At 68.7% G+C, this 225,303-nt stretch carries 212 protein-coding genes and 3 tRNA genes (1 of these 215 cut by a window edge); 110 read left to right on the top strand and 105 right to left on the bottom strand.

What is annotated here, in order from left to right:
- Nucleotides 1-47 precede the first annotated feature (47 nt).
- Nucleotides 48-458: an acyl-CoA thioesterase gene (locus NBT67_RS08745; protein WP_251341334.1), complete on the top strand. Its 411-nt coding sequence runs from the start codon at nt 48-50 to the stop codon at nt 456-458.
- Here NBT67_RS08745 and NBT67_RS08740 read toward each other — a convergent pair.
- Together NBT67_RS08740 and NBT67_RS08735 are read right to left on the bottom strand one after the other, a co-directional pair.
- Nucleotides 455-2,509 (bottom strand): DEAD/DEAH box helicase, encoded by a 2,055-nt coding sequence (locus tag NBT67_RS08740; RefSeq protein ID WP_251341333.1) that lies wholly within the window; start codon nt 2,507-2,509, stop codon nt 455-457. The two genes, NBT67_RS08745 and NBT67_RS08740, sit on opposite strands and share 4 nt — an antisense overlap.
- A 74-nt stretch (nt 2,510-2,583) precedes the next feature.
- Nucleotides 2,584-2,961: a cupin domain-containing protein gene (locus tag NBT67_RS08735; RefSeq protein WP_251341332.1), complete on the bottom strand. Its 378-nt coding sequence runs from the start codon at nt 2,959-2,961 to the stop codon at nt 2,584-2,586.
- A 374-nt stretch (nt 2,962-3,335) separates the two neighbouring features.
- On the opposite strand from NBT67_RS08735, the gene NBT67_RS08730 reads away from it, so the two are divergent.
- From NBT67_RS08730 to NBT67_RS08705, 6 genes are all read left to right on the top strand, one after another.
- On the top strand, nt 3,336-4,337 hold the full coding sequence (locus NBT67_RS08730; RefSeq protein WP_251341331.1) for a phosphate/phosphite/phosphonate ABC transporter substrate-binding protein: 1,002 nt from the start codon (nt 3,336-3,338) through the stop codon (nt 4,335-4,337).
- A 6-nt stretch (nt 4,338-4,343) separates the two neighbouring features.
- Nucleotides 4,344-5,144 (top strand): phosphonate ABC transporter ATP-binding protein, encoded by an 801-nt coding sequence (gene phnC / locus NBT67_RS08725; RefSeq protein WP_251341330.1) that lies wholly within the window; start codon nt 4,344-4,346, stop codon nt 5,142-5,144.
- The gene (gene phnE, locus NBT67_RS08720; protein WP_251341329.1) at nt 5,141-6,136 is read left to right on the top strand and encodes a phosphonate ABC transporter, permease protein PhnE; all 996 of its coding nucleotides are present in this window, start codon (nt 5,141-5,143) and stop codon (nt 6,134-6,136) included. The genes phnC and phnE overlap by 4 nt, the downstream gene beginning before the upstream one ends.
- A gap of 222 nt (nt 6,137-6,358) precedes the next feature.
- On the top strand, nt 6,359-7,546 hold the full coding sequence (locus NBT67_RS08715) for a CBS domain-containing protein (protein WP_251341328.1): 1,188 nt from the start codon (nt 6,359-6,361) through the stop codon (nt 7,544-7,546).
- A 156-nt stretch (nt 7,547-7,702) separates the two neighbouring features.
- A complete protein-coding gene (locus NBT67_RS08710) occupies nt 7,703-9,094 on the top strand; it encodes an FAD-dependent oxidoreductase (protein WP_251341327.1) in 1,392 nt (463 codons plus the stop codon).
- Between the two features lie 579 nt (nt 9,095-9,673).
- Entirely contained in the window at nt 9,674-10,735 is a 1,062-nt protein-coding gene (locus NBT67_RS08705) for a zinc-dependent alcohol dehydrogenase (RefSeq protein ID WP_251341326.1), read from the top strand.
- A 15-nt stretch (nt 10,736-10,750) separates the two neighbouring features.
- Here NBT67_RS08705 and NBT67_RS08700 read toward each other — a convergent pair whose 3' ends face one another.
- The 4 genes from NBT67_RS08700 to NBT67_RS08685 all read right to left on the bottom strand — a co-directional run bounded on the left by NBT67_RS08700 (nt 10,751) and on the right by NBT67_RS08685 (nt 15,094).
- The gene (locus NBT67_RS08700; RefSeq protein WP_251341325.1) at nt 10,751-11,536 is read right to left on the bottom strand and encodes an SDR family NAD(P)-dependent oxidoreductase; all 786 of its coding nucleotides are present in this window, start codon (nt 11,534-11,536) and stop codon (nt 10,751-10,753) included.
- 71 nt (nt 11,537-11,607) lie between these two features.
- Complete coding sequence (locus NBT67_RS08695) at nt 11,608-12,513, bottom strand: SDR family NAD(P)-dependent oxidoreductase (RefSeq protein ID WP_251341324.1); 906 nt, start codon at nt 12,511-12,513, stop codon at nt 11,608-11,610.
- A gap of 48 nt (nt 12,514-12,561) precedes the next feature.
- Nucleotides 12,562-14,226: a 2-oxo acid dehydrogenase subunit E2 gene (locus NBT67_RS08690; protein WP_251341323.1), complete on the bottom strand. Its 1,665-nt coding sequence runs from the start codon at nt 14,224-14,226 to the stop codon at nt 12,562-12,564.
- Between the two features lie 70 nt (nt 14,227-14,296).
- A complete protein-coding gene (locus NBT67_RS08685; RefSeq protein ID WP_251341322.1) occupies nt 14,297-15,094 on the bottom strand; it encodes a hypothetical protein in 798 nt (265 codons plus the stop codon).
- A 130-nt stretch (nt 15,095-15,224) separates the two neighbouring features.
- Here NBT67_RS08685 and NBT67_RS08680 point away from each other — a divergent pair, with 130 nt between their 5' ends.
- Together NBT67_RS08680 and NBT67_RS08675 are read left to right on the top strand one after the other, a co-directional pair.
- On the top strand, nt 15,225-16,262 hold the full coding sequence (locus tag NBT67_RS08680) for a thiamine pyrophosphate-dependent dehydrogenase E1 component subunit alpha (protein WP_251341321.1): 1,038 nt from the start codon (nt 15,225-15,227) through the stop codon (nt 16,260-16,262).
- Nucleotides 16,259-17,245, top strand: a complete 987-nt coding sequence (locus NBT67_RS08675; protein WP_251341320.1) for an alpha-ketoacid dehydrogenase subunit beta — start codon at nt 16,259-16,261, stop codon at nt 17,243-17,245. Before NBT67_RS08680 ends, NBT67_RS08675 begins: the two co-directional genes overlap by 4 nt.
- Before the next feature lie 548 nt (nt 17,246-17,793).
- Here NBT67_RS08675 and NBT67_RS08670 read toward each other — a convergent pair.
- Nucleotides 17,794-18,555: an IclR family transcriptional regulator gene (locus tag NBT67_RS08670; RefSeq protein ID WP_251341319.1), complete on the bottom strand. Its 762-nt coding sequence runs from the start codon at nt 18,553-18,555 to the stop codon at nt 17,794-17,796.
- A gap of 771 nt (nt 18,556-19,326) precedes the next feature.
- On the opposite strand from NBT67_RS08670, the gene NBT67_RS08665 reads away from it, so the two are divergent.
- On the top strand, nt 19,327-20,829 hold the full coding sequence (locus tag NBT67_RS08665) for an aldehyde dehydrogenase (RefSeq protein ID WP_251341318.1): 1,503 nt from the start codon (nt 19,327-19,329) through the stop codon (nt 20,827-20,829).
- Between the two features lie 10 nt (nt 20,830-20,839).
- Here NBT67_RS08665 and NBT67_RS08660 read toward each other — a convergent pair whose 3' ends face one another.
- Nucleotides 20,840-21,619 (bottom strand): HpcH/HpaI aldolase family protein, encoded by a 780-nt coding sequence (locus NBT67_RS08660; RefSeq protein WP_251341317.1) that lies wholly within the window; start codon nt 21,617-21,619, stop codon nt 20,840-20,842.
- Nucleotides 21,620-21,822: 203 nt separating this feature from the next.
- On the opposite strand from NBT67_RS08660, the gene NBT67_RS08655 reads away from it, so the two are divergent.
- Genes NBT67_RS08655 through NBT67_RS08645 form a run of 3 tightly spaced genes read left to right on the top strand, consistent with a single transcriptional unit; the run spans nt 21,823 to nt 25,564 of the window.
- Nucleotides 21,823-22,800 carry a 3-hydroxyacyl-CoA dehydrogenase family protein gene (locus NBT67_RS08655; protein ID WP_251341316.1) on the top strand — a complete coding sequence of 326 codons (978 nt, stop codon included), beginning with the start codon at nt 21,823-21,825 and terminating at the stop codon, nt 22,798-22,800.
- A 54-nt stretch (nt 22,801-22,854) separates the two neighbouring features.
- A complete protein-coding gene (locus NBT67_RS08650; RefSeq protein ID WP_251341315.1) occupies nt 22,855-23,361 on the top strand; it encodes an LUD domain-containing protein in 507 nt (168 codons plus the stop codon).
- Entirely contained in the window at nt 23,354-25,564 is a 2,211-nt protein-coding gene (locus tag NBT67_RS08645) for an LUD domain-containing protein (protein WP_251341314.1), read from the top strand. Before NBT67_RS08650 ends, NBT67_RS08645 begins: the two co-directional genes overlap by 8 nt.
- A gap of 2 nt (nt 25,565-25,566) precedes the next feature.
- On the opposite strand, the gene NBT67_RS08640 is transcribed toward NBT67_RS08645, so the two are convergent.
- From NBT67_RS08640 to NBT67_RS08595, 10 genes are all read right to left on the bottom strand, one after another.
- A complete protein-coding gene (locus NBT67_RS08640) occupies nt 25,567-26,613 on the bottom strand; it encodes a zinc-dependent alcohol dehydrogenase (RefSeq protein WP_251341313.1) in 1,047 nt (348 codons plus the stop codon).
- 52 nt (nt 26,614-26,665) lie between these two features.
- The gene (locus NBT67_RS08635) at nt 26,666-27,046 is read right to left on the bottom strand and encodes a hypothetical protein (RefSeq protein WP_251341312.1); all 381 of its coding nucleotides are present in this window, start codon (nt 27,044-27,046) and stop codon (nt 26,666-26,668) included.
- Between the two features lie 59 nt (nt 27,047-27,105).
- Nucleotides 27,106-28,416 (bottom strand): nickel pincer cofactor-dependent isomerase, group 22, encoded by a 1,311-nt coding sequence (locus NBT67_RS08630; RefSeq protein ID WP_251341311.1) that lies wholly within the window; start codon nt 28,414-28,416, stop codon nt 27,106-27,108.
- 68 nt (nt 28,417-28,484) lie between these two features.
- On the bottom strand, nt 28,485-30,599 hold the full coding sequence (locus tag NBT67_RS08625; protein WP_251341310.1) for an acetate--CoA ligase family protein: 2,115 nt from the start codon (nt 30,597-30,599) through the stop codon (nt 28,485-28,487).
- Between the two features lie 74 nt (nt 30,600-30,673).
- The gene (locus NBT67_RS08620; protein WP_251341309.1) at nt 30,674-31,783 is read right to left on the bottom strand and encodes a UxaA family hydrolase; all 1,110 of its coding nucleotides are present in this window, start codon (nt 31,781-31,783) and stop codon (nt 30,674-30,676) included.
- Nucleotides 31,780-32,091 carry a UxaA family hydrolase gene (locus tag NBT67_RS08615; protein ID WP_251341308.1) on the bottom strand — a complete coding sequence of 104 codons (312 nt, stop codon included), beginning with the start codon at nt 32,089-32,091 and terminating at the stop codon, nt 31,780-31,782. The genes NBT67_RS08620 and NBT67_RS08615 overlap by 4 nt, the downstream gene beginning before the upstream one ends.
- Nucleotides 32,088-33,278: a UxaA family hydrolase gene (locus NBT67_RS08610; RefSeq protein ID WP_251341307.1), complete on the bottom strand. Its 1,191-nt coding sequence runs from the start codon at nt 33,276-33,278 to the stop codon at nt 32,088-32,090. Before NBT67_RS08610 ends, NBT67_RS08615 begins: the two co-directional genes overlap by 4 nt.
- Before the next feature lie 101 nt (nt 33,279-33,379).
- Nucleotides 33,380-34,336 carry an NAD(P)-dependent oxidoreductase gene (locus NBT67_RS08605; RefSeq protein WP_251341306.1) on the bottom strand — a complete coding sequence of 319 codons (957 nt, stop codon included), beginning with the start codon at nt 34,334-34,336 and terminating at the stop codon, nt 33,380-33,382.
- 85 nt (nt 34,337-34,421) lie between these two features.
- A complete protein-coding gene (locus NBT67_RS08600) occupies nt 34,422-35,369 on the bottom strand; it encodes an asparaginase (RefSeq protein ID WP_251341305.1) in 948 nt (315 codons plus the stop codon).
- Nucleotides 35,366-36,235, bottom strand: a complete 870-nt coding sequence (locus NBT67_RS08595; protein ID WP_251341304.1) for an HpcH/HpaI aldolase/citrate lyase family protein — start codon at nt 36,233-36,235, stop codon at nt 35,366-35,368. Before NBT67_RS08595 ends, NBT67_RS08600 begins: the two co-directional genes overlap by 4 nt.
- A gap of 159 nt (nt 36,236-36,394) precedes the next feature.
- Here NBT67_RS08595 and NBT67_RS08590 point away from each other — a divergent pair, with 159 nt between their 5' ends.
- The gene (locus tag NBT67_RS08590; protein WP_251341303.1) at nt 36,395-36,847 is read left to right on the top strand and encodes a universal stress protein; all 453 of its coding nucleotides are present in this window, start codon (nt 36,395-36,397) and stop codon (nt 36,845-36,847) included.
- A 63-nt stretch (nt 36,848-36,910) separates the two neighbouring features.
- On the opposite strand, the gene NBT67_RS08585 is transcribed toward NBT67_RS08590, so the two are convergent.
- Nucleotides 36,911-38,302, bottom strand: coding sequence for a four-carbon acid sugar kinase family protein (locus tag NBT67_RS08585; protein ID WP_251341302.1), 1,392 nt, complete (start codon nt 38,300-38,302; stop codon nt 36,911-36,913).
- Entirely contained in the window at nt 38,295-39,554 is a 1,260-nt protein-coding gene (locus NBT67_RS08580) for a ribulose-bisphosphate carboxylase large subunit family protein (protein ID WP_251341301.1), read from the bottom strand. The genes NBT67_RS08585 and NBT67_RS08580 overlap by 8 nt, the downstream gene beginning before the upstream one ends.
- 116 nt (nt 39,555-39,670) lie before the next feature.
- On the opposite strand from NBT67_RS08580, the gene NBT67_RS08575 reads away from it, so the two are divergent.
- Genes NBT67_RS08575 through NBT67_RS08565 form a run of 3 tightly spaced genes read left to right on the top strand, consistent with a single transcriptional unit; the run spans nt 39,671 to nt 42,481 of the window.
- Nucleotides 39,671-40,432 (top strand): HAD-IIA family hydrolase, encoded by a 762-nt coding sequence (locus tag NBT67_RS08575; protein WP_251341300.1) that lies wholly within the window; start codon nt 39,671-39,673, stop codon nt 40,430-40,432.
- Nucleotides 40,433-40,482: 50 nt separating this feature from the next.
- A complete protein-coding gene (locus NBT67_RS08570) occupies nt 40,483-41,580 on the top strand; it encodes a zinc-binding dehydrogenase (RefSeq protein ID WP_251341299.1) in 1,098 nt (365 codons plus the stop codon).
- A gap of 58 nt (nt 41,581-41,638) precedes the next feature.
- Nucleotides 41,639-42,481 carry an HpcH/HpaI aldolase/citrate lyase family protein gene (locus tag NBT67_RS08565; protein WP_251341298.1) on the top strand — a complete coding sequence of 281 codons (843 nt, stop codon included), beginning with the start codon at nt 41,639-41,641 and terminating at the stop codon, nt 42,479-42,481.
- A gap of 54 nt (nt 42,482-42,535) precedes the next feature.
- Here the strand turns inward: NBT67_RS08565 and NBT67_RS08560 are convergent, their stop codons facing one another.
- The 4 genes from NBT67_RS08560 to aldA all read right to left on the bottom strand — a co-directional run bounded on the left by NBT67_RS08560 (nt 42,536) and on the right by aldA (nt 46,384).
- Nucleotides 42,536-43,879, bottom strand: coding sequence for an NAD(P)H-dependent oxidoreductase (locus tag NBT67_RS08560; RefSeq protein WP_251341297.1), 1,344 nt, complete (start codon nt 43,877-43,879; stop codon nt 42,536-42,538).
- Nucleotides 43,880-43,885: 6 nt separating this feature from the next.
- On the bottom strand, nt 43,886-44,311 hold the full coding sequence (locus NBT67_RS08555; RefSeq protein WP_251341296.1) for a VOC family protein: 426 nt from the start codon (nt 44,309-44,311) through the stop codon (nt 43,886-43,888).
- Nucleotides 44,312-44,451: 140 nt separating this feature from the next.
- A complete protein-coding gene (locus NBT67_RS08550; RefSeq protein WP_256474623.1) occupies nt 44,452-44,874 on the bottom strand; it encodes a VOC family protein in 423 nt (140 codons plus the stop codon).
- 55 nt (nt 44,875-44,929) lie between these two features.
- Nucleotides 44,930-46,384 (bottom strand): aldehyde dehydrogenase, encoded by a 1,455-nt coding sequence (gene aldA / locus NBT67_RS08545; RefSeq protein ID WP_251341294.1) that lies wholly within the window; start codon nt 46,382-46,384, stop codon nt 44,930-44,932.
- 132 nt (nt 46,385-46,516) lie between these two features.
- Between aldA and NBT67_RS08540 the strand changes: the two genes are divergently transcribed.
- The 9 genes from NBT67_RS08540 to NBT67_RS08500 all read left to right on the top strand — a co-directional run bounded on the left by NBT67_RS08540 (nt 46,517) and on the right by NBT67_RS08500 (nt 56,756).
- Complete coding sequence (locus tag NBT67_RS08540) at nt 46,517-47,287, top strand: SDR family NAD(P)-dependent oxidoreductase (protein WP_251341293.1); 771 nt, start codon at nt 46,517-46,519, stop codon at nt 47,285-47,287.
- A 48-nt stretch (nt 47,288-47,335) separates the two neighbouring features.
- The gene (locus tag NBT67_RS08535; protein ID WP_251341292.1) at nt 47,336-48,427 is read left to right on the top strand and encodes a zinc-dependent alcohol dehydrogenase; all 1,092 of its coding nucleotides are present in this window, start codon (nt 47,336-47,338) and stop codon (nt 48,425-48,427) included.
- Nucleotides 48,428-48,495: 68 nt separating this feature from the next.
- Entirely contained in the window at nt 48,496-50,118 is a 1,623-nt protein-coding gene (locus NBT67_RS08530; RefSeq protein WP_251341291.1) for a TCP-1/cpn60 chaperonin family protein, read from the top strand.
- A gap of 78 nt (nt 50,119-50,196) precedes the next feature.
- Entirely contained in the window at nt 50,197-51,435 is a 1,239-nt protein-coding gene (locus NBT67_RS08525; RefSeq protein ID WP_251341290.1) for an MFS transporter, read from the top strand.
- Between the two features lie 91 nt (nt 51,436-51,526).
- Nucleotides 51,527-51,943, top strand: a complete 417-nt coding sequence (locus NBT67_RS08520; protein WP_251341289.1) for a cupin domain-containing protein — start codon at nt 51,527-51,529, stop codon at nt 51,941-51,943.
- A gap of 161 nt (nt 51,944-52,104) precedes the next feature.
- Nucleotides 52,105-53,610, top strand: coding sequence for an ABC transporter substrate-binding protein (locus tag NBT67_RS08515; protein WP_251341288.1), 1,506 nt, complete (start codon nt 52,105-52,107; stop codon nt 53,608-53,610).
- Between the two features lie 109 nt (nt 53,611-53,719).
- Nucleotides 53,720-54,676 (top strand): carbohydrate ABC transporter permease, encoded by a 957-nt coding sequence (locus NBT67_RS08510; RefSeq protein ID WP_251341287.1) that lies wholly within the window; start codon nt 53,720-53,722, stop codon nt 54,674-54,676.
- Complete coding sequence (locus NBT67_RS08505) at nt 54,676-55,572, top strand: carbohydrate ABC transporter permease (RefSeq protein WP_251341286.1); 897 nt, start codon at nt 54,676-54,678, stop codon at nt 55,570-55,572. The genes NBT67_RS08510 and NBT67_RS08505 overlap by 1 nt, the downstream gene beginning before the upstream one ends.
- A 2-nt stretch (nt 55,573-55,574) precedes the next feature.
- Nucleotides 55,575-56,756: an ABC transporter ATP-binding protein gene (locus tag NBT67_RS08500; RefSeq protein ID WP_251341285.1), complete on the top strand. Its 1,182-nt coding sequence runs from the start codon at nt 55,575-55,577 to the stop codon at nt 56,754-56,756.
- A 1,253-nt stretch (nt 56,757-58,009) separates the two neighbouring features.
- Here NBT67_RS08500 and NBT67_RS08495 read toward each other — a convergent pair.
- Nucleotides 58,010-59,113 (bottom strand): AI-2E family transporter, encoded by a 1,104-nt coding sequence (locus NBT67_RS08495; protein WP_251341284.1) that lies wholly within the window; start codon nt 59,111-59,113, stop codon nt 58,010-58,012.
- A 183-nt stretch (nt 59,114-59,296) separates the two neighbouring features.
- Nucleotides 59,297-59,368, bottom strand: a tRNA-His gene (locus tag NBT67_RS08490).
- A gap of 116 nt (nt 59,369-59,484) precedes the next feature.
- Between NBT67_RS08490 and NBT67_RS08485 the strand changes: the two genes are divergently transcribed.
- Complete coding sequence (locus tag NBT67_RS08485) at nt 59,485-59,940, top strand: DUF5814 domain-containing protein (RefSeq protein ID WP_251341283.1); 456 nt, start codon at nt 59,485-59,487, stop codon at nt 59,938-59,940.
- Here the strand turns inward: NBT67_RS08485 and NBT67_RS08480 are convergent.
- The 3 genes from NBT67_RS08480 to NBT67_RS08470 form a co-directional block, all read right to left on the bottom strand.
- Nucleotides 59,932-60,339, bottom strand: coding sequence for a DUF8146 domain-containing protein (locus NBT67_RS08480; protein ID WP_251329670.1), 408 nt, complete (start codon nt 60,337-60,339; stop codon nt 59,932-59,934). The genes NBT67_RS08485 and NBT67_RS08480 overlap by 9 nt on opposite strands.
- 81 nt (nt 60,340-60,420) lie before the next feature.
- Nucleotides 60,421-61,041, bottom strand: coding sequence for an RPA family protein (locus tag NBT67_RS08475; protein WP_251341282.1), 621 nt, complete (start codon nt 61,039-61,041; stop codon nt 60,421-60,423).
- Nucleotide 61,042: 1 nt separating this feature from the next.
- Complete coding sequence (locus NBT67_RS08470; RefSeq protein ID WP_251341281.1) at nt 61,043-61,975, bottom strand: replication factor A; 933 nt, start codon at nt 61,973-61,975, stop codon at nt 61,043-61,045.
- Nucleotides 61,976-62,122: 147 nt separating this feature from the next.
- Here NBT67_RS08470 and NBT67_RS08465 point away from each other — a divergent pair, with 147 nt between their 5' ends.
- Nucleotides 62,123-62,395, top strand: a complete 273-nt coding sequence (locus tag NBT67_RS08465; protein WP_251341280.1) for a DUF7091 family protein — start codon at nt 62,123-62,125, stop codon at nt 62,393-62,395.
- A 44-nt stretch (nt 62,396-62,439) separates the two neighbouring features.
- Nucleotides 62,440-63,492, top strand: coding sequence for a mannose-1-phosphate guanylyltransferase (locus tag NBT67_RS08460; protein ID WP_251341279.1), 1,053 nt, complete (start codon nt 62,440-62,442; stop codon nt 63,490-63,492).
- Between the two features lie 31 nt (nt 63,493-63,523).
- On the opposite strand, the gene NBT67_RS08455 is transcribed toward NBT67_RS08460, so the two are convergent.
- Together NBT67_RS08455 and NBT67_RS08450 are read right to left on the bottom strand one after the other, a co-directional pair.
- Complete coding sequence (locus NBT67_RS08455) at nt 63,524-63,988, bottom strand: Tfx family DNA-binding protein (protein ID WP_251341278.1); 465 nt, start codon at nt 63,986-63,988, stop codon at nt 63,524-63,526.
- Between the two features lie 93 nt (nt 63,989-64,081).
- The gene (locus tag NBT67_RS08450; protein ID WP_251341277.1) at nt 64,082-64,531 is read right to left on the bottom strand and encodes a TRAM domain-containing protein; all 450 of its coding nucleotides are present in this window, start codon (nt 64,529-64,531) and stop codon (nt 64,082-64,084) included.
- A gap of 101 nt (nt 64,532-64,632) precedes the next feature.
- Here NBT67_RS08450 and NBT67_RS08445 point away from each other — a divergent pair, with 101 nt between their 5' ends.
- Entirely contained in the window at nt 64,633-64,782 is a 150-nt protein-coding gene (locus NBT67_RS08445; protein ID WP_251341276.1) for a 50S ribosomal protein L40e, read from the top strand.
- Nucleotides 64,783-64,812: 30 nt separating this feature from the next.
- On the opposite strand, the gene NBT67_RS08440 is transcribed toward NBT67_RS08445, so the two are convergent.
- Complete coding sequence (locus tag NBT67_RS08440) at nt 64,813-65,427, bottom strand: MBL fold metallo-hydrolase (RefSeq protein WP_251341275.1); 615 nt, start codon at nt 65,425-65,427, stop codon at nt 64,813-64,815.
- A gap of 96 nt (nt 65,428-65,523) precedes the next feature.
- On the opposite strand from NBT67_RS08440, the gene NBT67_RS08435 reads away from it, so the two are divergent.
- From NBT67_RS08435 to NBT67_RS08405, 7 genes are all read left to right on the top strand, one after another.
- Nucleotides 65,524-65,700: a DUF5786 family protein gene (locus NBT67_RS08435; RefSeq protein WP_251341274.1), complete on the top strand. Its 177-nt coding sequence runs from the start codon at nt 65,524-65,526 to the stop codon at nt 65,698-65,700.
- Nucleotides 65,697-66,281 carry an endonuclease dU gene (locus NBT67_RS08430; protein ID WP_251341273.1) on the top strand — a complete coding sequence of 195 codons (585 nt, stop codon included), beginning with the start codon at nt 65,697-65,699 and terminating at the stop codon, nt 66,279-66,281. Before NBT67_RS08435 ends, NBT67_RS08430 begins: the two co-directional genes overlap by 4 nt.
- 24 nt (nt 66,282-66,305) lie before the next feature.
- Complete coding sequence (locus NBT67_RS08425) at nt 66,306-66,908, top strand: uracil-DNA glycosylase (RefSeq protein ID WP_251341272.1); 603 nt, start codon at nt 66,306-66,308, stop codon at nt 66,906-66,908.
- Nucleotides 66,909-67,096: 188 nt separating this feature from the next.
- On the top strand, nt 67,097-68,140 hold the full coding sequence (locus NBT67_RS08420) for an ATP-binding protein (RefSeq protein WP_256474622.1): 1,044 nt from the start codon (nt 67,097-67,099) through the stop codon (nt 68,138-68,140).
- Between the two features lie 167 nt (nt 68,141-68,307).
- Nucleotides 68,308-68,994 (top strand): imidazole glycerol phosphate synthase subunit HisH, encoded by a 687-nt coding sequence (gene hisH / locus NBT67_RS08415; RefSeq protein ID WP_251341270.1) that lies wholly within the window; start codon nt 68,308-68,310, stop codon nt 68,992-68,994.
- Between the two features lie 45 nt (nt 68,995-69,039).
- Nucleotides 69,040-69,843, top strand: a complete 804-nt coding sequence (gene pheA, locus NBT67_RS08410) for a prephenate dehydratase (RefSeq protein WP_251341269.1) — start codon at nt 69,040-69,042, stop codon at nt 69,841-69,843.
- 106 nt (nt 69,844-69,949) lie between these two features.
- On the top strand, nt 69,950-70,357 hold the full coding sequence (locus tag NBT67_RS08405; RefSeq protein WP_251341268.1) for an Hsp20/alpha crystallin family protein: 408 nt from the start codon (nt 69,950-69,952) through the stop codon (nt 70,355-70,357).
- A gap of 23 nt (nt 70,358-70,380) precedes the next feature.
- On the opposite strand, the gene NBT67_RS08400 is transcribed toward NBT67_RS08405, so the two are convergent.
- The gene (locus NBT67_RS08400; RefSeq protein ID WP_251341267.1) at nt 70,381-71,823 is read right to left on the bottom strand and encodes an ATP-binding protein; all 1,443 of its coding nucleotides are present in this window, start codon (nt 71,821-71,823) and stop codon (nt 70,381-70,383) included.
- Nucleotides 71,824-71,986: 163 nt separating this feature from the next.
- Between NBT67_RS08400 and leuS the strand changes: the two genes are divergently transcribed.
- A complete protein-coding gene (gene leuS / locus NBT67_RS08395; RefSeq protein ID WP_251341266.1) occupies nt 71,987-74,875 on the top strand; it encodes a leucine--tRNA ligase in 2,889 nt (962 codons plus the stop codon).
- Nucleotides 74,876-74,920: 45 nt separating this feature from the next.
- Nucleotides 74,921-75,166, top strand: coding sequence for a DUF7535 family protein (locus NBT67_RS08390; protein ID WP_251341265.1), 246 nt, complete (start codon nt 74,921-74,923; stop codon nt 75,164-75,166).
- Here NBT67_RS08390 and NBT67_RS08385 read toward each other — a convergent pair.
- From NBT67_RS08385 to NBT67_RS08365, 5 genes are all read right to left on the bottom strand, one after another.
- Nucleotides 75,147-76,142, bottom strand: a complete 996-nt coding sequence (locus tag NBT67_RS08385) for an ornithine cyclodeaminase family protein (RefSeq protein ID WP_251341264.1) — start codon at nt 76,140-76,142, stop codon at nt 75,147-75,149. The genes NBT67_RS08390 and NBT67_RS08385 overlap by 20 nt on opposite strands.
- Before the next feature lie 49 nt (nt 76,143-76,191).
- The gene (locus tag NBT67_RS08380; RefSeq protein WP_251341263.1) at nt 76,192-77,148 is read right to left on the bottom strand and encodes a hypothetical protein; all 957 of its coding nucleotides are present in this window, start codon (nt 77,146-77,148) and stop codon (nt 76,192-76,194) included.
- Between the two features lie 110 nt (nt 77,149-77,258).
- The gene (thsB, locus tag NBT67_RS08375; protein ID WP_251344366.1) at nt 77,259-78,890 is read right to left on the bottom strand and encodes a thermosome subunit beta; all 1,632 of its coding nucleotides are present in this window, start codon (nt 78,888-78,890) and stop codon (nt 77,259-77,261) included.
- A 225-nt stretch (nt 78,891-79,115) separates the two neighbouring features.
- Complete coding sequence (locus NBT67_RS08370) at nt 79,116-79,511, bottom strand: DUF7383 domain-containing protein (RefSeq protein WP_251341262.1); 396 nt, start codon at nt 79,509-79,511, stop codon at nt 79,116-79,118.
- Nucleotides 79,512-79,565: 54 nt separating this feature from the next.
- Nucleotides 79,566-79,721, bottom strand: a complete 156-nt coding sequence (locus NBT67_RS08365) for a hypothetical protein (protein ID WP_251341261.1) — start codon at nt 79,719-79,721, stop codon at nt 79,566-79,568.
- 166 nt (nt 79,722-79,887) lie between these two features.
- On the opposite strand from NBT67_RS08365, the gene NBT67_RS08360 reads away from it, so the two are divergent.
- The gene (locus tag NBT67_RS08360; protein ID WP_251341260.1) at nt 79,888-80,079 is read left to right on the top strand and encodes a hypothetical protein; all 192 of its coding nucleotides are present in this window, start codon (nt 79,888-79,890) and stop codon (nt 80,077-80,079) included.
- A 46-nt stretch (nt 80,080-80,125) separates the two neighbouring features.
- Here the strand turns inward: NBT67_RS08360 and NBT67_RS08355 are convergent.
- The 7 genes from NBT67_RS08355 to citZ all read right to left on the bottom strand — a co-directional run bounded on the left by NBT67_RS08355 (nt 80,126) and on the right by citZ (nt 84,434).
- Nucleotides 80,126-80,206 (bottom strand) — tRNA-Ser (locus NBT67_RS08355).
- Nucleotides 80,207-80,232: 26 nt separating this feature from the next.
- Entirely contained in the window at nt 80,233-80,439 is a 207-nt protein-coding gene (locus NBT67_RS08350; RefSeq protein ID WP_251341259.1) for a DUF7981 family protein, read from the bottom strand.
- A gap of 23 nt (nt 80,440-80,462) precedes the next feature.
- Entirely contained in the window at nt 80,463-80,843 is a 381-nt protein-coding gene (locus tag NBT67_RS08345; protein ID WP_251341258.1) for a Rid family detoxifying hydrolase, read from the bottom strand.
- Between the two features lie 144 nt (nt 80,844-80,987).
- Entirely contained in the window at nt 80,988-82,217 is a 1,230-nt protein-coding gene (gene ilvA / locus NBT67_RS08340; protein WP_251341257.1) for a threonine ammonia-lyase, read from the bottom strand.
- 83 nt (nt 82,218-82,300) lie between these two features.
- Complete coding sequence (locus tag NBT67_RS08335; protein WP_251341256.1) at nt 82,301-82,624, bottom strand: DUF7344 domain-containing protein; 324 nt, start codon at nt 82,622-82,624, stop codon at nt 82,301-82,303.
- 243 nt (nt 82,625-82,867) lie between these two features.
- Nucleotides 82,868-83,260 (bottom strand): gamma-glutamylcyclotransferase family protein, encoded by a 393-nt coding sequence (locus NBT67_RS08330; RefSeq protein ID WP_251341255.1) that lies wholly within the window; start codon nt 83,258-83,260, stop codon nt 82,868-82,870.
- A gap of 37 nt (nt 83,261-83,297) precedes the next feature.
- Complete coding sequence (gene citZ / locus NBT67_RS08325) at nt 83,298-84,434, bottom strand: citrate synthase (RefSeq protein WP_251341254.1); 1,137 nt, start codon at nt 84,432-84,434, stop codon at nt 83,298-83,300.
- Nucleotides 84,435-84,583: 149 nt separating this feature from the next.
- On the opposite strand from citZ, the gene dcd reads away from it, so the two are divergent.
- From dcd to NBT67_RS08310, 3 genes are read left to right on the top strand one after another with little or no spacing between them, the layout of a single operon-like run.
- Nucleotides 84,584-85,165 (top strand): dCTP deaminase, encoded by a 582-nt coding sequence (gene dcd / locus NBT67_RS08320; protein ID WP_251341253.1) that lies wholly within the window; start codon nt 84,584-84,586, stop codon nt 85,163-85,165.
- Complete coding sequence (locus NBT67_RS08315) at nt 85,162-86,091, top strand: thiamine-phosphate synthase family protein (protein ID WP_251341252.1); 930 nt, start codon at nt 85,162-85,164, stop codon at nt 86,089-86,091. The genes dcd and NBT67_RS08315 overlap by 4 nt, the downstream gene beginning before the upstream one ends.
- On the top strand, nt 86,088-86,768 hold the full coding sequence (locus tag NBT67_RS08310) for a class I SAM-dependent methyltransferase (protein WP_251341251.1): 681 nt from the start codon (nt 86,088-86,090) through the stop codon (nt 86,766-86,768). The genes NBT67_RS08315 and NBT67_RS08310 overlap by 4 nt, the downstream gene beginning before the upstream one ends.
- 18 nt (nt 86,769-86,786) lie before the next feature.
- Here the strand turns inward: NBT67_RS08310 and NBT67_RS08305 are convergent, their stop codons facing one another.
- Both NBT67_RS08305 and NBT67_RS08300 read right to left on the bottom strand, forming a co-directional pair.
- On the bottom strand, nt 86,787-87,545 hold the full coding sequence (locus NBT67_RS08305) for a DUF7001 family protein (RefSeq protein ID WP_251341250.1): 759 nt from the start codon (nt 87,543-87,545) through the stop codon (nt 86,787-86,789).
- Nucleotides 87,546-87,548: 3 nt separating this feature from the next.
- Nucleotides 87,549-88,475, bottom strand: a complete 927-nt coding sequence (locus tag NBT67_RS08300; protein WP_251341249.1) for a sulfide-dependent adenosine diphosphate thiazole synthase — start codon at nt 88,473-88,475, stop codon at nt 87,549-87,551.
- A gap of 116 nt (nt 88,476-88,591) precedes the next feature.
- Between NBT67_RS08300 and NBT67_RS08295 the strand changes: the two genes are divergently transcribed.
- Together NBT67_RS08295 and NBT67_RS08290 are read left to right on the top strand one after the other, a co-directional pair.
- Complete coding sequence (locus NBT67_RS08295; RefSeq protein WP_251341248.1) at nt 88,592-89,563, top strand: glutathione S-transferase family protein; 972 nt, start codon at nt 88,592-88,594, stop codon at nt 89,561-89,563.
- Nucleotides 89,564-89,658: 95 nt separating this feature from the next.
- Nucleotides 89,659-91,584, top strand: a complete 1,926-nt coding sequence (locus tag NBT67_RS08290; RefSeq protein ID WP_251341247.1) for an outer membrane protein assembly factor BamB family protein — start codon at nt 89,659-89,661, stop codon at nt 91,582-91,584.
- Between the two features lie 141 nt (nt 91,585-91,725).
- Here NBT67_RS08290 and NBT67_RS08285 read toward each other — a convergent pair whose 3' ends face one another.
- The 4 genes from NBT67_RS08285 to NBT67_RS08270 form a co-directional block, all read right to left on the bottom strand.
- Nucleotides 91,726-92,274: a YqaA family protein gene (locus NBT67_RS08285; RefSeq protein ID WP_251341246.1), complete on the bottom strand. Its 549-nt coding sequence runs from the start codon at nt 92,272-92,274 to the stop codon at nt 91,726-91,728.
- A 45-nt stretch (nt 92,275-92,319) separates the two neighbouring features.
- The gene (gene mfnA / locus NBT67_RS08280; RefSeq protein WP_251341245.1) at nt 92,320-93,384 is read right to left on the bottom strand and encodes a tyrosine decarboxylase MfnA; all 1,065 of its coding nucleotides are present in this window, start codon (nt 93,382-93,384) and stop codon (nt 92,320-92,322) included.
- 40 nt (nt 93,385-93,424) lie between these two features.
- Nucleotides 93,425-95,707, bottom strand: coding sequence for a phosphoenolpyruvate synthase (gene ppsA, locus NBT67_RS08275; protein ID WP_251341244.1), 2,283 nt, complete (start codon nt 95,705-95,707; stop codon nt 93,425-93,427).
- Between the two features lie 153 nt (nt 95,708-95,860).
- The gene (locus NBT67_RS08270) at nt 95,861-96,763 is read right to left on the bottom strand and encodes a PhzF family phenazine biosynthesis protein (RefSeq protein ID WP_251341243.1); all 903 of its coding nucleotides are present in this window, start codon (nt 96,761-96,763) and stop codon (nt 95,861-95,863) included.
- A gap of 87 nt (nt 96,764-96,850) precedes the next feature.
- Between NBT67_RS08270 and NBT67_RS08265 the strand changes: the two genes are divergently transcribed.
- The 4 genes from NBT67_RS08265 (at nt 96,851) to NBT67_RS08250 (ending at nt 99,212) form a co-directional block, all read left to right on the top strand.
- A complete protein-coding gene (locus NBT67_RS08265; protein ID WP_251341242.1) occupies nt 96,851-97,540 on the top strand; it encodes a phosphoribosyltransferase in 690 nt (229 codons plus the stop codon).
- Nucleotides 97,541-97,609: 69 nt separating this feature from the next.
- Complete coding sequence (locus NBT67_RS08260) at nt 97,610-98,569, top strand: AEC family transporter (protein ID WP_251341241.1); 960 nt, start codon at nt 97,610-97,612, stop codon at nt 98,567-98,569.
- Nucleotides 98,570-98,639: 70 nt separating this feature from the next.
- Nucleotides 98,640-98,876, top strand: a complete 237-nt coding sequence (locus NBT67_RS08255) for a hypothetical protein (protein WP_251341240.1) — start codon at nt 98,640-98,642, stop codon at nt 98,874-98,876.
- A 78-nt stretch (nt 98,877-98,954) separates the two neighbouring features.
- Nucleotides 98,955-99,212 carry a HalOD1 output domain-containing protein gene (locus tag NBT67_RS08250; protein ID WP_251341239.1) on the top strand — a complete coding sequence of 86 codons (258 nt, stop codon included), beginning with the start codon at nt 98,955-98,957 and terminating at the stop codon, nt 99,210-99,212.
- Between the two features lie 61 nt (nt 99,213-99,273).
- Here the strand turns inward: NBT67_RS08250 and NBT67_RS08245 are convergent, their stop codons facing one another.
- From NBT67_RS08245 to NBT67_RS08230, 4 genes are all read right to left on the bottom strand, one after another.
- On the bottom strand, nt 99,274-100,524 hold the full coding sequence (locus NBT67_RS08245) for a glycosyltransferase family 2 protein (protein ID WP_251341238.1): 1,251 nt from the start codon (nt 100,522-100,524) through the stop codon (nt 99,274-99,276).
- Between the two features lie 178 nt (nt 100,525-100,702).
- A complete protein-coding gene (locus NBT67_RS08240; protein ID WP_251341237.1) occupies nt 100,703-101,530 on the bottom strand; it encodes a segregation and condensation protein A in 828 nt (275 codons plus the stop codon).
- On the bottom strand, nt 101,523-105,104 hold the full coding sequence (gene smc, locus NBT67_RS08235; protein ID WP_251341236.1) for a chromosome segregation protein SMC: 3,582 nt from the start codon (nt 105,102-105,104) through the stop codon (nt 101,523-101,525). The genes NBT67_RS08240 and smc overlap by 8 nt, the downstream gene beginning before the upstream one ends.
- An 18-nt stretch (nt 105,105-105,122) precedes the next feature.
- Nucleotides 105,123-105,413 (bottom strand): DUF7518 family protein, encoded by a 291-nt coding sequence (locus tag NBT67_RS08230; protein ID WP_251341235.1) that lies wholly within the window; start codon nt 105,411-105,413, stop codon nt 105,123-105,125.
- 159 nt (nt 105,414-105,572) lie between these two features.
- Between NBT67_RS08230 and NBT67_RS08225 the strand changes: the two genes are divergently transcribed.
- Nucleotides 105,573-106,397, top strand: a complete 825-nt coding sequence (locus NBT67_RS08225) for a M48 family metallopeptidase (RefSeq protein ID WP_425498834.1) — start codon at nt 105,573-105,575, stop codon at nt 106,395-106,397.
- Entirely contained in the window at nt 106,397-106,633 is a 237-nt protein-coding gene (locus NBT67_RS08220; RefSeq protein WP_251341234.1) for a hypothetical protein, read from the top strand. The genes NBT67_RS08225 and NBT67_RS08220 overlap by 1 nt, the downstream gene beginning before the upstream one ends.
- Here the strand turns inward: NBT67_RS08220 and NBT67_RS08215 are convergent, their stop codons facing one another.
- The 3 genes from NBT67_RS08215 to NBT67_RS08205 form a co-directional block, all read right to left on the bottom strand.
- A complete protein-coding gene (locus NBT67_RS08215) occupies nt 106,634-107,182 on the bottom strand; it encodes a DUF7504 family protein (protein WP_251341233.1) in 549 nt (182 codons plus the stop codon).
- A gap of 100 nt (nt 107,183-107,282) precedes the next feature.
- The gene (locus NBT67_RS08210; RefSeq protein WP_251341232.1) at nt 107,283-108,863 is read right to left on the bottom strand and encodes a hypothetical protein; all 1,581 of its coding nucleotides are present in this window, start codon (nt 108,861-108,863) and stop codon (nt 107,283-107,285) included.
- 132 nt (nt 108,864-108,995) lie between these two features.
- Nucleotides 108,996-109,190 (bottom strand): cold-shock protein, encoded by a 195-nt coding sequence (locus NBT67_RS08205; protein WP_049935367.1) that lies wholly within the window; start codon nt 109,188-109,190, stop codon nt 108,996-108,998.
- A 135-nt stretch (nt 109,191-109,325) separates the two neighbouring features.
- Between NBT67_RS08205 and NBT67_RS08200 the strand changes: the two genes are divergently transcribed.
- The 3 genes from NBT67_RS08200 (at nt 109,326) to NBT67_RS08190 (ending at nt 112,155) form a co-directional block, all read left to right on the top strand.
- Complete coding sequence (locus NBT67_RS08200) at nt 109,326-110,951, top strand: histidine kinase N-terminal 7TM domain-containing protein (protein WP_251341231.1); 1,626 nt, start codon at nt 109,326-109,328, stop codon at nt 110,949-110,951.
- 24 nt (nt 110,952-110,975) lie between these two features.
- Nucleotides 110,976-111,728: a DUF429 domain-containing protein gene (locus NBT67_RS08195; protein ID WP_251341230.1), complete on the top strand. Its 753-nt coding sequence runs from the start codon at nt 110,976-110,978 to the stop codon at nt 111,726-111,728.
- A gap of 76 nt (nt 111,729-111,804) precedes the next feature.
- Nucleotides 111,805-112,155, top strand: a complete 351-nt coding sequence (locus NBT67_RS08190) for a hypothetical protein (protein ID WP_251341229.1) — start codon at nt 111,805-111,807, stop codon at nt 112,153-112,155.
- Here the strand turns inward: NBT67_RS08190 and NBT67_RS08185 are convergent.
- The 4 genes from NBT67_RS08185 to NBT67_RS08170 all read right to left on the bottom strand — a co-directional run bounded on the left by NBT67_RS08185 (nt 112,152) and on the right by NBT67_RS08170 (nt 116,098).
- Nucleotides 112,152-112,922, bottom strand: coding sequence for an HFX_2341 family transcriptional regulator domain-containing protein (locus NBT67_RS08185; RefSeq protein WP_251341228.1), 771 nt, complete (start codon nt 112,920-112,922; stop codon nt 112,152-112,154). The two genes, NBT67_RS08190 and NBT67_RS08185, sit on opposite strands and share 4 nt — an antisense overlap.
- 240 nt (nt 112,923-113,162) lie before the next feature.
- Nucleotides 113,163-114,437, bottom strand: a complete 1,275-nt coding sequence (gene eno, locus NBT67_RS08180) for a phosphopyruvate hydratase (protein WP_251341227.1) — start codon at nt 114,435-114,437, stop codon at nt 113,163-113,165.
- Nucleotides 114,434-115,462, bottom strand: coding sequence for a phosphotransferase family protein (locus tag NBT67_RS08175; RefSeq protein WP_251341226.1), 1,029 nt, complete (start codon nt 115,460-115,462; stop codon nt 114,434-114,436). Before NBT67_RS08175 ends, eno begins: the two co-directional genes overlap by 4 nt.
- Before the next feature lie 72 nt (nt 115,463-115,534).
- Nucleotides 115,535-116,098, bottom strand: coding sequence for a DUF8173 domain-containing protein (locus NBT67_RS08170; RefSeq protein ID WP_251341225.1), 564 nt, complete (start codon nt 116,096-116,098; stop codon nt 115,535-115,537).
- 92 nt (nt 116,099-116,190) lie between these two features.
- Here NBT67_RS08170 and NBT67_RS08165 point away from each other — a divergent pair, with 92 nt between their 5' ends.
- Nucleotides 116,191-116,931: a 4-phosphopantoate--beta-alanine ligase gene (locus tag NBT67_RS08165; RefSeq protein WP_251341224.1), complete on the top strand. Its 741-nt coding sequence runs from the start codon at nt 116,191-116,193 to the stop codon at nt 116,929-116,931.
- A 127-nt stretch (nt 116,932-117,058) separates the two neighbouring features.
- Here the strand turns inward: NBT67_RS08165 and NBT67_RS08160 are convergent, their stop codons facing one another.
- Nucleotides 117,059-118,219, bottom strand: a complete 1,161-nt coding sequence (locus NBT67_RS08160; RefSeq protein WP_251341223.1) for a pyridoxal phosphate-dependent aminotransferase — start codon at nt 118,217-118,219, stop codon at nt 117,059-117,061.
- 78 nt (nt 118,220-118,297) lie between these two features.
- Between NBT67_RS08160 and NBT67_RS08155 the strand changes: the two genes are divergently transcribed.
- Nucleotides 118,298-119,050 carry a class I SAM-dependent methyltransferase gene (locus NBT67_RS08155; RefSeq protein ID WP_251341222.1) on the top strand — a complete coding sequence of 251 codons (753 nt, stop codon included), beginning with the start codon at nt 118,298-118,300 and terminating at the stop codon, nt 119,048-119,050.
- Between the two features lie 30 nt (nt 119,051-119,080).
- Here the strand turns inward: NBT67_RS08155 and NBT67_RS08150 are convergent, their stop codons facing one another.
- On the bottom strand, nt 119,081-119,257 hold the full coding sequence (locus NBT67_RS08150) for a hypothetical protein (RefSeq protein ID WP_251341221.1): 177 nt from the start codon (nt 119,255-119,257) through the stop codon (nt 119,081-119,083).
- A gap of 85 nt (nt 119,258-119,342) precedes the next feature.
- Here NBT67_RS08150 and metG point away from each other — a divergent pair, with 85 nt between their 5' ends.
- From metG to NBT67_RS08100, 10 genes are all read left to right on the top strand, one after another.
- Nucleotides 119,343-121,430, top strand: a complete 2,088-nt coding sequence (metG, locus tag NBT67_RS08145; RefSeq protein ID WP_251341220.1) for a methionine--tRNA ligase — start codon at nt 119,343-119,345, stop codon at nt 121,428-121,430.
- 82 nt (nt 121,431-121,512) lie between these two features.
- Entirely contained in the window at nt 121,513-123,267 is a 1,755-nt protein-coding gene (gene pyk, locus NBT67_RS08140) for a pyruvate kinase (protein ID WP_251341219.1), read from the top strand.
- A gap of 39 nt (nt 123,268-123,306) precedes the next feature.
- Nucleotides 123,307-123,507, top strand: coding sequence for a DUF7312 domain-containing protein (locus NBT67_RS08135; RefSeq protein WP_251341218.1), 201 nt, complete (start codon nt 123,307-123,309; stop codon nt 123,505-123,507).
- 66 nt (nt 123,508-123,573) lie between these two features.
- A complete protein-coding gene (locus tag NBT67_RS08130) occupies nt 123,574-124,170 on the top strand; it encodes an NfeD family protein (protein WP_251341217.1) in 597 nt (198 codons plus the stop codon).
- Nucleotides 124,171-124,250: 80 nt separating this feature from the next.
- Nucleotides 124,251-124,775, top strand: coding sequence for a transcription factor (locus tag NBT67_RS08125; protein ID WP_251341216.1), 525 nt, complete (start codon nt 124,251-124,253; stop codon nt 124,773-124,775).
- Complete coding sequence (locus NBT67_RS08120; RefSeq protein ID WP_251341215.1) at nt 124,775-125,440, top strand: DUF2110 family protein; 666 nt, start codon at nt 124,775-124,777, stop codon at nt 125,438-125,440. The genes NBT67_RS08125 and NBT67_RS08120 overlap by 1 nt, the downstream gene beginning before the upstream one ends.
- 1 nt (nt 125,441) lies before the next feature.
- On the top strand, nt 125,442-126,239 hold the full coding sequence (locus NBT67_RS08115) for a DUF5803 family protein (protein WP_251341214.1): 798 nt from the start codon (nt 125,442-125,444) through the stop codon (nt 126,237-126,239).
- A 42-nt stretch (nt 126,240-126,281) separates the two neighbouring features.
- On the top strand, nt 126,282-127,013 hold the full coding sequence (locus tag NBT67_RS08110; protein ID WP_251341213.1) for a competence/damage-inducible protein A: 732 nt from the start codon (nt 126,282-126,284) through the stop codon (nt 127,011-127,013).
- 185 nt (nt 127,014-127,198) lie between these two features.
- On the top strand, nt 127,199-128,257 hold the full coding sequence (locus NBT67_RS08105) for an ATP-NAD kinase family protein (RefSeq protein WP_251341212.1): 1,059 nt from the start codon (nt 127,199-127,201) through the stop codon (nt 128,255-128,257).
- Nucleotides 128,258-128,337: 80 nt separating this feature from the next.
- Nucleotides 128,338-129,369, top strand: a complete 1,032-nt coding sequence (locus NBT67_RS08100; protein ID WP_251341211.1) for a phosphate signaling complex PhoU family protein — start codon at nt 128,338-128,340, stop codon at nt 129,367-129,369.
- Between the two features lie 10 nt (nt 129,370-129,379).
- On the opposite strand, the gene NBT67_RS08095 is transcribed toward NBT67_RS08100, so the two are convergent.
- Nucleotides 129,380-130,669, bottom strand: a complete 1,290-nt coding sequence (locus NBT67_RS08095; RefSeq protein ID WP_251341210.1) for an LEA type 2 family protein — start codon at nt 130,667-130,669, stop codon at nt 129,380-129,382.
- A 110-nt stretch (nt 130,670-130,779) separates the two neighbouring features.
- On the opposite strand from NBT67_RS08095, the gene NBT67_RS08090 reads away from it, so the two are divergent.
- On the top strand, nt 130,780-131,859 hold the full coding sequence (locus tag NBT67_RS08090) for a phytoene/squalene synthase family protein (RefSeq protein WP_251341209.1): 1,080 nt from the start codon (nt 130,780-130,782) through the stop codon (nt 131,857-131,859).
- On the opposite strand, the gene NBT67_RS08085 is transcribed toward NBT67_RS08090, so the two are convergent.
- Together NBT67_RS08085 and NBT67_RS08080 are read right to left on the bottom strand one after the other, a co-directional pair.
- Entirely contained in the window at nt 131,856-132,137 is a 282-nt protein-coding gene (locus NBT67_RS08085) for a DNA-binding protein (RefSeq protein ID WP_251341208.1), read from the bottom strand. The genes NBT67_RS08090 and NBT67_RS08085 overlap by 4 nt on opposite strands.
- A gap of 2 nt (nt 132,138-132,139) precedes the next feature.
- Nucleotides 132,140-133,549: a hypothetical protein gene (locus NBT67_RS08080; RefSeq protein WP_251341207.1), complete on the bottom strand. Its 1,410-nt coding sequence runs from the start codon at nt 133,547-133,549 to the stop codon at nt 132,140-132,142.
- Between the two features lie 96 nt (nt 133,550-133,645).
- Here NBT67_RS08080 and NBT67_RS08075 point away from each other — a divergent pair, with 96 nt between their 5' ends.
- The 4 genes from NBT67_RS08075 to NBT67_RS08060 all read left to right on the top strand — a co-directional run bounded on the left by NBT67_RS08075 (nt 133,646) and on the right by NBT67_RS08060 (nt 137,203).
- A complete protein-coding gene (locus NBT67_RS08075) occupies nt 133,646-134,500 on the top strand; it encodes a cytochrome c oxidase subunit 3 (RefSeq protein ID WP_251341206.1) in 855 nt (284 codons plus the stop codon).
- A gap of 57 nt (nt 134,501-134,557) precedes the next feature.
- Nucleotides 134,558-134,785 carry a DUF7385 family protein gene (locus NBT67_RS08070; RefSeq protein WP_425498833.1) on the top strand — a complete coding sequence of 76 codons (228 nt, stop codon included), beginning with the start codon at nt 134,558-134,560 and terminating at the stop codon, nt 134,783-134,785.
- Nucleotides 134,786-134,853: 68 nt separating this feature from the next.
- Nucleotides 134,854-135,078 carry a CDGSH iron-sulfur domain-containing protein gene (locus NBT67_RS08065; RefSeq protein ID WP_251341205.1) on the top strand — a complete coding sequence of 75 codons (225 nt, stop codon included), beginning with the start codon at nt 134,854-134,856 and terminating at the stop codon, nt 135,076-135,078.
- Between the two features lie 55 nt (nt 135,079-135,133).
- Complete coding sequence (locus NBT67_RS08060; RefSeq protein WP_251341204.1) at nt 135,134-137,203, top strand: DUF7527 domain-containing protein; 2,070 nt, start codon at nt 135,134-135,136, stop codon at nt 137,201-137,203.
- Here NBT67_RS08060 and NBT67_RS08055 read toward each other — a convergent pair.
- Nucleotides 137,200-137,505, bottom strand: coding sequence for a hypothetical protein (locus tag NBT67_RS08055; protein WP_251341203.1), 306 nt, complete (start codon nt 137,503-137,505; stop codon nt 137,200-137,202). The two genes, NBT67_RS08060 and NBT67_RS08055, sit on opposite strands and share 4 nt — an antisense overlap.
- A gap of 215 nt (nt 137,506-137,720) precedes the next feature.
- Between NBT67_RS08055 and NBT67_RS08050 the strand changes: the two genes are divergently transcribed.
- The 3 genes from NBT67_RS08050 (at nt 137,721) to NBT67_RS08040 (ending at nt 139,666) form a co-directional block, all read left to right on the top strand.
- Nucleotides 137,721-139,052 (top strand): adenylosuccinate synthase, encoded by a 1,332-nt coding sequence (locus tag NBT67_RS08050; protein ID WP_251341202.1) that lies wholly within the window; start codon nt 137,721-137,723, stop codon nt 139,050-139,052.
- 56 nt (nt 139,053-139,108) lie between these two features.
- Complete coding sequence (locus NBT67_RS08045; protein WP_251341201.1) at nt 139,109-139,447, top strand: DUF8153 family protein; 339 nt, start codon at nt 139,109-139,111, stop codon at nt 139,445-139,447.
- A 78-nt stretch (nt 139,448-139,525) separates the two neighbouring features.
- Nucleotides 139,526-139,666 carry a DUF7128 family protein gene (locus tag NBT67_RS08040; protein WP_251341200.1) on the top strand — a complete coding sequence of 47 codons (141 nt, stop codon included), beginning with the start codon at nt 139,526-139,528 and terminating at the stop codon, nt 139,664-139,666.
- Here NBT67_RS08040 and NBT67_RS08035 read toward each other — a convergent pair whose 3' ends face one another.
- Both NBT67_RS08035 and pan1 read right to left on the bottom strand, forming a co-directional pair.
- A complete protein-coding gene (locus NBT67_RS08035; protein ID WP_251341199.1) occupies nt 139,667-140,095 on the bottom strand; it encodes a DUF5796 family protein in 429 nt (142 codons plus the stop codon).
- 53 nt (nt 140,096-140,148) lie between these two features.
- Nucleotides 140,149-141,363 (bottom strand): proteasome-activating nucleotidase Pan1, encoded by a 1,215-nt coding sequence (gene pan1 / locus NBT67_RS08030; protein WP_251341198.1) that lies wholly within the window; start codon nt 141,361-141,363, stop codon nt 140,149-140,151.
- A 144-nt stretch (nt 141,364-141,507) separates the two neighbouring features.
- On the opposite strand from pan1, the gene NBT67_RS08025 reads away from it, so the two are divergent.
- The 4 genes from NBT67_RS08025 to rad50 are packed head-to-tail and all read left to right on the top strand — an operon-like array spanning nt 141,508 to nt 146,016.
- Nucleotides 141,508-141,768, top strand: coding sequence for a MarR family transcriptional regulator (locus NBT67_RS08025; protein WP_251341197.1), 261 nt, complete (start codon nt 141,508-141,510; stop codon nt 141,766-141,768).
- Between the two features lie 26 nt (nt 141,769-141,794).
- Nucleotides 141,795-142,106, top strand: coding sequence for a DUF7966 family protein (locus NBT67_RS08020; RefSeq protein WP_251341196.1), 312 nt, complete (start codon nt 141,795-141,797; stop codon nt 142,104-142,106).
- Nucleotides 142,103-143,344, top strand: a complete 1,242-nt coding sequence (gene mre11, locus NBT67_RS08015) for a DNA double-strand break repair protein Mre11 (RefSeq protein ID WP_251341195.1) — start codon at nt 142,103-142,105, stop codon at nt 143,342-143,344. The genes NBT67_RS08020 and mre11 overlap by 4 nt, the downstream gene beginning before the upstream one ends.
- Nucleotides 143,341-146,016, top strand: a complete 2,676-nt coding sequence (gene rad50 / locus NBT67_RS08010) for a DNA double-strand break repair ATPase Rad50 (RefSeq protein ID WP_251344322.1) — start codon at nt 143,341-143,343, stop codon at nt 146,014-146,016. Before mre11 ends, rad50 begins: the two co-directional genes overlap by 4 nt.
- A gap of 61 nt (nt 146,017-146,077) precedes the next feature.
- Here rad50 and NBT67_RS08005 read toward each other — a convergent pair whose 3' ends face one another.
- From NBT67_RS08005 to NBT67_RS07995, 3 genes are all read right to left on the bottom strand, one after another.
- Nucleotides 146,078-146,509 carry a DUF7346 family protein gene (locus NBT67_RS08005; protein ID WP_251344321.1) on the bottom strand — a complete coding sequence of 144 codons (432 nt, stop codon included), beginning with the start codon at nt 146,507-146,509 and terminating at the stop codon, nt 146,078-146,080.
- Nucleotides 146,510-146,534: 25 nt separating this feature from the next.
- Nucleotides 146,535-146,873, bottom strand: coding sequence for a DUF7322 domain-containing protein (locus tag NBT67_RS08000; RefSeq protein WP_251344320.1), 339 nt, complete (start codon nt 146,871-146,873; stop codon nt 146,535-146,537).
- Between the two features lie 124 nt (nt 146,874-146,997).
- Nucleotides 146,998-147,177: a DUF7331 family protein gene (locus NBT67_RS07995; protein ID WP_251344363.1), complete on the bottom strand. Its 180-nt coding sequence runs from the start codon at nt 147,175-147,177 to the stop codon at nt 146,998-147,000.
- 107 nt (nt 147,178-147,284) lie between these two features.
- Between NBT67_RS07995 and NBT67_RS07990 the strand changes: the two genes are divergently transcribed.
- From NBT67_RS07990 to NBT67_RS07955, 8 genes are all read left to right on the top strand, one after another.
- Entirely contained in the window at nt 147,285-151,274 is a 3,990-nt protein-coding gene (locus NBT67_RS07990) for a DNA polymerase domain-containing protein (protein WP_251344319.1), read from the top strand.
- Nucleotides 151,275-151,378: 104 nt separating this feature from the next.
- Nucleotides 151,379-152,296, top strand: a complete 918-nt coding sequence (locus tag NBT67_RS07985) for an ABC transporter ATP-binding protein (RefSeq protein WP_251344318.1) — start codon at nt 151,379-151,381, stop codon at nt 152,294-152,296.
- 26 nt (nt 152,297-152,322) lie between these two features.
- Nucleotides 152,323-153,753, top strand: coding sequence for a Fe-S cluster assembly protein SufB (gene sufB, locus NBT67_RS07980; RefSeq protein ID WP_251344317.1), 1,431 nt, complete (start codon nt 152,323-152,325; stop codon nt 153,751-153,753).
- A 2-nt stretch (nt 153,754-153,755) separates the two neighbouring features.
- On the top strand, nt 153,756-154,967 hold the full coding sequence (sufD, locus tag NBT67_RS07975) for a Fe-S cluster assembly protein SufD (RefSeq protein WP_251344316.1): 1,212 nt from the start codon (nt 153,756-153,758) through the stop codon (nt 154,965-154,967).
- A 91-nt stretch (nt 154,968-155,058) separates the two neighbouring features.
- Nucleotides 155,059-155,553 (top strand): ferritin-like domain-containing protein, encoded by a 495-nt coding sequence (locus NBT67_RS07970; protein WP_251344315.1) that lies wholly within the window; start codon nt 155,059-155,061, stop codon nt 155,551-155,553.
- 2 nt (nt 155,554-155,555) lie between these two features.
- Nucleotides 155,556-155,990 carry a metal-dependent transcriptional regulator gene (locus NBT67_RS07965; protein WP_251344314.1) on the top strand — a complete coding sequence of 145 codons (435 nt, stop codon included), beginning with the start codon at nt 155,556-155,558 and terminating at the stop codon, nt 155,988-155,990.
- Nucleotides 155,991-156,040: 50 nt separating this feature from the next.
- A tRNA-Gln gene (locus NBT67_RS07960) sits at nt 156,041-156,113 on the top strand.
- Between the two features lie 149 nt (nt 156,114-156,262).
- A complete protein-coding gene (locus NBT67_RS07955) occupies nt 156,263-156,694 on the top strand; it encodes a universal stress protein (protein WP_251344313.1) in 432 nt (143 codons plus the stop codon).
- On the opposite strand, the gene NBT67_RS07950 is transcribed toward NBT67_RS07955, so the two are convergent.
- The 3 genes from NBT67_RS07950 to NBT67_RS07940 form a co-directional block, all read right to left on the bottom strand.
- Nucleotides 156,691-157,893 carry an inorganic phosphate transporter gene (locus tag NBT67_RS07950; RefSeq protein WP_251344312.1) on the bottom strand — a complete coding sequence of 401 codons (1,203 nt, stop codon included), beginning with the start codon at nt 157,891-157,893 and terminating at the stop codon, nt 156,691-156,693. The genes NBT67_RS07955 and NBT67_RS07950 overlap by 4 nt on opposite strands.
- Before the next feature lie 93 nt (nt 157,894-157,986).
- Nucleotides 157,987-160,611, bottom strand: coding sequence for a PAS domain S-box protein (locus NBT67_RS07945; RefSeq protein WP_251344311.1), 2,625 nt, complete (start codon nt 160,609-160,611; stop codon nt 157,987-157,989).
- Nucleotides 160,612-160,707: 96 nt separating this feature from the next.
- A complete protein-coding gene (locus tag NBT67_RS07940) occupies nt 160,708-161,391 on the bottom strand; it encodes an RNA ligase partner protein (protein ID WP_251344310.1) in 684 nt (227 codons plus the stop codon).
- A gap of 342 nt (nt 161,392-161,733) precedes the next feature.
- Here NBT67_RS07940 and dgoD point away from each other — a divergent pair, with 342 nt between their 5' ends.
- Nucleotides 161,734-162,897 carry a galactonate dehydratase gene (gene dgoD, locus NBT67_RS07935; protein ID WP_251344309.1) on the top strand — a complete coding sequence of 388 codons (1,164 nt, stop codon included), beginning with the start codon at nt 161,734-161,736 and terminating at the stop codon, nt 162,895-162,897.
- Between the two features lie 55 nt (nt 162,898-162,952).
- Here the strand turns inward: dgoD and NBT67_RS07930 are convergent, their stop codons facing one another.
- From NBT67_RS07930 to NBT67_RS07890, 9 genes are all read right to left on the bottom strand, one after another.
- A complete protein-coding gene (locus tag NBT67_RS07930) occupies nt 162,953-163,639 on the bottom strand; it encodes an IclR family transcriptional regulator (protein ID WP_251344308.1) in 687 nt (228 codons plus the stop codon).
- A gap of 526 nt (nt 163,640-164,165) precedes the next feature.
- Nucleotides 164,166-165,431 carry a CaiB/BaiF CoA transferase family protein gene (locus NBT67_RS07925; protein WP_251344307.1) on the bottom strand — a complete coding sequence of 422 codons (1,266 nt, stop codon included), beginning with the start codon at nt 165,429-165,431 and terminating at the stop codon, nt 164,166-164,168.
- A gap of 55 nt (nt 165,432-165,486) precedes the next feature.
- A complete protein-coding gene (locus NBT67_RS07920; protein WP_251344306.1) occupies nt 165,487-166,110 on the bottom strand; it encodes a tripartite tricarboxylate transporter TctB family protein in 624 nt (207 codons plus the stop codon).
- Nucleotides 166,107-167,660 carry a tripartite tricarboxylate transporter permease gene (locus NBT67_RS07915; RefSeq protein ID WP_251344305.1) on the bottom strand — a complete coding sequence of 518 codons (1,554 nt, stop codon included), beginning with the start codon at nt 167,658-167,660 and terminating at the stop codon, nt 166,107-166,109. Before NBT67_RS07915 ends, NBT67_RS07920 begins: the two co-directional genes overlap by 4 nt.
- 115 nt (nt 167,661-167,775) lie before the next feature.
- On the bottom strand, nt 167,776-168,891 hold the full coding sequence (locus NBT67_RS07910; protein WP_251344304.1) for a tripartite tricarboxylate transporter substrate-binding protein: 1,116 nt from the start codon (nt 168,889-168,891) through the stop codon (nt 167,776-167,778).
- Nucleotides 168,892-168,962: 71 nt separating this feature from the next.
- Nucleotides 168,963-170,153: a CaiB/BaiF CoA transferase family protein gene (locus NBT67_RS07905; protein WP_256474710.1), complete on the bottom strand. Its 1,191-nt coding sequence runs from the start codon at nt 170,151-170,153 to the stop codon at nt 168,963-168,965.
- 65 nt (nt 170,154-170,218) lie between these two features.
- A complete protein-coding gene (locus NBT67_RS07900; RefSeq protein ID WP_251344302.1) occupies nt 170,219-171,115 on the bottom strand; it encodes an MBL fold metallo-hydrolase in 897 nt (298 codons plus the stop codon).
- A gap of 35 nt (nt 171,116-171,150) precedes the next feature.
- A complete protein-coding gene (locus tag NBT67_RS07895) occupies nt 171,151-171,930 on the bottom strand; it encodes an enoyl-CoA hydratase/isomerase family protein (RefSeq protein WP_251344301.1) in 780 nt (259 codons plus the stop codon).
- A 146-nt stretch (nt 171,931-172,076) separates the two neighbouring features.
- Nucleotides 172,077-172,505, bottom strand: a complete 429-nt coding sequence (locus NBT67_RS07890; protein WP_251344300.1) for a universal stress protein — start codon at nt 172,503-172,505, stop codon at nt 172,077-172,079.
- Nucleotides 172,506-173,289: 784 nt separating this feature from the next.
- On the opposite strand from NBT67_RS07890, the gene NBT67_RS07885 reads away from it, so the two are divergent.
- Complete coding sequence (locus NBT67_RS07885) at nt 173,290-175,227, top strand: archaea-specific SMC-related protein (protein WP_251344299.1); 1,938 nt, start codon at nt 173,290-173,292, stop codon at nt 175,225-175,227.
- Between the two features lie 15 nt (nt 175,228-175,242).
- Here NBT67_RS07885 and rdfA read toward each other — a convergent pair whose 3' ends face one another.
- Nucleotides 175,243-175,863 carry a rod-determining factor RdfA gene (rdfA, locus tag NBT67_RS07880; protein ID WP_251344298.1) on the bottom strand — a complete coding sequence of 207 codons (621 nt, stop codon included), beginning with the start codon at nt 175,861-175,863 and terminating at the stop codon, nt 175,243-175,245.
- Between the two features lie 483 nt (nt 175,864-176,346).
- On the bottom strand, nt 176,347-177,117 hold the full coding sequence (locus tag NBT67_RS07875; protein ID WP_251344297.1) for a DICT sensory domain-containing protein: 771 nt from the start codon (nt 177,115-177,117) through the stop codon (nt 176,347-176,349).
- Nucleotides 177,118-177,233: 116 nt separating this feature from the next.
- Here NBT67_RS07875 and NBT67_RS07870 point away from each other — a divergent pair, with 116 nt between their 5' ends.
- Nucleotides 177,234-178,391: a glycosyltransferase gene (locus NBT67_RS07870; protein WP_251344296.1), complete on the top strand. Its 1,158-nt coding sequence runs from the start codon at nt 177,234-177,236 to the stop codon at nt 178,389-178,391.
- Nucleotides 178,392-178,398: 7 nt separating this feature from the next.
- Here the strand turns inward: NBT67_RS07870 and NBT67_RS07865 are convergent, their stop codons facing one another.
- The gene (locus NBT67_RS07865) at nt 178,399-179,496 is read right to left on the bottom strand and encodes a glycosyltransferase family 4 protein (protein ID WP_251344295.1); all 1,098 of its coding nucleotides are present in this window, start codon (nt 179,494-179,496) and stop codon (nt 178,399-178,401) included.
- Between the two features lie 120 nt (nt 179,497-179,616).
- Here NBT67_RS07865 and NBT67_RS07860 point away from each other — a divergent pair, with 120 nt between their 5' ends.
- From NBT67_RS07860 to NBT67_RS07850, 3 genes are read left to right on the top strand one after another with little or no spacing between them, the layout of a single operon-like run.
- Nucleotides 179,617-180,843, top strand: coding sequence for a glycosyltransferase (locus NBT67_RS07860; protein ID WP_251344294.1), 1,227 nt, complete (start codon nt 179,617-179,619; stop codon nt 180,841-180,843).
- Nucleotides 180,844-180,882: 39 nt separating this feature from the next.
- Nucleotides 180,883-182,349, top strand: coding sequence for a sulfatase-like hydrolase/transferase (locus tag NBT67_RS07855; RefSeq protein WP_251344293.1), 1,467 nt, complete (start codon nt 180,883-180,885; stop codon nt 182,347-182,349).
- Between the two features lie 22 nt (nt 182,350-182,371).
- A complete protein-coding gene (locus tag NBT67_RS07850; RefSeq protein WP_251344292.1) occupies nt 182,372-183,319 on the top strand; it encodes an alkaline phosphatase family protein in 948 nt (315 codons plus the stop codon).
- On the opposite strand, the gene NBT67_RS07845 is transcribed toward NBT67_RS07850, so the two are convergent.
- From NBT67_RS07845 to NBT67_RS07820, 6 genes are all read right to left on the bottom strand, one after another.
- Nucleotides 183,320-184,219: an alkaline phosphatase family protein gene (locus tag NBT67_RS07845; protein ID WP_251344291.1), complete on the bottom strand. Its 900-nt coding sequence runs from the start codon at nt 184,217-184,219 to the stop codon at nt 183,320-183,322.
- A 135-nt stretch (nt 184,220-184,354) separates the two neighbouring features.
- Nucleotides 184,355-185,251: a glycosyltransferase family 2 protein gene (locus NBT67_RS07840; RefSeq protein ID WP_256474709.1), complete on the bottom strand. Its 897-nt coding sequence runs from the start codon at nt 185,249-185,251 to the stop codon at nt 184,355-184,357.
- Nucleotides 185,252-185,321: 70 nt separating this feature from the next.
- Nucleotides 185,322-186,770, bottom strand: coding sequence for an O-antigen ligase family protein (locus NBT67_RS07835; RefSeq protein WP_251344289.1), 1,449 nt, complete (start codon nt 186,768-186,770; stop codon nt 185,322-185,324).
- Nucleotides 186,771-186,826: 56 nt separating this feature from the next.
- Nucleotides 186,827-188,341 carry a flippase gene (locus NBT67_RS07830; RefSeq protein WP_251344288.1) on the bottom strand — a complete coding sequence of 505 codons (1,515 nt, stop codon included), beginning with the start codon at nt 188,339-188,341 and terminating at the stop codon, nt 186,827-186,829.
- A 40-nt stretch (nt 188,342-188,381) separates the two neighbouring features.
- Nucleotides 188,382-189,203 (bottom strand): LTA synthase family protein, encoded by an 822-nt coding sequence (locus NBT67_RS07825; RefSeq protein WP_251344287.1) that lies wholly within the window; start codon nt 189,201-189,203, stop codon nt 188,382-188,384.
- Nucleotides 189,204-189,355: 152 nt separating this feature from the next.
- The gene (locus NBT67_RS07820; protein WP_251344286.1) at nt 189,356-189,955 is read right to left on the bottom strand and encodes an FkbM family methyltransferase; all 600 of its coding nucleotides are present in this window, start codon (nt 189,953-189,955) and stop codon (nt 189,356-189,358) included.
- Between the two features lie 406 nt (nt 189,956-190,361).
- Between NBT67_RS07820 and NBT67_RS07815 the strand changes: the two genes are divergently transcribed.
- Nucleotides 190,362-191,477, top strand: coding sequence for a DUF4330 family protein (locus NBT67_RS07815; protein WP_251344285.1), 1,116 nt, complete (start codon nt 190,362-190,364; stop codon nt 191,475-191,477).
- 314 nt (nt 191,478-191,791) lie between these two features.
- Nucleotides 191,792-193,024, top strand: a complete 1,233-nt coding sequence (locus NBT67_RS07810; RefSeq protein ID WP_251344284.1) for an MFS transporter — start codon at nt 191,792-191,794, stop codon at nt 193,022-193,024.
- Between the two features lie 478 nt (nt 193,025-193,502).
- On the opposite strand, the gene NBT67_RS07805 is transcribed toward NBT67_RS07810, so the two are convergent.
- Complete coding sequence (locus tag NBT67_RS07805; protein ID WP_251344283.1) at nt 193,503-194,549, bottom strand: dipeptide epimerase; 1,047 nt, start codon at nt 194,547-194,549, stop codon at nt 193,503-193,505.
- On the bottom strand, nt 194,546-195,622 hold the full coding sequence (locus NBT67_RS07800) for a DUF1611 domain-containing protein (RefSeq protein WP_251344282.1): 1,077 nt from the start codon (nt 195,620-195,622) through the stop codon (nt 194,546-194,548). Before NBT67_RS07800 ends, NBT67_RS07805 begins: the two co-directional genes overlap by 4 nt.
- 138 nt (nt 195,623-195,760) lie before the next feature.
- Here NBT67_RS07800 and NBT67_RS07795 point away from each other — a divergent pair, with 138 nt between their 5' ends.
- Nucleotides 195,761-196,819 (top strand): M20/M25/M40 family metallo-hydrolase, encoded by a 1,059-nt coding sequence (locus tag NBT67_RS07795; protein WP_251344281.1) that lies wholly within the window; start codon nt 195,761-195,763, stop codon nt 196,817-196,819.
- A gap of 46 nt (nt 196,820-196,865) precedes the next feature.
- Here the strand turns inward: NBT67_RS07795 and NBT67_RS07790 are convergent, their stop codons facing one another.
- Nucleotides 196,866-197,324, bottom strand: a complete 459-nt coding sequence (locus NBT67_RS07790) for a hypothetical protein (protein WP_251344280.1) — start codon at nt 197,322-197,324, stop codon at nt 196,866-196,868.
- Between the two features lies 1 nt (nt 197,325).
- Nucleotides 197,326-198,213, bottom strand: coding sequence for a DUF3100 domain-containing protein (locus NBT67_RS07785; RefSeq protein ID WP_251344279.1), 888 nt, complete (start codon nt 198,211-198,213; stop codon nt 197,326-197,328).
- A 161-nt stretch (nt 198,214-198,374) separates the two neighbouring features.
- Here NBT67_RS07785 and NBT67_RS07780 point away from each other — a divergent pair, with 161 nt between their 5' ends.
- The gene (locus tag NBT67_RS07780; protein WP_251344278.1) at nt 198,375-199,355 is read left to right on the top strand and encodes an ornithine cyclodeaminase family protein; all 981 of its coding nucleotides are present in this window, start codon (nt 198,375-198,377) and stop codon (nt 199,353-199,355) included.
- Here NBT67_RS07780 and NBT67_RS07775 read toward each other — a convergent pair.
- On the bottom strand, nt 199,337-200,089 hold the full coding sequence (locus tag NBT67_RS07775; protein WP_251344277.1) for a helix-turn-helix domain-containing protein: 753 nt from the start codon (nt 200,087-200,089) through the stop codon (nt 199,337-199,339). The two genes, NBT67_RS07780 and NBT67_RS07775, sit on opposite strands and share 19 nt — an antisense overlap.
- Before the next feature lie 39 nt (nt 200,090-200,128).
- Nucleotides 200,129-201,358 (bottom strand): serine hydroxymethyltransferase, encoded by a 1,230-nt coding sequence (locus NBT67_RS07770; RefSeq protein ID WP_251344276.1) that lies wholly within the window; start codon nt 201,356-201,358, stop codon nt 200,129-200,131.
- A 133-nt stretch (nt 201,359-201,491) separates the two neighbouring features.
- On the opposite strand from NBT67_RS07770, the gene NBT67_RS07765 reads away from it, so the two are divergent.
- On the top strand, nt 201,492-202,283 hold the full coding sequence (locus NBT67_RS07765) for an IclR family transcriptional regulator (RefSeq protein WP_251344275.1): 792 nt from the start codon (nt 201,492-201,494) through the stop codon (nt 202,281-202,283).
- Nucleotides 202,284-202,986: 703 nt separating this feature from the next.
- Nucleotides 202,987-203,421 carry a DUF4112 domain-containing protein gene (locus tag NBT67_RS07760; RefSeq protein WP_251344274.1) on the top strand — a complete coding sequence of 145 codons (435 nt, stop codon included), beginning with the start codon at nt 202,987-202,989 and terminating at the stop codon, nt 203,419-203,421.
- Between the two features lie 64 nt (nt 203,422-203,485).
- Here NBT67_RS07760 and mtnA read toward each other — a convergent pair whose 3' ends face one another.
- Nucleotides 203,486-204,550, bottom strand: a complete 1,065-nt coding sequence (mtnA, locus tag NBT67_RS07755; protein ID WP_251344273.1) for an S-methyl-5-thioribose-1-phosphate isomerase — start codon at nt 204,548-204,550, stop codon at nt 203,486-203,488.
- Nucleotides 204,551-204,600: 50 nt separating this feature from the next.
- Nucleotides 204,601-207,687 (bottom strand): hybrid sensor histidine kinase/response regulator, encoded by a 3,087-nt coding sequence (locus NBT67_RS07750; RefSeq protein ID WP_251344272.1) that lies wholly within the window; start codon nt 207,685-207,687, stop codon nt 204,601-204,603.
- A 165-nt stretch (nt 207,688-207,852) separates the two neighbouring features.
- Between NBT67_RS07750 and NBT67_RS07745 the strand changes: the two genes are divergently transcribed.
- Nucleotides 207,853-208,404 carry a hypothetical protein gene (locus NBT67_RS07745; RefSeq protein ID WP_251344271.1) on the top strand — a complete coding sequence of 184 codons (552 nt, stop codon included), beginning with the start codon at nt 207,853-207,855 and terminating at the stop codon, nt 208,402-208,404.
- A gap of 54 nt (nt 208,405-208,458) precedes the next feature.
- Here NBT67_RS07745 and NBT67_RS07740 read toward each other — a convergent pair whose 3' ends face one another.
- Nucleotides 208,459-208,980 (bottom strand): GbsR/MarR family transcriptional regulator, encoded by a 522-nt coding sequence (locus NBT67_RS07740; RefSeq protein WP_251344270.1) that lies wholly within the window; start codon nt 208,978-208,980, stop codon nt 208,459-208,461.
- Between the two features lie 223 nt (nt 208,981-209,203).
- On the opposite strand from NBT67_RS07740, the gene NBT67_RS07735 reads away from it, so the two are divergent.
- The 6 genes from NBT67_RS07735 (at nt 209,204) to NBT67_RS07710 (ending at nt 216,117) form a co-directional block, all read left to right on the top strand.
- Complete coding sequence (locus NBT67_RS07735) at nt 209,204-209,428, top strand: hypothetical protein (protein ID WP_251344269.1); 225 nt, start codon at nt 209,204-209,206, stop codon at nt 209,426-209,428.
- A 59-nt stretch (nt 209,429-209,487) separates the two neighbouring features.
- Complete coding sequence (locus tag NBT67_RS07730; protein WP_251344268.1) at nt 209,488-210,294, top strand: undecaprenyl-diphosphate phosphatase; 807 nt, start codon at nt 209,488-209,490, stop codon at nt 210,292-210,294.
- A 150-nt stretch (nt 210,295-210,444) separates the two neighbouring features.
- On the top strand, nt 210,445-211,857 hold the full coding sequence (locus NBT67_RS07725) for a sugar transferase (protein WP_251344267.1): 1,413 nt from the start codon (nt 210,445-210,447) through the stop codon (nt 211,855-211,857).
- 3 nt (nt 211,858-211,860) lie between these two features.
- Entirely contained in the window at nt 211,861-212,820 is a 960-nt protein-coding gene (locus NBT67_RS07720) for an NAD-dependent epimerase/dehydratase family protein (RefSeq protein ID WP_251344266.1), read from the top strand.
- 136 nt (nt 212,821-212,956) lie between these two features.
- Nucleotides 212,957-215,224 carry an STT3 domain-containing protein gene (locus NBT67_RS07715; RefSeq protein WP_251344265.1) on the top strand — a complete coding sequence of 756 codons (2,268 nt, stop codon included), beginning with the start codon at nt 212,957-212,959 and terminating at the stop codon, nt 215,222-215,224.
- 74 nt (nt 215,225-215,298) lie between these two features.
- A complete protein-coding gene (locus NBT67_RS07710; protein ID WP_251344264.1) occupies nt 215,299-216,117 on the top strand; it encodes a DUF8054 domain-containing protein in 819 nt (272 codons plus the stop codon).
- Between the two features lie 214 nt (nt 216,118-216,331).
- Here the strand turns inward: NBT67_RS07710 and NBT67_RS07705 are convergent, their stop codons facing one another.
- Nucleotides 216,332-216,958, bottom strand: coding sequence for a hypothetical protein (locus NBT67_RS07705; RefSeq protein WP_251344263.1), 627 nt, complete (start codon nt 216,956-216,958; stop codon nt 216,332-216,334).
- Between the two features lie 183 nt (nt 216,959-217,141).
- Complete coding sequence (locus tag NBT67_RS07700) at nt 217,142-217,678, bottom strand: DUF7344 domain-containing protein (protein ID WP_251344262.1); 537 nt, start codon at nt 217,676-217,678, stop codon at nt 217,142-217,144.
- Nucleotides 217,679-218,089: 411 nt separating this feature from the next.
- Here NBT67_RS07700 and NBT67_RS07695 point away from each other — a divergent pair, with 411 nt between their 5' ends.
- From NBT67_RS07695 to NBT67_RS07675, 5 genes are all read left to right on the top strand, one after another.
- The gene (locus tag NBT67_RS07695) at nt 218,090-219,958 is read left to right on the top strand and encodes a vWA domain-containing protein (protein ID WP_251344261.1); all 1,869 of its coding nucleotides are present in this window, start codon (nt 218,090-218,092) and stop codon (nt 219,956-219,958) included.
- Nucleotides 219,959-220,073: 115 nt separating this feature from the next.
- Entirely contained in the window at nt 220,074-220,865 is a 792-nt protein-coding gene (locus NBT67_RS07690; protein ID WP_251344260.1) for a hypothetical protein, read from the top strand.
- A gap of 277 nt (nt 220,866-221,142) precedes the next feature.
- Nucleotides 221,143-222,264: a signal peptidase I gene (locus tag NBT67_RS07685; RefSeq protein WP_251344259.1), complete on the top strand. Its 1,122-nt coding sequence runs from the start codon at nt 221,143-221,145 to the stop codon at nt 222,262-222,264.
- On the top strand, nt 222,261-223,463 hold the full coding sequence (locus NBT67_RS07680) for a hypothetical protein (protein ID WP_251344258.1): 1,203 nt from the start codon (nt 222,261-222,263) through the stop codon (nt 223,461-223,463). Before NBT67_RS07685 ends, NBT67_RS07680 begins: the two co-directional genes overlap by 4 nt.
- A gap of 2 nt (nt 223,464-223,465) precedes the next feature.
- Nucleotides 223,466-225,303, top strand: the 5' portion of a protein-coding gene (locus tag NBT67_RS07675; RefSeq protein ID WP_251344257.1) for a hypothetical protein. 286 nt of this gene lie beyond the right edge of the window; only the first 1,838 of its 2,124 coding nucleotides appear in the window; its start codon is at nt 223,466-223,468; its stop codon lies beyond the right edge, outside the window.

Below are 225,303 nucleotides of genomic sequence, written 5' to 3'. Positions count from 1 at the left end.
CTTGCCCACGCCGGTAGGCACAAATGGGCGCTCGTCCACCCACGTGTATGCCCACCTTCGAGTACGAGACGGACATCCAGGTGCGCTTTCGCGACGTGGACGCCATGCACCACGTCAACAACGCCGTCTACGCGACGTACCTCGAACAGGCGCGCGTCGACTACTACGCCGACGTCCTCGGCGTCGGCCTCGACGACATCGACACCGTCCTCGTCAACCTCGAGATCGACTACCGGAGCGAGATCGAACTCGACGACGAGGTGACCGTCGCCATGGGCGTACGCTCGATCGGGAAATCGAGCGTCACCATGGGCTACGAGGTACGGGTCGGCGACCGGGTGGCCGCCACCGCCGAGACGGTGCAGGTGTACGTCGATCCCGACGGCGACGGCGCCCGACCCCTGCCGGCGGCGTGGGTGGACCGGATGGAGTCCCGGCGGGCCGAGGCCGGGGGCTAACCCTCCTCGTCACGCAGTTCCAGTTCCGCGACGAGTTCGTGGGGGTCCATCCCCTTGCGGATGCAATCGAGGATGGCGAAGGCGTCGTCCGGGGCGAGGAAGTGCCGGGTGACCGCGCGGCCCAGCGGCGTCGGTTCGAGCCCGTCGATGAAGTCCCACTCCAGCAGTTTGCCGACCGCCTCCGTCGTCGGCACGTCGCCCAGCATTCGGTCGTTGAGGCGCTTTGCCCCCTTGCCCGCGACGGTGATGTTCGCCAGCGTCTCCTCGGCGGCCGCCGACAGGTCGTAGACGGTGCGGACGTCCTCCATCTCCCCCTTCAGGAGCTTGAACGCCACCTCGTCCTCGGTCATCTCCATGCTGTTGTGGTAGGTGCAGTCGGGCTCGACGAGCAGGTAGACGACGCCCTGGTCGTGGTAATCCGGCCGCCCCGCCCGGCCGAGCATCTGCTCGAACTCCTGGACGGAGAGCCACTCGATGCCCATGGCGAGCGTGTCGAAGACCACCTGCGAGGCGGGGAAGTCGACGCCCGCCGCGAGGGCGGCCGTCGTCACCACGGCCGCGAGGTCCTGGTTCCCGAACTGCCGCTCGACGCGCTTGCGTCGGCCGTAATCGAGGCCGGCGTGGTAGGGCGCGGAGTCGTACTCCAGCTTCCGGGAGATCTCGTGACAGCGCCGCCGCGAGTTGGTGAAGATGATGGTCTGGCCGCGGTAGCCCTTCGAGGACTTGCTGTCGAAGGCCCGCCTGACCAGGCGGTTCTCGATGCGGGTCTTCTCCTGGGTGTCGGCGAAGGTCAGGTGGCGCTCGATGGGGACGGGGCGTTCCTCGAACTCGATGAGGCGGGCACGGAGGTTCGTCGCCAGCCACTCGGGGTTGCCGACGGTCGCAGAGAGGTAGATCCACTGGGCGCCCGCGTAGTCGCCGCCGTTCGACGCCCGGGTCTCGCAGTAGTGTTTGAGCCGGGAGATCATCCCGTCGAGGCGGTGGCCGCGTTCGCCCTCCTTCAGCGTGTGCACCTCGTCGATGACGACGGTGCCGACGTCGCCGAGGTCCTTCCCCGTCCGCAGGGCGTGATCGATGCCCTCGTAGGTGCCGACGACCACGTCCGCCGAGGGGTCGAACCGCGCGCCGTCGCCGGTGACGCGACTCCCGCCGACGCGGATGGTCACGTCCACCAGGTCGCCGTACCGCTCCTCGAAGTTCTCCTCCTTCTGGTTGGCGAGGGCGACGAGGGGGACCAGAAAGAGGAGCTTGCCCTTCCCCTTCAGCGCGCGGTCGATGCCGGCGAGTTCGCCCACGAGCGTCTTGCCCGTGGCCGTCGCGCTGACGACCAGTTGGTCGTCGCCGTCGAGCAGGCCGTTCCGAACCGAGAGGCTCTGGACCGGCAGGAGGGAGTCGAACCGGTCCGTGACCTGGGCCTTCAGCTCCGGGTGGAGGTCCAGGTCGGCCGTCGGCACGGGGTCGACGTCCTCGACGGTCGCCCCGATCTCGTCGAACTTCGTCAGGTCGGGATCCAGTTCCCCCTGCAGGAGGTTCGTGATGCGGTCGAGGTCCTGGACCTCCAGCAGGAGTTCCTCGAGGCGGTCCTGTGCGGCGCCGGTCAGCCCGCCGGCGTAGGCGAGTTCGCCGTCGAGTTCCCGCTTCGCGCAGTCGGGGCAGATGTAGTCCCGGTCGGCCTTGATGGCCGTGTCCTCCGTGATCGGCGAGTAGCGGCCCTCGGAGGCGCAGTAGCGACAGGTGCGGACCGTCAGGGCGTCGAGCTGGTAGCCGTCGAGCATCGCCTCCAGTCGCTCGCGGTCCGCGGGCGACGTCTGCTGGGAGATGCGGATGCGCTCGGCGCGACGGGCGAGTTCGACGAACTGGCTCGGGTCGCGCGGCTCCTCGCTCGACCCGCGCTTGATCCGGAAGCGACCCGGACGGGGGCCGGCGTCCGTCTCCTTGAGGTCGAGGACCGCCCTGAACACCCGGTCGCCGTCGCGGGTGACGGCGACCAGGAAGTCGCCGTCCCGACCGTGGAGAAAGAGCGTCTCGACGCGTCCGACCTGCCGTGACACGGTCCCGGGTAGGTGGACGGGGTATTTCAGCCGTTCGACTCCCGTCGTCCGCCGCGCTCACCCGCCGAGGGCGGTCACTCCACGAGTTCGATGGTGTCGTCGCCGTTGGGCACCACGCAGACGAACGCGCCCGCCTCGTCGCCCTCGTTGCGGTACCAGTGGGGGACGCCCGCGGGGATCAGGAGCGCGTCGCCCGCCGAGACGACGTGTTCCTCGCCGTCGATGCCGACGACGTACTCCCCCGAGAGGACGTACTGCTCGTGTTCGACCGCGTTGGTGTGTTCGGGCACCGCCGCGCCGGGCGCGAGCGTGAACCGCCGCATCGCGAAGTTCGGGGCGCCGTCTCCCTCGTCGATCAGGACGCCCTTCGAGAGGCCGTCGGCCGCGTCGACCGGTTCGTACTCGATTCCCTCGCCCCGCTTGACGACCGGCGTCGGTGAGTGCTCGCTCATGCGGAAGGATAGGTGGCCGGCCGTCTAATGGTTTGGTATCGGCGCGAACCGCGACCGTCGCGCGTGCGGGCGAAGCCGGCCGAGACGCCCGGGGAGGCGCGTCGTCCCCGACGTCGTCACGCTCCCCGCCGGCGCGACACCTCGGACGCCGCCGCGTGCCGTCCCGCCGGCGCACCCTCCGCTCGGGGGTGGCGACCGTGGGACTGTGAATGGACGCTCACACGATATATATCGCTATTGCGCCGAAATGTTGGCTTGTCCCCGAACTGAGCGTTGGTTACTGGAATTATAAGCCTCTAATGGGGACTCCCGGTCACGACCGTCTGATGTCACGTCGGACACGTCGACGCGTGCTTCGGAGTACTGGGATAGCATTGACCGCCGGTATCGCGGGCTGTTCGGGCGGCTCCGGCGGCGGTTCCGGAGACGGTTCGGGTGGCGAATCGGGGGACGGTTCCGACGGCGGGTCCGAGGACGGTTCCGGTTCGACGGTCGGGTCGTCGGGCGACGACTACGAGCCGATCACGTTCCTCGAGACGCCGGCCGAGACGCCGGGGGATACGGAGGAGATGTGGGAGCCGTTCACGGAGTACCTCCAGTCCGAGGTCGACGGGTTGGAACTGGACGTTCAGTTCGCGGACAACACCTCGGCGATCGGGCAGGCCCTGATCAACAACCAGGCCGAGATGACGCGCAGCGACATCGTCCTGCTCGCCAATCCGGACCAGATCGACGTGGTCGGCATCGTGAAAGAGGGCGGGGCGTCGGTGTACTTCTCGGCTCTCGCCACGCTTCCGGACTCCGATATCGAGGAGACCACCGACATCGAGGGGACGAGTATCGCGTTCGCGGACCGGCCGTCGACCAGTGGGTCGCTGTACCCCAATTACATGCTCCACAAGGCCGGACTCGACACCGGCGAAGCCCCGTACGGTGACCCGGTCGGCTACGACGGCAACTGGACGGGCAGTCACCGAAACGCCGTGCAGACGCTCATCAATCGGGAGGACATCGTCGCCTGTGGCTGTGACATCGCGGTGCTCCTGAACCACATCCCCGAGGATCAGTGGCCCGAGCGGGTCCGCGAGCGATCCGGACGGTGGGACGACGACGTCGGGACGGAGTCGCCCGAACTGGAACTGGTCGAAGCGTCGACGTCGCTCCCCTTCTCCCCGATCATCACGCGCAGCAACTGGGAGCACCCCCTGCGTTCCCAGGTGGAGGAGGCGATCGTCTCGATCGACAGCGGGACGCTTCGGGAGCCCGACGGCGACGTCGAGAACCCGCTTTCGGCGGTTTCGGCGGCCACCATCGAGGATTACCAGCCGGTCATCAACGTGATCGAAGCGCTGGACGTCGATCTGGGCCAACTGTAAGTCCCCATGGCCCTCATTGTCGATAGTCTAACCAAAGAATACGGCGACACGACGGCGCTGTCGGAGGTCTCATTCGAGATCCCCGACGGGAACTTCGCCGTAGTGCTCGGGGAGTCCGGGGCCGGCAAGTCGACGCTCTTGCGCATCCTCAACGGGTTGACCGAGCCGACTTCGGGGAGCGTCTACCTCGACGACGAGGAGATCACCAACTCGCGGTCCGACGTCGGGATGGTGTTTCAACAGCACAACCTCGTCGAGGAGCTGAGTGCCTACAGTAACGCCCTGACCGGGACGCTCAACCGAACGGGGTTCCTCCGAAGCCTGATCAACCGCCAGCCCGTCGACGACAGGGAACTCGCGCTGGAGGCGCTGGACACGGTGGGTTTGCTCGACGAGGCCGGCCAGAAGGTGAACAGTATGAGCGGTGGCCAGCAACAGCGCGTCGGGATCGCTCGCGCGCTGGTGCAACGACCCGACCTCCTGCTCGCCGACGAACCCGTCGCGAGCCTGGATCCGTCGAGTGCAGAGACGGTGATGGAGTATCTCCGCGAAACGGCCGAAACGCGCAACCTCACGACCTTGGCGAGCCTCCATCAGGTCAACATCGCCCGCGAGTTCGGCGAGCAGTTCGTCGGCCTGAAGAACGGCGAGGTGATATTCGACGGCCCGCGCGAGGAGCTGACGACCGAGGTTCTCGAGGACGTCTACGGCGACATCGAGACCGACGAACTCCGCGAAGGGACGGGGAGCACCGACGTGACCGAATCCACACGGCGATCGAACAGGGGTATCGAGACCCAACCATGAGTACCGATTCGGACTCGCTGGTCGACGAGATACTCCCTGGGTCTCTCGACGGGGACGGGGAGGACTCGGCCATCGAACGGCGGCACACCGAGTTGCGTCGCGAACGACTGGTGCGACGCCTCTCCCAGTGTGTCCTGCTCGTCGGTATCGCGATACTGTTCGCCGGTTCGCTGGTCATGGCCGGGTTCTGGCGGGAGGAGTGGCTCCAGTACTGGCCGGAGTTCGCCGACGCCCTCACCCAGTACTTCCCGCCGAAGCTGTATTTCGGCGTGATCCCGTTCGTCGACGTCGGCCGGTACTACCGGTTCGTGAACGAAGCCGGGCTGGTGGGGGAAGCCGGCATAACGCTCGCGATCGCCCTCGCCGGGACCATCATGGGCGCGCCGCTGGCGTTGCTTTTCGGCATCCTCGGCAACGAGCGTGTCACTCCCTTCCCGCTCAATTTCCTCTTCCGGGGCGTCATGAGCATCATTCGCTCGATCCCCTCGCTCGTCTGGGCACTGATCTACGTCCCCTTGGGTGGTATCTCCCCGGTGACCGCGACGCTCGCCATCGGCACCGACACCATCGGGGAGTTGGGTCGGCTGCTCACCGACGAACTCGAAGAGATCGACGACGGACCCATCGAGGGGATCAGGAGTACCGGCGCCGGTAAGCCACAGGTGATCACGTTCGGGATGATCACCCAGATCGTTCGACCGTTCATCGCCTGGGCGATGTTCATTCTGGAAAACAACGTCCGCTCCGCGGTCGGCCTCGGGATCATCGGTGCCGGCGGCCTGGGCGTGACGCTGTCGATCGAGCAGCAGACCTTCCAGTTCACCAATATGATGGCGACGATCCTGTTCATCGTCCTGCTGGTTCTCTCGGTCGAGATGGTCAGCCAGCGAACGCGGTCGTACCTCCGCGAGGGGGACGACGAGGAGGGGTTGAGCCTCTATCAGCTCGTCGTCGGCTTCCCGGAACGGATGTCCGACTCGCTTCTCAAGTAGCGGGGTGGGTCGGGGACCCGGCCCTCCGGCTCGATCCCACGCTCGTCGTTGCGCCGAGTCGCTCCACGGGCCGCCCGCCGCCCGTCCCACCGGGACGGTCGGCTCGGGACCGAACGACGACGCCGGTTCGGTCACCGGTCGCGCGTGCGAACGCCAACCGCGCCGACGCCCGCGACTCCCCTCCCTTGCAAGAGTTAAGTCCGTCCCGTCGCAAGGCTCCGTATGCGCGGCATCCGCATCGGGAGCGCGTTCGGCATTCCCATCAAGCTCGACCTGACCTTCCTGCTGGTGCTTCCCCTGTTCGCCTGGCTGATCGGGTCCGACGTGGGGAACCTCGTCGGCGTCCTCAACGGCGTCTTCGGGGCCGCGATGCCCGCCGCCGCGCTCACCGGCGGGTCGACGCCGTGGCTCCTCGGCGCGGCGGCGGCCACCGGCCTGTTCCTCTGTGTCCTCCTCCACGAGTTCGGCCACTCGCTTGTCGCCATGCGGTACGGCTACCACATCGACTCGATCACCCTCTGGCTGTTCGGCGGCGTCGCCCGGTTCACCGAGATGCCCGAAGACTGGAAACAGGAGTTCACCATCGCCGTCGCCGGCCCGATAGTCAGCGTCGCGCTCGGCGTCCTCTCCTACGTCGCCTTCAGGCTGATCCCCGGCGGCCTCCCGGCCGTGCAGTTCGTCCTCGCGTACCTCGCCCTGACGAACGTCGCGCTGGCCGTCTTCAACATGCTCCCCGGCTTCCCGATGGACGGGGGGCGCGTCCTCCGGGCGCTGCTCGCGCGGACCCGTCCCCACGCCCGGGCGACCCAGATCGCCGCCGAGGTGGGCAAACTGTTCGCCGTCGTCCTCGCCATCGTCGGGGTCTTCGCCAACCTGTTTCTGGTGGCGCTCGCCTTCTTCATCTACATCGGCGCCTCCAGCGAGGCCCAGCAGACGGTGATGAAGGCGGCGTTCCAGGACGTCACCGTCGGCGACATCATGACGCCCGCGGCGGAACTCGACACGGTCACCGCGGACACCTCGCTGACGACGCTCACCGACCGGATGTTCCGCGAGCGCCACACCGGCTACCCCGTCCTCCGGAGCGGGAGTCTCGTCGGGATGGTCACCCTCGACGACACCCGCGAGGTGCGCGAGGTGGAACGGGACGCCTACCGCGTCGAGGACGTGATGGCGACCGAACTGGTGACGATTTCGCCGGACGCGGACGCGATGGACGCCATCTCGACGATGCAACGCGAGGGCGTCGGCCGTCTCCCCGTGGTCGACGAGGCGGGCGAACTCGTCGGGCTCATCTCCCGCTCGGACCTGGTGACGGCGTTCAACATCATCCAGACCCGCGGCGCGGCGACCGGCACCGGGACGGGGATCGACCGGCTGTCGAACGACGCCGACTTCGTCCGCCGCTGAGTCGGCCGCTGAATCGGCCGCCCCCGACCTGCGCTGCGCTCCGCGTCGCCCGCCCGGACACGCCGTCGACAGCCGCTTCGTTAATTGTCTAGATCGAGACGGAGAAAAAATGAGTTATCAGTCTGGAGCACAGCCACGCAGGCAACTCCCACGACAATGTCCGGCACATACGATCTGGTAATCGTCGGCGGCGGCATCAGCGGCGCGTCGCTCCTCTACACCACGGCGAAGTTCACCGACGTCGACTCCATCGCGCTGATCGAGAAGGAGTCGGAGGTGGCGGCGATCAACTCCCACCACACGAACAACTCCCAGACGCTTCACTTCGGGGACATCGAGACCAACTACAGCCTGGAGAAGGCGCGGGAGGTGAAAGAGGGGGCGGAACTGCTCGCCGGCTACCTGGAACGCCACGATTCCGACCGGGAGATGCACGCCAAGCGGAGCAAGATGGTGCTCGCCGTCGGCGACGACGAGGTGCCACAGCTCGAACGCCGGTACCACGAGGAGGGGTTCGGCGACCTCTTTCCCAAGCTCCGTCCCATCGGCCGCGAGGAGATCGCGGAGATCGAACCCGCGGTGGTCGAGGGACGCGATCCCGGGGTCGACCTGCTCGCCCTCCAGACGCCGGACGGGTACGTCGTCGACTACGGCGCGACGGCGCGGTCGTTCGTCGACCGGGCGGCCGAGGAGCCGAGCGTCGACGTCTACACCGGGACGGAGGTCACGGCGGTCACGCCCACGGTCGACGGCCACACCATCGAGACGACCGACGGTCGGTTCGACTGCTCCGCGACGGTCGTCGCCGCCGGCTCACACAGCCTCCAGATCGCGAAGGAACTCGGCTACGGGCAGGACAAGGTCCTCCTCCCCGTCGCGGGGAGCTTCTTCCTCGCGGACGACCTCCTGAACGGGAAGGTGTACACGCTGCAGATGAAGAAACTGCCCTTCGCCGCCGTCCACGGCGACGCGGACGTCCACGATCCGAGCATCACGCGGTTCGGGCCGACCGCGAAGGTCGTCCCGACGCTCGAACGCGGCCGTCTCTCCACGGTGACCGACTTCCTCGACGTGTTCGGACTGAACGCCGCGGCGGCGCTCAGTTACGCCAACGTTCTCTCCGACCGGGTGTTGCTCCCCTACGTCCTCCGGAACCTCGTCTACGACCTCCCCGAGGTCGGGCGACGCGAGTTCCTCCCGCACGTCCGGAAGGTCGTCCCCGGTGTCGACCTGGAGGACATCGAGCGCGCGGAGGGCTACGGCGGCGTCCGGCCACAGATCGTCGACACCTCGGAGCGATCCCTCGACATGGGTGAGGCGAAGATCGTCGGCGACGACGTCATCTTCAACATCACGCCGTCGCCGGGCGCGTCGACCTGCCTCAAGAACGCCATGCGGGACACGCGGACGCTGCTCGACTTCCTCGACGGGGCGTACGAGTTCGACGAGGCGGCGTTCCGCGCCGATACCATCGACAACTTCCCCCGCGACGACGCCGTCGACGGATCCGTCGGGACGGGCACCGCCGACGCGGCCGCCGACGACTGATCGGGTCCTACGATCCCGCGCCGTTCGAACCACACGCTCGGTCCGGACGCCGGCGTGTCGCCCGTCCGTGGTTCCGTGACGGGGTCGAACACGTCCGATATCGTATTTATTTCGATCATCTGCGAACTTCGACATATTCGGCCCGTTCGGGCGTCCGGTAGCGGTCTCCCGCCATCGAGGCGGCGGTTTCGAACGGTACTGGCGACAGCGGGGCCGGTTCCGGCTCTCTGACGATACGTGGCGCGGACGCGAAGAGCCGTCTCGGTCGTCGCGTCGTGTACCGAAGTGGCGTGGGAAAATCCGCCGACGAGTCGAGTTCGACCGGATCTGGATCTCGTCGTCGCGGGACTACCGCGTGGGAACGGCACGACCACCGCCGAGTAAATCCTCAATATACGATGATATCTGTATTTATGATATTTTCGTCGATCTCGCCGAGCGGGCGGTCGGGGAGCGTCGTCGTCCGTGGTCGAGGCCCGATGCGACCGGGGGTGGCCGCCGGCGGGACGTACCCACCGACGGTCACGTCGCGCCGCCCCGGGAGCAAGCCTTTTTCACCCCACCCCCTGTGCCACCGGTATGGAGACGAGAGTCGCGTATCTCGACGTGGGAGAGATCACAATGGACACGGTCGAACTGCCCGAACTCGGTCCCAACGACGTCCTCGTCAACACACAGCAGGCGTCGGTGTGCGGATCCGAGCGGTACTTCTACCGCGGGATCACCGTCCGGGAGGAGGACGAGGCGCGGGGCCGGCCGACCGAGGGCGGGGAGTACCACGACGGCGAGGGGCGGCGGCACTCCTACCCGATGGGGCCGCTGGGACACGAGGGCGGCGGGACCATCGAGGCCGTCGGGTCGGCGGTGGACACGTACCTCGGCGGCGGGGAGGTGTCCGTCGGCGACCGGGTCGGCAGCCTCTACTACCCGACCTACACCGACTACTGGGTGACCGACGTCTCGAACGTCCAGCCGATTCCCGACGGCGTCGACTTCGAGGTCGGGTGCCTGTACGAGGCGCTGGCGTGTGCGGCCTGGGCCGCCCGCCGCATGGACGTCAAACTCGGCGACACCGTCGCGGTCAACGGCGTCGGCTTCGCCGGGAACGTCATGCTCCAGGGGGCCATCGAGTCGGGGGCGTCCCAGGTCATCGCCGTCGACGTGGTCGACGAGAAACTGGACATCGCCGAGGGGATGGGGGCGGACGTGACCATCGACGCGAGCGAGGAGGACCCGGTCGAACGGGTCGACGAACTGACCGACGACGAGGGCGTCGACGTGGCCGTCGAGGCCGTCGGCGGGACGGGCGTGGGCATCAAACAGGCGCTCGGCATGGTCGCACACAACGGCGTCCTGGCGCTGTACGGCGACAACTACGAGCCCATCGACGAGTTCTGCTTCCACCGCTTCCACGAGGACGGACTGGAGGTTCAGAACCTCAACGCGATGCACTACACCGAACTGCAGGCCGTGGAGTACGCCCGCGAGGCCTACCGTGCGGTCGCTCGGGACGTCTTCGACGTTCAGACCATCCTCGACAACTCGGCTCGCTACTCGCTCGACGAACTCCCCGAGGTGTTCGAGACGGAGACCGAGTGCGCGGACAGTCAGGACTCCCTGAAGACGCTCATCATCCCCTGAGGGCCGCCGCCGGTCTCAGTAGATCGACCAGGCGCCGTCGATGGTCAGGAGTTCGCCGGTGACGTAGCCGGCGGCGTCGCTGGCCAGAAACAGCGCCCCCGGCGCTATCTCGTCGGGCGCCGCCGGACGACCCATCGGGATCGGTTTCACGAGGTCGTCGCTCTCGGACCACTCCTCGGCCTTCTCCGTCCCCTCGGCGAGCGCCGTCACCGTCCGTCCGGGGGAGATGCCGTTGACGCGGATTCCTCGGTCGGCCAGTTCGAGCGCGGCGGTCCGGGTGATCATCTTCACCGCACCCTTCGTCAGGTTGTAGAGGATCTGGTCCCCCAGGGCCGTGTCGGTGCGGATGGAGGCGGTGTTGACGATCGACCCCTCCTCGCCCCGGTCGAGCATGTCGGCCGCGGCCGCCTGGCAGCCGAACAACACGCCGCCGACGTTGACCGACTCCATCAGGTCGTACTCGTCCTGACCGACGTCCAGCACCGACCCGGGGACGTGCGTCCCGGCGTTGTTGACCATCACGTCGACGCCGCCGAACTCGCGGGCCGCGTCGACGACCGACTCGATGGCCGACCGGTCGGCGACGTCGGTCTCGACGAACAGGGCGCGGCCGCCCTCGGCCTCGATGGCCTCGTGGGTCGGGGTCACGTCCCCGTCGCCGTGGTGGTCGGGTTGCAGGTCCGCGTTGACGACCGTCGCGCCCGCGTCCCCGAACGCGAGTGCGATGGCACGGCCGATGCCCGAACTCCCGCCGGTCACGATCACGGTCTCGCCGTCGTAGTCGAACGTGGCGTTCGCCATGGCGTCACGGGTACGCGTGACGTGATAACTCTACGGGGGGCCGTCGACCCGGCCGTCGACCCGGCCGTCGACTACCCGCCCATCCCCTCGGCGTCGAGGCCGTACCGCTCGCTCACGAGCGTCTCGGACCGGTCGAGGTCGATCCCGGCGGTGACGTCGGGGAACTGCTCGGCGACCGCCTCCGCCGTCCACCCGTCCTCGCGGTAGGCGAGGCGGGACATCTCGGGATCGGTGACGAAGCCGATCTCCTCGCCGCCCGCCCTGAACGTACAGCCGGTGACGTCGGCCGCGGCGTCGCCGAGCAGGTACGCGACCATCGGCGCCACCTGCTCCGGCGGGACGGGATCCCGGTACGCGTCGTCGGTGAGGGCGTCGGACAGCCGCGTCGTTCCGCTCGGAAACAGCGCGTTCACCCGGACGCCGTGTTCTGCCAGTTCGTTCGCGGCGGTCCGCATCAGCCCGAGGATGCCCGCCTTCGCCGCCGTGTAGTTCGCCATGGCGTAGTGACCGAGGGCGGACTGACTGGAGACACAGAGAAACGAGCGGTCCCGGTCCCCGTCGGCGTCGATCCACTGCCGCGCGGCGCTCCTGAGCAGGCAGAAGTGCCCCCGGAGGTGGACGTCGACCACTCGCTCCCACTGGTCGAGGGACATCTCGTGGATCGGCGCCGGGTCGGCGGCGCCCGCGAAGTTGGCGACGCCGTCGACCCGGCCGTGGGCCTCCGCGGCGTCCGCGAGAAGCGACGCCGTGTACGAGGGGTCGGTCACGTCGCCCACGTGTGCCGTGGCCGTCCCGCCCGCCGCCTCGATGGTCGCGACCGTCTCCCTCGCCGGGTCCTCGTTTGCTCCCTCCCCCTCGACGGACGCGCCGAGGTCGTTGACCACGACCGTCGCGCCCGCCCCGGCCAGTTCGATTGCGACCGCTCGACCGATGCCCCGCCCCGCCCCGGTGACGACCAGTACGCTATCCGATAGCATGGCCCGACCCACGGCGGGGGCGGGTAAAACTCCTCCCCGTCCCGATGGCTACGAGGGTCGGGAGACGGTCACGCCGATCGACCGGTCGACGTCCTCCGAGACGATCCCGTTGACCGGACAGGCGCGCTCCGCGACCGTGACGACCCGCTCGACGTCCGCGGGGTCCTCGTCGGCGGTCGCCTCGACCTGCACGTCGAGCGCGTCGATGTCGTGGACGGAGGGCTCGGCCGTCACCTCGACGGTGATCGTCTCGATGGCGACGTCGCGCCGGTCGGCCATCAGCCGCGTCGTCAGGGCCAGACACGACGAGAGGCTCCCGAGGAACTGCTCGACCGGCGTCGCGGCGCTGTCGGTGCCGCCCCGCTCCTCGGGTTCGTCGGCGCGCCACTCGAACTCGCGCGCCCGGACGGTGGCGGATAACCCCTCCGCGGAGCGTGCGGTGACCGTCCCCTCGGGCGGGGCGGGGGGCGACTCGTCGGCGGCCGTCGGCCCCGTGTCGGCACCCTCGGAGCCGCCGCCGATCAGTTCGAGCGGTCGGGTGAGCGCGTCCGCGACCGCCGCGAGGAATCGGGCGGCGTCCGCGCCGTCGGCCACGCGGTGGTCGAAGGTGAGCGAGAGGGGGAGTTCGGCGCCGTCGTCGTCGGTGTGGAGGCGGCCGACGCCGAGGATCGCCACCTGTGGGGGGTTCAGGAGCGGGTCGAAGCTGTCGACGCCGAACATGCCGAGGTTGGTGACGGTGAACGTCCCGCCCTGCAGGTCGGCGGCGTCGTGTGTCCCCGCCTGGACGGCCTCCGTGAGCGCCGCTCGCTCGCGACCGATCCCCTCGACGGTGAGTTCGCCCACGCGCTCGACGACGGGCGTGACGAGGCCGCCCTCGACGTCGACGGCGACGCTGACGTTCACGTCGCTGGCGATGCGGTGTTCGCCGTCGACGAAGCGGGCGTTCAGCGCCGGATGCTCCTCGGCGGCCCTGGCGACCGCGGCGAGCAGGAAGTCCGTGATCGACACCTCGACGCCCCTGTCGGCGGCGAGCCGGTCGATCGTCGCGAGCGTCGCCCCGACGTCCACGCGGCGGTTCAGCGTCACCTGTGGCGCCTCGCGTGCCGAGGTGGTCATCCGGTCGGCGACGGATCGCCGCAGCCCGGTCAGCTCCCGAACCTCGCGGATCGCCGGCCCCTCCTGGGCCGATCCGTCCGCCGCGTCGCCGGCTTCGACGGCCTCGATCACGTCCCGTTCGATCACGGCCCCGCCCGGGCCGGACCCCGAGATGGCGTCGAGGTCGGCGGGGTCGACCCCGGCGTCGCCGGCGTACGCCCGGGCGCGGGGCGACACGTCCGCGGACAGTTCGCGGACGGACACCGGGCCGTCGGCCGTCGTCCCCGCGGCCGCCGTCGGTGCGTCGGTCGCCGCCGTCTCCTCTTTCTCCTCGGCCGTCCCGCCGACCTCCTCCCGGACGTCGTCGGGCACCTCGGCGTCGGCGTCGCCCACGTACCCGATGGGGTCGCCGGGCGCCACCGTGTCGCCGGCGTCGGCGAACCGTTCGAGGAGCGTCCCGCCCTCCCGGGCGGTCACCTCGTTGACCGACTTCTCGCTCTCGACGTCGACGAGGGGGGCGTCGGCCTCGACCGTCCCGTCGACGTCGACGTGCCACTCGATCACGGTCCCCTCCTCCATCGTCATCCCCATCTTCGGCATTCGTACTGCGTAGCCCATGGTATCACGGGAGCGGGGGGAACCAAAAGCGTGCCCCCTGTTCACGAGCGGCGGCCGGGAGGGCGGTCGGCTACCGGTCGATCACGGCCGCGACGAACGCTCGACAGGAGTCACCGGCGCCGACGCCGAGGGCGGTCGCCGCGTCGTTCGCGACGCTGACGACGCCCGTCTCCCAGGTCGACCGCGCGTCCCCGATGCGGGCGGTCTCGCAGTCGATGGCGACGGCGGGGATGCCCCGCGCGTCGAGGTGGGGGAGGCGCGTCGTGCCCGCGTCGTCGGCGCCGCGGCCGGCGTCGTTGAAGGTGATGCCGGCGACGTCGACGGCGACGTACGAGCCGTGTTCGTCCTCGCCGGGGAGTCGGGAGCCGTGACTCGCGGTGACGATCACGTCGCCGGCGTCCGCCTCGCGGAGCAGCGACACGGAGTCGAGTCCGCGGACCGTGACCTCGCCCTCCCGGAACACGTGCCGGCCCGGCCCGTACTCGGGGACCGCCGCGTCGACGGGGTCGGCGCCGGCCATCCGCGCCGCGCACTCCGCGGTCGACTGGCCCGGGGCCGAGCCCAGCGCCGCGGCGGCGTCGTTGACGCGGCTGACGTGCCCCCGGTCGTGCATGTCCTCGCCGTCGCCGATGCGAGCGCTCCGGTGATCGACCGTCGCGGCGGGGACGGACCGCTCGTCGAGCATGGACAGCGACGCGACGCCGGCCTCGTCCTTTCCGATCCCGGCGTCGTTGAGGATCACGCCCCGGACCCCGGCCTTCAGCGCGAGGTAGCCGGCGTACTCGCCGCCGTGACTGCCGGCGACGACGACGTCGCCGGCGTGCCGGTCGCCGTCCACGTTCGTGATCGAGTCGAGGATCGCCACCATGTCGCCCCCGACGCGCCCGGCGGGTAAAGTTCTGCCCCGTTCGTGGCCGCCTCCCGACGGGGTCGCCACACCGTTCCCGATCCGACCCCCGAAACCTTATTCGTCTCCGGCGCGCGCCGTAGAACGACTGATGGCAACATTAGACATGACCGACCCGTCGGATCAGCGGCAGGCCCTCCGCCGGATGCTGCTCATCCGCGAGTTCGAACGTGCGGTACGGGACAACTTCGCCGACGGAGAGATTCCGGGGTTCGTACACCTCTACATCGGACAGGAGGCCGTCGCCGTCGGCGCCTGTTCGGCGCTCGCGGACGACGACTACGTGACGAGCACCCACCGGGGACACGGCCACTGCCTGGCGAAGGGGATGGACGAACGGACGCTGATGGCGGAGCTGTACGGCCGCAGCGACGGCTACTGCTCCGGGAAGGGCGGCTCGATGCACGCGGCCGACCTGGACGAGGGGATGCTGGGCGCCCAGCCCATCGTCGGCGCCGGCGTCCCGCTGGCGACGGGGGCCGGACTCACCGCACAGCTCCGCGACCGGGACTGGGTCGGCCTCTCCTTCTTCGGCGACGGCGCCTTCGCCGAGGGACAGGTCCACGAGTCGATCAACCTCGCTGCCACCTGGGACCTGCCCGCCATCTACGTCGTCGAGAACAACCTCTACTCGGAGGGGATGACCTACGAGAAACAGCACAACGTCGAGGACCTGGCCGACAGCGCCGCCGCCTACGGCATCCCGGGCGTCGTCGTCGACGGGATGGACGTCGAGGCCGTCTACGACGCCGTCGCCGAGGCGCGGGAGCGCGCGGCACGGGGCGACGGGCCGACGCTCATCGAGGCGAAGACGTACCGCTACCGCGGCCACTACGAGGGCGACCCGCAGCCGTACCGGACCCAGGAGGAGATAGACGAGTGGCGGGAGAACCGCGACGCCATCGACACGTTCGCGACGCGCCTCCGGGAGGCGGGCGTCCTCGACGAGGGGGAGCGCGAGGAGCTGCAGTCGGCCGTCGAGGCGGACGTCGAGGCGGCGGTCGAGTACGCGCGGGACGCGCCCTTCCCCGACCCCGAGGAGGCGTACGACGACGTGTTCGTCGAGCCGAACCCGGACGTGGAGTACTTCCGCGAGCGACTCGGGCGGACGGGAGGTGCCGACCGATGAGCGCGCTCGACGCGACCGGCGAGCAACTGTCCGTTCGGGAGGCGATCCGGACGGCGCTGCGCGAGGAACTCGCGCGGGACGACACCGTCTTCCTGATGGGACAGGACGAGGAGGACGGCGGGTCGTTCGAGGTGACCGCCGGCCTCTACGAGGAGTTCGGCCGGGACAGGGTCCGCGACACGCCGATCAGCGAAACCGCACAGATCGGCTCCGGCGTCGGCGCGGCGGCGACCGGGCTCCGGCCGGTGGTCAACGTCAGTTACTCCGATTTCATCGCCATCTGCTTCGAGCCCCTGATGAATCAGGCGGCGAAGATGCAGTACATGTTCGCGGGGGCGACGGAGATGCCCCTCACCGTCCGGGCCATCGAGGGAGCCGGCTTCAACGCCGCGGCCCAGCACTCGAGTACCGTCCACACGCTCGTCTCGCATCTGCCCGGGATCAAGGCAGTCGCCCCCGCGACCCCCCGCGGGTCGAAGGGGCTGATGAAGACCGCCGTCCGCTCGAACGATCCGGTCGTCTTCTTCGAGCACAAGAACATCTACGAGCGCACGGGGCCGGTCCCCGAGGACGAGGACTTCACCGTCCCCATCGGCGAGGCGGCCGTCCTCCGCGAGGGGGCCGACGTGACGGTGGTCGCCACCCAGCAACTCGTCGGCGAGGCGCTCTCCGTCGCCGAGGACCGCACCGACGCCGACGTCGAGGTGATCGATCCACAGTCGCTCTCCCCGCTCGACACCGACACCATCGCCGAGAGCGTCCGGAAGACCGGCAGGCTGGTCGTCGCCGACGAGAGCCCGCTCTCCTACGGCCTCCACGCCGAGGTGGCGACGCGCGTCGTCGAAAACGAGTTCTACTCGCTGGACGTCCCGATCCAGCGCGTCGGCGTGCCGGACACGCCCATCCCGTTCAGCCCGCCCCTCGAGGACGAGGTCCTCCCGACCGCCGAGGAGATCGACCTCGCTGTCGACCGCCTCGTGTAGGGCGACGGGGCGGTGTGATCGACGGTCGCGACGCTCGGCGGTCTCGTGAGAACGATCGGTGCCGTCAGCGGCGGCTGGGTCGACGGCCCCTCGCGCGGATGGGTGGCCACGCGAGGGGCCGCCTGGGTAGCATACGACCCGTGCTCGGGCAGGGGAGTGTATCGCAGTGGCGTAGCGAGGTGGCTGTGGACGTGATGGTCTCCGTGGCGTACGGGTTCCTCCAGACCCGAGCAAATCGGTCTACTGAACTCAGTCTGTTAAATCTTTTCATCGACGACGGCCGACGGCGCGCGGAGCCGCGTCGTTCCCCGCCTCGATACGGCCGTTCGGCTCGGACGAACGCCCGTTCGAGCCGGTGGCGGGTGGGGACGACGGGGTGACGGCCGTTCCGGGGCCGGGACCACGGCCGTGGATCCCTCCCGAACCCAAGCGGACCGTCCACCCCGGCGCGTCGGTCGCCCCTCGAACGACGCGTCGATCCGACACCACGGCCGTTCAGCGGGTGCGAACACCGGGCGGCAGGGAACGACCCTCACGCCGGCGGGGAGTCAGGAGAACGTGACGTCGAGTTCGATGACGTTCTCGGCGTTGAGCAACATCTCGGGGATCTCCTCGTGGAACCGTTCCGTCTGCATCCGGTTCGTCGGACCGGAGACGCTGATGGCGCCGTACACCTGATCGTTCGTGGTGATCGGTGCGGCCACACACCGGAGGCCGCGGAGTCGCTCCTCGATGTCGTAGGCGTACCCTCGCTCCTTGACCTCGTCGAGTTCCTCGTAGAGGGCGTCGCGATCCGTGATCGTGTTCTTCGTCCGCTCCGGGAGTCCGTGCCGGTCGAGGATGTTGTCGACGCGCTCGCGCGGATACTCGGAGAGGATGGCCTTGCCGAGGGCGGTACAGTGGAGGTTCGAACGCATCCCGGCGTAGACGTCCGTGCTCACCGATTGTTGGCCCTTCGACTGGTAGAGATAGACGCCCTGCCCGTGCTCCTCGACGGCGAGGTTCGCCAGTTCGCCCGTCTTCTCCGCGAGGTTCTCGATCTCCGGCCGAGCGGCCTCGTAGATCCGCTTTCGGTTCCGCGTGTGCTCGCCGAACTCCAGGAACCGGAGGCCGACGTAGTACTTCCCGTCCTTCTTGATGATGTATCGCGCGTTGTGGAGCGTCGACAGGTGGTTGTGAACCGTGCTCTTGGGAATGTCGAGTTCCGTCGCCACCTCGGTGACTCCGGCCCCGTCGAGGTCCTTCAGCGTCTCGAGTATGAGGAGGCTCGTCTCGGTTGCTTTCACCGCGTTTGGGGATTCGGTCGTCATTCGCTTTCGCCCTTCGCCGCCCACGCTAATTAAGATGTTTGTTCACTATATATGAACCCTGGTCCATTCAGATCGAACAGGAGCCATATTTGTGCCGCTCCGAAACGAAGCTCCGGGCTCTGTGGAGAATGTTCACCAGTGATGAACGGAATGGCTCTCCGATCGACCCCGTGAGACGGTCGCGGCCGCGGCGACGAACGGCGTTCGCCGGGGGTACCCAGGTCGGTTCCCGGGAGCCGTGCCACCTGTGGGGCGGGATCGCCGGTCGGCAATCGACGACCGTGGATCGCTCCGACCGTCGGCCCGCCGACCCTGGTCGTCCAAGGGGTTCAGCACACGTGAACGGCTATTCAGGCGCGTTCGCGAGCGGGCGAGGGCGAGCCACCGTGCCCTACGTTCGCCGTCTCGCCCCCGCGACGCGAATAAACTAACATGCATACTTCTGTTATTTTTCTGGTTCGTTCGATCCCCCACGCCACGGACGCTCCTCGTCTCTCGGTATTGTCAGAGGGATTAGTTAAACAATGCGTGAAGACCCGCTGCGGGCTGTGACGCGGGAATATTCGGGATATCGGGCTTCCATCTCCGGTTTCCGTCGCGCTCTCCGTCCCCTTGCACACCTTGTATCCGATTATATTATTGGGATATTATACTTCCCGCATGACCGAACGCTGTGTCGCCCCGCGTGGCCGCCCGGCGACCGGCCGCTTCGGGGGTCGTGGGGTTCGTCGGCGGTGTATTTATGCACGCAGGGGGGCGACTCCCCACCCGATGAGTCAGACCGACGACGACTACGAGTACGACCTGTTCGTGGACGGGGCGTTCCGGCCCGGCGCGTCCGGCGACCGGATCGACGTGTCGTTCCCGTACGACGGGACGGTGTGGGCGACGGTGCCCCGCGGCACGGCGACCGACGTGGACCGAGCGGTCGCGGCCGCCCGCGACGCCTTCGAGGGGCCGTGGAGCGAGTTCGGCGGGAGCGAGCGCCGGCGCGTCCTCGATCAGATCGCGGATGCGATCGACGCCCACACCGAGGAACTCGCCGAACTCGAGACCCGACAGAACGGCAAACTCGTCCGAGAGATGCGCGGCCAGATGGAGAGCCTGAGCGACTGGTATCGGTACTACGGGGGGCTGGCGGAGGACCTCGGTGGCCGGACGATCCCCGTCGAGAACAAATCGGAGACGGGGGGGATGCTCGCGTACACGCGGAAGGAACCGCTCGGCGTCGTCGGGGCGATCACTCCCTGGAACTCCCCGCTGATGCTCACCACGTGGAAACTCGCCCCCGCCCTCGCGGCCGGGAACACCTTCGTCCACAAGCCGAGCGAGGAGACGCCGGTGAGCGCCCTCCGCTTCGCCGAACTCGTCGCCCAACACACCGACCTCCCCGACGGCGTCTACAACGTCGTTCCGGGCCACGGCACCGAGGCCGGCGCGGCCCTGGTCGACCACGAGGGCGTCGACAAACTCGCCTTCACCGGGAGTACGACCGTGGGCCGCGACATCGCGAGCGCGGCGGGCGAGCGGCTGATCCCCGTCACGCTCGAACTCGGGGGCAAGAGCCCGAACATCGTCTTCGAGAGCGCGGACCTGGAGAACGCGGTCAACGGCGTCGTCAAGGGCATCTTCGCGGCGACCGGGCAGACCTGCGTCGCCGGGTCGCGGGTGTTCGTCCACGAGTCGATCCACGACGAGTTCGTCGACGCCTTCACCGAGCGCGCGGCCGACGTCACCCTCGGCAACCCGCTCGACCCCGAGACGCAGATGGGTCCGGTCGCCTTCCGCGACCAGTGGGAGACGGTTCGCTCGTACGTCGAACGCGGGGCGGAGGAGGGGGCGACGGTCGCCTTCGGCGGCGACCGCCCCGACGACCTCCCCGGCGAGTGTTTCATCGAACCGACCGTCCTCGTCGACGTGGACAACGACATGACCGTCGCACGGGAGGAGATCTTCGGCCCCGTGGCCAGCGTGATCCCCTTCGCCGACGAGGACGAGGTCGTCGACCTCGCGAACGACACCGACTACGGGCTGGCGGCGGGCGTCTGGACCGAGGACATGCGACAGGCCAACCGGCTGGTCGAGCGCATCGACGCCGGCATGGTCTGGGTCAACGAGTACCGGGCGGTCTCCCACAAGGTGCCGTTCGGTGGCTACAAGGACAGCGGCATCGGCCGCGAGAACGGCGCCGAGGCCCTCGACGAGTACGTCCAGACCAAGTCGGTCTGGTACGACCAGTCGGGCGACGTCTCGGACCCGTTCAGTCTGGGCTGAGCCCCCTCGCTCACTCGCTCACGAGGTCCGCGTAGGTCGAGCGCACCTCGCTCGTCCGCTCGCGGAGCAACAGGACGTCGACGCCGACGATCTGCCAGTCGAACCCGAGTTCCTCGTAGTACTCGATGTCGGCCTCGCTGGTGGCGAGCGTCCCGACCGGCTTGCCCGCCGCCTCGGCGGCGTCGAGGACCGTCTCGACGGCGTCGACGAACGCCTCGCTCTCCGTGTTGCCCAGGTCGCCGAGCCCGGTCGAGAGGTCGACGGGTCCGACGAACAGCGCGTCGATCCCGTCGACCGCGGCGATGTCGGCGGCGTTCTCGACGGCCCGCGGCGTCTCGATCTGGACGATCCGGAGCAGCCGTTCGTCGGCCGTGTCGACGTACTCGGCCATGTCGGCGCCGTAGGACTGGGCGCGGGCCGCCCCGGTGCCGCGGCTCCCCGCCGGCGGATACCGGGTCGCGTCCACCACGCCCTCGGCCTCGGCCGCCGTCTCGATCATCGGCACCATCACGCCGTCGACGCCCACGTCGAGGACCCGCTTCAGGTAGGTCGGGTCGTCCGAGGGAACCCGCACGACCGCGTCGGTGTCGCCCCCCGTTTCGAGGGCGCGCACCATCGTCTCGACGTCGCTCAGGGACGCCGTGGTGTGCTCGGTGTCGACGAACGCGAGGCGGTAGCCGGTGTCCGCCGTGATCTCCGCGACGGCGGGGTGCATCATCGTGATCCAGCCCGCCGCGACCGGTTCTCCCGCGCGCAGACGCTCGATACCCGTCTCGGGATCGGTTGCCATGCCATCCCCGTCGCCGTGTCGGCTCAAAAAGACTTGGAAGTCGTCCCCGGTCGGGCGACGACTCCCAAGTATATACCGCCGGCCCCCGTTCGTCCGGGTATGACACGTGTCGACGGAGCGACCGCGGACCGCGGTCCCGCGGCGAGCGTGGGCGGAGCACCGACCGACGACGGCGGGCGAGCGACCCTGGGGGGTGACCGCCCGTGACCCCCGACGACTTCGACCGCCTGACCGTCGTCGGCGCCGGCGTCATGGGCCACGGCATCGCGCTCGCGTTCGCGCTCGACGGCCGCCAGGTCAGCCTCTACGACGTCGACGAGGCGACGCTCGCCGAGAGCGAGTCCCGGGTGCGCTCGGTCCTCGACACCTACGTGGCGGCCGGCGAACTCGACGCCGCGGCGGCCGACGCCGCCGCGGCCCGGATCGACCGGACGACCTCCCTCTCGGCCGCCGTGGAGGGCGCGGACTTCGTCACCGAGGCGGTCGTCGAGGACCTCGACGTCAAGCGGGAGGTCTTCGGGGAACTGTCGGCCCTCGCCGACCCCGACGCCGTCCTCGCGTCGAACACGTCGGGGCTCTCGATCACCGAGATCGCGTCGGCGACGGACCGCCCGGAGCGGGTCGTCGGCACCCACTGGTTCAACCCGCCCCATGTCGTCCCCCTCGTCGAGGTCGTTCGCGGTGCGGAGACGAGCGACGCCGTGATCGAGGCCACCTACGAGTTCTTCGAGCGACTCGGGAAGACGCCCGTCCGCGTCGAGAAGGACGTCCCGGGCTTCATCGGCAACCGACTGCAGATGGCGATGGCGTACGAGGCCTTCTCCTTGCTCGACCGGGGAGTCGCCAGCCCCGAGGCCATCGACCGGGCGATCAAGGCCGGCTTCGGCTTTCGCCTCCCCCTCCTCGGGATGTTCGAGAAGGCGGACCACTCCGGACTCGACGTCCACCACGACGTCGTGGAGTACCTCCTCCCCGAACTGGACCGGGGAACCGCCCCGAACCGGTCCCTCGCCGAACGGGTCGCCGAGGAGGACTACGGCCTGAAGACGGGCGAGGGGGTCTACGACTGGACCGACGCCGACCCCGAGGCGGTCTACGAGCGTCGCGACGAGGCGCTGCTCGCGTTGCGCGACCTCTACGACCGCTTCGAGATGGAGCGCACCCCCCGGATGGACGACTGACACCCCGAGGCGGGACCACACGGTTTTATTCGACCCCTCGCCCTTGACCCGTGTATGAGTTCCGTAGCGGAGTTCCAGCAGTCACTCTCACGGTCCGACACCGAATCGACGGTGACCACGCCCGAGGAATTCGCCTCGACGCTCGCGGACGTCGTCGACCGACCCGCGGTCGGGGCCGCGCTCCCGTTCGACGCCGTGGACCTCGACGACGCCCCCGTGACGCTGAACCCGACGCCGACCCAGCTCCGCGAGGCGAAGACCGGCGTGACCGCGGCGCGACTCGGCGTCGCGTCGCTCGGGACCGTCGCCATCCAGTCGCGAGCGGCGGGGGACGAACTCGTCTCGCTCCACCCCGAGACCCACGTGGTCGTCGTCAGGGAGCGGGACCTGCGACCCGACCTCGAAGCCGCCTTCGACTGGCTCGACGACCGGTTCGACGACGGGGAGCGGTCGTTCGTCCTCGCGACCGGCGCGAGCGCCACCGGCGACATGGGCGCCCTCGTCGAGGGAGTGCACGGCCCGGAAGACGTCCACGTCCTCGTCCTCGCCGACGATGAGTAAGACCGACGAACTCGACGCCGACGCCATCCGCGAACTCCTGCGCACCGAGGGCGACGGCATCAAGGAGAACACGCGCCACTTCAACGAGGAGCGCTACGAGCGGATCGAGGAGGTGGGCTCGGAGACCCACGAACGGTACCGATCCGAGGCGCGGCAGGTCAAGGAGGACGCCATCGAGCGACTGCCGGAGCTCGTCGAGCGGACGACCGCCGCCGTCGAGGACAACGGCGGGACGGTGTACGTCGCCGACGACGCCGCCGACGCGCGGCGGTACGTCAGGGACGTCGTGGACGAGGACGACGCCGAGAGCGTCGTGAAGTCGAAGTCCATGACGACCGAGGAGATCGAGCTGAACGAGGCGCTCGACGCCTCGGGGGTCGACGTCTGGGAGACCGACCTCGGCGAGTTCGTCGTCCAGATCGCGGAGGAGGGGCCGTCGCACATCGTCGGGCCGTCGCTCCACCGGACCCGCGAGGACGTCACGGAGCTGTTCGAACGAGAGTTCGACACCGACGAGCGGCTCGACACGGCCGAGAAGCTGACCGCGTTCGCCCGGGACTACCTCGGCGAGCGGATCGAGGACGCCGACGTCGGGATCACGGGGGCGAACTTCGTGCTGGCCGACAGCGGCTCCATCGCGCTCGTCACCAACGAGGGCAACGCCCGGAAGTGCGCCTCGGTCCCCGATACGCACGTCGCGGTGGCCGGCCTCGAGAAGATCATCCCGAGCGTCGGCGACCTCCACCCCTTCGCGGAACTCATCTCCCGGGCGGCGACCGGACAGCACATCCCGCAGTACCTCTCGATCCTGACGCCGCCCGTCGACACGCCGACGGTCGACTTCGACGCCCCCGATGAAGCCGGCTTCGGCGGGAGCGACGCCGACCGCGAGTTCCACCTGGTGCTCGTCGACAACGGCCGCCGCGAGATGCGCGACGACGACGACCTGCGGGAGACGCTGTACTGCATCCGGTGTGGCGCCTGTGCGAACTCCTGTGCCAACTTCCAGTCCGTCGGCGGGCACGCCTTCGGCGGCGAGACTTACACCGGCGGCATCGCCACCGGCTGGGAGGCCGGCGTCGAGGGGCTGGACACCGCCGAGGAGTTCAACGACCTCTGTACCGGCTGTTCGCGGTGTGTCAACGCCTGCCCGGTGAAGATCGACATCCCGTGGATCAACACGGTCGTCCGGGACCGCATCAACCGGGGGAAAGATCCCGGGTTCGAGGACCTGCTGGTCGACGGCCTCGTACCCGACGAGGAGACGGCGGGGACGCCGCTGCGCAAGCGCTTTTTCGGCAACTTCGAGACGGCCGCCAAACTTGGCAGCGCCACCGCCCCCCTCTCGAACGCCGTCGCCTCCGCCGGCCCGGTCCGGGCCGCCATGGAGTCGCTCCTCGGCATCGACGCCCGGCGGGACCTCCCCTCCTTCGAGCGGACCACGCTCCGCGACTGGGCGAGCGACCGGGAGGCCGCGGTCACCGATCCGCGCCGGCGGGTCGCGCTCTACCCCGACGTGTACACCAACCACGTCCAGACGAGTCGCGGCAAGGCGGCGGTTCGCGTCCTCGAAGCCCTCGGCTGTGAGGTGGTCGTGCCCGACGTCGGCGGGTCCGGCCGCGCCCCGCTGTCACAGGGGATGATCGACACGGCCGAGCGGAAGGCCGAGGCCGTCGGCGAGACGCTCGGTGACTACGTCGACCGGGGGTACGACGTCGTCGTCGTCGAGCCGAGCGACCTCGCGATGTTCGACCGGGAGTACGAACGCCTCGTCGACGAGGACGTCCACCGGACGCTGTCGGACAACAGCTTCGAACTGTTCGAGTACGTCTACGGCCTGCTGGAGAACGGCGCCGACGAGTCCGTCCTGACCGCCGGCGACGGCGACGGCGTCGCCTACCACAGCCACTGCCAGCAGCGGACGCTCGGCCTCGAACCGTACACCGAGGCCGTCCTCGACCGACTCGGCTACGACGTGTTGACCTCGGACGTGGAGTGTTGCGGCATGGCGGGGAGCTTCGGGTACAAGACGGAGTTCTACGAACTCAGCATGGACGTCGGCGAGACCCTCGCCGACCAGTTCGCGGACGCGGCCGACGAGCGGACCGTCGTCGCCAGCGGCACCTCCTGTCTGGAGCAACTCGACTCCCTGCTCGCGCCGGCGCCGCGTCACCCGATCGAACTCGTCGATCCGGGCGCCTGATCTCAGGCGCTCTCGTCCCAGAACCGGAAGACGGGTTTCAGCGTCCGCCCCGCCAGGAAGTCCTCGAAGGCGGTTTCGGGCGCGTCGACCGCGTAGGAGTCGTCGATCAGCGCGTCCGTGTCGACGATCCCCGACTCCATGAGGCGGAGCGCCTGGGCGAAGTTGTGCCGCATCGCGCCGTAGGAGGGGTCGACCCGCACCTCGCCGCGAACCAGCGGCGTCAGGAACAGTTCCGACGACTCCGCGGGCAGGCCCACGGGGATCACCTGCCCGCCGCGGCGGACCTGCTCGACGGCGGTTTCGAGGCCGCTGTGGTGGCCCGTGGTGTCGAAGACGACGTCGAACCCGCCGCCGTCGGTGTGGTCGTCCGCGTACGCCCCCAGATCCGCCGCCTCGACGTTCACCGTCTTGAGCCCCTGCGACGCGGCCAGCGGCAGTCGGAACTCGGCGTCGCGCTCCAGCCCCGAGACGGTCACGTCCCCGCCGACGGCGTCGGCGATGACCGCACACAGCATCCCGATGGGTCCCGGCCCCTCGACGAGGACCGTCGTCCCCGGTTCGACGTCGGCCGTGTCGAGGACGGCCCGCGTGGCGATGCTCGTCGGCTCGGTGATGGCGGCGTGTTCCAGCGGGATCGACGACGGCACCTCCAGCAGGTACTCCGCGCGGACGGCCGTGTACTCGCCGTAGGCGCCGTCGTGGTGGAACCCCGTCACCTCGAAGTTGCGACAGACGTTGTACTCGTCGTTCCGGCACTGATAGCAGTGGCCACACTCGTGGATGGGGCGTTCGACGACGTCGTCGCCCACGGCGACCGAGTCGACGTCGGCACCCACCTCGACGACGCGGCCGGCGTACTCGTGGCCCATGATCCGGGGCACGTCGACCCACTCGTACCCCGGGACGAACTCGTAGGCGTGGGCGTCGCTCCCGCAGAGGCCGGCGCTGTGGACCCGGACGAGCGCCTCGTCGTCGGCCACGTCGGGAACCGCGACGGTGTCGACCGAGAGCGCCCCGTACTCCGTGTCGGTCTGCCGGATCGCCTTCATAAGATGGGGTGAACGGGTGTCCAGTTCAACCTTTCGTCCCCCCGTGTGGTCGTCACACGGTCGGGCCGAACTTGCGCCCGAGGGCGTAGATGCCGATGTGCCGGCCCCGCTGGACGAGGTAGACGAAGGAGGTAAAGGAGGGCGTACAGACGAACGAGGCGGCGACGTAGAGCCACCAGTACGGCTCCCAGTCGCGGCCGGCGTCGGCGATCTCGACCGCGTCGTAGTAGAACCCGAACATCGCCGCGATCGAGAAGATGAGGTAGACGAACAGCCACCCCTGGATGGCGAGCAGCGCCGCGGCCTGGGAGACGTCCAGGACGAACGCCTGGACGAGGACGAGCACGTACAGGAGCAGTAGCCAGACGACCGCCGCCGCGTGTGCCATCCACCAGTTCGATCTGACCTCCTCCGCCTGGGTCGTGTCCGGCATACGCGAACGCTTCGCAACCGCCGTTCAAATAGCCATCGCGTCGCGGCGGCGGATCCCCGCTACGAGAAGGGGTCGAACGCGAAGTCGCCGTCGCGGACCCGGAGCGGGACCTCCCGCACCGCCTCGACGTCGTCGCGGTCGGTCAACTCCGCGGCGACGTTCGCGGACACGGCGAACCGGTCGAGTTCCAGCGTGTTCTCGACGTAGCCGATCCGGAGGTCCGCCGGCGACCCCCGGCCGACCGACGAGAGGGTCAACAGGAGCGCCACCTCGTCGGTCGGGGCGATCACCGGCAGGCGGGCACGCGCCGGTTCGCCGCCGGTCACGCCGTTGATGTAGGTGTCCGTCAGGTCGATCTCCGGGACGACGTCGCCGTGGATGAAGTCCGCGAGGCCCATGCCGATGGCGTTGTGGTGGGACTCCGGGGTGATGCCGCGGACGTAGATGCGGTCGTAGTTCGGCGTGTCGAACTCCGGTTGGTCGAGGTAGTCCATCCGCCCGATCACGTTCGTGTCCATCCCCGTCCCGGAGATGTTCTTGCCGATCTCCTCGACGATCAGCAGGTCGAGGTCCTCGACCGGCAGGCGGGGGAACAGTTCCTCGGACGCCGCCAACAGTTCGGGCTCCCGGTCGGCGATGTCGTCGACGGGGACGCCCTCGACGTGGGCCGCGCGGTCGGCCGCGTTCTCGTACATGGCGATCCCGCCGACGATCGGCGTCTCCTCGAAGAGGATCCCCGCCCGCTCCGGGATGGCGACGTCGAGTCCCTCGTCGAGCCCCGCCCGGTGGGTCACGTCGGCGCCGCGTTGCTTCCCGAGGCCGATGACCGCCATCTTGCTGAGGCCGCTCTCGACCGCGCCGTGGAAGTCCGTGTGGAGTTTGACCCGGTTCGCCAGCAACACGCCGTCGGCGTCGAGGGCGTCCTCGGCGGCGTACACCGGCCGCCCCGCCGAGTCCTGCCCCACCTCCTCGACCGCGAGCGAGGAGCGGATCTCACAGCCCATCGACTCCTCGGTGATGCCGAGGCTCTCGAGAACGTCGAGTTGCCCCTGTGCCGTCGCGCCCCCGTGGCTCCCCATCGCCGGCAGGACGAACGGCTCGTGGCCGGCCGCCTGCAGGCGGTCGACGGCGGCGTCGAGGATCGTCGGCATGTCGTGGATGCCGCGGGAGCCGGCGGTGATGCCGACCTCCGCGCCCTCGTCGAGCGTCGAGGCGGCGAGGACGTCCTCGACCGCCGCGCTCGTCGCCGCCCGGACGTCCTCCACCCGTGGCTGGTCGCGCGTCTGTTCGAGCAAGACCAGATCGGGAAACGCCTCGATCGACGCGTCGTTGATGTCCGCGAGTCGTTCCGCGTTCGGTGGCTCGATCATGGATGGGCGCCCCTACCGCGTCGACCCACATCAGCCTGTGGGGTCCGGTCGCCGAACGCGCGGGCCGATCACCCGGTCCGGGCCAGGACGTCGACGACGCTGATCCCGTCCTCGTGGACGACGACGGGGTTGAGGTCGAGCGCCGACAGGTCGTCGACGTCGGCCGCGAGTCGCCCGACCCGCTGGACGAGCGAGACGAGCGCCTCCGCGTCGGCCGCGCCCCGGCCGCGGTGTCCGTCGAGGAGGTCCGCGAGCGCCGTCGAGGCGACGGCGCTTCGCGCGTCGGCCGCCGAGAGCGGCGGGACGCGAACCGCGGCGTCGTCCAGCACCTCGACGAGCGTGCCGCCCGCGCCGACGGTCACGACGGAGCCGAAGCCCGGCTCCTCGGAGACGCCGACGAGCGCCTCGACCCCCTCGTCGACCTGTGGCTGGACGAGGACGCCCTCGACGTCGGCCGCGGGGTCGTGGTCGGCGACGTTCTCTACGATCGTCGCGTACGCCTCTCGGACGGCCGCCTCGTCGTCGAGGCCGATCCGGACGGCGTCGGCGTCGGTGCGGTGGGGGACGTCGACGGAGTCGACCTTCATGACGACCGGGTAGCCGAGCGTCGCCGCGTACTCGACGGCCTCGTCCGGCGACGTCGCCACCCGCGTCTCGACGGCGTCGATGCCGTACGCGTCGAGCAGCGACTCGGCCTCGGTCCACGTGAGGACGCGGTTCGCGGGCAGGTCGCCCGCCCGGTTCCCCGAGCCCTCGGCCCGGAGCGCCGCCCGCGAGGGCGCGTCGCGCCGCGCCGCCTCGCCGGCCGCGGCCAGCGACTCGACGGCGTCGAGACACCGCGAGGGATCGTAGTACAGCGGCACCTCCTCCCGGACGCGTTCGTACGGCTGCGGGTCGTCGAGGTCCGCCGGCTCCGTGCGCCCCGTCCAGAGGAAGAGCACGGGGTCGTCGGCCATCTCCCGCACGGTCAGCAGGTCGTCCGCGATGTCCGCGGCGTCCTCGTCGACGGCCGAGAGCGCGACGGCGAACACGTAGACGTCGAAGGCGTCGTCGTCGAACAGCACCTCGGCGATCTCGGGGAGGGCGTCCGCTCCGTAGCCGCGGATGTCCGCGGGGTTGTGCATCTCGCCGAACGTCAGGAGTTCGTCCATGTCGAGCAGTCGGTCCTCGGTGTCGCCGTCGACGTCGGGCAGCGAGAGGTCGCGCTCCGCGGCCATGTCCGCGAGCAGGCTCGCGAGGCCGCCGCTGGTCGAGGCGACGCAGAGCCGATCCGACGACGGCGGCTCGAACTCGGTGTGGGCGCTCGCCCGGGACAGCAGGTCGGGGATGTCCGGCACCCGCTGGACGCCCGTCTGCTCGAAGGCGGCGTTCCAGGCGTCGTCGCTCCCGGTCAGCGACCCCGTGTGCGACAGCGTCGCCGCCTCCGCCACGCTCGACTGGCCCACCTTGACGGTCAGCACGGGGGTCCCCGAGCGGACCGCCTCGTCGGCGGCGCGCATGAACGCGTGCGGGTCGTCGATCCCCTCGATGTACGCACAGATCACGTCGACGTCCGGGTCGTCGGCCATGTACGCCACGTAGTCCGTCACCGAGAGGTCGACCTCGTTGCCCGTCGAGGCGACGTACGCGAAGTCGGTGTCCTCGTCGGCGCCGCGCTCGAAGAACGTCGTGAACGCCAGGGCGCCGGACTGGCTCACGAGGCCGATCCGTCCCGGCTCCGGCTTCCGCGAACAGGTGCTCGTCAGGACCGTCCCGTCGATGCCGTTCGCGAGGCCGATGCAGTTCGGGCCGGCGAGGCGGATGTCGTGTTCCGCCGCCACGTCGGCGAGTTCGGCTTCGAGTTCCGCCCCGCGCTCGTCGGCCTCGCCGAAGCCCGCCGTGATGACCAGCGCCGCGGGGACGCCCTCGCGGCCGGCCTCGGCGACCGTCTCGACCACGTAGTCCCGCGGTACGCTGACGACGGCCAGGTCGACCCGTTCGGGCAGCGACGAGACGTCGTCGTAGCAGCGCCGGCCCCACGCCTCGTCGCGGTTCGGGTTGACCGGGTAGACGGTCCCCTCGTAGCCGTAGTCGAGGAGGTTGTCGAGCAGTCGCGAGGAGTACCACGAGTCCGGACTCGCGCCGACGACGGCGACCGACTCCGGCGAGAACAGCGGATCGAGTGCTGGCGGCGTGCGTGACATACAGCCAGGTGTGCCAACAGCGATTTAGTTGTTGTGTTACCACCGCCCACGCCGGACGGGCGACGGCCGCGGGCCTACATCGACGGGCCGACGCGGGTGATCGCGAACTCCGTCACGCCGTGTTCCTCGGCGCGGCAGCGCTCCCCCTCGGCCACGGCCAGCACGCGGTCGTGGAGGGCCGCGCCGCCGGTCGACCGCGCGTCGACGTCGATGTCCTCGGGCAGCGCCTCGACGGTCGTCCCGTCGCCGCTCACCTTGACGACGGGCGCCAGCGGGTGACCCGTCGTCACGCCGTCGGCGGTGACGTGGACGATCAGTTGCGCCCCGGCGGCGACGAGCCCCGTCGCCGCCTCGGCGAACTCCGACGGCGAGTCGAGCAGCGCGACCCCCTCCGAGAGGGTCGCCTCGGCGCCGTACTCGACGACCTCCTCGACCGGCCGGTCGGCGATGGCGCCGGTCAGCGCGTCGAAGGGGGTGTCGTCGGCCATCCGCTGTAGCCGCCGCACCTTCGCCGGGCGGTCGCGGTGTCGCTCCAGGGTCGTCGCCATCCCCTCCGCCGCCGCGGGGGTCGCCCGCGCCCGCGCCTCGTCCGGGTGGGCGACGAACCGCTCGACGCCCGCGAGGATCGCCCGCCCGCCGGCGTCGACGAGTTCGTCGACGAACTCGCCCACGACCGGTTCGGCGACCTCGGTGTTCGACTCCCGTGGCGCGCCCACGACGACGCCGACGGTGAGGTCGGCGGGGGAGACGCCCGCCGAGGGCGTCGACGACCCCCCCTCGACGAGTTCGCGCGCCAGCGTCGCCCCGGTGTCGATACACTCGTCGGTGCCGCCGACGTCCTGGATCGCCACCTCGCGGACCGGCACCCCGCGGTCGTCCAGTTCCGCGGCCACGTCGTCGCTCTGGACGCCCTCGCACCCGAGTCCCACGACGAGCGTGCCCGCGACGTTCGGGTTCGTCGCGAGGCTGCAGAAGGTCCGCTTTGTCTGGTCGATGTCGGCCCCGAGCTGTGCGCAGCCGTGGTCGTGGGGCGTGGCGACGGCCCCCGGCACCCGATCGGCGATGCGCTCGGCGACGACGTGCGAGCAGATCACCGACGGGAGGACGAGCACTCGGTTGCGGACGCCGACCGCCCCGTCGTCGCGGACGACGGCCGCGGTTCCGGGGGACGCGGCGTCGCTCACGCCGATCCCTCCGCGGCCGCCTTGTCGCCACGCCCGCGCGTGCTCTCGCAGTTGTGCGTGTGGACCCACTCGCCGGGCTCGATGGGCCGACTCGCGGCACCGATCACCTCGCCGTACTTGTGGATCTCGGCCCCGGCCTCCACGGACCGGAGGGCGACCTTGTGGCCGAACGGGACGTCCTCCGCGAGCGTGATCGTGTCGCCGTCGACCGTCAGTTCCCGGCCGGCCGAGAGGTCCTCGAGGGCCGTCGCGACGTCGTCGCCGTCGTCCATCCGCAGGACGACGCCGTCGATGCTCTCGCCTTTCATACGTCCACCTCCGCGGACGCGAGTTCGTTGGGCTGGATCTCGTTGATCGCGAACTCCTCGAGGCGTCGCTGCTCGGCGGCCGTCCGTCGGCCGTTCGCCACCGCGACGAGCGTCTCGTAGACGCGGTCGCCGGCCTCCGAAATCGGCCGCCCGTCGACGACGGTGCTGGCGTTCACGTCGATGTTGCTCGACATCTTCTCCCAGGTCTTCGGGTTGCCGGTCACCTTGATGACGGGCGCGATGGGGTTGCCGGTCGTGCTGCCGCGGCCGGTGGTGAAGGCGACGACCTGTGCGCCGCCGGCCACCTTCCCCACCACGCTCTCGACGTCGTACCCCGGCGTGTCCATCAGGACGAGGCCGGCGCCCGTCGGGAGGCGCTCGGCGTAGTCGACCATCCCCTCGACGGGGGTGGTGCCGCCCTTCACGATGGCGCCGAGGCTCTTCTCCTCGATGGTCGTGAGGCCGCCCTCCTTGTTGCCGGGCGTGGGCTGGGCCCCCCGCAGGTCGACGCCCATGAGTTCGGCCTGACTCTCCCGCTGGTCGACCCGGTCGAGCAGTCGGCGGCGCGTCTCCTCGTCGGTGCAGCGCTCGGCCAGCGTGTGTTCGGCGCCGATGAACTCCGGCGTCTCGCTGAACGAGGCCGTCCCGCCGGCCTCGACGAGGCGATCACAGGCGTGGCCGACCGCCGGGTTCGCCGCGATGCCGCTGGTCGCGTCGCTCCCCCCGCACTCGACGCCGAAGACGAGTTCGCTCACGTCCGCCTCCTCGCGGCGGGCCTCCTTCGCCTCGTCGTAGAGGGCCGTCGCGAGGCTCACGCCCTCGTCGAGCGCCGCCCGCGTCCCGCCGACCTCGCGGACGGTGAGCGTGCTGACCGGGGTGTCGACCCGCGCGATGTCGTCGGCCAGCCCCTCGGCGTCGATGTCCTCGGTGCCGAGTTCGACGACGAGCGCACCGCCGACGTTCGGGTTCCGTCCGATCCCAGCCAGGGTTCGCCGGGTCTGCTCCCGGGTCCGGTCGGGCTGGGACGTCCCCATCTGGTGGGGTGTCGCGCGCGCCCACTCGCCCGCCTCGTCGGCCACCTTGCTCGCGATGGAACTGACCGAGACGGACGTCGGGATGATCGCGACGTGATTGCGGACGCCGATTCGACCGTCGGTTCGTCTGAAGCCGGAGAAGGTCTCTCCCATTGCCGCCGAGTAGCGAGGCTCGGGAGTTAAGTGTTTCACCGGAGCGGTCTCGACCGCCGCGTGGAGCGGTCGGACGGGACCAGCGGATCGTGAGTCGCGGCTCAGACGATCTTGCCGAGGCTCTTCTCGCGGCCTTCCGCCGTCGTTTCGATCTCCGTGTCGAAGTTCTCCTCGAAGTACTCGAGCAGGAGCGGGTGCGGCTTGTCGCCGTAGCCCGCGTTCATCCCCTCGCGGTGGAACTGCTCGACGAAGTTGCCCAGCGGGAGGTACGTCTCGTACTTGTCGGCGAGGTCCTTCAGTTCGACCAGGTCCTTGTGGGCGACGTCGAGGTTGAACCGGTTCCGGAAGATGCCCGTCTCGCCCTCGGGTTTGAAGTGCTCGTCGAACTCCTCGTCGAAGTTGTTCGAGAAGAAGCTGTCCAGCTTGTCGTCGTAGATCTGCGTGTAGTGGCGCAGCGTCCGGTAGAGGACGGTCGGGTCGACGCCGAACTCGTCGGCGAGCAACAGCCCCTCGATGAAGATGACGAGCGTCGTCTGGCCGACGTGGTTGTGGATGAGCTTCACGAACTGCGCGTCACCCACCTCGCCGATGTGGTAGACGTCCTTCGCGATGACCGAGAGCACCTCGGCGTTCGCCTGGATGCGGTCCGGATCGCCGCCGGCCATGATGGTGAGTTCGCCGGCCTGTGCCCCGACTTCGCCGCCCGTGATCGGACAGTCGAAGTAGTGGACGCCGCCCTCGTTCGCGAGGTCAGCGAGTTCGCGCGCCCGGAGCGCCGAGAGCGTGCTCGTGTCGAACACGTCGGTGCCCGACTCGCCGTGTTCGACGATGGCCTCGATGGCGGCCTGACTCGCGTCGGGGTGGGGCAGCGACAGGATGATCGTCGACGAGCGCCGCGCCACCTCCGGGTTGTTCTCGGCGATGTCGACGCCGTGTTCGCTCGCCTGCTCGCAGGCGTCCTCGTCGAGGTCGAAGCCGACGACGTCGTAGTCCGCCGCGACGAGATTCTTGGCGATACCTCTCCCTACCTTGCCGAGTCCAATGACTCCGATTGACATCGTGCATGCTGATGCACAGCTAACCAGTACAAAAAGGTTGTGAGTGGTGACCAGCACTCACCGAGAGTCCCGACGCTCGCGGCCGCTACCGACGCTCGAACGCGTCGTCGAGCGCGTCCGCGGCCGTCGCGACGACCGTCTTGATCCGTGCCTTCTGGAGCGGCAACCCCGTCACGTGACAGTCCAGGTCGTCGATGAACTGCTCGCTGCCGGGGTAGTCGTAGGCGTCGCGGGCGAGTCGCCCCACCCCGCACCGCGAGGTGACGACGACGGGGACGCCCGCCTCCCTGACCGCCGCGATGGCCGGCACGACGTCCGGCGGCACGTGCCCGGCACCCAGCGACGCCAGGCAGACGGCGTCGCTGTCGACGCCGTGGGCGACGTGGTCCGGCGGCAGGTCCGCCGTCACCGTCACCCCGAGGACGTCGTTCGAGAGGGCCGACGGATCGGGGGCGTACGTCTCCTCGTCGGTCTCCCGGCGTCCCCACGTGACGTCGTCCGGGTCGACGGTCCCGAGCGGCCCGAACTCCGGCGCCGAGAACGCGTCGACGGCCGTCGTGTGCGTCTTGACCGCGTCGCGGGCGGCGTAGAGGTGGCCGGCGAACGCGACGACGACCCGTCCCGCCCGCGCCCCCTCGCTCGTGACCGCCCGCACGGCCGCTTCGAGGTTCATCGGCCCGTCCGGACTCGGCCCCGAGGCGGCCCGCATCGCGCCCGTGATCGCCACCGGGAGCGGTCCGTCGTAACACAGTTCGAGGAAGTAGGCCGTCTCTTCGAGGGTGTCCGTCCCGTGAGTCACCACGACGGCGTCGGTCCCACCTTCGAGGTCGCGGATCCGCTCGGTCAGCCGCCACATGTCCTCGACCGTCACGTGCGGGCTCGGGACGGTCGAGAACGTCTCGACCGCGACGTCGACGTCGTCGACGGCGGGGACGCGCCGCCCGAGCGCCGCCGCGTCGAGGTCCGGCGTCGCCCCGTCGCCGTCGCCCGTCGACGCGATGGTGCCGCCCGTCGCGAGGAGCGTGACCCTCATCGGGTCGACGCTCCCAGCGTCTCGGCCCGGTCGAGGCGCTCCCGGTGGGCGTCCACGACGGGCTTGTCGACGAACTCCCCGTCGACGTAGCGGACGCCCTCCGCGTCGTCCGCCGCCTCGAAGGCGGCGACGATCCGCCGGGACCGCTCGACCGCCTCGGCCGAGGGCGAGAACGCCTCGTTGATCGCGCCGATCTGGTCGTGGAGGAAGGTCATCTTCCCGTCGAAGCCGCGTCGCTTCGCGTCCGCCGCCGACCGACGCAGGCCCTCCGGGTCGTCGCGGGCGACGTGTGGCGTGTCGATGGCGGGAACGCCGGCGACGCTCGCGGCCATCGAGACCCGCATCCGCGGGAGCGAGAGGTCCGTCTCCGCCGCCGCCGCGAGCGTCCCGAGGTGGTACTCGAAGTCGCCGTGACCGAACGCGACGGCCACGACTCCCGGGCTCGCGGTGGCGATGGCCTCGGCCGCGAAGACGGCTTCCGGCCGCTCGATCAGCGGGACGACGCCCCCGACGGCCTCGACGTCCGCGACGCGGTCGGCGACCCGCTCGACGTCGGCGGGACCCCGGACGTTCGGGAGCATCACCGCGTCCGGCGGCCGCTCCGCGTCCAGCAGGGCGTCGAGGTCGGCCGCCCCCCACTCGGTCTCCGGCCCGTTGATCCGGACGACGTGTGTCGCGTCGGCCTCGTCGGCGTCGGCGAGGACTCGCTGCGTCACGCGCCGGGCGTCCGCCTTCCCCTCCTCCCCCACGCCGTCCTCCAGGTCCAGGATCAACGCGTCGGCGTCGGTTGCCCGCGCCGTGGCGACGGCGTCGCGGTCGTTGCCGGGGACGAAGACGTAACTGCGATCGGTCGCTCGGAATGGCATGGAGTGACGTACCGCGGGTCGCCGAAAAAAGCTACCGTCCGTGCGGGCGGGTGGCTCCGAGGGGGTCTGGGGCCGCGTCGGCGGCGATTCGGCACGTCAGTTCCCATCCGCTGGGTCCGACGGCAAGTTTATTATTCGATGCTCTGAAAGGATCCGCGTATGCCCATCGTAGCAGCCGTCGACGACGCCGACGACGGCGACAGTACCGAGACGCTGACGGTCGCGAAGGACCTCGCGGACAAGTACGACACCGGACTGGTGGTGCTCCACGTCCTCCCCCAGGACCTGTTCGAGGAGCGTCAGTCCAACATCTCGAACCAGCCGACGACTGACGCGACCTACACCCTCGAAGACGGCGAGGAGGACGCCGCGGAGGTGGCCGCTTCCGTCGCCGAGGCGGCGCTGGGGTCGCTCGAGGGCGTCGAGACGGCCGGCCGCGTCGGGACGGCCGCCAAGGAGATCCTCCAGTACGCCGAGGACGTCGACTCGGAGTACCTCGTCATCGGCGGCCGGAAGCAGTCGCCGGTCGGGAAGGCCATCTTCGGGAGCACGACCCAGTCCATCCTCCTGCAGGCCGACCGTCCGGTGACGGTCGTCATGCCCGAGGACTAGTCGCGATTGAACGGTTCACACGGCGGATCGGACGCCGCACTGCGATCTGCCGTGCAGTGACGTTCAATCGCTGCTATCGGGCCAGTACTCCGACGATCCCCGGCGCACGCGCTCGAAGTATCGCTCACCGCCCGTCTGTCCACCCTTGAGCGCTAGCTCCAGTCGGTCGAACTCCTCGTCGGACGAACTCGCGAGACAGAGCGGACACCCGGGAGCGATGGGGCTGTGGAACTCGAGGGCGTAGACGTCGAGCGCCGGCGCGACGTAGCCGCTGGTGTCGCCGCCGGCGATGCAGACCCGCGAGAGGTCGGTCTCCCTGAGGACGGTCTCGAGGATCGTCCCCTGCTCCCGGCCGAGGCGCCCGCCGACGTCGTCGACCCCCGCCGCCTCGGCGGCCGCCCGGGTCCGCTCGATGGCCGGGTCGTCCGGTCCCCGGGCGGCGTACATGACGACGCTGTCGCCGGCGCCGATCGCCTCGGTCGCCGCCTCGACGACCCGGTCGCGCTCCGCGGCCGCCTCCGCCGGGACCACGAGCGACGGGGTGTCGAGCCTGATCCCCGTGAAGTCGTCGCGTTCGAGGGCGGCGTCGATCTGCGCGGCCGTCTCCGGCGACGCGCTCCCGGACATGACGGCGATGCGGTCGACGGGGTCGGCCGTCGGCACCGACTCGGGCGGCGACACCGCCCCCGTATCGGCCCAGTACGCCGTCAGCGCGTATCCGAGTCCGGAGGAGCCGACCGCGAAGAGCGGGCCGTCCGCGAGTTCGAGCGCCCGCGACCACAGCAGACGCCCGGCCTCCCGCAGGTGCGATCCGTCGAGCGTGTCGAACAGGACGATCTCCGGATCCGACGCCAGGAGGCGGGCGAACTCGGCGTCGACGCCGTCCCCCTCCAGGGCGAGCACGTCGAAGCGATCCGTCGGCCGGTCGGTCTGCTCGCCCAGGTGTCGACAGAGGTCGCTCTCGGTCATGGGCGTCACCGGGTGGTCGCTCATCGTCGGATGGCGGTCGATCCGGTAGGTCCGGTCGCCGACCGTCGCGAACAGGTGTCCGAAGACGACGTACCGCTCCAGCGCGGGGACGCCGACCACCACGGGGACGAACGGGGAGTCGAACACGTCCTGCCCGACGTCGATCGCGTGGCCGATGCTGCCGACGTCGGGCGCGGAGTCGAACGTCGAGCAGACCTTGTACTGGACGAAGGCCGGATCGAGGTCGAGCAGCCGCTCGAAGTGTTCGGGGAGTACCTCGTCCATCTCGTCGGGGGACATCGACCGACTGCGGCCGGCGACGCCGACCGCGTCCAGATCCGCGAACCGCCCCGTCAGCTCCGACTCGGTCGGCGGTTCGAGAAACAGCGCCGTGCGAACGCCGCCCAGGCCCAGCGCCTCCATCGCGTCGGTCGATCCCGTCAGGTCGTCCCCGTAGTACGCCAGGAGGAGGTCGTCGTCACTCATCGGTGCCGAACGCCTCCATCGAGCGGCGGAGCGCCTCGTGGTCCTCCGCGTACTCCGCGAGCGGCACGCCGGCCATGGCCGCCTCCCATCCCTGTTTCAGCGCGTCGACGCCGCCGGCCGGGCCGTCCGGATGGCCCATGATCCCGCCCCCGGCCAGATACATCAGGTCGACGTTGCCGAGCGCCGCGTAGGTGTCGTGGGCCTGATCCGCCCACTGCCCGGACGAGAACACCGGGAGGATGCCGTCGTCGCCCGGGATCGGTCGCTGCACCGCCCGCGCGGAGGCGACGACCGACTCGTCGGATTCGGTGAACTTGTTCCGGATGCCGTTGACGTGGAGGTGGTCGACGCCGGCCAGCCGCCAGAGCTTCTGGTAGGCCGTGTACTCGAAGCCGAGCTGGGGACACCGGGAGAGCGCGCCCCACCCGTTCCGGTGGCCGTGGATGGCCAGGTCGCTGTGCCGGCGCAACGCCAGCACGCCCGCGAGGCCGACGCTGTTGAGACTCACCATGACGCAGGTGCCGCCCGCCTCCGCGACGACGTCGTGTCGCCGGCGCATCTCCTCGACGCTCCCGGTGACGTTGAACGCGTACATGACCCGCTTGCCCGTCTCCTCGGCGTGGTCGTCGATGACCGACATGACCGCCTCGACGCGGTCCTCGAACCGGGAGTACGGCGGGTCGGCGATGAGTTCGTCGTCCTTGATGAAGTCGACGCCCGCCTCGACCAGCGTCTCGACGAGCGACGCCGTCTCGTCCGGCGACAGCCCCACGCTCGGCTTGATGATCGTCCCCACGATCGGCCGGTCGTGAACCCCGATCAGTTCGCGCGTCCCCTCGACTCCGAACTGCGGCGTCGGGCACTCCGCCCCGTAGACGTCCGGGACGTCGACGTCGAGCAGCCGGATCCCGGACAGCGGCTGCATCTCGAAGACGTTGCCGGCGACCGTCGTCCGCAGCTGCGGAACGGAGACGCCGACGTTCTCGATGGGGTACGCGATCCGCACCTCCGCCCGGGTGTACTCGGACGCCTCCTCGGACCCCGGATCGACGCCCGGCAGCGTCGGCTCGGCTGTCGTCCCCAGTTCGGTCACGTCGACGACGTCGGCGCCGTGGCGCCGCTGTAACTCCTCGCTCTCCCCCGGAACGTCGACGAACGTGCTCGCCGACTGCTCGCCGGCCATCGCGTCCGCCGCCTCCCGGACCGACGCCGGTGTCTCGATCCTGTACGTCGCGGTGAATCGGTCCGTCATGGTGACGACACGCGGGGCGTCGGCTATTAATTCTGCCCCCACGGGACGGTCCCCCGACCGGCCCGCGATTCCACGCGCACAAGAGTCAAGGCCGCCGTCGCCGTAGCGGGAGCACGATGCTCGCAGACGAGTACGGGGCGTTTCTCTTCGACCTCGACGGCGTCGTCTTCGTCGGCGACGAGCCGGTCACGGGCGCCGTCGAGACGCTCCGCCGACTCCGTGACGCCGGCAAGGAGATCCAGTTCGTCACCAACAACTCCCAGCACACCCGCGAGGAGTTCGCCGAGAAGCTGACCGGGTTCGGCATCGACACGCAGGTGGACCAGGTCACGAGCGCGGCCTCGGCGACGGCGACGTACCTCGCCGACCGCGGCGTCGAGAGCGTCTACCTCGTCGGGATGGACGGCTTCCGAACGGAACTGGGTCGGCGGGGGATCGCCGACCGGGAGCGCGACGCCGACGCCGTCGTCGTCGGCTTCGACCCCACCGTCACGTACGACGACATCGAGACGGCGACCCGGCTCGTCTACGAGCGGGACCTGCCGCTGGTCGCCACGAGCGGCGACACGTCCTACCCGTCCGGCGACGGCGTCGCTCCGGGGACGGGGGCGATCCTCCGGGCCATCGAGGCCGCGAGCGGGACGGAGGCGACGGTCGTGGGGAAGCCAAACGCCCCGCTGTTCGACCTGGCGCTCGACCGCGTCTCGACCCGCCCCGTCGCGATGGTCGGGGACACGCCCGGCGCCGACGTCGAGGGCGCCAACCGCGCGGGGATCGACAGCATCCTCGTGTCGCTGCACTGCCGCGCCGACCGCGCCGACGCCGTCGATCCGGACGTCCGGATCGAGACGCCCCTGGACCTCGTGGACGCCGACTGACCGGACACACCGGCGATAGATTTACCCTGGCCTGTTCTGCATGTGCTGTCATGAGTTCGCACACTCGCGGCCGGATCGCCTGTCTGAACGGGACGAAGAACGTCGAACTGAAGGAGTTCGACGTCCCGTCGCCGGACCCGGACGCCATCGTGACCGAGATCGTCCGCGCCAACGTCTGTGGCTCGGAACTGCACATGTGGCGGGGCGGTCACCCCCACATCAACGACGGGCCGCTGGGTCACGAGGGGCTCTGTCGCATCGTCGACCTCGGCGAGAACGTCACGACCGACAACGCGGGCCGCCCCGTCGAGGAGGGGGACCTGATCGTCCCCACGTACTTCGCGATCTGTGAGGCGTGTCCCCGCTGTGGGGCCGGCGAGTTCCGCCTCTGCGAGCACGCCTACGACTACTGGTCGCAGTCGGCCGACACGCACCCGCACTTTCACGGCACGTTCGCCTCCCACTACTACGTCTACCCCGAACAGTTCTTCTACAAGGTGTCGCCCGACGTCCCCGAGGGGCCGGCCGCGAGCGCGAACTGCGCGCTCGCGCAGGTGCTCGGCGGCCTCGACAAGGCCGAGGTCGGGTGGGGCGATACGGTCGTCGTGCAGGGCGCCGGCGGCCTCGGCCTCAACGCCGTCGCGGCGGCCACCGAACGCGGGGCCGAGACGATCGTGATCGACGGGGTCGCGGACCGCCTCGACCTGGCCGAACGCTTCGGCGCGGACCACACCGTCGACCTCCGGACGTACGACTCGGTCGAGGAGCGCGCCGACCGGGTCCGCGAACTGACCGACGGGCAGGGTGCGGACGTGGGCGTCGAAGTCGCGGGCGTCCCCGAGGCGTTCGCCGAGGGGATCGAACTCCTCCGCCCCGGCGGGCGCTACCTCGAGATGGGGAACGTCATCCCCGGCCACACGACCGAGTTCGATCCCGGGGCGATGACCCGCAAGTCGATCAACGTGGTGTCGGTGATGCGCTACGACCCCTGGTATCTCCGAACGGCCCTCGACTTCCTGCGCGAGACGGCCGACGACTACCCGTTCGACGAACTGGTCGGCGAGGGGTTCGCCCTCGACGACGTCGACGCCGCCATCCGCCGCTCCGACGAGCGCGACGTGGCGCGGGCGTCGCTCGTCCCCGAGTGACGGTCGACTCGGCTCCCCACCCAACGTTTACTATCCGGCGGCCGTAGCGACGGTCGTCATGTCCGCCGACCGCAGTTATCTGTTCGTTCCCGGGTCCGACGACGAGGGCGTCGTCGAGGCGATCGGCTCGCCCGCCGACGTCGTGATCGTCGACCTCGAAGACACCGTCAGCCCTGCCGCGAAGGCCGCGGCCCGCGAGTGGACGCTGGAGACGCTCGCCGACCTCGGCGAGACGTCACAGCGACTCGCCGTGCGCGTCAACGGCGTCGACACCGACCGGGGGATCGACGACGTCCGGACGATCGCGACCGCCGACGCCCTGCCGGACGTCCTGCTCCTCCCCGACGTGCGGGACGCGAGCGAGGTCCGCCTCGTCGACGACGTGTTGGACGAGTACGGCGTCGACGTCGACCTCCACCCCCTGATCGAGAAGCCGAGCGCGATGTTCGACGCCCAGGGGATCGCCCGGGTGAGCGAGCGGATTCACGGCCTCATGTTCGCGGCCATCGACTTCCAGATGAACATGGGGATGTCGATCCTCGACGAGACCGACCTCTCGGTGCCGCGGTTCCTGCTGTCGATGGCGGCCAACGGCGCGGGGGTCCACGCCGTCGACAAGCCCAACCTCGCCGCGGTTCACGACGAGGAGCGGACGCGCGCGGAGGCACGCGCCGCCAAGGCCGTCGGGTTCGACGGGAAGGCGGCGATGACGGTCGAACAGGCGGCGGTGATCAACGACGTCTTCTCGCCCTCGGCCGAGGAGGTGGCCCGCGCGAAGCGGGTCATCGACGCCTTCGAGGCGACGGACGAGGGCGTCACGGTGATCGATGGCGCGGCGGTCGACAAGCCCGTCGTCGATCAGCTTCGAGCCCTCGTCGACCGTGCGGAATCGAAGAAGTGAGGCCGCGGTTCTCCCGGTGATCGAACGCGGTCGATCGAACGCGCGGTCGCGCGCTCAGGCGGCGTCCTGCAGGCGCCGGAGCCGGTAGATGAACGAGTCCTCGTCGAGTTCGACGTCGTCGTAGGTGACGATCTCGTCCTGTGCGATCTCCGAGACCACCTCGGCGCCGTCGAGGAGTTCGAAGGGCACGTGGTTCTGCTCCTCCGCCGTCTCGGCCTCCTCGAGCAGGCCGTAGACGGTGTAGCCGCCGCCGCCGTCGAGTTCCTCGCCCGGTTCCAGCGTCCGCTTGGCGCCGCCGACCACCTCGGCGACGCGCTCGCGCGGCACGCCCGTCGGTTCGTTCCGGATGGCGGCGTTGGCGACGCTCACGGACGTCTCCGTGCCGGGGAGGTGGTAGGGCCGGTGGAACACCTGATACTTCCCGTCGTTGGCCACGTACATCCCGGAGCCGCTGCTCTGTTCGAGGTACTCCTGGACCCGCTCGTTCGGCGTCGTCGTCACGATGAACACGCCGAAGCTGATGTTGTCGTCGATTTCAGTGCCGTCGGGGCGGAGCGAACTGACGGTGTCGACGACGCCGGCCTCGTTCAGGACGCCGCCGTCCTCCTTCGGGCGGAGCTTCTGGGGAATCTCCTCGATGGAGGCGTCCGGGAGGTGCATCCCCTGGACGTCGGGCGTGAGCCCGGTCGCGTTGGCGACGGCGCACATCTCGACGGCCACCTTCGTCCCGTCGAGGAAGGAGTTGTACATCCACGGGTTGAGCCCGTGTTCCTCGACGAACTCCTCGTCGAAGCCCCACCGGTCGAAGACGTCGTCCGGGGTGCCGTACCGGTACTCCTCGATGAACGGGTTCCCCTTGCCGGCGGCGACGACGTCGAGGCCGACCGTCTGGGCCCAGTCGTACAGTTCGGCGAGGAGCGACGGCTGGTCGCCGTACGCCATCGAGTAGGTGACGCCGGCCTTGTCCGCGAGGTCGGCGAGCGTCGGACCCACCACGGTGTCGGCCTCGACGTTCACCATCACGACGTGTGTCTCCTCCATGATGGCCGTGTAGGCGTGCCGGGCACCGACCTCGGGGATGCCGGTCGCCTCGACGACGACCTCGACGTCGCTGCGGGCGAGGGTTGGCCCGTCGGCGATCACGGCGTGTTGCCCGTCGGCGATGGCCGCGTTCAGCTCCCCGAGGTCGGTCGTCTCGACCACGCCGTCGGTCGAGACGCCCGACTCGGCGTACGCCTGGGCGGCCTTGTCGAGGTCGATGTCGGCGATGGCGGCCGTCCGCATGCCGGTGACGCGCTCGATCTGGTCGACGAGTTTCGTCCCGAACAGACCGGAGCCGATGACGCCGACGTCGATCGGCTCCTCTCGATCCCGAAGCTGTGGCGGTATGTTGAGCATCGTCGATCAGTCCAGCTCCTCGACGAGCTGCAGGTAGATGCCGCGGCTGGTGTCGGGCTCCATGTCGATCAGCTTGCAGTCCGGGAACGTCGGCGCCACGATGGGCTCGTCCCAGTCGCGCTCGATCCCCTTCTCCGTCTCGAGGCGTTCGACGGCGGCCGCGATGTCGTCGACCTCGTAGGCGACGTGGTTGAGGCCGTTGCCCTGTTCCTCGAGGAACTCCTCCATCTCGGCTTTGGTGTCGGTGTCCTCGCCCATGGGCTCTTGAACCTCGATGTAGACGCCGCCGACGTCGTAGACCGCCGCCTTGTACCCGTCCTCGGGCATCTCCCGGTAGTCGACCTTCTCCATCTCCAGGACGTCCCCGAAGAACGTCCGGTACGAGTCGAGGTCGTCCACGGTGTAGGCTACGTGGTGCACTTGCTCGAACATCGGTTCCACTGTCAGCATCTCGTCTAATCAAGCTACCGGACTGACACGCTGACCGGAGCGTTCGCGACGACGGGGTCGAAAAAAGCGGCCGGGTCGGGGTCACGGCGACCGCCGCTTTCCGGACGGGCCGGGTCGACTCGTTACTCCGAGAGCAGTTCGACGACGTTGCCGTCGGGGTCGTACATGTAGGCGACTTCGGCGCCGTTCGAGAGCGTCTGCGGCGGGTTGACGAACTCGACCTCGTCGGAGAGGTCCTCGTACACGGCGTCGATGTCGTCGACTTCGAGACAGAAGTGTGCGGCACCGACGTCGTTGTTGGCGACGCCCTCGTTCGCGTCGCCGCCCGGGGGGTTGTTGTACTCCAGCAGTTCGACGGCACAGCCGTTCGCGTCGAGGAATACGAGGTCGACGTCGACGTCCTCGACGCCGACGAACTTGCTGAACTCCTCGCTGGCGAAGGAGAAGGCGTCGACCTCCTCCATGCCGAGGGTGTCTCGGTAGAAGCCGAGCGCTTCGTCCATGTCCGATACGGTAACGCCGTAGTGGTGGGATGATCCGATCATGCTGTTGGGGTTTGGGTCGTGGGTGGTCGTCGGTCGATGCGAGTGACTCGCGCGCTCACGAGTAGTTGTGGTAGACGGTCTTCAGCTGGGTGTACTTGAGGAAGCCGTACTTGCCGTCCTCGCCGCCCATTCCGGACTCGTTCCAGCCGATGTGGTGGGCCTGCCAGGACTCGCCCAGCGTCCGGTTGATGTACGTCTCGCCGAACTCGAGGTCCTCGGCCGCGCGCATCGCGACCCGGTAGTCGTTGGTGAAGAGGTACGCCGACAGCCCGTAGCGGGAGTCGTTCGCGTACTCGATGGCCTCGTCGAGGGTGTCGATCTCCATGATCGGCGTCACCGGGCCGAAGACCTCCTGTTGCATGATGTCCATGTGCTGCTCGACGCCGGTGACGACGGTCGGCTCGTACCAGTAGCCGCTGTCGAAGGAGTCGCCGGAGGGGGCGCTCCCGCCGAGGCGGATCTCGGCGCCCTGCTCGCGGGCCCGCTGGACGGCCGCGTCCGTCTTCTCGAACTCGCGTTCGTTCACGTGGGGGCCCATGTCGGGGTCCTCCTCGGGCGGGCCGACGCTGATCTCCTGTGCCGCGTCGATGTACTTCTCCTCGAACTCCTCGCGGACGCTCGAGTGGACGTACACGCGCTCCGCGCACGTACACACCTGCCCGGTGTTCGTGATGCGGGCGGTGAGGACGTCCTCGACCGCCTCGTCGATGTCGGCGTCCTTCCAGACGATCGCCGGCGCCTTGCCGCCGAGTTCGAGCGACACCTCGGTGAGGTTGTCGGCGGCCTGGCGCATGATGTGCTTCCCGGTCTCGACGTTGCCGGTCATCGAGATCATGTCGACGTCCCGGGAGGTCACCAGCGCTTCACCGGTCTCGCCGGCGCCCTGGACGAGGTTGAACACCCCGTCCGGCAGGTCGACGTGGTCGTCGATGAGTTCGGCGAGGCGCAGCGTCGCGACGGGCGTGACTTCGCTGGGTTTCGCCACCAGCGCGTTGCCGGCGGTCAGCGCCGGCGCGAACTTCCGGATGAACACCGCGATGGGGTAGTTCCACGGGATGATGCCCGCGACGACGCCCTTGGGCTGTCGCTGGAGGTGGATGCTCTCGTCCGGACTGTCGCCCGGGAGGATGTCCCCCTCGATGCGCCGGTCCCACTCGGCCATGTACTCCGCGAGGTCGGCCGAGGCCGCGATCTCGCCCTCGGCGACGGACCGGGGCTTGCCCTGCTCCTCGACGAGGAGGCCCGCGAGTTCGTCCTGGTGTTCGAGCAACAGGTCGGCGACGTCGCGGACGAGGTCCCCGCGCTCCTTCGCCGGGCGGCGGCCCCACTCGATCTGTGCCTCGTTGGCGGCGCGGACCGCCTCCGCTACCTCCTCCGGCGTCGCGGTCGGGAACTCGCCGATCACCTCCTCCGTCGCTGGATTTCGCACCTCGGTGTGGTCGGTCCCGGCGGGCTCACGCCACTCGCCGGCGATATAGTGCCCTGTCGGGTAGTTGCCTTCAGCTGACATCGTCTCATAGACGAACACTCTCTGTAATATAGTTTGCCATGGTACGACGCGACAGCGCCGCTCGGGGAGCGTCGGCGCCGCCGTCGATCCGTGACCCCCACAATTAATACCGCGTCACACGCCACTGCGGGTATGGGCTCTCGAGTGGCCGGACTGACGGCTATCGTCACCGGCGCAGCACAAGGGATCGGTCGGCGGATCGCCGAAGAACTGGGAACCGAAGGCGCCAACGTGGTCGTCGCCGACATCGACGAGTCGTCTGCGGCCGACACCGTCGAGGCGTTCGAGTCGGCGGGCATCACGGCCACGGCGGTCCAGTGTGACGTCTCCTCGATGGACGACGCGGAGCGACTCGTCGAGCGAACCGTCGAGGAGTACGGCAGCCTCGACATCCTCGTCAACAACGCCGGCATCTCGCGCGGCGAGCGCTTCCAGGACATCACGCCCGAGGAGTGGCAGCAGGTCATCGACGTCAACCTCACCGGCGTGTACAACTGTTCGGTGCAGGCGGCGCCGGTGATGGCCGAGAGCGGCGACGGACGGATCGTCAACATCTCCTCGATCGCGGGTCAGAACATCAGTTACGAGGGGCCCGCGAACTACACCGCCTCGAAGTGGGGCGTCATCGGCCTCACGAAACACATGGCGTGGGACCTCGCCGAGTACGGCATCCGCGTCAACGCGCTCTGTCCCGGCGGCACCCTCACCCCCCTCATCGAGGACCTGACGACGGAGGAGGAGCGCAGCGAGACGCGGGAGAAGATCCCGCTCGGCCGCTGGGCGGACCCCGAGGATCACGCCGACGCGACGCTCTTTCTCGTCTCCGACCGGTCCTCGTACATCACGGGGACGACGCTGACCGTCGACGGCGGACTGACCCTCGGCGTCCGCCACGAAGTGTAGGGCCGACTGCGAGGGGGATTTATTACAGCGCGCGCACGACGGGGAGCCATGCCAACCGACGACACGACGGAGTCGATGGTGCTGACGGGCCCGAAAACTATCGAACGGCGGGCGTTCGAGGTTCCGGACGTCTCGACGGCGGGGGCCCTGCTCGAAGTCGAGATGACGTCGGTGTGTGGCACCGACATCGGCCTCTACTCCGGGCAGGAGCACTTCTCCAACCTGCCGCTGATCATGGGTCACGAAGTCGTCGGCCGCGTCGTCGACGGGGCCGAGGGGAGCCTCGACAAGATGGGCGTCGAGGTCGGGGACCGCGTGATGCCCGAACCGTACGTCCCGTGTTACGACTGCCAGTACTGCCAGTCGGGCAACTACCACATGTGCGAGGAGGACCGGTGTTTCGGCGTCTCGATCAGTTGCTCGGAGCCGCCACACCTCTGGGGCGGCTACGGCGAGTACATGTATCTCCCGCCCAACACGCGCGTCCACGCGGTAGCCGAGGAGACGCCGGCGAAGGCCGCCTGTCTCGGCTCGGTGATCGGTAACGGCGTCCGGTGGATCGTCGAGAAGGGCGACGTCGATCCGGGGGACGACGTCGTGGTCATCGGCCCTGGGGCCCAGGGGCTCGCGTCGGTCGTCGTGGCCGACGAGGCGGGGGCTGACCCCATCGTCCTCGCGGGGCTCTCGACCGACGACCACCGACTCGACGTCGGGGCGTCGCTCGGCGCGACGGACACCGTCCTGGTCGACGAGCCGGATCCCGAGGGGCGGATCGACGACCTGACCGGCGGCGACGGGGCGGCGGTCGTCGTGGTGACGGCGCCCTCCTCGCAGGCCATCCAGCTCGGGCTCGAGGTCGTCGAGCCCCAGGGCCGGGTCGTGTTGCCGGGGCTCGTCGGGGACACGACCGAGATCGACACCGACAGCCTCGTCCACGACGAGGTCATGCTCATCGGGGGGCGAGGGCAGGCGCTCAACGTCGAGCGCGCGATGGACATCGTCGCGAAGCGGGGCGACGACATCGCGGCGATCAACACCCACGAGTTCGCCGTCCGCGACGCCGCGACGGCCATCGAGCAGCAGCTCCCCGGCGACGAGTTCACGCCCGACATCACGCACGCGGTGCTCACGCCGGAGTGAGCCCGTCGCGTCGGCGAGCCGGGACGACCCCCGAACATACAAAAGGATCGGCGTCGTCGGACGGGACAATGAGTGAACGAGAGGTGAGTCGGATTTCGTCCGCGGAACGTCTCGAGAGCGACGACTTCCAGCAGGCGGCGTTCGACGCCGTCCGGGCGCTCGGCGACATCGTTCGCGCCACCTACGGGCCCCACGGGCGGGACAAACTGATGATCGACCCGCACGGCGACGGCTTCGTCTCGAACCAGGGGTCCGACATTCTCCACCGACTCGACGTCCGCGACCCGGTCGGGGGGATGCTCGTCGACGCGTGTGGCGACGCCGACCGACTGCCCGACGGCTCGACGTTCGCGGTCCTGCTCGCCACGGCGCTGATCGACGAGGCCGAGACCCTCGTCGAGGACGGCGTCTCGCCGGTCACGATCGCGCGAGGGTACGAACGGGCGGCGGCGGCCGCCGTCGAGGCCCTCGACGACGTCGCGGTGCCGCTGGAACTGACCGACCGGGAGCGATACGCGCTCGTCACCACCGCGATCAACGGTCGGTTCGTCGACTCGCAGATCGACCACCTCCGGCAGGTCTCGCTCGACGCCGCCGGCGTGCTGGCCCCCGACGTCTCGCTCGACAAGGTGCATTTCGAGCAGGACATCCGCCTCGGCATCGACCAGTCGCGGGTGGTTCAGGGCGCCATCCTGCGGAGCGACGTCCCCCACGACGGGATGCCGCGGGACGTCGTCGACGCGGACGTCCTCATGCTGTCCGACCCGGTCACCCGCCCGGACACGGACGACCTCCTCTCGGTCGACGGCGTCGACGTCTCCAGTCCGGAGGCCGCGGACGCCGTCCGCGAATCCCGCGACGGCTACTACGAGGACGCCCTCCGGGCGGTGTGTGACAGCGGCGCCGACGTGGTCGTCTGTTCGGGCCACCTCGACGGCGGCCCCCTCGCCACCCTCGCGGACGCCGGGATCCTCGTCTTCCACGAGCTCAAAGACGAGAAGTTCGACCGCGTCCACGCGGCGGTCGGCGGCGACGTCGTCACGCCGGACGGTGTCGCGGACGCGACGCTCGGCCACTCGGGTCGGGTGACGGTGACGGACCTCGGATCGGGGTCGATCAAGGGCGTGCTGTTCGCCGACTGCCCGGACACCGACCTCGTCTCGGTTCTCGTCAACGCGGGGACGGCGACCGGCGGCGACCTGACCAAGCGCATCCTCAAGCAGGGCATCGGGACGCTCGCATCGGCCTCCGACGACCCGCGCGCCATCCCCGGCGGCGGGGCCGCGGAACTCGTCGCGGCCCGCGGTGTCGGGGAGTTGGCGTCCGAGACCTCCGGGAAGGAACGGCTGGCGGTCGAGGCGTTCGCCGAGGCGCTGGAGGCGCCGGTCGCGCAGTTGATCCGGAACTCGGGGTACGACCCGCTCGACGTGCTCCCGCGTCTACGCAGCGAACACGGGGCCGGCGACCGGGACGCCGCGCTCGACGTCGACACCGGCGGCCTCACGTCCGCCTACGAGACCGGCATCATCGAGCCCATCGGCAGCAAACGGCTCGCCCTCGACACCGCGACCGAGTTCACGGTGTCGGTGCTGCGCACCGACGCCATCCTCCCGCGGACGGGCGGTGACGAGACCGAACTCCAGGAGCACGCCCCGGCGACCGAAGACATGTGGGGCCCCGAGGACGCTTAACCCGCCGGCAGTCGATTTTCGACGCCGATATCGAACGCACCGCTCGCCCCGATACCACCACCCACGACGCCATCAAGAATGACAGAGCACTCGGCCACGAACGCGGACGCCACCACCGAACCGCTCCTGACGGGCTATCCCGGGCGGATCCTGCTGTTGATCCTCGCGGGAACGGTCGCCGCCTTCGTCGGGCGAAACATCTTCGGGCCGCTCCTGCCCGCCATCATCGAGACGCTGGGCATCACGTCCTCGGAGGCGGGGATCGCGCTCACCGTCATGTGGGCGTCCATCGCCATCACGCAGTATCCCGGGGGGCTGCTGTCTGATCAGCTGTCGTACAAGACGGTGCTGGTGGGCTCGATAGCGATCCTGTCGACCGGCTTCGTGATCCTCACGGGGGTCACGACGTACGTCGGGTTCGTGTTCGGACTCGTGGTGATGGGTCTCGGTGCGGGGCTGTTCACCCCGTCCTCGTACGCACAGCTCGCGGACCTGTTCGAGGCGCGGCGGGGGCAGGCGTTCGGCCTCTACACGTCCGCCATCGACGTGGGGACGTCGCTCTCCGGCGCGCTCGCGACCCTCGTCCTCGCGGTGGCGACGTGGCGCTTCGCCGGTATCACGGTGCCGACGACGTGGCACGTCTCGTTCGCGCCGGTCGTCGCCGTCCTCGTCCTCGTCGCCGCGACGCTGCACGTCGGACACCGGGGCGACTACGACCTCGACCTCGGCGCGTGCGAACTGAACCTCCGGGAGACCGTCGCGCGGATCCTGGGGAACCCCCTGGTCCGCTGGGCCATCGTGGCCTACGTCATGTACAGCTTCATCTTTCAGGGGATCCTGGGCTTTCTCCCGGCGTTTCTCCGGTTCGGAAAGGGCTACTCGCAGACGTTCGCGAACAACGCCTTCATCGGGTTCTTCCTGGTGGGCGCGGTCGTGCGGATCGTGGCGGGCTATCTCGGGGACCGAATGCGACACCTCACGGTCGCGATCGGCGCGGCGCTGCTCGGGATGGCGGGGCTGCTCGTCCTGTTCGTCGCGCAGTCGACCGTCCCGCTCGTGGCCGGCCTGGGGCTGCTCGCGGTGGGGATCACCGGCTTCCCGCCCGTCGTCAACGCGTATCTCATGGGCCTCTTTCCCGACGCGAGCATGGGCGGCGACTACGGGGGTGCCCGGACGCTGCTCATCTTCCTCGGAAGCCTGGGGCCGACGTACATCGGGTCGGTCGCCCAGGCGTTCGACTACGAACTCGCGTTCGCCGCCCTCCTTCCGTTTTTCCTCGTCAGCACGGTGTGTCTCTGCTGGCTCCGACTCCAGTGATCGGCCCGGGTGACGGATGGAATTTCTACCTGTGAGACGCGGAAATTAACTAGTTATTAACTTCCTGCGTCCGTAACCGGGGGTCGGAGCTATGGATCACTCACAGCCGTATCACCTCTACGACGTCGACGAACCGGCGGTCCGGGACCGTCTGGGCATCGACATCCAGTTCCTGATGAACGTCGATCAGGGCGACACCCAGATGTTCGATCAGGGGATCATCACCGTCGATCCGGGGGAGTCGGTCACGCCGCACGTCCACCGGTACAGCGGGGAGACGTTCTACGGACTCGACGGCGAGGGCGAGATCGTCGTCGACGGCGACCCCGTCCCCTGTCACGCCGACGACCACCTCGTGTTCATCCCGCCGGGGGTGCCCCACTACCCGCGGAACCCCGAGGACCGCGACGGGCCGTTCCGCGCGATGTTCGTCCACTCGCCCGCGGTGCTCAACGGCGACACGTACACGGTCGACGAGGACGGGAACCCGGCGGACCTCGAGAAGTGACGGCAGGTCGCCGCCCCGCGCGGCGAGTCCTTTATACGTCTCGTTTTATCAGTATATATCGCACACTAAAATAATAGTTATATTTTTATAAGAACCTCCCTATCGTTGTCCCGAAGTGTGAAGGCCTGGCACAAACGGGAGTCACACGAGCGAGAATATCCATGACAGACCAGCCAGATTCGGTAGACGACGCGATGAACAGTCCGGAACCAAGCCCCGAGGAAGAGGATCCCGAGCGTCGGGACTTCCTGAAAGGGGTATCAGCCGCGGCCGCAGGCGGCGCCACGATGCTCGCCGGATGTTCCGGCGGCGGCGGTGGCGGCGGTGGCGGCGGCGGCGGTGGCGGTGGCGGTGGCGGCGGCGGTGAAGGTAACGACGACGGCGGCAGCAGCGGTGGCGGCTCCTCGACAAGCGAGACCGTCCACTACATTTCGATGGAGCAGTCGCCGACGTTCAAGGAGTTCTGGAACAAGACGGCGAGCCAGTACGAGGAACAGAGCGGGACGTCGGTCAACGTCACCTACGCGTGGGACACGGGGTACAACAAACGCATCGCCCAGCTGCTCCAGGCGGGCGATCCCCCGGACGTCATCAACCTCGAGGAGTTCAACGTCGGTCAGTACGTCACCCAGAACCTGCTGGCGGACGTCACCGACGTGGTCGACGAGTTCCAGAACAAGAGCAACTTCCCGAGCCAGTACCGGATCAAGTACAACGGCGCTGACCGGTGGTTCCCGGCGTTCTGTGCCCCGAACGTTCGGTGGTACCGCGGCGACGTCGCGAACGAGGTCGGCTTCGAGGGCTCCAGCCCTCTCGGGATGCCGACCACCTACGATGAGTGGGGCGAGTTCATGCAGACCGTCGACGAGGCACGGGACGACATGGCCGGCGGAGCCATCGCCACCGGGGCGACGTTCCTCGGGACCAACACGACGCTCTGTCACATCTGGGCGAACGGCGCGCGGACCACCCAGTGGGCGAGCGACAGTAACGAGGAGATCGAGGTCGCCCTCCCCGACTACACCGAGGAGATCCAGACGGCCCTCGATACCCTGAAGTCCAACTACCAGTACTCCGCGGACACGGCCAACTGGAGCTGGACCGAGACGACGGACGCCTTCGCCAACGGCGACGTCGGCGAGAGCTTCTACGGCGGTGCGCGCCCGCAGATACAGGCACACAGGCGCGGCCGCTCCTGGGCGAAGGAGGTCACCCCCGGCCCCTACCCCAACAACCCCGACGCCGACAACGCCATCGACTACACGTTCCCCTCCGGATGGGGCATCATGTCCGGTGGCCAGGCGACGGAGGCCGCCAAGGAGTACGTCTCGATGATCATGATGGACGACGACCTCCTCACGGAGTTCTACCAGATGGCGCCGGTGCACAACGCGCCGCTGAGCGAGGCCCGTCGCGACCCGTCCCACCCGATGTGGGACATCCCGCTGGTCAACGAGTCCATGACCGAGGAGCAGCTCCAGTTCTACCTCGACCAGATCCCGAAGGGCCAGCCCATCGCCGCGGAGACCAACCCGCCGAACTACGAGGCCTCCTCGGCCTTCACGACCTTCGGCCTCGGGAACATGACGTACCAGTACGTCAACCAGGACGCCTCCATCGACGACGCCATCCAGGCTGCGGTCTCGAAGATGCAAGGCGCCCTGTGAGGCAGGCCCCCATCTGTCTCCCACACGGTGACCGAACCGTTACCATAAATTTTTATTGTGCATATAGCCAATCAACTCCACGTGTCCGATAACCACACACACACAAAGCATGAGTACACTACAAGACACCGTTAATAACTGGTTCAGAATACCGAAAAAATCCTGGGGTGGGCTGCTCGAAACCCTCTTCGAGGACAAGAAGGCCCTCATCGGGTTGACCGTCGGTCCAGCCACGCTGCTGATGCTCTTCGCGTCGTTCCTGCCGATCCTGTGGGCACTCAATCTCAGTCTCTACGACGCGGGAGCCCTCTCGCCGACGTGGACGTGGGTGGGCACTCAGAACTACGTGGAGGTCATAAACAGTCCGGCGTACTGGGACGCGTTCTGGCGTAGCGTGTCCTTCGGCTTCGGCTCGGTCGCGGTCCAGCTCGTCGTGGGCGTCGGGACGGCGCTGATGCTCTCGCGGGAGTTCCGGGGCGTCGTCCTCGCGCGGGCGATGATCTTCCTGCCCTACCTCATTCCGACCGTGGTGGTCGGGATGGTGTTCCGGCTGATGCTCAACGGCAACTACGGCATCATCAACGTCTTCCTCATCGACATCGGGCTCATCAATCAGCCAATCGGCTGGCTGACGGAGGGGCGGATCGCGCTCCCGACCCTGATCGTGGCGAACTCCTGGAAGTTCGCGATCTTCATCACGATCATGGTGCTGGCCCGACTGCAGTCGATCCCCAACGAGTTCTACGAGGCGGCGACGATGAACGGAGCCGGACCGCTCCGGAAGTTCCGTGATATCACGTTCCCGCAGATCAAGGGCGTCATTCTGCTCACGCTGCTGCTGCGTGGCATCTGGATGTTCAACAAGTTCGACATCATCTACATCATGACCACCGGTGGTCCGGGGCAGGCGACGACGACGCTTCCGATCTACATCTTCGAGATGGCGTTCCTCAACTTCCGGCTCGGACAGGCCGGCGCCATCGCCGGGACGCTGTTCGGCTTCCTCGGCATCGGTGCCATCGTCTACTTCGTCGGCTTCAACCCCGCCGAGGAGGTGGGTCGCTGATGGTGTTCACCGACAGGGTCTCGAACCGGATCCAGTCGTTCGTCGGGGGCATCCTCCCCTATCAGGAGCGCCTGCAGGTCAGGAAGGCGGCGCTGTACCTCGTCGTCATCCTGACGTGTGCCGTGATGATGTTCCCGATGTACTGGATGCTGGTGGCCTCCATCCAGCCGTACGACCACATCGTGCAGACGCCGACGTGGTTCCCGACGCAGGTCATCGCCGCACTCCAGATCGACGCGTACATCAGCGTCTTCGCGGACCGTAACTTCGAGCGCTGGTACTTCAACAGCGTTCTCGTGGCCATCATCGCCATCGTCTCGACCGTGGGTGCGTCCACGCTGGCGGGCTACGGCCTGACCCGGGTTCAGTTCCGCGGCCGGAAGAACTTCGCCCGGCTCATCCTGTTCAGTTACATGTTCCCGCCGATCCTGCTGGCGTTCCCGCAGTACCAGATCTGGCGGCAGATCGGACTGCTGAACAGTTACATCGGGATCAGCGTCGCCCACATCGCCATCTCGTTGCCGTTCGGGATGTGGATGATGTGGAAGTTCTTCCAGACCGTCCCGATCGCGTACGAGGAGGCGGCGTGGATGAACGGGGCGTCACAGTTCCACTCGTTCAAGGACGTGGCGATCCCCATGGCGAAACCCGGGATGGTCGCCGTCGCCATCTTCACGTTCGCGGTTAGTTGGAACGACTTCACGATGGCGACGATCCTGCTCCCGGACAGTTCGATGCAGACGCTCCCGCCCGCAGTCCAGACGTTCGTCCAGCAGAACTACGTCTACTGGGGGCAGATCATGGCGGCCTCGACGCTGATGTCGATCCCGCCGTTCCTGTTGGTGTACAAGTTGCAGGAAAGCATCCTCGAAGGCTTCCGCACAGGAGGACTCTAACAATGGCTAAAACAGAATCGGACAGCAGTTCGTACCAAGACGAGAAGACACAGATCTCACTCCAGGGCCTCCGCAAGGAGTTCGACATCCCCTCGGGCATCGAGGTGGCGGTCGACGGCGTCGACCTCGACATCAAGGAGGGCGACTTCGTCACCCTCGTCGGCCCGAGTGGGTGCGGAAAGACGACGACGCTCCGCTGCATCGCCGGCCTCGAAACGGCCACGGAGGGTACCCTCTACCTGGAGGGCGAGGAGGCCATCGACACCTCCCCCCAGGATCGCGACCTCGCGATGGTGTTCCAGCGGATCGCGCTGTACCCCCACATGACGGCCCGGGAGAACATCGAATACCCGCTCAAACTGGCCGGCATGTCCCGCGAGCAGCGGAACGAACGGGTCGAAACCGCCGCCGAAATCGTCCAGATCGACGGGCTGCTCGACAAGTATCCGGGGGAGCTCTCCGGCGGGCAACAGCAGCGCATCGCCATCAGCCGTGCCATCGTCCGCGAACCGGTCGCCTTCCTGATGGACGAGCCGATGAGCGACCTCGACGCGAAGCTCAAACGCGAGATGCGCAAGGAGCTCAGCCGGATCCACAAGGAGCTCAACGCCACCATCGTCTACGTCACCCACGACCAGGAGGAGGCGATGACGATGTCGGACAAGATCGCCGTGATGAACGACGGGCAGATCGAGCAGGTGGGACACCCGGAGAACGTCTACCGGGTCCCCAACAACACGTTCGTCGCCCAGTTCATCGGCTCGCCGGAGATCAACCTGCTCGACGCCTCCGTCGTCGACATCGACGAGGACCGCGCCGTCGTCGATGTCGAGGACGGGCCGACGCTCTCCTTCGACGTCGGCGAGTATCTCCCCGAGAAGGCGGCCGACGACGTCAAACTCGGCTTCCGGCCGCGGAAAGTCGAGGCGGTGCCGGATGCGGACGCCGCGGGGATCCAGACGACAGTCGACCTCCACGAACCGCTCGGTGACGAGGTCCACATGTACCTCGAAGGGCCGCAGGGAGAGATGCGGTCCGTCGTCCCCGTCGAAGAGGTGATTCCGGAGGGCGACCACGCGACGATCCTTCCGGAAGTGCCGACGCTCTACCTGTTCAACAGCTCGACCGGGGATCGATTCGCCCGTGGCCACCCCGACCGGACGGGGACGGTCGACGTAGAGTAGGCCTCCCCCGGCCTCGAGTCCGGCGGACGGCACCACGGATGCTCCTCGCCGCCGTCCGGATCGACCCCTCGGACGAACGCCGTTCTCCCGTTCACTCTGTCTGAACGAACTGAGCCGATCGAGCAGGTACTCCTCCGTGAGCGTGGACCCGTAATCGACGCTCGTCCGAATGAAACGTCCCTAGAGACACCGAAACGGCCACCGATCCGAACTGAGTCGTCCGAGAGGTTCGTGACGCCCATCGTCACGTGGGACAGGCGTTCACTCCTAATGAATATTAAGGACAACAGAAAACCGGCCGCATCCGTTTCATCCTAGCTATATCTCCGGCATTATCTTTCCATATACGTTCACTATCTTTGAAGAAAGAGAAGAGTAGTTGGTTATCGAGGCTCGTTTTCCGTTCACGAGCTATAGACACGAAGATATTCGATCGTTGCGCGGTACCACGTGTGATTCACCGACGAACACGGATCGGGTCCGAACGGGTCCCGATACCATTCGTTCGGCTTCACTGAACAATACTCGTGACGCAGTTCACGTCTTCCGCGCCGAACGGTCACGACCCGATCTCGGGGTGACGACTACCGTTCCGGGAGAACGCGGGTGCCGTACCCCTCGTGGACGGTGATCGGTCGCCCATCACAGGCCTACAGGTGTTACGTCTTTCGTGTCGTCCGTTCCGAAGACCGGACGCGACTGCCGACTCGTCGGGGACGGAGCGTCGGATCCACCCCTCGCCGTGACGCACCGACAGTCGGCGAGGCGGCTCGACGAAACATATCTGTTTTCGTATGATTATCGAAACACCATCGAAAGCATATATTTCTATCCGCCGGGAACGACTTCGCTCGGCTGGGTCGGCTCTATCCGTCCGATCACCTCGAAAGACGACGTATTCCCTCAGAGACGATGCTTAATTTTCCATATTTCCTCCGAAATCAGAATTTCAACCCCGTTCGTGGCAGGAGTATCTCGGATATCGACGAACGACGTCGATCTATCCGGATACACCGGTGATATGCGACGAATACGTCCGGAAATCTCGTCACCGCGTTCCTCCGGTTCGCCGTCTGCTCGGGGTGGGATTCGAGGCGATCCCAGACGATACATTCGTCACAGAGAATAGCTTCAGAACTGATATATCTGGCTGAGAGCGGTCGCGCGGACCCCGCCGAGTCGGTACACGAGGCTCGGTCGTCGCGACGCCCCGGACGTCCCCATCGCCAGGGTGCCTCCGATATCCGTCGGGATCAGAAGTCGTCGAGTCGGCGCTGGTCCGCCGGGAGGCCGGAGTCGGGTGCCGACTCGCCGCCGAGGAGGCGTGGGAGCGCCGTGTGGGCGAAGGTCACCCCGAGGGCGAGGACGATGGGGGCGAAAAAGAGGCCGTAGAAGCCGAAGACGACCGGGCCGAAGATGTACGCGAGCATCAACAGGCCGACGTGGGTTCGCTCGCCGCTGAGATACGGTCGGAGGATCAGGTCGGGAATGGTGTCGACGACGACCACCGCCACGACCAGGAACCCGGCGACGTACCCCAGCAGCGAGTGCTCGCCGCTGAAGAAGACCGGGATCGCCATCACGGCCGTGATGGGCACGTAGACGATCTTCATTCCCACGACCGGGATCAGGCTCGCCACCCCCGTGAGGACGCCGGCAAGCGCCGGATAGGGGACCTCGACGGCCGCGGGGACGAGCGCGTTGTACCCCTTGAACGCCCCGACGCCGATGAGGGCGATGGCGATGACGTTCAGGAGGTTCCCGAAGAGGATGGCTTCGAGTTCGCGATCGGCCGCCTCCAGATACTCGCGGACGATGGCGTCGTCGTCGAAGCGCCGGAGCCAGTCGTGGAGCCTCGAGCCGTCGATCAGGAGGTAGTAACTGACGACCACGACGATGAACAGGTTGAGGAAAAAGCCCGTGATGGCGCTCGTCAGGAGGGCGGCGTTCTCCACGAGGAAGTCCGTAATCGCGTCGAACTGCCCCGCGCGGTAGGCCTCGACGACGCCCTCGAAGGTGAGGCTGGGGAGTTCGTCGAGTCCTTCGAGCCACGCCACGTTCGCGGCGGCCGTCTCGATGACCGGATACGTCTCGACGAACCGGCGCGTCTCGGTGACGAGGAGGACGAGCGTGTAACTGAGCAGGAGGAGTAGCGGGACGGCGAGCAGGAGTATCACCGTCACGGCCCGCACCCGTTTCGGAAGGTGGAGGCGGCCGAGCGCCCTGTAGAACCGTCGCGTCGAGTAGTAGATGAACAGGGCGACGGTGAGGGCGGCGACGAACCGATACGCGATGTAGGCGATGACGGCGGTGACGAGGAACCCGAAGAGGGCGACCAGGGCACGGCGTTCGTCCATGTCTACCGGATTTCCCGCACGGGTGAAAAATCGTGGTGTCGTGTCTCCGTCGCTCTCGTGACGGTCACGAGCCGTCCGGATGCGAGAACCGACCCCGATTGCGAGGCTCCTGGCGCTCTCGCCTCCCGTGGTTGGATTTCGCCTTCCGGCTTCTCCACTCCTCCCGTCGGCCGTCGTGAAAAAGTCCGGGTGCGAGAATCGAACCCGCGTCTCAGCCTCCACAAGGCTGAAGGATAACCACTACCCCAACCCGGACACGGATTACGGTACTGCGCTGTGAGTGAAGTAGGTTACGACTCGGGGCGAGGGTGTGTCGGGGCCACACGGTCGAGTCGGGACGCTTTAGTTTCCCAGTCGCCTACGCGTCGCCAGTGGCCATCACCGACAAGGTCTATCTGAAGAACCACCGACAGATCGTCTCCCAGTTGGATACGTCCATCCCCAAGGGGGCGTTCAAGGGGGCGACGATGGAGGTGCTCTACAGCGGCGACGGCCTCTCGAAACTCGACGACGCCACCCGGGACCGACTGCTGGATTTCGCGACCGACTTCCTCGACTGCGAGGACCCCGACGACCTCTACACCGGCTATCCCGAGCGCCAGTTCGTCCGGTACCTGCTGGAACTCCGAGCCCAGGGGCTCGGCCCGGACGCCATCGTCGACGTGATGAGCGACGACTACATGCTGTATGCCTACCCGGGCGACGTCCTCTCCTTCCTGGACCGGGCGGTGCGGCGGCTGGAGGCGGTCGAATCGCTGGCGGCCGTCGAGGGCGACGACGCGATGGAAGAGCGCGCTCGCGAGGCGCGTCGGACCCTGTCAGCCTAGTCTGAATGACGGTTCGTCACGCTCGCCGCCGTCCAGGTCCTCGAGTTGGATGACGTCCTCGCCGCCCTCCTCCAGCTGCTCCCGCAGGTGGTTGACGTAGCGTTTGTGCTCGTCTAACTGCTCCCGGAGGTGCTCGGCTTCGAGTTCGAGGCGTTCGTGCTCGCGGACGAAGCTCTTGGGTACCTCCACTTTGGGCGGGAAGCTGGTGCCGTCGCCCGAACCACTCTCGAGTTCGTGCTCGGGGACGACCTGAACCTGGCCGTCGTGGGCAACGAGCATGTCGACGTAGTCGCGAAACACCGCCGAGAGCGACAGGTCGCGCTCCTCGGCGATCTCGCGCAGGGTCTCGAACGCGTCCTCGTTGACGCGAAACGAGATGGTTTTGTTTTTGTTGCCCATGGTCGTCCCGACTTCGGACCCCGACTCACTTAACGGTTTGTCAGACGGAGGGGCGACGGGCGGCCGACGCGCGACCGACGATCAGTGCTCGGCCGGCACGTCGGCGCCGTCCTGTTCTCCGTCGCCGAGTTCGTCCCCCTCGTCGAGGCCCTCCAGCGCGGTGAGTGCCATCTCGCGGTAGTCCTCGACCGGGAGGTCGTACTGCTCGCGGGCCATCCGCGCGTACTCGTCGCCCTCGTCGTCGAAGGCGGCGACGCGTTCGAGCGTCCGGGTCGCCGTCTCGGCCACCCAGCGGTCGCGCGTCGTGGCGTCGACGGCGGTGATCGACTCCGGGCGGACGGAGACGTTGACGCTCCCGTCGTCCGTCTCGTAGGTGCGGGGTTTGCCGACGACGGCGACGTAGGCCGGGGGTTCGAGTTCCCGGAGCGTCGACGCGGCGTCGGGCTGGTACTGGCCGGCGTAGACGAAGAAGGTCCCCGTCGGGTCGACGATGCGACCCCGCCAGTACTCGTCGTCCTCGCCGACGTCCTCCTTCTCGGTGAGGGTGCCGACGAGGAACACGCGGTTCGCGCGCTCGCCCGTCGGGAGGAGGAGGTAGACGGGCGCGCGTTCGTCTTCGGACTCCTTGAACGTGTGACTCGCGTCGTTGAACTCGCTGGCGAAGACGCGGCGCGCGACTTCGCGGGTGGGTGCCTGGCTCATGTCAGATCGACCTCGCTTCGATGAGGGCCGCCTCGGCGTCGACCGGATCGGTCAGTCGCTCGAACTCGTCGACCAGCACGTACCGGCCGAACTGCGGCCCGCTCACCCGGTAGTACCGGCCGAGCGTGTCCGCGCGCATCTCGTCGGCGACGACGGTCGTGTCGAGGGCGTCCATCGCCATGTCCTTCGCCTCTTCCAGGCTCATGCCCGTGAGGGATTCGGTGGCCTCGCGGTCGAAGATCACCTCGTGGACCTGCTCGCCGTCGTCGAGGACGCCCTTGATCCGCAGATCGAACTCGCCCTCGACGCTCCCGTGTTCGGAACACCGGCCGTTCTGGAGGACGCGCGTGCAGTCCGCCTCGGGACAGCGCTTGATGAGGCCGCTGCCGCTCTGGATGTCCACCAGCGCGCCCTCGACGGTCTCGGCGTCGTCGCCCACCTCGATCTCCTCGTCGACTTCGGTGATGGTCGTCGTCCGGTTGAGCTTCACCGAGAAGTTGCCCTGGTACTCGTCGGTCACGAGGTTCTCGAGGCGGTAGACCGCCCCCTCCTCCAGTGCGGGCAGGTCCGACGTCTCGAAGGCGACGAACTTGGTGGTCCCCGTCTCGTCGCCGAGCAGGCCGACCTGAGCCACGGAGTCGCTCCGGGGCTCCCACAGTTCGACCACCTTGGCGGTCACGTCGAGCCACTGTTCGTCCTGGTCGATTTCGGCGAGGCCGACGGAGGCGTTGCCGCCGCCGCCGCCGAGGGCGTCCCGCTCCAGCCCCGCCTCGTCGAGGTAACTGTTCACGACGCTGCGCCGGGCCTCGTCCACCGGAACCCGGTACTCGTTGACGAGGTTGTCGAGGCGCTCCTCGACCTCGTCGACGCTCAGATCGAGGTGATCCGAGAACTGCGCTACGATGTCCTCCGCGTGGGTATGCAAATCGGTCATGGTCTCACTCGCCTCCGGTCTGTTCTCGTGGGGAGGCACACGTCGGTTGGTGCGCAACGGTATAAAAACCTCCGGCACCGGAGTGAAAGTGGACCGCGGGCCGGGCGCCACGGCAACTCCTATGAGCCCGCCACCGCAAGGGCGTGTATGGACGACCGACTGGAACGGTTCGTGCGAACGACCTTCCGCTCGGCCGGCCGGCGGTACGCGGAGGCCCGCAAGGCCTACCGGGAGGGGCAAGCGTCGGTGGACCTGCCCCGCGACGACGAGGGCCGCGTTCGGATCGTCTGCCGTCGGGAGGCCGAGCGCCGCGCCGTCGGCGTCGACGACGAGGGACGGCCCGAGTGTTTCGAGGCCGGCCACCCCGACTGCGAGGGCTGTCTGGAGGACGTCCGCGAGGGCGTCGTCGAGACGTGGTGACGCCCCCGGAGCCCTTTTCCCGGCCCGCCGCCCACACGACGCCCATGGATCGACCGCTCGTCGCGGCCGTACTCGCCGGCGGCGTCGGCTCCCGGCTCTACCCCGCGAGCCGGAGCCACCGGCCCAAACAGTTCCTGTCGTTCTCGGCTCCCGAACGGGGGTCGCCGGAGCACCGACCGGCGACCGGCGGAGACACCCTCCTCGAACGCACCGTCGCGCGCGCCGACTTCGCCGACGAGGTGGTCGTCTCGACCCGGCCCGCCTTCGCCGACGCGGTCCGCGAGGCCGTGCCCGGGGCGTCGGTGCTCGTCGAACCCGCCGGCAAGGACACCGGCCCGGCGCTCACCTACGCCACCCACCGGATCGCGGAGCGGTTCGACGACCCCGTGGTGCTCGCCCTCCCGAGCGACCACCACGTCGCGGGCGACTTCGAGACGCCGGCCCGTCGGGGCGCGCGGGTCGCCGCCGCGACGGACTCGCTGGTGACGTTCGGCGTCGACCCCGACCGCCCCGACACCGGCTACGGCTACGTCGAACCCGGCCGCGACCGGGGCGAGTACGCCGAGGTGGCCGCCTTCCACGAGAAACCCGACGCCGAGACGGCACAGCGCTACGTCGAACGGGGCTACTACTGGAACGCCGGCATCTTCGCGTGGACGCCGGCGGCCTTCCTGTCGGCGGCGGGCGCGACCGACTCACCGCTGTCCCCGCTCGTGGCCGCCCTCGACCGGGGCGACGCCGAGGCCGGCTTCGAGGCCGTCGACCCCGTGAGCGTCGACCACGCGGTGTTCGAGCGGGCGGAGAACGTCGCCGTCGTCCCCCTCGACGTCGAGTGGGACGACCTCGGGTCGTGGGACGCCCTCCGGCGCGTGCTGCCGGCCGACGGGGACGGAACGGTCGTCGCCGGCGAGGCGACGGTGCGGTCGGTCGACGCCGGGAACAACGTCGTCGCCGGCGACGACGTCCACGTGTCGCTGGTGGGCGTCGAGGACCTCGCGGTCGTCGCCTACGACGACCGGGTGCTCGTGGTGCCGGCCGAGGAGGCACAGCGCGTCCGCGACCTGGTCGCGGAGCTAGAGTCGCGCGGCGAGTTCTGATCGGCCGCGGGGACGGGCCGCTCCCGCGCGATCACTTCGACTGCCGGACCCGGACGGTGCCGTCGGTGGTCACTCCGACCAGCAGGGGCGCCTGCACCTCCCGGCCCTTGACCGCGTCGCCGGCCTCGTCGCTGACGAGTTTCATCAGGTCGGGCGCCGTGTGGTTCACCTTGACGCCGGCGGCGTCACAGGCGTCGTAGACGAGTTTGGGCACGTTGTAGAGGTCGGTGTCCTCGTCGACCTCGACGCGAACGGGCGCGGTCAGCGCCTCGGCGAACGCGACGGTTTCGCGGGCCTTCGCGACGTTGTCGCGCGCGCTCGATTCGATGCTGGATACGTTCGCACGCGACGTGCCGAGCAGGTCCGCGATGGTGGACTGGCGAACGTTCCGCTCGCGAAGCGCCAACACCTCCGCCTGCCGACGCGTCAGCACGCTCTCCTCGGGGTCGAAACCGGCGCGTTCGAGCAGCGCGTTCGCGTCCGGGTCGTCTTCCATACTCCGACCTATGCCTTCGGCACCTAAAAGCTACACTTCGGGCTGTCCGCCACCGACGCCGACGGGACGCGGTGAGCGGCGTCCCGCCGGCACCTATCCGCCCCAGAAGTTGTCCCGGCTGCCCAGTTGCTCGGGGCGACTCGGCCCGTCGTCGTCCGTCTCCTCCGTCGGTTCCGAGTCGTCGTCCGCGTCCTCCTCCTCGTCGGGGTCCATCGGGAGGCGTTCGACCTCGTCGGCCGTCGCGTGGTTGGCCTTCACACGGTCGATCCGGACGCGCGCCCTGGCCGGCGGGAGCGTTCCGTCGACCAGGACGATGAAGCCGTCCTCGGTGCGCCCGACGCCGGACCCGCTCTCGTGGATGTCGGTCACCTCGACGACGAGTTCCTCGCCGGGTTTCACCGGCTGCTGTTTCAGGTCGGAGATGGGCATGTCGTAGTGGTTGCACCACTCGGCGCCCCCGCGGTCACCGTAGTGCTGGCACCCCATGCCCTGGATGCGCTCCGAGAAACTGGGGCAGTCGTCGGCGAGCGGACAGTTCGCCATATCACGACGTACTCCACCGCCCGTCTAAACGCTTGCGTTGTGTCGACCCCCGTTCGGGCCCACTCGCAAGCGTTATGCCGGTCGACCGAAAACCGGGAGGTATGGCTACCTTCGAGAAGGCGGAACGGCGCATGCTCGAGAAACAGATCTGCATGCGGTGTAACGCGCGCAACGCCGCCCGCGCCGAGAGCTGTCGGAAGTGCGGGTACAAGAAGCTCCGACCCAAGGCCAAAGAGCGGCGCAGCGCCTGAACCGCCGACCCTTCTCCCGTCGCCGACCGATCAGTCGTACTTCGGCTCCCGGCGCTCGGCGCGTTCGAGCGCCCGCTCGATGACCGTCCGGACGCTCTCCCCGTCGGCGTGGAACGGATCGCCGTGACCGGCGTACATCGCCGCCACCGACTCCGGGAGCCGGTCCAGTAGCGTCTCCAGGCTCTCGATGAGGCGCTCGCGGGACTGGCCGGCCATGTCCGTGCGGCCGAAGCTCCCGTCGTCGAACGCGCCGTCGTTGTAGACGACCACGTCGCCGCTGAACAGCGTGTGCTCGCTCACGAGGGAGACGTGGTCGTCGGCGTGCCCCGGCGTGTAGACGGCCTCGAAGGTCTCCTCGCCCACGGCGACGGCGTCGCCGTCCGCGAGGGCGTGCGTCCGTCGGGGGTGGTCGCCGTAGGCGTACAGGTCCGCGTCGAAGGCGTCGAGGACGGCGTCCAGTTCGCCGACGTGGTCGCCGTGCTGGTGGGTGAGGACCACCCGGTCGAGGTCGGCGACGTGGTCGGCGACGACGTCGACGACGCCGGGCATCGCCCCCGCGTCCACGAGTGTCGGCTGCTCCCCCGTGACCAGATACGCGTTACACGTGAACTCCTCGGCGTCCGCGGTGACGTTGATCACGTCCATACCTCCACGTCCCACGCCGGCGACAAAAGCGGGCCGGTGAACGTCTCGCCCGTCCTGCAAATCTTTTTTGGTCGTGGGTTCGCTACGTCTACCCGTATGGGCTTCGGGAGTTACGACGAATCCGAACAGGAGAACCAGGAGTTAGACGCCGACCTCGACGACAGCGAGGGAGTCGAGACGTCCGAGAACGACCACCGGGGGTCGGTCGAGTTCGAAATCGGGGCGTCGAACGACGAACTGATCGACCGTCTCAAAGAGATCAAAGACGAGTGAAGTCCGGCGCGCGGGCGCTCGGCGTCGCCGAATCATTTTCGCAGGGGGAGCGGAGCGTCCTGGGCGGTGCCGTGGTACGGCGTGACCGCGTCGCCGACGGCTTCGTCTTCGGAACGTGTACCGTCGGCGGCACCGACGCCACCGCCGCCGTCGAGCGGCTCTGGGCCGACCTCGGCCGCGAGGACGTCCGCGCTCTCCTGCTCTCGGGCATCGCGCCCGCGTGGTTCAACCTCCTCGACCTGCGTTCGCTTCACGACCGCGTCGACCGACCCGTGGTCTCGGTGTCGTTCGAGGCCAGTCCCGGCCTCGAACCCGCGCTCCGCGAGGCGTTCTCCGGCGAGGCCCTCGACCGCCGCCTCCGGACGTACCGCGCGCTCCCGTCGCGCCGCCGACTCGACGTGAACGGCGAGGACGTCTACGTCCGGGCCGTCGGGGTCGACGACGACGGGGCCGCCGACCTGGTGCGGGCGTTCACCCCCGAGGGCGGCCGGCCCGAACCCCTCCGCGTGGCGCGACTGGCCGCGCGGGCCGCCCGACGACTCGCCGACGGGGCCACCGGCCTCGACGACGGGGACACTTAAGCCGCCGGCGGGCGGCCCACTTCCATGGTCGAATCCGACGGCCCCGACGTGTCGGCCTGCGAGCGGTGTCCGGCGCTCGTCGAGTCGCGGAGTCGCATCGTCAACGGGGTCGGGCCCGAGGACGCCGCCCTGCTGTTCGTCGGGGAGGCGCCCGGCGCCGACGAGGACGCGCAGGGCGAACCCTTCGTCGGGCGCTCGGGGTCGGTCCTGGACGACGCCCTCCGCGACGCCGGCCTCGCGCGGGCCGACGTGCGCATCACCAACTGCGTCCGGTGTCGGCCGCCGGAGAACCGCGACCCGCACGTCGCGGAACTCGACAACTGCGCCGGCTTTCTGGAGCGCGAGATCGAGTTCGTCGACCCCGACCTGATCGTCACGCTCGGGAAGGTGCCCGGCGAGCGACTGCTCGACCGGGACGTGGCGGTGACGGCGGAGTCGGGATCGGTCGTCGACGCCCGTCTCGGCGGGGCGTCGCGACGGGTCCTGCTCTGTCTGCACCCCGCGGCGACGCTGTACGACCGGAGTCAGCGCGGAGCGTTCGAGGCGGCGGTGGCGAAGGCGGCCGACCTCGTGGGCGCGACGGACGGCGGCGAGGGCGGGCAGTCACGGCTGGGTGACTACCGATAGGCATCGTCGACGCTGACACGGGGACCGTCGACTACTTACGCGAACCGACCGCCACGTTGCCGCGAGTGCCTGTCGTGCCCGCAGTGGAGGACCGGCGGCGTCGCCCACACGAGCATCTCGACGGAGCGAGTACCCAATCGAATAAATAGGATGGTGGTACTACACGGCGTAGAACGGATTTCGCGAGTATGCCCAGTACCCAGTTCCGAACCCAAGAGGTTTCTACGCTCATCGATCACCTCGACGAGACCGCGATTTGGATTGCCACTGATATGGGTGAGTTCGGATTCATCAGTGATGGGTTCGAAGAAATCTGGGGTATCGCGTCCGACGAGATCCGGGACGCCCCTGAACGGCTGATCGAGACCATCCATCCCGACGATCGCGACTACGTTCGCTCTCAGATCGAACAGTCCGAAGAAGGGGTGACGGAAGTGCGGTACGAGGCCCGCATCGTTCGACCGGACGGGGAGGTTCGGTGGTTGAAGACTCAGCACGTACCAATTCGGGACGACGAGGGGAACCTGGAGTGCGTGGTCGGGATCTCGACGGACATAACGGCGCAGAAGCGACGGGAACGGGAACTCGAGGTGTTGAATCGAATCCTCAGGCACGATATCCGCAACGATATGACGATCATGCTGGGATGGGCCGAAATTCTCAACGAACACACCGAGGGGAGCGAACGGGAGTATCTCGACAAGATCATCACGAGTGGACGGCACGTCGTCGAACTCACGGAGATCGCGAGGGACTACGTCGAGCAACTGACGAGCGAGAAAGCACTGCCCGTCAAGCCCACCTCCCTGCGCCCGATCGTGGAAAACGAACTCGACCTCCGACGTGCCTCGTATCCGGACGTGGAGTTCCTCCTCGACGGGGACATTCCGGACGTGGACGTCGCGGGCAACGAACTGCTCGGATCGGTGATCAAAAATCTGCTGAACAACGCGGTCCAGCACAACGACGAGGACGATCCCGTCGTCACGATCTCCTTCGAGGTCGGCGACGAGGACGTGGTCATACGGATCGCAGACAACGGTCCCGGCATTCCGGACGAACGCAAGGAGTCGATCTTCGGAAAGGACGAGAAAGGGCTCGACAGTTCGGGGACGGGAATCGGATTATATCTCGTCCAAACCCTGGTCGACGAGTACGGTGGGGACGTTCGGGTCGAAGACAACGAGTCCGACGGAGCCGCCTTCGTTATCCGGCTGCCGAGAGCCGACTAAACGCCGTCTTCGCTCGGACCCTTCCCGGTGGCCGTGGACGAGAACGCGTCCCCGTCGGTGACGGTCGAATCGCGCCGCGAATTCGGCTGCGACCGAACTCCGACCGGGGGGTTCGACGAGGCCACCGCAACGAAAAGCCACTTGCCCCCCCGCCACGGAGTGGGGGTATGAGCCTATCGGAACCCCCCTCGGAGGCGCTGGCGGACGTGGTCATCGTCGACTACGGCCTCGGCAACCTCCGGTCGGCGACGCGTGGCCTCGAACGCGCCGGCGCGGCCGTGACGATCACCGACGACCCCGACGACTTCGCCGCGGCCGACGGCATCGTGTTGCCGGGCGTCGGCGCGTTCCGCGAGGGGATGGAGAACGCCGGCCCCTACCGCGAGGCCCTCGCCGACGCCGTTTCCCGCGAGCAGCCCGTCTTCGGCATCTGTCTCGGCATGCAGATGCTCCTCACGTCGAGCGAGGAGGCCGACCACGCGGGCGAGGGCGAAGTCGTCGGCCTCGATTTCGTCCCCGGTCGGAACGTCCGGTTCGACGAGGGCCAGAAAGTGCCCCACATGGGCTGGAACGACCTGTCCGTCGAGCGCGACCACCCGCTGGTCACGGGCGTCGAGGGCTCCGACCGCGGCGGGTCCGTCGACGGCGAGTACGCCTACTTCGTCCACTCCTACTACGCCGTCCCCGACGACGACGGGGCCGTCGTCGCCACCACGGACCACGGCCGCCGGTTCCCAGCGGTCGTCGCGAGCGAGGACGGCACCGTCTTCGGGACGCAGTTCCACCCCGAGAAGAGCGGCGAGACGGGGCTGACCATCCTACGGAACTTCGTCGACATCTGCGCCTCGCGGTGAGGCGGACCCGACGCGCTTTTCACCGCCCCACGCGACCCTCGGGCCATGGAAGCCATCACGCTCGGCCCGGCGGGGACGTACTCCCACCGTGCCGCGCGGGCGGTCGCCGACGACGTGTCGTTCAGCGAGTCCGTGACGGCCATCGTCGAGGCGGTGGCCGACGGCGACTACCGCCGCGGCGTCGTCCCCATCGAGAACAGCATCGAGGGGAGCGTCACGGAGACGCTGGACGCGCTGGCGGACTACGACGTCGGCGTCACGGAGGAGGTCGTCACCCCCATCCGACACGCCCTGCTCGCCCGGTCGGAGTCCTTCGACGTCGTCGCCAGTCACTCCCAGGCGCTCGCCCAGTGTCGCACCTTCCTCGAGGCCGAGTATCCGGACGTGACCCTCGAGGCCGTCGCCAGCACGGCTCGCGGCGTCGAACGGGCCCGCGAGGACGACGCCGTCGCGGCCATCGCCCACCCCGACAACGCGGGCGACGACCTCCGGGTGCTCGCGGAGGACATCCAGGACCGAAGCTCGAACGCCACCCGGTTTTTCGTCATCTCGCCCGCCGACGAGCGCTCCGACGCCGGCGGCAAGTCGACGATCATCGTCAACCCCAACGCCAACTACCCCGGCCTCCTGCTCGAACTGCTGGAGGCCTTCGCCGACCGGGACATCAACCTCTCGCGGGTGGAGTCCCGGCCGACCGGCGACCGCCTCGGCGACTACCTGTTCCACATCGACTTCGAGGCCGGCCTGTACGAGGACCACGCCGAGGCGGCCGTCGAGGACGTCGAGGACATCGCCGCCGACGGCTGGGTCCGTCGCCTCGGCTCCTACGACACGCGACACGTGGTCTGAACGGCCGTAATTGGGCGTATCGGTGGCTGTCGCGTGCGTATGGGTAGCTCCCGTCCTGCTAGCTTTATCCCCTCGCCGAGCGTACTCGGTGTCGGTGAATTACCCGATGCAACCCAACTACTTCAGTGACTTCGACGACCTGTTCGAGCGAATGAACCAGGGCTTCGACACGTGGGGCCGATCCGTCGGCGGCGCCGACTTCGCCGTCGACGTGGCCCACATCGACGACGAACTCGTCGTCACGGCCGACGTCCCGGGCTTCGAGAAGGAGGACTTCGAGGTGTCCGTCGACGGCGACCTCCTGACGATCCGCGCCGAGTCCGACAGCGAGTCCGCGTCGGACGACGACGCGTACGTACGCCGCGAGCGCCGCCACAGCTCGATGCGCCGCACGATCCACCTCCCCGTCGACGTCGACGGCGAGGGCGCCTCGGCCACCTACCGGAACGGCGTCCTGACGGTGACCATCCCCGTCGAGGCCGACGACGACGTGCGCCACATCGACGTGGAGTGACCCGACACGCGGAGTGGATCCGATCACTCCGCCACGACGGGGAGTTCCACCACCACGACGGTGCCGCGGGGCTCGTTCTCCTCGACCCACACCTCCCCGCCGTAGTGATCGACGAGCGATCTGACCAGATAGAGCCCCAGTCCCGTCCCCGTACTCCCGATTCCTTTCCGTCCCTTGCCGAAGACGTCGTCTAGGTCCGCCGGGATGCCGGGGCCGTCGTCGGCGACGCGGACCCGAACGCGGTGGTCGCCCCGCAGGAGGTCCGCCGAGACGGTCACGGTGGGACGGTCGCGGTCGCTGTGCTGGACGGCGTTGTTCAGCAGGTTCCGGAACACGGAGGCGAGGAGGTCGTTCGCCCGCACCCTCACGTCCGGAAGCTCGCCCTCCACGGTCAGGGTGGCGTCCGCGAACGCGTTCCGGCGGCGGTCGAGTTCCTCCCGGAGCGTCTCGGGGAGCGACACCGGTTCCAGCGGGAGTTCCGTCTCGCCGGCCACCGTGCGGGCGAGGTCCCGGGAACTCCGGGTGAGTTCGACGACGTGTTCGCCCGTGGTGGTGATGGTGTCGAGGTAGTCCTGCCCCGCCTCGTCGACGTGGTCGTCGAGGAGGTCGGCGATACCGAGGACGATCTGCATGTCGTTGCGGATGTCGTGACGCAGCACGCGGTTGAGCGCGCGCAGCTGGTCGCGCGCCCGGGCCAGTTCGCGCTCGGAGGCCCGACGGTCGCTGATGTCCCGCGCGACCGAGAGCACGGCCGGCGCGTCGTGATACCGGACGAACCGGGCGCTGACCTCGACGGGGGTCGTCTGGCCGTCGGCGGTCACGTGGACCGTCTCGTAGACGATGCGGTCGTCGCCGGCGGCGTAGCGAGTCCCGGCCTCGGCGTCGCCCTCCACGTCGCCGATGGGCCGCCCGCGGAGCGACGCGGGATCGTCGTCGAGTCGGGCGAGCGCGGCCTCGTTGGCGGCGAGGATCCGCCCGCGCGTGTCGTGGACGAGGACGGTGTCGCCGACGCCGTCGAAGAGGTCGCGGTACTCGTCCCGGGCGTTCCGGAGGGCGCGGATCGTCGTCGACTGCCTCGCGACGAACAGGCCGACGACGACGCCGGCCGCACCGCCCGCGCCCGCGAAGTTCAGCACGACCAGCCCCGGCCGGGCGTCGGGGGGGACGACGACGCCGAGGACCACCGCCCGGGCGAAGCCGCCGAACGTCGCCGTGCCGACGAGGGCGGCGACGGGGACCAGGAGGGCGGTCGGCCCGTCGAGGTCGCTCCGGAGGAGCCACCCGGCCGAGACGACGAGGAGGACGACCAGTCCGGCGGGCGCGGCGGCGGCGAGGGTGGGTGCGCGCCACGGCACGCTGCCGAGCCACCGGGCCCAGAGGGCGAGCACCGCGACGGCGAGACTCACGAGCCCCCCTGCACCGACGATCCGTCCGAACGACGACCCACTCACGAGTGTGCCCACCACGATCCGTGGCGGGGGAGACGGATAGATAATGGTCGCTTACCGCCGCCCCGGCGGCGAGTAATGGGGTCTTATCCCGATCGATCAGCGATGATAACCCCGTACCGGCGCCGTTTCCGCCGGCGGTATAGGAGTTATTTTAGGTCGGGGGGACTTGAACCGGGATATGGACTACGACCCGCAGGACATCGAGGAGCGCTGGCGGGAGCGCTGGGCCGAGACGGGCCGGTACGAGGCCGACCCGGACGGCGAGGGAGCGGCGACCGACGGGGAGGACGCGACGTTCATCACCGTCCCCTACCCCTACCCGAGCGGCGGGATGCACATGGGCCACGTTCGGACCTACACCGTCCCCGACGTGTACGCCCGGTACCGCCGACAGCGGGGGGACAACGTCCTCTTTCCCATCGCCTGGCACGTCACCGGCACGCCGATCATCGGCGCCGTCGAACGCTTGAAGAAAGGCGAGGAGGAGCAGTTGTCGGTGCTCCGCGACACCTACGAGGTGCCCGAGGACACCCTCCAGGACCTGGAGACGCCGATGGGCTACGCCCGCTACTTCATCGAGGAACACTACAAGCGGGGGATGAAGTCGCTGGGGCTCTCCATCGACTGGCGCCGCGAGTTCACCACCAACGACGACCGCTACTCGAAGTTCGTCACCTGGCAGTACGAGACCCTGCGGGAGCGGGACCGACTGGAGAAGGGCCTCCACCCGGTGAAGTACTGCACGAACGAGGAACAGCCGGTCACCACCCACGACATCCTGGAGGGCGAGGAGGCCGAGTACCAGGAGTACACCCTGATCCGCTTCGGCCTCGACGACGCGGTGGTGCCGATGGCGACGCTCCGCCCCGAGACGGTCCGCGGCGTCACCAACGCCTACGTCGACCCCGAGGCCACCTACGCCCGCGCGACGGTCGACGGGGAGCCGTGGCTGGTCTCCGAGGCGGCGACGGAGAAGCTCCGCCTGCAGGCCCACGAGGTGCGCGTCGAGTCGACGTTCCCCGGGGCCGACCTGGTCGGCCGGTCCGTCACCAACCCCGTCACGGGCGACGCGGTGCCGATCCTGCCGGCGACGTTCGTCGACCCCGACAACGCCACGGGCGTCGTCATGTCGGTGCCGGCCCACTCCCCTGACGACTACCTGGCGCTACAGGAGGCGAAAGCGGACGACGACCGGATGGAGCGCTACGGCGTCGACCCCGCCGTCGTCGAGGCCATCGAGCCGATTCCCATCCTCGACGTGGAGGGCTACGGCGAGGTGCCGGCGAGAGACGCCGTCGAGTCCGCGGGGGTCGAGTCCTCGAACGACCCCGAACTGGAGGCCGTGACGAAGGACCTGTACAACCGCGAGTTCCACGCGGGCCGCCTCCACGACGCGTACGGCGAGTTCGCGGGCGAGGTCATCGAGGACGTGCGCGAGGCCTACCGCGAGCGAGGCGTCGAGGCGGGACATTTCGACACGATGTACGAGTTCTCGGAGGAGGTGATCTGCCGGTGTGGCGGCGACGTCGAGGTGGCCGAACAGGACACCTGGTTCCTCCGGTACGACGCCGAGGACTGGAAGGCGGCGACCCGGCGAGTCGTCGAGGACATGGAGTGCATCCCCGAGAACACGGAGGGCGAGTACTACCACACCATCGACTGGCTCAACGAGTGGCCCTGCATCCGCAACTACGGGCTGGGGACGCGCCTGCCGTGGGACGACGACTTCGTCATCGAACCCCTCTCGGACTCGACGGTCTACATGGCGTACTACACGCTCGCGCCGCGCCTGCGCGAGATTCCGGTCGAGGACCTCGACCGGGAGTTCTTCGACGCCCTGTTCTACGGCCCCGAGGCCGTCGAGGACCCCGACCCGCGGGCGCTGGACCTGCGCGAGGAGTGGCTGTACTGGTACCCCGTCGACTACCGCTTCTCCGCGAACGACCTCATCTCGAATCACCTCACCTTCTACCTGTTCCACCACGCGGAACTGTTCGACGAACCGCAGTGGCCGGCGGGCATCGTCATCATGGGCATGGGGCTGCTGGAGGGCGAGAAGATGTCCTCCTCGAAGGGGCACGTCGTCCTCCCGGACGAGGCCATCGAGGCGTACGGCGCCGACACGGTGCGCTTTTTCCTGCTCAACTCCGCGGAGCCGTGGCAGGACTACGACTGGCGCGCCGACCAGGTCGAGAGCGTCCGGGACCAACTGGAGCGGTTCTGGAACCGGGCGACCGAACTGCTTCCCGAGGACGGGGACCCGACCTCGACGTTCGACGACGACCCGGCGGCCCGGGACCTCGAACACATCGACCGCTGGCTGCTCTCGAAGCTCCAGCGAACGATCCGGGACGTGACCGAGGCGATGGAGGGCTCGGAGACGCGGGCGGCCAGCCAGACCGCCTTCTACGGCTTCGAGGAGTCGCTCCGGTGGTACCGCCGCCGCACGGACCGGGACCGACCGGGCGCGCGGTGGACGCTCCGGCGCGCGCTGGAGACGCGGCTGCGCCTCCTCGCGCCCTTCGTGCCCTTCCTGACGAACGAACTCCACGAACGGCTGACCGGGACGCCGGCCGAGGACGCCCCGTGGCCCGAGGTCGACCCCGACCTCGAGGACCGGACGGTCGAACTGCAGGAGGAGCGGATCGAGCGCCTCACCGAGGACGTCCACGACATCGTGGACGTGACGGGCACCGATCCCGACACGGTTCGGGTGTACGTCGCCGCCGGCTGGAAGGGGGCGGTGTTCGACGCCGTCGCCGAGACCGGCCCAGACGTCGGCGCGGTCATGAGCGAGGCGATGAGCGACCCCGACCTCAGGGAGCGAGGCGACGCGGTGAACGACCTCGCCGGCGAACTCGTCGAACTCGCCCGCGACCTGGACCCCGAGACGCTCGACGCCATGCGTGACCTGGACGAACTGGCGGTCTACGAGGCGGCCGTCCCCTTCCTCGAACGGGAGTTCGACGCCGACGTGACGGTGTACGCCGAGGACGACGACCCGCCCGACCCGGGCGGGAAGGCCGACGACGCCGTCCCCTTCCGTCCCGCGATCCACCTGGAATAGTCGGGTTACTAACCTTTATTGGCGGCCGTGGCGTAGCACTCGTGCATGAGCGACGCCGACGTGGAGGCAGGGGGCGAGGAGGGGGACGGGACGCCGGCGCTCGACCCGGCCCGGACGGCCTACCGAACGCTCGGGAAGCCGTTTCGGTCGCGGCCCGACGCGGAGATGGACGTCATCGGGTGGAGCGTCTTTCTGGGCGTGTTGATCCTCCTTCTCCCCCTCCTTCCCCTCCTGATTCTGGTCTGGCTCCTCACCCGGGGACTGGACGCCGTCACGCCGACTCGCGAGTGAGGCCGAGGAGGTCGACGGACGTCCCAGCGCCGGCCGCCGCCGCCCGCTCGTAGACCACGTGGGCCGCGGCGACGTCCTGGATGGCGAGGCCGGTGCTGTCGAAGACGGTGACGCCGTCCTCGGGAGTCCGTCCCGTCGCCGCTCCCGTCACCACGGCGCCGAGTTCGGCGTGGACGTCGTCGTCGGTGAGGCGCCCCGCGCCGTAGGGGACGTTGATCTCGCCGGAGTGGGTACACTGTTCGCGGTCGTCGACGACGAGTTTCGCCGCGGCCAGCAGGTCGTCGGCGAGTTCGTGTTTCCCCGGGGCGTCGGCGCCGACGGCGTTGACGTGGGTCCGATCGCCGACGGTGTCGACGACGGGCGAGCGGACGGGCGTCGTCGTCGACACCACGTCGCAGGCGGCGGCCTCCGCGACGCTGCCGGCCCGCGCGTCGAAGCGGTCGCGCACCGCGTCGACGAGGGCGGCCGCTCGTTCCGCGTCGGCGTCCGCGACCACGACCGTCTCGATGGGGCGCACCGTCGCGATGGCCTCCAGTTGCGCACGGGCCTGGACGCCGGCGCCGACGAGGCCGAGCGAGGACGCCCCCTCGACCGCGAGGTGGTCGGTGGCGACGGCGGCGGCCGCGCCCGTCCGGCGGGTCGTCAGCGTCGTGCCGTCCATGATGGCGAGGGGCACCGCCGTCTCGGGGTCGGAGTAGATCATCGTCCCCATGACCGTCGGGAGGCCGTGTCGCTCCCGGTTGTGCGGGTGTGAGTTCACCCACTTCACGCCCGCCGCGTCCCAGTCGCCGGCGTCGAGGTAGGCCGGCATCGACCGGAAGTCGCCGTCGTACTGCGGCAGGTCGACGTACGACTTCGGCGGCATGGTGGCGTCGCCGCGTTCGTACGCCGCGAACGCCGCCTCGACGGCGTCGACGAGCGGCCCCATCGGTGCGTTGTCCTCGACCGTCTCGGCGTCCAGAAGCAGGGTCTCCATGGCCGTCCCTAACGCGTCGGGGGAGTTACCGGTTTCGCGAGCCAGGGGCTCAGCGGGTTCCGGTGGCGGTGGCGGTACCCGTGGTCGTCCCCTCGGGCGTCCCGCCGCCCTCGACGGTCACCGCGACGGATCGATCGATTCCCGGGCCGACCACCGAGAACCGGACGCTCTCGGGCGGCGTCTCGTCGTCGACGTGGTAGTCGATGGTCGCCTCGTGAGTCGCCGACTCGCCGGCCGAGAGCGGGAGGTCGATCCCCGCGGCCGAGTAGAGCGGCCCCCGGTGGTTGATGGCGCCGCGGAAGACGCCGGGGCCGTCGCCCTCGTTGGTCACGTCGAGGGTGACGGGAATCGGCTGGTCGGCCGACACCTCGGTGGGGACCTCGACGCTCGCCGAGAAGGCGGGCGGGGGCGAGCGGAGCGGGTCGGCCGCCGCCGGCGGGACCGACCACCGAGCGGCGGGGTCGTCGGCCTCGGGTTGCATGTCCGTCGCGCGCCGCCCCTCCCCGCTCAGGACGACCGCCACGGACTCGGCGTCCAGCGGCGCGGGAACGCGGAACCCGAGGAAGCCCCCGGGGTTCGAGTCGTCGTACTGCCGCCCGCTCACGGGCGCGTCGACGCGTGCGGGCCCGACGTACTCGATGCCGGATCCGTAGTAGGTGCCGTCGGCGACGAGCGCGAACCGGTGTGGCGCCGGCGGCTGTTCGCCGCGGACCGAGGCGTCGACGACGGCGAACTGGTCTCCCTCCGTGGTGGCGACGCCCATGGCGTCGGGCGCGGTCAGGTAGCGGACCGAGTGCGCGGTCACGAGGTCGGAGACGGTGACGGTCACGCCGTCCAGGGCGACGGCGTCGCCGAGCGTGGCGGCGTCGTCCGCGGGCGTGTCCGTCGGCGTCGCGGTCGACGTTCGGGTCGGCGATGCGGGCGACTCGCCGCCGTCGAGACAGCCGGCCAGTCCGGCCGCCGCGGCGCCGATGCTCGCGAGGAGCGTTCGTCTGCTGGAGGGCATGGACGCCGATTCCGGCGTCGAGAGTAAGGACTTTGTGTCCGAGCGGGGGTGAGGGCGGATCGGTCGGGGTCGGGAGCGTGTCGAACGGGGGATGGGGTGTCGGGCCTACGTCACATCGCGCCGCCCATGCCGCCCATGCCGCCCATGCCGCCGCCGGGGCCGCCGGCCTCCTCGTCCTCGTCGCCGGAGGTCGAGAGGTCGCCCGCGGCGATGATGTCGTCGATCTTCAGGACGAGGTTCGCGGCCTCGGTGGCCGAGGAGAGCGCCTGCTCCTTCGAGTGGGCGGGTTCGACGACGCCCGCGTCGAGGGTGTCGACCACGTCGCCGGTGAAGACGTTGAGGCCGGCACGCGAGTCGCCCGACTCGTGGGCGGCCCGCAGGTCGACGAGCGTGTCGATGCTGTCGAGGCCGGCGTTGCTGGCGAGGACGCGCGGGACGACCTCGACGGCGTCCGCGAAGGCCTCGACCGCCAACTGTTCGCGGCCGCTGACGCTGTCGGCGTAATCGCGCAGGCGGCTCGCGAGTTCGACCTCGACGGCGCCGCCGCCGGCGAGCACGCGCCCGTCGGCGGCGGTCGTCGACACCACGTCGAGGGCGTCCTGGATGCCGCGCTCGAGTTCGTCGACGACGTGTTCGGTCGAGCCACGCAGGAGGATCGTCACGCCGTGGGCGTCGTCGCCCTCGACGTAGAACAGGCCGGCCTCGGCGTCACGGGAGATGGAGCCGCGACCGAGGTGGGCGTCGGTGGCCGCGTCGAGGTCGGAGACGATTTCGGCGCCGAGGATCTCCTGGAGGAAGCCCATGTCGGACTTCTTCGTCCGGCGCACGGCGAGGATGCCCTCCTTCGCCAGCAGGTACTGCGCGAGGTCGTCGATACCCTTCTGACAGAACACCACGTCGGCGCCCGTGGCGACGATCTGGTCGACCTTCTCGCGGAGCTGGTTCTCCTCGCTGTCGAGGAACTGCTGGAGTTGGTCGGGGCTGTCGATGTTGACCTGCGTGTCGGCGTCGGCCTCCTCGACCTCGACCGGGTCGTTCAGCAGGAGCACGTCCGCCGAGTCGAACTCGACGGGCATGTCGTCGTTGACGGGGTCCTTGTCGATGACCGCACCGTTGAGGAGTTCGGACTCCGAGGCGGAGCTGCCGGTCTGGGTCTCGATTTCGACGAACTCGAGGTCGACGACGTGGGAGCCGTCCTCGGCCTCGATGGTGACGGCCTGCACGGCGTCGACGACGAGCTGGGCGAGGACGTCCTTGTCGAGTTCCGAGCTCTTGCCCGTCATCGAGGTTTCCGCGACCTTCCGCAGGAGTTCCTCGTCGGTGGCGTCGACGCGCTCCGCGATGTCGTCGACCTCCCGTCGGGCCCGGTCAGCGGCCATGTTGAACCCCTTGATGATCGCCGTCGGGTGGATATCCTGCTCGAGGAGGTCCTCGGCGTTCTTCAGGAGTTCACCCGCGATGGCCACGGCCGTCGTCGTCCCGTCGCCGGCCTCGTCCTCCTGTGTCTCGGCGACCTCGACGATCATCTCGGCCGTCGGGTTGTCGATGTCCATCTCCTGGAGGATGGTCACGCCGTCGTTGGTGATGGTGACGCTGCCCATCGAGTCGACGAGCATCTTGTCCATCCCCTTCGGGCCGAGCGTCGACCGTACCGACTCCGCGACGGCGCGGGCCGCCGAGATGTTGTACTCCTGAGCGTCCTTGTCCTTGACGCGCTGGGCGTCTTCGCCCATGATGATCATCGGCTGCCCCTGCTGCATTCGCTGACTCATGGTTCACCGTTCGATTGTTTGTCCTTCTATATAAATGGTGGTGTTGTGGGCGAGGTGACGGCGGACGACTCACCGGTGGTCGATTCGGAAAAATCGGCGGACGTGAACGGGTCGTGACGGAGTTTGACAACTGTTATCACGACTCGAAACGCGACGAACGATCCGGGGAGACGGGGAGTTTAAGTACGGGGCCGCTCACCCGTCTTCGGGCTCCTTCCAGTGGACGGTGACGGTGCCGACCGCGAAGGCGTCGTCGCTGTCGGCGTCGCGGGAGATGCGGAGGTCGTTGGTCCCGGAGACGAGGGAGACGGCGTCGCCGAGCGTGTCGACCCAGTACTGCCAGCCGTCGTTCGGTGGGATGTCGAAGCCGCTCATCGGGTCGCCGTTGATCAGGATTTCGTGGCCGTAGGCGCCCACGTCGAAGGCCTGGATGCCGACGTAGCCGTCCGTGGCGTCGTCGGTCGGCACCTCGAACTCGTGGGCCGCCGTCTCGTCGCCGACGTTCTCGGCCCAGTCGAGGTCGAGTGGCCGCCGCTCCGGCGCGAGTTGCGCGCCGACGTACATCGTCGCGTAGTTCGCACGGGGTGGCACGGTCGCCGGTTGGGCGGGACTACGTAAAAGACCGCCGACCCCGGCGGACGCCCGTTACAGGTCGTCCGCGGCCCCGTCCTCGCCCTCGCCGAACTCGGGGAGTTCCGCGTCCTCGTCGAGGGTCTCGAGTTCCTCCTCGTACAGTCGCCGGCGGAGTTGCGCGCGCTTGTTCCGCCCGTTTCGCTCGCGACCGCTTTTCGTGTCAGGCATTGTCATGCACGGAAAGGAGCCCCCTCCACATGAACCTTTCTCCGATTCCGGCGCCCTGCGAGACTGTCCGGTCGACGCGAAACGATCCCCGAACGGTTCCGAATCAGCAGGTTTCGGAACGAACGCTCGGCGTGCGTATTAAGTGGGTCGAATGTGAAGTGTTACCATGTCTCTGAAAGAGGGCGGAAACGACGTCGTTCCGGAGGAACCGTCGGCGGGGCGGAGATACGTCGCCGAGGCGGTCTGTACCGACTGCGACTACGCCGAATACCGGACGACGACGGGCGTGACGGGGACGTTCACGCGGTGTCCGGAGTGTGGCGGCGACCTGGTGATGCCGCGGGACGCGATGTCGTAGGCGACGAACGCGAGCCGCTGCTGGGCGGCGTAGCCCGCGAAAAACACGCCGGGACAGGGATTTGAACCCTGGATCCCAGAGGGAACACGCTTTCCAGGCGTGCGCCTTACCACTCGGCCATCCCGGCTCAGTTACGAGTAACCGCTCGCCCCTTTAACTCCTTTTGTTTCCCCGCACCCGCGGTTCCAGCACGTAGGTGAGACCCGCGGACGCGACGGCGACGAGCAGCGCGACGCCACCGAGCGCGAGGACGCCGGGGCCGAGCGGTCCGACGAGGAGTCGGTACCCCTGAACGAGGACGAGATAGGAGAGCGCTCCCACCAGCCCCCACAGGAGACTCGACTTGTGTCGAGCGTTCATTCGCCCGTGGCGTCCCGTCCCGATCACTCCACGTCGGCGATGGCTTCGATTTCGAGGGCCGCGCCCTTCGGCACGTTGCCCACCTCGATGGCGCTCCGGGCCGGCGGCTCCTCGTCGAAGTACGTCCCGTACGTCTCGTTCATCTCGTCGAAGTCCTCGATGTCGTCGAGGAAGATGGTCACCTTCAGCAGGTCGCTCGCGTCGGCGTCCTCCTCGGCGAGGATGGCCATCACGTTGTCCAGCGACTGCTCGGTCTGTGTCGCCACGCTCTCGTCGTCGAGCAGTTCGCCGTCGGTCGTCAGCGGGAGCTGGCCCGCGGTGAAGAGGAGCGAGCCGTTGGTGGTCGCCTGACTGTACGCGCCCACGGCCGCGGGGGCGTCGTCGGTGCTGATGGTTCGTTTCACGCCCGGGTGGTCACGCGGGTCCCGGTTAAAAGTACACGCCTACGGCCGTTCCTGCCGCGTCGTCGGCTCGCTCCCTCGGTCCCGGTGCCGGCCCCGGATCCGATGCGGAAGTGGCGACGCGAGCGGGGCGCGTGCGCGGCGCGCTCAGACCGACATCTGGTAGCCGTTGACGATTTCGACGTCGTAGCCCGCGTCCCGCAGCGCGGAGAGCAGTTCGTCGACGTGGTCGGGGCCTCGGGTCTCGACTTCGAGTTCGACGCGCGCGTCGTTCATCGCCACGTCGCGGGACGTGCGGTCGTGGTGGAACGCGGTGATGTTCGCCCGGTGGTCGGCGATGATCGTCCCGAGTTCGACCAGCGCGCCGGGCTGGTCCTTCAGGATGGTCCGGAACCGGAGGTAGCGGCCGGTCGCCACCAACCCCCGCATCACGACCGTCGTCAACACGTTCAGGTCGATGTTGCCGCCACAGCAGGCCGGCACGATGGTCTCGCCGTCCGCGTACTCGACGGCGCCGGAGAGCAGGGCGGCGATGGAGATGGCGCCGGCCCCCTCCGCGAGCGCCTTCTCGCGTTCGAGCAGGTACGTCAGCGCGATGGCGATGGATTCGTCGTCGACGGTCACCACCTCGTCGACGCGCTCCTTGATCACCTCGAAGGTGCGGTCGCCGATCCGGCGGGTGGCGATGCCGTCGGCGATGGTGTCGACGCCCTCGCGCTCGTAGATCTCCCCCTTCCGTAACGATTCGGCGGCGCTGGAGGCGCCCTCGGCCTGCACGCCGATCACCCGCACGTCGGGGTCGTGGGCCTTCACCGCCGTGGCGATGCCCGAGATCAGGCCGCCGCCGCCGATGGGGACGATCACGGTGTCCAGTTCCGGGCAGTCCTCGACGATCTCCAGCCCGATGGTCCCCTGCCCGGCCATGACCATCTCGTCGTCGAAGGCGTGGACGTACGTCCGGCCCTCATCCTCCTCGATCCGGTGGGCCTCGGCCTGGGCCTCGCTGTAGTCCGCCCCGTGGAGGACGACCTCGCCGCCGTAGCGCTCTGTCGCCTTCACCTTCGAAACCGGCGCGTGCTCGGGCATGACGATCTTCGAATCCACGCCCGCGCGGGTCGCCGCCAGCGCGACGCCCTGGGCGTGGTTGCCGGCGCTCGCGGTCACGACCCCGCGCTCCCTGTCCGCCTCCGGGAGCGTCTCGATCCGGTTCATCGCGCCGCGGATCTTGAACGCCCCCGTCCGCTGGAAGTTCTCCAGTTTGAGGTGGACGTCGGCCCCGGTCATCTCGGAGAAGGCGTACGAGTATTCGAGCGGTGTGTGGCGTGCGACCCCCGATACCCTGTCCCGGGCGTCGAGGACGTCGTCGAACGTGATCATACCCCCCATACCCCGTGGCGGCGGTTAACGGTTTATGTACGAGCGATCGCGGCGGCGTGGGTCGCACGCGCCGGGTCAGTCCGTCACGCCTCGTCGATCCGCTCCGCCCGCAACGACGAGACCACCGAGTCGGCGGCCCGCAGGAGCGCGTCGAGGCGCTCCGCGTCGACGTCGGTTAGCTCCCGATCGGCCGGATCGTACTCGACGATACCGGCGTCGTCGAGGTGCGGGAGGTGGGTGTGATGCAGCGAGACGGCGACGTCCTCGCCGTCGAGGGATCGCGCGAGCACGTCGACCGACAGCGGCCGGTCGGCCCGTTGGAGAACGTGGAGAACGTCGATCCGCCGGGGATGCCGGAGGACGGCGAACGCGCGTTCGGCGGGCCGGGGGGAGCGCGACTGGTCCATTGGTCAGTATAGTTGTACGACTGATAGGTTGGTGTGGAATCATAATCCCCACCGTTCACCACGGACGTGACACAGCGGCGCGGCCGCTCCGGAGTATCGAAAGGGGGAATGCACGCGTGTGACGTGCGGTTGATGCATGGCCGGCGACCCACATAAACGTCATGAAGGCGCGGCGAAAGTGAAAGTAACCGACGGCGTGGGGATTCGCCGGGCGTCGGACGCACGACGGACGCCGATTCGGCGTCAAGAGTGTTCCGGCCTGACGACCGCCTCGCCGTCGTCGAAGTAGCGCCGCACTCGCTCCGCGAACGGGCCCGACCCGGGCCACGTCACCGCCTCCTCGCTCGCCAGGGCGTCGGGATCTCCGACGTAGACGGCGGCCGATCCGCCGTCGGTTCGTGGTGCGTCGACGCGGACGTAGAGTCCCCGTTCGACCCCTTCGTAGGCGTCGAGGGCCTCGATTTCGTCAGTTCGGAGGAGGCGACCGGCCGTCTCGCCGCCCGGAGCGAGCGTCGGGTACCGGCCGGCGACCGGGTGACAGCCCTCTAGCACCGCGGCGCCGACGAAGACGAAGGAATCCACCACCGACGCCACGCGGTCCGGTTCGGTGAGCGTCCCGTAGACGAACACGTCCATGGGTACGGGAGGACCCCCGAGGGGTTCGACCTTTCGGCTATCGCTCGTCGATCGGGACGAACTCGCGGCCGCGCTCGCCGACGTAGCGGGCACGAGGCCGAATCAGACGGTTGTCCTCGTACTGTTCGAGCAGGTGAGCGATCCAGCCGCCGACCCGCGACAGGGCGAAAATGGGGGTGTAGAGATCCATCGGAATCCCCATCTGGTAGTACATGGACGCCGAGTAGAAGTCGACGTTGGGGGCGAGACCCTTCTCCTCGCTCATGTACTCCTCGATGGCGACGGAGTACTCGTACCAGCGGGGGTCGCCGGCCGTCTCGCCCAGGCGCTCCGAGTAGGTCTCCAGAATGGCCGCCCGGGGGTCGCGAACGTTGTAGACGCGGTGGCCGAAGCCGGGGATGCGCTCGCCGGCCGCGACGGCGTCCTCGATCCACTCGCGGGGCTCCTTCCCGCTCTCGTCGATCTCCTTCAGCATCCGCATGACGTTCTGGTTGGCGCCGCCGTGGAGGGCGCCGGAGAGCGTCCCGATGGCGCTCGTGACGCCGCTGTGGAGGTCGGCCAGGGTCGACGTCGTCACCATCGCGGAGAACGTCGACGCGTTCAGCCCGTGGTCGGCGTGCAGGACGAGCGCCGTATCGAACGTCTCGGCGGCCACGTCGTCGGGCTCCTCGTCGTTCAGCATGTAGAGGAAGTTCGCGGCGTGGTCCAGATCCGACCGGGGTTCGACGGGCTCCGCCCCGTTCCGGCGGCGGGCGAAGGCCGCCAGCGCCGTCGGGAACTTGGCGGTGATCCGACAGCCCTTCGCGAGGTTGGCCTCGCGGTCGTCGGGGTCGGCCTCGGCGTCCGGATCGTACGCCGAGAGCGCCGAGGTCACCGTTCGCATCGCCGCCATCGGGTTCGCGTCCCGGTCCGCGAGTTCCGCGATGAGGTCGTGGACGGCCGGATCGAGTGTCCGCTCGTCGGCCAGCCGGGCCGCGAACTCGTCGCGCTCCGAGCGTGTCGGCCACTCCCCGTTCCAGAGCAGCGACAGCACCTCCTCGTAACTGGCCTCGTGTGCGAAGTCCTCGATGGCGTACCCGCGGTAGCCCAACTCGCCGGCGTCGCCGTCGATGTAGCTCAGCCGGGACTCGGAGACCACCACGCCCTCCAGCCCCCGCTTGACCTCGTCAGACATACGCTACCGATTTCCTGCCGTCTCAAAAAAGCGTTGTCGTTTCCTTCACGGTTCCGTCAGGAATTGCCTCGAACGCCAACGGACATCGGCGGACGCCCCGCCACGGCGCCGACCGGGGGGATTTTACCGCTCGGCGCTACCGCTTAGGTATGATCCTGTCGGACACCGACATCCTCGCTCGGCTCCGCGAGGGTGATCTCGTGATCGACCCGCTCGACGACGTGGACCAGCAGGTCCAGCCCGCCAGCGTCGACCTCCGTCTGGGGTCGGAGTTCCTGGAGTTCCAGCGCACGAACATCCCCTGTATCCACCCGACGCGCGAGGGGGAGGTGAGCGACTACATCGCCGAGACGGTCGTCGACGACGGCGAGGAGTTCATCCTCCACCCCGGCGACTTCGTCCTCGGCACCACGAGGGAGCGCGTCGAGATGCCGGGTGACCTCGTCGCGAACGTCGAGGGCCGCTCCTCGCTCGGCCGCCTCGCGGTGGTCGTCCACGCCACCGCGGGGTTCGTCGACCCCGGCTACCGCGGCCAGGTCACCCTCGAACTGTCGAACCTCGGCACCGCCCCCGTCGCGCTCACGCCCGGCATGCGCGTCTCTCAGCTCGTCTTCACCGAACTCTCCTCGCCCGCCGACCGGCCCTACGGCGTCGACCGCGGATCGAAGTACCAGGACCAGCGGGGTCCCCAGGCCTCCCGCATCGGGGACGACCCCGAGTTCGAGTCATGAAGTTCGTGGAGGAGGTCGTCGTCGAGGAGTTCCTCCCCACCGTCCGCTCGATGCTCGCGACGGACCTCCGCGAGCGCGGCTTCACCCAGAGCGAGGTGGCCGAGGCCCTCGGCATCTCCCAGTCGGCCGTCTCGAAGTACGCCCACGGCGAGGTGACGACGAGCGACCGGATCGGCGCCGACGACCGCGTTCGGGACCTGGTCGAACGCGTCGGCAGCGGACTGGCGACCGGCGACATGAGCCGCGTGCAGGCGCTCGTCGAAATCGAGGTGCTGATCCGACAACTCGAGGACGGCGACCTGCTCGCCGAGCGCCACCGCGAGGTCATGCCGGAACTCCGGGAACACGGCGGCGACTTCGACGTGCACGACCCCGAGAGCACCGTGCGGACGACGGAGGAGGTCCGCTCGTCGGTCCGCCGGGGGCTGCGCATCCTCCGGAACACCTCGGCGTTCGCGAGCCTCGTCCCGAACGTCGGCTCGAACCTCGTCGAGTGCCTGCCCGACGCGGCGGACGTCGAGGACGTCGCCGCCGTCCCCGGCCGCATCTTCGACGTGCGGGGGACCGCGACGGTCCCCTCCGACCCCGAGTTCGGCGTCAGCGAACACGTCGCCTCGGTGTTGCTGTCGGCCCGCGCGGCCGGCGCGCCGGTCCGCGGGGCGGTCAACCTCCGGTACTCCCCGGACCTGGTCGCGGCCCTTCGCGCGGCCGGCTACCCGACCGTCGAGTTCGACGTCGAACGCGAGAGCGACGACGGATCCGAGGCCACCCGCTCCGGCGTCGTGGACGCCGTGCGCGAGGCCGCTCCCGGCTCGCCGTTCGTCCTGTATCAGACCGGCGGCTTCGGCATCGAACCGATCACCTACGTCCTCGGGGACGACGCGCCCACGGTGGCCCGCATCGTCCGCGACCACTGCCGAGGGTGACGACCCCCGATCCCGACCGGGCGGCGGCCGCACAGGGGTTCTACTCGCGGTGGGCGCGCGCCTACGACGCCCTCGCGCGACACGCGCCGGGGGCCCGGGCTCTCCGGCGCGACGCCGCCGCGACGCTCGACCTCGCGCCGGGCGACACCGTCGTCGACGTCGGCTGTGGGACCGGCGCGAACTTCCCCCACCTCCGGGAGCGGGTGGGGCCGTCGGGGCGCGTCGTCGGCGTCGACTTCGCCCCCGGTGCGCTGGCGCGCGCCCGAGCCTACGTCGCACGCCGGGACTGGGGGAACGTGACCGTCTGCCGCGGCGACGCCACCCGCCTCCCCGTCCGCGACGCGGACGCCGTCCTCGCAACCTTCCTCGTGGGGATGCTCCCCGACCCCGCGGCGACGGTGCGGTCGTGGCTCGGCACGCCGGCCCCGGATCGGCTCGCCCTGCTGGACCTCGCGCGCAGTTATCGGCTTCCCGGACGGCCGTTGAACCCCGGGTTCGACCTCGCGGTGGCCGCGAGCGCCCCGCCGGGGACCCGCGATCACCACGGCGAGTCGCCCGCACGGGTCCTCGACCGCCGGGTCGCCGCCGCTCACCGGGCGCTGCTCGACGCCTGTCGGGCGACGACTCACGAGACGCGCGCCGGCGGGTTCGCCTACCTGAGCGCCGGGCGACGGTAACGTCGCCGCGAGCGACGCCTACCCGTACCGCTCGGCGTGCGCCTCGCAGAACGGCGGCTCGCGGAGCTGTGCCCGGACCACTCCGGGCTGGCGGTGGGCGTCGTACAGTCGACACCGCTCGTCGTCACAGAACGCCGCGCCCGTCTCCAGCAGGTCGGCGGCGGCGAGGACGTACCCCTTCAGGGCGTCGGTCGTCCGTGGATCGTCGGCGACGAGGAACTCGCCATCGATCTCCGACTCCAGCACCTCCCTGGGCGGCGCGTCGCCCGTCAGCATGGCGTGTTTGCTCTTCGCCTCGTAGTACGCTTCGGGCTTCGCTGGCGCCTCGTAGAGGCCGGGGACGGAGACGAGGGCGGGCTGGCCGAGGACGGCCACGCGCTTGTGCCAGCGGCCGTCGTGGTCGCCCCACGTCCCCACCACCCGGTCCAGCAGGGGGACGTGCAGGTGGTCGAGGCCCTGGTCGTCGGGGAGGCGGGCGTTCAGCGCCCGCTGAACCGCGCGACCGTCGTAGACGACGCCGCCCGCCCGCTCCGGTTCGGAGAGCGCCCGCTCCTCGTAGCGGACGATCCCGAGCATCGTGTTGCCCGTCTCCCGTTCGTAGGGGTCGGTGACGCGGGCGGCGGCCAGTTCCTCGGCGAGGCCGTCGTCGTCGAGCCCCCCGAGCAGCCGGTCGCGCACCCGCACCTCGGCGTCGATGCGGTCGCGGAGCCACGCCGCGAGGGCGTCGGCGTCCGCGGCGGTGGTGGGGGCGCGATAGAGGGTGACCGTCTCGACCATTCCCTAGTCGTCCGCGGGCGCTCGCGACGTCATGTCGACGGGCTCCGCGTCGACGCCGAGTTCGTCGATGGCGGCCTGGGCGGCGCGCTTGCCCGAGACGAGCATGGCGCCGAAGGTCGGGCCCATGCGCGGCAGGCCGTAGGTGGTGGCGACGGCCATTCCCGTCGCGATCAGCCCGTCGTGGACGAGCCCCGTATGCTCCACCACGGCGTCCTCGCTCTCGCCGACCCACATCGAGTCGTGGCCCGGGGAGTCGTGACCGGGGGCGCCGTAGGAGTCGTCGCCGGTCTGGTCCATGCCCTGGTTGTTCTCCTTGGCGTGCTGGATGCCCGGCGCGTCGAGGACGCCCCGCTCGTCGAGTTTGGTGACCGCGACGGCGTCGTGGCCCGTCGCGTCGATCACCAGGTCCGCCTCGACGGCGATGGGGTCGACGCAGGTGATCTCGCGGGGCAGCGCGTGAACCGGCGTCCAGTTCATGACGATGCCGCCGACGCGGTGGTCCTCGCGGATCACGATGTCGGTGAACTCCGTCATGTTCTGGATCTTCGCGCCCGCGTCACACGCGGCCTTGATGAGGCCGGAACACGCCTCCGGCCCGTTGGCGACGTACAGCCCGTCCGTGTCGCTGGCGGGCTTGTAGTCCACGTCGAGGTCGTCGAGTACGTCCTGGGCGGGGTCCCGGACGGTCACCTTGTTCATCAGAAAGCCGCCGAGCCAAAATCCACCTCCAAGGTAGTTGTTCTTCTCGACGACCATCGTCTTCACGCCGCGCTCGGAGAGTTCCTTCGCCGCCATCAGCCCCGAGGGACCGCCGCCGACGATCAGGACGTCCGAATCCGAGAAGTCCATGAACTCCTCGGTCCACTCCTGTCCGATCGCCCGGGTCACGTCCGCTTCGCCGACCTGACTGAACTCGCTGAACGAAGACATACCACTCAGTAATATCACCGAGTAGTTGATATAGCTTGCGACACCGTGTCGAACCGCCCAACCCTTTTCGCAATCGCTCCCCTAGTCCGGTCGATGACAGACACGGTGATCCCTCGATGAGCGGCCTCGTCGACGGCGAGTGGGTCGGCACCGACTACGAGACGGGCGACGACGGCGAGTTCGAGCGCCAGGAGACGACGTTCCGCGACCGGATCGGTCCCGACGGCTCGTTCCCGATCGAGGCCGGTCGCTACCACCTCTACATCTCGCGGGCGTGTCCGTGGGCCCACCGGACGGCCATGACGCGCAGTCTGAAGGGCCTCGACGACGCCATCTCGCTCTCGCTGGTCCAGCCGGAGCGCTACGACGAGGGCTGGGAGTTCTCCGAGACGCATCCGGACCCGCTGTACGGCGCGGAGTACCTCCGTGACGTCTACGTCCGCGCCGACCCGGACTACACCGGCCGGGTGACGGTGCCCGTCCTCTGGGACCGGGAGGAGGAGACCATCGTCAACAACGAGTCCGAGGAGATCATGCGGATGCTCGACGTGGAGGCCCACGAACTCGCGACCCGCGACGTGGACCTCTACCCCGAGGGCTACCGCGACGAGGTGGACCGTCTGATCGACGACATCTACGACCCGATCAACAACGGCGTCTACCGCGCCGGCTTCGCCGGGTCACAGGCGGCCTACGACGAGGCGGTCACGGACCTGTTCGACGCCCTCGACCGCTACGACGACCTGCTGGCGGACCAGCGCTACCTCGCCGGCGACCGCCTGACGGAGGCCGACCTCGCGATGTTCGCCACCCTCGTGCGCTTCGATCACGTCTACCACACCCACTTCAAGTGTAACCGCCGGGCCATCCACGAGTACGACAACCTCTGGGGGTACACGAAGGACCTCTACACCACGCCCGGCATCGAGCGCACCGTCAACGTGGACCACATCGTCCGCCACTACTACGTCAGCCACGGCGACGTGAACCCCAAGCGACTGGTGCCCATCGGCCCCGACGTCGACTTCACGGAGGGACACGACCGGGACCGGTTGCCGGGCGGGCCGCCCGAGGCGCTGGTGGAGTAGCGTCGCGAAAACACTAGTACAACAACAGTTTTCCCCGAAGGCGGGACCGCTTGACGGCGAATCACTTATCATTCTCCTGTGACACGTCGACCGTGATGACCGATTCAAGGGCGGGGTGGACGCGACGGGCGGCCTTGCGGACTGTCGGCGGGTCGCTCGTCGGGGCGGCGCTGGTGTCGGGACCGACCGGTGTCGCGGAGGGACAGACCGAGGAATCCTGGCCACAGTTCGGGTACGACGACGCGAACACCGGGCACGCGCCTGCCAACACCGGGCCGGTTACCGGCATCGAGCGGGAGTGGCTCTTCGAAACTGCCGGGGATCTCGGCGAGGACGGTTCGGAGTGGTCGTCGCCGGCCGTCGTCGACGGGACCGTCTACATCGGTCGAAAGGTCGACGACACGGTGTATGCGATAGCGACCGATAACGGGACCGAGGAGTGGCGATTCGAGACCGAATCCGGCGTCACCTCGTCGCCGACGGTCGCCGACGGCACCGTCTACGTCGGGAGTTCCGACGACAACCTGTACGCCCTGGACGCGGCGGACGGAACCGAACGGTGGAGCTACCACGTCCCCGACACGGAACTGTCCTCGGGCAACGACGTCGACTCGTCGGCGACGGTGGTCGACGGAACGGTGTACGTGGGGAGCGGCAACGGCAACGTGCACGCTCTGGACGCCGAAGACGGCACCGAGCGGTGGTCGTTCCGGACGGATGGCCAGGTGTGGTCGGTGCCCGCAGTCGTCGACGGGACGGTCTTCGTCGGCAGCTGGGACGAGCGCGTGTACGCCCTGGACGCCGAAGACGGCACCGAGCGGTGGTCGTTCGAAACCGAGGGCAAGATCTGGCTCTCGTCGGTCGCCGTCGCCGACGGCACCGTCTACGTCGGAAGCGGCGACAACCGGGTCTACGCGCTGGATGCAGCCACGGGGGCCGAACGGTGGTCGTTCGAGACGGGGGATACGGTCAAATCGACGCCGGCGGTCGCCGACGGAACGGTCTACGTCGGCAGTTGGGATGGCAACCTGTACGCCCTGGACGCGGCGGACGGAACCGAACGGTGGCGCGCCGACGCGGGAAGCATCAGTTCGTCGCCGGCGGTGGTCAGCGGTACCGTGTACGTCGGCCGGGACGGCGGCGGACTGGTCGCCCTGTCCGCGTCGGACGGGACGGAGCGGTGGTCCGTCGGGACCGGCGACGAATCCCTCACGTCGTCGCCGGCAGTAGCGAACGGGACCGTCTACTTCGGTGCCAACGACAGTAACGTCTACGCGGTGACGGGGCGTTCCCCGACGCCGACGCCGACGTCGACGCCGACGCCGCTCCCCGAGTCGGATCCCGTCGACGGCGGGGGAGGCGGCGACCGTGGGGGAGGTGGTGACGCCGGTGCCGGTCCCGACGGCGGTTCGAACTCGATTCTCCCCCTCGTCGGTGGGCTCACCGTCCTCGGGGCGGGCGGCCTCTGGTATCTCCGTCGGAATGGCGGGTCCGACGACGGCCCGCGGCCGGACGACGACCCGCGGCCGGACGACGACCGGCCGCCAGCACCCCGAAACGGCGGGGACGGATCGAACGCCGTCGGAGCGGTCGCCTCGACCGACTCCGCGGCGACCACGGCCGACGGGTCGCCGTCATCCGATGCCCGACCCCGTCCCGACGAAACCAGCGCGGGCGACGTTCACTGGGAGGAGCCGATGTCGACCGGTGACGAGGGCGAATCCGCCACGCCGAGTCCCGACGCCACAGCGGAGGCCGATGCCACCGATCCGTTCGACGACAGATCTGCCGCCGACCTCGATCCGGCCGACGTGTCGACGCTGGTGGATCGACTGGAGAACGGTCGGTATCCGGAGTCGACGGCCCGACTCCTCGCGGCCGCCGGCCGCCAGCGGCCCGAGATGGTGGCCCGTACCGACGCGGTCGAGCGACTTCGCGACCTCCGTCTCGCACCCGATCCGGCGGTGAGTCGGGCGGCCACCGAGGCCCTCGACGGCGTGGAGAACGACGACGGCCGATGAACGGGACGAGCGTTCGGGGTGGACGCCGGCGCCGACGTCCGTACTCCCGACGGCGCTTGCGAAGGTGGAGGCCGACCGCCGCGAGTCGGTGTCGCCGTTGCTGAACGAACTCCATCGACTCCGATCGGACTGAACCGCCGCTCAGATGATCGCCACCACGCCCGCGCTCAACCCGAGCGTCACCAGCAGTCGCCCGACGCTCCCGGCAAACGTCGCCGCCGCGAAGCGCACGTAGTCCTCCTCCAGCACCGCGAACGCGTAGATGGAGAGCGTGTCGGGGAAGAAGGGGACCGAGAGGGCGACGGCGAGGCCGGCGTACCCCCAGCGGCGGGCGACTTCGACCGTCCGTCGCTCGGACCACTCGATCACGTCGAACCGGGAGTTCCGGAGCCACCGGATCAGGGGGCCGGCCTCCTTGGCCTCCTGGCCGATGTGGAAGGCGAAGACGCTGCCGAGGGCCTTGCCGGCACCCGAGACGAGGATGATGACCGCCAGTCGCAACTCGGTCGACAGGCCGAGGTCGAGGGGTGCGAGCAGCACCACTTCGCTGACGCCGGGGAGGGCGAAGGCGATGAGGAACGAGTAGACGAAGATGATCGCCAGTCCACCCCATCCCGTCGCCGTCTCGACGAGGCGCGTCAGCCAGTCGAGTCCGAGGACGTCCGTCGCGAGGGGGACCAGTGGTTCCACACCCCACTCTCCACCGGGGGCGACCTAAGTCTTTCAGGTTCCGACTCAGTTTGCCTCCCGACACGCATCGACGTCGCGACAGAACGCCCCGAGCGTCTCGCGGGTGACGTGGGGCATACAGACCAGACGGAGTTCGCCCCGGGCGGTCCGCGAGAGGCGCCACCCACGCTCGGTCAGGGCGTCGAACAGGGAGGCGGGCAGGTCGGCGGCGACCAGCGGAAGGACGGGGTCGACCACGTCGAACCCGCGGTCAGCGAGGGCGTCCGCGACCCACTCGGCGTTCGCCTGTGCGCGCTCGTAGGCGTCGCGGTAGCCCGCCGGCCACAGTTCCTCCAGCGCAGCGGCCGCGCTCGCGACGCCCGCGCCGCTCCGGGTGCCCGTCAGCGTCGCCTGGGACGTCGACTCCAGATACGGCGTCTCAACCGCCAGGGCGTCGAGCGTGGTCGCTTCGCTGGCGAGGAATCCGCCCGCCGGCACCGCGGCCTGCCCGAACTTGTGCGGGTCGACGGTCAGCGTGTCGACGTCGGCGTGCCCGAAGTGCCAGTCGTGGTCGGTGAACGGGAGGGCGAACCCGCCCCACGCGGCGTCGACGTGGAGGCGGGCGCCGGCGTCCGCCGCCAGGTCGGCGAGCGCCGGAATCGGGTCGACGCGGCCGTACTCCGTGGTGCCCGCGACGCCCACGACGAGGGCGGTGTCCGACCCGATCCGCTCGGCCATCGCGTCCGGGTCGGCCCGGCGGTCCGCGTCGACCGGTACCGTCCGCAGTTCCACGTCCAGCACCTCCGCGGCCTTCTGGAAGCTGAAGTGGACGCTCTCGGGGGCGACGACGTTCGGATCCGCGGCGTCGGCGAGGTTGCGTGCCGCCCGCACCGCCTGGAGGTTCGCCTCGGTGCCGCCGCTGGCGACGTAGCCGTGGGGCTCGGACAGTCCCGTCAGCTCGCCCAGCCCCGCGACCGCCTCCCGCTCCAGGGCGGCGACGGTCCGGTAGGTGTCGGGGTCGCCCGGATTGGTCGCGAGGAATCGCTCGGCCGCCTCGCGCGCGGCCGGATGTGGCCGCGTACACATGCTGGAGAGGACGCGGTCGAACGACTGCGGGCCCGCCTGCTGCATACCTAACGGCTGCCGACGGTGCGGTATAGCCGTTCCGCTCTCAGCGCACGGCGTCGAGGATCAGGCGCTGCTCGACCCTGTCGACCGCCTCCAGCACGTCGCCGACGGCGTCGATGTTGGCGCTGATGGAGGTGATGCCCTTGCGCACGAGGAAGTCGACCATCTCCGGGTGGGAGCCGGCCTGTCCGCAGATGCTCGTATCGACGTCCGCCGCCCGGCAGGCGTCGATGGTGTCGCCGATCAAATCGAGCACCGCGGGATGGAGTTCGTCGAACCGGTCCGAGACGTGTTCGTTGTTGCGGTCGACCGCGAGCGTGTACTGCGTGAGGTCGTTGGTCCCGAAGGAGACGAAGTCGACGCCCTCGTCGACGATGTCGTCGACGCCGATGGCGCTCGCGGGCGTCTCGATCATCACGCCCCACTCGCGCTTCTCGGGGTCGATGCCGGCCGCCTCCATGTGTTCGCGGGCGCGGGCCACGTCCTCGCCGTCGTTCACCAGCGGGAACATGAGTTCGAGGTTCTCGTAGCCCATCTCGTAGAGGCGCTTGAACGCCTCCAGTTCGTGTTCGAACACCTCGGGCCGGTCGAGGCTGCGGCGGATGCCCCGGTAGCCGAGCATGGGGTTGTGTTCGGTGGGCTCCTCGTCGCCGCCCTCCAGTTGCCGGAACTCGTCGGTCGGGGCGTCCAGGGTGCGAACGCGGACGGGTCGGGGGTAGAACTCCTCGGCCACCTTGCGGACGCCGTCCATGAGTTCGTCGACGTAGGCGTCGGCACCCTCGTCGCGGATGTACCGCTCGGGGGTCTTGCCCAGCGAGAGGACGAGGTGTTCGATCCGCAGGAGGCCGACGCCGTCGGCGCCCGTCGCGGCCGCGCGCTCGGCGGCGTCCGGGATGGAGACGTTCACCTTCACCTCGGTGGCAGTCACGGGCTTGGGCTTCGACGGCGGGGGCGACGACTCCTCGTCGGTGCCGGGGTTGGCCGTCGTCGTCGCCGACGCGGGTTCCACGGCGCGCCCCTCGCGGACCGTCCCCATCTCCCCGTCGACGGTGACGGTCTGTCCGTCCTCGAGGATCCGGGTGCCGCTTCCGGTGCCGACGACCGCCGGCACGCCCAGTTCGCGGGAGACGATGGCGGCGTGAGAGGTCATCCCGCCCTCGTCGGTGACGATGGCGGCCGCACGCTTCATCGCGGGCACCATGTCGGGCATCGTCATCTCGGTGACGATGACGTCGCCCTCGCTCACCTGATCCAGGTGGTCGAGTTTCGTGACGATCCGGACGGCGCCGCTCGCGGTGCCCGGACTCGCGCCCAGTCCCGAGAGCAGGTGGTCGCCGTCGCCCTCTCCCTCGCTCTCGCCCTCGTCGTCGGCGGCGTCCCCGTCGTCGATGGTCGTGATCGGACGGGACTGGAGCATGTAGACCTCGCCCCCAGCGACGGCCCACTCCACGTCCTGCGGTTCGCCGTAGTGGTCCTCGACACGCTCGCCGAGTTCGACCAGCCGGGCGATTTCGTCGCCCGTGAGGACGCGCTGATCCCGCTTGTCCTCGGGCACCTCGCGCTCGACGGTCTCGCCGGTCTCGTCGTCCTTGACGTGCATCACCTTCTTCGTGGCGACGGTGGCCTGTTCGACCTCGGCCGTCTCCCGGTCGACGACGTAGTTGTCGGGGGAGACTGCCCCGGAGACGACCGCCTCGCCGAGTCCCCACGCCGCCTCGATGATGATCCGCGGGTCGCCCGTCGAGGGGTGGCTGGTGAACATCACGCCGCTCTTCTCGGCGTCGACCATCGTCTGGACGACGACGGCGATGTCCACCTCGTCGTGCGGGAAGCCCTGCTGGTTGCGGTAGTAGATTGCGCGCTGGGAGAACAGCGACGCCCAGCACTCCTTGACCCGTTCGATGAGGTCCTCCTCGGTGACGTTGAGGAACGTCTCCTGTTGCCCGGCGAAGGAGGCGTCGGGGAGGTCCTCCGCGGTGGCCGAGGAGCGAACCGCGACGAACGCCTCGCCGTCACCCATCGACCGGTAGGCGTCGAGGATCTCCTCGCGCACCGACGCCGGGACGTCCGTCCCCATGATGAGTTCGTGGGCGCGGTCGTGCCCCGCCGCGAGCGCCTCCGAGTCCTCGCTGTCGACGTCGACGGCCTCGAACAGTTCCTCGTCGATGCCGGCCTCCTCGATGAACGTCCGATAGGTGCCGGCCGTGACGACGAACCCCGGCGGAACGGGCAACCCGGCCCCCGTGAGTTCGCCGAGCGAAGCTGCCTTTCCACCGACCGTCCCCAGATCGGTAGACCGCACGTCCTCCAGCCAAGCTACAGCCATTTGGTACGCGCAAATCCCACCAGTGGCATAAAGAAGGTTTCGAACCGCGCAACTACGACCAGCGTGCGCGACGGGACGGATGTCGAGAACGGCTTCGAGAGCGCCGCTATCGCGGATTCACACGACCACCCCCGCCGCGGCGGCGCCGACCGATCAGGCCTCCAGAATGTCGTCCTCGTCCGCCGGGGGGACGGCCAGCGATCCGTCGAGTGCCCTCACCGCACGCCCGCCCACGCGGACGCCCCCGTCGACGCGGACCCGGACCAGCCCCGGCCTGTCGACGAAGTGACCCTGTTCGAAGCGCAGTTCGTCCGGGAAGTCGTCCTCGAAGGCCGCAACCTCCCGGAGGTAGGCCCCGCAGGCGCCGCTCGCGGTGCCGGTCACGGGATCCTCCGGCACCCCTACACCGGGCGCGAACATCCGCGCGTGGAGCGTCGAGTCGGCGTCGAGCGCGTCGAAGGTGAAGGCGTAGACGCCGGTGGCGCCGTGATCGGCCGCCAGGGACGCGAGCGCGTCCATGTCGGGGTCCGCACTTCCGAGGTGTTCGAGGAAGTTCACCGGCACGATCAGGAAGGGCACCCCCGTCGAGGCGACGGCGGCGGGCAGGTCCGCACCCACGTCCCGCAGCACCGCCGGATCGACGCCGAGCGCCTCGCCCGCGCGCTCGTGATCCAGGTCGATCACCTCGACCGACGGGTCGTCCTGTTCCATCCACGCGACGCCCTCCGCCGTCACCTCGACGCCGAGGACGCCGACGTTCGTCCGGAGCGACCCCTCGCCCGCGTCGAGGACGCCCTCCTCGTGGAGGACGGAGAGGCTCGCTATCGTCGCGTGGCCACAGAGGTCGACCTCCTCGGTCGGCGTGAAGTAGCGGATCCGGCGGTCGGCGTCCCCGTCCTCGGTGAGGAAGGCCGTCTCGCTCGCCCCCAGTTCGCGGGCGACCTTGCGCATCTGGTCGTCGGCGAGGCCCTCGGCGTCGGGGACGACGCCCGCGACGTTGCCGGCGAGGGGTTCGTCCGCGAACGCGTCGATCAACAGGGTGCGGCGCGTGTCCATGCCACCGACCTGCACCGCGGGCGACAAGACGTTGGGGGTTCGGCGCGTCCCGTAAACCCTTACCCGACGCGCGTGGGAGTCGAGGCCATGAGCGACCTCCCGGACGACTTCACCTGCACGATCACCAACTGGGAGTACATCTACGGACTCTGCCGGGACGTTGCCGACGAGGTGCGCGCCGCGGAGTTCGACCCCGACGTGATCGTCGCCCTCGCCCGCGGCGGCTGGTTCGCCGGCCGGTGTTGCTGTGACTTCCTCGGCCTCGACGACCTCACCAGCCTGAAGATGGAACACTACGTGGGGACGGCGGCGAAGGGCGCCGACCCCGAGGTTCGCTACCCGATGCCCGAGGGAAGCGTCGCTGACAAGGACGTCCTGATCGTCGACGACATCGCCGACACCGGCGAGTCGCTCCGTCACGCCCACGAGTACGTCTCCGGGCGCGACCCCGACCAGGTGCGGACGGCCACCCTCCAACTGCTCTCGACCAGCGAGTTCGACCCCGACTTCGTCGGCGAGCGCCTCGACGAGTGGGCGTGGATCGTCTACCCCTGGAACTTCATCGAGGACATGATCGACCTGATCGAGGGGGTCATGGAGCGGGCCGACGACGAGACGTTCGAGCGCGCGGACATCCGAGGCTACCTCGCCGAGTATCACGACGTCCAGCGCATCGAGATGGAGATCGCCCAGCCCGACCGCCTCGACGAGGTGCTCGCGGAGATGGAGCGCCGCGGCGTCGTCGAGTCGACGGGGGACGCCTGGCGTCCGGCGTAGCGTGTCCCGATCAGGACCCCCGGCGCCGATCCGCGACGAGCGGTACGCGGGCCGCCCGGGAGCCCCCGCGTGAACTCGCTGTTCTCCATCTTCGCGACGGCCATCCTCCCCATCGTCGCCCTCGCCGGGGTTGGGGTGGTCCTCGGTCGACTCCGCGACGTCGACATCGAGCCGCTGAACACCGTCGCCGTGTACGTCCTCGTTCCGGCGCTCATCTTCCACAGCATCGCAACCGCGTCGTTCGGGGGGCCGACGCTCGTCCGCATCGGCGTCGCCACCGCGGCCTACCTGCTCGCGATGGTCGTCATCGCGGAGGCCGTCGGCCGCCTCACGGGGGAGTCCGAGCCGATCCTCAGCGCGCTCGTCCTCGTGAGCGCGTTCCCCAACTCCGGCAACTTCGGGATCCCCCTCTCGGAGTTCGCCTTCGGCGCCGACGGCCGGAGCACCGCGGTCCTCTTCCTGACCGTCCAGTCGGTGCTCATCTACACCGGCGGCGTCTACGTCGCCCAGCGCAGCGGCGGCACCCGCGGGCTCGGCGGCACGAAACGCGCCCTCAAGATCCCCCTCGTCTACGCCGTCGTCGCCGCCCTCCTCGCGCGCGGCCTCGGCCTCGTCCCACCCCCCGACAGCACCGCGATGGCGACGCTCGAACTCGTCGGCAACGCCGCGATTCCGCTCCTGTTGCTCATCCTCGGCATCCAGCTCTCCGACACCGACTACGGCGCCGCGCTCGCGAGCGTCGGGAAGGCGACGGTCCTGAAACTGGGCGTCGCGCCGCTCGTCGGGGCGGCCATCGCCCTCGCCGTCGGGTTCCGGAACCCCACCGTCGCGCGCACGTTCGTCCTCGAGTGTGCGACGCCGGCGGCCATCACCCCCCTCCTGCTGGTCGTCGAGTTCGGCGGCGAGTCCGTCGGCGACGGCCTCTCGGTCGCCGAGTACGTCAGCACGACCGTCCTCGTCACGACGGTCCTGAGCGTCCCCCTCCTGACGCTGCTCATCGCGCTTCTGGAGTCGGGACTGCTGGTCTGACGGGGGCTCCAGCCCCGGGAGCCGGCCCCGGCCGCGACGTTTAAGCCACCGCCGGACCCATGTCGGGCGAATGCGCGAGAGAGACGGCCTCGATTGGCTCCTCGTCGCCGTCGTCGCGATCCTGACGGCGGTCCACGTGCCCCCGTTCCACGTCGTCAGGCGCGAGACGGTCGAACTCGCCCACGAGACCGGCATCGCCGCCGTCGTTGACCTGCTGGTCGACGTGCGCGTCGCCGTCGTCCTGCTCGCGGTGCTCGGCCTCGCCATCCTGCTCGTCGTCACCGACACCGTTCCCACGCGCGAGTGACGGGGACCGACTGCGGAGGGTCCACGACGCCGACGCGAAGTCGAAGGGGATAAACCGCCATCGGGAGAGCATGGCACCATGTCCGACGCAGGGGGTGAGGATCACGTCGCCCCCATCGGGAGCGACGAGGCGGTCAGCGAAGCCATCGTCCGCGCCCTCGCCGCCGTCTCGAACCGGCCGCCCGCCGAACTGTCGCCGCTGGCGAGAGTCGTGGATCCGGACGCCGTCGACCGGCTGTTCGCCCGCTCGGCCACGGTCGAATCGCTCCGGTTCTCCTACGAGGGGTACGAGGTGACGGTCGAACCGAACCGCGTCCGGGTCCGCGACCGTCGGTAGCCGGCGGCCGTCGTCGCCTCGCGGTACCGTCCGGGCGGCGGTCCGTCGAACGGCGACCGCACTAGTCGTCGAAGACCGTCCACTCGAAGGCCTCGGGCGACCCCCGGATCAGCCGTTCGCTCCCGTCGTGGTCGGCGATGGCCCCCTCCTCCAGGCCGGCGTTCACCCGTTCGATCGTCGCCGGCGCCACCTTCTCGGTCACCTCGAAGGTGTCGACCGGCCGGACCAGCCCCCACATCGCCCCGAGGGCGTGCAGGACGACGCCGACGGGCGTCGCGAGCAGGAAGACCGGCCAGAGCAGCGGGTGCTTGCGGTAGGCGACCAGCCCCGCCAGCGTGTAGAGGACGAGTATCCCGAGCAGGGCGGTCGAGAGCGCGACGTAACTGTCGAGCGTCGCCGCGGACCCCGGGAACGCGTACGCGCCGACGACCAGGAGGGGGACGAGCGGCGAGAGCGCCCACGCGACGACCCGCGTGAAGGCGAGCGGCCGGTAGCGAAGCGGGAGGGCGGCGTCGTCGCGCATCGTCCCGGAGATCCAGCGGCGCCGCTGTTTGAGCATCGCCCACACCGACGGCGGCGCCTGGTTGCGAAAGCGGGCGTCGACCAGCCGGTAACTGATCGACCGCTCGTCGGCCGCCCGCCAGACGAAGTTCGTGTCCTCGGTGATCGTCCGGGCGTCCCAGGTGATCGACTGTTCCAGGCCGTGCCGGATCGCGACGCCACCCCCCCACGCGTACAGCGGGTAGCGAAGCCGGTGGAAGCCGAACTGCTCGAACTGGTAGCCGATCCGGAACACCTCACACAGGTACGTCAGTCGCGACCCGGTGTAGATCGGTTTCTCGGTGAACTGGACCACGTCGGCGTCCGGGAGCCCCGTCAACTCCGTCACGAGCGTGTCCTCGTCGAGATACAGCACGTACTCGCGGTCGCAGTCGACGTTCCGGCGCGCCCACTCCAGCGCCCGGCCCTTGTTGGTCGCGGTACAGTCGAACGAGTCGGGGACGACGTCGACGACCGCGCCGTCGACGTCGACGTCCCGCTCGGCGATCACGTGGACGTCGGTCACCGCCTCGGGCAACGCGTCGACGGTTCCCTGGACGACCGCCTCGGCGTCGACGGTGAGGATCCGCACCTGCACCTCGTCGAGGCCCCACCGCTCCGCCCGGTCCGCTCGCCACCCCCACGAGAGGACGAGCGTCTCGACCAGCCACCAGCCAGCCGACGCGCCGTACAGGACGAGGGCGAGCCACAGCAGCGCGACGAGGGCGACGAGCAACGGACGGTCGGGGAGCGTCGGCAGCGCCACCAGCATCGACTCGGCGTTGCGACGCCCGTGGCTTACGCGTTCCGACCCCGACGCGCCGCCGGGGCGACCCCGACGCGCCGCTCCGAGCGAACTGTACTCGCGACGGCCTCGTCACCGACCGGTTCGGGGCCGTCGGTCTCAGTCCGCGACGGCCTCGTCACCGACCGGTTCGGAGCCGTCGGTCTCAGTCCGCGACGGCCTCGTCACCGACCCTCGGCGCCGACGGGTCACGCACCCACAGGTCGCCGAACAGGTCGTCCTGTCGGAGTCGGATCTCCCCGCGGTGGGCCAGAAAGAGCAGGGCGAGGAAGGTGTCGACGGGCGCCCCGCCCGCCTCGCGCACCTCCGCGAACAGCACCTCCGCGCGGCCGGCGTCGTAGTGGGTGCGCACCGTCTCGCGCACCTCCTCGATGGTCGTCTCGATGTCCTCGGTGTGGGTGGTCGCGGTCACGTCGCCCTCGGTCGGTTCGCCGCCCTCGCGGACGTCGTCCGCGGCGCGGTAATCGAGGGTCTGGGTCCCGCGGTCGTACCCCTGTGGCGACTCCGAGGTGTCGTAGGAGCGGGACTCCTTCCACCACGAGTTTCGCTCGGCCTCGCGGAGTTCGCGGACGAGTTCGTCCAGCGTCTCCGGCGACCCCCGGGCGTGCTTTCGCTCCAGCCGCCGGTCGAGTTCGGCATCCAGCGCGTCGATGGGGTCGTGGCCGTTCGCCGCCGCCGGGTCGCCGCCCTCCATCGCCACCTCCCACGGCTCCGGCTCCGGGTCGTCCGGCCCGTCGTCCAGCAGCGCGTCGCTTTTCATCCGCAGGAGGACGCTCGCGTAGAAGAGCGCCCGCCCCGACGTGCGCAGGTCCGTCTCGTCCAGCCGGTCGAGGAAGGCGTCGGTCGCGTCGACGATGTCGATGTCCCAAGGGTCGATTTCACCGTCCTCGGCCAACTGGACCAGGAGTTCGACCGGCTCCACCTCGTCGTCGTCCGTCCGCGGGAGGTCGACGTCGTCCGGCAGTTCAGTCATCCGCCGTCACCTCCGGTTCGGACTCGCCGTCCAGTCGGATGCCCGTCACGGCGCTCACGTTGTCGCCCTGCATGGTGACGCCGATGGCGCGCTCCGAGCGATCCAGCAGCGCCGAGCGGTGCGAGACGACGACGAACTGCGCCTCGCCCGCCAGGTCGTCGACCATCTCGCCCACCCGCTCCGCGTTGGCCGCGTCGAGGAAGGCGTCCACCTCGTCCAGCGCGTAAAAGGGCGCGGGGTTGTGTCGCTGGATGGCGAAGATGAACGCCAGCGCCGTCAGTGACTTCTCGCCGCCACTCATCGCGTCCAGGCGCTGGACCGGCTTGTCCCCCGGCTGGGCCTTCATCGTCAGACCGCCCTCGAAGGGGTCTTCCTCGTTCTCCAGGTGGAGTTCGCCCGTCCCCGCCGAGAGCCGCTCGAAGATGTCCTGGAAGTGCGCGTCGATGGCGTCGAACGCCTCCATGAACGTCTCCCGTTTCTGGGACTCGTAGGCCTCGATGCGCTCCTCGATGGCGTCCCGTTCGTCGACCAGGGTGTCGCGACGCTCCTGCAGGTCCTCCAGGGCGTCCTGCACCTCGTCGTACTCGTCGATGGCGAGCATGTTCACGGGCTCCAGCGTCTCCATCTCGCGTTCCAGCCGCTCGACGTTCTCCTCGACCTCGTCGTGATCCGGGATCTCCGCGGGGTCGTACTCGCCGACCTCGCCTTCCAGTTCGTCGATCTCCCAGCGCAGGCGCTCGGCGTCGTCTTCGAGGTCCGAGAGCGCCGACTCCACCTCGCTCACCCGGCTCCGGGCGTCGTCGCGAGCCTCCGTCGCCTCGCGCAGGTCGGACTGCAACTCCCGTCGCTCGGCTTTCAGGTCCGCGAGTTCGTCCTCCAGGTCCTCGATGGCCGCGCGCTTCTCCGCTAAGGTCTCCTCGTGGGCCTCGATTTCGTCTTCGACCTCCTCGATCCGCTCTTGGGCCTCGGCCTTGCGGTTCTGGGCCGCCTCGATGGTCGCTTCGAGGTCGTCGATGGCCTCCTCGGTGTACTCCACTTCCAGTTCCGTCTCGTTGAGGCGCGCGTCGAGGTCGTCCATCCGGTCTTCCAGCTCCGCGATGTCGTCCTCGATCCCCTCCTTGCGCTCGGTGAGTTCGGGGACGCGCGAGTCCGCGAGTTCCGCCTCCAGGTCGGCGATGTCGGCCTCGATGGCCTCGATCTCGTCGTCGAGGTCCGCGATGCGGTCCTCGTGGTCGCTCATCTCCTCGTCGACCGCCTCGCGCTCCTCGCGGAGGTCGTCGAGTTCGGCCTCCAGTTCCTCGGCCTCCGCCTCGGCCGCCTCGATGTCGGCCTCGACGTCCTCGAGTTCGCTCTCGACCTCGCGGATCCGCTCCGCGGCGTCGGCCTTGCGGTCCCGCGCGTCGTCGAGGCGCGACTCCACGTCGCGGATCTCCTCGCGGACCGCCCGGCGGTCGTCCTCCAGCGACTCGATCTCCTCCGCGAGGCGCTCGAGCTTCCCCTTCCCGCTCTTGGTGAAGGAGTAGCGCGACCCGCCCCCGGAGCCGCCGGTCATCGCGCCGCTTTTCTCGACCAGGTCGCCGTCCAGGGTCACCATCCGGTAGTCGCCCATGAACTCCCGGGCGGTGTCCATGTCCTCGACGACGAGCGTCGACCCGAGGACGTAGGAGAAGACGCCGGCGTAGCGGTCGTCGTAGTCGACGAGGTTCCGGGCGAAGTCGACGACGCCGGGATGGGCGGGCTCGTTGGGGAGCCCCCGCCGGTCCATCTCGGTGAGGGGGAGGAAGGTCGCCCGCCCCGCCGACCGGGACTTGAGGTAGTCGATGCAGGTCGAGCCCACGCCGTCGTCGTCGACGACGACGTTCGCCAGCCGGCCGCCCGCGGCGGTCTCACAGGCGGTGGCGTACTCGGCGTCGACGCTCCCCAACTGCCCGACCGCCCCGTGGACGCCGTCGATGCCGCCGTTCAGGACCGTCGTCACCGACCGCGGCCAGGAGTCGTCGCCGTCGCGGCTCGCGCGGGCCTCCAGTTCCGCGTACTCGTTCTGTTTCGTCCGGAGGTCCTCCTCGATCCCGTCGAGGTCCTCGTTCAGGTCGGCCTTCTCCGCGCGTAGCTCCTCGATGGCCGAGTCGATCTTCTCCCGGTTCTTCTCCGCGCGGTCGAGTTCGCCGTGCAGGTCCGAGCGCTCCGCCTTCAGGTCCGGAATCCGCTCGTGGACCGACTCCAGTTCCTCCTGGGCCTCGCTGATCCGGTTCGACCGGCGACGCGCCTCGTCGAGCAGCCGGTCTTTCTCCCGCTGGGCGTCGTTGCGCTCGGTCTTTTTCTCCTCTAGCTCCGCCTTGCGCGCCGCCAGTTCCTCTTTGAGTTCGTCGAACGCGGTGTCGACGTTCTCGATCTCCGCCTCGACGTCGGCGAGTTCCGACTCCTTCTCCTCGATGTCGCTTTTGACCGACGCCTTCTCCACCTTGATCGACCGGCGCTCGCTCTCGAGTTCGTCGAGCTTCTCGGTCTTGCGGTCGAGGGTGACGAACGCCTCCCGGCGCTCCCGTTCGGCCTCCTCGATCTTCTCCTCCTGGTTCTCGATGGTGGCCTCGAGGCGGCCGATCTCGCCTTTGATCTCCTCGATTTCTCCCTTGATCCGGAGCTGTTCGTCCTCGCCTTTCCGCTCGATTTCGCGGGTGAGGTCGTCGAGTTCGGCCTCCAGTTCCTCGACGGCGGCCTCGCGGTCGTCGAGCGTGGACTGCCGGTCGGCGAGTTCCTGCTCTTTCGCCTCGATGCGTTTCTCCGTACGCTCCAGCGACGCCCGCTTGTCCTCCAGTTCGGCCGCCTTCAGGTAGCCCTCGTACTCCGCCTTCTCCTCGCGGAGCGACTGGTATTCGAGGGCCGTCTCGCGTTCGTCTTCGAGTTGATCGAGCCGATCCTCCTTCTCCTCGATGCGGAGGTCGGCCTCGTCGATGCGCTCCTCGACGACGTCGAGTTCCTCGAAGGCGTCCTCCTTCTTCGCGTCGAACTCGGCGACGCCCGCGATCTCGTCGACGATCCCGCGCCGCTGCCCGGCGGACATGTTGATGATCTCGGTCACGTCGCCCTGCATGACGACGTTGTACCCCTCCGGGGTCACCCCCGCCTGCGCCAGCAGGTCGCGGATGTCAGAGAGGTTGACCGACCGGCCGTTGAGGTAATAATAGGAGTAGTAGTTGTCCTCGGTCTCCTTGACCCGCCGCTTGACCGCGATCTCGTCCACGTCGCCCACGTCCTCGGTGCCGGCGGCGTTGACCACCTGCGAGCGGTCGAGGGTGCCGTCGGAGTTGTCGAGGACGACGGTGACGCTCGCCTCGCGGGGACCGGACCGATCCGCGCCGTCCTCGTGCCCCGGGTTGTAGATGAGGTCCGTGAGCTTCTCGGCGCGGATGCCCCGGGTCCGGGCCAGCCCCAGAGCGAAGAGGACGCCGTCGATGATGTTGCTCTTGCCGGAGCCGTTCGGCCCCGTGATGACGGTGAAGTCCTCGTAGAACGGGATGCGCGTCTTTCGGCCGAAGCTCTTGAAGTCGTCGAGTACCAGCTCGGTGATGTGCATGAGGGGTGGTGGCCCCGATCAGGCGACGATGATGTCGTTCCCGTCCGAATCGGAGCCGTCGTCGTCTTCCGCCTCGGTTCCGGCGTCTACCTCTTCCTCCTCCTCGGCCGCGTCCCCCGGTTCCGGGGTGGGCTCGGTCTCGGCCGGGTCGGACTCGCGGGGTTCCGGTGCTCGCGTGTGCTCGACGCCCTCGTCGGCTTCGAGCTGTCGCAGCCGTTCCCGCGTCTCGACCAGTTCCTCGGTGAGACCGTCCACGGCGGCCTGCAGTTCCGCGACCTGCGATTCGAGCTCCTCCACCCTGTTGCTCATGCACCAATCAGGCGCCCCCGAACGTATAAAGGTACGTCAGACATCCACACTCCCCACGGTCGCCGGGTCGATCCGTGCGTGACCGACGGTTCGGGCGATCGTGAATCGGTACCACGGCGAACCGCCGAACATTAGTGGCCGCGGGCGCGACTCCCTCCCATGCGCCACGTCGGACTGAAAGCGCGGATGGCGGTCGTGGGATCGATCCTCTTCGGGTTCTACGCCGTCGCCGCCGTCGTCGTGATGGGGATGTTCGGAACCGGCGTGTTCCCGCTGGTGATCGTCGGTAGCGTCGTCTTCGTCGGCGTCCAGTACAAACTCGGGAAGTGGATGGCGCTGCGCAGCGTCGGCGCCGACGACCTCCCGGAGGATCGCTACCCAGAGATCCACCGCCGTGTCGAGTCGCTCTCGAAGGACATGGGCATCGACAAGCCGCGGCTGATGATCGCCCGGATGGGCGTTCCCAACGCCTTCGCTGTCGGGCGGAAGGGCGCCGGAACCGTCGTCGTGAGTCAGGAACTCCTCCGTCAGCTCGACCCCGACGAGGTGGAGGGGGTGCTGGCGCACGAACTCGCCCACATCCGCAACCGCGACGTGGTGATGATGGTGCTGGGGCAGGGCGTCGCCTCCATCGTCGCCATCGTCGCCCAGTGGGCCGTGCTGCTGACCGGCGACAACGACATCGCGGACTTCTTCCTCGCCATCGTCGTCGGCCAGATCACACAGATGCTCGTGATGCTGTTCGTCTTCGCCATCTCGCGGTACCGCGAGTACGTCGCCGACGCCGACGCCGCCGAGGAGATCGGGAGCGGCGAACCGCTCGCGAGCGCCCTGGAGAAGATCAGCAACACCGCCCGGCACCGCGACGACTCGGTCGACGAGCAGGTGAACGCGCTCTGTATCTTCGGCGACGGCGACGGGTTCGCGAGCCTCCTGTCGACCCACCCGCCGGTCGAGAAGCGGATCGAACGCCTCCGTGGCTGATGGCCGACCTTCGGACGCTCCTCGCGGCGGTGCTCGGCCTCCTGCTCGGGGCGGTCTGTCTGCTCGCGCCCGGGGCCGTGGTGCGGGCCCACACCGTCGGCCGGCGCCCGGACGGCGGGCGCGGGGAGTACGGCGCCGACTCGCCGCTCCCGGACCGCTGGCGACACCTGGTCCGGGCCGCCGGCGTCGGCCTCGTCCTCGCCGGCGGCTACTTCGGCTACGTGGCGCTCGCCTGATCACTCGGCGTCGCCGCGAACCCGGTCGAAGAGGGGGCGCAAGGTGTCGACCGTCTCCTCGTCGTGGGCGGCCTCGTGAAGGTGGAAATGCGCCGTCGCGCCGGCCCGGTCGACGTGCGCGACGAGCGTGTGGAGGAACTGGTACACCTCGTCGAGCGGCGCGTACTGCAACAGGACCGTCAGCGACTGGAAACAGAGGAGGGCCCGCTCCGTCGACTCCTCGTCCAGCACCTCGGTCAGCGTGACGCCGATGTCGGTGAGGTTGCCCGGCGACGCGACGGTCCGCACGCACACCTCGGTGTCCGGGGACGACTCGGCGGCGAGACGGTCGCGGGGGTCGCCGGCCAGCCACGAGGTGGCGTCGTCGACGACGAACGTCGCGCGGTCGGTGTCGGTGTCGGCCGCTCGCTCCCAGCGGTCGAGCCACTGACCCGGTGAGCCCGCCAGGGCGACGACGATGACCGTCGGCTTGTCCGGGCTGGGCGTCGCGTTCGCACACTGACGGGCCCCGACCGTCGTCACCGCGTCGGTCAGATGGAGGGTACTCACGGGGCGGGCGTCGCGCGGGATACCATCACCTCCTCGTCAGGTAGGTGCCGCCGTCGGAAAACCGCTGTGGCGAACGGGATCCGCGGGAGCGTCGACCCCATCAGCGACGGCGGCCCACGGCACCGAGGCCGAGGACGAACAATGCTGCGACCGGAACGATCGGTACGTCGAACGGCCCCACGAACGGCACGGGGACGGCGACGGACGCGCCGAGCACCGACGGCACCGGAACCGTCACGCCGACCAGGGGGACGGTCACCCCGCCGGCGTCGGGGGTCGGGGTCGGCGCGGGCGTCGCCGTCGGCGCAGCCGTGGCGTCGGGAGTCGGGGTCGGCGCGGGCGTCGCCGTCGGCGCCGGTGTGGGCGTCGCCGTCGGCGTCTCGACCGTCAGCCGCCGGTCCAGCGTGGTGACGTGTTCGGTCCCCGAGGAGTCCATGACGCGCAACCGGACCGTCACCTGCCGACCCGCCGGCGCGTCGAGGTGCCGTTCGAAGGAGAGATCGGTGACGATGTCGCCGTCGTGCAGCGAGGCGATGTCCACCACCTCACCGGTGGCGGGGTCGACCGTCTCGACGCTCGCGGCGACGATTTCGCCGTCGGTCGCGACCCCTCTGGCGACGACCGTCGTCCCGTTGACGTACCGCGTCCCCCCGCGGTCGAAGCGAAGTTCGGGAACGACGGTCCGGCGGACGGTCACGGTCCGTTCGACGGTGTTCCCGGCGGTGTCGGTGGCGGTGACGACGACGGCGGTGACGCCCGGATGGAGGGAGACGTTCGAGTCGAACGTCGAGCGCTGGCGGGCGGGGTTCGGCCGGTCGATGGTCGGACGGAGCAGATAGGTCGTCCCGGAGTCGCCCTCGGGACTGAGCGAGACGCTCCGGAGCTGGCCGTTGTCGGACGCCCGGCCCCGGAGCCGGAGCGTCTCGGGCCCCCGCCGCACCGCCGAGAGGTTCGCGAGCGTCGGCGGCGCGGTGTCCTGGACCGTGATCTGCACCCGGTGTTCCCGGACGTGGCCGAGCGCGTCGTGATACCTGGCGGTCACGTTGTTCGTCCCCATTCCCAGGAAGATCCGTTGCTCGAACGACCCGTTCAGATCCGACGCCGAGTAGGTTTCGCGGTCGACGCGCGTGTTCGACCCCACCTCGTACTCGACTTCGCGGACGATGCGCAGGTGGGTGACGCCGGTGACGTCCGTGAACTCGCCCGCGAGGGTGATTCGGGAGCGGTTCACCGTCGCCGTCTCCGGCGGCGGCGCGTAGGTGTCGGTCTCGAACGGCGCGGTGTAGGCGACGTAGGGCCGCTCGGCGTCCTTCGTCACCGTCACCTCGTGGGTGGTGACGTCGTCGGTCTTCACCACGACCGAGAGGGTGTGTTCGCCGCTCGCGAGGGCGAGGTCGATCGACCGGTCGAACGAGGTGGCGTTGGGCGAGAACCGCCGCTGGGTCGTCCCGTCGACGCGCACGGAGACGACGCGGATCGACCGATCGGCGTCGACGGTGACGCCGACGGTCGGATCGGTCTCGACCAGCGTGGCGTTGCCGTCGGCCACGGCCGTCCCGTCGACGGTGACGGTGATCGCCGGCGGCGTCTGGCCGGCCACTCCCGCGCCGGGGGCGAGCGAGCCCACCCCCACCGCGACGACCAGGGCGACGAGCGCGACTCGGCGGGCGGACGGGTCCATTCGTCGGGTCGTCGTCGTCCACGGGTTTCAACGTGCCGTTCGTGTTCTCAGGCCTGAGAATCGGCGGCGCCGCCGCTGGCGGCGGTAGTCACGCAAAAATCGTGGAAATCGGCGAGAAGTGCCGTCGTCGCCTTACAGGCGAACGACGTTGGTCGCGCGGGGACCCTTGGGGGAGTCCTCGATTTCGAATTCGAGTTCCTGTCCTTCTTCGAGGTCCGGGCCGCCCACGTCCTCCATGTGGAAGAACACGTCGTCGTCCGCGTCCTCAGTCTCGATAAAGCCGTAACCGCCAGTGTCGTTGAAGAAATCAACCGTACCAGTTGCCATTGCAATCGTACGGAGGCCCCCTCGACGCATAAGGCTTCCGTGAGTAGGCCACTCATGCCACGGCCGGCGGCCTTCCTGTACCGAAGGATTGGTTACCGCTCGATCCTACGGGGGGACAGAGCGTTGGTCGTCGGAGTGTCCGCCCCCGTCGCGTACGCCCTCGTGTTCACGATGGCGGCCGTGGGCTGTGTCGCCGGTGCCGTCCGCGCCCGTCGCGTCGAGGACGCCGCGACGCGCCGCGGTCTCGTCGCCCTGCTCGTCACGACGAGCGGCTGGGCCGCCTCCCACGCCGTCCTCCTCCTCCTGTCCGGTCGCTCCGCGAAGACCGCCGTCTATCTGCTCGGTCTCGTCCTCGGGTTCAGCACCGTCTTCGCCTGGCTCTACTTCTGCTCCGCGTACACCGGACGGAGCTACCACCGCCGGTCGACCTACCGGCGGGCCGCGGTCGCCCTGTATCTCGTCGTCGTCGCGGTGAAGCTCACGAACCCACTCCACCACCTCTATTTCACCACGGGGTTCGTCGCGTCGCCTTTCCCACATCTGGCGATCCGACAGGGGCTGTTTCACTGGATCGTGACGGGGCTCTCCTACACGCTCGCGACCGTCGGCATGTTCGCCCTGTTCGAGACGTTCCGGGAGGCCGACTACGACGCCCGCCCCCTCGCCGTTCTGGTCGGGCTCTCCGGCGCGCCGGTCGTCCTCGACATCGTCGGCTACGCGTCGCCGCTCCTGATCGACGTGATCCACGCCCCCCTCGGCGTGGCGGCCTTCGCCGTCGGGACGCTGTTCGTCTTCGAGGACCGCTTTTTCGCCGTTCAGCTCACCGACGGCGTCGAGGGGGCGACGATATTCCTCGACGACGACCGCCGCATCCGCGAGTTCAACGACGCGGCACGGCGGCTGTTCCCGGCTCTCGACGGCGCGGTCGGCGACCCGCTGGACGCGCTCCCGGCGGTGGCGGCGGCGCTCGACGACGATGACGGGGTCGTCGACGTCGAGGTCGAGGGCGAGCCCCGGCACTACGTGGTGACCGAGAACGCCTTCGACGTCGGCCAGGGCTCGCTCTCGCGGGTCGTCGTCTTCTCTGACGTGACCCGGATCGAGCGCCACCGCCGCGAACTCGAACGGCACGACCGGCAACTGGAGGACCTCGCGAGGGGGATGCGACACGAGCTCCGGAACGCGGTGACGGTCATCCGCGGCAACGTCCGCTCGGCGGCGGCGCGGCTCGACGCCGGCGAGGTGGCCGCGGCCCGGGAGGCGCTCCGGACCGCGACCGACACGACCGATCGGACCACGCGGCTGATGAACGACTTCGCGACGCTCGCGCAGTACGGTCAGACGGTGACCGACCCCGAGCCGGTCGACGTCCCCCGGGTGGCCCGGGCGGCCTGGGCGGGGACCGATCACGGCGACGCCGCCCTCGCCGTCGAGTGCGAGGGGTCGGTGCCGGCCGATCCGGCCCGGTTCGAGGTGCTCCTCGAGCGGGCGTTCGAGTTCTTCCTCGACAGCGGCGCGACGTCGGTGGTCGTCGACCGGCGGGACGGCGACCTGACGATCACCGGCGACGGCGACCCGCCGACGGGCGACCCGGAGCAGTACTTCGAGTACGGGGACGCGGCGGGCCACGGGGCGGTCGGCACCGCTCTCCCGATGGTCCGGACGCTCGCCCAAGTTCACGGCTGGGGCGCGACCGTCGACCCCGACTATCGGGACGGCGTCAGGATCGTCCTCACGCTCTCGGAGGCGACTGGTTTTTAGGTCGGCACCGACTGGTCTCGGGTGATGAGCGACGACCCGCTGTACGTCGGCGCGGACGTGAGTTCGGGGTCGTGGGTCGCCGTCGCGTTCGGCGTCGGGGAGTTCGATCACGCCGCCGTCTTCGAGGAGGTCGGCGACCTCTGGCTCCGGTACGAGGAGCGCGCCGAGCGGATCCTGCTCGACGTCCCCATCGGCCTGATCGAGGAGGGCTCGACGGGACGGGCGTGTGAACGGCTCGCCCGGGAGGTGCTCGGGCCGAGGCGGTCGGCGGTGTTCACGCCGCCGGTCCGGGAGGCGACGCGCAAGCGCCGCTACCCCGCGGCCAAGCGTGTCAACGAACGCAAGACGGGCACGGGCCTCACGAAACAGGCCTTCGCCATCAGCGACGACATCGCCGCGGTCGACGAACTGCTGCAGGAACTGCCGGAGGCCCGCGAGGTGATCGCCGAGGCTCACCCCGAGGTGTGCTTTCGCGCCTTCGCCGACGAGCCCCTGGAGTACTCGAAGCTGACCGCCGGCGGCTACGCCGAGCGGATGCGCACGCTCGCCGAGTTCGACCGCGACGCCCCTCCGGTGGTGCAGTCGGCCGCGGAGGCGACCGGCGGCGCGGAGGTCGGCGTCGACGACGTCCTCGACGCCGTGGCGCTCGCCTACACGGCCCGTCCGGGACCGGGCGAACTGCGGACCCTCCCTCCGGAGCCCGAGACCGACGCGACCGGGCTGCCGATGCGGATGGTGTACCGGTCGACCGCGCCGCTCGTCGACGCCGACGAGTGACGGCCGTCGGCGTCCAGCCGTCCGCCCCCGGACGCGCCTCGAAAGGTAGTTGAGGGGAGACGTTCAGGTGACACGTATGTCCGACCGGCTCGACTCGACGACGCTCGTCCAGCGACTCACCCTGCTCGGCATCGCACGCCTGTCGGACGCGGGAGAGACGCCGGCCCACGCCGGCGAAATCGCCCGCGTCTGTGCCGAGGAAGCCACCGACGTCGAGGACGTGGTTGGCTCCGTCTCCGAGGCCGACGTGACCCGCGCACTCAACGAACTCGACGCCGCGGAGCACGTCCGGACGGCGGACGACGGCGAGCGGTCGCCCGTCGGCAAGGGGCGACCCGCGTACGAACTCGCACACGAGACGACGACGCTGGTCGAGGCCTTCGGCGACGACGACCGGCTTCGACGGGTCGTCGAGCGGCTGGACTAATCGAGGACGTAGCCGAACGCCCGGCGGGCGTTCCGTCCGGCCTCCGTCGCCCGCACCCGCCGGGTCGTCCCGGCGGCCTCGACGGTCACGAACTCCCGCTCCCGGAGCGGGTCGACGACGTGCCGTCGGAGTCGCGCGTACGCCTGTTTCGTCGGTTTTCCCGACCCGTCGAACGGTCGGTCGCAGTCCCGGATGAACGGGAGGTCGCGGTCGGCGCCGAAGCGGATCAGCGCCTTCTTCGAGCAGGCTCCCTCCTCGACGAGTCGGTCCAGTACCGCGATCTGCTGGCGGTCGGGGCGGTCCATGGGATACGTCGGGAGATCGATGGCGAGTTCCATCCCGTACCCCACCGGTTCGGTCCCCGAGGCGTAGCGCTCGGCGCGGACGTAGTAGGGATGGGCGGCCCCGGTCACCATGCACGCGATCATGCCGCCGATGGCGGTGATCTTGCTCCCCGTCGCGAGGTTGACGTACACCTCGTTGGCGACGTCGTCCTCGCCGTCGGGGGTCGCCTCGTCGGTCGCGATCTCCGCGACGACCGCGATGGAGTCGTAGAGGTCGAACAGCGCACACTCCCGGCGCTCGACGTCGATGCCCGCCGAGTCGAGATCGGCGAGTACGTCCTCGTGGTACGCCGGGCGCTCGATGTCGTCGGCGATCCAGTCGAGCAGGATCACCCGGTCGGCCCGGTACTCGACTGCCGGTTCGACGATCCGGTCGTGTTCGAACCCGAGCGGCATCACGTGGACGCGTTCTGCGACGTTCATTCACCGATCCCGACGACACGCGTCGAGTTCTAAGTAACGATAGTATCGTGAGTAACGGCAAAATATCCAACTATCCCCGTCCGGAAGCCGTGGGCGTACACCGCCTCGCGGTGTACCGGGGGCGCGGCGCTGGGGGATGGCCGGACGGTGCGTCGCGGTTCGGCGACGGGGTGCCTCGACCGTTCGCGCGGGACCTCGGGGGGTGTCGGCCCGCGGCGCACGCGGACCCCGTCCGAGGGGTCAGAGCCGGGGGGACAGTGCCGCCGCTCCCGCGAAGCCGCCGCCGTGTCGCCGGTCGATCTCGAGCAGTCGGTTGTACTTGGCGAGACGCTCCGACCGGGCGAGCGATCCGATCTTGATCTGCCCGGCGTCCAGCGCGACGGCGAGGTCAGCGATGGTCGAATCGCAGGTCTCGCCGGAGCGCGCGGAGACGACGGGCGCCCAGCCCGCGTCCACCGCGCGCTCGAGGACCCGCCGCGTCCGGGTGATCGTCCCCGCCTGGTTCGGCTTGATCAGCGCGGCGTTGGCGGCGCCGGCGTCGACCGCCCGGTCGAGGCGGGCGGCGTTCGTCGCCAGCAGGTCGTCGCCGAGCAACTGCACCCGGTCGCCGACGCGGTCGGCCAGTCGCTCCCAGCCGCGCCAGTCGTCCTCGGCGAGCGGGTCCTCGACCGAGCGCACGGGGTGGTCGTCGATCCAGCCCGCCACGCGGTCGATCATCGCCTCGCGGGACAGCGCCTCGCCGGGGAGCGCGTACCGCTCCCGATCCGGATCGTAGAAGTGCGTCGCCGCCACGTCGACGGCGATGGCGACGTCCGACCCCGGGTCGTGGCCGGCGTCACGGACGGCGTCGACCAGGAGGTCGAAGGCGGCGTCCGCGTCGGCGACGGGGGGGACGAACCCGCCCTCGTCTGCGACCGGGGGCGGGTGGTCGCCGTCGCCGATCCGCCGGCCGGCCGCCCGGCGCACCGCCCACGCCGTCTCCAGCGCCTCGGGGTAGGTGTCCGCTCCCACGGGCACGGCGAGGAAATCCTGGATCGGCAGGTCGGCCGCCGCGTGGAGGCCGCCACTCAGGACGTTGACCATGGGCAGCGGGAGGGATCCGGGGCCGGCGTCGGGCGCCAGCGCCTCGTACAGCGGGCGGTCGGTCGCCGCGGCCGCGGCGCGCGCGACGGCGCCCGAGACGCCGAGGACGGCGTTGGCGCCGAGTCGGGAGAGGCTCTCGGTGCCGTCGCGGTCGACGAGGGCCTCGTCGATCCCGCGCTGGTCGGTCGCAGGGCGCCCGACGACCACGGGGGCGAGTTCGTCGCGGACCGCCGCGACGGCGTCGCGCACCCCGCGGCCGCCGTAGCGGTCGCCGCCGTCGCGGCGCTCGACGGCCTCGTGGGCGCCCGTACTCGCCCCCGCCGGGACGGTGAAGGTGCCCGCGCCGTCGGCCGTCTCGACCCGGACGCGAACCGTGGGCTCGCCCCGCGAGTCCAGTACCTCCCACGCGTCGACGCCCTCGATGTCGGTCATAGGGCCAGCGCCTCCTCGCGGGCCAGCGCCGCGAACCCGTCGAGGCGCCCGGCGTCGCCGCGGAGCGTCCGCTTTGCCACCCGGCGGAGGGCGTCGGCCACCGCCTCGCGCTCGACGTACTCGACGGGCGACTTGCCGTCGACGCGGGCCAGCATCAACACGGCGAGTTCCCGGACCGTCTCGCGTTCGATGTCCCAGTCGACCGCGGCGTCGTAGGCGTTCCAGAACCGGTCGGCGGCGTCGGCGTAGGCGGCGTGGTTCCCGTGGTTGTAGACGGACTTGATGTAGAGGTGGTTGAGCATGAACGCGGTGTCGAAGGCGGGGTCACCCCAGTGGGCCACCTCGAAGTCGAGGATCCAGGGGGTGGTCGCCCCGGAGCGGTCGACGAGGACGTTCTTCGGGCTGTAGTCGCCGTGGACGAGGGTGCGCTCGGTCCCCAGCACCCGGTCGATCTCCTCGCGGATGGCGTCGGCGACGTCGGGGTTCCGCCGTGCCGTGGCGCGGTGGTAGGGGTCGACGCGCAACTGGTCGAAGGGCCGTTTCTCCGCGAACGTCTCGCGCACCTCGGGGTCGTCGGCCGTCGCCGCGTGGACGGCGCCGAGGACGTCGCCGACGGCCGTCGCGACGCCGGCGTCGACCCGGCCGTCGAGCAGTTCCGCCTTCCACATCGTCGCGTCCGCGGGCGCGCACTCGATGGCGACGACGTGGTCGTCCGTCTCGCTCACGACGCCCGGGACGCGGGCCCGGACGCCCGAGTCGGCCAGCACCGACTCGTAGGTGCGGATGGCCGCCGCCTCGTTGTGGACGCGGTCGACGTCCGCGGGCCAGTCGTCCTCGACGGCGAGGTTCGGGAGCGGGCGCTTCACGACGACACAGTCGTCGTCCCAGGTCACCTGGTAGACGTGATTCGAGACGCCGCCGCCGAGCGAGCGCACGGTCGCGTCCGCGTCGGGCGGGACGACCCCGTGGCGCCGGCAGTGCTCGACGGCCGCGTCGGCCGTGAAGTCCGGGTCCTGGTCGGTCATTCGTCAGCCCCGAAACCCCCCGAACACTTCACGTTTGCTCCCGACCGTCCGGCCGGATACCGCCCTATCGGCTCACCCCTGCCACGAGGTGTAGAGGTCGCGCCCGACGACGCCGATGCCGACGAACCCGATCAGGGTGGTCGCGAGGTTGCCGAGGAGGGGAACCGCGGCGATCAGCGACAGCACCAGCGCGCCGGCGCCGACCGCGGCGGCGCCGACGTCGTCGGTGAGGACGCCCCCCAGCCAGCAGATGGTGACCGCGTTGCCGACGAGGCCGACGAGGGCCAGCGCGAGCAGTCCCGGGATGGTGATCACGAGCCCGATGATCGTGAACGCCACCAACACCAGGGCGATTGGCACGCCGATGCCGACGAGCAGCCCCCAGAGGAAGGCGCTTCCCGGGTCGTCGCGGACGTCGTCGACCATCCGCCGCGTGTACTCCGGCGCCAGGGCGAGGAGCAACCCGCCGAGGAGGAGATTGACGACGAACGCGCCGCCGAAGCGGGCGGCGAGTCGGAGGCCGAGGTCGAACTCGGTGGGAAGCGGGGACTGTGCGGTAGCGAGTCCCGCGAGCGAGAGCGCGGCGACGAGGACGGTCGCGGCGCTCCCGACGCGGGCGGATCGGGTGGAGGGCATCGTCCGTGGGGTCGGATGGGGGTGACTAACCGTTTGTGGATCGGCGTGTCCTGACCGGGGCGCTTTTACCCGGGCCAGCGTATCGAACGCGCATGGTCGAGGCCGAGATACCCGAGGACCACCCCCGTCACGACTCGCTGGTGACCCGCCACCGCATCGAGGCGGGCGTCGAGAAGGGCATCACCAGCAGGCAGGGCCTCATCGCACAGGGGCGCGGCGAGGCGTTCGACTACCTGCTCGGCGAGCGGACGCTCCCTTCGGCGGACGACGCGGCGCGGGCCGCCGCCGCCCACCTGTTGCTCGCCGATCGCCCCGTCGTCTCGGTGAACGGCAACGCCGCGGCGCTGGTGCCGGGGGACCTCGTCGCCCTCGCCGACGCCGTCGGCGCGGAGCTGGAGGTGAACCTGTTCAACCGTACCGACGAGCGGATGCGTGCCATCGCCGACCACCTCCGCGACCACGGCGCGAGCGAGGTGAAGGGGCTGGCGGCCGACGCGCGACTCCCGAATCTGGACCACGAGCGAGCGAAGGTGGACGCCGACGGCATCGCCGCCGCGGACGTCGTGCTAGTGCCGCTGGAGGACGGCGACCGGGCCGCGGCGCTCGCGGACCTCGGCAAGGTGGAGATCGTCGTCGACCTCAACCCCCTCTCGCGGTCGGCGCAGGTGGCGGACGTGCCGGTCGTCGACAACATCCTGCGGGCGATTCCGGCGATCACGGCCCACGCCCGCGACCTGGCCGACGCACCGCGCGAGGAACTCGAACGGATCGTGACCGAGTTCGACGCCGAGGCGACGCTCGCGGCCGCCGAGCGGGCGATCCGCGAGGGGTAGGATCGCTGGCGAAGACGGCCACCCGCTGGCGCGGGTCGGGTCGCCGCCGCACCTCGATCCGCTCGACCCAGTCCACTGGAAGCCGCGGCGTTCGGGGTCGGGTCCGTCGGCGGAGGATTCGGTCGCGCTACCGTGCGTCGTCGATGGCGCGTTCGAGGCGGTCGAAGCCGACTTCGAGGCGGTCGAGGCTGTTGGCGAAACTCAGGCGGAGCCAGCCGGCGCCCGCGTCGCCGAAGCCGTCGCCGGGGGCGAGGACGACGCCGTACTCCCGGAGGAGGTGTTCGGCCATCTCCAGGCTCGTTCCCGGGAGGTCCGGGTCGAGGAAGGCGTAGAAGGCGCCCTCCGGTCGGGGGCAGGAGAGGCCGTCGACGTCGGCGACGCGGTCGACGACGTAGTCGCGGCGCTCGCGGAAGGCGTCGTACATCTCCTGAGCGGCGTCCTGCGGCCCGGTCAGGGCCGCGAGGGCCGCGTGCTGGCTCACGCTCGGCGCACACGAGGTGGTCGACTCGTGGATCTTCGTCGCCTGATCGACGATGTCGGTCGTGCCCGCGAGCCACCCGACCCGCCACCCGGTCATGGCGTAGCGCTTCGAACAGGAGTTGACCGTGAGGACGTTCTCGGGGTTGCCCGTCATGGCGGCGACGCTCCGGGGGTCGTCCTCGTAGGAGAGGCCGAGATACACCTCGTCGGCGACGACGTAGGCGTCGTGGTCGGCGGCGGCGTCGACGACGGCACGGACCGTCTCGGGGTCGTACGTCCGGCCGGTGGGGTTGTTGGGCGAACAGAGGATCACCAGCGCCGTGTCGGGGCCGATGGCGTCGACGAGGCGGTCGGCGCTCAGATCGAACCCCGATTCGGCGGGCATGGGGACCGGCGTGGGCACGCCGTCGGCCATCCGGGTCTGGACCCAGTAGTTGGGGAAGCCGGGCGTCGGGAAGACCACCTCGTCACCGGGCGAGACGGTACAGAGCGCGGCGAGGTGCAGCGCCTCCATCCCGCCCGAGGTGACGATCACCTCGTCGGGGTCGGCCCGGACGCCGTAGTCCGCGGCCATGTGGTCGGCGATGGCGTCGCGGAGTTCCGGGTTGCCGGCGTTGGTGGTGTAACTGGTGTGCCCGTCCCGCGCCGCCCTGCAGGCGGCGTCGGTGACGTGCGCGGGCGTGTCGAAGTCGGGAATGCCCACCTCCAGTCGCACGAGGTCGTCGTCGACTTCCTCCGCGATGTCGAACATGTAGCGAATGCTCGATCGCTCGACTGAACGCACGCGGTCGGTCGGACCGAGGGTCATAGTCGGCGGTGGCCCGGCGGGAGCAAAAGGGGTTCGATCCCCGGTAGCTACATCCCGTCGCGGGTGGATGGCACTCCCGTGTCACTCCGACCGTACTTCTTCGGCGTCTACCACTGGCGGGAGCGACTCGCTCGGATCGTCGCCGCGGCGGCGCTCGTCGCGGCCGCCATCGCCGCCTTCCGCCGCGGCGGCCGGACGCTCCGCGCCGTCGCCGTGGGGGTCGGCGCCGGCGCGCTCTACCGCGGCGGCGACGCGACCCGCCGTCTGCTCTCGCCCCCGCCGTGGGCGCTCGACCGAGCGAAGTACGACGCGCTCGGATCGCTCCTCCCGCTGGCCGAGGGCGCCCGCGTCCTCGACGTGGGGTGTGGGACCGGGCGGTCGCTGGTCGGCCTCGCGCCGCACCTGCCGGACGACGCCACCGTGGTGGGCTGTGACGTCTTCGACGACCGGGTGATCCTCGGCAACGGGCCGGCGCTGGCCCGTCGCAACGGCGCCGTCGCCGGCGTCGACGTGTCGCCGGTCGCGGGCGACGCCGCCCGTCTCCCCGTTGCCGACGGGGCGTTCGACGCCGTCACCGCCTGCCGCGTACTCCACGACGTGCCCGAGGCCCACCGCGCGGACGCCGCCGCGGAACTCCGGCGGGTGTGTGCCGACGACGGGGTCGTGGGTCTGCTGGAACTGCCGATCACGCCCGACGGCGTGACCGACCACGAGGCGTACTGGCGCGGGTGTCTGGAGGACGCCGGCCTCGTCGTCGACCGGGTGGCGACCGTCGAGCGACGGCGCCGACCGGGGGAGCCGTACGTCGCCATCGCGGCGACGCCGCGCTGATCGCGAGGGAGCCGTCGCGTTCCCGCCCGGCTACCCGCGCAGCCAGTCGCTCCGGTACAGGGACCCGGCGACGGCGGCGGTACAGCCGAGCGAGAGCACGAACGCGACGGTGCCCGTTGGATCCGGAACGAACAGCGCACCGAGGACGCTCCCCGCGAGTGCGCCACAGACCAGACAGACCGGACCGCGGACCGATGGTGGGGCCACGGTCGGTCCCCTGTCCGTCCGCGTACGTAGGTCCGTCGCACGCGGAACCGGCGGGCTTTAGGGTTCCATCCTCCAGTGAACACGTATGAGTCACGAGGAGTTCCCCACGGATCGACCGGCGGTGGTGACCTGTGGGTTGCCCTACGCCAACGGCGACCTGCACATCGGCCACCTGCGAACGTACGTCGGCGGGGACGTCTACGCCCGCGCCCTGCGCAAACTCGGTCAGGAGACGGCCTTCGTCTCCGGGTCGGACATGCACGGCACCCCCGTCGCGGTCAACGCCGAGGAGGCGGGCGTCTCCCCCGAGGAGTTCGCCCTCGACTGGCACGAGGCCTACGAGGCGACGTTCCCGAAGTTCGGCGTCGACTTCGACAACTACGGCCACACCCACGACGCGACGAACGTCGAGTTGACGACCGAAATCGTGGAGGCGCTGGACGCGAACGGTCACATCTACGAGAAGGAGATCATGGTGGCCTACGATCCCGCCGAGGATCAGTCGCTCCCCGACCGGTACGTCGAGGGGACCTGCCCCTACTGCGGGGCGCGGGCCCGCGGCGACGAGTGCGACGAGGGCTGTGGTCGCCACCTCGAACCCGGCGAGATCGAGGACCCCCGGAGCACCATCACCGGCAATCCGGCGGAGTACCGCGAGCAGACCCACAAGTTCTTCCGCGTCTCGGCGTTCCAGGACTACCTCTCCGAGTTCATCGACCGCCTCGAAGGCACCGCGAACGCGAAGAACCAGCCCCGCGAGTGGATCGAGGGGGAACTCCGCGACTGGTGTATCACCCGCGACATGGACTGGGGGATCGACTACCCCGGCGAGGAGGACCTCGTCCTCTACGTCTGGGTCGACGCCCCCATCGAGTACGTCTCCTCGACGAAGCAGTACAGCGAGCGCGTCGGTCCCGGCGTCTTCGACTGGGAGGAGGCGTGGAAGGACGACGGCGAGGTGGTCCACGTGATCGGCCGCGACATCATCCAGCACCACACCGTCTTCTGGCCCGCCATGTTGCGCGGCGCCGACTACGGCGAACCCCGCGCGGTCATGGCGAGCGGGTTCATCACCCTCAACGGCAAGGGCTTCTCCACCTCGCGGAACCGCGCCGTCTGGGCCGACGAGTACCTCGACGAGGGGTTCGATCCGGACCTCCTCCGCTACTACCTCGCGACCAACGGCGGCTTCCAGCAGGACGTGGACTTCTCGTGGGAGCGCTTCCGCGAGCGCGTCAACAACGAACTCGTCGGGACGGTGGGCAACTTCGCGTACCGCTCCCTGCTTTTCGCCCACCGAGAGTTCGGCGGGACGCCCGACGCGGACCTCTCGCCCGAGGTTCGCGACCGGATCGAGGAGGCGATCGACGACTTCACCGCCGCCGTCAACGACTACTCGGTGCGGGACGCGGGCGACGCCGCCGTCTCGCTCGCGGCCTTCGGCAACGAGTACATCCAGCAAAACGAGCCGTGGAACCTCGTCGACGACGACCCCGAGGCGGCGGCGCGGGTACTCCGGGACTGCGTGCAGGTCTCGAAGGCCGTCGCCGTCCTCTTTGCCCCCGTCGCGCCCGGAACCTGCGAGCGCCTGTGGTCGCAGGTCGGCGGCGAGGGGTCGGTCCACGACGTGACCGTCGACGCCGCGCTCGAACCTCCCGCGGCCGAGTTCGGCGAACCCGACGAACTCTACGAGAAGATCCCCGAGGAGCGGGTCGAGGAGCTCAACGCGAAGCTCCAGGAGCGCGTCGAGGCCGCCGAGGAGGGAAGCGAGGCGGCGGACGCCGCCGCCGAGGGCGCCGACGAGGAGGACGCGGAGGACGCGGAGGACGCGGAGGACCTCGAACCCCTCGAGCCCGACCGGATCGGGTTCGAGGAGTTCCAGGACCTCGACATGCGGGTCGGGGAGGTCGTCTCGGCCGAGGGGATCGAGGGCGCGGACAAACTCGCCCGCCTCGTCGTCGACATCGGCGTCGAGGAGCGACAGATCGTCGCCGGCATCAAGCAGCTCCACGACCTCGACTCGCTGCCGGGGACCCGGGTGATCGTGCTGGCGAACCTGGAGCGGGCGGAACTGTTCGGCGTCGAGTCCAACGGGATGGTGCTCGCTGCGGGCGAGGAGGCCGATCTGCTGACGACGGTCGCGGACGCGGTGCCCGGCGAGCGGGTGCGGTAGCCGGCCGCCGCCCCCGACGCCGAGTCTCGCCCCCGACTTCCGATGAACCCTCTTTTTGACCCGTGGCCCTGAAGGGAGGGGCATGCGACGGGCAAAGATCGTCTGCACGCTGGGTCCCGCCTCCGACGACCGGTCGACGATCCGCGAACTCGCGGACGCGGGGATGTCCGTGGCGCGCCTCAACGCGAGTCACGGCACCCCCGAGGACCGCGCGGCGGTGATAGAGCGGGTCCACGCGGTCGACGCCGCCATCGACGACCCGCTCTCGGTGATGCTCGACCTCCAGGGACCGGAGGTCCGGACCGCGCCCCTCGAGGACCCCATCGACCTGCCGACCGACTCGACGGTTCGGTTCGTCGAGGGGGACACGGCGACGCCGGAGGAGATCGGCCTCTCTTACTCCCTCGGCGCCGTCGACGCCGGCGACCGCGTCCTCCTCGACGACGGCCGGATCGAGACGCGGGTCGAGGAGGTCGACGGGGACGTCGTCACCGCCCGGGTCGTCTCGGGCGGCGAACTCGGGAGCCGCAAGGGGGTGAACGTCCCCGGCGTCGAACTCGACTTCGACGTGGTGACCGAGGGGGACCGCCGCGACATCGAGGTCGCGGTCGAGGGCGAGGCGGACTTCGTGGCGGCGAGTTTCGTCCGCGACGCCGACGACGTCCTCGCCGTGACCGACGCCATCGAGAACCTCGGCGGCGACATCCCGGTCGTCTCGAAGATCGAGCGGGCGGGCGCGGTCGAGAACATCGACGAGATCGTCGAGGCCTCCTACGGCGTGATGGTCGCCCGCGGCGACCTGGGCGTGGAGTGCCCGCTGGAGGACGTCCCGATGGTGCAAAAGCGGATCATCCACAGCGCCCAGGACGCGGGCGTGCCGGTCATCACCGCGACGGAGATGCTGGACTCGATGGTCACCTCCCGGCGGCCGACCCGCGCGGAGGCCTCCGACGTCGCGAACGCCGTCCTCGACGGCACCGACGCGGTGATGCTCTCCGGGGAGACGGCCATCGGCGACCACCCCGTTCGGGTCGTCGAGACGATGGACCGCATCGTCCGCCAGGTGGAGGCGAGCGACGAGTACGTCGAGACGACCGAGGGGCGGGTGCCCGCGGCGGCCGAGGGGTCCCAGACCGAGGCGCTGGCGCGGGCGGCGCGGTATCTCGCCCGCGACCTCGGTGCCGCGGCCATCGTCGCCGTCTCGGAGTCGGGGTACACGGCGCGGGTGACCTCGAAGTTCCGGCCGAACGTCCCCGTCGTCGCGACGACGCCGCGCGACCGCGTGCGCCGACAGCTCGCGCTCTCGTGGGGCGTCGACGCCCAGTACGCCGCCTACCGCGAGGACATCGAGGGGATGATCGACGCCGCCGTCGACGCCGCCATCGACGCCGGCGCCGCCGAGAGCGGCGACACCGTCGTCGTCCTCTCGGGGATGATGACGGAACTGGAGGGGACCAACACCACGAACACCCTGAAGGTCCACGTCGCCTCCGAGACGGTCGCCACGGGGCGGAACGTGGTCAGCGGGCGCGTCGCCGGTCCCGTGTTCCGGTGTCCGGACGGCGACCTCTCGGACGCCCCGGCGGGCGCCATCGTCGTCCTCCCGGCGGATTTCGACGGGCAGTTCTCGGGCGACACCGGCCGCATCGGCGGCATCGTCGACGCCCGGCCGGGCATGACGAGCTACGCCGCCATGATCGCACGGGAGCGCGGCGTGCCGATGGTCAGCGGGGCGCCGCTGCCCGACGAGGTGGCCGAGGGCACGACGGTGACGGTCCACGCCGACCGCGGCGTCGTCTACGACGGCGACGTGACGCCGCGGGAACACCAGCGGTAGGCCGGTATCCCTTTCCGTGGGCGCCCGCTACCGGGAGGTATGAGCGCACTCTCGGAGGAGGACCGCGACGACGACGAGTCCCAGTGGCGGTTCGCCGTCGACGAGGTGGGCGAGGACGCCGAAACGCCCGGTTCGGAGCCCATCGAGCCCGGCACGCCCACGCTCGAGAACAGCCTCTTCGTCCTGGTCGGCGTGACGCTCTCCTTGCTGATCTTCTACGTCGCCCTCGGGAGCCTGTGAGGCCGCTCGGTCGAGCGGTCGTCGTCGAGCCGGTAGTATAAACGCCCGCGGCCCCAAGGACGAAGCATGGTCGTCCCGACGAGCGTCCTCCAGGCGGGGATCGAACTCGGCCCCGAGACGCTGCCGCTGTTGCTGATCGTCGCGGGGCTCGGCCTCTCCATCGCGGAGGCGATGGCACCGGGAGCGCACTTCGCGGTCCTCGGGGTGGCCCTCCTGGGTGCCGGCATCGTGGGCTTGCTCCTCGGACCGGTCGCCGGCCCGCTCGTGCTCGCCGTCCTCGTCCTCCTGTTCGGGGGGCTGGCGCTCGCGGGGTACCGACGGTTCGACTTCTACGGCGACTCGGGCACCGGCCAGACCAGCGACTCCAGTTCGCTCCGCGGCCGGACGGGGCGGGTGACCGAGCGGGTGACCCCGCGAAGCGGCGAGGTGAAACTCGACCGCGGGGGGTTCAACCCCAACTACAGCGCCCGCTCGATGGACGGCGAGATTCCCGTGGGCGCGGAGGTGCTGGTGGTCGACCCCGGCGGCGGCAACGTCCTCACGGTCGCCTCCCTCGACGACGTGGAGGACGACATCGACGCCGAACTGGCGCGGGGGCGCGCGGAGGCGGCGGCCGAGTCGGAGGAGTCGCGCGAGCCCGACGAGGAGTCCGAGCGGGCGTGACCTCGGCCCGCGGTCAGCGTGGGCTCCCGCCGCCGGCCTGACCGTGGCGTTTAAATCGCCCCCGGTCCGAACGGGACACAATGGCTTTTGAGGAGCTGCTGAGCGATCCGGTGATCCAGAAGTACCTCCACGAACTCGTCGGCCCGACGGGGATGCCGGTCGCCGCCGCACCGCCGGACGGGGAGGTGACCGACGAGGAACTCGCCGAGGAACTGGGGCTCGAACTGAACGACGTTCGCCGCGCCCTCTTTATCCTCTACGAGAACGACCTCGCCAGTTACCGCCGCGTCCGCGACGAGGACTCGGGGTGGCTCACCTACCTCTGGACGTTCGAGTACGAGAACATCCCCGAGAACCTCGAAGAGGAGATGTACCGCCTCCTCGACGCCCTGGAGGAGCGACTGGAGTACGAGCGGACCCACGAGTTCTACCTCTCGGAGCCGGCGGGCATCCGCTTCGAGTTCAGCGAGGCGATGGAGTGTGACTTCCAGTGTCCGGAGACGGGTGCCCCGCTCGAACCGATGGACAACGACGACCTGATCGAGGCGACGGAGCGACGGATCGAGGAGCTTCGGAACGAACTCAACGTGGAACTCACTCGCTGATGGTCGTCCTCGCAACCAAATGTTACGTCGAGGGCGACGCGCGGGACCGGGCGCTCGACGGGATGACGGCCCTGGTCGACAACCTGATCGGTGACCTCGACGTCGAGTGGGAGGTGGGCGTCCGCCACGACGACTTCGTCTCGGTGACCGTCTCCGGCGACGACGCGGTGGCCGCGCGCAACGCCCTGGCCGAGGAGTGGGGGGCGATCGGCACGGGCTTCGAGGACGGCGAGACGTACGTCGGCACCCTCGAATCGTGGGACGACGAGGGGTTCGTCCTCGACGCGGGCGAGCGGATCCGGATCCCGGCCGCCGAACTCGGCCTGGGGCCGGGGTCGCCGGCACAGATCCGCGACCGGTTCGGCCTCGTCCAGCATCTCCCGATGCGCTTCGTCGCCGGCGACCCGCCGCGGCTGGCGGACGCGGAGCGCGACCGGCTGTACGAGTGGACGCGCGGGACCGGCCGCCTGAACGTCAACAGCGCGACCCGGGGCGAGGTGCGAGCGACGCTGAACCGCGCCGGTCACGCCCGCGACGTCGTCACCGTCGAACGGCTGGGCCTGCTCGAACAGAGCGTCGTCACCGCCGAGGGGACGGACCCGCCGGGGCTGCTCGCCAGCGTCGGCGAGTACCTGCCCGCGGAACTCAAGTGCGTCGTCCCCTGAGATGACCCGCCGTCACCTGCTCCCGCTCCTCGGGCTCGTGGCGCTCGTCCTCACCGCGGGGTGTGCCGGCCTCTTCGGCTCACAGCCCATCTCCGACGAGCAGTTGAACGAGGAGCCGCCGTCGCCGTACGTCTGGGACAGCGAGGTCGACGCCCACATCACGATCACGGAGAACGCGCGGTTTCAGGCGGTCTACCGGATGAACGACACCCGAATGGAGCTGTTCCGCCGCGACGGCTTCGGCGGTCGGAACGCCATCCCCGTCTCGGCGGTGCGGTACCGCTACCCCAACGGAACGGTCGTCACGGGGACCGAACTGGTCGCGCGCGGCGGGTCGATCAACCGGTCGCGCTCGCGAGTGGCGGTCAGCCTCCCCGACGACTCCCCGGACGGCGGGGGCGGACAGCTCGCGTTCACCTCCTCCAGTACGCCAAAGCGGTTCAGCCTCCCGACGTTCGTCGACGGCTCTTACGCCGTCGTGTTGCCGCCGGACCGCCGCGTCGAGGTGTTCCCGTTCGGGAAGGTGAGCCCCCGCGGCTACGAGGTGGTGACCGACGGCGACAGCCGGGTCGTCCGCTGGGACGACGTGACGGCGGACGCCGTCTCGGTGCAGTTCTACCTGCAGCGCGACCTGCTGATCTTCGGCGGGGCCGCCGCCGGACTGGCCGTCGTCGGCGCGGTCGGCGTCCTCTACTACAAGCGCCGCATCGAGGAACTCCGGGAGCAACGCGAGGAACTCGGCCTGGACGTGGACACCGACGACGAGTTCCGCGACGACCCGCCGCCCGGCATGGGCTGACCGGGCGCGACCCTTTTCACGTCCGGCCGTCTACCCCGGGTCATGCGAGTCGCGGTCGTCACCGTCGGCGACGAACTGCTCTCCGGGGACACGGTCGACACGAACGCCTCGTGGCTGTGTGACCGCCTCGACGACCGCGGGGTGTCGGTCGAGCGGATCACCACCGTCCCCGACCGGATCGCCGACATCGCCCGCGTGGTCAACGAGTACCGCGCGGAGTACGACGCGGTGATCGTCACCGGCGGCGTCGGCCCCACCCACGACGACGTGACGATGGACGGCGTCGCGGCGGCGTTCGGTCGGGAGGTGGCCCCCAACGAGGCGGCCGAGGCGTGGATCGACGACCACGGCGACTACACGGCCGCGGACCTGACCGAGGGGACGACCCACCTCCCGGCCGGCGCGCGGATGCTCCCGAACCCCGAAGGGGTGGCGCCGGGCGCGGCCCTCGACGCCGTCTACGTCCTGCCCGGCGTCCCCGACGAGATGAAGGCGATGTTCGAGACGGTCGCCGGGGAGTTCGAGGGCACCCGGCGACACGTCGAGGAGGTTCGGACGACGGAACCGGAGAGCGCGCTCATCGACCGTCTCGACGAGGTCCAGGAGCGGTTCGACGTGACCGTCGGGAGCTACCCCGGCGACTCGGTTCGGCTGAAGGTCATCGCCGCCGACGCGGGGACGGCCGGTGACGCGGCCGACTGGCTCCGCGACCGGGTCGACCTAGCGGCGCAGGTAGAGCAACCAGAGCAGGGTGACGCCGAGACTGGCGAGTAACACGACCGCACCGGTCGCCGCGATGGGGAGCGGTTCCCCGGACTGAAGCGGGAGCATGGCTGGACCTATCGACGGCAGTCGCTTAAACGTTCGTGGACGCCGCTGCGACGGTCGCCGTCGCGCGGGGACGACGACCGTCGATCCGTAGCCGCGACGCTTTTCACCGTGCCGGCGTAGGCCTCAGCATGCGACTCGGGTTCGTGGTCAACCCCATCGCGGGCATGGGCGGACGGGTCGGTCTGAAAGGAACCGACGGGAAGGTCGAGGAGGCACGCGCCCGGGGTGCCGACCCCCGCTCGCCGGACCGGGCGCGCCGGGCGCTCGAAGCCCTCGCCGACCGCGTCCCCGGCGCGACGGTCCTGACGTGGGGCGCGCCGATGGGCGCCGACCTAGCCCGCGAGGCGGGGGTCGACCCCGAGGTGCTGGGCGAGCCGGCAGGGGAGGAGACGACGGCGGCGGACACGCGGGCGGCGGTCGCGGCGTTTCTCGACGCCGGCGTCGACCTCGTCGTCTTCGTCGGCGGCGACGGCACCGCCGCGGACGTGGCCGACGCGCTGGAGGGGACCGAGACGCCGATGCTCGGGGTTCCGGGCGGCGTGAAGGTCTACTCCTCGGTCTTCGCCGTCTCGCCGGAGGACGCCGCCGACGTGGTCGCCTCCTTCGAGCGAACCGAGCGCCGCGAGGTGATGGACATCGACGAGGACGAGTACCGCGAGGGAGCCGTGAACCCGGAGCTTCGGGCGGTCGCGTGGGTGCCGGTCGGGGAGTCCCTGCAGTCCTCGAAACAGACCGGGAGCGGGAACGTCGAGTCGCTGGCCGAGGGGTTCGCCGACGGGGTGGAGGCGGGCGTGACGTACGTCCTCGGCCCCGGTAGCACGGTCGGCGCGATCAAGGACGCCCTCGGATTCGACGGGTCGCCGCTCGGCGTGGACGTGTGGCGCGACGGCGAGGTGCTCGCCCGGGACGCCACCGAGGACGAGATTCTGGCGTCGCTGGGCGACCGCAACGTGATCGTCGTCTCGCCCATCGGCGGCCAGGGGTTCGTCTTCGGCCGGGGGAACCCACAGCTCTCGCCGGCGGTGATCCGCCGGTGTGCGGTCGAGGTGGTCGCCTCGCGAGCGAAACTCGACGACATCGGACGGCTGCGGGTCGACACCGACGATCCGGAACTCGACGCGGAACTCCGCGGGTGGACGCGCGTGCGGGTCGGCCGCTTCGAGCGGCGCCTGATGGAAATCGCCTAAAATCGCCACACCTCAACATCTTTCATGGGGTATAATGTCGCATAGTGAAGATTAAGGTCTTCGGGGGAGGTATGTGTGGTATGGAAACCCGAAAAGTGCAACGACTGGGACCGTCGACGCTGGCGATGACGCTCCCGGCGGAGTGGGCGAAAGAACACAACGTCGAGAAGGGGGACGAGGTGTCGCTCCGGATGGGGGGCAAGGGGACGCTGACGGTGCTCCCGGAGTCGGCAAGCACCGAGGGCTCCGAGGCGACGATTCACGCGGACAACCTGGACTCGGGGGCGCTCGAACGCGCCATCGTCGCCCAGTACGTCCTCGGGCGGCGGGTCATCCACATCGAGAAGTCGGAGGGCGCCCTCGAAAGCGAGCACATCAACGCCGTCTACCGCGCCGAGACGCAGTTGATGGGTCTCGGCGTCATCGAGGAGACGCCCGAACGGATCGCGATCCGGTGTTCGGTCGACCCCGAGGACTTCACGCTCGACAACCTCCTCGAACGACTGGAGAACACCGGCAGCACCATGCGCGGCGAGTCGGTGAAGGCCCTGGCCCACGGCAACGCGGACCTGGCCGAGCGGGCGCTGAACCGCGAGCGTCAGGCGAACAAGATATTCGTCCTCCTGCTCCGCCTGATCTTCATGGCCTACCAGAACCCGAACCTCGCCCGGGCGGTCGGTCTCGAATCCGGGTTCCCCCTGATCGGTTACCGCTCGGTGGCGAAGAACCTCGAACTCACGGCCGACAACGCCGAGGACATCGGCAACATCGCGCTCGACGCGAAGAACAACACGCTCGACGTCGACAGTTCGACGATGCGGGCCGTCCGCGAGTTCACGGATCAGGTCGACGAGATCACCGCCACGGCGGTCGAGGCCGTCGTCGAACGCGACTACGACAAGGCCATCGCAGTCGGGCGGATGTTCGAGGAGATCAGCGACCGCGAGATGGAACTCATCCGCGGCCTGCCCGACATGCCGAAGGTCGAACTCCTCCGCACGCGCGAGGTGCTGGTGAGTCTTCAGCAGACCGCGCAGTACGCCATGCGAAACGCCGAAATCGCCGCGAACCTCGCGCTCAACGAGGAGTCGGAACACGTCACCATCGAGTGACGGCCCGCCCTCAACGCGTTCCCGCGACCGCTCCCGGCTCCTCGACGGAGAGCAGGCCGCCGTCGTCGTCCGTGGGCGTCGGCGTGGGGGTCGCGTCGTCCGTGGGCGTCGGCGTCGCGGTGTCCTCCCCGCCGTCGAGTGGACCGTCGTCGCCCGGAGTTGGAGTCGTCGTGCCGTCGTCGCCCGGAGTTGGAGTCGTCGTGCCGTCGTCGCCCGGAGTTGGAGTCGCCGTCCCGCCGTCGCTCGGGGTGGGCGTCGCGGTTCCGTCCCCGCCGAGGAGGCCGTCGTCGTCGTCGCTCGGTGTGGGCGTGGGCGTGGCCGTCCCATCGGGCGTGGCCGTCCCATCGGGCGTCGCCGTCCCGTTTCCGCCCGAGTCGTCGTCCGGCTTGTTGTCGAAGATGTCAGTCTCGATGGTCCGGGTGTAGGTCAGCGGGTCGAGCGGCACCTCCACCGTCCCCGTGGGGAGTTCGACCCGCGCCGAGAAGTCGATGCGGAGCTGCGTCACCTGTTCGTTCTCCAGGTGGCTCACCCACCACTCGTCGATGTGCTGGTTGTTCAGCGTCGTGGTCGCCTCGATGGTCCGGGTGCCGCCGGGCGGGATCACGCCCTGTCCCTCGGTGGTGCCGTTCCCCATCTCGACGCCGTTCATCCGCGCCCGGTAGCTCAGTTCCGAGACCGGCACCGCGTAGGAGTTGGGATTGTGGACGACGAAGCGCATGTCGATGTCCGTCGACGAGGCGCTGACATTCCCCCACTGCGCGCTGGTCTCGCGGATGACGAGGATCGGTCCCCCCGTCGGCGACGACCCGACGGGGCGGTCCTCGGTGGAGTTGAACGCCGAGATGATGTCGGTCTCGATGGTCCGGGACACCTTCGGCGCCCCGAAGGAGGTGCCGAGGAGCGACGAGTGGACGTCGGCGTTGACCGCGAGGGTCGTCCGCTCGCCGTTGCGGATGTGGCTCACCCACCACGTGGGGATGCGTTCGTTCGCGAGCCGCGTGGTCATCGGCACCGTCGACTGACCCTTGGGGATGGAGACGCCGTTCTTGACGCCGGTCGCCATCCGGATGCCGTTCATGTCGATGGCGTAGTCGACGGTGAGGCCTCCGAGACTGGCACCGACGGGGTTGGGGTTTTGCACGGTCAGGTTGCTCTCGACGACGGTGGTCGTCTCGTTGACGTCGCCGAACCGGTTGTCGATTCCCGAGACGGTGGGCTGGCTGAAGACGACGAAGGCAACCCCCGCGAGCAGGATCACGACCACGACACCGATCCCGGCGACCTGCTTGGTCGATGGCACACGGCGTGTCTCGGCTGGCCGGGACATACGACTTGTGGCTTCGCTCGCCGGGCGGCGGAGTCGCCCACGAGACTTTTTAACCCCTCGGTCGTAACCCGCAACCGCTCCGAATGTCTCGACACGCAGCCAGACCTCCCGGTGACGGAGCCGACCTCGACTGGTGCCACGAGGCGGTTCAGGGCGTCTCCCGAACGTTCGCGTTGACCGTCGACGTACTCGACGAACCGATGGCCTCGTACATCTGTGTCGGCTATCTCCTCTGTCGCGTCCCTGACACCGTCGAGGACGCCGACCACGTCCCGCCGGCCGAACAGGCTCGGCTCCTCCGCGAGTACGACCGCGTCCTCGATCCGACCGACGGGACGGACGCCGAGGCGTTCCGCGAGGCGGTCGACGAGTGGCTCCCGGCACCGGAGGACCGCTCCGACGACTGGGAGGTCGTCGCCAGCACGCCGCGGATCGTCCGGACCTTTCGCGGACTCCCCGAGGACGTCCGCGAGGCGGTCACGCCGCCCGCGCGGGAACTCGTCCAGGGGATGGCCATGTTCGTCGAGCGCTACGCCGACGAAGGGGGGCTCCGCATCCAGTCCCGCGAGGAACTGGAGGAGTACTGCTACTACGCCGCCGGAACCGTCGGCAACCTCGTCACCAACCTGTTGGCCCGTGGCGACCTCAGCGAGGGGCGGCGTGCCCGCCTCTACGACACCGCCGAGGAGTTCGGCCTGCTGTTGCAACTGGTCAACGTCGCCAAGGACGTCTACGACGACTACACCGAGGAGGACAACGTCTACCTGCCGGCGGAGTGGCTGGCCGCCGAGGGCGTCCCGCAGGAGGAGGTCGTCGCCCCGGAACACGAGTCCGGCGCGGCGGCGGTCGTCCGGCGCACCGCCCGCCACGCCCGCTCTTTCCTCGACGACGCCCAGACGTACCTCGAAACCGTCCCGACGACGGACGGCAACACCCTCGCGGCGTGGGCCATCCCCTTCCTGCTGGCGGTCGGGACGTTGCGCGAACTCCTCGCCCGGCCCGAGGACGCCCTCTCGGAGGCCGGCGTGAAGGTGTCGCGCAAGGAAGTGTTCGCCGTCGTCACGGAGATGACGGACACCGACACCGCCCGCGGCGCGCTCGACGACCTCCGGGAGGACATCGCCGGCCAGCCCTACCACCGGGCGCGTGGCGGGGCCGACTAGGTGACCACCGCGTAGGTCATCAGGAACCCGAAGTAGAGCGCGACGAGCGCCGCGAGCGCGAGCAGTCTGAACCGCCGGAGGTCCGCCTCCTCCTCTTCGCGCGCCGCCTCGAAGGCCTCCCGCTCCGCAGCCGACAGGTCGGACGGGTGACGGAGGCCACGGTGGAGCGCCAGATACTCCCCGCGGGCGAAGGGCCGGCCACACCGCTCACAGACGTGGGAGGCCGCGTCGGGCGGGGCGCGGGTGTCCGGATCGGTGTCGCTATTGCTGTCGGTCACGGTCACGAGGCGATGAACGGCGGCGGGACGTACGGTTCGGCGACGATCCAGAGGCTGAGCATGGTGTAACAGATCATGACGGCGGTCACGCCGTACTGGCTGCGGACGGCCTGTAGTCGGGAGGGGAACAGCTCGTAGGCCGTGGCGTGAGCGACCCAGACGGCCAGCAGGTGTCCCAGGAGGACGAAGGCGAGTTCGAGGCCGCCGAACCACGCCGGCAGGCCGGCCAGCTGTGGCGGCGACGGCGGGGGCGAGAGGGGGGCGGCGGCGACGGCGACGAGCGTCGGGGCGAGCACGAGCACCGAGCCGAGGTTGTGCGCTAGGTGGTAGCCGGCGGCGATGGGGAGCAGGGAGGGAGCGAACCGCCGCACGAGTTCGGCCGTCGAGAGGTAGGTGTCGGCGCGTCGCCGCCCGAGGCGGGCGGCAACCCGGTAGGCGAGATAGAACAGCCCCGCCCCGACGAGGTAAGCGCCCAGATACGCGAGCAGCGGCGGGACGCCGGCCCCGGCGACGGCCCGGACCCCGGTCGCCCAGGGCCCGGTGGCGACGAAGCCGTCGTACGTGGTGACGAAGAGGAGCGTGACGACGAAGGCGGCGTCGTCGCGGCCGTCGAGGGCCGTCCCGGGGAGAGCGCCGCCGGGGAGTCGCAGTCGGGGGCGGCCGTCCTCGACGCCGACGGGGGCGAGTCGGCCGTAGAGCCGGAACGCCCGGGCGAGGGGGTCGACCCGGTCGAACCAGGGATCCGGCCCGAAGACGGCGGCGCCGACGAGCGTCACGGCGGCGTAGCCCCCGACGACGGCCGCGAGGAGGCGCGCGTCGTCCGCGAGCGGCGCCGTGACTTCGACCCACACGAGGAGGAGGAGGGCGGCGACGCTCGGCCACGCCCCCAGACGCTCGGGGTAGGTGCGGTCGAGCGTGGGGAGCCGTTCCGCGACGGTTCGGAAGGGGTTGAGCGCCGGCCAGGAGTTCCCGAGCAGGTACGTCGAGGCGACGTAGCCGCCCCACCAGGCGACCCAGACGACCAGCACCGCGAGGTTGCGAACGCCCGTCGCGTCCTCGACGACGCCGACGGCGAGCGTGACGGCGAGGGCGACGACGCCGAGGAGGGCGACGAGGGCGCGGCCGAGTCGGCCCGGATCGGGGAGCGGTCGGGACCAGTCGTGGACGGCGGCGACGAGGCGCCGGTCGGTGACGAAACTGGCGAGCAGGAAGGAGACGCCGACGACGCCGCCGCCGGTGAGCAGGAACAGCCACGTGGGGATGGCGATGGGGTCGCGGGTCGCCCCCCGGAGCCCCCCGGTGTGGGCGGCGACGCGGCCGACGGGGAGCGCGAGGAGCCAGCAGGTCGCGAGGAGGACGGACGCGACGCGTGGTCGCCGGCGTCGTCCGCCGCGACGCGGGTCCCGGGCCATCGGTCGACGCTTGGGGTGTCCCCTCCGAGTAGCTTCCGGAACCGATCGCGGCGGCGGTTGGGAGGATTTTTGGTAGTCGAATCGCAACGGGGGGGTATGAGTACGGAACACGGCGGGGACGACCACGGACATCACCTCCCGGCGGTCGAGGACTGGCCCCGGGGGTTCGGCGAGGCCAGTTGGTGGCCCTTCATCACGGCACTGGGCGCCGGCGGCATCTACGTCGCCGCGGCGCTGTTCATCGTCGCTGGCGGGCAGGACTCGACGATCAACCCCATGTTCGCCCCGCTGTTGACGGCCGCGAGCGTCGGGACCTTCCTCCTCGGCCTGTACGGTTGGCTGTATCACGCCTTCGTGGTCGAGTTCTGGTCCCGGGGCAGCAACGAAACGAGCGCGTCGGCGCTCCGCTGGGGGATGATCGCCTTCCTCGGCTCCGAGATCGCCACCTTCGGCGCGGGCTTTACGTACTACTTCTTCATCCGCGCGGGGACGTGGCCGCCGGGTGAGCTTCCGCATCTGACGGGGTCGCTCGTCATCATCAACACCGCCATCCTGGTGGCGTCGAGTCTCACGCTCCACTGGGCACACGTCGCCATCCGGAAGGACGACCGCCGGAAGTTCGTGCTCGGACTGCTGGCGACGCTCGTCCTCGGTCTCGTCTTCATCGGCGGGCAGGTCTACGAGTACTACGAGTTCATCGTCCACTCCGAGTTCACGGTCACCTCCGGGCTGTTCGGATCGGCCTTCTACGGGCTGACCGGGCTGCACGGGCTCCACGTCTCGCTCGGCGGCGTCCTCCTCGCCATCGTCACGATCCGTGCGCTCGCGGGGCAGTACTCCGCCGAGCGTCACGTCTCGGTCAGCACCGTCTCGATGTACTGGCACTTCGTCGACGTGGTCTGGATCTTCCTCGTCGTCGTGCTGTACCTCGGCGCCTCCATCGGCGCCTGAGCGGTCGCGGCCCGCTCGCCGCCGTAAATTTATGTGGTCGCACGGTTAGCTATCGCCATGGACGATTTCGAGCAGCTCGTGTCGTCGCTCACGCCCCGGGAGGAGAACGACGAGATCAAACTCTACCAGAACACCGTCTCGGTGGCGTGTCCCGTCTGTGAGGAGCCGTTCGACGACCTGGTGGCGTGCAAGAAGACGGCGACCAGCCTCGAACAGATCGAACCGCTCGACATCTGTGTCACCGTCCACGAGGGGAGCCCCCTGCTGTTCACGCACAAGCACTGAGCCGCCGCGTCGCGGTTCCCGGGCGGCTCCGCGACGCCGTTAAGTCTCCGGACGCTCCACCGCGTGGTATGCCACGGGAAGTGACACACACAGCGACGGGGCCGAAGATCATCACGCCGGCGGACATCGACGACGAGAACGGCGACGTGGCGGTCTGTCTGTGCGGGCTGAGCGAGGAGTACCCCTTCTGCGACGGCTCCCACCGCCGGGCGGAGGACGAGGCCCCCGACGAACGGTACAAGTACGTCGACGGGGAGCGCCGCCGGGTCACCGTCGAGTTCGTCGACGAGTGAGTCGGCGGCCGTTTGCCGGAAAGTATTTGGCTCGCTTGGGTGCATACCTGCACAAATGGACGGCGAGATTCTGGACGCGGTGACCGAGTGGGGGACTCGCCCCGTCTCCGACGGCGTTACGGGGTTGTACGACCTCGCGGACGACGGGTTCTCGGGGGCGGTCACCGACGGATCCGCCTGGGCGTTCGTTCTGAACGGTCGCTACGTCGGCGTGTTCGACGGCGACATCGACGACTTCGAGGATGCGTCGCTGACGGCGTACACTGCGCCCGACGTCTCCTTGCCGCTCCTCTTTGCGATGCAGGCTCGCGGGGGAGAGACGCGCGGTCAGTACTACTCGAACGAGACGCCGCTGACCGAGATCGACGACACCCTCTCCGCGGGCAACTTCGTCGGCTACGTCGAACTCTCGGAGAACGTCCTCTCCGGCGACTACTACGTCGTCTACTACGGCGGTCGGTCGCTCCCGGTCGCCTACGTGGGCAACAGTCGCCGCCTCCTCACGGGCGAGGAGGCGTTCGAGCGCGCGGCCGACGAGGTGGGCATCTACTCCGTCGTCGACGCCGACGTCGAGGTGATCGACCTGCCGGAGCGTCCGGAACCGGCCGACGACGCCGGAGATGCGGGCGCTGCCGCCGCCGGAGGCGCGGCCGCGGCCTCGGGCGACGCCGACGTCGACGGGGGAGCCGTCGAGGACGTCGCGTTCGGCGGCGCGACCGAGACGGAGGATCCGGCCGACGGCGACGGGTCGTCGCCCGAGGCCTTCGACGCCGGCGCGACGGCGACGGAGGGTCCGGCGAGCGACGACGAGACGACCGGTACCGATCCGACTGACGCCGACGGCGGCAGTCCGTCCGCGGACTGGGCGACCCCGGAGGTGGCCGAACCGGACGAGGCCGATGCGGACGAGGCGGAGGCGACGGCCGAGGATGCCGACGCCGCGACGGCCGGGGCGACGACCGCCGGCAGCGACGACGCCGACGCCACGAGTGCCGTCGACGGGGGGGCGACCGCCGGGGGCGACGGGGTCGCCGACGAGGCCGGGGCGGTGACCACGGAGGACGTTCAGGTCGGCTCGGCGGAGGACGCGAGGGCCGAGGACGCCCCCGACGGGACCGACGAGGCCGATCCCGCCGACGGGACCGACGAGGCCGATCCCGCCGACGAGACGCCGGCCTCCGCCTCGTCGGCCGACGCGGCCACCGCCGATCGGGTCGCTCGGCTGCGCCGGGAACTCGACGCGGTCCGGGCCGAGAAGGAGGAGCTCGAGACGGAGCGCGACAGTCTCGAACGCGAGCGCGACGAGTTACGCGCCACAGTCGACCGACTCCAGGACCGCGTCGAGGAACTGGAGGCGGAGATCCAGCGACTCGAGGACGGAGAGGGGGGCGTGGCCGGCGAGCGGACGCTCACCCGCGAGGAGGCGCTCTCCGGCACCAACCTGTTCGTCAGATACGAGGACAAGACCGAGGGGACGCTCGAACGCGCGGCGAAGGGACGGATCGACGAGTCGACGCTGCGGGCCAACCTCCGTCTCGACTACCACACGGAGTTCGAGACGGCGGGGCTGGCCGTCGACGGCCAGCCGTTCGAGGCGTTCCTCCGCGGGACCCCCGAACACCGGTTCGTGGAGTGGCTGTTGACCGCGGTGACCTACGAGATTCGGCAGACGGACACGCGCGCCGAACTGTCGAAACTGTACGAGGCGATCGAACGGATCGATCGCATCGACCTCGGCGGGGGCGTGGACGTGACGACCGAGGAGGAGCGCGACGACCGGTCGGTGTCCTTCGACGTGGTGTTCCGGGACAAGATGGGGGAACCGCTGTTCGTCGCGGCCATGGAGGACGGCCGCGAGCCGACGTCCGCGTCGGCCATCGAGTCGCTGCTCGACCGTTCGAAACGGGTGAGCGACGCCGAGGAGAACTTCGCCGCCGCCTTCTTCGTGACGACGAGTTACTTCGACGCCGACGCGATGGAGGTCGCGGTCGACGCCACTCGCGGCGGCCTGTTCAGTCGGAGTTCCAGACGAAGCTACGTGAAGCTCTCACGGAAATCCGGATTCCATCTGTGTCTGGTCGAGGCGCGAGACGAGGACTTCTTCCTGAGCGTTCCGGACCTCTAGCCCTGGATCTCGGCCGTCTCTTCGATCTTCATCGAGTCGAGTTTGTCGACGATGGCGTCGATCTTCTCGTCGAGTTCGTCGACGAAGTCGGCGGTGTCCTCGGTGGTGATCGCACCCTGACTCGACGGTTCGATCAGGTTCTCCTCCTCGAGGACGCGAAGGGAGTATCGAACCTTGTGATGCGGGTAGCCCGTCTCGTTGGACATCTTCACGATGCCGATGGGTTCGTTTCCGATGACCATCTTCAGCACCTGCAGATGGCGTTCGAGCATATCGACTTCTTTCTCGAGCCTGTCTATCATGACACTTGTTAACTTGTCATTGCGGGTTTTAAAAGTTGCTGTGAGTCCCGACGACGCGGAATCGGATAGACGTCGGGAGTGGGAGTAGTTAACGCTTCGGGTCGTGGCCGGATCGGCCGACACCGTCGGCCTCGGCGGGGAAACGCCCCTTCCCGCCGGCCGTCGTGACCGTATCGTAATCGGTTTAGCGAGGCGGGCGGAACCTCCGGGCGGACATGACTGTCACCATCGTCGGATCCCAGCTCGGAGACGAGGGCAAGGGTGCCCTCGTCGACTTGTGGGGTGGGAACGCCGACATCGTGGTCCGGTATCAGGGCGGGGACAACGCCGGCCACACCGTCGTCGAGGATGGCGAGGAGTACAAGCTGTCGCTGGTGCCGAGCGGCGCGGTCCGCGGCAAGGTGGGCGTCCTCGGCAACGGCTGTGTCGTCAACCCGCGCACGCTGTTCGACGAACTGGACGCGCTCCGGGAGCGGGGGCTGGACCCGGACGTCCGCGTCGCGCGCCGGGCCCACGTCATCATGCCGTACCACCGCGTCCTCGACGGCATCGAGGAGGAGGCCAAGAGCGACGACGACCTGGCTGCCGGCACCACCGGACGCGGCATCGGCCCCACCTACGAGGACAAGGTGGGCCGGCGCGGGATTCGCGTCGGCGACCTGCTGGATCCGGACGTACTCCGCGACCGACTGGAGTACGTCGTCCCCCAGAAGCGCGCGCTCGTCGAGGAGGTGTTCGGCCTCGAGGCCGGCGAGGAGTTCGACGTCGACGCGCTCCACGAGGAGTTCGCCGACGTCGGCCGCCGACTCGCGGCGGAGGACATGACCGTGAACGCCGGCGACTTCCTCGGGGGAAAACTCGACGCCGGCGAGAACCTGCTGTTCGAGGGGGCACAGGGCACCTCCATCGACATCGACCACGGCATCTACCCCTACGTCACGTCCTCGAACCCGACCGCTGGCGGCGCGTCGACGGGGACGGGCGTCGGACCGACGGTCGTCGGCCGCGGCGAGGTGGTCGGCATCGTGAAGGCCTACCTCTCCCGCGTCGGCACCGGTCCCCTGCCGACGGAACTCGACGGCGACGACGAGGACCTGGCCGACTACATCCGCGAGAAGGGCGGCGAGTTCGGCACCGTCACCGGTCGGCCCCGCCGGATCGGCTGGCTCGACGTGCCGATGCTCCGGCACGCCGCCCGCGCGAGCGGCTTCACCGGCATCGCGGTCAACCACCTCGACGTCCTGGCCGGACTCGACGAGGTGCAGGTCGGCGACGCCTACGAACTCGACGGCGAGCGACTGGAGACGATGCCCGCGACGACCGAGCGCTGGGCGGACTGCGACCCGATCCTGAAGGAGTTCGAACCGTGGCCCGAGGTGGACTGGACCGCCGTCGCGGAGGAGGGCTACGACGCGCTCCCCGCCAACGCGCGGACGTATCTGGAGTACCTGAGCGACGAGGTGGGCGCGCCCATCTACGCCGTCGGCGTCGGCCCGGACCGCGCCGAGACCATCGAACTCGCCGACCCCTTCGAGCGCCAGGGGTAGTCGCAGACCCCGCGACGGTGCGGGCTCCCTTTCCTTCCGTGGGCGTACGGCCCCGTATGCGCCGCTCCGTCCGCTACGGTATCGCTGCCGCCGTCGGCGTCGGTCTCGCCGCCCTCGTCGCGGTCGTCTCCGGATCGCTCGGTCTCCCCCTCCTCTCGGTCGCCGTCGTCTACGGCGCGACCACGGCAGTCGTCCTCGCTCACCGGGAGACGTGGGGGCGACTGAACGGCCGGACCACCCAGTCGCGGACCCTCGGGGCCGTCTCCGGCGGCGTCGGCGCCTTCGCGGGGTCGACGCTGTTGCAGGTCTCGGTCCCCGTCGGCGTGACCGGCATCGGCCTCATGCTGTTCGGCATGGCCGTCACCGTCGCGGACGTCTCGACGCTCGACGGCTGAGAATCGACCTCCGACGGGGCGTCGGGGCGCGATGGCACCGGGGCAACGGTTTTACCGCCGCCTCGCGCACGTACACACATGGTGACCACGACAGAGCGGGACGGAATGACGTGGTACGAGTGCGAAGTCTGTGGGATGTTGTTCGACGACCGGGACGACGCCGAACAGCACGAGGACAACTGCGACAGCGACAGCGCCGACCCCTCTTACCTCCAGTAACTACGCCGCGACCAGTTCGTACGACTCCTCGCCCCAGTCGTCCTCGACGAAGACGAACACGCGCCCCCGCGCCTCCGAGAGGTCGGCCTCCACCCGGCACCGCATCCCGTCGGGGGAGCCGACGGTTACGCCCGGGAACACCTCCTCCGTCTCCCCCTCGTCGAGGAGTATCCGCCCCACGCCCGTCGACTCCAGGATGTCCTCGTGGGTCTTGCGGTCGTTGACGTACATCATCACGCCCTCGGTCCCTTCGGGGTCGGTCACGAGGACGTGGACCTCCTTGCCGGGACCGGTCGCGAGCGTCTCTGTCACCTTCTCCGGGACGCCGCGGTAGAACGCCGTTCGGCCGTCGAGATACTCCACTTCGACGCCGCCCTCCCGGAGGGTCACGGGGAGCGTACTCGGCGCCACGTCGGTGCGGACGGTCATACCCCACCTACCGGGCGCCGGGGCAAAAACGTCGCGTCACGCGTCGGCGGCGATCAGGCGAACGCCCGCGAGACGCTGTCGTCGGTCGACTCGGCGCTGATCTTCTCCCACGCGGAGACGAAGTCGTCCATGTAGATTTCGGTGCGGTCGTCGCGGATGGCGAACATCCCGGCCTCGGTACAGATGGCCTTGATGTCGGCGCCGGAGGCGTCGCCGGTCATCTCGGCCAGTTCCTCGAAGTTCACGTCCTCGGCGACGTTCATGTCGCGGGTGTGGATCCTGAAGATGATCTCGCGCCCCTCGTCGTCGGGTTTCGGCACCTCGATGAGGCGGTCGAACCGGCCCGGCCGGAGGATGGCCGGATCGAGCATGTCGAAGCGGTTGGTCGCCGCGATGATGCGGACCTCGCCGCGCTCCTCGAAGCCGTCCATCTCGGAGAGCAGCTGCATCATCGTCCGCTGGACCTCGGCGTCACCGGAGGTCTTCGAGTCGGTCCGCTTCGACGCGATGGCGTCGATTTCGTCGATGAACAGGACGGCGGGCTCGTTCTCGCGGGCCACCTCGAAGAGGTCGCGGACGAGCTTCGCCCCCTCGCCGATGAACTTGTGGACGAGTTCCGAGCCGGCCATCTTGATGAAGGTGGCGTCGGTCTGGTTGGCGACGGCCTTCGCGAGCATCGTCTTCCCGGTGCCGGGCGGGCCGTGGAGGAGAACGCCCGAGGGCGGTTCGATGCCGACCTGCTCGAACATGTCGGGACGGTCGAGCGGCATCTCGACCGTCTCGCGGACCTCCTGCATCTGGTCCTCGAGGCCGCCGATGTCCTCGTAGCTCACGTCCGGGCTGTGTTCGACCTGCATCACGCGGGCCCGCACGTCCGTCTCCTTGTCGAGGCGCTTGACGATGGAGAGGGAGTTGTTCACCGCGACCCGCGAGTCGGGTTCGAGTTCCGACCGCATCTCGTCGGTGACCTCCGTCAGGGCCTCCTGGTTGTTGCCGTGCTGCTTGATGATGACGCCCTCGTCGGTCAGTTCCTGCACCGTCGCGACGAACAGCGGCGACTGCTTGAGCTTCTTGTTCTCGTGGGTCAGCCGCTCCAGCTTCTGCTGGTACTTGTTGTTCTCGGCGTTCGCGTCCAGCAGCTTGTCGCGCATCTCCTCGTTTTGCCCCTCCAGCACGTCGAGCCGCTCGCGGAGGGCCTCGATTTTTTCCTGCTGCGACGCCGCCTCCTCGTCGTACGGGAGTTCGACGTCGTCCACAGTGTCGGTCATTGCCCGATTTAAGGCGCTGACTCATAAGAGACTTCGGGTGGGCGCGGTCTTCGCCGTGGTTCGGGTTCACACGCCCTGGGTATTACTATAGAAAATATCTCGATAGCAAATATTATCATCCTGTATGTGCGAGTGGGAGGCAAGATGAGCACGACCGAGGCAGTTCCCCGCGACGCCGACGCGGATCGGTGGGCCGACGTGCGCGATCTGCCCCCGAGCGCCAAACTCGTCGCGAAGGTACTCGACTACAACGAGACGCTGAGCCAGAGCCAACTTGCCGAGGAGACGCTCCTGCCCCCGCGGACGGTGCGCTACGCGCTGACCCGACTCGAGGACGAGGACGTCGTCGAGTCGCGGTTCTCCTTCTCCGACGCGCGCAAGCGCCTCTACTCCCTGAAGATTTAAGCCCGGGGAGGCGGCCACCCCTGGCCGTGACCGACGAGGTACGCGACGCGCTCCGCGCGCTGGCGACCGGGGACGCGGCCGATCCGACGGCGACCGTCGACGAGGCAGTCTCGGCGCTCGACGACGTGTGTGACCTCGCCGCGTTCGTCGACGACGACGGGATCGACCGACTCCGTCGCGCGGTGGCGGCGGCCGACCGCTCGGGTGACGAGGCGGCCGCGTGCCGGGGACGGCGGGCGCTCGCGACCGTCGACCGCTGTCGGGCGGCCGCGGCGGACCACTTCCGCTCCGGTCGCGGAACGGTTTTGAGTCCCGACGGTCAACCTCCGGAGCGATGACACGGGTGATTCACACCGGCGACACCCACGTCGGCTACCGACAGTACCACTCGTCGGAGCGCCGGCAGGACTTCCTCGACGCGTTCGAGGCGGTGATCGACGACGCCGTGGCCGACGGCGACGCGTCCGTCGACGCCGTGGTCCACGCGGGCGATCTCTTTCACGACCGCCGCCCCGACCTCCCCGACCTCCTGGGCGTTCTCTCCGCGCTTCGCCGCCTCGACGACGCCGACGTTCCCTTCCTCGCCGTCGTCGGCAACCACGAGGCGACCCGCGGGAGCCAGTGGCTCGACCTCTTTTCCGATCTCGGCCTGGCGACCCGCCTCGACGACGACCCGACCGTCGTCGGCGAGACGGCCTTCTACGGCCTCGATCACGTCCCGCGCTCCCGGCGCGAGGACCTCGACTACGACTTCGAACCCCACGACGCCGACACAGCGGCGCTGGTGGCCCACGGTCTGTTCACCCCCTTCCCGCACGCCGACTGGGACACCGAGACGGTGCTGTCGGCGTCGAACGTCGACTTCGACGCGATGCTGCTCGGCGACAACCACACTCCCGACCGGGCGGAGGTCCGGGGGACGTGGGTGACCTACTGCGGATCGACCGAGCGGGCGAGCGCGGACGAACGCGACGCCCGCGGTTACAACCTCGTCGAGTTCGGTGCCGACGCCGGCGGCGACGCCACGGTCGACGTCAGGCGACGCTCGCTCGACACCCGGCCCTTCGCCTTCGTCGACGTGGACCTGGCGGAGGGCGAGGGCGTCGACCGGGTCCGCGAGCAGGTGCGCCAGCACGACCTGACCGACGCGGTGGCCGTGGTGTCGATCACCGGCGAGGGCGACCCCGTCACCCCGGCGGCGGTCGAGGAGGCGGCGCTCGAGGAGGGAGCCCTGCTCGCACGCGTCACGGACCACCGGGCGGTCGGCGGCGAGGGGGTGGAGGCCGACGCGGAGGTGGAGTTCGGCGACCCCGACGCGGCGGTCCGCGAGCGGATCCGCGAGATGGACCTCTCCGACGCGGGTCGTCGGCTCGACGAGACGGTCCGCGACGAGGGGCTGGCGGACTCGAACGTCCGTGATCGGGTCGCGGACCTCGTCGCCGACGCCGTGGACGACGGGTCGCTCGACCGGGGCGACCCCGACGGGGCGTCGGCCACCGGCCCGGACGCGGCCGAGGCCACCGAGAACGGGGAGCCAGCGCCAGACGATCAGGTCTCCATGGAGGACTTCCTGTGAGGTTCGACCGGATCCGCCTGCGGAACTTCCGGCCTTACGCCGACGCTGACCTCGACCTCCGGGACGGCGTGACCGTGATCCACGGCCTCAACGGCAGCGGGAAGTCGTCGCTGCTGGAGTCGTGTTTCTTCGCGCTCTACGGATCGAAGGCGCTGGAGGGAACCCTCGACGAGGTGGTGACCAACGGCGCCGAGGAGGCCGAAATCGACCTGTGGTTCACCCACGACGGGGCGTCGTATCACGTCCATCGCCGCCTCCGGCAGTCCGGCGACCGGACGTCGACGGCCGACTGTCATCTCGACGGTCCCGACGTGACCGTCGAGGGCGCGCGGGACGTGCGCGGGTTCGTCGCCGACCTGCTCCGCATGGACGCCGAGGCGTTCGTCAACTGCGCGTACGTCCGGCAGGGCGAGGTGAACCAGCTCATCAACGCCTCGCCGGACCAGCGACAGGACGTGATCGACGACCTCCTGCAACTGGGTCGGCTGGAGGAGTACCGCGAGCGCGCCGCGGACGCCCGGCTCGGGGTCGAGGACGTGCGCTCGGAGAAGCGGGGCGAACTCCGGAAGGTCGAGTCACAGATCGAGGAGAAGGAAGCCGAGAACCTCCACGCCCGACTCGACGATCTGGAGGGGGACCTCGCGGACGTGAACGATCGGATCGACAACTACGAGGAACAGCGCGAGAAGGCCGAGCGGACGAAAAGCGAGGCCGAGGCGGTCCTCGAGGAGCACGAGGCGAAACGCGAGGAACTCGACGCCGTCGAGGCGGACATCGAGGACCTGGAGGCGGCGATCCGCGAGGCCGAGACGGAACGCGAGGGGATCCGCGAGCGGATCGAGGCGGCCCGCGAGCGGATCGCCGAACTGGAGGCGGCGGTCGACGACCGCCTCGACGCGGCGGGGCTCGACGAGCCGACGACCGACGCCGTCGAGGCGCGCCGGGCGGAACTGACCGAGCGCGAGGAGGCTGTCCGCGAGGCCCGAACCGAGGCGAACGCGTCGGCGACGGGGCTGGACAACCAGGCGACCAACCTCGCGGAGAAGGCCGAGGACCTGGCCGAGCGCGCCGACCGGGCCGAGGAGCGGGCCGCGGAGCTTCGCGACGCGGCGGCCGACGCCGAGGAGGCGGCCGCGGATCACGAGGCCCGCATCGAGGAACTGGACGCGGAGGCCTCGGAGCTGGCGGCTCGGTTCGAGGACGCGCCGGTCGACCGGGGCGAGGCGGCCGACCGGCGCGAGGAACTCCGCGAACGCCGCGCCGAGGTCCGGGAGCGGGTCGCGGAACTCGACGCCAAACGCTCCTCGGCGGAAGAGCGGGTCGCGGAGGCCGAGGAACTGCTGGCGGCGGGGAAGTGCCCGGAGTGTGGACAGCCGGTCGAGGACTCGCCGCACGCCGACCGGATCGAGGAGGATCGCGAGCGGCTGTCGGAACTCGAGGCCGAACTGGAGGCCGCCCGCGAGCGCGTCGCGGACCTCGACGATCGGATCGAGGCGCTCGACGACCTGGCCGAGGCGGAGTCGCGGCTGGCAGACGTCGAGGCCGAACGCGAGCGCCTCGCGGAGCGTGCGGCCGAGCGGCGCGACGACGCGACCGAGAAGCGCGAGGCGGCCGCCGACCGCGAGTCGGAGGCGGCCGACCTGCGGGAGCGGGCGGCGGAGACACGCGAGGTGGCGGCGGAGAAACGCGAGGAGGCGGCCGACGCCGAGGACCGGGTCGAGGAGTTGACGGCCGAACTGGAGGCCATCGGCGAGGCGCGCGAGCGGGTCGACGCCGTCGAGTCCCGGCTGGACCGGATCGCCGACCGCGAGGACGAGATCGACCGGCTCCGCGGGGAGGCGACGCGGATCGAGGAGACGAACGACGAACGGCGCGAACGGCTGGCGGAGAAACGGGACCGCCGCGACGAGTTGCGCGAGGCCGTCGACGAGGACGCCATCGAGGCGGCGCGCCGGAACAAGCGAAACGCCGAGGAGTACCTCGCGGACGTGCGCGAGGAACTCGACCGGCTGGCGGAGCGACGGGACGACCTCCAGGCGAAGATCGGCGGCGTTCGGAACGAACTCGACGCTCTGTCGGCACTCCGCGAGGAGCGTGACGCCCTCGCGGATCGGGTCGCGGCCCTCGACGACCTCCACGAGGAGGCCGAACGGCTGGAGGCCACGTACGGCGACCTGCGGGCCGAACTCCGCCAGCGCAACGTCGAGACCCTCGAACGGCTCCTGAACGAGACGTTCGACCTCGTCTACGGCAACGACGCCTACGCCCACCTGCGCCTCGACGGCGACTACGAACTCTCGGTCGTCGGGAAGGACGGGAGCGAACTCGACCCCACCCAGCTCTCGGGCGGCGAGCGGGCGCTGTTCAACCTCAGCCTCCGGTGTGCCATCTACCGCCTGCTGGCGGAGGGCATCGACGGCGCGGCGCCGATGCCGCCGCTCATCCTCGACGAACCGACCGTCTTCCTCGACGCCGGTCACGTCTCGCGACTGGTGGACCTCGTCGAGGAGATGCGCGGTCTGGGGGTGGCACAGATCGTGATCGTCAGCCACGACGAGGAACTCGTCGGCGCCGCCGACGACCTCGTGCGCGTCGAGAAGGACCCCCGAACCAACCGGTCGACGGTGTCGCGGTCGACTCCCGCGGAGATCACCGGCGACGTCGGCGGTTGACGCGGGGGGAGGCGGCGGGGCAGCGCTCGTCGAGGAGCGTCGACGGCGGTCGCTCGGCGTCTCAGTCGGCGGCGGCCCGCAGGCGCTCGACCGCCTCGCGGGTCGGCTCGGTCGCCTCGTAGCCGCGCTCGCCGGCGACCCGCGTCTCCGCGATCAGGCCGGCCGCCCGGAACTCCCCGAGCAGGCCGTGGAGGTCGCTCTCACAGACGTCGTAGGCGTCGAGGAGCGTCCGCACGGCGAGCGGCCCGCGATCCACGAGTTCGACGAGGAGGCCGAGCGCGCGGTCGTTCGGCGTCGCGACGAGGACCCGACGCACGGGCTCGGGCACCGCCTCGGCCGCGGTTTGGAGCGGTGCGGTCCCGTCGTCGACCGTCAACGCGGCGTTCGGCAGGTAGCGCTCGGCGCCGGTTTCGGGGTCGCGCACGAGACTCGACTCCGCCGACCGCTTCACGAGCAGGTAACGCTCGCCCTCGTCGTCCCGGACGGTTCGCATGGTCGGCGCGAGGCGAGCCGCGGAGTTATGGGTTGCGCTCGTCGGCCTCCGGCCCCTCGTCTCGCCGCCGGAAGATCCGATAGAGGTGGTACACCCGGAGCCCGGCGATCACGCCGACGACGACGGTGACGGTCCCGATCGTCCACGCTCCCTCGAACCCCACGAGCATCGGGCCGAACGCCAGACAGAACACCGCCACGTTGGCCATGAGGACGCTCCGCCAGAACAGCCCCCTGATCTCCGGGTCGACGTCGGACGGGTCGGTGTCGGGGGTCGGGGCGCGCGGCGGGTCGGGACCGAGGTCGGCCGCGCGCGCCTCGAGGTCCGTCTCGTCGGCCTCGTCTCTCCCGGAATCGAACGGCACGCTCCCAGGGAGTCAACGCGACGGCAAAAGGGTTCGGTTGTCCCCACACGGAGCATTGTCCCCGTTCCACGGTGGTTCGCCGTGACCCCGGCGAATCGCCGGTACTGGCGTACAATACCCCGTCTCAGGCGAGTTCGCTGATCGGCACCGCGGCCGACGACTCCACCCACGCGAGCGGGTTCTCGGCGTCGTACAGCACCGTCCCGTCCTCGACCTCGTACGCCTCGACGGTGTCGATCCCGTCGTGATCCGGACGGCGTTCGTCCGCACTGTCCCACCGGCCTGCGTCGACGTGGTCGGACATCGTCACGGAGCGTGGTAAGCAATGACATGGTAAATGTCTTTCCGTCGTGGCAGCCTTTTCGGGACGGAGTGGTTGGGTTTTTACCCGGCACCTCCGAAGCGGGCGGTATGGAACAGGCGGAGCTCACCGGGTCCTGGGGGACCGACGACGCCGACAGACCCGACGCGGAGGCCGTCGCCGTCGCGGGCGACGCGGGGCAGTCGGTCGCCGAGGTGGTCGACGCGGCGGACCTGAAGTTTCCCGATCCGGACGGGACGGTCGACCTCGCGGTCACGCAGGTCGACTACACGGTCGAGGGACAGGGTTCCGACGAGTACCCCGTCGTCCACGTGTTCGGTCGGACGCCGGACGGCGAGTCGGAGCACGTGCGGGTCCTCGGCTTCGAGCCCTACTTCTACGCGCCGACCGCGAGCCTCGACGACGACGACCTGGATCGGGACGTCATCACGCGGACCGAGGAGGGGTACGAGAGCATCCGCGGCGAGGATCTGACCAAGATCTGTACCCGGACGCCGCGGGACGTGGGGAACATCCGCGACGAGTTCGACCACTACGAGGCGGACATCCTCTTTCCCAACCGCCTCCTGATCGACAAGGACATCGGAAGCGGCGTTCGCGTTCCCGTCCGCCGACTCGAGGGCGGATCGATTCAGGTGCCACACGACGAACTCCAGGCCGTCGACGTCCCGACCGACCTCCGGGTGAACACGTTCGACATCGAGGTGGACGACCGGTCGGGCTTCCCCGAGGACGGCGAGGAGCCCGTCGTCTGTCTCACGAGTCACGACTCCGAGCGCGACGAGTACGTCGCGTGGCTGTACGAGGCCCCCGACGGCACGGGACCCGTCCCGGAGGCGTTCGACGGCTACGACGGCCTCGACGACGACATGACCGCCGAGATCCGGTCGTTCGATTCGGAGGCCGCGATGCTCGACGCCTTCCTCACCTACGTCGAGGAGACCGATCCGGACGTGCTCACGGGGTGGAACTTCGAGGACTTCGACGCACCCTACCTCATCGATCGCCTGCAGGAGGTGGGCTCGCGCCCGGACGTGGACCAGGACCTGAACCCCGACCGCCTCTCGCGGGTCGGCGAGGTGTGGCGTAGCGACTGGGGCGGCCCGACGATCAAGGGCCGGGTCGTCTTCGACCTGCTCTACGCGTACAAGCGAACCCAGTTCACGGAACTGGAGTCCTACCGACTCGACGCGGTCGGCGAGATGGAACTCGGTGCGGGGAAGGAACGCTACACCGGCGACATCGGCGACCTCTGGGAGGACGACCCCGAGCGCCTGCTGGAGTACAACCTCCGCGACGTGGAACTCTGCGTCGAACTCGACCGCAAGCGCGACATCATCTCCTTCTGGGACGAGGTGCGGACGTTCGTCGGCTGTAAGCTGGAGGACGCGCCGACGCCCGGCGACGCCGTCGACGTGTACGTCCTCCACAAGGTCCACGGCGACTTCGCCCTCCCGTCGAAGGGGCGGGCCGACGCCGAGGACTACGAGGGCGGGGCGGTGTTCGACCCGATCACGGGGATCAAGGAGAACGTCAGCGTCCTCGACCTGAAGTCGCTGTACCCGATGTGCATGGTGACGATCAACGCGTCGCCGGAGACGAAGGTCGACCCCGAGGCCTACGACGGCGACACGTACCACGCCCCCAACGGGACCCACTTCCGGAAGGAACCGGACGGCGTCATCCGGGAGATGGTCGACGAGTTGCTGGAGGAGCGAGAGGAGAAGAAGGCGGAGCGAAACGAACACGACCCGGGAACCGAGGGGTACGAGCAGTACGACCGGGAGCAGCAGGCGGTGAAGGTTATCATGAACTGCTTCACGCCGGACACCGACGTACTCACGCCGGACGGCGTCCGGAACATCCGTGATCTCGACGTCGGCGACGAGGTGTACTCGCTCGACCCCGAGACGTTGCGGATGGAAGTCAAGCCGGTGACGGAGACGCACGCGTATCCGGATTACCGGGGCGAACTCGTCGACATCGAGACGAGCAAGGTCGACTTCAGCGTCACGCCGAACCACCGGATGCTCGTCCGGAAGGACGACACGAACGGCGAATCGTGGGACGACTTTCGGTTCGTCGAGGCCGGTGACCTGAACGAGTCGTCGCACTACGAACTGCCACACGGTTGGGACGGGCCGGGCGGCGAGCGACTGGAGACGGTCGATCTGACCGAGTTGCTGGACGGCGACTACGAGGTGTGGGCGAACAACGACGTACACGGGCACACGCTGGCCGCCGAAGTCGGCTACTCCCCGGACAAGGTGGTGAAAAACGATCTCGGTGAGACGGGCTACGTCTTCTCGTCCGCGGAGTTCGAGGACCATCGCGAGTACCTCGACGACCACTGCTCCGAGTTCTACGTTCACGCAGAACGGGGACGGAAGTGGATTCCGCGGTTCTACGACGGCGACGACTTTCTCGACCTCTTGGCGTGGTACATCACCGAAGGGTCGGTGTACACGTCCGAAGACCAGCAGTACGGCGAGACGCTCCGTGGCTCGGCCACGACGATCCAACTCGCACAGGAAGCGATGGCCGACGGCGGCGAGGCCGACGACCACGCTGCCATCGGTGACTTGCTGGATCGATTGGGGTTCGACCACTACGTCGACGACCGGAGCTACCAGTTCACCTCACGACTGCTCGGCCGCTGGCTCGAAGATATCTGTGGCGAGGACGGCTTCGAGAAACGGATTCCCGAATTCGTCTTCGAGGCCAGCCGCGCCCAGAAGGAGCGCTTCCTCGATACGCTCATCGCGGGCGACGGCGACCGGCAGGTGAACAGTTGGCGCTACTCGACGGCGAGCGACCAGCTACGCGACGACGTGCTCCGGCTCTGTGCACACCTCGGCCGGACGGCCAGTTACAACCGCGACAGCGGAACGTGGCGCATCTACTGCACCGAGGACGCCAAGAACAGTTTCCGGATGCACCGCTCCGGCGGAACGAGTACCGCCGAAGACGGCGTCTACTGTGTCACCGTCGCGGACAACAACACACTCCTCGCGGGCCGTAATGGGAAATACCAATTTATTGGTAATTCCCTGTACGGCGTTCTCGGGTGGGACCGCTTCCGCCTCTACGACCGAGAGATGGGCGCCGCCGTCACCGCCACCGGCCGCGACGTCATCGAACACACGCAGTCGGCAGCCAACGACGTGGGCTACGAGGTGGCCTACGGAGATACGGATTCTGTCATGTTGGAGCTTGGACAGGATGCTGCAATTGGGGACGTACCCGACGAGATTCGGGAGTCCCACCCCGAAATGAGCGAGTCGGAACTGCAGCAGATCGCCGGCGCCATCGAGACGGGCTACGAACTTGAGGAGCACATCAACGACTCCTACGACGAGTTCGCGCTCGACGAACTCAACGCACACCACCACCGCTTCCAGATCGAGTTCGAGAAGCTCTACCGGCGGTTCTTCCAGGCGGGAAAGAAGAAGCGCTACGCGGGACACATCGTCTGGAAGGAGGGCAAACACGTCGACGACATCGACATCACGGGCTTCGAGTACAAGCGCTCGGACATCGCCCCGATCACCAAGGAGGTCCAGCGCCGCGTCATCGAGATGATCGTCACGGGCGAGGACGTCGACGACGTCGAGGAGTACGTCCACGACGTCATCGAGGACTACGAGGCGGGGAACGTCGACCTCGACGACGTGGGCATCCCCGGCGGCATCGGCAAGCGCCTGTCGGCCTACGACACCGACACGGCACAGGTCAGGGGGGCGAAGTACGCCAACCTCCTGCTCGGCACCAACTTCCAGCGGGGGAGCAAGCCCAAGCGACTGTACCTGAAGAAGGTCCACCCCGACTTCTTCCGCCGACTGGAGGAGGAGGAGGGGTTCGATCCCCAGACCGACGCCCTCTACGGCGAGTTCAAGCGCGATCCGGACGTCATCTGCTTCGAGTACGCCGACCAGATCCCCGACGCCTTCGAAGTCGACTGGGATCGGATGCTGGAGAAGACGCTCAAGGGCCCCATCGCCCGGATCATCGAGGCGCTCGACCTCTCGTGGGACGAGGTGAAAAGCGGTCAGCGACAGACCGGGCTCGGTCAGTTCTGAAACTCGATTTCGATTTCCAGAAACGATAGTTTTCGCTGACGAAACTCGAAGGGGGAGAATGCGTAAGCATTATGCGTGTTACACCCCAGCCATTCGGTAGGGACATGGCTACACTACAGATCAACAATCTTCACGCGAAAGTCGCAGAAGAGGGCGGCGAGAGTATCCTTCGCGGCGTCGACCTGGAGGTCGAATCGGGGGAGATCCACGCCCTGATGGGACCGAACGGCTCGGGCAAGTCGACGATGGCGAAGGTGATCGCCGGCCACCCCGCCTACGAGGTCACCGAGGGCACCATCACGCTCGTCCTCGACGACGAGGACCTGGCGGACGTCGACGAGGAGGTACCCCCGGAGAAACGCGAGTGGGACCTGCTCGACCTCGAACCCAACGAGCGCGCGGCGCTCGGCATCTTCCTCGGCTTCCAGTATCCGGCGGAGATCGAGGGCGTCACGATGACGAACTTCCTCCGGCAGGCGCTCAACGCGAAGGCCGAGGAGCGCGAGGAACTGTTCGAGGACGAGGAAGACGAGGCCGACGCCGAGGAGGATGGCGCGGGCTACGACACCTCCCCGATGGAGGGCGAGGCCGACGAGGGAGAGATCGGCGTCGCCGAGTTCCAGCAGCTCCTGAAGGAGAAGATGGAGCTTCTGGACATGGACGAGAAGTTCGCCCAGCGCTACCTCAACGCCGGCTTCTCCGGCGGCGAGAAGAAACAGAACGAGGTGCTGCAGGCGGCGATCCTCGAACCCGCCATCGCGGTGCTCGACGAGATCGACTCGGGGCTGGACATCGACCGTCTGCAGGACGTCTCCAAGGGAATCAACGCCCTCCGCGACGAGCAGGGGACGGGCGTGCTCCAGATCACCCACTACCAGCGGATCCTCGACTACGTCGAGCCCGACACGGTCCACATCATGCTCGACGGCGAAGTCGTCATGGAGGGCGACGCCGACCTCGCGGTCCAGCTCGAGGACGAGGGGTACGACTGGGTTCGCGAGCAGGTCTACGAGACAGCGTAATACGGCTGCAGCCACAACACCACATCATGAGCTCCGATCAAGATCATCTCAAAGAGACGGACACCGAAGCCCGCTTCGAGTTCAAGAAAGAGGAGCGGTCCTCGTTCCAGGCCGACAAGGGCCTGACCGAGGAGACGATCCGCGTCATCTCGGAGGACAAGGACGAGCCCGAGTGGATGCTGAAGCGGCGGCTCCGGGCCCTGGAGCAGTTCCAGGAGATGCCGATGCCGACCGACTGGCCGGGCCAGCCCGACCTCTCCGAGGTCGACGTCGACGAAATCGTCCCGTACATCCGCCCCGACGTCGAGACCCGCGAGAGCGTCGACGACTGGACGGACCTGCCCGACGACATCAAGGACACCTTCGACAAACTGGGTATCCCGGAGGCCGAGAAGAACGCGCTCTCGGGCGTCGGCGCCCAGTACGAGTCCGAGGTCGTCTACCAGAACATGCAGGAGCGCTGGGAGGAGAAGGGCGTCGTCTTCTGCAACATGGACGAGGCCGTCCAGGAACACGAGGACCTGGTCCGCGAACACTTCATGACGAAGTGTGTCCCCCCGAGCGACAACAAGTTCGCAGCGCTGCACGGCGCCGTGTGGTCCGGGGGCTCGTTCGTCTACGTCCCCGAGGACACCACCGTCGAGATGCCGGTGCAGGCGTACTTCCGGATGAACTCCGAGGGGATGGGCCAGTTCGAGCACACGCTCATCATCGCCGAGGAGAACTCCGAGGTCCACTACATCGAGGGCTGTTCCGCGCCCAAATACTCGGCGTTCAACCTCCACTCCGGCGGCGTCGAGGTGTTCGTCGGCGAGGACGCCCACGTCCAGTACTCGACCGTGCAGAACTGGTCGAAAAACACCTACAACCTGAACACCAAGCGGGCGCTCGTCGAGGAGGACGGCCGGATGGAGTGGATTTCGGGGTCGATGGGGTCGAAGGCGACGATGCTGTACCCCTCCTCGGTCCTCAAGGGCCGTGGCGCCTCCGACAACCACATCACCATCGCCTTCGCGGGCGAGGGGCAGAACATCGACACCGGCGCGAAGGTGTACCACAACGCGCCGAACACGAAATCGACCATCGAGTCCAAGTCGATCAGCAAGGACGGCGGCCGCACCAACTACCGCGGCCTGGTCCACATCGCGGACGGCGCGGCCAACTCCTCGACGAGCGTCGAGTGTGACGCGCTGATGTTCGACAACGAGTCCACCAGCGACACCATGCCGTACATGGAGATCAACGAGTCGACGGTGGACGTGGCCCACGAGGCGACGGTCGGCAAGATCGGCGACGAGGACGTCTTCTACCTCCAGAGCCGCGGCCTCGACGACGACGACGCCAAGCAGATGATCGTCTCGGGCTTCATCGAGCCGATCACGGAGGAACTGCCCATCGAATACGCGGTCGAACTCAACCGTCTCGTCGAACTCGAGATGGAGGGGAGTCTCGGATAACCATGAGCACGCAGGTACCAGCAGACCTCTCGGAAGCGACCGTCCACGAGATCGCCGACCGCCGCGACGAGCCCGACTGGCTCCGCGAGACGCGGCTGAAGGCGCTCAAGGCCATGGACGATCTGGAGATGCCCGACGTCATCCAGACGCCAGGCCGGCGGTGGACGAACCTCGACCAGCTCGACTTCAGCGAGCTGGCCGATCCGCTGAACCAGGCCGACGACACCGACCGCGTCACCGACGAGGGCGTCGAGGTGCTCTCCTTCGCCGAGGCGATGGCGGAGCATCCGAGCCTCCTCGAGGCCAAGTTCGGCTCCGTGATCGAGCCGGACACCAACTACCTGACGGCGCTGTCGGTCGCGCTGTTCACGACCGGGACGTTCATCTACGTCCCCGAGGGCGTCGACGCCGAGGACGTGACGATCCGGACGGAGATGAACTCCCGGTCGCTGTTCAGCCAGACGCTCGTCGTCACCGAGGACTCCTCGTCGGTGACGATCCTCGAACGGATCGACTCCGGCGACGACGTCGAGGGCGACCGCTACTACAGCAACCTCGTCGAAGTCGACGCCGGCGAGAACAGTTACGTCCAGTACGGCTCGCTCCAGACCCTCGACGAGGACACGTACAACGTCACGCTCAAGCGCGGCGACGCGGACGTGTACTCGACCATCGACTGGATCGAGGGGAACATCGGCTCCCGGCTCACCCGCTCGGACATCGAGACGGAACTCAACGGCGACGGCTCCGAGACCAAGATCGTCGGGGCCTTCTTCGGCCACGACGACCAGCACTTCGACGTGAACGCGCGGGTCTGGCACCAGGCCGAGCACACGACGGCCGACCTCGTCACCCGCGGCGTCCTCGACGACACCGCCCGCTCGGTGTACGAGGGCGTGCAGGACGTGGGCCGCGAGGCGTGGGACACCAGTTCCTACCAGCGCGAGAACACGCTCATGCTGAGCGACGACAGCGAGGCCGACGCCTCGCCGAAGCTCATCATCAACAACCACGACACCGAGGCCTCTCACTCCGCGACGGTCGGCCAGGTCGATCAGGAGGACCTGTTCTACCTCACGTCGCGGTCGATTCCGGAACGTGACGCCCGGAACACCCTCGTGGAGGGCTTCTTCGTGCCCGTCCTCGAGGAGATCGAGGTCGACGAACTCCGCGAGGACCTGGAGTCGCAGGTCGCGGCCCGGCTCCGCGAGTAGGCGGCCGCAGGGAACACCTTAAGTTCCCCTCTCCCCGATTGCATCGTATGCCCGTCCCGGTCACAGTCGAACGGAGGTGGCAGTCGTTCCGATGAGCGTCAGCCACCGGGTCGGCTCCGACCACCAGTTAGCCCGCCTCCTCCAGATCGGTATCGTCCTCGAGGAGGTGGTCGAGGCACGAGCCCACCACCACTACCAGTCGCTCGACGTCGACCGGAGCCTCGATCCCGAAGTCGAGGAACTCCTCGCCGACGCCGCCGAGGAGTCGGCGGCCCACCGCGAGCGACTGGACGAACTGGTCGCCGACCTCGACGCGGAGTCCATCCCCTTCGAGGACATCGAGGCGCTCGTCGAGGCGCAGTACGCACAGACCAAACCCGACGACTTCGACGGCGTCCTCTACGATCAGCTCTGTAACGAGGAGACGGCGTACAAGTTCTACGACGACCTCGTGTCGGCGATCGAGGCCAGCGACGCTCGGTTCTCGGTGGATCGGGAGCGCCTGCTCGAAGTTCTGCGGTCGATCCGCGAGGACGAGGCCGACGGCGTCGAAGAGGTGACGAAGATCATGGAGAAACGGGATTAGCGATGAACACGGCAGACCAGTATCTCAAGGCGATCTACCTGATCCAGGAGATGGAGGACGGCCCGGCGGCGACGGGCGCGCTCGCGGACATGCTCGACGTGAGCCCCGCGAGCGCGAACGAGATGATCGGCAAGCTCGAAACCCGTGGCCTCGCGGAACACGAGAAGTACAAGGGGGTCCGCCTCACCGACGAGGGGATCACCCGCGCCCGCGACGCGATTCAGACGTACTGCATCATCGAGCGGTTCCTCGCGAACGTCCTCGACGTGGAGGACTTCCGTGCCGAGGCCCGCGAACTCGAAGCCGTCATCGACGACACCGTGGCCGAGCGCCTCGACACCATCATCAACCGCAACCCGAACTGCCCGGACTGCTTCGACGCCGACGCCGACGCCTGCGCCGAACTCGACGTGGAGTGCGAGAACCCGGCTGACTGACGACGCGAACGGCTGGATTTATACGGGGCGGCCGCCGAACAGCGACGTGTAGTCCCGTGGTGTAGTGGCCAATCATCTGGGCCTTTGGAGCCCAGGACGGCGGTTCGAATCCGCCCGGGACTACTTCTCCGGTGTCGGGCCACTCCAGTCGCGAACCCACTCCGAATCACGTCGCGCGGACCTAACGGGAGCGGCGACGCACGCCGGGCGCGTACGGACGCCGCTCCCGGCCGACCACCGGAGCTATTTTGCCGCGCGTCCAAGCCCACCCCATGCCCCCCTCACACGTCCTCGTCCCGCTCGACGGCTCACCGCTCGCCGACGAGGCGCTTGCGGAGGCCCTCTCACTCTTCGACTGCCGTGTGACGGTCCTGAACGTGGCGACGCCACTCGACCGGGGGATGAGCGAGGGCGGGATTCTCGGCGCCGACGAGGAGCGACGCGACGACGCACGCGACCGAGCCGAACGGCTCGTCGAACGGGCGCGTGACCGGGCCGCGGACGCCGACCGGACGGTCGACACCGTCGTCCGGACGGGCGACCCCGCGGAGACCATCCTCGAGTACGTCGCCGAGACGGGCGTCGACCGAATCGTCATGGGGGGACACGGGGGGGAGCGAAACGCCGTCGCCCGGCGTCTGCTCGGGACGGTGGCGACGGCGGTGGTCGGGGAGGCACCGGTGACGGTGACCGTCGTTCGCTAGCCGAGGACGGCGGCGAAGGCGCGGTAGAGGCCGAAGCCGACCAGCACGGAGGTGACGAGCGTGACGAGCCAGAAGGCGACGGTCACGGCGATTTTCTTCCGCGAGACGCCCGCCGAGCCGGCGGCGAGGCCGCCGCCGATGACCCCCGAGATGATGATGTTGTTGAACGAGATGGGGATGCCGAGGGCGATGGCGAGTTGGGCGATGACGAAGCCGGGGACCAGCGCGGCGATGGAGCGTCTGATTCCCAGTTGAGCGTACTCACGGGAGGTGGCCTGCAGGAGTCTGGGCGCGCCCATCCACGCGCCGGCGAGGATGCCCGTCGCACCGAGAAAGAGGAGGGCGATGCCCGGGAGTCCGAGTTCGGCCGTGAAGAGGTTCTCGAGCGGCCCGGTCGCCAACCCGACCTGGCTCCCGCCGCTGGAGAAGGCGACGACGCTCCCGAGGACGACGAGGAACGTACGGACGCCGTCGTCGACGGATCGCTGCGTGCGCCGACGGATGAACTGGAAGCTCGCCGCGGCGGCGGCGAGGGTCACGGCGACGACCACGGGGTCGACGCCGCCGACGGTCGGGGCGGGGAGCCCTCGGGCGACGAACCCCGAAATCGAACTCCCGCCGACGCCGGGCGGCGAGGGGACGACCGACAACTGGACGTTCGCGACGATGCCGCCGACGAGGGCCGCCAGGAGCGGGACGCCGACCGTTTCGGGGATGTCGTCGCGACGGAGGAGCGTCGCCGTGAGGTAGGCCAGGCCGCCGGAGACGGGCGGAACCAGCGCCCAGAAGGTCACGATCCGGCGGTACGTGTCGACGGCGGGATCACCGCCGAGCGAGAGGCCGACGCCGACCATCGCGCCGGTGGTTGCGAACGCCGCCGGGATGGGGTAGCCGGTGTAGACGCCGACGGCCATGAACCCGGTGGCGGTCAGCAGGCCGGCCGTCGCCGCCAGCGACGTGATCCGGACGCCGTCGACGAGGCCGGCCCCGACCGTCTCGGAGATGGCGCCGCCCTGTGTCAGCGCCCCCAACGCGGCGAGGATGCCGATGAGGAAGGCCGCCCGCATCGTGGAGATGGCGTTGGCACCGATGGCGGGCGCGAACGGCGGCGAGTTGCTGTTGGCGCCGAGGGTCCACGCCGTGACGAAACTGGTGAGCGTCGCCAGGGCGACGAGCGCCCAGAACACGGCTCCCGCCACGCTCAGACCGCCTCGGGCACGGGGGTCACGACCATTAGGTGCAGTTGGCCCGGCGCGCTAATAACCGTTCCCGCCGCCGGGAGGTGCCCCGGATCACCGCGATCCGTCGACGCGGAACTCGAACCGTGCGCCGCCGTCCCGTCCTTCGGTCACCGAGACGTCCCAGTCGTGGGCCTCGGCGATCTGTTCGACGATGGCCAGCCCGAAGCCGGTGCCGTCCGCCGCGGTGGTGAACCCGCGCTCGAACACCTCCTCGCGCTCGTCCGGGGGAATGCCGGGGCCGTCGTCCTCGACGGCGAAGCCGGTCGAGAAGTCCAGCGGTTCCACCCGGACGTGGACGTCCGTGCCGCCGTGTTCCACCGCGTTGCGAAAGAGGTTGGAGAGCAACTCACGGAGGCGGTCGGGGTCGGCGTCGACCGTGGTGTCGCCGACGGACAGGCCGGCGTCGTCGCCGCCGACCTGTGACCAGGCGGCCGCCGCCGCCGACTCGAGGGAGACGGGCTCCGGATCGAGCACCCGCCGTCCGTGTTCGGCCATCGCGAGCAGGTCGTCGATCAGGGTCTCCATCCGGTCGACCGCCGCGCGGGCGTTCTCACAGAGTTCGCGAACGGCCGCCGCGTCGACCGCCTCCGCGTCCCAGTCGACGGTCGCGCGGAACTGCTTGAGTTCGGCGTCGAGGAGGGCGAGCGGGTTCCGGAGGTCGTGGGCGACGGTCTGGCCGTACTCCTTGAGCCGGTCGTTCTGTGCCTCCAGTTCGCGCTCGTAGGCCCTGAGTTCGGTCACGTCGCGGTTGATGGCGACGAAGCCGTCGATGTCGCCGTCGGTCGTGATCGGGGCGATGGTCTGATCGACGACGTACTCCTCGCCGTCCTTGCGTTCGTTGACGACTTCGCCCTGCCAGACCTCGCCGTCGAGGATCGTCTCCCAGAGGTCGCGATAGAACGCCTCGTCGTGTTCGCCGGAGCGCACCAGGGAGGGCGTCCGACCGATCGCCTCCGCGGCGGAGTAGCCGCTCTGTTCCTCGAAGGCCCCGTTGACGTACTCGATTCGCCCCTCGACGTCGGTGATGAGGACGCTGTGGCCCGCGTGGTCGACCGCGCTCCGGAAGCGTTCGAGGTCCCGTTCCTGGCGCTTGCGCTCGGCGGCGTCCCGGACCGTGTTCACCTGGTAGGCCTTGCCGTCGATCCGGACGCGGGACGTGACGACCTCGACCGGACGCCGCTCCCCGGTGTCGAGGCGCTCGATGTGCGTGTCGTAGATCCGCCGCTCGCCGTCGTCGAACGAGTCCCAGTACGCCGAGAACCGCTCCCGGTCGAGGGTGGGATCGAGCGCGCACATGTGTTCGGTCCGGAGGTCCTCCCTGTCGGTCCCGAACTGCTCGGCCAGCCGTTCGTTGACGTACGTCGCGTACCCGTCGGCGCCGTAGGTTCCGATGCCGATGCCGGCCTGGTCGATGGCCCGCTTGAGAAAGGCGAGGTTGAGTTCGTGTTCCTTGCGCGACGTGACGTCGCGGTTGATGGCGACGAAGCCGTCGGTGTCGCTGTCGTCGCCCGTGATCGGGGCGATGGTCTGATCGATGACGTACCGTGTGCCGTCCTTGCGTTCGTTGACGACTTCGCCCTCCCAGGTGTCGCCGGACGAAATCGTCTCCCAGAGGTCGCGGTAGAACGCCTCGTCGTGTTCGCCGGACTGGAGCATCGAGGGACGGCGCCCGAGCGCCTCCGACGCGGTGTAGCCGGTGACGGACTCGAAGGCGTCGTTGACGTACGTGATCCGACCGTCGGTGTCGGTGATCAACACGACGTGGCCGGCGTGTTCGACGGCGCTCCGGAACTGTCGCTGCCGCCGCTCCCGACGGGTGCGGGCCTCGACGCGGGCGATGGCGTCGGCGATGTCCGTTCCGAGCGTCGACAGGGCCTCGCGCTCCCGGGCTCCGAATCCCTCCGTCCGGTCCGTACACACCTGGAGGACGCCGTGGATCGTCTCCCCGCTGACCAGCGGGACGGTCATCGTGACGCCGGGGTCGGTCTCGCCGCCACCGCGGGACACGGCGCCCACGGTCGTCCGCGCCCTCGCGACGACCGGTTCGCGCGTTTCGACGGCCCGTGCCGCCGGGGCGTCGTCGGTTTCGACTTCGATCCGGTCGAGGGCGCTCGCGTTCCCGGTGGCAACCTGCGGGTCGACGACGCCACGCTCCGGATCGTAGTCGCCGATCCAGGCGGTGTAGCCGGCGTCGTCCAGGGTGTCACGGACGCGCCGTTCGACTTCGTCCCTCGTCTCCGCGTCGACGAGCGCCCGACAGACGGCAGCGACGAGCCGGTCGACGCGGTCGGCCGCCGCGCGATTCCGCTCGACGGCGTGTTCGAGTCGGTTGACGAGCACCTCGTCGCCGGCCGACCCCGGTCGTTCCCGGCAGTAGTCGAGGCCGTCACGGGCGAGCACGTCGCCGGCGAGTCCTTCGCGTTCCGACTCGACGACGAGGACGACGGGGAGGTCCGCGGCCACCTCGCGAACCGACTCGACGAAGTCGAGTCCGTCCCCGGCGTAGGCGACGCAGTCGAACGGTCCCCCCGCGAGTCGGTCGAGGGCGGCGCTCGCGTCCGTGGCGGCCTCGACGGTCAGGTCGTCGCTCAGCCGTTCGAGACGATCCGCCGTCGCCACCGCGGTCTCCCGGTCGTCGACGTAGAGCACGCGGCCCGGCTCGGCCGTCTCGTCCATGTGCCCTGATGAGCCAACTCCACATATATAGTCCCCGCATGTTCCCGTCGACCGATAGGGGCGTCTCGCCGATCGGCCCGGAGCCAGTCCCCGCCGTCACTCCTCGGCGGCCCCGCGCTCGCCGCCGGTCGCGCGCACGTACTCCTCGAGGAGGGTCGGGAACTGGCCACCGCGGACGTAGCGGAGGCCGAACTCGTCGGCCCAGGAGATGATTCCGCGATCCTCGGTCACCACGCCCGCGTCGAGTTCGCGCGCGAGGACGAGCAAGTCGAAGTCCTCCCGGGAATCGAGGACCCCCTGTCGGAGCGCCCGTCGGTACTTGTCGCGCATGTTCGAGAGCACGCGGTCGGCGGCGGTCATGTACTCGTCGTGCCCGTCGGCGGTCAGGTCCTCGGGGTCGAGTTGCTCCACCTCGCGGATCGCCGCCTCGGAGACTCGCAGCCCCCGATCCACTCGGTCGCTCATCTCGTCGATGAAGTTGTAGACGATGTTGGCGGGGATGGACACGCCGTACCGGTCGGGGCTCTTTCGCACCACCCAGGTGTCGAGTCGGGAGAACACCTCGTCCTCCACGTCCCTGTCCCGGAGCATCGCGCCGAGTTCGTCGTGGATGGAGGGCGGCATGTAACAGGAGATGTTGAGTTCGAGGCGGGCCGTCGCCACCAGGTCGAGCAGACGGCGGACGGCCGTCTCCAGCGATTCGTCCCCCCGGCGAATCTCCTCGGTGAGGAACAGCGACGTGTCGAGGACGAACTGCTGACGTGGAAGTTCACCGGCCATACCGTCCGTTTGGCGGGTGGGATACTAAACGTCACACCCCGTCACGGAACCCGGCGCGCTCCGTGTGCGCTCGGATCGGGGTTCGACGACGGATCGGACCCGGCGACTCCGGGTGATCTCCCGGGACGGGTTTCGACGTTCCGGACGGCGGGTCGTCCGCAATCCGTTCATGTCTTCACGAGAACTGCTTCTCGGCGGGAAGACGCGGTCCGGCCGGTGACAGTGCCGAGCGGGTTCGCGGGTGAGGCTCCGCTCACCGCCGGGGACCGCCCGGGACCCCCCGAGAGCGGCGCCGTCCACCGACCCGAAAGGCTATTCCATGGCTCTCCGGGATGTGGTAACATGGTCACCGTCACGGATTACGAGCTGTTCAAGCTCCCTCCCAGACTGGTGTGCCTCCGCGTCGAAACCGACACCGGCATCGTGGGGTGGGGTGAGCCGACGATGGGCGCGTACTCCAACATCGTGAAGGCGGCTTGCGAGTTCCTGATGGACGCCTTCGTCGTCGGTGAGGATCCGCTGGAGATCAACGACCTCTGGGAGAGGATGTACTACGGAGGGTTCTACTACGGTGGCCCGATCCTGATGACCGCGATCTCGGGAATCGATCACGCGCTGTGGGACATCAAGGGCAAGCAGTACGACCTGCCCGTCTACGAGTTCCTCGGTGGGCGGGTCCGGGACCGGCTGCGCGTCTACACGACCGTCGGCGAGCAGTTCGTCGAGGAGAACCCGTCGAGGGACCTGCAGGACCGGGCGTCGACCCTGCACGACCTGGGCGTCACCGCCCTCAAGATCAACGCCCCGCTGCGGACGCGGGACATCGAACCGCCGGCGATGGTCGACCGGACGAGAGCGCAGTTCGCGGCGGTCAGAGACGAGGTGGGCGACGACGTCGACGTCGCCGTGGACTTCCACGGCCGGGTCACCCCCGCCATGGTCGAACGCCTCGCAGACGCGCTCGAGCCCCACGAGCCGATGTTCATCGAGGAGCCCGTTCTCCCCGAGTACAACGACCAGCTCCGGCACGTCGATACGAGCATCCCGCTCGCGACCGGGGGCCGGATGTACACGCACAAGGCGTTCGCCGACCTCCTCGGCAGCGGCGTGGTCGACGTGATCCAGCCGTCGCCGTCGCACGCCGGAGGGATCACCGCCGTGAACAAGATCGCGAGCCTCCCCGAGGCGTACGACGTGACCGTGGCCCCTCACAGTCCCACCGGCCCGATCTCCTACGCCGCCTGTCTCCACCTCGGACTGTCCGCGCCGAACGTCTCCGTCCAGCAGACGCCCTTCAACGTGATCGGTGCCTCAGAGGAGTCGCTCTTTCACCAGTTGCTGGACGGACGGCCGTTCGACTACGACGATGGGTACGTGACCCTGTCGTCCGGCCCCGGTCTCGGCATCGACATCGACGAGGAGTTCGTCCGTCAGCGCTCGAAGATGGATATCGACTTCCAGTTCCCGCTGTGGCGCCACGAGGACGGGAGCTTCGCTCGCTGGTGACGCACGTACACACCGGCGGGCGGAATCGGTGCCGGGAACGAGACGGCACCCGGCCTCACAACCGGCTTTCGATGGTTTCGGCCGTACTGACCATCATGCTGAGTATGTCCTCGTCCACGAGTCGTCCTTCGATCTGATCGATCGGTGCGAGTACCTCTATCGATCCCCGCACGCGATCGGAGCCGCCGATCTCGACCGCGATACGCCGGCGTTCGTCCTCGGTCTCGATCCCGACCTGGTGATCGTCGACGACCGTCAGGCCGCTCTCCGGCCCGTCCGCCCACTCCCGGGGCACGTCCCGGTTCTCCCCGTGGGAGCGCATGACTCGACCGACGGCGCTGTCCTCCAGAGCGATAGCTCTTCCCTCCGTCGACTCCGTACTGCCGTCCTGTCCGCCGAACGTGCTGTAGAGACAGACCGCGTGCTGACGCTCTCGGACGTAGAGGTTGGTCCGCGTGTAGGTGACACGGGCCAACTGGTCGAGCGGTTCCCGACCCACCTCGTAGAGCGGTTCTCGCCGTCGCACCCGCGCCCCGAAACTGAACAGCTCGTACGACACCTCGTACGTTCCGTCGCGTTTCTCGAGGTAGCCGAGTTCCCGAAGGGTGGTGAGGTGCTTGTACGTCCCGCTCGCCGAGATGTTCAGGTGCTCCGCGAGTTCCGTGACGCCCGCACCGTCCAGCTCGAGGAGGGCGTCGATCAGCTCGAAGGACCGCTCCACCGATTGAATCGTGTCCTCCATTCCGTGGACTGAGAACCAACGGTGACATAAGGGTTTTCACTGGCGTCGTCGGGACCGTTCGGATCGCCCGCCCCACCCACGACGAGCGCTCGTGACTCGCGTTCGGCGGTACTCGACCCGTATCAGAAACGTACGAATATTGGTTTATTCAATGTCTTAGTTCTCTATCGACATGTTCTCGTCCCGTACGACGCGTCGACGTCGCCGTCCCGCGCGGTGGGAGGTCGCCGCGACCGCAGTGTGTCGAGACGGCCGCGTTCGTGCCGAAGACGGACGTTTGTCCGGGATTATGCCCGTAATTCCCGGGGCACGGATGACGGTCGGTGTGTCCGCTCACTGCTACGCCGCCTGCGGTCGCCATCGGGGCGAATACCGACGTCTCACGGTCCGAAGTGATCGAATCGACTCCTGCCACCGGCCGTGGATCGAGGGAGTCGCTTTCGCGACGACGACCGACACCGTGTGCCCGACATACAACATATGGAGACAATATACGAAACTGATAGTTCTCTCGGCCGGTGTCGGACTACCTCTCGGGAATCGCGCCGCTCTCGCGGAGCGACTCGATCTCCTCCTCGGAGTAGCCGAGTTCGGTCAACACGTCCCGCGTGTCCTCCCCGAGCAACGGGGGTGCCTCGTCGAATCCGGTGTCGGCGCGGTCGAAGTTGAGCGGGTGTTCGACGACCGGAATCTCACCGACTGCGGGGTGGGAGACCGACGTGACGACGTCTCGCGCTTCGGTCTGTTCGTTGTGGAGCGCGCGCTCGACGTCGAACACCGGGGCGACGGGGAGTCCCTTCTCGTCAGCGAGATATCCCACCCACTCCTCGGTCGTTCGTTCGCGGAACGTCTCCTCGAGTTCGGCCTCGAGTTCGTCCATGTGTTCGACCCGGTCGGCGTTCGTCTCGAATCGTGGGTCGTCGGCGAGTTCGGGACGGCCGATGGCGTCGCACAGTTCCCCCCAGAGTTTCTGGTTCGCACACCCGACGTTGAGGTAGCCGTCGCTCGTCCGGTACGTCTGGTAGGGGGCCAACACCGGGTCCTTGGTCCCCATGCGGGTCGGCTCCCCGCCCGCGAACACCTTTCCGGCCTGCTTGCTGAGCCAGGGGAGCACGGCGTCGTGCATCCCGAGTTCGATCCGATCGCCCGAGCCCGTCCGCTCCCGGCGGAAGAGTGCGCCGACGACTCCGTAGGCGGCCCACATCGCGGTGACGAGATCGGTCTGCGGAACGCCGACCTTGACGGGGTCGCCGTCCTCGGGACCGGTCACGTCCATGATCCCGCTCGTGCCCTGCACCAGGAGGTCGTAGCCGGGGCGGTCGCTCCACGGTCCCGATTCGCCGAACGCCGAGATGGAACAGTAGACGATGTCGGGGTTGTGCTCCCTGATCTCGTCGTAGTGGACGCCAAGCCTCTCGGCGGTTCCCGGCCGGAAGTTCTCGAGGAAGACGTCCGCCTCGGCAGCCAGGTCGTACAGCGCCTCCCTGGCGTCGTCGTTTTTTAGGTTCAACTCGACGCTTCGCTTGTCGTAGTTGATGGTCCAGAAGTAGGGCGACTCCCCCCCTTCGGCGGCGACCGTCCCGGGTCCGTCGTACCCCTCGGCGTCGACGAACGGCGGTCCGGAGTGGCGATTGTCGTCGCCCACGTTCGGCCGTTCCACCTTGATCACCTCGGCGCCCTGATTCGCCAGCATGAGCGACGCGAAGCCCCCCGTCACGAACGTCGTCAGGTCGACAACGGTGATGCCGTCCAGGATGCGGTCGTCTCCCGACGACGAAATCGGATCCGTCATAAGTTACGAATAACCACGATATCGGTTATACGTTTCGGTGTGAGCGGGGTGGGGGCTACGGCATGAGGCCGTTGAAGAGCACCTCGAAGAAGAGGCTCACCTCCCGGAACGGCCCGTTTCCGTACGGGAGCGAGATGTTGAAGAGCGTTCTGAAGAGCGCGAACAGGAAGAGCGTGGTGAACAGGCTGAACGCAAGCAGCCTGACCGGGGAGCGGTATCCCGAGATCCAGGCGAACACGAACAGGAAGACCGGCGTCGAGACGACGAACCCGGTCGGCGTGAGCGCGGCCAGATAGAGGAGGACGGCCACGACTGCCAGTCCGAACTGAGTCCGCTTGTCGGACAGGTCTCCGAGCGCTCCGTCGAGGGAGGGGCGGATCCCGCCGGGGTCGTCCTCGGTGCCGTCGCGCAGACGCCGGACGACGAGTCCCAGATTGATCACGGCGGCGACGAGGACGGTGACGAGCGTGACCCGCGGCCAGAACGCCGCACCGGGATCGTACGTCGACCCACTGATCCCCCCGAGGTCGCCGGAGAGATACAGGAAGAAGACCGCTCCGGCGATGAACCCCAGCGTTATCAGGCCGTCGACGTACCGGTTGGGTACCTCGTTGCTCTGCAGTTCGTCCAGCGCGTCCGTTCCGCTCGTCTCCTCGGCGTCGGGGTCCGGTCGACTCATGAGTTCGCCTCCTCCACTCCGAACAGTTTGTCGACGATCCGTTGCCCCGCGCCGGTGTCCTGGAGGAGGGGGATGAAGAACGCGAGCACCGACAGCACCACGAGCACCGCCGAGATGGGTCGGGTCAGGAACACCGCGAAGTCACCCTGTGACTTGATGAGTGCCCGCCGCAGCGACGGCTCGGCCAGCGGGCCCAGGACGAGGCCGATGATGAGCGGCGCGATGGGGTAGTTGTACTGTTCGAGGTAGTAGCCGAGTACCCCCGACACGAGCATCACCCACAGGTCGAAGACGATGTTTCGCGTCGCGTACGCTCCGATGGCCGAGAACATCACGATGAGAGAGAGGAGGAGCGGTTCGGGGATGTGTCGAATCTTGACGAACGAGCGGACGATCAGCTTGTTCGCGAGGAGGATGCCGACGTTCGCGAGGAGGAGGGCGGCGAAGATCGTGTAGACCAGTTCGCCCTGCGCCTGGATCATCCCCGGTCCGGGACGGATCCCGTGGAGGATGAACGCAGCGAGGATGACGGCCGTCGTCGCGCTCCCGGGGATGCCGAGCGTCAGGAGGGGAACGAACGCACCGCTGCACGCGGCGTTGTTCGCCGTCTCCGGGGCGGCGACACCCTCCGGAACACCCGTTCCGAACTGCTTCCGTATCTTCTCCGGGACGATGCGCTGGCCGAACGTGTATCCGAAGAGCGCCCCGGTGGTCGCGCCCGCGCCCGGCAGCACGCCGATGAACGTCCCGAGCACGGAGTTGAGCCCCAGAATCCGAGAGAACCGCTTGATGTAGTCGACGGGCGGGAAGATGCCGCCGGAACTGGCGTTCTCCATGTCTATCTCTCCACCCCCGTCGCCGCCGATCATCTGTCCCTCCTGACGGAGCTGTTTGAGGACCTCGGAGAGGGCGAACACGCCGAGGATGACCGGGATGAAGTTGATCCCGCTCATGAGCGTCTGGCTCCCGAAGGTGAACCGCGGACGGGCCGTCATCGGATCGAGCCCGATCACGCCGATGAACAGGCCACCGGCCATCATCATCGACGCCTTGGTGACGTTACCGGAGCCGATGGTCGTGACCAACGCCAATCCGAGGAGGATGACGGCGAAGAATTCCGCGCTGGAGATTCGGTAGGCCCACTCCGAGAGCATCGGCGAGAAGAGGATCAGGAACACCGTCCCGACGATCCCGCCGAACGCGGAGCAGAACACCGCGGTGCTGATCGCCTCCCGGAGCTTTCCCTTCTGGTTCATCGGGTACCCGTCGAGCGTCGTCATGATCGCCTCGGGCGCACCCGGGACGCGAAAGAGGATCGCGCTGATGGACCCCGCGTAGACCGCGCCGGCGTAGATGACCGCGAGCATCATGATGCCCGTGGTCGCGTCCATGACGTACGTCAGCGGGATCAGGAGGACGACCGTCATCGTCCCGTTCATGCCCGGAATCGCTCCGCTGAGCATCCCCAGCACCAGCGCGCCGGCGAATATGAGCAGATTCAGCGGCGTGAAGATGTTGCCGAATCCGGCGAACAGTTCGTTGATTACCATGATCGGTTGTCGCGTACGTAACTCGGTCGTTTGAGTTCTGTCATTCGTGGTATCCTCACTCGCCCGTGCCCGCGGACCGCGGGGAGGGGGATGTCGGGCGAGCAGTCCGTCGGATCTAGCTCCGCACCTGCTCGTACGTCTCCTCCATCTCGTTGAAGAGCTGGACGTTCTGCTCGAGTACGTCCATGAACTCCGTCCGCGGGAGGTACCCCTCTCGGAGATAGACGAGCGTCTCCTGTTCGAGCTGCTGGTAGGAGTCGGACTCCATCGCCTCCTCGATCAGCTGTTCCCAGTACTCCAGGGCCTCGGTGGGAGTCCCCGCCTTCGCATTGAACCCTCGGGAGACGCCGTACGTCGCGCTCCAGTCACGCTCGCCGGCCGCGACGACGTCCGGGAAGTCGTCCACCGGGTCCTCCGTCCCGACGAGGAGGAGCGTGACGTCACCCGCCTCGTAGGCCGACTGCATCTCCTGGATCTCGCCGAACCCGCCGTCGATCTCGCCGGAGATGATGTCGGTCCGCATGCGGCCCGCGTCCTGGTACGGAACGATCTGGGTCCCCTCGAGGATCCCGGCCGCCTCCGCGAACTGGATCAGGAACGCCGCCCCGGTGACGCCGCCGACCGCGCCGAGCTGGATTCCCTCGCCGTTGGCCTTTTCCAGGAGCGAGTCGAGTGACTCGTGTCCCACGCCGTCGCGACCGCTGGAGTAGATCCAGCTGGTGTCGTGCTGGACGCGACAGACGCCGGCCCACTCCTCGAGCGTGAAGTCCGCGTTGTCGAGCGCGATGTTCGGCGAGATCGCCTGCGTGCTCGCGAACAGGGTGTACCCGTCGGCCGGCCTGTTCAGGACACGGCGGGCGCCGTTCAGCCCGTTGGCGCCGGTGATGTTCTCGACCTGGATGCTGATGTCCACGCCCCGCTCCTGCAGGATCTCCTCGGCCGGCTGCATGATGCCGCGCGTCATGGTGTCGGTCCCGCCCCCGGCACCCCACGGGACGATGACCGTGAGGTTGCGGTCGGGAGTCCAGCCGTCGCCGCCGGAGCCGCCCCCGCTTTCGCCCGCCGTCGAGCCGCCGCCGGAGGCGGTGTCTTCACCCCCGCCACCGTCACCGTCGCCGCCGTTGCCGCCGTTGCCGCCGCCCATACAGCCGGCGAGACCGACGATGCCTGCGGCGCCCGCACTCTTGAGGAACGTCCGTCTGCTCGCGTCGGAAAGCTCACTCCTACGCATAGGTAACACATGACGTTGGCATTCCTTATACAATTAAAACTTATGTTTCATTCGTGACGTTCGAGCGACGATCACTCCGGGTCGCCGAACGCGCCGTCCTCGCGCCACCGGGACAGACGCTCCTCGCTGACGAGGTCGGCGAAGACCGCCTCGGTGTGTTCGCCCAGCCGTGGCGCGGGCGAGTCGACCGACGTCTCGTAGTCCGGATAGCGGATCGGGTGGCCGGGGAGGAGACACGCGCCCCAGTCGGGGTCGTCGTGGTCCTCGACGAGGCCGCGAGCCGAACTCTGCTCGTCCTCCACGACGTCCGCGACGTCGTTCAGCGGTCCGTTGGGGAAGCCGTACTCGGTCAGCCGTTCCAGCCAGTGTTCGGTCGGCTTCTCGGCGAACTCCTCCTGGATGACGCCGATGACCTCCTCGCTGTTCTCGTATCGCTCCTCGTTCGTCCGGAACTCGCGGATCTCCTCCCGTCCGAGCATGTCCACGAAGTCGTCCCACCGCTCGTCGCTCGGGACGCCCGTCACCACGTGTCCGTCGGCCGTCTCGAACAGCTGGTACGGGACGGTGAACTGGTGGGAGCGACCCTGCGGTCCGGGGACCTCCCCGTTCATCGAGTACGTGGTGATGTACTCGTTCATGAGGCTCACGATGGCGTCGTAGAGGCCGACGTCGAACTGTCCGCCGGTCCCCGTACGCTCGCGTTCGTGGAGGCGCGCCAGCACCCCGACGGTGGCGAGCAGCCCTGCGGTCAGGTCGCCGACGGCCTGTCCCACCTTCACCGGCTCGCCGCCCTCGGGCCCGGTGACGCTCATGATCCCCCCTTCCGCCTGCAGGATGAGGTCGAGACCCTTCTTCTCCCGCTTCGGACCGGTCTTTCCGTACCCCTTGATGCTGGCGTAGACGAGGTCCTCGTTTCGATCCGAGAGGGTCTCGTAGTCGAGGCCGAGCTTGTCCGCGACGCCGTGTCCGAAGTTCTCCAGGAACACGTCCGCCTCGTCGACCAGTTCGCGTGCGGCCTCCCGTCCGCCCTCGGTCTTGAGGTCGAGTTCGACCGACATCTTGTTGCGGTTGTTCACCATGAAGTACGCGGAGCGGTTCTCGGGGCCGACGCCCTGCGTTCGAGCGGGGTCACCCACGCCCGGTCGCTCGATTTTGACCACCTCAGCTCCCATGTCCGCGAGGAGGGACCCACAGAAGGGGCCCGCGCGGTGGACTGTCATCTCTACGACTCGAAGATCCGACAGAGGGCCTTCCGAACCCATACCCCCCTGTTCCACCATCCGACTAATAAAAATTGGTGATGCGCGGCGTCGCGCCGACGGACGGGTCACCGAAGGTATCGCAGCGCCCCCTCGACGTCCATCCGGGTGATCTCGCGGGCGACCGGGCCGTCCCAGACGCGGTACTTCGGTCCGCTCCCGTCGGCGACGAACGCCTCGATCACACGGTCCGTATCGCCGTGGGTCTCCCACTGGTTCCGGACCGTCTCGACCCAGGAGTCGAGGACCTCGGCGTACTCCCGGAAGGCTCCCGCGGCGTCGTGACGGGGACCGAAGTGCGGGTAAAGTAGCGTCTCGACGTCCAGCGCCCGCAGCGTTTCGAGGGTCTCGTGGTTCGCCGCCAGGTCGAAGTCGGGCGGTGGCGTCGTCGGCAGGAGGTTACCCCGGAGGTACTCGCCGCACTCGTCGGCGGTGAACAGCGCCCGATCCCCGGGCGAGTGGAGGCAGACCTGGTGGGGAGCGTGTCCCGGCGCCTCGATCGCCCGGAGCGTCCGGTCGCCGAGGTCGATCGACTCGCCGTCGGAGAGCGGAACGAACCGCTCCTCGGGAATCGGCCTCGCGGTTCCGTACTCGTCCGCGAGGTCGCCGACCGCGCGGTGGACGCTCTCGATCAGTCGGGCCAGTTTCGCCTCGTCGGCCAGGAACTCGATCCCACGCTCGTGACAGTAGACGTCGGCGTTCGGACACCGTTCGGCCAGAAAGCCGGCGGCACCGGCGTGATCGAGGTGGATGTGCGTGAGGACGATGGCGTCGAGGTCCGCCGGGGCGATGTCGAGTTCGTCGAGCGCGTCCAGCACCCGGTGTCTCCCCGTCGACAGCCCCGGATCCACGACGGCCGTCGAGTCGCCGTCGACGATGTAGGCGGCCATCTGCCGGTCGTTGCCGAGCATCTTCGTGTCCACGCAGTGGACGTCGTCGAGACCGCTCACGGGCTCGTGTCGCATCGTAGGTCGACCTCCGGCGCGGTTGCGTGACCGCATCACTCGTTGAACTCGTCGACGAGTCGCTCGCGCTCCTCGGTGGCGAACTGCTCCCACCAGATCTCGGCCTCGCGCTCGCGGGCGGTGTCGATGTCGGGCGCGTTCGCGCTGAAGTTGATCGCGCGTTTCGAGTTCTTGACGGCCTGTCGGCCGGTGTCCTGGATGGCGGCGACGACGTCGTCGACCGTGGCGTCGAGTTCGTCGCGCTCGACGACCCGGTTGACGAACCCGATGTCCCTGGCCTCGTCCGCGTCGATCATGCCGGCCGTGTAGACGAGTTCCTTCACCTTCGCCTCGCCCACGAGCTGGGTGACGCGGTACGTGGATCCGCCGCCCGGAATCTGGCCGATGTCCGTGGTCGGAACCCCGAACTTCGCGTCGTCGACCGCGATCCGGAGGTCACAGAAGCTGGCGAGGATCAGCCCGCCGCCGACGCAGTAGCCGTTGATCTTCGCGATGACGGGCGGGTGGAGGTCGTAGGCCGCCCTGTAGACGCTCTCGTAGAAGTGCTGCTGGCGGTCCTTCTGGCGCGGGTCGTGCTCCGCCGCCGATCCGGCGTACTGACCGATGTCCGCCCCGCTGCAGAACGCGTCGTCGCCCTCCCCCGTGATGACCACGGCGTCGACCTCCCGGTCGAGTTGGATCTCGGCGAACGCTCTCGCGAGGTCCATGTACACCTCCGTGCTGAGTGCGTTGTACTTCTCGGGGCGGTGGAACGTGATCGTGACGACTCCGTCGTCCTTCTCGGCCGTGATGCTCTCGTAGGCCTCGTATGGCATACTGCCGACCCAACCTCCCATCACCCAAAAGACGACCCTAGCGGCAAAAGTTTCTCCATAATGGGGCGTGTCACCGAAGCGGAGACGGCGCTCACGCCACGTCGCGGCGGCGTCGAGAGCGCGCTCGTGGGACTGACCGGGCGTCGTCAGCCCTCGGCCATGACGGTGACCACCGGACGGTCGGCGTTCAGGAGGATCGACTGCGTGACGCTCCCGAAGAGGGCCTTCCCCACGGGCGACTGCTTTCGTCCGCCGACGACGAGATATCTGGCGTCTTGGTCCCGCCCGTACTCGAGGACGCGCTGTGCGGGATTGCCCACCAGGCCGACCGGCGTGCAGTCCACCCCGTCGACGACCGCCTCGCGGGCGATCTCGGTCGCCGCGGCCTCGAGCTCCGACACGTCGATCGTCTCGCCCGTCCGTTCGTAACTCGTCCGCTCGAGGCTCCGAAATTCGGACTCGTTGAGGCAGTGGACCACGTGCAGTTCCTCGCCGAATCTCGACGCGAGCGTGCGTCCCTCCTCGACCGTCCGTCGCTCGTCCCTCGATCTATCGACTGCAGCCACGACAACCATGTGCGGCGCTACTTCCGTCACCGTCTAAAGACTGACGGAGCGCCCGCCGCCCGGCGAGACGAACGCGTTCCGCAGGGGGGTCGACTCGCGACCGCCGTCGCACTGATGGTAAACGCCGTCGGCGAGCGCGGACGCCGAATCCCCGGAACGGCCGGTCGGTCGGTCCCTCCCGATCCGAGAACCGCCCGAAGTGCCGCCGTAGCGCCGCCGAACGGCGTTCCCAACTGCGTTCGCTATCAGTGAATGTCCCGTGTCGGCGGAACACGTCGGTGCCCCGAACGGCGGACTCGCCCGAATCCGTGGCGTGTGGTACCGGCCCACACCCCCGAACCGCCGCGTCCGATTCACCATGCGAGGAACGGCGCCCGCCGACCACGGCGATCCGTGTGGGTCGGCGTGGTGGGTCGACGCGCCGTCGCACCCCGAGTGTACGGTTCCGGCTTCCGGACCGATCGCGGGCGTCCACTCATGGGAAATGCAGTCGGACGCCGCGCGGACACCGGCGTCCGCGGCCACCGCGTCGGTCGGTGGCCACCCCGGCATCGGAGCCCCGTCGACGGCTCCGCCGGTTCGTCACCGCCGGGCGATGCGCCTTCGAGGCGACTCCGGAGCCGTGTCGGACGGGCGTAACTAACGTATCGGCGTTATTCCACGGGTCGATCACTCCCCCGCTGTCGAGGCCGACCCCCGAAACTAACAGGAATAGGATCGTTATTCCATTCGGCACACGGATCGGGTGACCGTCGACAGTACTTTTTTATGCGGTTAGACCCTCGTGACGCGCATGACGAAGCAGAAGGGAATCGAGCGGACGGCCACGTTTCGAGTGCAGAAGGTCGGCGGAATCGACGAGACGACCGTCGACGTCGACCCCGGTGTGACGGTGTTGACCGGGCGCAACGCGACGAACCGCACGTCGTTTCTCCGATCGATCATGGGCGTCATGGGAAGCGACCGCGTCTCGCTGAAGGGCGACGCCCAGGAGGGTCGAGTGGAACTCGCACTCGGCGGGGAGACGTACACGCGAACGCTGACGCGGACCGACGGCACCGTGACGACCGGGGGTGACCCGTATCTCGACGACCCCGAACTCGCGGACCTCTTTGCCTTCCTCCTCGAATCCAACGAGGCCCGCCGGGCGGTCGCGAGGGGCGGCGACCTGCGGGAACTCATCATGCGGCCGGTCGATACGGAGGCCATCCAGGCGGAGATCAGGGAGTGCGAACGGGAGCGGGATCGGATCGACGAGGAACTCGCCGATCTGGAGGAGCTGAAGGGCGAACTCCCCGAACTGGAGGAGCGACGGAGCCAGCTCGAGGCCGACATCGAGGACAAGCGCGAGGAACTGGCGGCCAAGGAGGCGGAAATCGAGTCGCTCGACGCCGACGTGGACGAGACTCGGGAGGAGAAGCGGGAACTCGAGGCCCGACTCGACGACCTGCGGGAGAAGCGTGCCGCCCTCGAACGCGTCCGGTCGGACATCGACCTCCAGCAGGAGAGCATCGAGTCGGTGACGGGCGAGCGGCGCGAACTCGAGTCGGAACTGGAGGAGTTGCCCGAGGCGCCGATGGGCGAACACGACGAACTCGAACGCGAGATCTCGCGCCTCCGTGACCGGCGGGACCGTCTCGAAAGCGACGTGAGCGACCTCCAGGACGTGATCCAGTTCAACGAGGACCTGCTGTCCGGCGGCGACGATTCGGTCGCCGACGTGCTGGAACCCGACGACGGGTCGGTGACGGACGAACTCGTCGACGACACGGTGGTCTGCTGGACCTGTGGCTCCGAGGTGTCGTCCGACCGCATCTCCGATACGCTCGATCAGTTGCGCGAGGTCCGGCAGGAGAAACTCGACACGATCCGGACGCTGGAGGCGGAGTTAGAGGAGCTGAAGGAGGAACAGCGCCGCCACCGCGAGCGACAGCAGCGCCGCGAGACGGTGGAGCGAAAGCTCGACGACCTGGACGACGAACTCGACCGCCGCGAGGACACGCTCGACGAACTGCGCGAGAAGCGGTCCCGACTCAACGACGACATCGACGACCTCGAATCCGAGGTGGAGGAACTGGAGGCCGAGGAGTTCGGCGAGGTCCTCGACTTACACAAGGAGGCCAACCAGCTGGAGTTCGAACTGGGCCAGCTCGAGTCCGACCTCGACGACGTGACCGACCGGATCGGGGACGTCGAGGACCGCCTGGCCGAGGAGGACGCCCTCCGGGCGGAGCGCGAGGAACTCAGCGAGGAACTGACGGACCTTCGGACGCGGATCGACCGGATCGAACGGGAGTCCGTCGAGGGGTTCAACGACCACATGGACGCGGTGCTCGACCGTCTCGGCTACGCCAACCTCGAACGCATCTGGATCGAGCGGGTCGAACGCGAGGTTCGCGAGGGCCGACGGAAGGTCGACCGGACGGCCTTCGAACTGCACGTGATCCGCAGTACGGACTCCGGTGCGACCTACGAGGACACCGTCGATCACCTCAGCGAGAGCGAGCGCGAAGTGACGGGCCTGGTGTTCGCCCTCGCCGGCTACCTCGTCCACGAGGTGTACGAGACGGTCCCGTTCATGCTGCTCGACTCCCTGGAGGCCATCGATTCGGCACGACTCGCCGATCTGGTCGACTACGTCGCCGACCACCCGCAGTTTCTCGTCGTCGCCCTCCTGCCGGAGGACGCCCAGGCGCTCGACGACGACTACGCACGGGTCACGGAGATCTGACGACCGGGACTCGCCTTACGATCCGTCGCAATCACAGCCCCCGCGCTCCAGCAACTCCACGACGCCGTACTGCGCGCCACACTCCTCACAGAGCACGTCCACGTCGACGAACAGCCGAAACTCTCCGAGCGTCAACTGCTCGGTCGACCGAAGGCGGTCCAGGCTCCCCTGAACGACCGAATCGAGCCGTGACCGGAGGCGCTGGATCGTATCGACTACGTTCTCGACGCGGTCCTCGTCGCTCGTCCCCTCGTACTCGGCGTCCCGGTACGACGTGAGGTACGATCTGATCGCCTGGTAGGTGACGAAATCCGATTCGAGGTCGTCGACGTCGACGCCGTTTCGCTCCAGACGGGCGCGGGCCTCCATGCGCATGCCGCTACTCACGTCGTCGGCCGTCAGCAGCCGGTAGAGGTTGTCGACCTCCCCGTCGACCGTCGACATCCCGGCGTCGCTCAGGACCGATTCGAGGAGCCGTCGATTGAACGTGTCGGCCAGATCGCGGAGGCTCCTGCGCTGGGGGCCGTCGGCCGTCCAGAGCGCCTCGAGTTCGTCCCCGAACGCCTCGTCGAAGCCGTACGCGTCGATGAGCCTCGCCACCTTGCTCGACGGCCTCCCGTCCGCGTCGTCTGCCATGTGTTGGCCACGACTACGGCGAGCAACCCCATATACTTGATGACGGGGCCGTCAGATCCATAAAATAATAGATATTCGATACTTGTTCGAGAATGTATTATTTCCTTTCAGTTGTAGTGGTATGATATGGCGCGGAGGTGACGGATACTGCCCCGATACTGAAGAAATAGTGAATATTTCGCGAAAAATTCGGAGAAAAATCGGTGAAATTTCCGAAATCAGGGATTCCGTGGTCTTGGAACGATCGAGGGATCAGACCGATTTGACGGGGATAGACGACCCACGAAGCCCGGAGAACCCCCGATAGACGGACCGTGTTCGTCTTTCCGCCTTCGATACATATCGAATTACGATGTATTCTCGATATCGGATAATTCTCCGGTCGTCGCGGCGTCGGCGACGCTCGGGGTCACGGTGTTCCGCGTGCGCGCGGGTTCGGCCACTCGCGCAGGCGCGGGAGCGGAGCGCTCCCCTGCCGGCGCGTCACAGGGCGCGTTCGATGTATCGGTTGACGGCGCGGACCCGGTCGGGACGGAACGTCCACAGGCCCTCCCACTCGTCGTCGTCGACGCGTTCGGCGACGAGTGCCCCGGTTCGGTGGTCCCCGTTCTCGGCGTGGTGGACGACGAACCACGAGGAGCGAAACTCGCCGGCGTAGCCGGCGTGGATGACCCCCGGAAACGACTTCGACGGCAGCCAGTCCGGCACGCCGTAGACGTGTACGTCCACGTCCGTCGAGCCGAGTTTCCGGTACACCGTCCGGGTGCCCCGCTCGTCGTCGAGTCTGGAGAGCCGCTGGAAGGACGACCTGAGCCGCCCGCTCTCGTGTTCCCAGGCCAACCGCTCGATGTACCGCGACATCACGATGAGCGGCAGTTTCTCGGAGTGGGAGGCCGGATAGCCCCGGACCCGGAACGGCGTCTCCGCCAGCCCTTCGAGGACTGCGGGGACCGTCACGTCCTCCAGGCGCTTCGTGCCCGTGGTGTAGAGGTCGGAGTTGACGAGCAGTATCTCGTCTTCGAGCGCACGGAGCGGCGACGACGCGACCACGTCGTCGCCCTCCAGCAACAGCACCACGTCCTCCTCGGCGTCGGGGACGTCGAGTTCCGCCACGTCGACGGTCTGTTCGGCGAACAGCTCCGCCAACATGTCGTGAATCGGCTGCGGTCGCGTCCGGTTCACGACGGCCAGCGAGCGGTCCGCCACCTCCCCGCTCCCGATGAACGACGAGAGCGAGTCCGGTGGGTCGGTCATTCGCTACCGGATTGTGGGAGCGTATAAATAAAATCCCTCCCCCGGCGGCGGTGTACTCGCCCCCCGCGACCCCCACCTTGATTAGGATAGCCGACACGTTCTCACCGGGGTACCGCATGGACCTCCTCCACTGTAACAAGTTCTACCACCCCGAAATCGGCGGCATCGAACAGGTGGTTCGCGCCACCGCCGAGGGGATGGCGCGGCGGGGACACGCGAATCGCGTACTGGTGGCCGTCCCGCGCGGACGGGGCGCCAGCGAGCGGGTCGGTGGCGTCCCCGTGACCCGCACGGCGAGTCTCGGCGTGGCGAAGTCGGTACCGCTGTCGCCGACGTACCCCCCTCACCTCGGGCGGGCGAGCCGCAGCGCCGACGTCGTCCACCACCACCTGCCGAACCCGCTGAGCGTCGTCTCGCAGCTCGCCACGCCGTCGACGGACGCGGCCGTCGTCGCGACCTATCACAGCGACATCGTGCGACAGCGGGGCGCCCTCCGGCTGTACCGACCGCTCCTCCACCGCTTTCTCGACGCGCTCGATCACGTGTTCGTCACGTCGCCGCCCCTCCTCGAACGCTCGGCGCACCTCGCGCCGTACCGGGAGAAGGCGTCCGTCGTCCCCCTCTCCATCGACCTCGACGACTACGGCCGCCGCGTGCCGGCCGTCGAACTCCCCGGGCGAGCGGATCGCCCCACGCTGCTGTTCGTCGGCCGACTGAACTACTACAAGGGCGTCGAGTACCTGCTCGACGCGATGCCGGCCCTCGATGCGGACCTGCTCGTCGCCGGGTCGGGCGAGCGCCGTCGCGAACTCGAGGCCCGCGCCGACCGCCTCGGCGTCGACGACCGGGTGTTCTTCCTCGGCCGCGTCGGCGAGGACCGCCTCCACGCCTGCTACGACCGCGCCGACGTGTTCGTCCTCCCGTCGGTCGAACCGAGCGAGGCGTTCGGCATCGTGCAACTGGAGGCGATGGCCTACGGCACCCCGGTCGTCAACACCGACCTCCCGACCGGGGTGCCGTGGGTGAGTCGTGACGGGGACACCGGGGTGACGGTGCCGCCCCGGGACGCCGACGCGCTCGCGACGGCCATCGACGCCCTGCTCGCCGACGCCGGGCGGCGACGGACGTACGGTCAGCGCGCGCGCGAACGGGTCGAGCGCCGCTTCGGCCGGGAGCGGATGCTCGACACGCTGGAAGCGGCGTACCGGGCGCTCGTCGACGAGGGATCGGACGCCGTCGCGGCGGCCGTCGACGACGCGCGGACCTCGACGTGAGGCCGGGCTACCGGCCGTCGGCAACCTCGCGGTACACCGCCATCGTCCGCCGGGCCGCTCGCTCCCAGGTGAACGCCCGGGCACGCACCCGGCCGCGACGCCGCAGGTCGTCGCGCACCGTCTTCGCCGCCGTGACCCGCTCCATCGCGTCGGCGAGCGCCGCCGGCCGCTCGGGATCGACGAGCAACGCGGCGTCGCCGGCCACCTCGGCCATCGCGCCCCGGTTCGAGGTTATCACCGGCGTGCCGGCGCTCATCGCCTCCAGAATCGGGAGTCCGAATCCCTCGTACAGCGACGGGAAGACGAAGGCCGTCGCCTCCCGATAGAGCCACGAGAGCGTCGATTCGGGGACGAACCCGAGCGTTCGCACCCCCTCGGGACGGGGGGCGTCGCCGTCGGCGAACACCTCTCGGCTGGGTCCGGCGAGGGCGAGCGTGGCGGGATCCTCGACCCGGTCCCGGTATCGGTCGTAGCTCTCGACGAGCGTCCGCAGGTTCTTCCGGGGGTTCATCGCGCCGACGAAGAGGAGGAACGCCTCGCCGTCGAGCGACGCGACCGGCGATCCCGCCGAGCGGTCGCGCGGCGTCACGCCGTTGTGTATCGGAACCGTCCGCTCGGCCGCCGCGGGGTATCGCTCCACGATTTCGTCCCGGGCGAACCCGGAGACGGTGACGATCCGGTCGGCCGTCCGAACCGTGTGGGCGGTCAGGAGGCGGTAGAGCGCGCCGTACGCCGCCGAGAACCACTCCGGGTGGACGACGGGTGAGATGTCGTGGATCGTCGCGACGGTCGGCGTCCCCGTGTACGGCGGTGCGCCCGCGGGCGCGTGGAACACGTCGAGGTCGTACCGTCGCAGGGCGACCGGGAGCCGAACCTGCTCCCACAGATGCGCGCGGAGACCGCTGTGTGGCGCCGGTTCGGGCGCGAGACGGAGGCCGTCGGCGGCGTCGAGGCTCGCGGGCCGGTCGTCGAGGCCGAACAGGACGAACTCCGCGTCGTCGGCGTGGCCGTCGCCGAGCGCTCCGAGGAGACTCGCGGTGTATCGACTCACCCCGGTCGGTTCGGGCTTGCCGAGGACGCGGGCGTCGACGCCGACGGTGAGCATCGACGACGAGTAGGTCGGTCGGCGAGGTAAATGGTTGGGTATCTAATCACTGTGCTGCCGGCAGCCGACGACGCGTCGGCGGATCAACACCTATATGACCGTCCCCCGAACTGACGTTCGATGATTGACATCTGTCTGGTCAACGCGCTCTTTCCCCCCGACGCTCACGGCGGGGCGGAACAGTACGTGCGCCGCGCGGCCCACGGGTTGCAAGAGCGCGGGTTCGAGGTGGCGGTCGTCACGTCGAAGCCCTACGACGGCCCGTCGTCGCTGCGGCCGACCGTGGAGGTCCACGACGGCCTGCAGGTCTGGCGCTTCTACCCGCCCAACCTCTCGCATCTGAGCGACGGCACCGGCGACGGCATCGTCGAGAAGGCCCTCTGGCGCGGGGTCGACCTCGTGAACCTCCCGGCGGCCCGCGCCGTCGGAACGGTCCTCGACCGCCTCGATCCCGCGGTCGTTCACACGAACAACCTCTTCGGCATCTCGACGCTGGTCGGGCGGGCGGTCCAGCGCCGGAACGTCCGTCACGTCCACACCCTCCACGACTACGGGCTGGTCTGTCCCAAGAGCAACCTCCTCCGGGACCTGACGGCCCCCGAGGGGGAGCGCGTCGTCTGCGAGGACCCGCCGCTCCCGTGTCGGGCGTACGCCCGTCAGCGCCGGTCGACGCTCGGGACGCCGGACCTCGTCACCGGGCCGAGTCAGCACGTCGTCGACGTCCACCGCGATCACGGCTTCTTCGACGGCGTCGAGACCCAGCGGCTCCGACTCGGCGTCGACGACGTCGCCGACAACCCGCCGCCGGTGACCGACGAGCCGTCGCTCCTCTACGTCGGCCAGCAACTGGAGGCCAAGGGGCTGGAGACGCTGTTCGCGGCGGCGGATCGGCTCCCGGACGTGACCGTCCACGTCTGCGGGACCGGCCCGTACGCCGACCGAACCGAAGCCGCAGCCGCCGAACGGGACAACCTCCACTACCACGGCTTCGTCTCCGAGGAGCGCCTCGCCGACCTCCGTCACACCGCCGCCGCCGCCGTCGTTCCCTCCATCTGGATGGAGAACTCGCCGATGACCGTCTACGAGAGCTACGCCGCTGGCCTCCCCGTGATCGGGAGCGACATCGGCGGCATTCCGGAACTGATCGATCCCGGGGAGACGGGCTTTCTCTTCGAACCGGCTGACGTCGACGGCCTGGTGACGGCGATCCGTCGGCTGTTCGCCGCGGATCGCGAGCCGCTACAGCGCGGGGCGCTGGCCTGGGCCCGCGAACACACGATGGCCGCGCACGTCGACCGACTGCTCGACGAGGCGTATCGGCTGTCGGCTCCCACGGCTGTCGACTGACCGACACAAATATGCCGACGTGCCGAGAGCGTTCACCCGATGGCGGCCCCACACGTGTTCGTTCTCGTCGGCGACTGCCTCCGCGCAGCGAACGCGACGGCGGCGACGCTGCCCTCGCTGACGGGGCGACCGGCGGTCGAGTTCACGCGCTGTTACACCCCGGGTACGTGGACCAAGCCCTCTCACGCGTCGCTCTACAGCGGGCGACTGCCCGTCGACCACGGCGTGACCCGCCGCGGCGACGTGCTGTCCGGGGCGCAAGCCTCCCTCCCCGACCGGGCCCGCGACGCCGGCTACCGGACGGCGCTGTTCAGCGAGAACCCCACGTTCAGCGCGCGCACCGGCTTCCACCACGGCGTCGACTACGTCGACGACTCCATCCACCGGAAACCCGTCCGCTCTGCGTTCTCGCCGGACCACCACGTCGACGACGTCGACGTCGGCGCGGCGCTGACCCTCCTCCGCGAGGTGAGCCGTCGGCCGAACCGTGTCGCGAACCTCGCGAACCTCGCCTACGGGCTCGTGACGGAACTGTCCGGCGTCGACGAGACGGCCTTCCCGCACCACGGGCGGCGGGTGATCGACCACCTCGACGGGTTCGTGGCGCGGCACGCCGACCGACCCCTGTTCTGTCTCGTGAACCTGCTCGACACCCACAACCCGCATCACGCGCCGCCCGACGCCGGCGCCGCCGCGCTCGGCCTGTCCGTCCCCGACGACGAACGGCGCGCCCTCGCGGCGGCGAACGACGACCGGCGGTACCTGTTGGAGCGTGCCCCCCTGCCCGCGGCGACCCGCGACCACTTCGAGTCGTGGGACGCCGTCTTCGCGCGCCGCGAGCGGATCTACGACGCCCAGATCCGCCATCTCGACCACCTGATCGGCGGGTGGCTCGACGGCCTCCCAGACCGGGTTCGCGACGAGTCGCTCGTCGTCGTCACCGGCGATCACGGCCAACTGTTCGGCGAGGAGGGTGGGCTCGGCCACCAGACCTCGCTGCACCCGCACGGGATCCACGTCCCGCTGTACGTCCTGCCGCCCGCCTCGTGGGAGACGGGTCGGGGGGTCGACACGCCGGTATCCTGGCTCGGCCTCTCGAGAGCGCTCGACGGCGTCGTCGACGGCCGCGTTCGGGGCACCGACGCGTTCGTCGACGCGGCGGTCGAGGGCAGTCGAACCGACGGCCGGGTCGTCGTCTGCGCCGACGGGCCCACCTGGAGCGTCGCCGACCTGCGGGGGCGGTACGACCGCGAGGCCGTCGACGCCGTCTGCGTCCGCAAGGTCGGTTTCGTCGACGACGACGCCATGACGGTCTACGAATCCCGATGGGCGGAGCCGGCGGTTCGGCGACTGCGGTACGATCTTGCCGACGGCTCGCGGACGCTCCGCGAGGAGGCCGACGACGCGACGCCTCCCGACCGATACGCGGCGTGGCTCCGACGCGGCGGCGAGGCGGCCGTGTCCGCGGCGACGTCGGCGCGACTGCGACGGCTGGGGTATCTGTGACCTCCCGCCGACCCGTGGATTGATGTTCTCTCACGTTGACATTCGCTCGATGGACGTCCTCGGCTGGCTCTCGGATTCCGCCGCTCGCGTTCGCTCCGACGGCGCCGACGGCGCTCGCGAGTCACTCCGCCCCGCCTACCACAAGGGACTGCAGGGACTCTCCCGGCTGCGACCTCCCGGGACGCCGATCTACGACCGTGACTGGGACCTCCTGGTCGTCGTCGACGCGTGTCGACTCGACCTCATGCGCGAGGTGGCGCCCGGGTACGGGTTCGTCGACGAGGTTCGGGCAGTTCGCTCGCTGGACAGCATGACCCTGCAGTGGATGCGCCGGAACTTCGTCCCCGAATACGGCGCCGAGATGGCGGAGACGGCCTACGTCTGTGGCAATCCCTTCTCCGCCGAGGCCCTCGACGCGGACGAGTTCCGCGCGCTCGACGAGGTCTGGCGGTACGTCTGGGAGGACCCGGGGACCGTGCCCCCCCGAGCGATCACCGACCGGACCGTCGCGGCGGCCCGCGAACACGACCCCGACCGCATCGTCGCCCACTACATGCAGCCACACTGTCCCTTCCTCTCCCGTCCCGAGATGACGCGGGGCAAGCGCCTCGACCGGTTCGGAGACCAGGAGTGGGAGGACGTCTGGCAGAAGCTCCGCGCCGGCCGGGTCGGACGCGAGGAGGTCTGGGCCGGCTATCGCGAGAACCTCGAACTCGCGATGGACGACGTCGAACTCCTGCTGGCGAACGTCGACGCCGACCGGGCCGTGATCACGTCCGATCACGGCAACGCGCTGGGGGAGTGGTTCGTCTACGGCCACCCGCCCGGGATGCCGATGGACTGCCTGCGCGTCGTGCCGTGGATCGAGACGACGGCCGTGGACCGGGGGACGCACGAACCGACGACGGAGGCCGAATCCGGGACGGAGACGGATCGGGCGGCGCAGTTGGCGGCGCTGGGGTACGTGTGACTACGCCACGTAGCCGAGGTTCCGGAGCTGTTCCGCGACCGCCCCGTCGTCGATCTCGTCCCGTTCGCGCGGCCGTTCGGCCACGATTCGCTTTCGCTCCCCGCCGTCTCGGACGTGCCACGGGACGGTGACGAGTTCGTCGACGTAGACGCCCGCCGGGTGGCCGTAGGCCCGGAGCGGAACCGGAAAGAGCCGCTCGCCCAGCAGCTCCCCGTGGTCCGAACTCACGACCGTCCTCCCCGTCAGCGATGCCAGCAGGCGCTCGGCCTCGCGAAGTGCCATGTCGACGTTCTCGCGATACGCATCCGTGAGCAGCGAGCCGGTCACGTCGTGCTCCCGCGACACTTCCCCGAGCGTCGCCGTGGGATCGAAGTGTGCCCGGCCCGTCGGCCCGATGAACGGATAGTGGGGCTGGACGTAGTGGACGAGCAGTCGCTTGTTCGGATACGCCTCGGCCGCCTCCAGCGCGTGCTCGGTGACCGTCTCCGGCGGGACGACGGTGTTTTCCTTCCCGACGAGGTTGTCGTCCTGCCAGACGTCGACGTACGCGTGGACCTCGGCGTCGATGTCGTCGACGACCTTCCGGTAGTTCGGGTTCGCGGAGACGTACACCACGTCGTGGAGTCGGCGACCGGTGAAGTTGGCGCGGACCCACTCGCGGGTCGCCGACGCGCGAGAGGTTCGGGACTCCAGCCGTCCGTCGAGGGTCGACCGCTCCGCGAAGTAGTCGTAGCGGCAGGCGTCGAGGATGAGCAAGTTGTCCCAGTCCGCGGCGAAGACGTCGACGCCGTCCGCGTTGTAGGCCCCGTTTCGGGCGGCGTAGTAGAGGCGGTTCAGGTGGTGGGCGGCGAGTTGGCGGAGTGGGGTGTCGGGGAAGAGGTGGCGCACTGTCCCGCTCATGAGACGATGTCTCAGTGGCCCGTATTAATGTCTGAGATCCAACTCATCTCTCCCCCCCACCGAGGGTCAATAACGTCTTCATCTGCGAGGCGGCGGGTGTAGAACCGCATCTGTCTTTCCCGTTTTATAGACGGATCAGGATTCTTGACGAGTCTTACCTATTATTGACTTACCAAGGAGACAGTAAGGTCGATATCGAAGTGGATGCCACTTGATCGATTCGATGAGATATCGCCTTGCAACGGGTTCGTGTCCCAGTCGGAGCGCATAGCCGGCCACATTTTGAGCACACATACTTCTCCACTGGCGATAGTACCGCCACCCGAATGACCGAGCTAGTGATTCGTATTTCTCTACAAATAGTGGCTGGGTTTTCTTAGACAGTTGTTCGAGATCGTCGCTAAGATGATCGCTTCCCTCCATGTGGCGCGTGACAAGTGGTTCGTTGATTGGCTTGAATTCTCCGTGCTGAGAGAGTCTAACGTACCATTCTTTATCCTGCCAGCTTGGGAATCGCTCGTCTAAATTGCCTGCTTGGTCAACAATCTTCGACCGAATAAGTATCGTAGAAAACGTACCGACGACGTTTTTTTTAAGCAATTGCTTAGTCAAATCACCTTCCGCAGTTGCTGATTTGTATGATGTTCTCTCGTCTCGATTTATTCGTATCCCGGAGTATACGATACTTACCTTGTTGGATTCCGAGTTAATTACGGATATCTGTCGATCAATCTTCTCTGGATGCCACTCGTCATCATCATCCAAAAATGCGATATAATCTCCAGATGCTGCTTGTATCCCGGTGTTTCTAGCTGCGTTTGCTCCCTGATTGCTCTCATGGCGAATCGTTTGCAGAATCTTGTTTTCTGCTATGATATCCCCGATAACATCCGTTGCAGGACGATCTGAATGGTCGTCTACGATGATTATTTCGATTGGATCGTATGTCTGTTCTAACACAGACAAAACTGAACGACATAAACGGTCATTTCTATTGTACGTGGGAATAATGACACTAACTAGTGGCTTCATTTCTTTGGAAATGTGAACGAGTGTGTGATATGACTGTGGATCGTCAATGACTGATGTTCCGACTGGGCTCTCATCTTGTCTGGTTGCTCTCCTCTAGTTGTCGCCATGGGGCGGTAACTGCGAGTCCAAGCACTACCCACGTTGGCCGGCCGAAACTCCCCTGAAATGAGGCTTCGATAGCAACGGCTGTCCCACCTGCAAGCAAGACTATCGCTAGTGTGGCCCGTTCCGTTTGAGTCGCCGTCCGAACAAGCTGTCTCACTCCCACGTAGACAGCGACCAAAAAGAGCGCTAGCGCTGGAACTCCCGATTCGGCTCCCAACCGAACCCACGCCGTGTGGATCACGTGTCGAATCTCGACGACCTCCCGGAACTGGCCCGGGCCGGTGCCGAACAGCGGCCGGTCGAGCATGAGCAAGACCCCCTCCCTGACTTGGCCGAGGCGTGCGACGAACGTCCGGCGCCCGGCGCGAATCAGCGTTCGTGCGCCGAGCAGTGCGATCGGGAGCGACACCGTTCCACCGACGAGCGCCCCGAACCCCATCCGACGGCGCCAGTGTGTCGGCCCGTGGACGAGGGTCCAACAGACGCCGGCGAGTGCCAGGATGCCGACGGCCGCCGCCAGTGCCAGGTACGTACTTCGGGACTGGGTGATGACGACCGCGAGGACGACCGCTCCGGCGCCACCAAGCGCGATCCGGGAGCGTTCCTGCCACCCGCGGACGGCCAGATACGGAGCGGGATAGAGCAGGAACATTCCCAAAATCCCGAACGAAAGCGGTAGGGGGTACACCCGACCGACGGGCATCCGTATCGGCCCGAACGTACGCGGGCGGAGGGTTCGTGGCTCCATCGGGAGTTGGACCACCGTTGCGAGAAGGGTGAGGACCGCGATACCGGCGGCAGCGACAGCGCCGGCCAGGAGTACCCGCTCTGCATCCCGGTGGTTGTCGACGTACAGCACCACGGCACAGAGCAACAGCCAGTGGCCGATGGGCTGGGTGAGCTCCCGAACCGATGCCCCGGTCGCGGCGATCGAGCCGGCCATCCACCCGAGCAAGGCGGTGATGGCGACGACGGCACCGATGGAGGCGGTCGTTCGCTGCAGCGCTCCCCTCCGTAGCGCGTCCAGTCCGAGGACGACGACGGTGACCAATACGAGCACGTCCGGAAGCGAAAACATCCCGACTTCGAACGGACCGAGCGGGAGAGAGACGATCAGCGCCATCATCAGCAAATCGACGAGCGGTCGTCGTTCCAGTATGGGTGTGAACGTCGTTGACGATGTGGCTGCAGCACGGACGGTTGCGGGAACTAAGCGAGCCCGGTACGAGTCGAGTGGCACGAACCCCTCTGGTGATGCTGTTGCCCACCGGTAGAGTCGACTCCCACGAAGAGAGGACTTCACCTTGGCGCCAACGGGGTTCCGTGCGAGGAGTTCGTCCACCCGGAGAAGTGCAGTGGCAATCGATGACGAGCGCCATGTCCTACCGATCCGTGACTGCTCGTCGAGCGACATTACCGTTCGCTAAACGTGTTGTATATATAATATTTCCTCCGGTCTGGTGACTCCCCTCACTCAAGACGCGGCTTGAGATTCTCCGCGAAGAACCGCCGGTCTTCGTCTTCGAGCCCGAACAGCACGAGCGCCCCCGCGAACGCGAACAGTCCCGTCGCGGTGCCGACGATGAGCACCGTATAGCCCGTGAGAAGGAACTTCCAGCCGGCCATGACGAGGATGCTTCCACCTCCTGCGACGAGCGGTTTCCAGTACTTTCGCGAGTAGGGAATGATCCCTTCGGTGTAGCCCACCTCCACCACTCGGACGACGTTGATGAACGCCAACGTCCCGGCGGTCGCTGCCGCTGCACCGATGAAGCCGTATTCGAGGATGAATGCGTAGTTCAACACTACGTTGAGTAACCCCAGTATCCATTGATTGGCCATATTGAGATACTGGTGGTCGGTCATCATCAGCAGATAGCCACTTGGACCGACCGCACAGTTCGTCAACTGTGCCACGGCGAACAGGCTTAGTACGGCTGCGCCGCCCGAGAACTCGCTCCCGAAAATCCGGAGCAGTTCGGACCCGTATATGATCAACGTGAGCGCTGCGGGGAGTACGAGGGTAAACACCCACCGGGTAACGATCCGATACGTCGCTTCCAGTTCGGCCATCTTGTCGTCGGAGTATAGCCCCGAGGCAATGGGTGGGAAAAGCTGGTTTACCCCAGCTAACGGGAGCGTGAGTAGGGTCGCAACTAGGATCGAAATACGGTAAATACCAACTGCTGATCCCGTTAGGAAGAATCCCACCATCAGAATGTCCACGCGGGTGTAGAGCTTTTGACCGAGGTCCTTCAACGTCAGCGGCAGCGAGAAGTTGTAGAACTGCGAGACGTTCACCCGTGACCGGTCACCCGTGGGACGGATATCCGTCCTTGCAACGAGGAACGATACCGCTGTACAGAAGGTCAATATTGCTCCGACAGCTACTGCCGAGACCGCTCCGATGAGTGAGTACCCGAGTGCGAAGGCCGCCGATACGCCGATGATTCGAACGAGCGGCTCAATAACATTCGAGACGAGAATCTGGTATTCAAGCTTCTCAAGGGCTCGAAACACAGCGTTGGTCAAATTGATCATCGTATTAAACGGAAGAACGAGCGCCAAGATACGCAACACATCGACCAACAGCGGATCGTTGAGAGTGTACTCGGATACGATCGGTGCCGCGTAGAATATACCGACCCCGATGAGTACACTCGCGAGTAGTGCAGTTAGATAGGCAAGTCCGGTGACCGAGTTCCGGCCTAGTGGGTCGTCGTCATAGGACGGAATGTACCGAAGGAGCGATTTTCCAGTCCCGAGCCGAGCGAATACAATCAGAAATCCCGTGATGGTGTTCGCGTAGGTGTAGATTCCGTAGAGCGCGGCTCCAAGCGTCTGTGTGAGGATTAGATTGAACAGGAAACCGAGTCCGTTGGCGGTGAGCTTCCCGACGAAAAACAGGGATGCCCCCTTACTGATCGTCCATAGGGAATCTTCACTCTCGGCATCGTTGTTCCTGAATCCTGTCATTTCAACCATCTCATCGCCACACGTCTGTCTTTACCCCCACGAAGCGGTATCACGTCTCGGTGTATCCGAGATTGGCGAGACGTTCGGAAACTACGTCCGTGTCCTCGTTCCGGACTCTCCGAGGCGTCTCGGCGTTCACCTCCTTTCGGGTTTTACCGTCGATGATCAGCCACGGCACTTTGCGAAGTCCCTCAGTGTATGTTCCCCTCGGGTGACCGTACCTCGCGCTACCAAATGGTAGTATGCGCTCGCCAACAAGGTTGCCGTGATCGGATGTCACGACCGTCTTTTCGGGAAATTCGTTGACGAGTCGCTCAACGTGTGGCAGTACTACCGTCAGATTCTCGTCGTAGGCGTCCAGAGCGCTCCGCTCGTCGATTGCCCCTGACTCGATAAGTTCCCATACTGTCGGGTTGTCCCGCGAAGCTTCTCCGTCGGTCACCGCTCGGTAGGTGTGTTCGAAGCCGGCGTGATCTCCCAGTGATTCCGAAGAGTTGCCGATGAACGGATAGTGGGGTTGCATGAAGTGTACGATGAGCCGTTTGTTTGGATACTTCTCGTGGGCACTAAGTGCCGCTTCGGTGACTTCCTCCGGCGGAACGGTCTTTTGTTGCTCATCCCAGCCGGTATTCCAGACATCAACGACGGAGTGGAATACGTCCCCGAGATTCAGGGTTCGGTACATCGGATTCGCAGTGACGTACACCGTATCGTGATGGATCGAGTCGTGGAAATTCTTCTCCAAGAATTCCGGCGTGGCTGACCCGAGCGACGTTCGTGCCTCCAGATTCCCACAGATAGTATTCAACCGAGTGAACTGATCGTACCGACAGGCATCAAGAATGAGTAAGTTATCCCAGTCCTCGTCCATGATGTCGCAAGTCGATTCGGATGGACGAAACGTTGCTCGCAGATACCATTTCGCTACGAGCTCCCTTATCCGGGCCCCCACCTTTCCAAGTAATATCCGTACTCCCTCCTCTCGAAGGACCCTGAGACCTCGCCGTGGGAGTGATGTCATACTCATTTTCGGGCTTTAAGCAGTACTTCTGAGCCACGCGTCCGGTTCCGCTCTACCGTGAAGCCACACGCCTCCAGTTGGGCCTGCAAGTCCGCCATTGTTGATCCGAAGTCCTCAATTGATGGGCGATGCTTGACGTTTGATAGGTGTACTTCACAGAACACTAGCCTACACTCCTCGGATGAGAGTGTGTCCGACATTCCTTCTATGACGATCGGTTCAGATCCCTCGAAATCGATTTTGACTACGTTGGGTTGCGGAACCTCCCCGTCAGCAACCAACTGATCGCCACTAGTCGTTGGAACTTCTATCGTCTGATTCGAGTCGGACGGATCCACCGATGCGGAGCCGTATCCAATATCCGGCTGTTCGGGCTGGTTAAAGCTGATAGTGCCTTCTGTGTTTGTCAGTGCGACCTCTCTGACTTCCACATTATCTGCTCCATTGCGTGAGATGTCGCGTTTGAGCAACGCGATGTTGGGGGGATATGGCTCGAAGGCGACGACGGTTCCGCTCTGGCACAGTTTGGAGACGAAGAGCGTGTAGAGTCCGGTGTTCGCGCCGATGTCGAAGAAGATGTCGTCCGATTCGATGTCCTCCATCAACTCCGAAACTTCCTCTTGTTCCGTTTCGAACCGATTCTTGTTGCGCTCAACAACCGTTGCGTTCGGTGAGGAGAACGACACTTCAATATCTCTCACGCACAGGGTGTATGACCCGCGAAGTTTCCAGTACAACGGCGACAGTAGGTATCTGCCAGTCTTAGTTAGTGCCGCGAGGGGCCCCTCGTTTTTCAGAATTCGAATCCCTCGTTGTATTGGAAATCCCACGCTAATCGATGTTTTTCGTGACAATATATAATTGTTTTTGAACCGTCCTTTTCGACGGACCTCTCGTCCGATTACCAGTTGCCACAGACGATTTAGTGACTGATCTTGTTTCTTGAAAAGCCGATATTGGATTCACAACAAGATTTTATCGCCTTGGACATTTGATACAGTCAACACGATGCACCTCCTCGACGACCAGGGCCGCGTCTTCGGCATCGTCAACGTCATCGACCTCCTCGCGGTCCTGTTCGCCCTCGCCGTCGTCGTCGCGGGCGTCGCCCTCGTCTTCTCGGGCGGATCGGGCGGCGATCCGGACCTCGGCACGCGCTACGTCACGGTGGACCTCGGCACGCAGCCGGACTACGTCACCGAACGGATCGACGCTGGTGACGCGGCGGCGTACGAGACGGGCAACCTGACCGTCACCGACGTGTACGCCACGCCCGCCGGGGGCGGCGGTGCCACGGTGACGATTCGGGCCCGCGTCGTCGGCCAGCGGGCGGCGGAGTCGCCCGACTCGGCGCCGCTCTCCGTCGCCGGCGACGCCCTGCTCCTGGGTCGGGAGCTCCCGGTCGAGACGGACGAGTACCGCGTCTCCGGGACCGTCACGGCGGTCGAACGCGGCGACGACACGCTGGCCGTGTCGCCGACCCCGATTCTCCTGACGACGACGATGCCGGCGACGCGGGCGTCGGCCATCGACAGGGGTGATACCTACGCCACGAACGGTCGGGCGCTGGCGACCGTCGAGTCGGTGACGGCCTATCCGGTCGGGAACGGCTCGACGCGGCGCGTCCTCCTCGGCCTCTCGCTCGAGACGATCAGCCGCTCCGGCGGGCGTCACTTCGGCGGACAACCCGTCGCGCTCGGGCGGTCGCTCTCGATTCCGTTCGACGACTACGACGTCCGGGGGGAGGTGACCCGCCTCGGCCGGTCGACGCCGCCGGGGGAGGTGTCGACGACGACGGTGGTGTTGCGGCTGTCGAACGTGGCGCCCGAACGCGCGACGAACGTCCACGCCGGGTTGACCGAGCGCGTCGGCGACACGCGGTACGCGGTGGTCACCGACGTCCGGATCGCCCCGAGCGAGGTGGTCCTCACGAGCCAGGACGGGAACATCTCGCTCCACGACCACCCGCGAAACCTCGACGTCACGCTGACCGTCGACCTCCGGACCCGAGAGACGGGGACGGGGCTCACGTTCCACGGCGAACCGCTACGGCTCGACGAGCGGATCCTGCTGGTGTTCGACGCCCTCTCCGTCCGCGGGACGCCGATAGAGATCCGCGGATAGGTCACGCCCGCCGGGGGCGGTGGCGGCGGGAAGCCACGCCCCTAGCGGCCCGACTCTCAGCCGGTCCGCGGGTCGTCCCGCGGGGCTTCCTGGCACTCCTCTAGGTGTTCGGGCATGGATTCGACGCGGTTCCCACAGAACGGACATTCGGAGCGCATGTGTCGACTCGGCGATCCTTCGTCCCGGCGGGTTTTGATACTCCCGTTCAAATTATCCGATCTGGTAACCGACCGGTCCGCGGGGTGGACTCCGTCCAACCGGCAAAGGTGGATGCCTCCGGGTCGCTCTTTACCCCTCCCACCGTCCGCGGACACGTGTCCCGCCTCCGTCGAACGGTCGCCGACACCGTCGCCACGCTCCGGGGCGACGGCCGTGGATGGATCCTCCTGACCGTCGCCGTCGGCTGGCTGTTCACGCTCGGCCTGCGCTTTCTCGTCCCCGCGCTCCTGCCGCAGGTCAAGACCACCTTCGGCCTCGACAACGCCGCCGCCGGCCTCGCCGTGACGGTCATCTGGGGGTGTTACGCGCTGATGCAGTTCCCCGCGGGGTTGCTGGCCGACAGACTCGGGGAGCGGACCGTCCTCGCGACGAGTCTGGCGCTGAGTGCCGGCAGCCTCGCCCTCCTCGCCGCCGCGCCGCTGTTCGTCGTCTTCCTCGCCGGTGCCGCGGCGTTCGGCATCGGGTCCGGACTCTACGGCCCCGCGCGCGGCACCTCGCTCTCGAAGGCCTTCCCGCGGAACGACGGGGCCGCCTTCGGCATCACGCTCGCCGCGGGGAGTCTCGGCTCCGCGGTCATCCCGCTCGTCGCCGGGGCCGCCGTCGGCCTCGTCGGGTGGCGGCTCCTCATCGGCGGGACGATGCCCGCCTTCTTGGTGGTCGCTGGCCTCGCGTGGACGACGCTGCCCGAACCCATCGAGTCGCGGACGCGGCCCGACGGCGGCGACCGGACGGCCGAGTCCCTCTCCGTCCGGGACGCGCTCCGGGGCCTCCCGCGGGCGCTCCGCGACCGGGACGTCGTCCTCGCCACCGTGGCCCTGACGTTCTACCTCTTTGCCTTTCAGGGCCTGACCGCCTTCCTGCCGACGTACCTCGTGAGCCACGAGGGCATCGGGCAGAGCGTCGCCGGCGTCATCTTCGCCTCGCTGTTCGTCGGCGGGGCGATCAGCCAACTCGGGATCGGATCGGCGGCGGACCGCTTCGGTGCCCGACCCACGCTCGTCGCCGTCGCGGGCGTCGCCGTCGTCACGCTGCTCGCCGTCCCGTTCGCCGACGGCCGCCTCGTCTGGGTGGTGCTGGTCTTCCTGCTCGGCACCCGGATGGCCATCGCCCCGGTGACGAACTCCTACGTCGTGGCGCTGCTTCCGGCCGACGTGCAGGGGGCGGCGTGGGGGTTCCTCCGAACCTGTCTGTTCCTGGTGGGCTCGACCGGCTCCGTCTTCGTCGGCACGATGGCCGACGCCGGCCACTTCGACGCCGCCTTCCTCGCCCTCGGCGGTGTCACGGCCGTCGCCGTCGTCTGCTACGCCGGGCTCTCGCCGGACGCGTGACGGGCTGTCCCGACCCCCCGCCCGCGACCGCATCGAATCTATATCAGATCTTGAGATTATATTCGAATCTGATAGTTATTTCTGAATGATACCTTTGCCGTCCCGCCGACCGGTACGGTGCCCCCACGACCGGGACGGTCCGGAACCGGAACGGCCGGCGCGGTTCTCGGGCCGACGCGGCGGCGATCACCGCCGGACACGAGCCGTAACGCCCCGTAACCGACGACTCGGGCGGCCACCGCTCGCGCACCGCCGTCGGTTCCGACGTCGCGCCCCGTCCGTGGCGCCGTTCGCCGGTTTCACTCCGGTAGTTCCCCGCTGCGGGAGCTATCGCGCGTGGCTGGACGCTCCCGTCGACGCGACGCTTTGCTCGGGCACCCGTGCGCCGCTCTCGGCTCCGGCCGCGTTCGGCTGCGAATGTACGACACTAGATATTAGTGAGATAACATAATTTGGCGGACATACTGCTCCGGGACGCTCACGGCGTCACCCCGTGGCCGGGGCCGGAGATCTCGTGTTCGGGGCCGTCGTCGTCGAGGACGTCCTCCGCGAGGAGGCGGTTGCCGTCGAGGTCGACGTACGTGAACGCTCCGAGTCCGGCGACGACGTGTGCGCTGGTGTGGATGCCGACGGCGCTTTCGAGCATGCACCCGATCATCAGGTCGAGGTCGGCTCCCGTCGCGATGGCGGCGATGTCCGCGACAGCGAGCGGTCCGGACTTCCCCAGTTTCGCGTTGACGACGTCGGCCGCTTCCTCGCGGACGATCCGGACGGCGTCCGCGGGTGTGAACACCGCCTCGTCGGCCGCGATCGGGACGTCGACGCGCTCTCGGACCCGGGCGAGTCCGGCGACGTCCGACGCGGGGACCGGCTGTTCGATCAGTTCGAGCGCGACGCCGCCGTCCGCCACCCCGTCGGCGAACCGACACGTCTCCGTGACCGTCCATCCCTGGTTCGCGTCCACCTTCAGTGAGGCCTCGGGGACGGCACGGGCGACCGCCCGGACGCGTTCGACGTCGTCGTCGACGTCGGTTCCCGTCTTGATCTTCAGGTGGTCGTAGCCCGCGTCGGCGGCCCGTCTCGCCCGGTCCGCCGCGCGTTCGGGCGCGAGTATCGGAATCGTCATGTCCGTCGTGACCGGCGCCGGGCGCCCGCCGAACAGCGCCGAGAGCGGGATGTCGACCTCGCGGCAGTAGGCGTCGAGGAGCGCCGTCTCGACGGCGAAGAGCGCGGACACGGCCCCCGGAACCGCGGCCCGGATCTCCCCGACGAGGTCGCGGTAGTCGGCGACGTCCTCGCCGTCCAGCAGGTCGGCGAGGGTGCGAGCGGTTTCGACCGCCGCGGCCCGCGTCTCACCCGTGATCGGTGGCAGCGGCGACCCCTCGCCGTAGCCGACCGCGCCGGCTTCCGTTTCGACCGTCACCAGGACGTTCGCTGCCGTCCGCCGCGTGCCGAGGCTGATCTCGAAGGGCTCCTCCAGCGGGTGGTCGAACGGCTCGACCGTCACGGAGACGACGTCGCTCACTCTCCCGACCCCGCTCGGTCCGTCTCCCCGCCCAGCGTCCCCGTGACGGCCGCGAGCAACGCCTCCGTCCCTCCCTCCTCGTAGACGTTTGCCACGGGGAGGTCGTGGCGCGACCCCTCGGTTTCGGAGTCGCCCCACGTCGATATCGCGGCCACGTCGGCGTCGGACAGGTCCTCGACCAGCCGCACTTCCGCGTCGACCCCCGACACCTCGAAGGAGTCGAAGTGGGTCCGGGTTCTCCGGTCGGGGTCGTCCGCGATCACGACGGCGTCGGGCCAGCAGCCGTGCAGGAGCGAGAGCGTCACGCCGGAGTAGGCCCGGTGTGTCAGCGCCGCCTGTCCCTCGACGAAGACGAGTTCGTGGGCCTCCCCGACGGCGGTCACCATGTCCTCGACGACGCCCGCGGTGAAGTCGGCCGGTACCCGGTCGATGACGACGCCCTCGTGTGCGCCGATCATGATGCCGGTCTGTCCGGTCGCGACCCACCCGGCGTCGTATCCCGCCTCGCGGGCGGCCCGGTAGAGGAGATACGTCGTCGTCCGTTTCCCGACCGCACAGTCCGTCCCCAGCGTGAGCACGACGTCCGCGTCCACGTCGTCGACCGATCCGTCGCCGACCCGGAGGTCGTCGCTCCCCGGTGGCTTCCGCACGTCGAACAGTCGCGTCCCGTACCGGTCGGCCAGGCCGGTCCAGTGTTCGTCCTCCGAGAGGAACACGTGCAGGCCCGAGACGACGTCACAGCCCGCCCGGATCGCCGTCTCGATGTCGTCGACCCACGCCTCGGGGAGGTTCCCCCCCGCGGGCGCGACGCCGATGACCAGCGCCTCGACCTCGGGGGCCTCCGTCAGCGCGGCGCCGACCGACTCCACGATCGGAACGTCGGGTGCGTCGCGGTTCTCGAGGACGTCCGACGCCGAGCGGCCCGCGGTCTCGGAATCCACCACGACCCGCGTCTCGAACACCTCGCTGCTCGTGACGATGCCGTTCGCGGTCTTCCCCTCGGCCGTCCCGAACTCGCCCTCCGCGAGGACGATGGCCGGGGCGGGCGCCTCGAAGTGGTCTCGAAGATCCATACCGTCCCCTTCGGGCGAACGCACCTAATCTTTCCTCCCTCTCATGAGAGGGGCTCGACGCCGGGACGCGGGGCCGTTCGCCCCGACTGTCCGGGGATTGATACGAAAAGATATGTACGAGGCGGGAGACGCATCGGTATGGGATCCGTAGCGCGACTGGAGCGACTGATGCGAATCGAGAGTCACGACGGCGTCGACGAGATTCAGGAACACCTGCTGGACACCGTCGACGGCGCGGAACTGGACGACACCGGCTGTGTGTACGCCGAGAAGCGCGGCGACCGCGAGGGGCCGCGAATCGTCCTCAACTCCCACATGGACGTCGTCTCCCCACACGTCGAGTTCGAGCGCGACGGCGACGTGATCCGTGGACGGGGCGCCTGCGACGCCAAGGGGTGTCTCGCGCCGATGATCGACGCGTTCTCGCGCGTCGACCCCGACGCGGGGAGCGTCCACCTCGTCGTCTCTCCGGACGAGGAGACGACACAGCGGGGTCTCTACGAGTACCTGTCCGACGGCATCGACGCCGACTTCGCAATCGTCGGGGAGCCGACCGGGCTCGACGTCTGTCCCTCGGCGCGCGGTCACTACGACCTCCTGGTCGAGCTGTACGGCGCGTCGGCACACGGGGCCACACCCGAGAGCGGCACCAACACGACGGTGTGTGCCGCCGAGGCGATCACCCGGATCACCGAGTTGCCCCACCGAACGGACGAGACGCTCGGGTCGAACAACTTCACGCCCACGATCATCGAGGGCGGCAACCGCCCGAATCAGGTCCCCGAGTACACGAAGTTCGTCGTCGATTACCGAACCGTTCCCGGCGAGTCGCGCGAGGACGCCATCGAACACGTCGAGGGGGTCCTCCGGGAGCTTGTCTGTGAGTACGACATCGGCTTCTACGACGGCGGGTCGTCCTTGGCCTCGTTCAAGACGGACGCGGACGACGAGTTCGTCGTCGAGTTCGGGGAGCACGTGGCGTCGGTGCGCGACGCGGCCCCGGCCGTCCGGCCGTTCGACGCCGCCACGGAGGCGGCGTTTTTCGCCCCGCACATGCCCGTGGTCGTGTTCGGCCCCGGTCTGATCAGCGACGGCGACCAGGCCATCGCCCACTCCGAACACGAGTTCGTCCCCGTCGAGCAGGTCGAACGGGCCGAGGACGCCCTCACGGGGTTCCTCGCGGCCACGCTCTCGTAGCCTCTCGGGTCCGTCCGCTCCCCCCGTGACGACGAGGGGGGAGCGATCAGATGATGCCCTGTAGCGACAGGACGATCTGAGCGATGATCGCGGAGCCGAAGAACGTCCCGAAGAAGACGAACACGGCGACGACGACCAGTTTCCAGCCGATCTGCTTCAGGCGATCCATCTGCAGCGAGACCGAGAGCCCCGCGTACGCCAGGATCGGCGTGGCCGTCGCGAGGAAGCTGATCCGGTCCGTGTACCGCAGGAAGACCTCCTGTGTCGGCGAGAAGGGGAGCGCCAGCAGCATCGCGATGAAGATGGCGTACGCGAACGAGGGCAGCTCCAGCGGAATCTCACGCGACAGGAACAGCGAGACGATGCCGATGGCGACGATGAGGGCGATTCCCGGGATCGATTCGACGATCCCCGCGTCGTAGCCCACGGTGTTTCCGATCAGCGTGATGATCCCGACGATGACGAGCATCGCCAGCGCGTTCGTGACGAATTCGGTTCGATCCATGTTAGTTCCTCCCGATGATCGGATTCAGCACGTCGTACAGTTTGTTGATGAGCGGCACGCCGACGAACAGGACGACGTACACGCCCGTCAGCCCCGTGAGCAGGTTGCTCGTCGCGGCGAAGGCGAGGATCTCGTCGTCCGGAATCGCGGTGGTGGCCGTCGCCAGCGATCCGGCGCAGGCGGTCATCATGCTCCCGCTCCCCATCCCACAGGCCATCGCGATGGCCCGCGGATGGAGGCCGGTTATCGGTGCGATCCCACCCAGGATACCGAAAAAGAGGGTGCCGAGGAACGTCCCGGTCAGGTACGTGCCGAGTACGCCGATCCCCTCGGGCGAATCGGGTCCGTAGAGGTCCGTGATGATCCCGAGGGTCGGTTCGCGGGCGATACTCACGGCGGCACCGATCGCCTCCCGATTCAGTCCCAGCAGGAGCGCCAGGGGGAGCGCGAGGAAGATGGTCCCCAGATTACCCAACTCCTGGAGGAGGAACGCCGGCCCCGCCCCGATGATGTCGTAGAAGTTCGGCGCGACCAGCGTTCCGTACTTCACGCCGAGCGGCATCAGCGCGACCACGATCAGGGGGGAACTGATCTCGCTGACCTCCTTCGGTATCGCCGCCCGGAGCTGGTCGACGTACGCGCCGAGGACCCGGTAGCCGAGCAACATCCCGAACACGACGGCGTACAGCATCGGGAGGATGACGACCTCGCCGGGACCGAGCGGGTAGGTTTTGGTTCCGATGTATTCGGACACGACCACGATCGCGAGAACCGTGAGGTGGGCCTTCAGATGGAAGCTCCAGCGACCCGACATCCGTATCGGATCCCAGCGACTCCCGTCCGAATCGGCATCGACTGATTCGTCGGCCTCTGCATCAGTGCCTGACATGGTATTCCTCGACGTACCGTGCAAGGCCACGTGGCAAAAACATTGCCGTTATTTTCCAGACTACGTGTCGGATCACATATCGGACTGCGCCCCGTCCCGCCGGCGGCCGTGCCTCACATGAGAGGGACGAGGTATTTGTTCCACGCCGGCCCTTCGGACGTATGGAGACGTTCGTACTGGACGATTCCGAGGTGGCGGAGCACGCTCACACGCCGGCCCTCGTGTCGGCCGTCGAGGACGCGTTCGCGGCCTACGCGACCGGAGCCGTCGAGATGCCGGCGAAATCGTACGTCGAGCCCGACGCCTACGGCGGCGACTTCCGGTCGATGCCCGCGTACGTCGACGCGGACGGCTGGGACGCGGCCGGGGTGAAGTGGGTGAGCGTCTACCCGGACAACCCCGAGGCGCACGGCCTCCCGACCGTGCTGGGGCTCGTGATCTACTCCGATCCGGCGACGGGGTTCCCCCTTGCCGTCATGGACGGGACCGAACTCACGATGCGCCGAACCGGCGCGGCGGCGGCCGTCGCGACCGACCACCTGGCCGTCGACGACGCGACGTCGATGGGCATCGTCGGGGCTGGCGTCCAGTCGTACGCCCAACTGGAGGCGGTTTCGACGGTGCGCCCGATCGGGGAGGTCGTGGTTTCGGACCCCGACGACGAGCGCGTCGACCGCTTCGTCGAGGCGTTCGAGGACGAGTTCACCGTCCGCTCGGGGGACGTCGGGGCGGCCGCCGCCTGTGACGTCCTCTCGACGGTCACTCCCGTCGAGGACCCCATCGTCACCGCGGCCGACCTCGGCGAGCGGACACACGTCAACGCCGTCGGCGCGGACGCGCCGGGAAAGCGGGAACTCGCGGACGGCGTCGTGGAGGCGGCGAAACTCGTCATCGACGACCACGAACAGTGCACCCACTCCGGGGAGATCAACGTCCCGTGGACCGAGGGCACCCTCGACGCGGCGGACGTCCACGGCGAGTTGGGCGAAATCGTCACCGGACGCCTCGACGGGCGCGTCTCCGCCGACGGCGTGACGGTCTTCGACTCGACCGGTCTCGCCATCCAGGACGTCGCGGCCGCACGCATCGTGTACGAGGCCGCCCGCGACGACGGCGCCGACGCTTACGACTTCCTCTCGTAGCCCCCGGCCGCACCCCCGTCGGGATCCAGCAGTTTCGCCTCGGCCTTCCGCAGGTGTTCGAGGACCGTCGCCTTCGCGAGGCCGAGTTCCGCCGCGAGTTCGGCGGCCGACACCTCGCGCGGCCACTCGTAGTACCCCCGGAGCCGAGCCAGTTCGAACACCTCGCGCTGGCGATCCGACAGGGTGGGCGGGTCGACGGTCGACCCGTCGGTCGCTCCCCGGGTCGCCACTCGCTGGATCGTGATGTCGGCGTCGTTCTCCGCGGCGATCCGGTCGAGGTCCTCACGCAGTCGGTCGCGGTGCTTGTCCGTAGCGACCGTCCAGAACTCGTAGCCGTCACGTATTCGGAGCGGTTCCTGGGGGAGAAACCCCTTCGAGACGATCGCGTCGTGGATGCTCTCCTCGGGGGCGTACTCCACGAGCAGGCCACGGGTGGCCTTCCCGACCGGTCGCGACGTGAGGCTGAACTCGTCACGGGGGTGCATCTCCGTGACCGAGTACGTGTGTTCGGACGCCCGCGCCGCCGCGACCACCTCGTCGACGGCGGCGGTGGAGTCGGCGTGGACGACGACGTGGGCCGTCACGTTCCCGTCGACGGTGTAGACGGCGTTGACGAGTAGCCGCCCCGCGCTCCCGTCGGTGACCGCCGTCATCCAGCAGTTGGGATGCCGGAGTTTCAGCTTCAGCTGACAGCTCTCGCCGCTCGCGGACCGGCCGTCACTCGGTGCGGCCATCGGGACGGGGACCCCGGCATCGCGTCGCCGCGCGAGTCGTCACTCGCACAGCGTCGCCACCTCGGCCGACAGTTCCTCCAGCGCCCCCTCGTCGCCCGCGCTGTCGAGGGCTCGCACGATCAGGTCGGCGACGGCGTCCATCGCCGCCCCCTCGAACCCGCGGGCCGCGAGGCTCGTGGTGCCGAACCGGATCCCGCTCGCGTCCGAGGGGTATCGCGGATCGCCCGGGACCGACGCCTTGTTCGCGACGATTCCGGCGGCCTCCAGCGCCCGTTCGGCCTCGCTCCCCGGGAGGTCACTGTGGGAGCCCCGGAGGTCGACGAGGACGATGTGTGTGTCCGTCCCGCCGGTCACGACGTCGACCCCTCGCTCCGCGAGCGCGTCGGCGAGCGCCTCCGCGTCGGCGACCGTTCGGTCGACGTAGTCGTCGAACTCGTCGTCGAGCGCCTCCGCGAGCCCGGCCGCCTTGCCGGCGATGTTCGGCATCGCGGCCCCGCCCTGGAGTCGGGGGAACAGCGCCTCGTCGACCGCCTCCCCGTACTCCTCGTCACACAGGATGATTCCGCCGCGCCCCGTCTTGATCGTCTTGTACGTCGACCCGGTGCAGAACTCCGCGACGCCGACCGGCGAGGGGAACACCCCCGTCGCGATGAGCCCCGAGAGGTGTGCGATGTCCGCCAGGTGGTACGCGTCGACCGACGCCGCGATTTCCTGGAACCGCTCCCAGTCTATCGTCCGCGGGTACGCCGAATAGCCGGAGATGATCATGTCGGGGTCGACCTCCTCGGCCCGCCGAGCGATCGCCTCGTAATCGAGACGCCCCGTCTCCGGATCGAGTTCGTAGTGATGCGTCTCGTAGAGGTCGCCGCTGAGATGGAGGTCGGAGCCGTGCGTGATGTGTCCGCCGTCCCGGGGATGCAGGGCCAGGAGCCTGTCACCGGGGTCGAGTACGGCGAGATAGACCGCCAGGTTCGCCAGCGATCCGCTGTGTGGCTGCACGTTGACGTGGTCGGCACCCCACAGTTCCTTCGAGTACGCTATCGCCAGCGCCTCCACCTCGTCGATGTTCTCCGATCCGGGGTAGAGCCGGGAGTCGGGGTAGCCAAGCGCGTTCCGGTTCGTGAGGATGCTCCCCTGGGCCTCCCGGACCGCCGGGCTGGCGACGTTCTCCGAGGCGATCATCATCAGGCTCTCGTCCTGTAGCCGTGCCTCCGAGCGGATCGCTTCGGCGACGGCTCTGTCCGCCCGCTCGACGTTCTCGTATTCCATCTCGGTCGAAACTGCGCGCCGGCTGTGATAAGCTTTTGGATCGGATCGGTCGTCGCTCCCGGCGGCCGCCGGACACATATAATAGACCAGTATGGGAGTAACTTTATGTTCTATCCCCGGAAACGACCCCGACATGACGACCGACGAACCCGTCCTCCAGACCACGGGGCGTTCGCTGGAGATCCTCGAAGCGATAACCAGCCACGGCAGCGTTCGAGCGGACGCCCTCGCGGAGGAGATCGGGATCTCGAAGAGCTCCGTGCACAACCATCTGGCGACGCTCCGGGAGAAGGAGTACGTGGTCAAGCGGGGCGACCGGTACTACCTCGGCCTGAAGCTGTACCACCTCGGCGAACAGGCCAAAACGCGGCGACCGTCGTACGACGTCATCGGCGAGCACGTCACGCGAATCGCGAACGAGGTCGACATGGAGGTGGACTTCTCGGTGGAGGAGTACGGCCGCGTCGTCGTGATCTTCGACGAGGTGGGACACAAGAACCGCAGCGGGTTCCAACTCGGCCGATACGTGCCGATCCACGCGTGTGCGTCCGGGAAGGCGATCCTCGCGGAGTATCCGCCGGAGCGGGTCGCGTCGATCCTCGATCACCGCGGACTGCCCCGGTTGACCGAGGCGACCATCGTCGACCGGGAGGACCTGCTGGACGACCTCCAGGAGATCCGGAACCGGGGATACGCCATAAACAACGGGGAGAGCAACACCGGTATACAGGCCGTCGGAACGACCGTCACCGAACCGGACGGCACCGTCGCCGGCGGGCTCTCGATAGCCGGCCCCACCTACAACTATCCCCCGTACGAACAGGTCGCGGAGATGCTGTTACCCGCCGTCGACGAACTCGAACGCAAGATCGAGGCGCGGTGGCGGCGGGAGTTCGGACGGCAGGACCCCCGCGAGGAGGACTAGACAGGGCTGTCCAAGCATACTGTTCGTTGATAAGCTCGTTCGCTCGGACGCCCCGCGCTCGTCGTCCGGCCGCTCCCACAACCGGAATAACAGCCATATCGATGTTATAGTAGGCCGACCGTGCGGCCGGTCCGGCGTGTCTGTCGTCGACTACGGCGGCTCCGAGCGGGCGGCCCCCGCGACGACGCGGGACCGACGACGGAACTACAATAGTAGTATAATATCTATTTTCTCGATATGTATCTCCGAAAGACGGGGGAAATCGCCCTCGGCTCTCCCGACGGACGGGTCCCGGCAGTCCTCGAAACTGCTGGGCGATCCGTCGGGAAGACTACCGATAGAGTGCGGATTCGGACCCTGATATCCGGATATCGACGACCGGGCCGTGTGGCTTCCGCGGCTTCGACGGGATCGACGCCCCGGGAGGACAGACGCGGATCGATCACGTCTCTGATCGTATTTAAGGCCCCCTAAACGCTGTTCGAACCGCGAAATCGATCGCCGTCCGATCCCGTGCGCTCCGACGCCAGCATCGTCGTGATCGAACGGGTTCCGCTCCGGTTCGAATACATACGATATCGTATATGAATTGCAATAACTAGTTATTCTATCATATTTTAGTCGGCCGACCGGGGGGTCGTCGACGATCCGCCCGCCCGGTCGGTCCCGGCACGTTATCCGTCTCGCGTTCCGACAGGGGGACATGAGCGACGACCTGGCGTCAGCGTTCGACGCGGAGATCGACGAACTGCCGGACTCGGTCGATCGGGCGGCGGTCCGACGGATGGGTCTCGTGGCGTGCGTCCTCGACGAGAGCGTCCGGGTTCCGGGGACGGAGTTCCGGGTCGGTCTCGATCCGCTGCTCGGCGTCCTCCCGGGCACGGGCGACGTCGTGAGCGGCGCGCTCTCGATGTACGTCGTCGTCGAGTCGGCCCGACTCGGCGTCTCCTACGGGACGCTGCTCCGGATGCTCGCCAACGTCGCCATCGACGTCGTCGGGGGATCGGTCCCCGTCGTCGGCGACCTCTTCGACGCCGCCTGGAAGGCCAACACGCGCAACCTCGACCTCGCGCTTGCGGACCTCGCCGACGACGGGCGGGCGCCGATGGAGGACGCCGTCGAAATCGAGATCGAGTGAGCCACGGGGCCACCGAACCGCGTGTCGGGGGGCGGAGGTCGTCTCGGGTGCCGCGTGGAGGCGCTCAGGCCGGCGTCCGTTCCGCCGCCTCGAACGTCGTCCGATCCAGCGGGGGCTCGTACACCCCCGTCTCGGTGACGAGGTAGTCGACGAGTTCCATCGGCGTCGGATCGAAGGCGGGGTTGTACACCGCGGTCCCCTCGGGCGCGTTCCGGGTGCCGTAGATCTCCCGCAGTTCGTCGGGGTCGCGCTCCTCGATCTCCACCTCGTCGGCGCTTCGCTCGGTGTCGACCGTCGAGTGGGGCGCGGCGACGACGAACGGGACGCCGTGGCGGTCGGCCATCACGGCCTGCTTGTACGTCCCGATCTTGTTGAAGACGACGCCCTGGTCGCCGAACCGCTCGCCGCCGTCGAGGACGATCCGATCCGCCCCGACGACGACGGCGTCGACCATCCCCTCCTGCATACAGAGGCCGCTCGCGTTGTCGGGGATGAGCGTCACGTCGACGTCCCGCTGCTGGAGTTCGACGGTCGTGATGCGCGAGCCCTGATTCAGCGGGCGCGTCTCGTTGGCGATCACGGAGATCTCCTTCCCCGCTTCCTGCGCGGAGTAGACGACGCCGAGGGCGGTCCCCCAGTCGACGGTCGCGAGCGCGCCGGCGTTACAGTGAGTCATCACCGTCTCGCCGTCCGAGAGCAACGCCGCCCCGTTGCCGCCGAGGCGCTCGTTTCGCTCGACGTCGGCGTCGGCGACGTCCGTGGCGGCCGCGAGCGTCCGCTCCCGCGCCTCGGGGATCGACGTACACGCCCGGAGTTCGGACAGGACGGTCTCGACCTCGCGCGAGAGGTTCACCGCCGTCGGCCGGGCGTTCGCGACCGACTCGGCGTCGGCGGCGACCGCGTCGGCGTAGTCGTCGAACGTCGCTGCCTCGTTTCGGCGCGCGGCGAGCGCGACGCCGAACGCCCCGGCCGCGCCGAGCGCGGGCGCCCCGCGGACCCGCAACCGCCGGATGCTCTCGACGAGCTGGGGGATCGTCTCGGCGTGATACGTCGTGTACTCCCCCGGTAGCTTGGTCTGATCGACCATCACGATGCAGTCCCGGTCGTCGTCCCACTCGATAGTCCTCATGCGTACCGGTAGCACGGCACGAGCCTTAACCCTCTCCCCGTCGGGGCGACTCAGTGCAGCGGCGCTCTCGATTCGCGTTCGACGCCGGTGATCTCGACTCGCGTGCCGCCGGCGTCGCTGTCGGTGATCGAGACGGTCCACCCGTGGGCGTGCGCGACCTGTTCGACGATCCCCAGCCCCAGCCCCGTCCCCTCGCTGGACGTCGAGTAGCCGGCCTCGAACACCGATTCGCGCTCGGATTCGGCGATGCCTGGGCCGTCGTCGGCGACGAAGAACCCGCTCTCCAGGTCGCCGATGCGGATGGTCACGCCGTCGTCGACCCCCTCGGCCGTGGCGCCGTGTTCGACCGCGTTCCTGACGAGGTTCTCGAGCAGTTGCCGGAGCCGGCTCCGGTCGGCCACGACCGTCCCGTCGGCGTCGATCACCAGTCCGGCACCCTCGGTTTCGATGGTCTCCCAGCAGCTTCGGGCCAGCGTGGCGAGGTGGACCGCTTCCTTCTCCCCCGCCGGTTCCCCCTCCCGTGCCAGCGCCAGGAGGTCGGCGATCAGCGTCTCCATCCGGTCGAGCGACCGCTCGATGGCCGGGAGCCGCTCGCTGTCGCACTCCTCCATCGCCAGTTCGAGCTGGCCGGCGGCCACGTTCAGCGGGCTCCGGAGGTCGTGGGAGATGATGCTCGCGAACGACTCCAGGTGGTCGTTCCGCTGTGCCAGTTCCGCCTCGCGGGCGCGCAACTGCTCGGTCCGCGCCACCTGTTCGAGCGCCGTGGCGAGGTTGCTGGCGAGGATTTCGCCGAGCACCACGTCCTCCTGGTCGAAGGCGCCGGGCGCCGTCGACCCCGCGATGAGGATGCCGTGTTCGCCGAGCGGGAGGTGGAGCTCGCTCCGGAGCGGCGACTCCGGATTGAACACGTCGGGGTCGTCCGCCACGTCGTCGACGGCGAGCGCCTCGCCCCGGTCGTAACTGCGCCACGCGATGCTCTCCCCGCCGGTGAACGTCGGCAGGTCGCCGATGAGGTCGACGAGGTCGTCGGTGGAGGCAGCCGGGGCGAGTCGCCCCTCGTCGTCGCGGAGGTGGATCGCGTTGATGTCGAGGTTCAGGATATCACGCGCCGCCTCGACGCCGATTTCGGCGATCCGCTCCCGCGTCTCGGCGGCCATCAGCTCCCGGGTCGTCTCGCTCAGCGCTTCGAGTCGCCGCTCGCGACGGACGCGCTCGGTGACGTCGCGATACACCCAGAGGTGGCCGTCGCCGTCGGCGAGGTCGACCCGTCGGTGGGTCCGTGCGAACGTCCGGCCGTCATCGAGGCGCAGCGTCTCCTCGTGGTTCCCGGTCGCTTCCCGCCTCGCTCGTTCGATCCCCTCGAGGAACGCCTCCGGATCGTCGAACAGCCTGCTGGTCGCGTCGGCCAGCTCCCGACAGTCCGCGCCGACGACGTTCTCCGGCCTGCCGTCCATCCCGAACAGGTCGAACAGCTGATCGTTGACCGTCAGGACGGTCCGGTCCTCGTCCTCCGCGATGACGCCCACGGGAAGCGTATCGAAGAGCGTCGAGAGGACGCTGTTCGTCCGCTTCAGCTCCCGCTGGTGTTGCTTTCGCTCGCTGATCTCCCGGTCGGAGACGATGATCGAGACGACCTCGCCGTCGTCGTCCGTGACCGGTCTGAACACGCCCGCGACCGAGTAGGGTTCGCCGCTCGGCTGGACCAAATCGAGTTCGAACTCGACGTACTCGCCGTCCGCGGCGCGGTCGATCCACGCCTCGACGTCCGCTTTGACGCCCTCCGCGCCCTCGAACCAGGGCGTCTCGGCGAAGGGCCGTCCGACCACGTCGCCGTGGTCGGCGTCGACGAACGAGAGCGCCGTCCGGTTGACGTCCAGCACCGTGCCGTCGGTGTCGATCAGCCCCACGAGGATGTTCGGATCGTCGAAGATGGCGCCGTAGCGCCGCTCCTTGCGTTCGAGTTCCAGTTCCCGCTCCTTGTGCTCCGTGACGTCGCGGGAGATGCCGACCGCCCGCCGATCCGACCCCCCGTCGGCGTCGACGGTGGCCCTGATCCAGCGGTGGGTCCCCGTCTCGGGATCCGGCATCGTCCGGTATTCCACCTCGCCACGCTCCCGCTCGCCCGCGATCAGTTCCTCGTGGAACCGCCGGAACCGCGCCCGATCCGCCGGGTGGACCACGGTCTCGCAGTGGTCCTCCCACGTCGGCACCTCGTCGGGCCGGTGACCGAAGAACCGTTCGTAGGTGCCGTGGCGGACGACCGCCCCCGAGTCCAGATCGATTTCGAAGATGGCCGACCGCGTCTGGTCGAGCGCGAGTTGCATGCGCTCGCGCGCCCGTTCGAGCTTCCGCTCGCGTTCCCGGCGCTCGGTGACGTCGACGGCGATGCCGAGCACCCCGCGTCCGTCGCCGTCCGTGAGGTCGTACGGCAGCAGCCGCGGCTCCAGAACGTGGACCTCGCCCGTCGCGTCGGCGATTTCGACCTCCTGTACCCGTTCGGGCGTGCCCGACGCCAGCACCTCCTCGACGTCCGCCCGGAACTGCTCGGCCGGTTCCTCGCCGAGGACGTCGGCCACGGGACGCCCCTCCAGCGCCGAGACGGTCGTGCCGTGGAACGACGCGAGCGCCTCGTTCGCGAGCAGATACGTGCCGTCGCCGTCCACGACGAACAGGAAGTGCGGCAGGGAGTCGACGATCTCCCGCAGGCGCTTCTCGCTTCGCTCGACCAGCCGCTGCGAGCGGTAGTGTTCGACCGCGTTGACGATCCGATTCGCGAGTACGGTGTACTGGTCGGTCCCGGCCTCCTTCTGGAGGTAGTCGGTGACGCCCGCGGAGATGGCCTCGCTCGCCACCTCCTCGCTCCCCTTCCCGGTGAAGAGGACGAACGGGAGGGAGGGCTCGGTCTCGCGGACGGCCTCGAGGAACTCGATGCCGTTCTGCCCGGGCATGTCGTAGTCGGAGACGACACAGTCGTACGCGTCGGCCGCGAGTCGGTCGAGCGCCTCGCTCGCGCTCGGTGCCGTCTCGACGACCAACCCCTCGTTCTCGCGTTCGAGAAACGTCGCGGTCAGCTCGGCAAAGTCCGGGTCGTCGTCGACGTGGAGCACGCGAACGGGATCCGGGGACGCCCTACTCATCGGGCAGTGTAGGTCGGACGACCGAATAACGGTTCGGATGCGAGTATCAGCGATGAAAACGTCGCTCCCCCGATCGGACGCGGCGTGGCTCTCGGGCCGGCGGCCGTCGCGCCCCCTGCATCCTTCCACCACCTATTTGCCGACCGGACCCGGAGTGGCGGCTAGATGGCACCCTACGAGGCCTTCGACGAGAGCGCGGAAGTCCACGGGCGGACGATACTCGACGTCGTCGACGACGCGCTCGCCCGCTTCTCGGAGTCCTACCGGGAGACGGCGTACGACGCCCTGGCGGCCAACGGCGTCGACGACCCGTCGCCCGACGAGTGGTACCCACAGCAGGCCTGGCTGAACACGTTCGAGGTCCTCGCGTCGGAACTCGAACCGCACATCCTGGACCGCCTCGGCGAGCAGATCCCCGACGTAGCCGACTGGCCCGACGACCCCACGACGGTCGCCGAGGGGCTGCGGTCCATCGACGACGCCTACCGCCGGAACCACCGCGGCGGCGACATCGGCCGCTACCGGTTCGAGTCGGTCGACGACCGCACCGGTGAGGTGACCTGCCGGAACCCGTACCCCTGCGAGTTCGACCGGGGACTGATCCGCGCCGTCGCCCGGAAGTACGCCCCCGTCGAGTCGTTCGTCTTCGTCGAGGAGAGAGGGGAGCGGTGCCGTCGCGACGGCGACGACGCCTGCGTCTACACGGTGTCGTGGTAGCTCCCGGCGTGTGTGCCGCACGGTCACAGCAGCCGTGCGATCGTGCAACCCGCTTCAACCGCCACTTTCGCCGTCGTAGGCCTCGATCGCCTCGATCAGTTCCTCGACGGAGTGGTCCATCGCGAGTTCGAGGAGGGTCTCGAACTCGTCGTAGGTCGTCGCCAGGTCCTCGATCCGGCCCGCCGTGCGGGAGTCGTCGCCCCCGTCCAGACGGGTTCGCGCCCGGTCGAGCGTCCGACGGGTCGTCCCCATCTCGCGGGCGACGTACTGCTGGAACACGTCCTGGACGACGACCCAGAGGTCCGTCACGGGTTCGAACTGGACCCGCCGTCCGCCGCCCCCCGAGGAGCGGCGACGGATCAGGCCGATCCGCGTGAGCTTCCGGGTCACGTTGCTGATCGTCGACTTCGCGTATCCCGTCTCCTCGACCAGTTCGGGGATGGAGAGCGGCTCCGGCGCGAAGTAGAGGACGCCGTACACCCGCCCGGCGCTCCGACTCAGCCCGTACACCTCCGCCGAGCGCTCCATCGACTCGATCACTTCCTCCCTGACGACCGCGGGGTCCTCCCCGGTCATCGTCGCTCCCCGCCGTTCGAGGCGTCCGTCCGCCGTTCGATCACGTCGTAACGTGTCGAACCGTAAGTATTAAACTGTTCGGTCTGGATGTTCGGAATGAGCCGAACAAAATGAACAAACGGCTCACTTCCCCGCATCGACGCCGGATCACCCCTCCCCCGTGATCCGTGCGACGCTCCCCCCGATCCGCTTCGGCCCCCGGACCTCCCCCGGTCCCCCACCCATGTGTCCCCCCACTACGCCACACACTCGCCCCCGGTGTGACCGCCTCGCCGACCGCGCGACGACCGGCTCCGTTCCGGCCGCCGTCTCGCTCGCCCTGCTGCTCGCCCTCGTCCACCCCGCCGCCCCGCTCGTCGGGGTGTTCCTCCTCGGGGGCCGGCGACTCGGCCACAGACCTCCCGGCCGCCCCCCACACCGCCGCGCTCCGCCGTCCGCGACCCTCTGACCGTCGCGCCCGCGGCCCCCGCCCCGAAATCCTATACGTGTTGATAGTTTCCCGTCCGTATGGATCCGCATCTGGTGGCCGTGGTCGTAGGGTTCCTCCAGGGAGTGTTCGAGTGGCTCCCCGTCTCCAGCGAGGGCAACGTCGCCATCGCCCTGACGGCGCTCGGCGAACGACCGGGCGTCGCCGTCTCCTATGCCCTCTTTCTCCACCTCGGAACCGCCGTCTCGGCCACCGTCTACTACCGCGACGAGGTGCGTGCGGCGCTCGCGTCCGCGTCGACGGTACGCCCCGACGGAGCGTTCGACGGGGAGACGGCGACGCTCTCCTTCGTCGCCGTCGCCACCGCCGCGTCGTCCGCCGTCGGGCTGATCGCCCTCCTCGCCCTCGACGCCCTGGTGTCGGAACTGACCGGCGGCGCCTTCGTCGCCCTCGTGGGCGCCCTCCTCGTCGCCACGGGCCTCCTCCAGCGGTTCGCGGGCGCCTACGGCCTCGCCGTCCGGGGGACGCCGGACGCCCTCGACGCCCTCCTGGTCGGCGGCCTGCAGGGGCTCGCCATCCTCCCCGGCGTCTCCCGGTCGGGGGTCACCACGAGCGCCCTCCTCCTGCGCGGCCACGACGGCACGGCCGCCTTCCGCCTCTCCTTCCTGCTCAGCATCCCCGCCGCGCTCCTCGGCGGGGGCGTCGGCGTCGTCCGCGCCGGGGGCATCGGCGTCTCGCCGACGGTCGGCCTGGTCGCCCTCGTCGCCGCCGCCGTCGTCGGTTACGTCACCATCGACGCCCTGATGCGGGTGGTTCGGCGAGCGCCCGTCTGGCTGCTCTGTGTGGGCCTCGGCGGCCTCGCCGTCGCCGGCGGCCTCCTGATTTAACCCGCGATTAACCCGGCCGTCCTCCCCGGTAACGGTCGCCACCCGGGTCGGTAGGGCGCGATTACTCCCGCCCCCCGAACCGACCGCCGCCACGGTATCGCGATCTTAACAACTAACTAACCAAATATCTGTGCGCACAGCCACTGGGTGATGCTCTCGGGGTGGCGGTTCAGATTCGTCAGTGCAGCGGGAACGGTGGCACTCGCGGCGGTCTGTGTCGGCGTCGCGAACCACCCGGTCGTTCAGCGACTCGTCGACGCCGTCCCCGTCTTCGCCCGGTTGCCGGCGACGACGCTGTCCAACGGCGACCTGACTCTCGCCATCGCGACGACCCTCGCCGTCGTCCTCGGGGCCTTCGTCCCCCTGTTCAAACCGCGCCCGCGACGCGCATTCGACACCCTCCTGCTGGTCGAACGACGGGTCCTGCTGGTGGCCGTCGCGCTGGCCGCCGTCGGCTACTTCGATTACACCTATCGGCTCCCGCGGACGACGCTCGTCCTCGCCACGCTGTCGATGGCCGTCGTCCTCCCGGCGTGGTTCGTCGCCGTCCGCCGCCGGCCGCGTGTCGACCCCGACCGCGCGGTGATCGTCGGCGACGACCCCGCGGCCATCGCCGACGTGACCCGGGAGACGGACGTCCCCGTGGTCGGGTACGTGGCGTCGGTCGCGGACGGGGCAGGCGTGGAACTCCCCGACGGCGGCGCGGCGGCCGACGGCGGCGCCGTCCCCGAGGCGCCGTGTCTCGGCGGGCTGTCGCGTCTCGACGAGATACTCGTCCGCAACGACGCCGACGCGGCGGTTCTGGCGTTCTCCTATCCCGGCTGCGAGGAGTTCTTCGGGACGCTCGACACCTGCTTCGACGTCGGCGTCTCCGCGATGGTCCACGACGACCACGCCGACACCGTGTTGACGACGGGCCTCCAGCGCGACGGGTTCGTCGCCATCGACCTCGAACCGTGGGACCTGCAGGAGCGGGTCCTGAAGCGACTGTTCGACGTCGCCTTCGCCGCGACGGCGATGCTCCTCCTCGCTCCCCTGTTGCTCGTGATCGCCCTCGCGATCAAACTCGACAGCCCCGGACCGATCCTCTACAGCCAGGAGCGGACGGCCGAGTTCGGCGACACGTTCACCGTCTACAAGTTCCGGAGTATGGTCCCCGACGCCGAGGCCGACACCGGCGCCGTCCTCAGCGCCGAGGACGAGGGCGAGGTCGACCCCCGCGTCACCCGGGTCGGACGGGTCCTCCGCGAGACCCACCTCGACGAGGTTCCGCAGCTCTGGTCCATCCTCGTCGGCGACATGAGCGTCGTCGGCCCCCGCCCCGAGCGACCGGAACTCGACGACGACATCCGCCGGAGCGTCCACACCTGGCAACAGCGGTGGTTCGTCCGCCCGGGACTGACCGGCCTCGCACAGATCAACGACGTCGCCAGCACGGACCCGGCCGAGAAGCTCCGGTACGACGTCGCGTACATCCGGAACCAGTCGTTCTGGTTCGACCTCCGCATCCTCCTTCGGCAGCTCTGGATGGTCGGCGAGGACGCCGTCGGCTTCCTGCGCTGACCCATGTCCGCCGACCTCCCTCCCACGGGCCGACCCGGGCCACGGGGGCGGTCGGTCCTCGTCACCGGCGGTGCCGGCTTCGTCGGGAGCCACCTCGTCGACGCGCTGGTCGACGACAACGAGGTTCGCGTCCTCGACGACCTCTCGAACGGCTCGCGTGCGGCCGTCCCCGACGCGGCCACGCTCGTCGCGGGCGACGTCCGCGACCCGGAGACGGTCGCCCGGGCGGCCGAGGGCGTCGACCTCGTCTTCCACCTCGCGGCGAACGTCAGCGTCGAGCGGTCGGTCGCCGCCCCCGTCGAGAGCCACCGGGTGAACGTCGACGGGACGCTGCACGTCCTCGAGGCCGCCCGGGAGGCGGGCGCCCGCGTCGTCTTCGCGTCCAGTGCCGCCGTCTACGGCGACCCCCCGTCGGTACCGGTCGCCGAATCGGCGCCCAAGGCGCCGTCCTCGCCGTACGGCGCCGAGAAGCTCTCGGCCGACCGGTATCTGCGTCTCTACGCCGACCGCTACGGCCTGGAGACCGTCTCGCTCCGGTACTTCAACGTCTACGGTCCCGGCGGCCTCGACACCGACTACAGCGGGGTGATCGACGTCTTCCTCTCCCGGGCCCGCGAGGGGCGTGACCTCCCCGTCCACGGCGACGGCACCCAGACCCGGGATTTCGTCCACGTCGCCGACGTCGTCCGGGCGAACCTGCTCGCCGCCATCACGGACGCCACCGGCGCCGCGTACAACGTCGGCACCGGCCACAGCGTGACGATCTCCCGACTGGCCGACCTCGTCGTCGACGCGACCGACTCGCCGTCCGACGTCGTCCACACCGACCCGCGGGAGGGCGACGTCGACGAGAGCGAGGCGGACATCAGTCGCGCGCGCGAGATCCTCGGCTTCGAACCCCGCGTCTCCCTCCGCGAGGGGCTCGACCACCTGGTCGACGACGGAGCGTCGCCGAGACGATGAGCGGGCGCCGACCGGACGACGGAGCGACGCCGCCGGTGTCGGAGCCCTCCGACGCCGCCGACCCTGCGGCTATATGTGACAGGCAGACGATGGGTTCGGCGGACGGACGCGACCGGATGGTCGCGGGTGACACGACATGACGGACGACGACCTGGACGAACTGCTCGCCGATCGACCGGGCCTCGCGTCGACGCTCGACCGACTTCTCGACGCCGACGACGGGTGGCACCCGGACGAGGAGGGGATGCCGCCTGCGGCGGTGGCGGCCCTCCTCGACGCCGGGTGCGTCGCGGAGTGCGCGGACGGGTACCGGTTCACCGACCCGGCCGCGGTCCGGTCGGCGATCGAGCGCGCCGCCGCCGGCGCGCCCCGCGTCCCCGTCCGCGCCGCCGTCGCCGTCGCCCTCCTGCTGGTCGTCCTCGTCCGCCTCCCGACGGCCCCCGGCGTGTTCCGCGACGGCTGGATCGTCCTCGCGTCGAACGACCCGTACTTCTACCGCGCCCTCGTGGATCAGTCGCTCGCCGGCGGGCCGATCCCGTCGCTCCCCGAACGCGCCGTCCGGGGGGAACCGCTCCTCGTGGCGACGCTCGCGACGGCGACGGCGCTCCTCGGCGGGAGCACCTGGGCCTCCGGGTTCGTCCTCGCGTGGTATCCGGTCGCCGCGGCCGTCGCCACGGCGTGGCTGGTGTACGGCATCGCCCTCCGCCTCTCCGGGGACGCCCGCGTGGGCCTCGCCGCCGCCGGCTTGCTCGCCGTGACGCCGGCCCACGCCTACCGGACCGCGCTCGGGGTGGCCGACCACCACGCCTTCGACTACCTGTGGCTCGCCCTGACGGTCCTCGCCGTCGTCGAGGTGCTCGGCCGTGCCGACCGCGACCGACGGGCGTGGTACGCGGCGGCGGTCCTCGGCGTCGCCGTCGCCGCACAGACCCTCTCCTGGGAGGCCGCGCCGCTGCTCCTGTTCCCGCTCGCCGTCTCGCTCGCGCTCGTTGCGCCCGTGGAGGTCCGCCGCCCCGGCCCCGAGCGCCTCTCGCCTCTCGTCGCCGGCCTCGTGGGCGGCGCGGCGCTGGCTCACGCCGTCCACCTCGTCCTCGGCTGGCAGTTCCCGGCCGTCGTCTACGCGCTCGACCTGCTCGCCGTCGGGGGCGTGGGGCTGCTCGCCGCCACGGTCGGCGTCCGTCGGCTGGGCGGGTCGTGGACCTGGCTGGCGGCCGCCGAGGTGGTCCTCGCGGCCGTCGCCGTCGTCGTCGTCCGCCGGAGTGCGCTCCTCTCGGGCGAACTCGGCCGAGGGGTCGCCTTCTTCTCGTCGACGGGCGCCGCCGAACTCACCGGCGTCGGGAGCAACTACGGCGCCGTCGGCGTCCTCGTCATCCTCGGGTTCGCCCCGGTTCTCGCGGCCCCGACGCTGGTGTGGGCGGCCCACCGGGGGTGGAGCCGGCTCGAACCCGGGTGGCTCGTCGTCGTGACCTACGTCGTCCACTTCGGCGTGCTGGCGGCGCTCCAGCGCCGGTTCGGGGGCGAACTCGCCCCCTTCGCGGCCGTCCTCGGCGGCGTCGCGTTCGTGGCGTTCGCCGCCTGGCTCGACCTGCTCCACCCGCCCGTTCCGATGCGCTCCGACGCCACGACCCCCGCGGCCACCGACGGCGGCGACGCTGCCGACGACCTGGTCGTCCCCGACCGGACCCGCCTGGCGCTGCTCGGCGGGCTGGCGGGGGTCGTCGTCGGCTCCGGATCGCTGTACGCCGCGCTGATCGACCGCCGACTCGTCATCGCCGACGCCACCTACGAGGCGACCCGGTGGATCACGGGCTACGTCGAACGGCGGGCCATCCCCTACCCCGAGAACTACGTGCTCGCGAAGTGGGGGCGGGTCCGCGTCTACAACTACTTCGTCAACGGCGAGGCGGTGTCGTACGCCTACGCCCGACGGACCTACGAGGACTTCCTGTTCTCCAGCGACGCCGACGACTGGTACGAGGAGTTCGACGGCCGGGTCGGGTTCGTCGTCACCCGCGACCTGCCACATCTCGGCGCCGTCGGCGCCTCGACGGTCCAGTCCTGTCTCCACGACCGCTTCGGCGCCGCCGCGACGGAGGGCATCGAGGGCGCCGGCCACTTCCGGGCGCTCTATGCCACCGACTCGGGCGACGGCGCCCGCAAGGTGTTCCGGGTCGTCCCCGGCGCGACCCTCCGGGGGACGGCCGACGGGGCCGAGACGGTCCGCCTCGTCGCCGACGTCTCGATCCCCGGCGCCGACTTCGAGTACGTCCGGTACGCCCACGCCACCGACGGCTCCTTCGAGGTGACGGTCGCCCACCCCGGCCGCTACCGGATCGAGGACCACGGCATCGTCGTCGACGTCACCGACCGGGCGGTCGATCGTGGGGAGACACTCACCGTTTGACGCGGAGAACGGACGGCCATACGGCGCTTAACGGGCGATTATCTAAGCGTCGCGAGGTGGTTCGAACGGACGACATGCCCCTCAGTGAACGTCTGTCTCGCCTCCGTCAGCCGGAGTACACGGGGGCAAACCGGTGTCTCCCGTGTACGGTCGTCAACCTGGTCGTCGCCGTCGGCCTCGCCGGCCTCGTCGCCCTGGCGTCGCCGCCGGCGGGTGTGGCGGTCCTCGCGGCGTCGGTCGCCGCCATCTACCTGCGCGGCTATCTGGTCCCCGGCACCCCTGCCCTGACCAAGCGGTACCTCCCCGACGACGTGCTGAAACTGTTCGACAAACACGAGGCGCCGGCGATGGACGACGACGGTGACGTGGAGGCGTTCCTCCTCGACGTCGACGCCGTCGAGGAGTGTCGGGAGGGGACCGACCTCTGTCTCACCGAGGGGTTCCGGACGGCGTGGGACGACCGGATCGACCGACTCCGCGAACGCGACGACGCCGACGAGGGGGTCGCCGCCCTGTTCGACGGCCTCGGCGTCGACGCCGACCGGGTTCGGGTCGAGTCCTACGGCGACGCCTACGAGGCGTTCGTCGACGACGTTCGGGTGGGTCAGTGGGAGTCGCGGGCGGCCTACCTCGCCGACCTCGCGGCCGAGGCGGAACTCCGCGACCGCCATCCGGGGTGGCACCGTCTCGGGTTCGACGCCCGGACCGAAGTCCTCGGGGCGTTGCGGCTGTGGCTGGAGCGCTGTCCCTCCTGTGACGGCCCGGTGACCCTCGGCGAGGACACCGTCGAGTCCTGCTGTCGCTCCATCGACGTGATCGCCGCCACGTGCGAGTCGTGTGGCGCCCGGGTGTTCGAGGCGGAGTTCTCGCCGCAGGCGATGGCGGCCGAGTAAACTACCCCACCCTACTCGCTCACGGTGGTTCGAGACGCCTACGGCGTCTCGTCATCACGAGGCGCTTCGCGCCTCTCGAACGACTTCGCCGTTCGCTTCGTTGAGGGTGGCGCTTTCGCGTGGACTCCCGTTCTGGCCTTCACAGGCAGGCGAATACTCGCCGTTCACGTTCGGCGTCCCGCGATTCAAGCGCACTTACGCTGAGACGCCGCGGTTACGCCTGCTCGTCGAGGATGTACTGGAAGTAAGGGGTCATCGCTTCGCGCGCCTGCTCCCATCGACGCATGTCGTGGAGTTCGATCCCGAGGGCGTACTGGACCGGTTCCGGCCCGAATCCGTACTGACCGTGACGGGGCTTCTCGGGGTAGGTCGGTTGCTGGAGGGCGGCACGGAGTTCGAGCATCTGTGCGCGCATCGTCGGCGTCAGGTAGTCGCCCTCGGTCTTGTGGTTGATCCAGGCCTCGGTCGTCAGTTCGGCGTAGCGGGGGTCGATGCCGGCGATCGACGCCCGGCGTTCGAACGCCTCTCGGACCGGAGACCAGTCCGCCTCCGTCAACTGCTCGGCGTCGATCCGTCCGTTCACGCGGCAGGACTCCTCGACCTCGTCTTTCGCCCAGAGGGCGTCGACGTAGCCCATCGCCGCCAGACGGGCCTCCGCATCGTCTAGGTGGTCGAACTGAACCATGTCGACGGCGGTGAACGCCTGGACCGACGCCTCGTACTCGCGCTGGTCGTGGTGGATGAAACCGTCGCAGAGTTTGTCGGCCATGACGGACGCGGACCGCTCGACGTCTTGCGGTATTGAGGGTAGCTGTGCCTGGGTGGGGGGAATATCGCTCATTCGCATCTGTGGCATGTGGAGGGCTCGATCATAAGTGTGCTCATTCAAATATCGTATTTGATATCTGAATGGCGTCTCACCGTCGGTTTCGACCTGTCAGCACTCGCACCGGCCTTTCGGCCGTGTCTATTTCGGACTTTCGATATCAAATTTGATATTTGCGGGCGGTAAACCATAGAAATCCTACAGGAGTTGTTGGAAGTAGAGCCAGCGGCGCGACCAGAACTGGTACAGGGTCGAGACTGCGATGACGAGGAGGAAAAACGACGCCCAGAGCAGCGGGTCGACCGCCGAGACCAGCGGTGTGTCGGTCGAAGCGAGGACGACGGTGAGTAGCGAGACGGTGCCGACGGCGCGATAGTACGTCGCCCACGTGACGCCGTAGCGCGTGACCACCTCCATGTAGAGGTCCACCTGGCGGGCCGACTTCCGGAGGAGGATCGTCTTCCGGTCGCTGTCGTAGTCGACGATGCCGGCGTCGTCCAGTTTCGGCAGGTGGGTCTGGTGGAGGGAGACGTAGACGCTGTCCCGGATGTTGCTCGGGGGCGGCGATTCGTTGGTCTCGATCTCGGCGATGTGGACCGCGAGATCCCGAAGCGACACCTCGTGGCCCCGATCCTGTAGACACTTGATGACGTTTCGGCGCCGGTCGTTCCGAAGGATGTCGTGAATGTCCGTCTCGGGGAGTACGTCGTCCGTCTGGAGTAGTCCGATGTTCATGGGTAGCGACCGGGTTCGGATGCATCAACACGACAGAGGGGCATAGTTATCAGTATCTTAACTACTCTCAGGGTCGCCCGGCGACGGGCGTTAATTCCCGGTTAGGTGTGCTTACCACCTCCAGAATTCTGGGGTTTCAGGCGTCGTATCGGCTTAATATCCGGTTAACGTGCGCGCGAATCTCTAGCGAGTGAACCGGTGGACCACCTCGGTCACGGTAACCGGGTGTTTCCCCGGATTAGCCCCACGTTATGTGAGCAAATTGGCGATTAGCTATCGGGGTAGGTGTAGTGCATAGGAGCAACGGCAGCCACCCACGGCCGGACGTCGTGGCGGTTCGACTCGGTCGGTGGGTCTCCCCAGCGAGGGAAACTGGCTGTCCGACGACGGCCCAACGAGACAAGGCAAACCATGTCAAACGAATTCGAACTCTCTCGGCGGAAGGCGCTGGCCGCACTCGGTACGATCGGTGTGGCCTCGGCTGGCGCGGGGCTCGGTACCTCCGCGTACTTCAGCGATCAGGAAACGTTCCAGAACAACGAGCTCACAGCCGGTGAACTCGACCTCAAGGTCGACTGGGAGGAGCACTACTCCGACTGGTCGGACGACGAGGCGAACCTCGACGACGACAATCCGGACAACGACCTCGACATCGTGATGGACGACCCGGACGACGTGGCGTACGTCGGGCTCCCGTATCCCGACGACCCGCTCATCTGGGTGCACGAGGACGACCTCGACGAGTTCATGGCGAACACCGGCATCGACGCGTTCCCGGACCCCGACAACAGCGGGACGGGCGACTTCCCGGACTACTCCGAGATGCCCGAGGGGTCGACCGTCTGTGACTACCTGGCGGACGTGGGCGCGGACGACGAGGGGCTGTCGACGTTCTCGGATCCCGACGCGGACCCGCCGGTCATCGGCCGGACCGACGGACCCGACACGCGGACCGGCGGCGTCGAGATCGAGGGAGAGCCCAAACCCCTCGTCGCGCTCGACGACGTCAAGCCGGGTGACTTCGGCGAGATCACGTTCAGTACCCACCTCTGTGACAACGACGGGTACCTGTGGATGAACGCGGACAACGTCGAGTACAGCGAGAACGGCGTCACCGAACCCGAGGCGGACGACCCCGACGAGGAAGACGGCGTCGTCGAACTCCCCGACGTCGTCCAGACGGCGCTCTGGTACGACGGGGACTGCGACAACGTGCTCGACGAGGTGACCGGTGAACTCGACATCGTCGCGCTGGCGGACGTCTCGGGCTCCATCGACGGGGACGAGATGACGCGGATCACGGATGCGGCGAACATCTTCATCGAACAGCTCAGTGCGAACACCGAACCGGGCGACGTCGAGGCCGCGCTGTACACGTTCGGCTCGCCGCACACCGCTCCGGACGAAGCCGTGAACGAACAGCGGGAGCTGCAGGACCTGAGCAACTACATCACGGGCGGGAACGGCAATCTCACCCAGGGTCCCGGCGGCGAGTTCCCCAACGATCCCGTCGACGCGAACGCCACGCCGATGCCGGCGGCGCTCGACATCGCCTCGCAGGTGCTCGACAACGAGGGTCGCCCCGACGCCAAGAAGGTCATCGTGCTGGTCACCGACGGCGGCCCGAACTACGCCGGCGACGGCCCCGGCGGCGGGACCGTCACGTTCTCGGGTGCTGGCCACCCCTACACGTCCGAGCAGGACAACGGCTCCTCGGACGGGAACGTCTCCGACGACGAGAAAGACGAGACGGCGAGCGTCGCGAGTTCGATCTTCACCAACAACGGCTACGAAATCTGGACGGTCGGCATCACGGACGAGGCCGATCTGAACATGTTCCTCGAGACCGGGGTCGCTCAGCCCGGGACGGACCAGCACACCAACGTCAGCGGTGACTTCGACGGCATCAACGCCGCGGCGCTGGAACTCGCGAACGCCATCACCGGCCAGGAAGAGGTGATCTTCCAGGGCACCCTCCGCGAACTGCTGACGGCGCTCCAGAGCAACGACGGACGCGGGATCCCGCTCGACGCCGGCCTCGACACGGAGTACTTCGAGACCGGGTACCAGGCGGACAACGGCCCGGATCCGGAGGACGATCCCGACCGCGAGTGCTTCCGGGGCCTCAACACCTACTGCTTCGGTCTGGCGTGGTGGCTCCCGGTCAACCACGGCAACGAGATCCAGACCGACTCCGCCGAGTTCGACATCGGGTTCTACACCGAGCAGTGCCGGCACAACGACGGCGCCGGCATGAACAACGAGAGCATCGACGCCTAACCTCCCGAACGCTCTCGGTTCTCGGTTCACCCACGCTGGTGTGCGACCCCGGCGGGTCGTCGACGCGTTCCGCCGGCGTCGTGGCGGTTCGATTCCGCCGGTGGGCCTTCCCCGCATGACCTCACCCTCGTTCACGCGACGGCGGATACTCGCTGCGGTCGGGAGTGTGGGCGCCCTCTATCTCGGCGCCGACCGGGCGGGCGCCGCGCTCGGACTCGACCCCGTGACGCTGAATCAGGGAACCGTCAACGGGACGTACGCCGCCTCCACGGAGGAGATGTTCGTGAACGCGCCGCCACGCATCGTGCTCGCGTGGCGGGAACTCGTCAACGGCCGGCTCACGGAGGAGACGGGGCTCGTCGGCGGCGCGGACGGCGAGACGGGGAGCGTCGGCCTGATCGTCGACGAGGCGGTCGTGCCGGGCGACTCCGGATCGGTGACCATGCGTGCGCGGCTGATCGAGCGGGAGGAGCAGGAGACCGACGACGCGCGACTGTTCTTGCGGTTCCGACTCTCGAACACCGCCGAGAACGGGATCACCGAACCCGAGGCTGACGCCGGGGACACGACGCCGAACGACGGCGAACTGCAGGACTACACCCGGATCACGATCTGGAAGGACGACGGGTTCGGCACCGGCAACGGGGAACTCGAATTGGGGGACATCCCGGTCGTCGGCGAGACGGAGATCGCGAGCGGCACCCTCGCCGAGGTGGCCGAATCGTCCGCGTTCGACGGCGGCTACCAACTCGTCGTCGGCGGGGACGGCTGTCTCTCCCCCGGCGATCAGGTGTACGTCTCCTTCGAGTGGGCCATCCCGGAGACCGTCGGCAACGTCATCCAGGGGGATTCGGCGACGTTCCAGGTCGCGTTCGACCCCGAACCCTGCTCCGGCGGGGGTGGCTAACCGTGTGGCTGGCGGCGGTTAATCGGTCATTAGCGGCCGCACACACGGGCGAGCAAACCCCACGTATCGGCGGATACGGTGGGTTTACGCCCGATTCGACACCGCCCCGAATCGCCGGGGCCTCCCGCCCGGTTCAGGTATCCCTTACCCCGTGCCCGTTCGTGTCAAAGCAGCGGATAACTAAGGTCGATACGGGGGTCGATACTACTGATGGGTTCGACGGGGACGTTCGGCGGACGGCCGAGTTCGGCACGGTCCGTCACGGGGGGTGGCAGGCGTGAGTGAGAGCGACCGCGATACGGTTCGGTTCGTGGCGAACGTGCTCGTGGTCCTCCTGTTGATCGGCGCCGTCACGCCCTTCGTGGTCTACGCCGTGCCCGGGGTGGTCGGTGCGGATCACGGGCTGGTCGTCCTCTCGGGCAGCATGGAGCCGCGGATGAGCCCGGGTGACGCGATCATCGTCCGCGAGGTCCCACCGGGTCAGATCGAACAGGGTGACATCATCACGTTCCAGACCAGCAGCGAGACGCCGACCACTCACCGCGTGGTCGAGGTTCGGCGGACGGAGGACGGCGCCGCCTACGTCACCAAGGGCGACGCGAACGAGGAACGCGACCCCGGAGTCGTGCCCCACGACCGGGTCGTCGGCGAAGTCGTCTTCGTGATCCCGCTGCTCGGCCACGTGATCCAGTTCGCCAACACGCAGATGGGCTTCCTGATGCTCGTGCTCACGCCGATGCTGCTGTTCGTCCTCTCGGAGCTCTGGGAACTGGCGAAGTCGATCCGTCAGCCCGAAGCCACGGCGACCGGGACGGACGCGGCGGGGGCGACTCCCGAATCGGTGGCGGCGGGCGCGGCGACTCCCGCCGCGGCCGACGACGGTGCGGACACCGACGGTGGGTCCTTCACACTCACCCGTTCGAGCCTGCAGGTCCTCCTGTTGTTGCTGGGATTTTACGTCCCCTACAGCGCCTACGTGGCGTACACCACCCGCGAGGCGTGGTCCATCGGCGCCGCGACGGCGACGATCATCGGCTTCCTGTTCTGTCTCGTGATCTACGTCGCCAGCCGCGGAGACGCCGCCGGCGGAACGGCGACCGGAGCGGTCCGATCGACCGAGGGCGTCGTTCGTCACGGCCGACTCCCGGCTCGGCTCGACGACCGGACGACCGTCCCGCTCGACTCGGTCGAGTCGCTGGTCCAGATGGCGATCGACCGCGACGACTGGGTCATCTACGACGACGACCGGGACACCTACTACATGACCCGCGACGACGCTCTCTACCTCCACCGGGCGTCGCCCGAGACGGACGGGGGCGCGCCGGTGGAGTCGGCCACGGGGGCGTCGCCGGACGACGAGCGAGCGGCGGACGCGACGAACGGCGGTGATGTCCCGTGACGGACCGCCGCTCCCTGTCGCGCCGGCACCTCCTCTGGGGCCTCACGACCATCGGTGCTGCCGCCACGACCGGGAGCGGCACGGCCGCCCTGCTGTCCGATTCGGCCCGGACCGACGCGCGGATGACCGCCGGGGCGCTCGACCTGTCGGCGTCCTGGGGAAACGACGACTCGATCACGGTCGAGTCCAGCGCGGACGACGGCGGTGAGCGGCGGATCACGCTCACCGTCGACGACAACCCCGCGTACCTCTGTTTCCGGACCGACTGTCCCGACACGCCGACGGACCCCCCGAGGAACGACCGGGGCTGGACGGACGACGACTGGATGGAGCGGGGGACGGCCCGACGGACGGCGAAACGACGGAACGGAACGGCGCGGAACGCCACGGGTGCCGATGGGAGAGACGGCGGCGACCCCCGGTCGAGCCTACAGCCCTCGACGGATCGGGGGAACGGGAGGCGGAATCGAACCGGAGGGAACGACCGGGTGCGGGACACGACGCTCGCGGACCGACTCCTCGTGCGGTACGGCATCGACCGCCACGACGGCAGCGGCGTCGAGTGGCTCTCCGGCTACCTGTCGCTGCGCGAAGCGCGCACGACCTACGGCACCGGGGCCTGTATCGACGGGGAGATCGGCCCCGACGACACCTGGGAGTTCGTCGTGCAGTGGAAGACCGACGAGGTCGTGACGAACTCGACCGACGTCGAGTTCGATTTCGAGTTCTACGCGAGTCAGTCCCGCCACGTCGATCCCGACTCCGTCGACCCCGACTGGGAGTGCGGCCCGACCGGCACGCAGAGCGGTATCAGCTGGGTGACGCTTTGCTCGACGTCGCCGTTCGATCCCGAGGCCGCGAACGTCGACCCGACGCTGAGCGACGACGGGCTGACGGTGTCGTTCTCGAACCTCCCCGACGCCGTCACGACCGTCGTGATCAAATACGGGAGGAAGCTGGACGTCGTCGACTCCCCCACCGGGACGTCGATCACCGTCGGCGACGACGGCGCGACCACCTACGACCAGGCGACCGCCGGCTTCACCGGGACCGATCGGACCAACCCCCAGCCGTGTCCGGCCGCCTTCGGCTGCAAGTACGAATTCCCCGGCTGGGAGTGCAAACCCGGCACGGACGGATCGACCGACGACTCGGTCCCGGCGGACTCCGACGGCGAGCGACGAGGGGGTGGGGACTGATCATGGTGGGTGACGAGTGGCCCTCCTGGACGCCCGCCGTCGGCCTCGTCGTCGCGTTCGTCGTGGTCGCGTCGCTCTCCGGCGGGGCGACCTACACCGTGCTGTCCGACGAGGAGGGCGTCTCGGGGAACGTCACGATCGAGCCCAACTACCGGAACGGGATGTTCCACGTCGAACCGGTCTCCTGTGACCGGATGCGGTACGGCGTCGATAGCAAAGCCGACGTCGACGAGCTAAAGCCGATCAAGAACTTCCACGTCTCCGGGACCGACGGGTGTGCCAGAGTGTCGTTCTGGCTCGCGCCACACTGGTTCGGCACGATCTCCCCCGAACGGGCGAAGATCGGCCACAAGTCCAACGGCCGATGGAGGATACTCGACACCGACGTGCGGATGCAAACCGACGAGACGGTGGTTCTCGGGGCCGTCACGGACGGCTTCAGCCCGTTCGCGGTGTTCGTCCCCAACGAGTCACAGCCGGCGCCGGTCGGCGTCGCGAACGTGACGCCGAACGGGACCGCACCGAACGGGACGACCCAGAACGGGACGACCCAGAACGGGACGGCGCCCGCTGGGCCGGCTTCGGGCAACGCGACCCAGAACGGGACGGCGCCCGCTGGGCCGGCTTCGGGCAACGCGACCCAGAACGGCACGGCGCCCACCTCGACGCCCACCTCGACGCCCACCTCGACGCCGTCCGGGAACCAGTCCACGACCGACGCCGGCACCGGAGAGTCCGCGACGGGCAACGAATCCACCACCGACACCGGTGCGGACGACGGGACGGGACAGTCCGAAAGCGAGTCGGACGACGGCGGATCCGGGAGCGGCGACGCGCCCGACGACGAGAACGCGTCCGACGACGAGAACGCGTCCGACGACGAGGATGCGTCCGACGACGAGAACGCGCCCGACGACGAGAACGCGTCCGACGACGAGAACGCGCCCGACGACGAAGACTCGTCGAGCGGCGAGTCGCCGACCTCGAACGACCCGTCCGGCACCGACGATGGATCGGACGACGACGGTGCCGACAGCAGTACGGACGACGGATCGAGCGACGACTCGTCCGGAAGCGATGACTCGTCGAGTGACGACAGCAGTACGGACGACGGATCGAGCGACGACTCGTCCGGAAGCGATGACTCGTCGAGTGACGACAGCAGTACGGACGACGGATCGAGCGACGACTCGTCCGGAAGCGACGGCTCGTCCGAAAGCGACGATTCGTCGAGTGACGACAGCAGTGCGGACGACGGGTCGAGCGACGATTCGTCCAAAAGCGACGACTCGTCGAGTGACGATAGCAGTGCGGACGACGGATCCAGCGACGACTCGTCGAGTGACGACAGCAGTACGGACGACTCGTCGGGCGACGACAGCGGTACCGACGACGGATCCAGCGACGATTCGTCGACTGACGACAGCAGTACGAGCGACTCGTCGAGCGACGATTCGACAGGTACCGACGGCAGTACCGACGATGGGACGACGACCGACGACGGCACGGACGGCAACGCCGACGATGGGTCCAGCGACGGCGGATCGACCGACGGTGATACCGGCGACAGTTCGACCTCGGACGACTCGTCCACCGACGACTCGTCGAGCGACGACGGCACGGACAGCAGCACCGGCGACAGTTCGACCTCTGACGACTCGTCCACCGACGACTCGTCGAGCGACGACGGCACGGACAGCAGCACCGGCGACAGTTCGACCTCTGACGACTCGTCCACCGACGACTCGTCGAGCGACGACGGCACGGACAGCAGCACCGACGACGGTACGGACAGCAGCACCGACGACGGTACGGACAGCGGCACCGACGACGGTACGGA

The organism is Haloplanus sp. GDY1, assembly GCF_023703775.1.
Taxonomy (GTDB): domain Archaea; phylum Halobacteriota; class Halobacteria; order Halobacteriales; family Haloferacaceae; genus Haloplanus; species Haloplanus halophilus.
Note: the sequence above shows the minus strand (reverse complement) of the source record. Positions and strands in the feature narration are given on the sequence as shown.

What these genes read in the sequence shown, in the direction of transcription:
- NBT67_RS08745 (WP_251341334.1), top strand. Translation starts at nt 48, where the DNA reads ATGCCCACCTTCGAGTACGAGACGGACATCCAGGTGCGCTTTCGCGAC.
- NBT67_RS08735 (WP_251341332.1), bottom strand. Translation starts at nt 2,961, where the DNA reads ATGAGCGAGCACTCACCGACGCCGGTCGTCAAGCGGGGCGAGGGAATC.
- phnC (WP_251341330.1), top strand. Translation starts at nt 4,344, where the DNA reads ATGGCCCTCATTGTCGATAGTCTAACCAAAGAATACGGCGACACGACG.
- phnE (WP_251341329.1), top strand. Translation starts at nt 5,141, where the DNA reads ATGAGTACCGATTCGGACTCGCTGGTCGACGAGATACTCCCTGGGTCT.
- NBT67_RS08715 (WP_251341328.1), top strand. Translation starts at nt 6,359, where the DNA reads ATGCGCGGCATCCGCATCGGGAGCGCGTTCGGCATTCCCATCAAGCTC.
- NBT67_RS08710 (WP_251341327.1), top strand. Translation starts at nt 7,703, where the DNA reads ATGTCCGGCACATACGATCTGGTAATCGTCGGCGGCGGCATCAGCGGC.
- NBT67_RS08705 (WP_251341326.1), top strand. Translation starts at nt 9,674, where the DNA reads ATGGAGACGAGAGTCGCGTATCTCGACGTGGGAGAGATCACAATGGAC.
- NBT67_RS08700 (WP_251341325.1), bottom strand. Translation starts at nt 11,536, where the DNA reads ATGGCGAACGCCACGTTCGACTACGACGGCGAGACCGTGATCGTGACC.
- NBT67_RS08695 (WP_251341324.1), bottom strand. Translation starts at nt 12,513, where the DNA reads ATGCTATCGGATAGCGTACTGGTCGTCACCGGGGCGGGGCGGGGCATC.
- NBT67_RS08690 (WP_251341323.1), bottom strand. Translation starts at nt 14,226, where the DNA reads ATGGGCTACGCAGTACGAATGCCGAAGATGGGGATGACGATGGAGGAG.
- NBT67_RS08685 (WP_251341322.1), bottom strand. Translation starts at nt 15,094, where the DNA reads ATGGTGGCGATCCTCGACTCGATCACGAACGTGGACGGCGACCGGCAC.
- NBT67_RS08680 (WP_251341321.1), top strand. Translation starts at nt 15,225, where the DNA reads ATGGCAACATTAGACATGACCGACCCGTCGGATCAGCGGCAGGCCCTC.
- NBT67_RS08675 (WP_251341320.1), top strand. Translation starts at nt 16,259, where the DNA reads ATGAGCGCGCTCGACGCGACCGGCGAGCAACTGTCCGTTCGGGAGGCG.
- NBT67_RS08670 (WP_251341319.1), bottom strand. Translation starts at nt 18,555, where the DNA reads ATGACGACCGAATCCCCAAACGCGGTGAAAGCAACCGAGACGAGCCTC.
- NBT67_RS08665 (WP_251341318.1), top strand. Translation starts at nt 19,327, where the DNA reads ATGAGTCAGACCGACGACGACTACGAGTACGACCTGTTCGTGGACGGG.
- NBT67_RS08660 (WP_251341317.1), bottom strand. Translation starts at nt 21,619, where the DNA reads ATGGCAACCGATCCCGAGACGGGTATCGAGCGTCTGCGCGCGGGAGAA.
- NBT67_RS08650 (WP_251341315.1), top strand. Translation starts at nt 22,855, where the DNA reads ATGAGTTCCGTAGCGGAGTTCCAGCAGTCACTCTCACGGTCCGACACC.
- NBT67_RS08645 (WP_251341314.1), top strand. Translation starts at nt 23,354, where the DNA reads ATGAGTAAGACCGACGAACTCGACGCCGACGCCATCCGCGAACTCCTG.
- NBT67_RS08640 (WP_251341313.1), bottom strand. Translation starts at nt 26,613, where the DNA reads ATGAAGGCGATCCGGCAGACCGACACGGAGTACGGGGCGCTCTCGGTC.
- NBT67_RS08635 (WP_251341312.1), bottom strand. Translation starts at nt 27,046, where the DNA reads ATGCCGGACACGACCCAGGCGGAGGAGGTCAGATCGAACTGGTGGATG.
- NBT67_RS08630 (WP_251341311.1), bottom strand. Translation starts at nt 28,416, where the DNA reads ATGATCGAGCCACCGAACGCGGAACGACTCGCGGACATCAACGACGCG.
- NBT67_RS08625 (WP_251341310.1), bottom strand. Translation starts at nt 30,599, where the DNA reads ATGTCACGCACGCCGCCAGCACTCGATCCGCTGTTCTCGCCGGAGTCG.
- NBT67_RS08615 (WP_251341308.1), bottom strand. Translation starts at nt 32,091, where the DNA reads ATGAAAGGCGAGAGCATCGACGGCGTCGTCCTGCGGATGGACGACGGC.
- NBT67_RS08610 (WP_251341307.1), bottom strand. Translation starts at nt 33,278, where the DNA reads ATGGGAGAGACCTTCTCCGGCTTCAGACGAACCGACGGTCGAATCGGC.
- NBT67_RS08605 (WP_251341306.1), bottom strand. Translation starts at nt 34,336, where the DNA reads ATGTCAATCGGAGTCATTGGACTCGGCAAGGTAGGGAGAGGTATCGCC.
- NBT67_RS08600 (WP_251341305.1), bottom strand. Translation starts at nt 35,369, where the DNA reads ATGAGGGTCACGCTCCTCGCGACGGGCGGCACCATCGCGTCGACGGGC.
- NBT67_RS08595 (WP_251341304.1), bottom strand. Translation starts at nt 36,235, where the DNA reads ATGCCATTCCGAGCGACCGATCGCAGTTACGTCTTCGTCCCCGGCAAC.
- NBT67_RS08590 (WP_251341303.1), top strand. Translation starts at nt 36,395, where the DNA reads ATGCCCATCGTAGCAGCCGTCGACGACGCCGACGACGGCGACAGTACC.
- NBT67_RS08585 (WP_251341302.1), bottom strand. Translation starts at nt 38,302, where the DNA reads ATGAGTGACGACGACCTCCTCCTGGCGTACTACGGGGACGACCTGACG.
- NBT67_RS08580 (WP_251341301.1), bottom strand. Translation starts at nt 39,554, where the DNA reads ATGACGGACCGATTCACCGCGACGTACAGGATCGAGACACCGGCGTCG.
- NBT67_RS08575 (WP_251341300.1), top strand. Translation starts at nt 39,671, where the DNA reads ATGCTCGCAGACGAGTACGGGGCGTTTCTCTTCGACCTCGACGGCGTC.
- NBT67_RS08570 (WP_251341299.1), top strand. Translation starts at nt 40,483, where the DNA reads ATGAGTTCGCACACTCGCGGCCGGATCGCCTGTCTGAACGGGACGAAG.
- NBT67_RS08565 (WP_251341298.1), top strand. Translation starts at nt 41,639, where the DNA reads ATGTCCGCCGACCGCAGTTATCTGTTCGTTCCCGGGTCCGACGACGAG.
- NBT67_RS08560 (WP_251341297.1), bottom strand. Translation starts at nt 43,879, where the DNA reads ATGCTCAACATACCGCCACAGCTTCGGGATCGAGAGGAGCCGATCGAC.
- NBT67_RS08555 (WP_251341296.1), bottom strand. Translation starts at nt 44,311, where the DNA reads ATGTTCGAGCAAGTGCACCACGTAGCCTACACCGTGGACGACCTCGAC.
- NBT67_RS08550 (WP_256474623.1), bottom strand. Translation starts at nt 44,874, where the DNA reads ATGATCGGATCATCCCACCACTACGGCGTTACCGTATCGGACATGGAC.
- aldA (WP_251341294.1), bottom strand. Translation starts at nt 46,384, where the DNA reads ATGTCAGCTGAAGGCAACTACCCGACAGGGCACTATATCGCCGGCGAG.
- NBT67_RS08540 (WP_251341293.1), top strand. Translation starts at nt 46,517, where the DNA reads ATGGGCTCTCGAGTGGCCGGACTGACGGCTATCGTCACCGGCGCAGCA.
- NBT67_RS08535 (WP_251341292.1), top strand. Translation starts at nt 47,336, where the DNA reads ATGCCAACCGACGACACGACGGAGTCGATGGTGCTGACGGGCCCGAAA.
- NBT67_RS08530 (WP_251341291.1), top strand. Translation starts at nt 48,496, where the DNA reads ATGAGTGAACGAGAGGTGAGTCGGATTTCGTCCGCGGAACGTCTCGAG.
- NBT67_RS08525 (WP_251341290.1), top strand. Translation starts at nt 50,197, where the DNA reads ATGACAGAGCACTCGGCCACGAACGCGGACGCCACCACCGAACCGCTC.
- NBT67_RS08520 (WP_251341289.1), top strand. Translation starts at nt 51,527, where the DNA reads ATGGATCACTCACAGCCGTATCACCTCTACGACGTCGACGAACCGGCG.
- NBT67_RS08515 (WP_251341288.1), top strand. Translation starts at nt 52,105, where the DNA reads ATGACAGACCAGCCAGATTCGGTAGACGACGCGATGAACAGTCCGGAA.
- NBT67_RS08510 (WP_251341287.1), top strand. Translation starts at nt 53,720, where the DNA reads ATGAGTACACTACAAGACACCGTTAATAACTGGTTCAGAATACCGAAA.
- NBT67_RS08505 (WP_251341286.1), top strand. Translation starts at nt 54,676, where the DNA reads ATGGTGTTCACCGACAGGGTCTCGAACCGGATCCAGTCGTTCGTCGGG.
- NBT67_RS08500 (WP_251341285.1), top strand. Translation starts at nt 55,575, where the DNA reads ATGGCTAAAACAGAATCGGACAGCAGTTCGTACCAAGACGAGAAGACA.
- NBT67_RS08495 (WP_251341284.1), bottom strand. Translation starts at nt 59,113, where the DNA reads ATGGACGAACGCCGTGCCCTGGTCGCCCTCTTCGGGTTCCTCGTCACC.
- NBT67_RS08480 (WP_251329670.1), bottom strand. Translation starts at nt 60,339, where the DNA reads ATGGGCAACAAAAACAAAACCATCTCGTTTCGCGTCAACGAGGACGCG.
- NBT67_RS08475 (WP_251341282.1), bottom strand. Translation starts at nt 61,041, where the DNA reads ATGAGCCAGGCACCCACCCGCGAAGTCGCGCGCCGCGTCTTCGCCAGC.
- NBT67_RS08470 (WP_251341281.1), bottom strand. Translation starts at nt 61,975, where the DNA reads ATGACCGATTTGCATACCCACGCGGAGGACATCGTAGCGCAGTTCTCG.
- NBT67_RS08465 (WP_251341280.1), top strand. Translation starts at nt 62,123, where the DNA reads ATGGACGACCGACTGGAACGGTTCGTGCGAACGACCTTCCGCTCGGCC.
- NBT67_RS08460 (WP_251341279.1), top strand. Translation starts at nt 62,440, where the DNA reads ATGGATCGACCGCTCGTCGCGGCCGTACTCGCCGGCGGCGTCGGCTCC.
- NBT67_RS08455 (WP_251341278.1), bottom strand. Translation starts at nt 63,988, where the DNA reads ATGGAAGACGACCCGGACGCGAACGCGCTGCTCGAACGCGCCGGTTTC.
- NBT67_RS08450 (WP_251341277.1), bottom strand. Translation starts at nt 64,531, where the DNA reads ATGGCGAACTGTCCGCTCGCCGACGACTGCCCCAGTTTCTCGGAGCGC.
- NBT67_RS08445 (WP_251341276.1), top strand. Translation starts at nt 64,633, where the DNA reads ATGGCTACCTTCGAGAAGGCGGAACGGCGCATGCTCGAGAAACAGATC.
- NBT67_RS08440 (WP_251341275.1), bottom strand. Translation starts at nt 65,427, where the DNA reads ATGGACGTGATCAACGTCACCGCGGACGCCGAGGAGTTCACGTGTAAC.
- NBT67_RS08435 (WP_251341274.1), top strand. Translation starts at nt 65,524, where the DNA reads ATGGGCTTCGGGAGTTACGACGAATCCGAACAGGAGAACCAGGAGTTA.
- NBT67_RS08425 (WP_251341272.1), top strand. Translation starts at nt 66,306, where the DNA reads ATGGTCGAATCCGACGGCCCCGACGTGTCGGCCTGCGAGCGGTGTCCG.
- NBT67_RS08420 (WP_256474622.1), top strand. Translation starts at nt 67,097, where the DNA reads ATGCCCAGTACCCAGTTCCGAACCCAAGAGGTTTCTACGCTCATCGAT.
- hisH (WP_251341270.1), top strand. Translation starts at nt 68,308, where the DNA reads ATGAGCCTATCGGAACCCCCCTCGGAGGCGCTGGCGGACGTGGTCATC.
- pheA (WP_251341269.1), top strand. Translation starts at nt 69,040, where the DNA reads ATGGAAGCCATCACGCTCGGCCCGGCGGGGACGTACTCCCACCGTGCC.
- NBT67_RS08405 (WP_251341268.1), top strand. Translation starts at nt 69,950, where the DNA reads ATGCAACCCAACTACTTCAGTGACTTCGACGACCTGTTCGAGCGAATG.
- leuS (WP_251341266.1), top strand. Translation starts at nt 71,987, where the DNA reads ATGGACTACGACCCGCAGGACATCGAGGAGCGCTGGCGGGAGCGCTGG.
- NBT67_RS08390 (WP_251341265.1), top strand. Translation starts at nt 74,921, where the DNA reads ATGAGCGACGCCGACGTGGAGGCAGGGGGCGAGGAGGGGGACGGGACG.
- NBT67_RS08385 (WP_251341264.1), bottom strand. Translation starts at nt 76,142, where the DNA reads ATGGAGACCCTGCTTCTGGACGCCGAGACGGTCGAGGACAACGCACCG.
- NBT67_RS08380 (WP_251341263.1), bottom strand. Translation starts at nt 77,148, where the DNA reads ATGCCCTCCAGCAGACGAACGCTCCTCGCGAGCATCGGCGCCGCGGCG.
- thsB (WP_251344366.1), bottom strand. Translation starts at nt 78,890, where the DNA reads ATGATCATCATGGGCGAAGACGCCCAGCGCGTCAAGGACAAGGACGCT.
- NBT67_RS08365 (WP_251341261.1), bottom strand. Translation starts at nt 79,721, where the DNA reads ATGCCTGACACGAAAAGCGGTCGCGAGCGAAACGGGCGGAACAAGCGC.
- NBT67_RS08360 (WP_251341260.1), top strand. Translation starts at nt 79,888, where the DNA reads ATGTCTCTGAAAGAGGGCGGAAACGACGTCGTTCCGGAGGAACCGTCG.
- NBT67_RS08350 (WP_251341259.1), bottom strand. Translation starts at nt 80,439, where the DNA reads ATGAACGCTCGACACAAGTCGAGTCTCCTGTGGGGGCTGGTGGGAGCG.
- ilvA (WP_251341257.1), bottom strand. Translation starts at nt 82,217, where the DNA reads ATGATCACGTTCGACGACGTCCTCGACGCCCGGGACAGGGTATCGGGG.
- NBT67_RS08335 (WP_251341256.1), bottom strand. Translation starts at nt 82,624, where the DNA reads ATGGACCAGTCGCGCTCCCCCCGGCCCGCCGAACGCGCGTTCGCCGTC.
- NBT67_RS08330 (WP_251341255.1), bottom strand. Translation starts at nt 83,260, where the DNA reads ATGGACGTGTTCGTCTACGGGACGCTCACCGAACCGGACCGCGTGGCG.
- citZ (WP_251341254.1), bottom strand. Translation starts at nt 84,434, where the DNA reads ATGTCTGACGAGGTCAAGCGGGGGCTGGAGGGCGTGGTGGTCTCCGAG.
- dcd (WP_251341253.1), top strand. Translation starts at nt 84,584, where the DNA reads ATGATCCTGTCGGACACCGACATCCTCGCTCGGCTCCGCGAGGGTGAT.
- NBT67_RS08315 (WP_251341252.1), top strand. Translation starts at nt 85,162, where the DNA reads ATGAAGTTCGTGGAGGAGGTCGTCGTCGAGGAGTTCCTCCCCACCGTC.
- NBT67_RS08305 (WP_251341250.1), bottom strand. Translation starts at nt 87,545, where the DNA reads ATGGTCGAGACGGTCACCCTCTATCGCGCCCCCACCACCGCCGCGGAC.
- NBT67_RS08300 (WP_251341249.1), bottom strand. Translation starts at nt 88,475, where the DNA reads ATGTCTTCGTTCAGCGAGTTCAGTCAGGTCGGCGAAGCGGACGTGACC.
- NBT67_RS08295 (WP_251341248.1), top strand. Translation starts at nt 88,592, where the DNA reads ATGAGCGGCCTCGTCGACGGCGAGTGGGTCGGCACCGACTACGAGACG.
- NBT67_RS08290 (WP_251341247.1), top strand. Translation starts at nt 89,659, where the DNA reads ATGACCGATTCAAGGGCGGGGTGGACGCGACGGGCGGCCTTGCGGACT.
- mfnA (WP_251341245.1), bottom strand. Translation starts at nt 93,384, where the DNA reads ATGCAGCAGGCGGGCCCGCAGTCGTTCGACCGCGTCCTCTCCAGCATG.
- ppsA (WP_251341244.1), bottom strand. Translation starts at nt 95,707, where the DNA reads ATGGCTGTAGCTTGGCTGGAGGACGTGCGGTCTACCGATCTGGGGACG.
- NBT67_RS08270 (WP_251341243.1), bottom strand. Translation starts at nt 96,763, where the DNA reads ATGGACACGCGCCGCACCCTGTTGATCGACGCGTTCGCGGACGAACCC.
- NBT67_RS08265 (WP_251341242.1), top strand. Translation starts at nt 96,851, where the DNA reads ATGAGCGACCTCCCGGACGACTTCACCTGCACGATCACCAACTGGGAG.
- NBT67_RS08255 (WP_251341240.1), top strand. Translation starts at nt 98,640, where the DNA reads ATGCGCGAGAGAGACGGCCTCGATTGGCTCCTCGTCGCCGTCGTCGCG.
- NBT67_RS08250 (WP_251341239.1), top strand. Translation starts at nt 98,955, where the DNA reads ATGTCCGACGCAGGGGGTGAGGATCACGTCGCCCCCATCGGGAGCGAC.
- NBT67_RS08245 (WP_251341238.1), bottom strand. Translation starts at nt 100,524, where the DNA reads ATGCTGGTGGCGCTGCCGACGCTCCCCGACCGTCCGTTGCTCGTCGCC.
- NBT67_RS08240 (WP_251341237.1), bottom strand. Translation starts at nt 101,530, where the DNA reads ATGACTGAACTGCCGGACGACGTCGACCTCCCGCGGACGGACGACGAC.
- smc (WP_251341236.1), bottom strand. Translation starts at nt 105,104, where the DNA reads ATGCACATCACCGAGCTGGTACTCGACGACTTCAAGAGCTTCGGCCGA.
- NBT67_RS08230 (WP_251341235.1), bottom strand. Translation starts at nt 105,413, where the DNA reads ATGAGCAACAGGGTGGAGGAGCTCGAATCGCAGGTCGCGGAACTGCAG.
- NBT67_RS08225 (WP_425498834.1), top strand. Translation starts at nt 105,573, where the DNA reads ATGCGCCACGTCGGACTGAAAGCGCGGATGGCGGTCGTGGGATCGATC.
- NBT67_RS08220 (WP_251341234.1), top strand. Translation starts at nt 106,397, where the DNA reads ATGGCCGACCTTCGGACGCTCCTCGCGGCGGTGCTCGGCCTCCTGCTC.
- NBT67_RS08210 (WP_251341232.1), bottom strand. Translation starts at nt 108,863, where the DNA reads ATGGACCCGTCCGCCCGCCGAGTCGCGCTCGTCGCCCTGGTCGTCGCG.
- NBT67_RS08205 (WP_049935367.1), bottom strand. Translation starts at nt 109,190, where the DNA reads ATGGCAACTGGTACGGTTGATTTCTTCAACGACACTGGCGGTTACGGC.
- NBT67_RS08195 (WP_251341230.1), top strand. Translation starts at nt 110,976, where the DNA reads ATGAGCGACGACCCGCTGTACGTCGGCGCGGACGTGAGTTCGGGGTCG.
- NBT67_RS08190 (WP_251341229.1), top strand. Translation starts at nt 111,805, where the DNA reads ATGTCCGACCGGCTCGACTCGACGACGCTCGTCCAGCGACTCACCCTG.
- NBT67_RS08185 (WP_251341228.1), bottom strand. Translation starts at nt 112,922, where the DNA reads ATGAACGTCGCAGAACGCGTCCACGTGATGCCGCTCGGGTTCGAACAC.
- eno (WP_251341227.1), bottom strand. Translation starts at nt 114,437, where the DNA reads ATGACCGACATCGAGGGCGTCGACGCGTGGGAGGTACTGGACTCGCGG.
- NBT67_RS08175 (WP_251341226.1), bottom strand. Translation starts at nt 115,462, where the DNA reads ATGACCGACCAGGACCCGGACTTCACGGCCGACGCGGCCGTCGAGCAC.
- NBT67_RS08170 (WP_251341225.1), bottom strand. Translation starts at nt 116,098, where the DNA reads ATGCCCTCCACCCGATCCGCCCGCGTCGGGAGCGCCGCGACCGTCCTC.
- NBT67_RS08165 (WP_251341224.1), top strand. Translation starts at nt 116,191, where the DNA reads ATGGTCGAGGCCGAGATACCCGAGGACCACCCCCGTCACGACTCGCTG.
- NBT67_RS08160 (WP_251341223.1), bottom strand. Translation starts at nt 118,219, where the DNA reads ATGACCCTCGGTCCGACCGACCGCGTGCGTTCAGTCGAGCGATCGAGC.
- metG (WP_251341220.1), top strand. Translation starts at nt 119,343, where the DNA reads ATGAGTCACGAGGAGTTCCCCACGGATCGACCGGCGGTGGTGACCTGT.
- pyk (WP_251341219.1), top strand. Translation starts at nt 121,513, where the DNA reads ATGCGACGGGCAAAGATCGTCTGCACGCTGGGTCCCGCCTCCGACGAC.
- NBT67_RS08135 (WP_251341218.1), top strand. Translation starts at nt 123,307, where the DNA reads ATGAGCGCACTCTCGGAGGAGGACCGCGACGACGACGAGTCCCAGTGG.
- NBT67_RS08130 (WP_251341217.1), top strand. Translation starts at nt 123,574, where the DNA reads ATGGTCGTCCCGACGAGCGTCCTCCAGGCGGGGATCGAACTCGGCCCC.
- NBT67_RS08125 (WP_251341216.1), top strand. Translation starts at nt 124,251, where the DNA reads ATGGCTTTTGAGGAGCTGCTGAGCGATCCGGTGATCCAGAAGTACCTC.
- NBT67_RS08120 (WP_251341215.1), top strand. Translation starts at nt 124,775, where the DNA reads ATGGTCGTCCTCGCAACCAAATGTTACGTCGAGGGCGACGCGCGGGAC.
- NBT67_RS08115 (WP_251341214.1), top strand. Translation starts at nt 125,442, where the DNA reads ATGACCCGCCGTCACCTGCTCCCGCTCCTCGGGCTCGTGGCGCTCGTC.
- NBT67_RS08110 (WP_251341213.1), top strand. Translation starts at nt 126,282, where the DNA reads ATGCGAGTCGCGGTCGTCACCGTCGGCGACGAACTGCTCTCCGGGGAC.
- NBT67_RS08105 (WP_251341212.1), top strand. Translation starts at nt 127,199, where the DNA reads ATGCGACTCGGGTTCGTGGTCAACCCCATCGCGGGCATGGGCGGACGG.
- NBT67_RS08100 (WP_251341211.1), top strand. Translation starts at nt 128,338, where the DNA reads ATGGAAACCCGAAAAGTGCAACGACTGGGACCGTCGACGCTGGCGATG.
- NBT67_RS08090 (WP_251341209.1), top strand. Translation starts at nt 130,780, where the DNA reads ATGTCTCGACACGCAGCCAGACCTCCCGGTGACGGAGCCGACCTCGAC.
- NBT67_RS08080 (WP_251341207.1), bottom strand. Translation starts at nt 133,549, where the DNA reads ATGGCCCGGGACCCGCGTCGCGGCGGACGACGCCGGCGACCACGCGTC.
- NBT67_RS08075 (WP_251341206.1), top strand. Translation starts at nt 133,646, where the DNA reads ATGAGTACGGAACACGGCGGGGACGACCACGGACATCACCTCCCGGCG.
- NBT67_RS08070 (WP_425498833.1), top strand. Translation starts at nt 134,558, where the DNA reads ATGGACGATTTCGAGCAGCTCGTGTCGTCGCTCACGCCCCGGGAGGAG.
- NBT67_RS08065 (WP_251341205.1), top strand. Translation starts at nt 134,854, where the DNA reads ATGCCACGGGAAGTGACACACACAGCGACGGGGCCGAAGATCATCACG.
- NBT67_RS08060 (WP_251341204.1), top strand. Translation starts at nt 135,134, where the DNA reads ATGGACGGCGAGATTCTGGACGCGGTGACCGAGTGGGGGACTCGCCCC.
- NBT67_RS08055 (WP_251341203.1), bottom strand. Translation starts at nt 137,505, where the DNA reads ATGATAGACAGGCTCGAGAAAGAAGTCGATATGCTCGAACGCCATCTG.
- NBT67_RS08050 (WP_251341202.1), top strand. Translation starts at nt 137,721, where the DNA reads ATGACTGTCACCATCGTCGGATCCCAGCTCGGAGACGAGGGCAAGGGT.
- NBT67_RS08045 (WP_251341201.1), top strand. Translation starts at nt 139,109, where the DNA reads ATGCGCCGCTCCGTCCGCTACGGTATCGCTGCCGCCGTCGGCGTCGGT.
- NBT67_RS08040 (WP_251341200.1), top strand. Translation starts at nt 139,526, where the DNA reads ATGGTGACCACGACAGAGCGGGACGGAATGACGTGGTACGAGTGCGAA.
- NBT67_RS08035 (WP_251341199.1), bottom strand. Translation starts at nt 140,095, where the DNA reads ATGACCGTCCGCACCGACGTGGCGCCGAGTACGCTCCCCGTGACCCTC.
- pan1 (WP_251341198.1), bottom strand. Translation starts at nt 141,363, where the DNA reads ATGACCGACACTGTGGACGACGTCGAACTCCCGTACGACGAGGAGGCG.
- NBT67_RS08025 (WP_251341197.1), top strand. Translation starts at nt 141,508, where the DNA reads ATGAGCACGACCGAGGCAGTTCCCCGCGACGCCGACGCGGATCGGTGG.
- mre11 (WP_251341195.1), top strand. Translation starts at nt 142,103, where the DNA reads ATGACACGGGTGATTCACACCGGCGACACCCACGTCGGCTACCGACAG.
- NBT67_RS08005 (WP_251344321.1), bottom strand. Translation starts at nt 146,509, where the DNA reads ATGCGAACCGTCCGGGACGACGAGGGCGAGCGTTACCTGCTCGTGAAG.
- NBT67_RS07995 (WP_251344363.1), bottom strand. Translation starts at nt 147,177, where the DNA reads ATGTCCGACCACGTCGACGCAGGCCGGTGGGACAGTGCGGACGAACGC.
- NBT67_RS07990 (WP_251344319.1), top strand. Translation starts at nt 147,285, where the DNA reads ATGGAACAGGCGGAGCTCACCGGGTCCTGGGGGACCGACGACGCCGAC.
- NBT67_RS07985 (WP_251344318.1), top strand. Translation starts at nt 151,379, where the DNA reads ATGGCTACACTACAGATCAACAATCTTCACGCGAAAGTCGCAGAAGAG.
- sufB (WP_251344317.1), top strand. Translation starts at nt 152,323, where the DNA reads ATGAGCTCCGATCAAGATCATCTCAAAGAGACGGACACCGAAGCCCGC.
- sufD (WP_251344316.1), top strand. Translation starts at nt 153,756, where the DNA reads ATGAGCACGCAGGTACCAGCAGACCTCTCGGAAGCGACCGTCCACGAG.
- NBT67_RS07970 (WP_251344315.1), top strand. Translation starts at nt 155,059, where the DNA reads ATGAGCGTCAGCCACCGGGTCGGCTCCGACCACCAGTTAGCCCGCCTC.
- NBT67_RS07965 (WP_251344314.1), top strand. Translation starts at nt 155,556, where the DNA reads ATGAACACGGCAGACCAGTATCTCAAGGCGATCTACCTGATCCAGGAG.
- NBT67_RS07955 (WP_251344313.1), top strand. Translation starts at nt 156,263, where the DNA reads ATGCCCCCCTCACACGTCCTCGTCCCGCTCGACGGCTCACCGCTCGCC.
- NBT67_RS07945 (WP_251344311.1), bottom strand. Translation starts at nt 160,611, where the DNA reads ATGGACGAGACGGCCGAGCCGGGCCGCGTGCTCTACGTCGACGACCGG.
- NBT67_RS07940 (WP_251344310.1), bottom strand. Translation starts at nt 161,391, where the DNA reads ATGGCCGGTGAACTTCCACGTCAGCAGTTCGTCCTCGACACGTCGCTG.
- dgoD (WP_251344309.1), top strand. Translation starts at nt 161,734, where the DNA reads ATGGTCACCGTCACGGATTACGAGCTGTTCAAGCTCCCTCCCAGACTG.
- NBT67_RS07930 (WP_251344308.1), bottom strand. Translation starts at nt 163,639, where the DNA reads ATGGAGGACACGATTCAATCGGTGGAGCGGTCCTTCGAGCTGATCGAC.
- NBT67_RS07925 (WP_251344307.1), bottom strand. Translation starts at nt 165,431, where the DNA reads ATGACGGATCCGATTTCGTCGTCGGGAGACGACCGCATCCTGGACGGC.
- NBT67_RS07920 (WP_251344306.1), bottom strand. Translation starts at nt 166,110, where the DNA reads ATGAGTCGACCGGACCCCGACGCCGAGGAGACGAGCGGAACGGACGCG.
- NBT67_RS07915 (WP_251344305.1), bottom strand. Translation starts at nt 167,660, where the DNA reads ATGGTAATCAACGAACTGTTCGCCGGATTCGGCAACATCTTCACGCCG.
- NBT67_RS07910 (WP_251344304.1), bottom strand. Translation starts at nt 168,891, where the DNA reads ATGCGTAGGAGTGAGCTTTCCGACGCGAGCAGACGGACGTTCCTCAAG.
- NBT67_RS07905 (WP_256474710.1), bottom strand. Translation starts at nt 170,153, where the DNA reads ATGGGTTCGGAAGGCCCTCTGTCGGATCTTCGAGTCGTAGAGATGACA.
- NBT67_RS07900 (WP_251344302.1), bottom strand. Translation starts at nt 171,115, where the DNA reads ATGCGACACGAGCCCGTGAGCGGTCTCGACGACGTCCACTGCGTGGAC.
- NBT67_RS07895 (WP_251344301.1), bottom strand. Translation starts at nt 171,930, where the DNA reads ATGCCATACGAGGCCTACGAGAGCATCACGGCCGAGAAGGACGACGGA.
- NBT67_RS07890 (WP_251344300.1), bottom strand. Translation starts at nt 172,505, where the DNA reads ATGGTTGTCGTGGCTGCAGTCGATAGATCGAGGGACGAGCGACGGACG.
- NBT67_RS07885 (WP_251344299.1), top strand. Translation starts at nt 173,290, where the DNA reads ATGACGAAGCAGAAGGGAATCGAGCGGACGGCCACGTTTCGAGTGCAG.
- rdfA (WP_251344298.1), bottom strand. Translation starts at nt 175,863, where the DNA reads ATGGCAGACGACGCGGACGGGAGGCCGTCGAGCAAGGTGGCGAGGCTC.
- NBT67_RS07875 (WP_251344297.1), bottom strand. Translation starts at nt 177,117, where the DNA reads ATGACCGACCCACCGGACTCGCTCTCGTCGTTCATCGGGAGCGGGGAG.
- NBT67_RS07870 (WP_251344296.1), top strand. Translation starts at nt 177,234, where the DNA reads ATGGACCTCCTCCACTGTAACAAGTTCTACCACCCCGAAATCGGCGGC.
- NBT67_RS07865 (WP_251344295.1), bottom strand. Translation starts at nt 179,496, where the DNA reads ATGCTCACCGTCGGCGTCGACGCCCGCGTCCTCGGCAAGCCCGAACCG.
- NBT67_RS07860 (WP_251344294.1), top strand. Translation starts at nt 179,617, where the DNA reads ATGATTGACATCTGTCTGGTCAACGCGCTCTTTCCCCCCGACGCTCAC.
- NBT67_RS07855 (WP_251344293.1), top strand. Translation starts at nt 180,883, where the DNA reads ATGGCGGCCCCACACGTGTTCGTTCTCGTCGGCGACTGCCTCCGCGCA.
- NBT67_RS07850 (WP_251344292.1), top strand. Translation starts at nt 182,372, where the DNA reads ATGTTCTCTCACGTTGACATTCGCTCGATGGACGTCCTCGGCTGGCTC.
- NBT67_RS07845 (WP_251344291.1), bottom strand. Translation starts at nt 184,219, where the DNA reads ATGAGCGGGACAGTGCGCCACCTCTTCCCCGACACCCCACTCCGCCAA.
- NBT67_RS07840 (WP_256474709.1), bottom strand. Translation starts at nt 185,251, where the DNA reads ATGAAGCCACTAGTTAGTGTCATTATTCCCACGTACAATAGAAATGAC.
- NBT67_RS07835 (WP_251344289.1), bottom strand. Translation starts at nt 186,770, where the DNA reads ATGTCGCTCGACGAGCAGTCACGGATCGGTAGGACATGGCGCTCGTCA.
- NBT67_RS07830 (WP_251344288.1), bottom strand. Translation starts at nt 188,341, where the DNA reads ATGGTTGAAATGACAGGATTCAGGAACAACGATGCCGAGAGTGAAGAT.
- NBT67_RS07825 (WP_251344287.1), bottom strand. Translation starts at nt 189,203, where the DNA reads ATGGACGAGGACTGGGATAACTTACTCATTCTTGATGCCTGTCGGTAC.
- NBT67_RS07820 (WP_251344286.1), bottom strand. Translation starts at nt 189,955, where the DNA reads ATGGAGGACATCGAATCGGACGACATCTTCTTCGACATCGGCGCGAAC.
- NBT67_RS07815 (WP_251344285.1), top strand. Translation starts at nt 190,362, where the DNA reads ATGCACCTCCTCGACGACCAGGGCCGCGTCTTCGGCATCGTCAACGTC.
- NBT67_RS07800 (WP_251344282.1), bottom strand. Translation starts at nt 195,622, where the DNA reads ATGGATCTTCGAGACCACTTCGAGGCGCCCGCCCCGGCCATCGTCCTC.
- NBT67_RS07795 (WP_251344281.1), top strand. Translation starts at nt 195,761, where the DNA reads ATGGGATCCGTAGCGCGACTGGAGCGACTGATGCGAATCGAGAGTCAC.
- NBT67_RS07790 (WP_251344280.1), bottom strand. Translation starts at nt 197,324, where the DNA reads ATGGATCGAACCGAATTCGTCACGAACGCGCTGGCGATGCTCGTCATC.
- NBT67_RS07785 (WP_251344279.1), bottom strand. Translation starts at nt 198,213, where the DNA reads ATGTCAGGCACTGATGCAGAGGCCGACGAATCAGTCGATGCCGATTCG.
- NBT67_RS07780 (WP_251344278.1), top strand. Translation starts at nt 198,375, where the DNA reads ATGGAGACGTTCGTACTGGACGATTCCGAGGTGGCGGAGCACGCTCAC.
- NBT67_RS07775 (WP_251344277.1), bottom strand. Translation starts at nt 200,089, where the DNA reads ATGGCCGCACCGAGTGACGGCCGGTCCGCGAGCGGCGAGAGCTGTCAG.
- NBT67_RS07770 (WP_251344276.1), bottom strand. Translation starts at nt 201,358, where the DNA reads ATGGAATACGAGAACGTCGAGCGGGCGGACAGAGCCGTCGCCGAAGCG.
- NBT67_RS07765 (WP_251344275.1), top strand. Translation starts at nt 201,492, where the DNA reads ATGACGACCGACGAACCCGTCCTCCAGACCACGGGGCGTTCGCTGGAG.
- NBT67_RS07760 (WP_251344274.1), top strand. Translation starts at nt 202,987, where the DNA reads ATGAGCGACGACCTGGCGTCAGCGTTCGACGCGGAGATCGACGAACTG.
- mtnA (WP_251344273.1), bottom strand. Translation starts at nt 204,550, where the DNA reads ATGAGGACTATCGAGTGGGACGACGACCGGGACTGCATCGTGATGGTC.
- NBT67_RS07750 (WP_251344272.1), bottom strand. Translation starts at nt 207,687, where the DNA reads ATGAGTAGGGCGTCCCCGGATCCCGTTCGCGTGCTCCACGTCGACGAC.
- NBT67_RS07745 (WP_251344271.1), top strand. Translation starts at nt 207,853, where the DNA reads ATGGCACCCTACGAGGCCTTCGACGAGAGCGCGGAAGTCCACGGGCGG.
- NBT67_RS07740 (WP_251344270.1), bottom strand. Translation starts at nt 208,980, where the DNA reads ATGACCGGGGAGGACCCCGCGGTCGTCAGGGAGGAAGTGATCGAGTCG.
- NBT67_RS07735 (WP_251344269.1), top strand. Translation starts at nt 209,204, where the DNA reads ATGTGTCCCCCCACTACGCCACACACTCGCCCCCGGTGTGACCGCCTC.
- NBT67_RS07730 (WP_251344268.1), top strand. Translation starts at nt 209,488, where the DNA reads ATGGATCCGCATCTGGTGGCCGTGGTCGTAGGGTTCCTCCAGGGAGTG.
- NBT67_RS07725 (WP_251344267.1), top strand. Translation starts at nt 210,445, where the DNA reads ATGCTCTCGGGGTGGCGGTTCAGATTCGTCAGTGCAGCGGGAACGGTG.
- NBT67_RS07720 (WP_251344266.1), top strand. Translation starts at nt 211,861, where the DNA reads ATGTCCGCCGACCTCCCTCCCACGGGCCGACCCGGGCCACGGGGGCGG.
- NBT67_RS07715 (WP_251344265.1), top strand. Translation starts at nt 212,957, where the DNA reads ATGACGGACGACGACCTGGACGAACTGCTCGCCGATCGACCGGGCCTC.
- NBT67_RS07710 (WP_251344264.1), top strand. Translation starts at nt 215,299, where the DNA reads ATGCCCCTCAGTGAACGTCTGTCTCGCCTCCGTCAGCCGGAGTACACG.
- NBT67_RS07705 (WP_251344263.1), bottom strand. Translation starts at nt 216,958, where the DNA reads ATGAGCGATATTCCCCCCACCCAGGCACAGCTACCCTCAATACCGCAA.
- NBT67_RS07700 (WP_251344262.1), bottom strand. Translation starts at nt 217,678, where the DNA reads ATGAACATCGGACTACTCCAGACGGACGACGTACTCCCCGAGACGGAC.
- NBT67_RS07695 (WP_251344261.1), top strand. Translation starts at nt 218,090, where the DNA reads ATGTCAAACGAATTCGAACTCTCTCGGCGGAAGGCGCTGGCCGCACTC.
- NBT67_RS07690 (WP_251344260.1), top strand. Translation starts at nt 220,074, where the DNA reads ATGACCTCACCCTCGTTCACGCGACGGCGGATACTCGCTGCGGTCGGG.